Origin of the sequence: Peribacillus sp. NPDC076916, from assembly GCF_050269675.1 — a bacterium.
Lineage (GTDB): Bacteria > Bacillota > Bacilli > Bacillales > DSM-1321 > Peribacillus > Peribacillus aracenensis.
The window spans coordinates 57,672-221,951 of sequence record NZ_JBNNIU010000006.1; the positions used below are offsets into that span (position 1 = coordinate 57,672).

General features: G+C 37.7%; 154 protein-coding genes, 1 other RNA gene and 8 pseudogenes (1 of these 163 cut by a window edge). 45 read left to right on the forward strand and 118 right to left on the reverse strand.

Going from position 1 to position 164,280, the window contains the following annotated elements; genetic code table 11:
• From ACQKFG_RS18295 to ACQKFG_RS18335, 9 genes are all read right to left on the reverse strand, one after another.
• Positions 1–819, reverse strand: partial view of a dipeptide epimerase gene (locus ACQKFG_RS18295; RefSeq protein ID WP_427561385.1) — the 5' portion only. 264 nt of this gene lie to the left of the window's left edge; only the first 819 of its 1,083 coding nucleotides appear in the window; the start codon lies at positions 817–819; the stop codon falls past the left edge of the window.
• A 14-nt stretch (positions 820–833) separates the two neighbouring features.
• Complete coding sequence (locus tag ACQKFG_RS18300) at positions 834–1,994, reverse strand: DUF819 domain-containing protein (RefSeq protein ID WP_427561388.1); 1,161 nt, start codon at positions 1,992–1,994, stop codon at positions 834–836.
• A gap of 174 nt (positions 1,995–2,168) precedes the next feature.
• Positions 2,169–2,486, reverse strand: a complete 318-nt coding sequence (locus ACQKFG_RS18305) for a DUF3870 domain-containing protein (RefSeq protein ID WP_192204760.1) — start codon at positions 2,484–2,486, stop codon at positions 2,169–2,171.
• 595 nt (positions 2,487–3,081) lie between these two features.
• Complete coding sequence (locus ACQKFG_RS18310; RefSeq protein ID WP_427561391.1) at positions 3,082–3,948, reverse strand: carbon-nitrogen hydrolase family protein; 867 nt, start codon at positions 3,946–3,948, stop codon at positions 3,082–3,084.
• Positions 3,949–3,999: 51 nt separating this feature from the next.
• On the reverse strand, positions 4,000–5,484 hold the full coding sequence (locus tag ACQKFG_RS18315; RefSeq protein WP_427561394.1) for a sodium:solute symporter family protein: 1,485 nt from the start codon (positions 5,482–5,484) through the stop codon (positions 4,000–4,002).
• Positions 5,481–5,681 (reverse strand): DUF3311 domain-containing protein, encoded by a 201-nt coding sequence (locus ACQKFG_RS18320; protein ID WP_192204757.1) that lies wholly within the window; start codon positions 5,679–5,681, stop codon positions 5,481–5,483. The genes ACQKFG_RS18315 and ACQKFG_RS18320 overlap by 4 nt, the downstream gene beginning before the upstream one ends.
• 133 nt (positions 5,682–5,814) lie before the next feature.
• Positions 5,815–7,047, reverse strand: a complete 1,233-nt coding sequence (locus ACQKFG_RS18325) for a Zn-dependent hydrolase (protein ID WP_427561398.1) — start codon at positions 7,045–7,047, stop codon at positions 5,815–5,817.
• 89 nt (positions 7,048–7,136) lie between these two features.
• The gene (locus tag ACQKFG_RS18330; protein ID WP_427561401.1) at positions 7,137–8,756 is read right to left on the reverse strand and encodes an amidohydrolase; all 1,620 of its coding nucleotides are present in this window, start codon (positions 8,754–8,756) and stop codon (positions 7,137–7,139) included.
• A gap of 310 nt (positions 8,757–9,066) precedes the next feature.
• Complete coding sequence (locus ACQKFG_RS18335) at positions 9,067–9,951, reverse strand: hypothetical protein (protein ID WP_427561403.1); 885 nt, start codon at positions 9,949–9,951, stop codon at positions 9,067–9,069.
• Between the two features lie 191 nt (positions 9,952–10,142).
• Here ACQKFG_RS18335 and ACQKFG_RS18340 point away from each other — a divergent pair, with 191 nt between their 5' ends.
• Positions 10,143–10,874 (forward strand): hypothetical protein, encoded by a 732-nt coding sequence (locus ACQKFG_RS18340; RefSeq protein WP_427561406.1) that lies wholly within the window; start codon positions 10,143–10,145, stop codon positions 10,872–10,874.
• A gap of 113 nt (positions 10,875–10,987) precedes the next feature.
• On the opposite strand, the gene ACQKFG_RS18345 is transcribed toward ACQKFG_RS18340, so the two are convergent.
• From ACQKFG_RS18345 to ACQKFG_RS18390, 10 genes are all read right to left on the reverse strand, one after another.
• Positions 10,988–12,265 carry an MFS transporter gene (locus ACQKFG_RS18345; RefSeq protein WP_427561409.1) on the reverse strand — a complete coding sequence of 426 codons (1,278 nt, stop codon included), beginning with the start codon at positions 12,263–12,265 and terminating at the stop codon, positions 10,988–10,990.
• 38 nt (positions 12,266–12,303) lie between these two features.
• Positions 12,304–13,779 (reverse strand): aldehyde dehydrogenase family protein, encoded by a 1,476-nt coding sequence (locus ACQKFG_RS18350; RefSeq protein WP_427561412.1) that lies wholly within the window; start codon positions 13,777–13,779, stop codon positions 12,304–12,306.
• A gap of 55 nt (positions 13,780–13,834) precedes the next feature.
• On the reverse strand, positions 13,835–14,971 hold the full coding sequence (locus ACQKFG_RS18355) for an acyl-CoA dehydrogenase family protein (RefSeq protein ID WP_427561415.1): 1,137 nt from the start codon (positions 14,969–14,971) through the stop codon (positions 13,835–13,837).
• 21 nt (positions 14,972–14,992) lie between these two features.
• Entirely contained in the window at positions 14,993–16,189 is a 1,197-nt protein-coding gene (locus tag ACQKFG_RS18360) for an acyl-CoA dehydrogenase family protein (RefSeq protein WP_427561418.1), read from the reverse strand.
• Positions 16,190–16,227: 38 nt separating this feature from the next.
• Positions 16,228–16,644 carry a Zn-ribbon domain-containing OB-fold protein gene (locus ACQKFG_RS18365; RefSeq protein ID WP_427561421.1) on the reverse strand — a complete coding sequence of 139 codons (417 nt, stop codon included), beginning with the start codon at positions 16,642–16,644 and terminating at the stop codon, positions 16,228–16,230.
• An 11-nt stretch (positions 16,645–16,655) separates the two neighbouring features.
• Complete coding sequence (locus ACQKFG_RS18370; RefSeq protein WP_427561424.1) at positions 16,656–17,819, reverse strand: thiolase C-terminal domain-containing protein; 1,164 nt, start codon at positions 17,817–17,819, stop codon at positions 16,656–16,658.
• A gap of 13 nt (positions 17,820–17,832) precedes the next feature.
• Positions 17,833–18,249, reverse strand: a complete 417-nt coding sequence (locus tag ACQKFG_RS18375) for a MaoC/PaaZ C-terminal domain-containing protein (protein WP_192204747.1) — start codon at positions 18,247–18,249, stop codon at positions 17,833–17,835.
• A 75-nt stretch (positions 18,250–18,324) separates the two neighbouring features.
• Positions 18,325–18,783 (reverse strand): MaoC family dehydratase N-terminal domain-containing protein, encoded by a 459-nt coding sequence (locus ACQKFG_RS18380; RefSeq protein WP_192204746.1) that lies wholly within the window; start codon positions 18,781–18,783, stop codon positions 18,325–18,327.
• 7 nt (positions 18,784–18,790) lie between these two features.
• Positions 18,791–20,974, reverse strand: a complete 2,184-nt coding sequence (locus ACQKFG_RS18385) for an acetate--CoA ligase family protein (RefSeq protein ID WP_427561429.1) — start codon at positions 20,972–20,974, stop codon at positions 18,791–18,793.
• Positions 20,975–21,324: 350 nt separating this feature from the next.
• A complete protein-coding gene (locus ACQKFG_RS18390) occupies positions 21,325–23,388 on the reverse strand; it encodes a helix-turn-helix domain-containing protein (RefSeq protein WP_427561432.1) in 2,064 nt (687 codons plus the stop codon).
• A 497-nt stretch (positions 23,389–23,885) separates the two neighbouring features.
• On the opposite strand from ACQKFG_RS18390, the gene rocF reads away from it, so the two are divergent.
• Positions 23,886–24,836 (forward strand): arginase, encoded by a 951-nt coding sequence (gene rocF, locus ACQKFG_RS18395; RefSeq protein WP_192204743.1) that lies wholly within the window; start codon positions 23,886–23,888, stop codon positions 24,834–24,836.
• 39 nt (positions 24,837–24,875) lie between these two features.
• On the opposite strand, the gene ACQKFG_RS18400 is transcribed toward rocF, so the two are convergent.
• Entirely contained in the window at positions 24,876–25,046 is a 171-nt protein-coding gene (locus ACQKFG_RS18400) for a hypothetical protein (RefSeq protein WP_427561436.1), read from the reverse strand.
• A gap of 157 nt (positions 25,047–25,203) precedes the next feature.
• Here ACQKFG_RS18400 and ACQKFG_RS18405 point away from each other — a divergent pair, with 157 nt between their 5' ends.
• Positions 25,204–26,640 (forward strand): amino acid permease, encoded by a 1,437-nt coding sequence (locus ACQKFG_RS18405; RefSeq protein ID WP_427561439.1) that lies wholly within the window; start codon positions 25,204–25,206, stop codon positions 26,638–26,640.
• A 324-nt stretch (positions 26,641–26,964) separates the two neighbouring features.
• Here ACQKFG_RS18405 and ACQKFG_RS18410 read toward each other — a convergent pair whose 3' ends face one another.
• Positions 26,965–27,243, reverse strand: coding sequence for a hypothetical protein (locus tag ACQKFG_RS18410; RefSeq protein ID WP_260284961.1), 279 nt, complete (start codon positions 27,241–27,243; stop codon positions 26,965–26,967).
• A gap of 373 nt (positions 27,244–27,616) precedes the next feature.
• On the opposite strand from ACQKFG_RS18410, the gene ACQKFG_RS18415 reads away from it, so the two are divergent.
• Positions 27,617–28,948, forward strand: a complete 1,332-nt coding sequence (locus ACQKFG_RS18415) for a polysaccharide biosynthesis protein (RefSeq protein ID WP_192204739.1) — start codon at positions 27,617–27,619, stop codon at positions 28,946–28,948.
• 160 nt (positions 28,949–29,108) lie between these two features.
• Entirely contained in the window at positions 29,109–29,300 is a 192-nt protein-coding gene (locus ACQKFG_RS18420; protein ID WP_427561443.1) for a DUF3934 family protein, read from the forward strand.
• 206 nt (positions 29,301–29,506) lie between these two features.
• Here ACQKFG_RS18420 and ACQKFG_RS18425 read toward each other — a convergent pair whose 3' ends face one another.
• Entirely contained in the window at positions 29,507–29,872 is a 366-nt protein-coding gene (locus ACQKFG_RS18425; protein ID WP_349730107.1) for a DUF948 domain-containing protein, read from the reverse strand.
• Between the two features lie 97 nt (positions 29,873–29,969).
• Entirely contained in the window at positions 29,970–30,359 is a 390-nt protein-coding gene (locus ACQKFG_RS18430) for a DUF948 domain-containing protein (RefSeq protein ID WP_349730106.1), read from the reverse strand.
• Positions 30,360–30,536: 177 nt separating this feature from the next.
• On the opposite strand from ACQKFG_RS18430, the gene ACQKFG_RS18435 reads away from it, so the two are divergent.
• Complete coding sequence (locus tag ACQKFG_RS18435; protein WP_192204735.1) at positions 30,537–30,866, forward strand: four-helix bundle copper-binding protein; 330 nt, start codon at positions 30,537–30,539, stop codon at positions 30,864–30,866.
• A 231-nt stretch (positions 30,867–31,097) separates the two neighbouring features.
• The gene (locus ACQKFG_RS18440; RefSeq protein WP_427561447.1) at positions 31,098–31,412 is read left to right on the forward strand and encodes a hypothetical protein; all 315 of its coding nucleotides are present in this window, start codon (positions 31,098–31,100) and stop codon (positions 31,410–31,412) included.
• Positions 31,413–31,519: 107 nt separating this feature from the next.
• Here the strand turns inward: ACQKFG_RS18440 and ACQKFG_RS18445 are convergent, their stop codons facing one another.
• Positions 31,520–32,191 carry a hypothetical protein gene (locus ACQKFG_RS18445; protein WP_427561450.1) on the reverse strand — a complete coding sequence of 224 codons (672 nt, stop codon included), beginning with the start codon at positions 32,189–32,191 and terminating at the stop codon, positions 31,520–31,522.
• Between the two features lie 551 nt (positions 32,192–32,742).
• Here ACQKFG_RS18445 and ACQKFG_RS18450 point away from each other — a divergent pair.
• Entirely contained in the window at positions 32,743–32,952 is a 210-nt protein-coding gene (locus tag ACQKFG_RS18450; protein WP_192208270.1) for a YqaE/Pmp3 family membrane protein, read from the forward strand.
• 61 nt (positions 32,953–33,013) lie between these two features.
• On the opposite strand, the gene ACQKFG_RS18455 is transcribed toward ACQKFG_RS18450, so the two are convergent.
• Entirely contained in the window at positions 33,014–35,584 is a 2,571-nt protein-coding gene (locus ACQKFG_RS18455; protein ID WP_427561453.1) for a helicase-related protein, read from the reverse strand.
• 549 nt (positions 35,585–36,133) lie between these two features.
• Between ACQKFG_RS18455 and ACQKFG_RS18460 the strand changes: the two genes are divergently transcribed.
• Positions 36,134–37,093 carry a diguanylate cyclase gene (locus ACQKFG_RS18460; protein ID WP_349730103.1) on the forward strand — a complete coding sequence of 320 codons (960 nt, stop codon included), beginning with the start codon at positions 36,134–36,136 and terminating at the stop codon, positions 37,091–37,093.
• 280 nt (positions 37,094–37,373) lie between these two features.
• Here ACQKFG_RS18460 and ACQKFG_RS18465 read toward each other — a convergent pair whose 3' ends face one another.
• The gene (locus tag ACQKFG_RS18465; RefSeq protein ID WP_076369116.1) at positions 37,374–37,553 is read right to left on the reverse strand and encodes a hypothetical protein; all 180 of its coding nucleotides are present in this window, start codon (positions 37,551–37,553) and stop codon (positions 37,374–37,376) included.
• On the reverse strand, positions 37,554–38,297 hold the full coding sequence (locus ACQKFG_RS18470) for a type II toxin-antitoxin system SpoIISA family toxin (RefSeq protein WP_387599306.1): 744 nt from the start codon (positions 38,295–38,297) through the stop codon (positions 37,554–37,556). It abuts the gene before it with no gap.
• A gap of 315 nt (positions 38,298–38,612) precedes the next feature.
• On the opposite strand from ACQKFG_RS18470, the gene ACQKFG_RS18475 reads away from it, so the two are divergent.
• Positions 38,613–39,698 (forward strand): MBL fold metallo-hydrolase, encoded by a 1,086-nt coding sequence (locus ACQKFG_RS18475; RefSeq protein ID WP_427561458.1) that lies wholly within the window; start codon positions 38,613–38,615, stop codon positions 39,696–39,698.
• 298 nt (positions 39,699–39,996) lie between these two features.
• Here ACQKFG_RS18475 and ACQKFG_RS18480 read toward each other — a convergent pair whose 3' ends face one another.
• The 4 genes from ACQKFG_RS18480 to ACQKFG_RS18495 form a co-directional block, all read right to left on the reverse strand.
• Complete coding sequence (locus tag ACQKFG_RS18480) at positions 39,997–40,944, reverse strand: DMT family transporter (RefSeq protein ID WP_349730101.1); 948 nt, start codon at positions 40,942–40,944, stop codon at positions 39,997–39,999.
• Positions 40,945–41,233: 289 nt separating this feature from the next.
• Positions 41,234–42,700: a sodium:solute symporter family protein gene (locus ACQKFG_RS18485; protein WP_427561462.1), complete on the reverse strand. Its 1,467-nt coding sequence runs from the start codon at positions 42,698–42,700 to the stop codon at positions 41,234–41,236.
• Between the two features lie 17 nt (positions 42,701–42,717).
• Positions 42,718–42,939, reverse strand: coding sequence for a DUF3311 domain-containing protein (locus tag ACQKFG_RS18490; RefSeq protein WP_192204727.1), 222 nt, complete (start codon positions 42,937–42,939; stop codon positions 42,718–42,720).
• Positions 42,940–43,027: 88 nt separating this feature from the next.
• Positions 43,028–44,692 (reverse strand): amidohydrolase, encoded by a 1,665-nt coding sequence (locus tag ACQKFG_RS18495; protein WP_427561466.1) that lies wholly within the window; start codon positions 44,690–44,692, stop codon positions 43,028–43,030.
• A gap of 524 nt (positions 44,693–45,216) precedes the next feature.
• Here ACQKFG_RS18495 and ACQKFG_RS18500 point away from each other — a divergent pair.
• Positions 45,217–45,543 (forward strand): YnfA family protein, encoded by a 327-nt coding sequence (locus tag ACQKFG_RS18500; protein ID WP_427561469.1) that lies wholly within the window; start codon positions 45,217–45,219, stop codon positions 45,541–45,543.
• Between the two features lie 157 nt (positions 45,544–45,700).
• Here ACQKFG_RS18500 and ACQKFG_RS18505 read toward each other — a convergent pair whose 3' ends face one another.
• Together ACQKFG_RS18505 and ACQKFG_RS18510 are read right to left on the reverse strand one after the other, a co-directional pair.
• Positions 45,701–46,114, reverse strand: coding sequence for an MFS transporter (locus ACQKFG_RS18505; RefSeq protein WP_427561472.1), 414 nt, complete (start codon positions 46,112–46,114; stop codon positions 45,701–45,703).
• A gap of 274 nt (positions 46,115–46,388) precedes the next feature.
• On the reverse strand, positions 46,389–46,607 hold the full coding sequence (locus ACQKFG_RS18510; RefSeq protein ID WP_427561475.1) for a hypothetical protein: 219 nt from the start codon (positions 46,605–46,607) through the stop codon (positions 46,389–46,391).
• Positions 46,608–46,926: 319 nt separating this feature from the next.
• On the opposite strand from ACQKFG_RS18510, the gene ACQKFG_RS18515 reads away from it, so the two are divergent.
• From ACQKFG_RS18515 to ACQKFG_RS18525, 3 genes are read left to right on the forward strand one after another with little or no spacing between them, the layout of a single operon-like run.
• Entirely contained in the window at positions 46,927–47,307 is a 381-nt protein-coding gene (locus tag ACQKFG_RS18515; protein ID WP_427561478.1) for a GntR family transcriptional regulator, read from the forward strand.
• On the forward strand, positions 47,307–48,158 hold the full coding sequence (locus ACQKFG_RS18520; RefSeq protein ID WP_427561481.1) for an ABC transporter ATP-binding protein: 852 nt from the start codon (positions 47,307–47,309) through the stop codon (positions 48,156–48,158). Before ACQKFG_RS18515 ends, ACQKFG_RS18520 begins: the two co-directional genes overlap by 1 nt.
• A 5-nt stretch (positions 48,159–48,163) precedes the next feature.
• Positions 48,164–48,814: an ABC-2 transporter permease gene (locus ACQKFG_RS18525; protein WP_427561484.1), complete on the forward strand. Its 651-nt coding sequence runs from the start codon at positions 48,164–48,166 to the stop codon at positions 48,812–48,814.
• A gap of 497 nt (positions 48,815–49,311) precedes the next feature.
• On the opposite strand, the gene ACQKFG_RS18530 is transcribed toward ACQKFG_RS18525, so the two are convergent.
• The 3 genes from ACQKFG_RS18530 to ssrS all read right to left on the reverse strand — a co-directional run bounded on the left by ACQKFG_RS18530 (position 49,312) and on the right by ssrS (position 51,642).
• Positions 49,312–49,500, reverse strand: coding sequence for a hypothetical protein (locus ACQKFG_RS18530; protein WP_192204719.1), 189 nt, complete (start codon positions 49,498–49,500; stop codon positions 49,312–49,314).
• 298 nt (positions 49,501–49,798) lie between these two features.
• A complete protein-coding gene (locus ACQKFG_RS18535) occupies positions 49,799–51,166 on the reverse strand; it encodes an MFS transporter (RefSeq protein ID WP_427561487.1) in 1,368 nt (455 codons plus the stop codon).
• A 288-nt stretch (positions 51,167–51,454) separates the two neighbouring features.
• Positions 51,455–51,642, reverse strand: a non-coding RNA gene (ssrS, locus tag ACQKFG_RS18540) — 6S RNA.
• Positions 51,643–52,001: 359 nt separating this feature from the next.
• On the opposite strand from ssrS, the gene tatA reads away from it, so the two are divergent.
• Positions 52,002–52,208, forward strand: a complete 207-nt coding sequence (tatA, locus tag ACQKFG_RS18545; protein ID WP_192204717.1) for a twin-arginine translocase TatA/TatE family subunit — start codon at positions 52,002–52,004, stop codon at positions 52,206–52,208.
• Positions 52,209–52,525: 317 nt separating this feature from the next.
• Here the strand turns inward: tatA and ACQKFG_RS18550 are convergent, their stop codons facing one another.
• Positions 52,526–53,824, reverse strand: coding sequence for a protoglobin domain-containing protein (locus tag ACQKFG_RS18550; RefSeq protein WP_427561492.1), 1,299 nt, complete (start codon positions 53,822–53,824; stop codon positions 52,526–52,528).
• Between the two features lie 293 nt (positions 53,825–54,117).
• Here ACQKFG_RS18550 and ACQKFG_RS18555 point away from each other — a divergent pair, with 293 nt between their 5' ends.
• Positions 54,118–55,179: a DUF3900 domain-containing protein gene (locus tag ACQKFG_RS18555; RefSeq protein ID WP_427561495.1), complete on the forward strand. Its 1,062-nt coding sequence runs from the start codon at positions 54,118–54,120 to the stop codon at positions 55,177–55,179.
• 529 nt (positions 55,180–55,708) lie between these two features.
• Here the strand turns inward: ACQKFG_RS18555 and ACQKFG_RS18560 are convergent.
• From ACQKFG_RS18560 to ACQKFG_RS18580, 5 genes are all read right to left on the reverse strand, one after another.
• Positions 55,709–58,957 (reverse strand): Eco57I restriction-modification methylase domain-containing protein, encoded by a 3,249-nt coding sequence (locus ACQKFG_RS18560; protein WP_427561498.1) that lies wholly within the window; start codon positions 58,955–58,957, stop codon positions 55,709–55,711.
• Between the two features lie 322 nt (positions 58,958–59,279).
• A complete protein-coding gene (locus ACQKFG_RS18565) occupies positions 59,280–59,966 on the reverse strand; it encodes a hypothetical protein (protein ID WP_427561501.1) in 687 nt (228 codons plus the stop codon).
• 897 nt (positions 59,967–60,863) lie between these two features.
• A complete protein-coding gene (locus tag ACQKFG_RS18570) occupies positions 60,864–62,264 on the reverse strand; it encodes a hypothetical protein (RefSeq protein WP_427561504.1) in 1,401 nt (466 codons plus the stop codon).
• 126 nt (positions 62,265–62,390) lie between these two features.
• The gene (locus ACQKFG_RS18575; RefSeq protein ID WP_427561506.1) at positions 62,391–63,206 is read right to left on the reverse strand and encodes an HNH endonuclease; all 816 of its coding nucleotides are present in this window, start codon (positions 63,204–63,206) and stop codon (positions 62,391–62,393) included.
• A 116-nt stretch (positions 63,207–63,322) separates the two neighbouring features.
• Positions 63,323–64,738 carry an FRG domain-containing protein gene (locus ACQKFG_RS18580; protein WP_427561509.1) on the reverse strand — a complete coding sequence of 472 codons (1,416 nt, stop codon included), beginning with the start codon at positions 64,736–64,738 and terminating at the stop codon, positions 63,323–63,325.
• Between the two features lie 846 nt (positions 64,739–65,584).
• Between ACQKFG_RS18580 and ACQKFG_RS18585 the strand changes: the two genes are divergently transcribed.
• Entirely contained in the window at positions 65,585–66,058 is a 474-nt protein-coding gene (locus tag ACQKFG_RS18585) for a hypothetical protein (protein WP_427561512.1), read from the forward strand.
• A 268-nt stretch (positions 66,059–66,326) separates the two neighbouring features.
• On the opposite strand, the gene ACQKFG_RS18590 is transcribed toward ACQKFG_RS18585, so the two are convergent.
• From ACQKFG_RS18590 to ACQKFG_RS18600, 3 genes are all read right to left on the reverse strand, one after another.
• Positions 66,327–67,130, reverse strand: coding sequence for a hypothetical protein (locus ACQKFG_RS18590; RefSeq protein WP_427561515.1), 804 nt, complete (start codon positions 67,128–67,130; stop codon positions 66,327–66,329).
• 169 nt (positions 67,131–67,299) lie between these two features.
• The gene (locus ACQKFG_RS18595) at positions 67,300–69,171 is read right to left on the reverse strand and encodes a hypothetical protein (protein ID WP_427561517.1); all 1,872 of its coding nucleotides are present in this window, start codon (positions 69,169–69,171) and stop codon (positions 67,300–67,302) included.
• Between the two features lie 15 nt (positions 69,172–69,186).
• On the reverse strand, positions 69,187–69,858 hold the full coding sequence (locus ACQKFG_RS18600) for a helix-turn-helix domain-containing protein (protein ID WP_427561520.1): 672 nt from the start codon (positions 69,856–69,858) through the stop codon (positions 69,187–69,189).
• 561 nt (positions 69,859–70,419) lie between these two features.
• Here ACQKFG_RS18600 and ACQKFG_RS18605 point away from each other — a divergent pair.
• On the forward strand, positions 70,420–71,550 hold the full coding sequence (locus ACQKFG_RS18605; protein ID WP_427561523.1) for a tyrosine-type recombinase/integrase: 1,131 nt from the start codon (positions 70,420–70,422) through the stop codon (positions 71,548–71,550).
• Positions 71,541–72,146: pseudogene (locus ACQKFG_RS18610) on the forward strand (DUF3898 domain-containing protein); the annotation flags it as partial. The gene ACQKFG_RS18605 and the pseudogene ACQKFG_RS18610, both read left to right, overlap by 10 nt.
• Positions 72,147–72,393: 247 nt before the next feature.
• On the opposite strand, the gene ACQKFG_RS18615 reads toward ACQKFG_RS18610, so the two are convergent.
• Complete coding sequence (locus ACQKFG_RS18615; RefSeq protein WP_427561526.1) at positions 72,394–72,654, reverse strand: hypothetical protein; 261 nt, start codon at positions 72,652–72,654, stop codon at positions 72,394–72,396.
• A 63-nt stretch (positions 72,655–72,717) separates the two neighbouring features.
• Positions 72,718–73,068, reverse strand: a complete 351-nt coding sequence (locus tag ACQKFG_RS18620; RefSeq protein WP_427561529.1) for a hypothetical protein — start codon at positions 73,066–73,068, stop codon at positions 72,718–72,720.
• Positions 73,069–73,264: 196 nt separating this feature from the next.
• Between ACQKFG_RS18620 and ACQKFG_RS18625 the strand changes: the two genes are divergently transcribed.
• On the forward strand, positions 73,265–73,492 hold the full coding sequence (locus tag ACQKFG_RS18625; RefSeq protein ID WP_134781596.1) for a helix-turn-helix domain-containing protein: 228 nt from the start codon (positions 73,265–73,267) through the stop codon (positions 73,490–73,492).
• A gap of 41 nt (positions 73,493–73,533) precedes the next feature.
• Here the strand turns inward: ACQKFG_RS18625 and ACQKFG_RS18630 are convergent, their stop codons facing one another.
• The 5 genes from ACQKFG_RS18630 to ACQKFG_RS18650 form a co-directional block, all read right to left on the reverse strand.
• Entirely contained in the window at positions 73,534–73,770 is a 237-nt protein-coding gene (locus ACQKFG_RS18630; RefSeq protein ID WP_095396079.1) for a hypothetical protein, read from the reverse strand.
• A gap of 11 nt (positions 73,771–73,781) precedes the next feature.
• Entirely contained in the window at positions 73,782–74,486 is a 705-nt protein-coding gene (locus ACQKFG_RS18635) for a hypothetical protein (protein ID WP_427561533.1), read from the reverse strand.
• 133 nt (positions 74,487–74,619) lie between these two features.
• Positions 74,620–74,742, reverse strand: coding sequence for a hypothetical protein (locus ACQKFG_RS18640; RefSeq protein ID WP_427561536.1), 123 nt, complete (start codon positions 74,740–74,742; stop codon positions 74,620–74,622).
• A gap of 4 nt (positions 74,743–74,746) precedes the next feature.
• Complete coding sequence (locus ACQKFG_RS18645; RefSeq protein WP_427561539.1) at positions 74,747–75,091, reverse strand: YolD-like family protein; 345 nt, start codon at positions 75,089–75,091, stop codon at positions 74,747–74,749.
• 87 nt (positions 75,092–75,178) lie between these two features.
• On the reverse strand, positions 75,179–75,325 hold the full coding sequence (locus ACQKFG_RS18650; RefSeq protein ID WP_427561542.1) for a hypothetical protein: 147 nt from the start codon (positions 75,323–75,325) through the stop codon (positions 75,179–75,181).
• 204 nt (positions 75,326–75,529) lie between these two features.
• Between ACQKFG_RS18650 and ACQKFG_RS18655 the strand changes: the two are divergent.
• Positions 75,530–76,024, forward strand: a pseudogene (locus tag ACQKFG_RS18655) (DUF3898 domain-containing protein); the annotation flags it as partial.
• A gap of 239 nt (positions 76,025–76,263) precedes the next feature.
• Here the strand turns inward: ACQKFG_RS18655 and ACQKFG_RS18660 are convergent.
• From ACQKFG_RS18660 to ACQKFG_RS18670, 3 genes are all read right to left on the reverse strand, one after another.
• Positions 76,264–76,536 (reverse strand): hypothetical protein, encoded by a 273-nt coding sequence (locus ACQKFG_RS18660; RefSeq protein WP_427561545.1) that lies wholly within the window; start codon positions 76,534–76,536, stop codon positions 76,264–76,266.
• 430 nt (positions 76,537–76,966) lie between these two features.
• A complete protein-coding gene (locus ACQKFG_RS18665; protein WP_427561548.1) occupies positions 76,967–77,170 on the reverse strand; it encodes a hypothetical protein in 204 nt (67 codons plus the stop codon).
• Positions 77,171–77,477: 307 nt separating this feature from the next.
• A complete protein-coding gene (locus ACQKFG_RS18670) occupies positions 77,478–78,326 on the reverse strand; it encodes a pyridoxamine kinase (RefSeq protein ID WP_427561550.1) in 849 nt (282 codons plus the stop codon).
• Positions 78,327–78,535: 209 nt separating this feature from the next.
• Here ACQKFG_RS18670 and ACQKFG_RS18675 point away from each other — a divergent pair, with 209 nt between their 5' ends.
• Positions 78,536–79,075, forward strand: coding sequence for an ECF transporter S component (locus ACQKFG_RS18675; RefSeq protein WP_369619128.1), 540 nt, complete (start codon positions 78,536–78,538; stop codon positions 79,073–79,075).
• Positions 79,076–79,214: 139 nt separating this feature from the next.
• On the opposite strand, the gene ACQKFG_RS18680 is transcribed toward ACQKFG_RS18675, so the two are convergent.
• The 4 genes from ACQKFG_RS18680 to ACQKFG_RS18695 all read right to left on the reverse strand — a co-directional run bounded on the left by ACQKFG_RS18680 (position 79,215) and on the right by ACQKFG_RS18695 (position 80,698).
• Positions 79,215–79,472 carry a hypothetical protein gene (locus ACQKFG_RS18680; protein ID WP_095396088.1) on the reverse strand — a complete coding sequence of 86 codons (258 nt, stop codon included), beginning with the start codon at positions 79,470–79,472 and terminating at the stop codon, positions 79,215–79,217.
• Between the two features lie 24 nt (positions 79,473–79,496).
• A complete protein-coding gene (locus tag ACQKFG_RS18685; protein WP_153246107.1) occupies positions 79,497–79,664 on the reverse strand; it encodes a hypothetical protein in 168 nt (55 codons plus the stop codon).
• Positions 79,665–79,807: 143 nt separating this feature from the next.
• The gene (locus ACQKFG_RS18690) at positions 79,808–79,930 is read right to left on the reverse strand and encodes a hypothetical protein (RefSeq protein WP_260089139.1); all 123 of its coding nucleotides are present in this window, start codon (positions 79,928–79,930) and stop codon (positions 79,808–79,810) included.
• A 315-nt stretch (positions 79,931–80,245) separates the two neighbouring features.
• Positions 80,246–80,698, reverse strand: coding sequence for a YkvA family protein (locus ACQKFG_RS18695; protein ID WP_370662585.1), 453 nt, complete (start codon positions 80,696–80,698; stop codon positions 80,246–80,248).
• Positions 80,699–80,869: 171 nt separating this feature from the next.
• On the opposite strand from ACQKFG_RS18695, the gene ACQKFG_RS18700 reads away from it, so the two are divergent.
• Positions 80,870–81,139, forward strand: a complete 270-nt coding sequence (locus tag ACQKFG_RS18700) for a hypothetical protein (protein WP_427561555.1) — start codon at positions 80,870–80,872, stop codon at positions 81,137–81,139.
• Between the two features lie 330 nt (positions 81,140–81,469).
• Positions 81,470–81,894, forward strand: a pseudogene (locus ACQKFG_RS18705) (DUF3898 domain-containing protein); the annotation flags it as partial.
• 447 nt (positions 81,895–82,341) lie between these two features.
• On the opposite strand, the gene ACQKFG_RS18710 reads toward ACQKFG_RS18705, so the two are convergent.
• From ACQKFG_RS18710 to ACQKFG_RS18720, 3 genes are read right to left on the reverse strand one after another with little or no spacing between them, the layout of a single operon-like run.
• Positions 82,342–82,848, reverse strand: a complete 507-nt coding sequence (locus ACQKFG_RS18710) for a hypothetical protein (protein WP_427561558.1) — start codon at positions 82,846–82,848, stop codon at positions 82,342–82,344.
• Between the two features lie 7 nt (positions 82,849–82,855).
• Complete coding sequence (locus tag ACQKFG_RS18715) at positions 82,856–83,656, reverse strand: SAR2788 family putative toxin (protein ID WP_427561561.1); 801 nt, start codon at positions 83,654–83,656, stop codon at positions 82,856–82,858.
• Positions 83,656–84,549, reverse strand: a complete 894-nt coding sequence (locus ACQKFG_RS18720) for a S8 family serine peptidase (protein ID WP_427561564.1) — start codon at positions 84,547–84,549, stop codon at positions 83,656–83,658. The genes ACQKFG_RS18715 and ACQKFG_RS18720 overlap by 1 nt, the downstream gene beginning before the upstream one ends.
• Positions 84,550–85,145: 596 nt before the next feature.
• Here ACQKFG_RS18720 and ACQKFG_RS18725 point away from each other — a divergent pair.
• Positions 85,146–85,345, forward strand: a pseudogene (locus ACQKFG_RS18725) (DUF3898 domain-containing protein); the annotation flags it as partial.
• Between the two features lie 670 nt (positions 85,346–86,015).
• Here ACQKFG_RS18725 and ACQKFG_RS18730 read toward each other — a convergent pair.
• Positions 86,016–86,549 carry a YhcN/YlaJ family sporulation lipoprotein gene (locus tag ACQKFG_RS18730; protein ID WP_192204690.1) on the reverse strand — a complete coding sequence of 178 codons (534 nt, stop codon included), beginning with the start codon at positions 86,547–86,549 and terminating at the stop codon, positions 86,016–86,018.
• A 451-nt stretch (positions 86,550–87,000) separates the two neighbouring features.
• Between ACQKFG_RS18730 and ACQKFG_RS18735 the strand changes: the two genes are divergently transcribed.
• Complete coding sequence (locus ACQKFG_RS18735) at positions 87,001–87,492, forward strand: DinB family protein (RefSeq protein ID WP_427561568.1); 492 nt, start codon at positions 87,001–87,003, stop codon at positions 87,490–87,492.
• 195 nt (positions 87,493–87,687) lie between these two features.
• On the opposite strand, the gene ACQKFG_RS18740 is transcribed toward ACQKFG_RS18735, so the two are convergent.
• Together ACQKFG_RS18740 and ACQKFG_RS18745 are read right to left on the reverse strand one after the other, a co-directional pair.
• On the reverse strand, positions 87,688–88,572 hold the full coding sequence (locus tag ACQKFG_RS18740) for a YitT family protein (protein WP_349730154.1): 885 nt from the start codon (positions 88,570–88,572) through the stop codon (positions 87,688–87,690).
• A 441-nt stretch (positions 88,573–89,013) separates the two neighbouring features.
• Positions 89,014–89,226, reverse strand: coding sequence for a hypothetical protein (locus tag ACQKFG_RS18745; RefSeq protein ID WP_349730077.1), 213 nt, complete (start codon positions 89,224–89,226; stop codon positions 89,014–89,016).
• Between the two features lie 381 nt (positions 89,227–89,607).
• Here ACQKFG_RS18745 and ACQKFG_RS18750 point away from each other — a divergent pair, with 381 nt between their 5' ends.
• The 3 genes from ACQKFG_RS18750 (at position 89,608) to ACQKFG_RS18760 (ending at position 91,512) form a co-directional block, all read left to right on the forward strand.
• Entirely contained in the window at positions 89,608–90,360 is a 753-nt protein-coding gene (locus ACQKFG_RS18750; protein ID WP_427561572.1) for an alpha/beta fold hydrolase, read from the forward strand.
• Positions 90,361–90,367: 7 nt separating this feature from the next.
• Positions 90,368–90,952, forward strand: a complete 585-nt coding sequence (locus tag ACQKFG_RS18755) for a TetR/AcrR family transcriptional regulator (protein ID WP_427561575.1) — start codon at positions 90,368–90,370, stop codon at positions 90,950–90,952.
• Positions 90,953–91,281: 329 nt separating this feature from the next.
• Positions 91,282–91,512 carry an IclR family transcriptional regulator domain-containing protein gene (locus ACQKFG_RS18760; protein ID WP_427561578.1) on the forward strand — a complete coding sequence of 77 codons (231 nt, stop codon included), beginning with the start codon at positions 91,282–91,284 and terminating at the stop codon, positions 91,510–91,512.
• A 173-nt stretch (positions 91,513–91,685) separates the two neighbouring features.
• Here ACQKFG_RS18760 and ACQKFG_RS18765 read toward each other — a convergent pair whose 3' ends face one another.
• Positions 91,686–93,290 (reverse strand): phosphodiester glycosidase family protein, encoded by a 1,605-nt coding sequence (locus tag ACQKFG_RS18765; RefSeq protein ID WP_427561581.1) that lies wholly within the window; start codon positions 93,288–93,290, stop codon positions 91,686–91,688.
• 284 nt (positions 93,291–93,574) lie between these two features.
• On the opposite strand from ACQKFG_RS18765, the gene ACQKFG_RS18770 reads away from it, so the two are divergent.
• Positions 93,575–93,889, forward strand: coding sequence for a hypothetical protein (locus tag ACQKFG_RS18770; protein WP_427561584.1), 315 nt, complete (start codon positions 93,575–93,577; stop codon positions 93,887–93,889).
• 111 nt (positions 93,890–94,000) lie between these two features.
• On the opposite strand, the gene ACQKFG_RS18775 is transcribed toward ACQKFG_RS18770, so the two are convergent.
• On the reverse strand, positions 94,001–94,963 hold the full coding sequence (locus tag ACQKFG_RS18775) for a peptidoglycan-binding protein (protein WP_427561587.1): 963 nt from the start codon (positions 94,961–94,963) through the stop codon (positions 94,001–94,003).
• Positions 94,964–95,139: 176 nt separating this feature from the next.
• Positions 95,140–95,340, reverse strand: coding sequence for a hypothetical protein (locus tag ACQKFG_RS18780; RefSeq protein WP_427561590.1), 201 nt, complete (start codon positions 95,338–95,340; stop codon positions 95,140–95,142).
• A gap of 543 nt (positions 95,341–95,883) precedes the next feature.
• On the opposite strand from ACQKFG_RS18780, the gene ACQKFG_RS18785 reads away from it, so the two are divergent.
• Genes ACQKFG_RS18785 through ACQKFG_RS18795 form a run of 3 tightly spaced genes read left to right on the forward strand, consistent with a single transcriptional unit; the run spans position 95,884 to position 96,944 of the window.
• The gene (locus tag ACQKFG_RS18785) at positions 95,884–96,249 is read left to right on the forward strand and encodes a DUF2089 domain-containing protein (RefSeq protein ID WP_192204677.1); all 366 of its coding nucleotides are present in this window, start codon (positions 95,884–95,886) and stop codon (positions 96,247–96,249) included.
• A 13-nt stretch (positions 96,250–96,262) separates the two neighbouring features.
• The gene (locus ACQKFG_RS18790; protein WP_192204676.1) at positions 96,263–96,652 is read left to right on the forward strand and encodes an SHOCT-like domain-containing protein; all 390 of its coding nucleotides are present in this window, start codon (positions 96,263–96,265) and stop codon (positions 96,650–96,652) included.
• Positions 96,653–96,662: 10 nt separating this feature from the next.
• A complete protein-coding gene (locus ACQKFG_RS18795) occupies positions 96,663–96,944 on the forward strand; it encodes a hypothetical protein (protein ID WP_427561595.1) in 282 nt (93 codons plus the stop codon).
• Positions 96,945–97,709: 765 nt separating this feature from the next.
• Here ACQKFG_RS18795 and ACQKFG_RS18800 read toward each other — a convergent pair.
• The 9 genes from ACQKFG_RS18800 to ACQKFG_RS18840 form a co-directional block, all read right to left on the reverse strand.
• Positions 97,710–97,859, reverse strand: a complete 150-nt coding sequence (locus ACQKFG_RS18800; RefSeq protein WP_427561598.1) for a hypothetical protein — start codon at positions 97,857–97,859, stop codon at positions 97,710–97,712.
• Between the two features lie 350 nt (positions 97,860–98,209).
• The gene (locus ACQKFG_RS18805; protein ID WP_427561601.1) at positions 98,210–98,446 is read right to left on the reverse strand and encodes a hypothetical protein; all 237 of its coding nucleotides are present in this window, start codon (positions 98,444–98,446) and stop codon (positions 98,210–98,212) included.
• Positions 98,447–99,505: 1,059 nt separating this feature from the next.
• Entirely contained in the window at positions 99,506–100,615 is a 1,110-nt protein-coding gene (locus ACQKFG_RS18810) for a Ger(x)C family spore germination protein (protein WP_427561604.1), read from the reverse strand.
• On the reverse strand, positions 100,612–101,712 hold the full coding sequence (locus ACQKFG_RS18815) for a GerAB/ArcD/ProY family transporter (protein WP_427561606.1): 1,101 nt from the start codon (positions 101,710–101,712) through the stop codon (positions 100,612–100,614). The genes ACQKFG_RS18810 and ACQKFG_RS18815 overlap by 4 nt, the downstream gene beginning before the upstream one ends.
• A 10-nt stretch (positions 101,713–101,722) precedes the next feature.
• Complete coding sequence (locus ACQKFG_RS18820; RefSeq protein WP_427561609.1) at positions 101,723–103,297, reverse strand: spore germination protein; 1,575 nt, start codon at positions 103,295–103,297, stop codon at positions 101,723–101,725.
• 527 nt (positions 103,298–103,824) lie between these two features.
• Positions 103,825–104,967 carry an acyl-CoA dehydrogenase gene (locus ACQKFG_RS18825; protein WP_427561612.1) on the reverse strand — a complete coding sequence of 381 codons (1,143 nt, stop codon included), beginning with the start codon at positions 104,965–104,967 and terminating at the stop codon, positions 103,825–103,827.
• Between the two features lie 137 nt (positions 104,968–105,104).
• Entirely contained in the window at positions 105,105–105,887 is a 783-nt protein-coding gene (locus ACQKFG_RS18830) for an SDR family NAD(P)-dependent oxidoreductase (RefSeq protein ID WP_427561615.1), read from the reverse strand.
• A gap of 224 nt (positions 105,888–106,111) precedes the next feature.
• Positions 106,112–106,588 (reverse strand): 2,4'-dihydroxyacetophenone dioxygenase family protein, encoded by a 477-nt coding sequence (locus ACQKFG_RS18835; protein WP_053346037.1) that lies wholly within the window; start codon positions 106,586–106,588, stop codon positions 106,112–106,114.
• A gap of 188 nt (positions 106,589–106,776) precedes the next feature.
• The gene (locus tag ACQKFG_RS18840; RefSeq protein WP_427561619.1) at positions 106,777–107,565 is read right to left on the reverse strand and encodes an SDR family NAD(P)-dependent oxidoreductase; all 789 of its coding nucleotides are present in this window, start codon (positions 107,563–107,565) and stop codon (positions 106,777–106,779) included.
• A gap of 144 nt (positions 107,566–107,709) precedes the next feature.
• Between ACQKFG_RS18840 and ACQKFG_RS18845 the strand changes: the two genes are divergently transcribed.
• A complete protein-coding gene (locus tag ACQKFG_RS18845) occupies positions 107,710–108,615 on the forward strand; it encodes a LysR family transcriptional regulator (RefSeq protein WP_427561622.1) in 906 nt (301 codons plus the stop codon).
• A gap of 102 nt (positions 108,616–108,717) precedes the next feature.
• On the opposite strand, the pseudogene ACQKFG_RS18850 reads toward ACQKFG_RS18845, so the two are convergent.
• The 4 genes and pseudogenes from ACQKFG_RS18850 to ACQKFG_RS18865 form a co-directional block, all read right to left on the reverse strand.
• Positions 108,718–109,343 (reverse strand): annotated as a pseudogene (locus tag ACQKFG_RS18850) (3-oxoacid CoA-transferase subunit B).
• A gap of 117 nt (positions 109,344–109,460) precedes the next feature.
• A pseudogene (locus tag ACQKFG_RS18855) lies at positions 109,461–110,185 on the reverse strand (CoA transferase subunit A).
• 465 nt (positions 110,186–110,650) lie between these two features.
• On the reverse strand, positions 110,651–111,979 hold the full coding sequence (locus ACQKFG_RS18860) for an MFS transporter (RefSeq protein ID WP_427561625.1): 1,329 nt from the start codon (positions 111,977–111,979) through the stop codon (positions 110,651–110,653).
• A 76-nt stretch (positions 111,980–112,055) separates the two neighbouring features.
• The gene (locus ACQKFG_RS18865; RefSeq protein WP_427561628.1) at positions 112,056–113,111 is read right to left on the reverse strand and encodes a TauD/TfdA family dioxygenase; all 1,056 of its coding nucleotides are present in this window, start codon (positions 113,109–113,111) and stop codon (positions 112,056–112,058) included.
• A gap of 479 nt (positions 113,112–113,590) precedes the next feature.
• Between ACQKFG_RS18865 and ACQKFG_RS18870 the strand changes: the two genes are divergently transcribed.
• A complete protein-coding gene (locus ACQKFG_RS18870; RefSeq protein ID WP_427561631.1) occupies positions 113,591–114,364 on the forward strand; it encodes an SDR family NAD(P)-dependent oxidoreductase in 774 nt (257 codons plus the stop codon).
• 127 nt (positions 114,365–114,491) lie between these two features.
• On the opposite strand, the gene ACQKFG_RS18875 is transcribed toward ACQKFG_RS18870, so the two are convergent.
• The 6 genes from ACQKFG_RS18875 to ACQKFG_RS18900 all read right to left on the reverse strand — a co-directional run bounded on the left by ACQKFG_RS18875 (position 114,492) and on the right by ACQKFG_RS18900 (position 121,904).
• Positions 114,492–115,439, reverse strand: a complete 948-nt coding sequence (locus tag ACQKFG_RS18875) for an alpha/beta hydrolase (RefSeq protein ID WP_427561634.1) — start codon at positions 115,437–115,439, stop codon at positions 114,492–114,494.
• A gap of 132 nt (positions 115,440–115,571) precedes the next feature.
• The gene (locus tag ACQKFG_RS18880; protein ID WP_427561637.1) at positions 115,572–116,570 is read right to left on the reverse strand and encodes a TauD/TfdA family dioxygenase; all 999 of its coding nucleotides are present in this window, start codon (positions 116,568–116,570) and stop codon (positions 115,572–115,574) included.
• Positions 116,571–116,736: 166 nt separating this feature from the next.
• On the reverse strand, positions 116,737–118,029 hold the full coding sequence (locus ACQKFG_RS18885) for an MFS transporter (protein WP_427561640.1): 1,293 nt from the start codon (positions 118,027–118,029) through the stop codon (positions 116,737–116,739).
• 93 nt (positions 118,030–118,122) lie between these two features.
• Positions 118,123–119,178, reverse strand: a complete 1,056-nt coding sequence (locus ACQKFG_RS18890) for a TauD/TfdA family dioxygenase (RefSeq protein WP_427561643.1) — start codon at positions 119,176–119,178, stop codon at positions 118,123–118,125.
• Between the two features lie 32 nt (positions 119,179–119,210).
• Positions 119,211–120,731, reverse strand: a complete 1,521-nt coding sequence (locus tag ACQKFG_RS18895) for a long-chain-fatty-acid--CoA ligase (RefSeq protein ID WP_349730050.1) — start codon at positions 120,729–120,731, stop codon at positions 119,211–119,213.
• A 276-nt stretch (positions 120,732–121,007) separates the two neighbouring features.
• Positions 121,008–121,904 carry a LysR family transcriptional regulator gene (locus ACQKFG_RS18900; RefSeq protein ID WP_427561646.1) on the reverse strand — a complete coding sequence of 299 codons (897 nt, stop codon included), beginning with the start codon at positions 121,902–121,904 and terminating at the stop codon, positions 121,008–121,010.
• A gap of 137 nt (positions 121,905–122,041) precedes the next feature.
• Between ACQKFG_RS18900 and ACQKFG_RS18905 the strand changes: the two genes are divergently transcribed.
• Entirely contained in the window at positions 122,042–123,064 is a 1,023-nt protein-coding gene (locus ACQKFG_RS18905; protein WP_427561722.1) for a YeiH family protein, read from the forward strand.
• 520 nt (positions 123,065–123,584) lie between these two features.
• A complete protein-coding gene (locus ACQKFG_RS18910) occupies positions 123,585–123,761 on the forward strand; it encodes a hypothetical protein (RefSeq protein ID WP_342615682.1) in 177 nt (58 codons plus the stop codon).
• A gap of 353 nt (positions 123,762–124,114) precedes the next feature.
• Here ACQKFG_RS18910 and ACQKFG_RS18915 read toward each other — a convergent pair whose 3' ends face one another.
• The 6 genes from ACQKFG_RS18915 to ACQKFG_RS18940 all read right to left on the reverse strand — a co-directional run bounded on the left by ACQKFG_RS18915 (position 124,115) and on the right by ACQKFG_RS18940 (position 128,479).
• Complete coding sequence (locus tag ACQKFG_RS18915; RefSeq protein WP_427561650.1) at positions 124,115–124,582, reverse strand: immunity protein YezG family protein; 468 nt, start codon at positions 124,580–124,582, stop codon at positions 124,115–124,117.
• 310 nt (positions 124,583–124,892) lie between these two features.
• On the reverse strand, positions 124,893–125,249 hold the full coding sequence (locus tag ACQKFG_RS18920) for an Imm3 family immunity protein (protein ID WP_342615680.1): 357 nt from the start codon (positions 125,247–125,249) through the stop codon (positions 124,893–124,895).
• Between the two features lie 27 nt (positions 125,250–125,276).
• Positions 125,277–127,289, reverse strand: coding sequence for a deaminase domain-containing protein (locus ACQKFG_RS18925; protein WP_427561653.1), 2,013 nt, complete (start codon positions 127,287–127,289; stop codon positions 125,277–125,279).
• Positions 127,286–127,576 carry a YwqI/YxiC family protein gene (locus ACQKFG_RS18930; protein WP_192207671.1) on the reverse strand — a complete coding sequence of 97 codons (291 nt, stop codon included), beginning with the start codon at positions 127,574–127,576 and terminating at the stop codon, positions 127,286–127,288. The genes ACQKFG_RS18925 and ACQKFG_RS18930 overlap by 4 nt, the downstream gene beginning before the upstream one ends.
• Positions 127,576–128,004 carry a YwqH-like family protein gene (locus ACQKFG_RS18935; RefSeq protein ID WP_427561656.1) on the reverse strand — a complete coding sequence of 143 codons (429 nt, stop codon included), beginning with the start codon at positions 128,002–128,004 and terminating at the stop codon, positions 127,576–127,578. Before ACQKFG_RS18935 ends, ACQKFG_RS18930 begins: the two co-directional genes overlap by 1 nt.
• 226 nt (positions 128,005–128,230) lie before the next feature.
• The gene (locus tag ACQKFG_RS18940) at positions 128,231–128,479 is read right to left on the reverse strand and encodes a hypothetical protein (RefSeq protein ID WP_349729538.1); all 249 of its coding nucleotides are present in this window, start codon (positions 128,477–128,479) and stop codon (positions 128,231–128,233) included.
• Positions 128,480–128,864: 385 nt separating this feature from the next.
• On the opposite strand from ACQKFG_RS18940, the gene ACQKFG_RS18945 reads away from it, so the two are divergent.
• Entirely contained in the window at positions 128,865–129,269 is a 405-nt protein-coding gene (locus tag ACQKFG_RS18945) for a hypothetical protein (protein WP_192204664.1), read from the forward strand.
• Between the two features lie 169 nt (positions 129,270–129,438).
• Here ACQKFG_RS18945 and ACQKFG_RS18950 read toward each other — a convergent pair whose 3' ends face one another.
• The 18 genes and pseudogenes from ACQKFG_RS18950 to ACQKFG_RS19035 all read right to left on the reverse strand — a co-directional run bounded on the left by ACQKFG_RS18950 (position 129,439) and on the right by ACQKFG_RS19035 (position 148,247).
• The gene (locus ACQKFG_RS18950; RefSeq protein ID WP_192204663.1) at positions 129,439–129,732 is read right to left on the reverse strand and encodes a hypothetical protein; all 294 of its coding nucleotides are present in this window, start codon (positions 129,730–129,732) and stop codon (positions 129,439–129,441) included.
• A 331-nt stretch (positions 129,733–130,063) separates the two neighbouring features.
• Positions 130,064–131,084 (reverse strand): annotated as a pseudogene (locus ACQKFG_RS18955) (serine hydrolase domain-containing protein).
• A gap of 113 nt (positions 131,085–131,197) precedes the next feature.
• Complete coding sequence (nadE, locus tag ACQKFG_RS18960) at positions 131,198–132,028, reverse strand: ammonia-dependent NAD(+) synthetase (RefSeq protein ID WP_192204661.1); 831 nt, start codon at positions 132,026–132,028, stop codon at positions 131,198–131,200.
• Between the two features lie 34 nt (positions 132,029–132,062).
• A complete protein-coding gene (locus ACQKFG_RS18965) occupies positions 132,063–133,532 on the reverse strand; it encodes a nicotinate phosphoribosyltransferase (RefSeq protein ID WP_349729537.1) in 1,470 nt (489 codons plus the stop codon).
• 61 nt (positions 133,533–133,593) lie between these two features.
• The gene (locus ACQKFG_RS18970) at positions 133,594–134,145 is read right to left on the reverse strand and encodes a cysteine hydrolase family protein (protein ID WP_192204659.1); all 552 of its coding nucleotides are present in this window, start codon (positions 134,143–134,145) and stop codon (positions 133,594–133,596) included.
• Between the two features lie 14 nt (positions 134,146–134,159).
• A complete protein-coding gene (locus ACQKFG_RS18975; protein WP_192204658.1) occupies positions 134,160–134,924 on the reverse strand; it encodes an NUDIX domain-containing protein in 765 nt (254 codons plus the stop codon).
• A 193-nt stretch (positions 134,925–135,117) separates the two neighbouring features.
• The gene (locus ACQKFG_RS18980) at positions 135,118–136,647 is read right to left on the reverse strand and encodes an acyl-CoA carboxylase subunit beta (protein WP_427561663.1); all 1,530 of its coding nucleotides are present in this window, start codon (positions 136,645–136,647) and stop codon (positions 135,118–135,120) included.
• Positions 136,648–136,670: 23 nt separating this feature from the next.
• Positions 136,671–137,453 (reverse strand): enoyl-CoA hydratase, encoded by a 783-nt coding sequence (locus ACQKFG_RS18985; RefSeq protein ID WP_427561666.1) that lies wholly within the window; start codon positions 137,451–137,453, stop codon positions 136,671–136,673.
• Between the two features lie 19 nt (positions 137,454–137,472).
• Entirely contained in the window at positions 137,473–138,372 is a 900-nt protein-coding gene (locus ACQKFG_RS18990; protein ID WP_342615676.1) for a hydroxymethylglutaryl-CoA lyase, read from the reverse strand.
• 17 nt (positions 138,373–138,389) lie between these two features.
• Positions 138,390–138,602, reverse strand: a complete 213-nt coding sequence (locus ACQKFG_RS18995; protein ID WP_076371237.1) for an acetyl-CoA carboxylase biotin carboxyl carrier protein subunit — start codon at positions 138,600–138,602, stop codon at positions 138,390–138,392.
• Positions 138,603–138,640: 38 nt separating this feature from the next.
• The gene (locus ACQKFG_RS19000) at positions 138,641–139,990 is read right to left on the reverse strand and encodes an acetyl-CoA carboxylase biotin carboxylase subunit (protein ID WP_427561671.1); all 1,350 of its coding nucleotides are present in this window, start codon (positions 139,988–139,990) and stop codon (positions 138,641–138,643) included.
• A gap of 12 nt (positions 139,991–140,002) precedes the next feature.
• A complete protein-coding gene (locus ACQKFG_RS19005) occupies positions 140,003–141,640 on the reverse strand; it encodes an AMP-binding protein (RefSeq protein WP_427561725.1) in 1,638 nt (545 codons plus the stop codon).
• A gap of 124 nt (positions 141,641–141,764) precedes the next feature.
• A complete protein-coding gene (locus ACQKFG_RS19010) occupies positions 141,765–142,907 on the reverse strand; it encodes an acyl-CoA dehydrogenase (RefSeq protein WP_427561674.1) in 1,143 nt (380 codons plus the stop codon).
• Positions 142,908–142,967: 60 nt separating this feature from the next.
• Positions 142,968–143,633: a TetR/AcrR family transcriptional regulator gene (locus tag ACQKFG_RS19015; protein WP_192204652.1), complete on the reverse strand. Its 666-nt coding sequence runs from the start codon at positions 143,631–143,633 to the stop codon at positions 142,968–142,970.
• Between the two features lie 171 nt (positions 143,634–143,804).
• Positions 143,805–144,563: a hypothetical protein gene (locus tag ACQKFG_RS19020; RefSeq protein WP_427561677.1), complete on the reverse strand. Its 759-nt coding sequence runs from the start codon at positions 144,561–144,563 to the stop codon at positions 143,805–143,807.
• 28 nt (positions 144,564–144,591) lie between these two features.
• Complete coding sequence (locus ACQKFG_RS19025; RefSeq protein ID WP_192204650.1) at positions 144,592–145,638, reverse strand: cytochrome d ubiquinol oxidase subunit II; 1,047 nt, start codon at positions 145,636–145,638, stop codon at positions 144,592–144,594.
• Positions 145,639–145,653: 15 nt separating this feature from the next.
• Positions 145,654–147,015, reverse strand: coding sequence for a cytochrome ubiquinol oxidase subunit I (locus ACQKFG_RS19030; RefSeq protein WP_192204648.1), 1,362 nt, complete (start codon positions 147,013–147,015; stop codon positions 145,654–145,656).
• Between the two features lie 725 nt (positions 147,016–147,740).
• A complete protein-coding gene (locus ACQKFG_RS19035; RefSeq protein ID WP_192208262.1) occupies positions 147,741–148,247 on the reverse strand; it encodes an acyl-CoA thioesterase in 507 nt (168 codons plus the stop codon).
• Between the two features lie 149 nt (positions 148,248–148,396).
• On the opposite strand from ACQKFG_RS19035, the pseudogene ACQKFG_RS19040 reads away from it, so the two are divergent.
• A pseudogene (locus tag ACQKFG_RS19040) lies at positions 148,397–148,578 on the forward strand (transposase); the annotation flags it as partial.
• Positions 148,579–148,827: 249 nt separating this feature from the next.
• Here the strand turns inward: ACQKFG_RS19040 and ACQKFG_RS19045 are convergent.
• Entirely contained in the window at positions 148,828–149,865 is a 1,038-nt protein-coding gene (locus ACQKFG_RS19045) for a serine hydrolase domain-containing protein (RefSeq protein WP_427561729.1), read from the reverse strand.
• Positions 149,866–150,370: 505 nt separating this feature from the next.
• On the opposite strand from ACQKFG_RS19045, the gene ACQKFG_RS19050 reads away from it, so the two are divergent.
• Entirely contained in the window at positions 150,371–151,822 is a 1,452-nt protein-coding gene (locus ACQKFG_RS19050) for a flavin monoamine oxidase family protein (protein ID WP_427561732.1), read from the forward strand.
• 457 nt (positions 151,823–152,279) lie between these two features.
• Here the strand turns inward: ACQKFG_RS19050 and ACQKFG_RS19055 are convergent, their stop codons facing one another.
• The gene (locus tag ACQKFG_RS19055) at positions 152,280–152,420 is read right to left on the reverse strand and encodes a hypothetical protein (RefSeq protein ID WP_427561681.1); all 141 of its coding nucleotides are present in this window, start codon (positions 152,418–152,420) and stop codon (positions 152,280–152,282) included.
• Between the two features lie 318 nt (positions 152,421–152,738).
• Between ACQKFG_RS19055 and ACQKFG_RS19060 the strand changes: the two genes are divergently transcribed.
• The 4 genes from ACQKFG_RS19060 to ACQKFG_RS19075 all read left to right on the forward strand — a co-directional run bounded on the left by ACQKFG_RS19060 (position 152,739) and on the right by ACQKFG_RS19075 (position 157,017).
• On the forward strand, positions 152,739–154,265 hold the full coding sequence (locus ACQKFG_RS19060) for a spore germination protein (protein WP_427561684.1): 1,527 nt from the start codon (positions 152,739–152,741) through the stop codon (positions 154,263–154,265).
• A gap of 19 nt (positions 154,266–154,284) precedes the next feature.
• Positions 154,285–155,376, forward strand: coding sequence for a GerAB/ArcD/ProY family transporter (locus ACQKFG_RS19065; RefSeq protein WP_427561687.1), 1,092 nt, complete (start codon positions 154,285–154,287; stop codon positions 155,374–155,376).
• On the forward strand, positions 155,373–156,458 hold the full coding sequence (locus ACQKFG_RS19070) for a Ger(x)C family spore germination protein (RefSeq protein ID WP_427561690.1): 1,086 nt from the start codon (positions 155,373–155,375) through the stop codon (positions 156,456–156,458). Before ACQKFG_RS19065 ends, ACQKFG_RS19070 begins: the two co-directional genes overlap by 4 nt.
• Positions 156,459–156,597: 139 nt before the next feature.
• Entirely contained in the window at positions 156,598–157,017 is a 420-nt protein-coding gene (locus ACQKFG_RS19075) for a RidA family protein (protein ID WP_427561693.1), read from the forward strand.
• Positions 157,018–157,178: 161 nt separating this feature from the next.
• On the opposite strand, the gene cysI is transcribed toward ACQKFG_RS19075, so the two are convergent.
• Together cysI and ACQKFG_RS19085 are read right to left on the reverse strand one after the other, a co-directional pair.
• On the reverse strand, positions 157,179–158,897 hold the full coding sequence (gene cysI, locus ACQKFG_RS19080) for an assimilatory sulfite reductase (NADPH) hemoprotein subunit (protein WP_427561696.1): 1,719 nt from the start codon (positions 158,895–158,897) through the stop codon (positions 157,179–157,181).
• A gap of 27 nt (positions 158,898–158,924) precedes the next feature.
• Positions 158,925–160,739 (reverse strand): assimilatory sulfite reductase (NADPH) flavoprotein subunit, encoded by a 1,815-nt coding sequence (locus tag ACQKFG_RS19085; RefSeq protein WP_427561699.1) that lies wholly within the window; start codon positions 160,737–160,739, stop codon positions 158,925–158,927.
• Between the two features lie 337 nt (positions 160,740–161,076).
• On the opposite strand from ACQKFG_RS19085, the gene ACQKFG_RS19090 reads away from it, so the two are divergent.
• Positions 161,077–161,973, forward strand: a complete 897-nt coding sequence (locus ACQKFG_RS19090) for a LysR family transcriptional regulator (protein ID WP_427561702.1) — start codon at positions 161,077–161,079, stop codon at positions 161,971–161,973.
• A gap of 135 nt (positions 161,974–162,108) precedes the next feature.
• On the opposite strand, the gene ACQKFG_RS19095 is transcribed toward ACQKFG_RS19090, so the two are convergent.
• The 3 genes from ACQKFG_RS19095 to ACQKFG_RS19105 form a co-directional block, all read right to left on the reverse strand.
• Positions 162,109–162,843 carry an SDR family NAD(P)-dependent oxidoreductase gene (locus ACQKFG_RS19095; protein WP_427561704.1) on the reverse strand — a complete coding sequence of 245 codons (735 nt, stop codon included), beginning with the start codon at positions 162,841–162,843 and terminating at the stop codon, positions 162,109–162,111.
• 464 nt (positions 162,844–163,307) lie between these two features.
• Positions 163,308–163,811, reverse strand: a complete 504-nt coding sequence (locus ACQKFG_RS19100) for a DinB family protein (RefSeq protein WP_192204625.1) — start codon at positions 163,809–163,811, stop codon at positions 163,308–163,310.
• A gap of 109 nt (positions 163,812–163,920) precedes the next feature.
• On the reverse strand, positions 163,921–164,280 hold a 360-nt coding region (locus ACQKFG_RS19105; RefSeq protein WP_427561708.1), incomplete at its 5' end, for a pyridoxal-phosphate dependent enzyme.

Below are 164,280 nucleotides of genomic sequence, written 5' to 3' on the forward strand. Positions count from 1 at the left end.
TCCTCCTGTTTTCATTAATTTAATATTAAGTAAATCAACAGCATGTTCATTCAGGAGTCTCATTGCATCACGAGGGGAAAACAAACTTTCATCGGCCATGATCGGCACTTGGACAGACCTCTTTATTTCTTTCAACCCTTTGATATCATGGGCTTGAACCGGCTGTTCCACCAAATCAACATTCAGCTTTCTTTCCTCGAGTTCATGAATAATGGAAATCGCTTGTTTTGTTGTCCACCCTTGATTTGCGTCAATCCTGATAGTAACCTGATCGCCAACAGCAGCACGAATGCAGGCAACCCGCTCCACGTCACTCTTCCAGTCTTTCCCCAATTTTATCTTCATCGTTGAGAATCCGCCATCAATGAGGGACAATGCCGCCTTAGCCATTTCTTCGGGTTCATCAACGCTGATTGTCATATCATTTTTCAGGACATTCGATTTACCGCCAAGATATTGATATAAAGGGAGCTGCCATCGTTTGCTGACTGCGTCGTACAAAGCGATTTCAACAGCAGCTTTTGCACTTGTGTTACCTACACAGGATCGTTGGATCTGCTGAGACAATGCATTGATATTCTCGATGTCGCGGCCAATTAAATGTGGTGTGATTACTTCTTCAATGACCATCATGATTCCTTTTGTAGAATCACCTGTGATGGCGACCGTAGGGGCTGCGGCCCCCAAACCTTCCGTTCCATCCTCCAACTTTACGGAAACCATGATGTTTTCAATCTCCATTGCGGTGCGTAATGCCGTTTTGAATGGCTTGACAAGTGGCAAGGTTTCCACTGATACTTTTAAACTTTCAATCTTCATATTAACAACCCTTCCTAAAAGCTTGAGAGTATATATGATGTAAGAATTCCAAAATAGGTGCCCAGAAGACTGCCAAGTACAGCCATCAATATCCCGACCGGTATTAGCGCCCGGTTGAATGCACCTGCCAATATAGGAGCTGATGCCACACCCCCTATATTGGCCAATGAGGCAACTCCCATTGTAAATAGATCCAACTTAAAGATTTTGGCCAAAATGACCATGATCAATCCATGAAAGAATAGAATCATAAATCCGGATAAAATATACACAGGTGCTTGAAACAGCTGTGAAAAATCGGCATGGGAAGCTATTAAACCAATGACTATATAAAGCATGACTTTTGAAATTTCCATGGAACCGGCAATACGTCCAACCTTTGTGACAGCCAGAATTAAACCTACGGTCGAAGCGATGATGATCGTCCAAGTGGTTCCATTCACAGCGGCACCCAGTACTGGCAGTCCCTCCCCAATTTTGGTTGCCCCTGCTGATACAATTAAAGCCAGCGCCAAGAAACCGATCAATTCCACGAATCCAAATTCCGTCTTGGCGGTTTCCCCCGCTTCAAGCTCGGAAGTCATTTGATCAATGAAAGATGTATCCGCTTTAGTCCAAATATTGAATTTTCCAGCAAGAGGCACAAGCCAAAACAAGAACATGACCCAAATGGAATAATTGACTGTATCCATGATCAACGCATAGCCAAATATATTTTCAGGTACATCGAGTATTCCTTGCAAGATCACCATATTGGCAGATCCCCCTGTCCAGCTTGCGCTCAAGGCCGAAAACGCCTTCCATGTTCCTTCAGCATAAAAACCATTCAATAAAACGTAAGTAAGAGTGAATCCCCCGATGATGCTGAAGGAAGCGGCAAAAAAAGTTAAAAGCATCTTTGGCCCAAGTCTGATTATTTTTCGCATATCGCATTGCAAAAGCATGAGCATTAACATGGCGGGTAGCAGGAGTCCTCGTATGGTGCCATATGCACTTTCGACTGACTCACTATCTGAAAAGACCCCAAATGTTTTCATCAATGCCGCTCCAATATAAATAAGGACAATACCAGGAACATACTTGAAGAACTTTCCTCCTATCTTTTTTTCCGCTACCGCAATCACGGCCGTAAATGCCAATAAAAAACAGACAAACATCAAACCATCTTGAATCATATTTCATACCTCCTTATATTTAGGGAGTTTCATGATAATAAAATTAAATTTTCAATTTTATTCAAACCCGCCAATGAAGCCTTGCATAGACCTACATAAAAAAATCCAGCTGCCAAAGAGCGCGTACACACTCTTTAACAGCTGGATTTCAATTGCGACTGACAAAAGAAGCAGCTATGACTTATAAAGTTGCTGATATTTAATGCTCGCATTTCTTAGAGCGACGGTCAGTGCTTTCTGAGATGAACCAAAGTACCGTTTCTCAATTTCCTTCTCCAATTCATCGGGCCGAAGAATTGATTTACCGACTAACATGGATTGAATGAAGCGTGATGTAATCGATATTGTAGTCGAGCATTCCGCATCCACGATATCATGCGTATCACTATCAATGACGAAACCGATAAAAAAGCAGTTGAATTGCTGTGTAATTGGATTATTGGATGCTGCCTTCGATTCGCCAACTATATATACTGTGTTCTGCTGAAACATACTTATAATGCCTCCTGCCATTACAGACATCATAACAGGTATAAATAGGGTGACTATCTATATTATTACAATATGAAATGGTTACAAACATTTTAATATATGTAACATGCATTTGACAATATATTTTGTATATTAAGTCAATTCTCATTTCATGCGCAAGAGAATAGAAACGTTTTATAGTTAATGCGCGCCAAGTGAGGAATAAATGCAAAATCATACCGTTAAATGCCTATATGGAAGCCATTAAACGAAAGGTTTTGCAAATCTTAAACTAGATTAGTATGACTATTCCTTCTGTTTTTTATTTTATTGGAAGATAGAAGAGGAAAAACACTCTTGTATTAATATTGTCGCAGACTGTAGACAAATTCGGAGAAAAGCCAGCAGTCTTTTTTTTAAAAGTTCCAGCTTACTTTTGAAAATCGGCTCCATTTCCGCCTACCGACTGGCTAGACTCCTCGCTCTGTGGGGTCCCGGCTAGCCAGTTATTCGGCAGGAGTAACACAAATCCATTCCATTCATTGAGAATCATCTCATATAAAACAGTGAAAAATAATAATCGGGATAATCTCCGAACCACCTTTTTTAGACAAGATTATTTCAGCCCTTCATAAGGCTCATATTTCGCATACATCTCTTTTCGGCGATTACGATCCTTAAAAGTGGTCGCCGCACCACTTTTTCGATTCTCATAAAGCTCGTCCATATCGACCGTCCCGGTAATGACTGTATGTTCATTCATTACCGCCTCGGCTACTACTCCATTTGCTGGCCAAGCGCTGTCACAGGGACTAAGTATACTGGCACGGCCGTAACCGTTCGGCAGCGGTGTCCCAGGTTCACCAACAGTTGGGCAATGAACAAAATACACCTGATTCTCGATTGCGCGTGCATGTGCGCAATGGCGTACCCGCCAAAAACCAGCCTCTGTAAATGTGTAGGATGGGCAAAAAATGATGTCGGCCCCGTTCACTGATAATATCCTTGAAATTTCAGGTATCTCCGCTTCATAACATACCGCTATTCCTATTTTAACCGGACCTAAGGAATAAACTTCCAGATCATCACCTTCAGAAGTATGCCAATTCTCTTCAGCAGGAAAGATATGAGTTTTTTTATGCTCAAAGACCGATCCATCTTTATCAAAAATGTATGCGATATTGAAGTATTCATTTTCGCGGTGTTCCAGATGAGTGCCCGCAATGATGACCTGCTTTCTTTTTCTGGAAAGTGAACGGAAAAGGTCTTTGTATTGTTTGGTATATTCATCAATCCTGATAACGGACGAAGCATCTTGTTCTCCAAAGGCCGCTGATAACCCGATGGTTAACAGTTCAGGAAAAATGATATAATCCGAGTTTTCGGGAACTTGGGTGATCAAGTCTTCTACTTGTTTCTGAAATTCATTGAAATTTGATACTTTTTCTACTCGAAATTGACAAGCGGTTATTTTAATTTTCACAAAAGCCCTCCCATATCATGCTTTTTATTCCATTAATCTTGTTAAAAGAAATTAGGATATCTTGTCCAGATCGTTCATTTCGGTCTGTTGCATAGAGATATGTTTAGTCAGTGCACTTACAATGAATGTTACAAGAATATTAAACAACAAAGCTATGACGCCTGTACTGATATCATTAATTACATGTGGGATATCCGGCAGAAATGTAGCAACTTTCACATCTGCAATTGTCGCATATAAAACTATCAGGACACCTGCCAATATCCCTGCCATTGCACCATACTTATTGATCATATTGGTTTTTGATAAACTGCAAAACAAGGAAGGTGCCAGTTGTGTAATCAAACTGTATGACATGATATTCAAGATGGCCAAAGCCTCGCCGCCTGTTACCGTTACAATTAAAGCAATGATTGAGATACCGATGATGATGATCCTTGAGACAATCAACTGATGTGTTTCAGTCGCAGCAGGTACCAGAACTTTGTAAAAGCTATTTGTCAGACCTACCGATGCAGCCATTAGCATGACTGAAGCCGGTACTAGGGCCGTCAATAAACCTGCAGCTCCGATAACCCCTATCACCCAGGGATCGAATGTTTGAATCGCCAGCCTTAAAAGTGAGAGATCCCCATCAGCTCCTTGCAATCCCGGGATTTCCATGATGGCTGTAAATCCGATGAAAAAAACGAATAGCAGTAACAATGTGTATAAGGGTAACGCAATCGCGTTTTTGCGAAGGGTCCTTTCCCCATTGGACGATAAAACGACCATGAATGTTTGTGGCAGTAAATAAAATCCTAGTGCATTCAGCAAAACGGTGGACACAAACCAGGACTGACTCAATCCTTGATCTGCCAAAACCAACATTTCCGGTTTAGCAGCTTGGACGGTCTCGAACATTGGCTGTATGCCCCCGAAGTAATGAAATGGAATGTAAATCCCTAAAAAGATTACGACTACCAAGATCATGAAATCTTTCAGTATGGCTGTCCATGCTGATCCATGAATGCCTGAAATCATTACATAGGTAGTTACGACAACAGCACCGATGACACTTGCAGCTACTGGAGAAATCGCCCCGTAAGATGCTTCGGAAACAATGATACCTAATCCTTTAAGCTGTATGACTATGTACGGCACGAGGGCTAAGCTCCCCAATACAGCAACGATCATCCCCATTGCCCTGCTTTTATATTTAGATGCAAAATACTCTGGCTGAGAGATGATGGAATGGCGTTTTGAATATCTCCATATTTTAGGAACGAGCCAATATGATAGGACGTAGGCTAAGAAAATATAGGCGGGAACATAATAAGCAGCGGCACCCTTTGAGTACGCCCACCCACTTCCGCCCAGGAATGTAAAAGTTGTATAAATTTCACCTGCTATCAAGAGAAAAATGAAGAATGTACCGAAGCCCCTGCCCCCTACGGCAAATTGCTCCATGTCCATATCCTTCCCCTTTCTTGCTTTTATCCCTAAATAAAGTGCCAGAATCAAGAAGATGGAAATGATGAGTAATGATATATTCATTCGGAATCACTCCCTTTATTATCAGGATCGAACTTATAGACAATCATTAAGATGATCGATGCCATGACCATCCAAAATGCGACCCAAAATAACAAAAAAGGCATCCCCAATATATACGGTTCTATTTTATTTGCATAGGACAATAAACCTAAGAACCCTATAAATGGAACAAAAAGCAATAGCTTAATAGCATTCAAATTATACCCTCCCCTAATTAGGTTTCCGAAAATGGATCACCATCAGTCAAGCCTAGTTTCAAACTGAACTGATGGTTTGATAGAATCCGTGGCAAACTGTCATTAGCTGCTTACAACCAATTGTACATGCGTCTTAAGGAGACTGGATGGCAAGGACCGTTTCCAATATAACATTGACGCCTTTTTCACAATCTTCCCAAGTAGTAAGTTCCTCTTCACAATGACTTTTACCGTTGATGCTTGGTACGAAAACCATGGCAGTCGGTATATAACTGGCTATAAACTGCGCATCATGTCCTGCACCGCTTACCATTCTCTTATAGGGTAGACCTAATGTATTGCTCGATTGCTCTAGCAAATTGCAAGTGGACTTGTCGAACCAAACAGTATCCCTGTCCCATAATTTTTTCACTTGGATGTCGCATCCGCCTTCTGAACCTGTAGTTGTAAGGCTTTCAATAATTTCCTCCACCTTTTCGATGACATTGGAATCCTTATGTCTCGCTTCTAGCGAAAAAACCACTTTATTAGGAATAACCGTATGGATATTAGGAAACACATTTACCCTTCCCATCGTAAAAACCAAATCGTCTTCAAGCATGCCTAGCTTCTGACGAGCCTCCATAATCAAGGTATTCGCAGTGAAGAAAGCATCTTTTCTCATATTCATCGGGGTGGTACCGGCATGATCGGATTCTCCAGTAACTTCTATCTCATAGCACACCATGCCAAGGACACATTCAACGACACCGATCGTTAGTGATTCACGTTCAAGAATCGGCCCTTGTTCAATATGCAATTCTAGAAATGCAGTCGCTTCTTTTAAACGATTTTCTTTATCCCCTGCATATCCAATGGCATTCAGAGCACTTTCGAAAGTCGTTCCGTCACTATCCGTCTTTTGCAGCATGATGGATTTTTCGAATTTACCTGAAAGGACTCCCGAAGACATCATGGAAGGTTCGAATCTGGCTCCCTCTTCGTTTGTAAAATTGACGATCATTATCGGGATTTTAGGTTGGATATTATTTTCCACCAGAGTCCGCACCACTTCCAAGCCTGCAGCTACACCCAAGATACCATCAAACCTCCCGCCCTTTTTTACGGTATCCATATGTGATCCCATCACAATAGGCGGTTTGTTTTCAATTCCCGCTAATGTAGCGTAAATATTCCCCATATCATCAACCTTAATGGTCATACCCAATTCTTTACAGCAAGCGCAAAAGTAATCACGGACTAATCGGTCTTCTTCTGAAAGGGAAAGCCGTGTGACTCCATTATTTTCTGTCCTTCCAAAATCAGCGAATTTCTCGAGCGTACGACTCAGCCTTTCACCATTAATTGATAATTTTTGCTTTTTCATAGCCAATATCCCCCTTTAAATTCTACATGCGTTCGCTTAAGAAAAAATGAAATTGAAGGTATGGTTGTTTTAGAATGGTCATGCCGGATTTATATTTCTACTAATGTTCCCCTATGATAAAGAATCTCCCCATTCAGAATCGTTGACTCAACTTTCAAATCCTTGATACTTTGGGAATCCACTTTCAATATACTATCATTCAATACTACTAAATCGGCCAGCTTTCCTGGCTCCAGGCTGCCTTTGATATCTTCATCAAAGCTCGCAAACGCGCCATTCCATGTGTATAGTTTTATGGCTTCCAATACGCTAATAGATTGAACCGGACCTATTTTCGTACCAGATCTGCTTGTTCTATTAACAGCAACGTGTATGCCTAATAAAGGATTGTGATCAGTAACGGGAGCATCGGAACCTCCTGCGGCCAAGATGCCATTATCAATATAATCACGGGCGGCGTACATGTGGTTGACCCTATTGCCGTAGTGTTCAATATATATATCGCCGAACTCATAAGGAAATGGGGGGTTGGGGATTGGGATGACTTCAAGTTCTTTCATCCTCATTTGTAAATCTGGCGAAGATATTCCAGCATGCTCGATTCTATGTCTATGATCTTTTCTGGGCGATTCATTCAAGGCCTTTTCCACGCAATTCAAATACATCTCTATCGCTTTGTCGCCCTGGGCATGGACTGTGATCTGATAACCTTTTTTATGTGCCCGACCTAGTATTTGATAGATTTCCTCTTCTTTATAATAAAGAATGCCAAAATTGCCAGGATCACTCGAATAAGGCTCACGGGTAGCGATTGTCGGACCGGTACTGCTGCCATCCGTAAACAATTTTGCTGGTCCGATTTTGAATCTTTCGTCCCCAGTTCCGGTCATGACTCCTGAATCCACCATTTTATTTACAAATTCATGAGAATTATTCAATGAACCGACCATCGCATAGATACGGACACGAATATCGTTATTTTTTATGGCCTGCTGCATTAAACGGAAACTTTCAGGACCATGGGCACCAGCTTCATGAATGCTTGTTATGCCTGCTGCGATGAAATGTTCCGAGGCTATTTTCACTGCTTTCAACAGTTCACTTTCTGAATAACTTGCTCTGTCGGCCATTATCATATTTGCTGTTTCAATGAGTTTGCCTGTAATCCTTCCAGCCGTATCCTTTTCTATGATCCCCCCAGTTGGGTTCTCTGAGTTCTCATCAATTCGGGCAATCGCTAACGCCCTGCTATTCACCACGCTTATATGGCTGCATGTACGGGTTACCATGATGGGATGGTCTGTTGAAATAGCATCCAGCTCGGCTATTGTTGGATAACGTTTTTCTTTCACGACGGTCTCATTAAAGCCCCAGGCGCGGATCCACTCACCTTTTGGGATCGTCGAAGCTTTCTTCTTGAGATCGATCAATAAATCTTCTACAGATTTGATATGTTCTGCTTTACAACTTACTGCCAATTGATTGGCACCGTACAATATAAGATGAATATGAGAATCAATAAACCCGGGAAGTAATGACTTCCCCTGCAAATCAACCACATTTGTTTCTTCTCCGATAAATGCCTTGATTTCATGATTGGTACCGACTGCCGAGATGCGATTACTTTTAATCGCCAGGGCTTCTGCTACTTCATTTTTTTGATTTACAGTTATGACCTCGCCGTTCATGAACACGATATCAGCTTTCAAACAACACACCCCTTCCTTATTGTTTCACCCTCATTACTACGTCCTCTTCCTCTTCTTACTCTCGCCTTCACTTATCGGAATATTCTGTTTTCAACAGATTTATTATATCCACACCAGATTGTTAAATCATTAGACAAATAGTCAAAAATTTCATCGTTTTTTTATACCTTTTATATAATTATGTCTTATTCCTTATGATTTACCGATCCAGTTCCCTTTTATCACGCAAAAGTGATTGATAATATTTCTATTGGTTCTATAACCAATAAAAAAAGGGATAGGTATAGCTGCTATCCCGCCTTTCATTTATTTACAAGCCATTCAATTTTCCAATAATGCCAATGGTCAAATACTGTTTGTTTGCATTAAAATCCCATGTCCAGTAGCGAAGGCTTAATTCGCTTTTATCCACATTTTCAATAAACGTTTTTACCCCAATCAATGCTGCCCCATATCCTACGTTCGAGGCCAATGCAAAGATGGCATTCATCCCTTCATTAATTGTATCCATATACTCAGGTTCGATTTTTAAGATATCAGTCCATGTAATACAGAATCCCTTTTGCTTGGTACATTTAGAAATAGAGTGATTCATTTTACGTACGATTTCATCCCTTAAATCTAAAATTCCATTCTTAATCTCTTCTGCGCCTTCTTTCTGATATTGGTGTTCGTAATCAGAAAACAGTTCCTTGGCCCAATTATAAAATAGTTGGGTATAAATGGCTGATGTTGCCACGATATCAAAATCATTATAATAATTAGCAAAAACACTTTCAGAAAGCTGAGCTAACCGATTCTCGGTTTCCTTTAAATATTGAGTAATTCCCTTTGCCGTTTCACCACGATCCAGCATGGAAGATAGGTCATGTTCAAAATCCACTTTATCAAGGCCTGTTACATCGATTTCAACAAGTTGAATTTTCTTCCGGGTCCGTTCAGGCAATTTCGCCGTACCCTTTTCCATACTTTCCATATCAATATCAAATAAATATATGGAGTTGCATCTAGTCGCCAGATACTCTAAATCCAAATCATCGCAATTGCCTGCACCAACGATAGCCACTTTATCTGCGAACGCTTTTTTCGAAAAAACGGCATCGAATAGCCCTGTAACTTGTAAACGATGCTGTTGCCACCGCAACTTTCTGTATTCATCCCGATTATGATTCATTTTTCTTTGATAGATTTCCAAGTCAATCTCTCCCTTTAGGGTACTAACCATTTATTTATTGTAACAAAGTATCCCGATATTTTGGAGGGCGGGCAATTTAGATTTCGCACCGGGAAAAGATCCGCTCAATTTCCATAGTAAAAAGAGCGATAATAATGTTAGAATAATATGGTAATTATTGATAAGTTGCAGAGATTACAGGAGGTTGTTCCTTGAGCAAAACAAAAAAGATTTTACTTACTTTACTAGGTATTTTTTCAATCATCGTCGCCGGAGTGGTGATACTTATGTTTTCATTCACGCAGAGTATGAAAGCAGATCCCGCAGAAGAAAAGAAGGTCCGGGATCAAGCTGAACGATATTTAGGGAAAACTTTTGATGACGGAACCGAAATATATGATGTCCTATACGACAATATGGGAAACCGGGGCAATTTTGAATATGCAGCTAAAGTGAAACATGAAAAATATGATACTCAATTTCTGGTTTTCTTTAATGAGGAAACAGGGGAAATGGAGGACACATTCATATCAGATAAATGGCAAGATGAAGCAGAAAAAGAAATAAGGCCTTATGTTGAAAAAGAACTTGGTGACGTATTGATTTCCAAAGAAATGGGAGATATTGCAGAGAGTGATGAGTGGAAGGAGATTCAGGAAGAAATAGGCGATCATAATCAATTACTCTTGGTCTTTGATGAGAAAATCGGGAAAGAATTGAAGATTGATCCGAATAAACCAGCCAGCTATAAAGATTATGAAGTGTCCCCAACCATTCGGATAACCCTTTCACGTAAGAAACAGGACGCAGATGATGACCGCTTCACCAAAATTATAAATGCCCTAATAAAAAATGGCGTTCTTAAACATGGAAATATGATTGTAGAATATATTAGTGCCAATGGTGTGCCACTTGAAGATGAGGAATGGAGTAAAAAGTTTTAAAACCATCATATAGTTTAACAGTAAGGTAAAGAGCAACATTCTAGCCTGCCGCTCTTTACCTTTTTTGTTTACAGGAGACAAACCCTTTATTATGGCTTTTTTGCTCTAGCAATCTATCCTATTTTTTGGTCGGGAATATTTTTGATTTTGCTGATGGTCTTTTTTTTCATGCCATTTGCCGTTAGTACGCAAACCATACTGAAGATGAATAAACAAAGGAAAAAGATCCAAGCTGCACGATAGCTTTCTGTCAAGTCATAGATTAAACCCGAAACGATCACTCCCATTGAACCTGCTGCCACAAAAAAAACTTGCACGATGCCAAAGATGGAGCCGAAGTCTTTCTTTCCAAAGATATCATTTGTCATGAAGGGAGGCCCTAGGGTGGATATCACAATGCTAAAGCCAAAGGCGATGGCGAATAGGAATGCGAATGCCTGTGTTTTCGCGAACAATAGTGCTGCCATTGCGATTGTCATGCAAACCCCTACATAAATGGCACCGCCAGCTGTACCGAACTTATCCAATACAGCTCCTAAAATCAATTTCCCTACCGTATTTGCCAAAGATAGTATTCCGAAAATGGTTCCTGCAAAGATGGCTGGATGCCCTATGTCGATCAGATATGCCGGGATATGCATTTGCACCCCTCCTGCAACCAATGCAAAACAAACGATTCCCAGGACGAAAATCCAAAACATTGCCGTCTTCTTTGCTTCTCTCATCGTTAAGCCCTTCTGTTTAGATTCCACAGTCGTTTCGGCCATTTCCATTTTATCAGAGCCCAGTGGAACAAGCCCCTTTTCCGCGGGACTTTTCTTTGCAAATAGTAAAACCAAGGGTAATGTCAAGACAATTATCAGTATCCCAGCTATTACGTAGGCCGTTCTCCAACCATAATTTGAGATTAATTTTGTAATGATCGGACTTAGGACCGCTGCCCCAATTCCCGAACCCGCAAATGCCAAACCCATGGCCTTTCCCTTTTTCTCATAAAACCAATTGGTTAACATGATTGATATGGGAATATTGGAAAAGCCAGCAACACAGATGCCGATTACAAAGCCTATGATACAAAAATATACAGCTGAGTTGGCAAGCGAGTATGACATGAATCCTGCTCCGGCCATTACTACGCAAATTGACATGATCCATTTCATATTCCCTTTAGCGAGTAGTTTCCCCATGATTGGAGAAGCAACAGCCACTCCAAGGCCAGCAATGGAAAGTGCAATGGAAAAAGTTGTTCTGCTTATTCCTAAATCTTCTGTAACCGGGACCATGAACAAACTGTGCAGGGAATTTATTATCGAGAAACCGGCGAACATTATGAAAAAGCCACACAACACCACATACCATCCATAAAAAATGCCATTAGAATCTTGTGCCATCTACAGAACCCCCAGTCCACTATTTACAGCGAATTCCCTCATCCTATTTCCATATAAATGGTCTTCTCACGGGTATATTCAAGAATGGTATCCGTTCCGAATCCACTGCTTTTTTGGCCTCCGAATGGGAGTTCAGGTCCCACCCTGCGAAACAAGTTCACCCACACATTACCCGATTCCAGTTTGCGTACCATCCGATGTGCCCGATCCAAATTCGAGGTCCATACTCCAGCTCCTAAACCATAATCACTGTCATTAGCTATGGTGAGGGCTTCCTCTTCCGTATCAAAGGGGATAACGGTCGCTACCGGACCGAAGATTTCCTCTTGACAGATACGGAGAGAATTACTATTGACCTTGATCAGTGTTGGCTCAACCCAATAGCCATCAGCTAATTCGGGTTCATCAGGTATTAGGCTGACACCTCCATGACGGCCACCGATGATGATTTCCCCTCCTTCCTTTTTGCCTAATTCTATATATGAGAGGACTTTTTCATATTGAGCAGCGTTAGCGATCGGTCCCATTGAAGTGGCTGGATTCATTGGATCACCCAGATGAATTTGCTGTTCCATCACTTCTTTCATCCTAATGATCATTTCATCGAATATGGACCTTTGAATCAAAATCCTCGATCCGCCTACACATAGTTGGCCTGCGTTGCCGCTAAATATCCCATAGTTCGTCACCCCTTGTGCTGCTTTTTCAAGGTTAGCATCCGCAAAGACTATGTTTGGCGATTTCCCACCAAGCTCCAAAATCATGGGCTTAGGATTTCGTGCGGTCGATTGTGCTATCGCCCTTGCCGTTCCTCCAGAACCAGTCAAACTGATTTTGTTCACATCTGGATGTTTAACTAGAGTATCTCCTACTTCCGCTCCGGTTCCTGATACGACATTCAGGATTCCTGGCGGGAGGATTTCATTAATCAGGTCTCCATATCGTAATGACGCGATAGAAGCCAACTCTGATGGTTTGATAACGACAGCATTTCCTGCTGCAATCGCATAAGCCGCTTTAATGGTAAACGTGAAAAGCGGTGAGTTCCATGGAAGGATTCCTACTACTACCCCTAAAGGTTCCCTCAATGAATAACCTACACTTGCAGGTCCCAATTGGACAGTATCTCCCGTACTCCCAATAGCTGTAGCACCTGCTGCATCATACCAAAGGCTTGCTAAGCTGGGAATGAGGCCGTGGCTCGTTTCCCTGATCACCCAACCATTGTCTCTAGATTCCAACTCAGCTAGCTCTTCACCATGCTTTACGACTAAATCACCTATTTTCCTCAGGTAAGCTGCCCGGTCCATAGCTGGTCTCATGGACCAATCGGCAAAAGCACTTCGGGCCGCTTCTACCGCCGCTTCAGCATCTTGTGCCATACTGCAAGGAATGGTTGCCCAAACCTTGCCAGTTGACGGATCGTAGCTTTCAATCCGCTTCCCGGAAGAAGCGGGAACCAGATCGCCATTAATCATATTCTGAAACTCTTTCACTTTATATGAAATTTCCAACGTTCATCTCCACCCTTCGGCTTAGTAAAGCACGAATGTAACCCATTCTATTTTTCTACCAACCTAATGCTGTAGCTGCCTGTTTGTAATATTGTTCAGTACTTCCTAAATAATTCTCATAGAATCTGGCACGCTTAACAAAAAGATGACAATCAATTTCTTCTGTAAATCCGATTCCGCCATGAATCTGAATATTGTCTGACGAAATACGTACGAATGCTTTCGTGGCAAATATTCGTGCGCAGGAAACGGCTTGAACACGATCTTCTGCACCGCTTTCCAAAGCCCAGTTAGCATAATAAGCTAAAGATCTAGCTGTTTCGAGATCCATTTTCATATCGACGATTCTATGTTTAATCGCTTGGAATCTTCCTATGGGCTGACCAAATTGTTCACGGATCTTCGCATACTCTGCTGCCATCTCTACCACTTTCTCCATACACCCGACAATTACTGCTGAGAGAGCTGCATTGAAAGAAAGTAACCCTTCTTGGAGGGCATCCCAACCTTGATGCATGGATCCAAGTACCTGACCCATGGGAATTTCAACATCATGGAAAGACAATGCTGCCAAATGCCGGGTTTCATCAATGTTTTTCTGGGTTTCCATCGTAATATTCGTTTCATTTCGATCGACGATAAGTAGTGTAATCCCATCATTTCGTTTACCTTTGCCTGTACGGACCAATACTATATAATGATCAGCTAACCCTGCATCGGGAACCATTGATTTCACTCCGCTCAATATCAGCTGACCGTTTAGGGATTTTGCCTCCAAGTTAATGTCAGAAGGACCGTAACTTCCACCTGGTTCTAACCAAGCTAGCGAGAATGTTTTTCTACCAGCCGCAATTTCTGCTAAATACCTATCTTTTTGTACTTCCGTCCCGAATTTCTCTATTAATGGCACAGCCAGTGCATTCGTTTCTAAAAATAAACCTGGCAATAAAGAACGGCCGGTTTCTTCAAGTACAGGAATTAAATCAAGGGGACCTAAGCCCATTCCTCCGTGATCTTCCGATATATTAATACTTGAACATCCCAGTTCGGCAAGCCCGGATAATAAGGTCCTTAGAGATTCATTTTCACCCTCTATGTATGCGCGGGCCGTTTTTGTTTGCCCAGCACCATCTAAATATTTCCGGACATATCCACGAAACATTTCTTGTTCTTGATTTAAAGAAAAATCCACCTTTATTCCCCCCTTTTCATCTTAACGTCCCATATCTTTCGGTAAACCTAGAATCCTTTCCCCAATAGTGTTCTTTTGTATCTCGCTCGTTCCACCTCCTATTGTTTGTCCAAAAGAATAAAGATAATTATCCTGCCAATACGAGTTGGAGGAGATGGCATCTTCTTTCCACAGAACACCCTTATGTCCCTGCAATGAAATCGATTGGGACAGCAGTTCTTTAGTAAGTTCACTTACCATCAATTTATCCATCGAACCTTCTGCACCTGGATGACCGTTTTTTAATGTCTTAGTCAGATTCCGATAATAGTTCAAAAGTGAACCGCGCGTGCTAGTATATAAATCTACCATTGTATGACGAACAAGCGGATTGTCCATCAATGGCATATCATCTTCTTTCAATTCTTTGGCTAAGGCTACAAGTTCCTTAAATTGTTGCTCCAATGTAAAAACTTGCGCTCCGATTCCCGTTCTTTCATGCATAAGCAATGCAATCGTAACCTTCCAGCCTTCATCCACTTCCCCAACTATTTCAGCATCGTATGCAATCGCATCATTCAAATAGACTTCATTAAAATCATGCTGACCATCCATTTGAATGATGGGCCTAGTTTCCACACCCGGCTGATTCATATCCAAAAGGAATACCGTTATCCCTTTATGCTTTTTATCGAAACGATTCGTCCGGGCCAGTAAAAAGCATCGATCAGCTAAGTGGCCAAAGCTAGTCCAAACCTTCTGACCATTAATGATCCACCGATCTCCGTCCTTTACGGCGCTAGTTTGGATGGCAGATAAATCAGACCCAGCATTCGGTTCGGAATATCCTTGACACCATACTTCCTCACCTGTAAGAATTTTTTGGATATATTTTGCTTTTTGCTCGTCCGTTCCAATCTGCATAAGAGTGGGTCCCACCATATGGATGCCTACATAATTCACAAGTGCCGGAGCCTTTACTCTAACCATTTCCTGTTGATAAACTATTTCCTCCATCAACGTCGCTTCTCGACCGCCGTATTTTTTTGGCCAAGCAATCGCTGCCCAGCCGCCTTCATATAAATTCCTTTGCCAATTCCTCAGGAAAACGGCATACTCACCTTCATCTTTAGAAACATTACTGGTTCCTTCAAGCCAACCTTCAGGTAAATTCCCTTCAAGCCACGCTCTCAATTCAAGACGGAATTCTTCTTCTTTGGTTGTAAACGAAAAATCCATAGATTACTTTCCTCCTTTAATGCTTGCAAATTACAATTCTATCCCTGAATCCATTGCGGTATTGATCGATCATCCGTAATATCCTTCCAAACCATCTTTACTGGCATACCCATTTCAATCTCTTCTGGTGAGCAATGCAGAATATTTCCGATTAACTTGACCTGAGGCAACATATCTAATTCCACTATGGCAATCACTAGCGGTAAATCATCCTGGAATCCAGGTAAAAAGGGCCGGTAGGAAACGATATATGAATAGACTTTACCGTTAATATCGCTGCCTTGGCTTTCCCAGCTAAGTTCAGAACTGCCACATTTTGCACAGCTCGGACCAGGAGGATGGGAATATTGATGACAGCAATTGCATTTTTGAAGAATTAGTTCATGACGATCTGCGCCATCCCAATAGGGACTATTATCCTGTGTTTTTAGCGGAATAGGTTTTTGATATTCCATTTTGTTCCCTCCTAATTTCTTAAAATCATGGCACCCGCCATATCAGGTCCAGCCCAGCCAGTACAGATTCCGATTTGACAATTTTCCACTTGACGATCGGTTCCTTTGTATTCGTGGCGAACTTGACGGACGATTTCCAAAACGTTATTCATTCCATGTGTATATCCTTCCGATAGCATTCCTCCTGCGGTATTCGAAGGTAATTTCCCACCGATCCGCAGGTTTCCTTCGGCTACAAAATTACCGACCTCTCCACGCGGAGCAAATCCATAAGCCTCTAACTGCCGAAGTACAACCCAGCTATAACAGTCATAAATGGATGCAACGTCAATATCTTCAGGTTTAATTCCAGCCATTTTATATACTTCAGGCGCGACATAGTCTGCAGCCACTTCCGTTAAATCATTCCAATAATGTGCATGGGACACACACTGCCTAGCAGATAGACCCATGATGTATACCGGTCTGGACTTGCATCCTTCAGCACGTTCTGCTGAAGTGACAATGATTGCATTTGCTTCATCGGATTCCAGGCAGAAATCATGTTTTTTAAATGGATAGCTTAAATATGGCGTTTTAAGATATTCCTCCATCGTTAGTGGTTTACCATGGAAATATGCTTTAGGATTCCTTTGAGCATGTTCGTAAAAAGCTAAACAGACATGCCCTAGATGTTCCTGGGTCAGCCCGGTTTCATGCATATGTCGCGTTGCAAAGAGTCCGAACCACTGAGCTGGACTGCCAGCACCGTAAGGAATGATAAAGCTTCCGCCTTCTATTGCTGTTTGAAGCATATTCACATCCCAGCCGCCTCCGCCCATCCGTACTCCTGAGCGTCCATTCATGGAACGATAAATCAACACCGTATTCAATTGACCTGATTCGATTAAGCCAACAGCGTCAGCTATCAACATTTCGGTACTGCTTCCCCCGCCCAGAATATCCTTAACATATTTGGGACGGACCCCTAAATATGTTGCTAATTGATGAGATGTACAAGAATCGTTTTCAGAATAACTCATGAACCCATCGATATCTTTCGCTTTTAGCCCCGCATCATTCAATGCAGCTCGAGCAGCGTCCAACGCCAAATGTAACGGGGTTGTACCTGAATTCTTAGAACGCTCACTTTCCCCTACACCGACAATGGCATAGCGATTTTTAATGCTTTCCATACAAAAACCTCCCTTATTGAATGCGTAAAACGACTTCACCTGAACCCACAACTTGCTCTGGTTCCTTTTCTGCAGTAAGGTCCAGTCTTACAAAGCGTTGACCTCTTTCTTCATACAGACTTTTAACGAAAGCAGAACATGTGATTCGATCTCCTGGTACCGTTACGGCACCAAATCTCATTTTAAAGGTTGCCGGTACAGCATGATCACCAGCCAGTTTCATTACATATTCACCAAGAAAGCCCATTACTAGCATTCCATGAGCAATCACACCCTGCATGCCAATCTCTTGTGCGAAAGCATCATCTGTGTGTAATGGATTGAAATCTCCTGAAGCTCCGGCATATTTAACAAGTTGTACCTTGGTTACAGCTGGCTTGATGAGAGCTTCAAGTCTTTGACCTTCATGTAAACTTTCATATTTCAACATCCCTGATTCCTCCCGCTTGCGGTTTTCCGGAAATTAACATCGATACTTTAGCCCCTTAACTATCGGCATGTTTTTTCAAACAGGAGCATGATTACTCCTGATGGGCCGATAAATGATATTCGTTCGGCTTATGACCACCATTTCACCTGACTCATCTTTCATTTCTGTATCAAGTACCAAGAATTGCATCGTTCCTTTTCTACCTTCCCGTTCGTATACATCTGTTACTTTCATCTGACAATGCAACCTATCACCTGGTCTAATGGGGCGGGAATAAATAAACTCCTGCTCACCATGCAGCATTCTCCTTTGTTCGAGGCCCAAGTCAAGGCTTTCGCCACTATCCTGACCAATGGCAATCGGGAATGTCGGAGGTGCTATAATGCCACCATATGAAGTTTTCGCTGCATATTCTTCATCCACATATAAGGGGTTCAAATCACCAATCGCCTCAGCAAATTGACGGATATGCCTCTTTTCAACTTCAAATATAAATTCAGCTCCCGTTAAACCGTTCAAATGATCAAGTTCCATTTGCTTTCTACCCCCTAATAACGGTATTATCATTCACATTATTTTTTACAACAATCATGGCATCAGCGGCTTTGATTCCGTTTTCATATACCAGCAAAGGATTGATATCCAATTCGTCTATGGAATCTTTATAATCTGTAACTAAATCGGAAACCTTTAATATCACATCAATGATGGCTTCGATATCAACCGGCGCTTTCCCGCGTGCTCCCATTAAAATGTCCTTCCCCTTGATTTCTTCAATCATTTCAAGTGCATCCTGTCTTGACAGTGGAGCAATCCTTAACGAAATATCTTTGTAAATCTCAACAAATATTCCCCCTAGACCAAACATGATAACCGGTCCAAATACGGGATCATCACTTGCGCCAACAATGATTTCCACTCCATCAGGTAACATTTCCTGAACGGAAATGCCGTTTATTTTAGCCTCAGGTTTATAATTTAGTGCATTCCGCTTAATATCCGTGAAAGCATTCCTGACCTCAAGGTCAGTACTTACATTCAATCGAATCGCATCCGCTTCCGTCTTATGTGGTATATCCGGCGAATCGACCTTTAACACAACCGGATAACCGATACTGTTAGCGAATTGGACGGCATCGTTTTCATTTTCAGCTATAACACGCTTCGTGGTAGCAATCCGATATCGTTCCAAAACCATACTAGCTTCAGATTCACTTAATGTAATACCCGGCTTCAGCATGTCCTGCAAGCTTTGTTTCTCTATTTTCTTTGTACTATTAGAAACTCGAATTTCAAGATTTTTTCGATAAAATTCACTGTATTCAACTAGTTTCGCCAGCCCTCTTATCGGATTAAGGCTTCCTGGAATCACTGGTATGCCATTTTTCACGAGCTCAGCGGTACAAGGCGGGAGTGTCATGCCATCTAATGGAAATGTGGTAATGAATACAAATTTATCTGAGCTTCTGCAAATTTCAATAAACTCTTGAAGCAAAGGATGCTCGGCAGTCCAATTAAAAGGAAACTCCGTAAAAATGATATTATCGACATCCGGATCTTCTACAAGTGCCCTCAATGGTGCAAGGAATAACTCAGGATTGGAAACAGATGCGGCCGCTGTTAAATCCACTGGATTGGAAGCGCTTGCATACTCAGGTAGATTACGTTTGATTTCTGTTATTGTCTTTAAGCTGAGTGGATTGATGGTAAGTCCGTATGATTCACAGCGATCCGCTTCATTTATACCCCTCCCGCCAGAACTGGTGATGATTACCGTATTGCGTCCATTTGGAAGCTTCTTTGATAGGAATAGCTTTGAAAAAGATATGATATCCTCATAATCGTCGGCCCTTACGATGCCAGCTTGTTTAAAAAAGGCATCATACACTTGATCCGATCCCGCAAGTGATCCTGTATGAGAAGCAGCCGCCCTGCTTCCGGCCTTGCTCCTCCCGGTTTTCATGACAATCATGGGTTTATTTCGATCCAATGCCTCTGTTGCAAGGCTTCGTAATTTATCTGGGTTTTTAGCACCTTCCAAGTAGCCGCTAATCACACTTGTTTTTGAATCATGAATCATATATTCAATTACATCCGAGAATTCAGTTTCCATTTCATTTCCTACACTCACGAAGTAATTGAAACTCAATCCATTCTGAGCTGCTGCCATATAGGTCAAAACACCAAATGCACCGCTTTGGGAGACATAACCGACCCCTCTTTGGTCATTTAATGGCACTGATTGAATGGCAGGGGAAAAAGTGCCAATCAAACCATTCGACAAATTCACTAATCCAACACAGTTCGGACCCACTATCCGTATTCCATTCTTTCTTGCAATATCTGTTAGCAATTCCTGTTGCTTAATGCCTTCTTTTCCTGTTTCGGAAAAACCAGCAGCAAAAATGATGGCTGCCTTCACTTTCTTTTGTGCACATTCCTCCAATCCTTGCTGCACCTGATTCGCCCCAAGGCAAAAAATGGCCAAATCAATTTCATTCGGGACATCGGACAAAGATTCATAGCACTTTATCCCTTCAATCTCTTTTGCTTTGCGATTGATCGGATAAATCTCCCCATTAAAATGACCATCCAAAAGGGCTTTCACCTGTAAATTCCCTATTTTGTATTCACTCTTGGAGGCACCCAGTATTGCGATGGATCTTGGATTGAATAACGGTTCAAGTGTTTCATGAGAATTGTTTGAATGTTGATTTTCTATCATGATCTTCCCCCTTACATATAAAAAGATATCTTTGAACTAATCTTACATGGAGGGTGTTATATTCTGAAAAAACATAGATTGTTAAATTCATTTAAAACATTAGACAGTTAATTATTTGTAAAAGACGAAAATTCACATATTGCAGCAGGGCCAAAAAAATGGAATGAAAAATTTGTGTTCTCGATGACCCCGACTTTTTACAGTGATAGCCCCGACATTGGAACGAGATAAACGCCAATGTTTTTGTGTATAAAGCAACACATACAGGGGTATTCTTAAAAATCCTGTTTTCACAACAAAAAAAACCCTCTTCCTTATATGGGGAAAGGGTTCAATTTGTTCAAAATTCATCAATATGTTCTTATTTGTTTTTCAAGCCATTTCTTCATTTTCATTTGAATTTTAGGGGATGGAATTTTCATACCTCTTTCAATGTTACTTACGTATGGCGCTGATATCTCCAACTCCTCTGCTAATTGATATAAAGAGAGGTTGAGTCTTTTTCTTTCATTTCTTATTTGCTCACCAATATGATCACTGCTCTTTAGGATAGCCGGGGCTTGCTTTGTAAGCCGATTGCCAGGGTGAGATCTTTGTTTTTTTTCAATAGAACGATATTGCTCCTTTATGATATCAGGCGGTTCTATTAATATCATCGAATTCAGCCAAATGCTGGCCCAGCCTTTATAATCGGCTATCGATTCATCCCATTTTTCATAATGCCATGATGCGATTACACCATCATCCAGTAAAACATCCAAAGCTTTCTCAAAACGTTCCCTAGTACGGGACGGTGTACGGTCATTTAATTTTTCACCGATCGATTCCATTAAGGTACTGGTTTTATTCGGCTGTAAAAAGTCTCCTTTTCTTGCTTGGGTCCTCCAGCGCCAGCTTAAATATCTTGTAAGCCTTTTTTCCCAAAGTTGCTTATATGGATTATATTGAAGGGCCTTTATCGAAAGAAGGGCGACTTGCCTCGCAGAGCCATTAAGATACTTAGCGAAAACCTTGTCAATCGTGAACGTTATCTTTTTCCTGCAAGTTTCTTCCGATATATCATATTCCACACCAGCACGATCTTTAAAAATAAATGTCCTCCCTTGTAGCTTGGTCTGGACAGGCTTGCCTTTTTCATAGATGGTAGCTTTGTTAATGTTAATCCAGATGCTTTGTATATTTGTAAGCGATATCAAAATTTGTTCACGCTGTTTAGCTTCGTAACCACCCCGACGTCCTAATCCACCAAGTTTTGGCTTCAATCCTCTTATTGAAAGGAGATCATTTAAACAAATTTCCACTGTTTCCTCATTATGAGCAGCCTTTGACAAGAAAAGGCTGCAAAGAGCATCAAAAACATCAACATCAATATCAGATAAAGAGTGGAAACGGTTCCAAGCTTCTTTTACATTCGTCTGCTCAAAGGTTGTATGATCATTCCCAAAAGGGATTATTTGTATGGAACCTTCCGTATTCCCCTTTAATATTGGTGTTGCAGGCCAAGGGTTGTTTCCAATGATTTCGAATTTTTTTTTATAAATTGCATCTCTAACCGACTGATATGGAGCACTATTCATTACAAGCAAATGATCTTGGATTGTAAAATTGAAAGCAAAATCCCTCATCGTGGATAATAGTACATCCGATGTTTGCAAATCCCTCTTAAAACATAACAGGTTTTCTATCTTTTCGATTGTATTATTTTCGATATTAAATTCAATCATGATCTTATCGATCCAATTTTTAATATACTCATTAACGATATCTGTTACTTTCGATAAAAATTCAGTGTTTTCAGTAAAATGTTTTGTGAGATGACTGTAAAATAACTTATTTAATGCTTTATCATCAAGTCTTTCCATTTCATTAAAGCCTATTGTTAAGGCTATTTCCTCAAGGACCCATTCTTTTACCAGCAGTCTAAACCAGCTGTAAAAGTCCTCCCAAACCGATTTCTCAGCCAAAAAGGTATCATTTTTTAATTTTTTTTCCATTTGGTAAATTGAATCTTCCATTAAGTGTTTATCTTTTAAAATAGCATGATTTCCTGTAGAAATCCTTTTATATTCACTTAATAGATAGAATACGACATGTTGGGCAATATGTGATAATGTTTCATTTCTCGCCGTTAACCTCAGCTTGGCAAATAGCTCTTCGTTCTCTTTATATGCATGTTCCCAAATAACAAAACTTTTATTATTCAATCCATCTTTAAAGGTTAGAAACCCTTTCGAATCTCTTAACTTGTGTGTTTTGAATTTATTATTGAAGTCATGAAATTGATTGTTTTGCTCATATATGCAAAGAACCAAAAAGTTATTTATTTTGCTTGACCAGCGGTTCGATAAATACTCAAAGCTCTGATTCCTTAGGTTCGGTTCCATTTTTCCTCTATGTCTATCATTGCTATTCAACATGAATACCTCCTAATTCAAACTGCGTCTAAAAACAATGTACTCAGTGAGTTAGATGAAAAAAATTCGCGAAATTCTTTTAAGCTACTAAATATTTTTAGTCTTTTTTTATATATTCCATATAAAATTGAAAAATCCTTCCATGCATTACAAGTGAAACTGCTCCTTTTTACGAATAAATGTAACTAGTAAAATATACCCATCACCTTCTGAATCATCCTTTGCGTAAGAATCAGATTGGGAACGCTGCCACTTTCATCCGCGAGATGAAAATCTCACCATATTTCCAGATTTAAAGGAATTTTCACCACTTTTCTTATTTATGAACATACCCTGCACGGTAATGATTCAATGTTCATGAATAATTAATGTTAGGAAATTCAACCCAAGACTTTCAGCCTTTTCCCAATCGTATAAATATTCAAAAAAATGTCGAGTTGAGTCATCTATCCTTTTACCCTTATACTAGGGAAGAAAAATCGAAGGAGGAATTACACATGAAGAAGGAAATTTCAATTATTGGTGTTCCAATGGATCTTGGTCAAACTAGAAGAGGAGTGGATATGGGGCCTAGTGCCATAAGATATGCAGGATTGAGTGAAAGACTAGAAAACATTGGCTATACTGTCCGTGATGAAGGTGATATTAAAGTAGAAATACAGGAAAGAGCACAAAGTGATATCGACACAAATTTAAAGAATCTGCAGGACGTAGCAGAAGGTAATGAAAAATTGAGTCAAAAAGTGGATGAAGTCATCCAATCCAATCGGTTTCCTTTAGTATTAGGCGGAGATCACAGTATAGCAATCGGGACATTAGCCGGTTTAGCGAAGCATTCTGAAAACTTAGGGGTAATATGGTATGATGCACATGGGGATTTAAACACTGCCGAAACTTCCCCATCAGGAAACATACATGGTATGTCCCTTGCAGTAAGTTTGGGTCTTGGCCACCCTGCACTGACTAACATTGGCGGATATTCTCCAAAGGTCAAACCAGAAAATATTGTCATTATTGGTGCCCGTTCTTTAGACCAAGGTGAGAAAGAGTTAATCAGGGAAAAAGGAATTAAAGTCTATACGATGCATGAGATTGATAGAATGGGCATGACAAAAGTGATGGAAGAATCGATTGCCTACCTGAAGGAACGTACGGATCTTGTTCATTTATCACTTGATCTTGATGGTCTTGATCCAGATGATGCACCAGGGGTCGGAACGCCTGTAATGGGAGGTATTAGTTACCGTGAAAGCCATCTTGCCATGGAAATGCTAGCTGAAGCTAATATCATTACATCAGCAGAGTTTGTTGAGATAAACCCAATATTGGACGAGCATAATAAAACGGCTGAAGTTGCTGTTGCATTAATGGGCTCATTGCTTGGGGAAAAATTACTTTATGGAGCGGAAGATCATATCACTCCTGATTTATTGGCTCATGTTAAATAATCGGACTCAATGTTTTTGATAGAAAAATAGAAGAGTTCGTTAAAGTGATAATCCATAGGAAAAAGCCCATACTTCTTTTATGTGCTTCTTCCCCCGTTGGCGGATGATCGACTTGAACCAATTTACATCCCTAGTTTCCTGACGCTTGGCTTCCTTTTCTTTATTAAGAGGCGCTTTCGAAATTAATTCTGCATAGGTACCTATGTTCATTGACTCATGATTCTTTAATGCAGAAATAATCTCTTTTCGGAGGGAATTCGATACCATCTAAGAATCAAAGCTATTAGACTTGTGAAAACACAAATTCCCTATTAACGTCCCAACATAAATGAAACCGTTTGCACCCATCAGGTAAAGGAGTTTTTCAATGAAAACAGCAGAAAATCAACCAAATGAATTAAAACGGAGCATGAAAGCAAGACATTTATTTATGATTTCAATAGGGGGATGTATTGGTACGGGCTTTTTCATTGGTTCAGGCTATACCATTCATGAAGCAGGAGCATTCGGTGCTATCCTCTCTTACATAGTCGGCGGCTTCATCATGTATTTAACGATGCTTTGTCTAGGTGAACTATCCGTTGCCATGCCTGTTTCCGGTTCGTTTCAGACATATGCGACTAAGTTCATCGGTCCTGGAACCGGGTTTGCCATCGGATGGCTTTACTGGTTAGGTTGGGCCGTTACAGTTGCTTTAGAGTTTTTGGCAGCAGGACAGCTTATGCAAAGATGGTTTCCCGAATCACCCGTTTGGATGTGGTGTGCAATCTTTGCTTTTCTCATATTTTCACTCAACGCCTTATCAGCAAAAGCATTTGGCGAATCGGAGTTTGTTTTTTCCAGCATAAAAGTATTGGCCATCATTCTGTTCATCATCGTTGGCGGTGCTGCCATGTTTGGAATGATTGATATGAAAGGTGGACAAGAAGCTCCATTTTTCTCCAACTTTTTCGCTGAGGGTCTTTTCCCCAATGGGATATCAGCCCTGCTAATCACAATGATTACAGTGAACTTTTCCTTCCAGGGCACAGAATTAATCGGAATTGCCGCTGGAGAAAGTGAAAACCCGGAAAAGGTCATCCCAAGGTCCATCAAACAAACCGTTTGGAGAACCCTTTTCTTCTTTGTTCTTTCTGTCACTGTGTTATCGGCGATGATTCCAAGGGAAAAAGCCAGCATCTCAGAAAGTCCATTCGTTGTTGTACTAGATAGTATCGGAGTTCCGTATGCAGCTGACATCATGAACTTCATCATTCTTACAGCACTATTGTCAGTGGCGAACTCCGGTCTTTATGCTGCGACACGTATGCTCTACTCGCTCTCTAGGGAAGGTATGGCAAGTCCGAAGCTCGGTTTGGTGAATAAGAGAGGGATTCCGCTTAATGCCTTGCTTATTACCCTTGCAATTGCCGGTTTGTCTTTACTTTCAAGTGTAGTAGCTGCCAAAACAATATTTGTCTTTCTTCTCTCCCTTGCAGGATTAGGTGCACAAATTGGCTGGATTGCCATATCGGCCAGTCTTCTTGCTTTTAGAAAATCCTATACCCGCCAAGGCGGAAAGATAGAAAATCTGAAATTCAAAGTTCCGCTATATCCATTCATCCCCATTCTTGCTTTACTAGCAAACTGTATCGTCATGATCAGTCTTGCATTTGTTCCTGAGCAGCGAATGGCCCTTTATTGCGGGGGAACATTCTTCCTTGGATGTTATGCGGTTTATCATTTAAGAGTGAAGAAAAACAAGACCATAGAAACTCCCAAGCAGGAAGTTGAATTAAATGCCGGTAAAAAAATGGTCATTTGATCCTGAAGGCTGAGGAGTTGAGTGAAAATGGTGAAAAGCGATCTTTACAATTCATAAAGATTGCTTTTCAAAGAAGAAAAACCCTGGATGTATTCAACCTAGGGTTTTTCTTCTATTTAAACGCCGTTTCCTGCAAAGCTATCTAATGGTACCCCTTTTATTAATTCTTCCTTTTCCCTTCCGGCCTTTTTTAATTCCCCTAACTATACACTTTCCAATCAATGAAATATCATCTCCCTGTTATGATAATACGCATATAATAGGAAGTTAAATTCCCAGTTCCATTTGGGCAATAAAAACATGTATCAAAACAAAAAAATCATCTTAATCGATGATTTTATTTTGTGCATATTCCTTTAATCTAGGCAGGATAGGCTCTAAAATTTCCTTGGCTATGTAATCCGTATCCAATCCAATAAAACGTTCACTTTCCATGTCGACCGATCTCGCATTTTCCGGGTCATTACAAAAAATAAACGATATGATTCCGTTATCTTCCGTCATATCTACATATTTAAATGTAATATCATGTTTCGTAAGACAACTTTCAAACGCAATGCACAATTCATCTATATTTGATTGACTAATAGATGTGAATTTCATATAGATCATCCCCTCTGCTAAAGGATAGCAAAATAAAGCATGAATTTCAAAGCGAAATTCAAGTCCCGGTCTTATGTTCATGCTTCCCCTGACACTTTCGACCAAAGGGAACATGACAAAAACATGACTTTGTTTGGAATATCACCCATGAAGTCTTTCATGTGGATTTCCCAATAACAAATGAATGTAACCAATCGATTTCAATCAATTACCCAACCTAACCCCGATTTTATTTTTTATCTTACAACAACGATTATTAAGGATTCCCCTAGGCATGACCGCATATTGTATCACCGGGATATGCAGTTCCACATGAATATTCCATGGCATGTCTCATATCTTTATACAAACACCTTGTTAGGAGTGGGCCAACATGAAGTCTTTTTATAAAGGAACGCTCATTTTGATTGTCGCAGCGTTCTTTGGTGAATGTATCGAATTTTTAGTGAACATGCTCCTGGCCAGGGAATTACACGAAGAGGGCATGGGGCTTTATATGTCCATATTGCCAATTTTCTTTTTGATATATGTGATTGCCAGCCTTGAATTACATATTTCCATTTCAAAATTCGTTGCGGAAAATAAACAGGCAATGCATTATAATCTTATCATTCATGCACTTAAAATGGCTGCGGTCGTCGTATTGGTAATGTGTATAGTCATGCCTTTCATACTTTCCTTCTCATCCATAATGGACAGATACCACCCCTATATTAAATGGCTGCTCATCACATTGATCCCCATAGTTTCCTTTTCATCGATTGCTAGGGGCTATTTCATGGGTGTCCAACAAATGGGGAAGATTGCCTTATCCAACTTTTTAAAAGATATCATTCAATTCGGTTTGCTTTTCCTCATATTTAATTTATTTCATTTTAACCAGGAAAAGTCATTATTGATGGCCTTTTTTGTTTTGATTGGCAGTGAATTCCTCGTTTTTCTATACTTGATCAACCTTTTGATTCTTCAAATGCGAATCATGAGGCGCGGTACGAACTCGCGGACAACCGGTAAACATGCACGACAAAAGTTATTGGAAGTTTCGCTGCCCACCATGGGGTTAAGGATCTTTCATGCGATAACGAATGCCATCCAACCTTTTTTGATTCATACTGCCCTTCTCTCGGCAGGATTCGGTGCGGTAGTGGCTACAGAGCATTTTGGGATGCTGACTGGGGTTGCGATGACGATTGGCTTCTTTCCGGCCTTTATCGCGCATTCCTTAATGATCATGCTCATTCCGAATGTTTCGAATGCATATAAGAAGCAGGATAAGGAAAAATTGAGGGTTTTATTGCAAAAATCGATGTCTTTCACCGTATTATATGGAGTTCCGGCTGTGATTTTCATTTACTTCTTTGCGGAACCTTTGACCTCCCTCTTTTTTTCTTCAACATCTGCCGCATACTATTTAAAATTATTATGTCCTTATTTCCTTTTTCATTTTTTTGTCATTCCCATGCAAGCTTATCTCATCGGCCTGGGTTTAGTGAAGGATGCTTTCATCCATACCGTATGGTCCCATATTGTTGCCTTTTTAATGATGTATATCCTAGGGTCTCAGGCTTCTCTTAATATGGGAGGAATCATTTTAGGAATGAATACAGGAGCTGTATTATTAACTTTCATGCACTACTTGACCATTTGCAAGAAAATTGGCATAAGCATCTTACTGACGAAATCAAGATCCATATCGATAAAGTGAGGCAAAAATCCTTGCTGTCATTGGTTTATTACGATCAAGATTAAAAATATTGAGCCTTTCCCTGTACATATCACCTTCGTTACTGTATATTTCAACATACTTGGGTAATAATCAAGTAAAATGGTTTAAACTAACCATAGAATTGTAATGGAGTGATTTCATGAGTAAAGCGAAGGCTAAGAGTGGAACGGGTAAAGGTACGGGCACTGGAACGGGCAAGAAGGGCTGGAATCGTTGGAAAACAAGTGCCAACAAGAAAAAAAGCGCGAAACCATATGTAAGTAAAGGCGTCAAACATTTCAATGACTCAAAAACATCCAGTCATGCTGCAGGTGACAGGACAGAAAAATAATTGCTTGTCCTATATTCCATACAGAATTTATGTTTGTTCCATATTCTCATACAGAGTGTAAAGAAATCTGTATGAGAGAAATGGGTCTTATAGATATAAACCACTGACGATATCCATATAAAGCATAAGACTACAGCTATTATACATATCATCAAAAAAGACACTCCAAATCCGGGCAGTGTCTTTTATTTTTTAATATATTCTTTTTATCTGAATTGGTTTTTGGGTTTGATAGCATTGATTTTTTTGGGGGTAAACTCTGTACGGAAACCGTTAGTGGCTTTTTTAACAGAGTCTGTAACTGAATGTATCGCTTCACCAACATCCTGAGCAGAATCCAATAATGGTTCAACCGTTTTCATTTTAGTTTTTACATCGTCGGAGATTTCATTTGCATTTTGCAATAGTTGTTTCGATTCACCGGACAAATCGTGGATGGCATTTCTCACCTCAGCCAATGTTTGATTGGCTTCTCCTATCGTGACCATTCCCTTTTGAAGAGTACTGATTAAAAATACGACCAACCAAATGAAGGCTAAAGCGATCGCTGCCACACTATATTGAATTATCAAGATAAAGCTCCCCCTCTAAATTAAATAGTAGAAACGATTGCTTTAAATAGGTTAGTGAATCCCGGGGTGCCTGTTTCTTTAATGATAAAAGATGAAACTATTTGATTATTATTTGAACCCCCTCAGCTTCAGTTCGAGTTGAAGGAACTGTCGGAGTGGATAAATCCTTAGGGCCGCCCTCCAAACTCGCTTCTTTCATGGAATTGGTTACGTTATGAATCATTTCCCCAACATCTTGAGCTGATTCCAGCAATGGATCGACATTTTCCATCTTCCCTTTAACATCCGCTGTAATTTGAGTGGCAGAGTGGATCAATTGTTTGGACTCTTGCGTCAATCCATGTACAGCATTCCTTACCTCTTCCAATGTCTTATTTGTTTCTTCGAGCGTTCCCATTCCTTTACGCAGCGTCTGGTTGACATTATATATCAAATACACGACGGCTCCGGAAACACTGGCCACACTTAATTTAATGAACATTTTCATATATCCACTCCTTTCATTTAAATTTATGCACTGCCCCTTCCATTAATTCCCTAAAGCCCTTCACTTGTCCAGTCAGTTTTATAGAAGAACCATTCACCTTATCCTATTAGAAGTTTAAAGGGGAAGTTTAAAGGATAATAATAAGGGAGAGGCCATATTACAGGAGGAGATTTGTTCATGTCACATGAGAATTATTCATCTGTTATCCAAACTTTAAATGATTGTATGACCGCGTGTAATCATTGTTATGATGCATGCTTAAAAGAAGATCATGTAAATATGATGGTGGAGTGCATTCGCTTGGATCGGGAATGTGCGGATATTTGCTCTTATTTAGAACAGGCGATAGGAAGAGGTACACCGTTTATTTCAGAGTTGGCTGCAGTTTGTGCCCAGATTTGTGAAAGCTGCGGAAACGAATGTAAAAAACACGATCATGAACATTGTCAAAAATGTGCTGAAGCATGCTTTAGGTGTGCAGAAGAATGCAGAAAATTAGCCGCTTGATGTAAGGAATAGCACTAAGCTATTCCTTTTATTTATACCTCCCCCTTACCTACCCATTACTTTATTAAACTTATTTAAGGATGATAATAGAATATATATATTCTATCGAGGTTTATGTTGAAATTTTATATATAAATACATACGTTACAAATGAAATTTGTAAAAATACGAAAAATACATATTGAAAACCGCCATTTTTAGGCATACTAGTATTAAAAACAGGAGGATATTATGACACCTCGTAATGTTCCAGCTAAAGATGATTTAGAAGTGAAAGATACCCCCGCTTCACCTGATAAGGAAAGTGAAGTAGCCAAACTCAATCGATTATTAGGTGCGGTCATGCGATATTTATCAGATGATGAGCAAGAAGAAATTGATATAGAGTATCTTCTCGAAAACACTGAAGGGCTGCGGGATTGGTGGAGCGAATATAGGGAGCTTGATCGAAAACGGGTCGAAGAAGAAATAAAAAATTCCCTGACAGCTCTATCCCTTGAAGAACTTGAAAACATCCGTGAACAAATCCGCACAAAGGAATTATAAAAAAACCCCTGCACTGGGATTTAACCAGATCATGCAAGGATTTTTTTATTTTCTACCATATACTAAGAAAAATCATTCCATTCATGCGGCACCAGAAATCATTTGATTCAAAGACCACTCGATGAACGTAGTTTTAGTTGAACGATCATGGAATCAACTAATGCATTCAATGGATTTAAAACTGTCATTCCTGTCTGAAGTTCATATCTCTTTGCTGCTTCGACCATTGATAGTTGAGCCACCGACAGTGGTCTATTTTCGTTATTAAACTGGTATAGGAAGTTCAAAATTTCCTCGTTATACCTCTCTCCAAATCCCTGCATAATGAATTCAAAGGCATCGTCGATGAGGATAACTTCAAAATCCACAGCCCCATATTTTTCAGCATGAGCATTTAAACGTTTGACTGTTCCTTCAACAGTGGCAGGGTTCGTGAATAATATCATCTGCGGTTGCTGCAATTGGCAAATTTGCTCAAAATATGGTTCATCAATTTTAATGATAGGCATGGGTAAGGATAGCTGCTCTTCGTTTAAAAAGGCGATGTAGTTTGTACAGGTTATCAGAATGGCATCCACTTTACATTCGGCAATCCATTCTACTTGTTGTTTAACCCTTTTTCGAGCATCCGAATGCTTAAAATTTTTATCCGTTGACACCCGTTGCACCAATCCCGGATCTACGAAATGAAGCCATTCAATATCGAAGTTCGAGAATGCGGTTTCTATGTATTCTATATTTGTATGGTGTGCATGCAAACAGCCTATCTTTTTTTTCATGGATCTCCCGCTTTCCACAAGTAGTATTCTGATTATTCTAACATAAAAACCTGGCTTTACACTGACCGCTATCGGAAAAACGATGATTAGCCATAGTCTTCCTGTCTTCATCGGGAGTCAAAAGACTGCTTTATAGTGTCAGAATGCTCAGTTGGTATGAATCCGGCTCTTGAGCATATATTTATCAAGGCGCTAGCAAGAGATAACATCAGGAAAATGGAACTTCAGTAACCTAATTACTTCTCGACTCAAGTAAAGCATTTGTTTTAGAATAAAAAAATCATTAAAAAGAAAGGCTCTTTTCGTAAAGATTGTTGTTTTTAAAAACTAAACAATTTAAGGTTGATTGGAGTGCAAATGCAAGACTCCTGCGGGAGCACAGGCGTTTACGCTGAGGAGGCTCACCGCCCGCCCCGCGGAAAGCGAGCATCTGGGGAAATCAACCACACCGCTTTACTTGGTAAATAGCAACAAAGTATGCGAAAACAGCCAAAAGAAAAAAGCAAACCGTAATCGACAGATAAAAATAATTTTATTGGAGAGTGTTCACCATTCTTTATTTAATTGCGATTCTTTTCCCTCCATTAGCCGTATTTTTAGCCGGTAAACCCATCCAGGCAGTGTTTAATCTGGTACTCACACTATTTTTCTATGTCCCTGGTTTAATTCATGCAATCTTAGTGGTGCATGATAAGAAAGCTGATAAACGAATGAAGCTGCAAGCAGCACTTATAGCTAAATCGAAACAAACGACAAAGTGATTTATACAACTGCCAATAACCCGAATGCCGCATTCGGGTTATTACTATCAATACAATTCGGTTAATTGTATCTGTGCGTCTTTCTAAGCCCTTTATGATAACAAGCATCACATATATGAAAACGCGAGTCATCCGGAAGCCTTTTTCCACAGCGCTTGCATTTTTTTTGATAATTCAACATTTCGTCTTTTAACTGATCATGAACGCCATCACTGATTTCTTCACGGATACGCTCCCAATAAACAGCTTCCGTCCGCTTACCCATCCGATATAAAAATAGTAAATGAAGACCTATCGCTTTATAAGATAGCTCCAATTCCTCCAGATTTCTAGTCTTGATGATCGGTTCAGGAAGGTCACTGTTCTCGGCAATCGCTTCTACCGTTTCCAGCCACTGTCTGATCAAACTCGGTTCTTTTGCCGAAAAAGGAATATGCAGGAAACCATATAAATCCATTAAAGAGAAACGCGCTTCGATTTCAGTATCCCTTATAAGTTCGTAAAGCTCCCTTTCTTCCGATAGAGATGCCTTTTTTGTGCCTTTAGGAGGCTCAAACCTCTCCCACATTTCGAAAAATGTCCCTAGGTTCCGGTAATATTTTTGAAAACGTTCAAACACAGCAGAGGTTGGGGCGATAGTGAAGGTTTGAACTGGTTCATCTACCTGTTCCAGCAACTTATTCATGATTTTGATCTCTGCTGTAAATGCTACCTTTCCCGTGTCATAAATTCCTTTTCTACCCGCTCGACCTGCGATTTGTTTGATTTCTTGAGAAGTCAATCTTCTTCTCCGTGTCCCGTCGAATTTTTCATTTTCAAGAAAGACGATGCGGCGTATTGGCAAGTTCAATCCCATACCAATCGCATCGGTGGCAACGACAACTGATGTTTCACCACGATTGAATAACTCTATTTGCCGTTTTCTATTTTCAGGAGGCATACTGCCGTATATCATGCTGACATTATGTCCGCTCTCTTTTAACCGGGACGCGGTTTCCAGTACCTGCCTTCTCGAAAAACAAATGAGGGCATCCCCTTTTTTTGTATACTTCAGTCCAAACTCCCTTTGTTCTACCTCAAGCGGTATTTCCCGTCTGTATTCGTGGAGTTCTAAATCAGCTTCATTCAGAAGGTTAAGAAGCATCATTTTGATATTATTGCTCCCGATAATGTGTACTTCTTTCGCATTTGCTTGCGTGATTGCCCTGAACCATGAAAAACCTCGATCTTTATCGGCAATCATTTGGGCCTCATCTATGACGATTACTTCATGGTAGTCTTTCTCATGAAACATTTCAACGGTGCTGGAGACATGTTTAGCTCCCTCAACCGCCTTTTCTTCTTCACCGGTTTTTAATGAACAAGGTACACCGTCCGCATTTAATTTATCAAATACCTCAAGGGCCAACAGTCTTAGGGGAGCTAGATACAAACCGCTTTCCGCCTCTTTCATTTTCTCCAGGGCCTTATGCGTCTTCCCGGTATTGGTTTCTCCGATATGCAAAACATATCTTACTTTTTTTCCTAATGATGGAGTATAGGCCTTACCGATGATGTCATCGATCATCCTTTGCTCTTCTGCCAGCTTCTTGGCTTGCTCTGCCAATACTTCAGCTTTTCTTCTCTCCCTGTTCTCCACGTCTTTTTCGTATATTTCTTCGTGCAATGTTTCATGAAAAGGAATTCCTTCAAGCTTCAGTAAATCAGAAAGGTATTCTTCCTGAAGTTCATCGAAACAGGACTGGGACAAATCAGCCAATTCATCGCTTAGTATACCCTTAAGGGCATCAACCGTCAGCCTTTCCCCATATGACTCAAAAAAATCATGATGCAGTGCAGCAGATAGATGTTGCAAGTATTTGCCAGGGGCTAATTCCATTATGAAATCCGAAACTAATCTTTCATACCTGTAGAAGTAATTTTCATATTCATAACGGTTCCTTCCCCAACCGATCAATGAGTGAATATCGCCTGTCAGTTCTTCAAAAAAATCAGTGACCATTAGGTATTCGGCAGCTTGAAAGCCTCCCTCTTCAACCAACTGTTCTTCAAGCAAGTATGGATCGACATATTGGAATTTAGGCTTATTCTTAAGATCTTTTGCCAAAACTCCAGCAATATAATACCTGACATGTAAATATAAAAAAAGTGAGTTACTTTCAAAGAAGCCATTGGCCTCTTCTTGCAGTCTTGCGCGTATCTTCCAGCGCTGCTTGGCAAGCCGCTGTTCTTCTTGTCGCTTAAAGAATTTTTCCCTTGCATTTTTATATCTCTTCTCCCAATCTTCTTGATTATCAGCAAAGGTTTTTTTAATCCACGTTAAGCCATCAAACGGGCGATACTTCTTTAATTCGTTCCGGAACATGCTATTGATCAGTTTATGATCTGAACCTTCCGTTACAAATCCCCTTTCGCTTAAAAACGCCTTTTTTTCCTTTCTTGGCACATCGTTTGATGCTTTATTTAGCCAAACATTTATCCAAATTTGCTCAATAAAAGTCGTCCTGTCTGATATATAAGCTGAATAAGAAGGCATCGTCTCTTGATTCTCTAAATAAAAATCCATATCCTGGATTATTTTTTCCTTTGTATTCTCTATAGCAATAGGATATATACTATCTAATTTTCCCATAATGATCCCCTTTTGAATTATCCAATATGTACTTTATTGCTTGCTTTTATCCTCCCCAAATTTTTTTTATAAATGAGCGCGACACATCCGTTTTATCTAAATTCATGTACCCTCAGATGCAGGAATGCCAAGTTGCTTTACATTCGAACGCTCCAGGGCAAATTAGAAAAAAGCATGCACATCAAAGGTACTCTTCCCATTTCATTTACAGTATAATGCATGATGAGACCGATTTGCCTTAGGCATGGATCATGAAGTGATACCCATCCCGGAAATCCAGAAACGGATACAGAAATTTAGCTGGTTGGTAATCCGGCGAATGAAAATTTAATGATATTAAAAAAATGCCGAAAATAAAGTAAAGGTCAATTTTTTAACTTTATCGTTTACATGATTCAACGATAAAACGAATCCGACCCCTTAATTGAGTTTAGTGGAAAACCCGACTACTGTCACGGTATTCAGATTCCGCTTTTGTGTCTTTGTCGTTCAATATGAAAATAACATCCGGAAAACTAAAAAGACTATAGATAAAAGAGGAGCCTGAGAATGATTCAGCAAGATATCAACTATTATAAAAATTTCGATTCTATCGCTAAAGAAGTATTAGCACTATTAGCTCAAACCATTGAGGTCAATACATTCTTCCTTTCTTTATTGAATCCCATCCAGAGTTTTATGATCAAATCCTTCAATAGAAATGCAGAGTTGATTTGTGAAGGTGACATCCTTCCTTATAATATGGTTTATTGCAAATTAGTTGTTGAGAATGGTTTGGGACCACTCGTTATCCCGAATTTGAGGGAACATGAATTGACTAGTGGCCATCCCGCAACGGAGTTTATAGGGAATGGGTGTTTTATGGGAGTCCCCCTAATAAATGAGGGTGAAATCATTGGGACATTATGTGCATTTGACATTAAACCCCATGTTTTTAAAGAATATGATCTGATACTCATTAAGTCTTTGGCAGCTTTGATTAGTCATACCATACTTCTTGAAAAAGGGATTATCAGGGATCCTTTGTCAGGTCTATATAATCGGCACTTCATTGATAATTATTTCGAATATCATAAAGATAAAACAAACGATGAAATGGCCCTTCTTTACATCGATCTTGATCATTTTAAATTTTTCAATGATTCTTTTGGCCATGATGCTGGTGACGACGTTATCAAAAAGGCAGCGGAATGCTTTTTGCAAACCGTTCCCGAAGGCAGTCATGTGGCCCGAATCGGAGGTGATGAATTCATTGTATTATTACATCCATCGCATTGTGAAGATTTAATGAAAAACACTCAGCAAAACGCTGAATTATTACTGAAGCATTTATCCACCATGCCCATTCACATTAATGGAAATGATCATTTTGTATCAGCTAGCATAGGGATAAGTTTTTATCCTCATAATGGTACGGAAATGGAGTCACTTTTAAAAAAAGCGGACCGTTCCATGTATTTGGCTAAAGAGTCTGGACGTAAGAAAATTCAATACTTCCACCAGCAGTGATCATCTGAAAAATAAAAAAACCAGTTCTCCTTGGAGACTGGTTTTTTCTTTCACCTTAAAAAAATCCAACGTTTAGCTTTCAGCTTTTGTAAAAGCTTGAGCAACTCAGCATTTCCCTTATGTATCCGTTTCTCGGATGGTGAAGCGGAGGGGACTGGGATGTTAACTCTCTCGGGTTTTTTGTTCATAATCTGAAAGACCCTTCCTATTCTTTGATTTTGAATAGTATATGCGGGTTCTCCATGAAATATCATAAGGAAAGGAAAAACCCCTTCCCTTCTTATAAAACATTTTTTAATCGGCTGAAGCGTGCAGCTTTTTCTTTTTGTTTCAGGATAATGCGTTCGTTTTGTTTCATCACTTTTTTAGTGTGGGGACTTAAACCTACATCGGGTATTTTCACCTGTGGTTTGATTACGGCAACTGACACGTCATTGCCCGCTTTATCATATATGCTCATTTATCCTTCACCACCTGGTTTTTGTTTTATGACCATATCGAACATCATGATTAATAATGCTATTAATAAACAATCGACTTCTGAAACGAAGCTTTCCGATTTAACGTCAAGGATATAAGGTTCCATCAAAATACTAACAGGCTGCAAAGCCATTTTTTCTTCATCATTATAATACGTATCTTCTCTTTCCAATGTAGCACGAATGGTACTGCCATTCAAGTTCGGATGCCCACTTATCACCAATTGCTTGTCCTGTTCCGTCTTGAAAGGAAGGATTTTCACGTTCATCCCTTCCTTTGCCGCATATGCTTGCAGGAGAATGCTCAAATAAGCCAAATATTCCTTATTCGTTTGATAATACTCAGGTATTCCTTCCTTTTTTAGGAGATGAAACATATTCTTGACCTTTTCCCTATTATCCGTTAAAAGTTTGTCACTTTCCGCAACGGCTTTTGTTGCATAGGATAGCTCGTTATCGCCAATCTTGGATATATACATGCTCAAGAACACAAACATATCAATCAGGATGAATACGATAGCCATAATCAAGAAATTTTTCCACTCATTAAAAATGCTCATCGGATAGAAATTCCAATAAATCAATGCACCCAATATAAAAATGATATACCAGGTTTTTCGAATCGCTTCAATCCTTTTACTTACCTTGTCTTTATATTTCCAAGAAAGAATGACATAGGCTAATAAAGCAATAAATACTACCCATACAAAGACCCTGAAAAACATTAACAATCGATTTATCACCCTACCCTTCGGCTGCTACATTCCTTATACCGCTCTCTATATTATTCATTATATATACCTCTATTCCCTGCCTAAGACGGGTGAAACTTAAACACTTGTCAGAAGACTTGAGAAAAAACACTCCTCCCAATGTGGGTTTACAATTAATGAATCATATGTTTCACCTTCCATTCCCCTTGTCTCGGAATGGTTTATCTTAATCATATTTTTAGTGGGGCATCATAGTAAATAACCCTATAAATTTTGTGATATGATATGTTTTAATAAAAGTTCTGATTAATACGGGAGGAAGCTATCATGATGAAAATTATTAAGATTCTCATTTCTTCTTTTATAATATTGTTACTTTTCCTAAACCTTTATCCTCCACTTGGAAGACGGACAAACAAAGAAAAAGTGAGAAGATTCACTACAAAAGAGAATTTTGTCAAGGGGAAATTCCAAAATCAGATTCCTGCCAGTCAAGCGATGAGTCTTAAACATACTGGTTCCATTTTACGTGACTTCATTAAACCTAATCCAAAAAGGAGGCCCGACCGTCCCATCGTAATGGGAACAAAACAACCTGCATCTGTGAAGTCCAATAAAATCACCTGGTTTGGTCATTCTGCATTCATGTTGGAGTTAGATGGGAAAACCATTTTAGTGGATCCCATGTTTGGCAAAGCGCCCACTCCCTTTCCTTGGTTTGGGAACAAGCGATTTAGCGGTGATCTCCCTATCAATTTGGATATGCTGCCTCCTATCGATGCCGTCCTCCTCTCACATGATCACTATGATCACTTGGATTATTTCTCAATAAAGAAATTAAAAGATAAGGTCAGTCAGTTCATTGTCCCACTAGGTGTCGGTGGTCATCTTGAAAGATGGGGCGTTAAACAAGAACTGATTCAGGAACTTAATTGGTGGGATGAAGTTTCATTCAAGGATTTGCAATTTGTTTGTACGCCTGCAAGGCATTTTTCTGGTAGAAGTTTACGTGATGGCAATACCACACTCTGGAGTTCTTGGATAATTAATGGAAAACAAGAAAAGGTATTTTTCAGCGGCGATAGTGGATATGGCAGCCATTTTAAAGAAATCGGCGAAAAATACGGACCTTTTGATATAACTTTAATGGAATGCGGCCAATATGATGAACGTTGGTCAACCATCCATATGGTTCCAGAAGAAACCGTTCAAGCACACATCGATGTACAAGGAAAACGGATGATCCCCATTCATTGGGCTGGGTTCACCTTGTCTTTCCATGACTGGACAGATCCGATAGAACGGGTAACAAAAGCAGGTAATGATCTTGGTGTCCAGGTTTGCACACCACAAATAGGCGAACCAGTAGTGATTGGTTCAACAGACTTCCCTCAAACAAGTTGGTGGAAATGATAATGGACCATTCAGTTTGTTTAGAAAAGGGGGTCGGAAAACGTTTCTTTCATCAAATGTTGTTCCCGAACCAACTGACCCAAAGCAATATCTTCAACTCCTCGGATATAGTTTCAATCTAAATGCTATACCTAAGTTGATCGGAGCGGATGTGCGAGACTCCTGCTTAGAAAAGCGCATGTCTGGAGCGGAAATCCACGACTAAATTGTACAAGCCATAAAAAAACTGTAGACAGCCCGATTTTCAGTTTGTCTACAGTCTTAATGGTCCATCCCTAATGGGACGGACCATTTTCATTCACATTTTCCCTTCATTATATTCCAGTTTCACTTTTATTGAATGCTCTTTCTTCACACCAAAATAATTCGTGCCTATTACACCTAAAATGATTAGTATCGACCCCAAAATATCATAGATGGTAATCTTTTCATTTAGAATGAGAGTTCCTGCCGTTATCGTGACAACTGTGGAAAGGTTAGCAAACACACTCATTTGGGACGCTTTGATTTTTGATAAAATCGTATTGGATAATAACGAAGTGACCAATGAAGCCAATATTCCCAAATACAAAATGGAACTGATGAATTCCATGCTCGACCATGGTGTAAAGAATTCCGCCATCGTTCCTTGTTTTAAGTGGGTGAAGAGCGCAGCCACGTTAAATATGACAAAGCCTGTTCCCATCATGAAAAAGGACATTTCACCTGGCGTATAGTCCTTGGCAAGTGAACGGGTCATCGTTGTGTAACAGGCCGTTGCAATACAGGATAGCAAGATCAATAGCATCCCAAGCATGTCGGAAAAATCGATGGTGCTCCCCTTCATCACAAAAATAAAAATGACCCCGACTACCGACAAAACAATCGAAAGCTTTTGAAATAAAGAAGTTTTCTCCTTCAGGAAATATCCAGCTATCATCAATGTTAGAATTGGGGTGACGGCAGACAGAATTCCAGCATCGGTGGATTGCGAATACTTAAGTCCGAAAGTTTGAAAGGCAAAGAAAAGAGTTGGGAACAACAAGGATAGCGGGATCAGATTTTTAACCGACTCCCAGGAATAGTTCACCTTAATGACTTTAACGGCGACCAGGAATAAAATGATGACGAAAGAAACCGTGAATCGGAACGCCAAAGTATCAAGCGGATTCGATTCTGCAATCGCCATTTTCGTAAATAAGAAAGATAGGCCGACAATACTTGAATGAAATAGCGCTAACATGTATGCAAATGTTCGGGATTTCATGGCTGCAACTCCTCAACTAGATTACTATGTTCCTATTTAGGTATAGTACCCTTTGCATCTGATTTGCAATCCAAGTTAGAGCTAAAAAATCCTGGTCTTTTTAGGGATATTTTACGTATTTGAAATGTAAAAAGACAATAATGTGGTGTTGATATTTTTATTAGCCTTTTTTGTTGTTTTAATTTGCAAGAACACTGATGGATACCCGTTTATCATGTGGAACAATATTCCCATTTTTCATATAGCTTGAAATTATATTGAGGATTATAAATGCATAAAAATATAATTATTAATCGACAATGGCAGAGTTATTTGGATAGGCTTCTTCTACTTCAATGCTTTTGTAGGCGATCGGTTCTTCAAAAGTGGTCTGAGGTTTCTGTTTTCTTTTCAAATACATACTAATTGAATAAGTAACTGTGAAGTTGATCAATAAAGCAATTAAGCCAATATTAATATTCAAGAAATTCATCTGTGCTAAATGCATACAGATGGCGAACAGATCCCCTGCAATAAGTCCTGCTGCAATTCCTGCAGGTCTTATGGATCGGAAAAAGAAAATCGATAATAATCCAGGCAGGAATTGCCCAAATCCATAATATGCTGTGTTAATCAAATTCAGCATCAAGCTTGGCGCCAACAATGTTAGCCCCATCGAACACAACAGATAGAGAAGAACAATAATTTGGACCCATTTCCTCTGAGATTTTTCAGGAACATTACTTAATAAATTCCTGGAAACGAGACCTCCAACTGCCAAGCTAGTTACAGCAAGTACTAAAATACCTGAAAGAGCTGCCCCAGCAGCTACCAAACCGACTGCCCAAGGAGGAAGGATGCTTGTAACCGTTGCCATGAAGGCATGGTTGGGATTATCTAAATTAGGTATTGAAACAAGAGCAAAATATGAAGCTAGTATGAGAAAAGGATACATCAACATGTACAATGGCATGAATCTTTGAGTTCGCTTAATTGTCCCTTCTGACTTACTAGTGAATACGACAGAAACGATGATCGGCATGCAATAGAATGCTAATGATTGAAAAAATATAGTGGTCATACTAAAAACGACATCTTCTGATTTGTCTATCGTAACCATCGCCCCATGTTGCTCCGCCAAATTGAATAGGTTTGACACTCCATTAATTTCTTTTATAACCACTATCCCAGTGATTATGATCGCTAGAAGCATAATTATATCTTTAAGGATAGAAATGAGTGCTGGAGCCTTCACACCAGAAATCGATATATAAATAAATGCTAGACACCCTGAAACAATGACTGACAGTGTTGGGGATAAATTAAAACCTAGGGCATCAAGCGCAACGACGAGTCCCTCAAATTGCAACTGTCCCCATGGGATCATGAAGAGCAATGCGGAAATTGCCACTACTAGTTCCAAACCTCTATGGGAGTAATGCCCTTTGAATATATCCGGAAGAGTCATTGCACCATACCTTTTCCCAGCTCTCCACATTAATGGGGCCATATAATATCCAATGGGGTAAGCAAGAAGTATATAACCTAGAAACCAGATGCCATATCCCGGACCTTTGGCGTATATTCCTCCTGGAAATCCAATCATCGTTCCTATACTATATATTTCACCTACGGCGAGGAAGAATAGCAATATTCCACTGAATGATCTGCCTCCTACCAAATATTCCTCAACACCAATTTTCCCTCTTCCACCCCGACTGTTCAATGCGATTCCAATTGATAAGAGTATAATAGATCCAAACACAATCGCCGCCATTATCCATTCCTCCTTATCTACCCCATCTTTTCATTTTTATATTGATGACGATCATAAATATGCCAAGATATACAAAGACAAAGGGTAGTTAGTGGAAACCACATAAACACCCAAAAATAAAGGATGGGTATTCCCAGAACACTAAAATCAAGTTTCGCAATAAAAGGAACGATGCCTATAATGGCCAGAAATGGAATTATCACACCTATGAATATACCAGCTAATTTTCGGCGAGGCATAATTCTCTCCACCTTTCCTTAGATTTTTAAGTATGCGATTCCTATCGAATACTTTGCTAAGTGGGTAGTGTTTTTAAACGACTTAGGTTCAACCTATTAAACTCCAATCCATTTGGTAAACAACTTGACCATCCACAATAGTGGCAAGTACCGGAATATCCTTAATTTCTAATGGATCGACCTTCAGTGGATCTTCTGAAAGAATAACAAAGTCCGCTCTCTTTCCAATCTCGATACTTCCGGTATTCTTTTCATCAAAATTAATTTCCGCACCCCATATCGTCATTGACCTCAGTGCACTTTCTACGTCTATCCTTTGTTCAGGTCCTAATACTTCCCCTCCCATTGTAATGCGATTGACTGCAGCCCAAACTGAAAATAATGGTGAGATGGGTGTTACTGGACAATCGGAATGCAAAGTAAATAACAAGTTATTTTGAAGCGCGTCTCTTAACGGGTTCATTTCGTTGGCTCTTTCAGGTCCAAGGAACATTTTTTTATGCCTATCGCCCCAATAATACACGTGATTAATGAAAAATGAACCTGCTATGCCAAGGCTTTTCATTCGTTCTAAATCGTATCTAGTCACGGTTTGCAAATGTTCAATTCGATAGCGGTGATCTATGCGGGGATTTTTTTTCAATGCGAATTCATAAGCATCTAAAATGGAGCCAATGGCCCTGTCTCCATTTCCATGTGTAGTTATGCGAAAACCCCTTTTATTTAAATCAAGAACTTCTTCGTTGAATTCTTTTTGTTCATGTAATAATTCACCGGAAACTTTAGGATTACAATGGTATGGCTGCCGCAATGCTGCTGTTAATCCTTGAATTGACCCATCTTGAAACAACTTAGCACTATCCAGACGGGCGCGACCATATGATTTTTCAATAATCTCCATATTGAGTTCACTTGCTGTATATTTTCCTAATTCATTTCCTTCCCGTAGGATATTGTGCATGACCATTAATTGCATCCGCATTGGATTTTTTCTTTCTGCCATTGCCTGAAGATGGGCTTCAAGTTCAACTATGCCCATATTTAACCCTACACCGGCATCAGTATTTGTAGTGATGCCTTTTTCTACGTAATCCTTAGAGCCTTCGCTTAATAGTGAAACCAATAAATCCAAAGATGGTGCCGGGATCTTCGTTTCCACCAAATTCATAGCAGGCAGCTCATATAATATACCATTCAGTCGCCCTGAACTATCCCGGCCCAGATGTCCACCAGGAGGGTCCAAAACAGTTTCATCAATACCTGCAATTTTAAGAGCTGCAGAGTTTACCACTCCGAAGTGTGCGGAAACATGCCTGATAAAAACGGGATGATCTGGTACGACTGCATCCAATTCAGCCCGGGTTGGATGCCTTTGTTCTTTTAAAAGGGTATCATCATAGCCAAAACCTAAAATCCAATTCTCTTTTTCAGTTTGTTTGGCCATTGAAAGAAGGCGGGCTTGTATATCTTCAATATTTTGATTAAGGGGTGAACTGCAGTTTGCTTGTTTTCGAAACTGGGAATACATCAATAAATGGTTGTGGGTGTCGATAAAGCCAGGAAGCAATGTTGCACCTTTTAAATTGATAACTTGTGTCCGGCTGGAATATTCAATGGACGCGCGAGGAGGTTCCAATTCAGTCCAGATTCCGATGATGATTCCATTACTTACTGCTACAGAACCTCCTATACGACTTTTTTTATCTAATGTCAAAACGTTTGCGTTCGTTATCAAGAGATCCACATGAACCATAAAAATGCCTCCTCTAAAGAGCTATTAGAATTAATACGGATAAAAGAAGTAACATTAAAGCCTTAAATTTTCTCTTGTCTCTTTCGAAAATAGTATATAACCCACCCATCAGAAATCAGGCGAATACATCCTTCCACTATAAGTAATAACATTTCCGCTATTTAATTTCCTCCTTCTTTATAATTGAATATATTTTTACATTTACGAAAACTCATCATAACGTCAGTACCACTTCTTAGTGAATAATACACACAACGTTATAAAAAGTCAATAAAAATTCAGAATATTCCGCCATATATATATATTTTAAACGATCCTACTTTAACGTTTATCAATATTCTTTTAACTTCTATCTTAAAAATATAGAAGGTTACCAGAACTGCCCAAACACCTTCATACCTATATCCCATTAATGAAGAAAAAGATGATTCTCCAGTAACTTTCATTTAGTTAGAACTTTGTTGAAGTATAATCATTTACAGTTCATATATGATAAAATTTCAACGAGGAAGCGAGGTATATATATGGTAGTTACTACTTTGATTTTCATTATGGCTGGCCTGGCGGAAATTGGTGGCGGTTACCTGATTTGGCTCTGGTTAAGAGAAGGTAAATCCATTTACCTAGGTTTAGCCGGAGGTTTCGGATTGGTGCTATACGGCATCATTGCAACTTTCCAAACGTTCCCAACCTTTGGACGGGTCTATGCTGCATATGGGGGGGGTTTCATTGTTTTATCGGTTTTATGGGGATGGGGCATCGATAAGAAAACCCCTGATTTATATGATTGGATTGGCGCTGTAATCTGTTTGGTCGGGGTTTCAGTCATTATATGGGGCCCTAGACACTAAGAAATTAAAGGGCATAAGGCCCTTTAATTTCTATTACCAAATTCTCCACTTCTTGTTTGGCAGATTTTCAACTGATTTTAATACAGTGATTCAGCATTGGTGTACGTTACGTTATATCAATTTCTTTTCCTGCCTGATTTCAGTCATGTTGCTGAAATTATCCTGAATGAACCAAATCGCCGCTGCTGCAATGATGCATGCATGGTATGGCAAAAGCTAAAAAATTGACTTGCAATGACAATCTTATATCAAGCAGGATCCCGCAGAAAGCAGGAGCAAGTATTCCGACAATTCTGCCGATGCCCAATGCCCAGCCGGCTCCTGTAGAACGGATTTCATTCGGATAATAATGGGATACATATGCATTCGTGACGATTTGAATGGAAATCAGTATATAAAGCATGATCATGCTTGGCTTGAAACTCGGCATCGTGAGGGTGATGAATCCAATGACCAAAAAAGTTACCAGAATCCCCTTGGAACCATATCTGTCTGCAAGCTTCCCTCCAACAATTGCTCCAAGGTTCAATACTACTAAGAATGTCAGGCTTGAACCTAATTCATATCCCATCCTCCCATGATCTTTGGAAGCCATCTACTCAAGCCATATATTACGAACAAACACATGAAAAAGGCAATCCAAAACACGAGGGTGCTTAAAGTCCTCCCTTTTTTGAATAACTTTTTAACTGGAAACCCTTTCATTTCACTTTTGAGTTGCTCCTGAAAGACATAATTATCATTCATGGTGCATTGTCCGTCTAGATTCACTTGATTCAGAACGTCCACCAATTTGCTTTTTTCGTTTTTTATCATTCAATAATTTATTGACTCTTTATTCATTTTTATTGCCATTTCAACTTTGTCCTTTTTCTTCGATGGTCTGCCACCATTCCTTCCTCTGGCTTGCTCTCGTTCTTATTCTGCAATTTTTGCCATTGTACGAAAGAAAAACTTTCATCAATTTTTTTATAAATTTTTTCTACCCCAAACTTTGTAAGAGCATCAACCTTCATATCCAAGTTTTGTTCCTTCTTACTTACACGTGCATAATCAAATATCATCATTCATCACCTGCAATAGTTTTTATTACCCTTTATTAGCACCAAAAACGGTATTAGATATCAAAATTGTTACTTTGATTTTGGGAATGTGTTTTGGTTCTATAGATTAATATAAATAGGTTGTTTTTTCTTAAAATATTTATCAGTTCCATTAAAAACGGTCGTTTATGGTTAAGTAACTTCTAAACATGCCCTTTACAATTATTGGATTAATCATAAGAAATTATTTTTTCTTGATAATTGAAATTAACTTGTAATAATTGTATATTATGTATATAGTGTATATCAACGAAATATACAGTTGAAAAAGAGGGTTTCTATGAAAATAATTATTAAAAATGGTTCCGAACATCCGTTATATCAACAAATAAAGGATCAAATCAAAGGTGGAATTCTCCGTCAGGAATTAAAAGAAGGTGAAAAACTTCCGTCCATTCGTTCATTAGCAAATGATTTACACGTTAGTGTTCTTACAACAAAAAGAGTATATGACGAATTAGAAAAGGAAGGATTTATTGTAACAACCGTTGGAAAGGGTTCATTTGTAGCATCCGACAACTTAGAGATGTTGTCGGAATCTAAAAGGCGCATGATTGAAAAAAAGCTCTTAGAGGCATGGCAAATGGCTAAAACTCTAGGAATAAATAAACAAGAACTTTATTTAATGATGGATATCATTTTTGAAGAGGATGATGAGTGATGACAGCTGTTTTAGATGTGAAAAACTTAAAGAAAGAGTTAGATACTTTCAGCTTAGATAACGTTGACTTTTTATTAAACGAAGGTTGTATAACTGGATTTATCGGAATTAATGGTTCCGGAAAAACAACAACTATAAAAACTATACTTGGACTCTATCCAAGGGACGAAGGTAGCATTAAGTTTTTTGGCAAAGAAATAGAAAAAAATGAGTACATAGTAAAGAATCGTATCGGGGTTGTTTTAGATGAAGGCTATTTTTATGAAGATATGACATTGAAAGAAATGAAAAGTATAATTGCTCCTGCATATACGAACTGGGATGAATCTGTTTTTTTTACGTATATCAATCGATTTAATTTGAAATTAAACCAAAAAATTGCAACCTTATCGAAAGGTATGCGAATGAAATTTGCCATTACATTAGCTCTTTCTCATCATGCTGATTTATTGATAATGGATGAGCCAACAAGTGGTCTTGACCCATTAATTCGTAATGAGTTAATGGAGATACTTTTAGATTTCATGGAAGAGGACGGAAAGAGTGTATTCTTTTCTACTCATATAACTTCTGATTTGGATAAAGTAGCTGACATGCTTATATTGATTGATAAAGGCAGAATCATATTCAACGAAAGTAAAGATGACCTACTGGATAGGCATGCTTTGGTCAAAGGAGATAATAGTTTAATCAATGAACATACAAGAAGATTATTTTTAAGTTTGCGTCAAACAGCAGTTGGCTTCGAAGGAATTACCGACAAATTAGACGTAGTACGTGAACAAATGAACGATTGTCTAATAGAGAGGCCTTCCATTGAAAATATAATGTTAGCCTATGTAAAGGAGTGATAAAAATGCTATTTCATCTTGTCAAAAAGGATTTCATTCTAGCCAAAAAACATCTATTATTTATGGTTATTTTTGCAGTTATTGGACCCATAATTATTTATTCAAAGTTAGGATTTGATAACGGTAGCTTTACAAGTTTTCTTATTACCGTTTTATTTACGGAATATATTTTGTTTAATATGGTTTCGATGCAAGAGGATAAATATATGGGATCAGCACTTCTTTGTACAACCCCACATACTCGTAATGGTGTCATTAAAGCAAAATATCTATTTGTTCTTGTGATTTTTATTGGGTGTTTCCTTTTATTTAACCTTGGAGGAGCAATTGGTTCTTCTACAGGGCTAGCAAGATTAAATATTTATAGTATAGGGATAGCTCTTTTGATCATTTCTATTTTTTTCGGAATATTAATACCTGTTCAAACTAAATTTGGCTATGAAAAAACAAAGTATATCTTTTTTATTTTGATATTTTTAACACCATTTATACTACCTACTATTATTGAATGGTATCAATCGATGAATTTTAATATCAATTTTCACTTGCCACTACCTCAAACAGTAATGGTTTGGATGCCTTTTGTGATATCTATATTTATTATCTTAATTTCAATGATTATATCAATCAAAATCTTTTCAAAGAAAAACTTATAGCTTCTTATTTTGAGGCGATTATACATTAAAATAATATTTGTAATACTGTTTGCATTTTTAGTATTTGTAATTAAAAAAAGTCGATTCCTTTGAAGGATATCGGCTTTTTTAGATTTAAATTTCCTAAGCGTACAAAATTTCCGAAATATTGGCTTCCCCCCCTCTTATTAAAGAGAACTCAGACTGGAGGCAAACTCGAAGACACGCAAGTTTGCCCACAGTTTTTTCTAAAAAAACATTCCAGTTGATCGGAATATGCGTTCAATACTCCTGCGAGGAAAGGGGTCCACCCACAGTTGCAAGCAGCGCCAATGGGCAGACCGCCCGCGGAAAGCGAGTGCCTGGAGAGGAATACGACGTTCAAATCTTATTATAAAATCCGGGTGATAATTCCCTCGATAAAATCGTGAAAGGGACTCGAAATGTGACCATTCCAAACCCCTTTTTTAAACAAACTGAGCCCTCTTATCAAAGAGGGCTTTTAACGAATATAAGGATTAAGCTTCCAAGGCTTCTTTACGCTTTCTTTTCCTTGATTCTGTTATAAGATCATAAGCAAGGTAAAGGATGATGGCTCCGCCTAATAATTTAACATATAACGGAATGTCCGCTACAAAGAAATAAATCATAGAGAATAATGTCCCTATAATGCTTAACCAAAAAATTACATGTTTTAAAATTTTCAAAGTAAGACTCCTCACAAAAGATGAGATATTTTTTCTAGTTCGCTCCATTTTAAGGAGGAATTAATTATCCGTACCATCATTCTAACATTTATTCTTTATCTTAAGAATGACTTGAATTGCGAAATTATGAACATTTAAGCAACTTTTCTCAAGAATAGGCCAAGCCATCCAGAAATCTTTCCGCTTATCCTTTTCAATTTGCATATAGAACCATTACTTCGTCAATCTATGACAATAAAACAAATATGCATGAAATGACTGCGGAGGTATCCCTGCACTGCATTTCATGCATTTAATTTTACAAGACGTTCATTTTATTGGACTCTACCACCATTTCTTCAGTTGGTTCCAGATGACCATGTTTATAATAAGCCATTTTCGCTGGAACGAATGATAACGCAACCGCTGCAATGAGACCCGGAATAGCGAAGGCGATGAAATTCAGTTGGATGGGCAGCGCGATGGATAATAGGAATCCGCCGAGGATAGGTCCGAGCATACCGCCGATCCTTCCGATTCCAGATGCAACCCCTAATGCCGTAGATCTAATATTGGGCGGATAGTACTGGGAAACATAGGCTTGTACAAGATTTTGGGCACCAATGGTACAGGCTCCTGCAACCGCTACCAAAGTGTAAATCACAAAGGAGCTTCCGCCCATTCCCAATAGGGTCAAACTGACTGCCCCAAGCGCATACATCGGCACAAGCATTTTCTTGGATCCATAGCGATCACAAAGTTTAGCGATGATAAGTGTGCCTACGATAGCGCCCCCTTGAAGAACGATCAAGAAACCTAAGCTTGAATTCAGCGCATAGCCTGCCTCGATCATTAACTTTGGTAACCATGTATTCAATCCATATACCATCAATAGGCACATGAAAAAGGCAATCCAGAACATCAGTGTGCTTAATGCACGGGAATCCTTGAATAATCCAACAATCGGCATATTCGTATCTGTTTTTTTCACTTCCACCATTTCATCCTTGATGTCGAATTTACTCTCCGGACTGACCTTGGATAATACCCTGATCAATTCTTCTTTTTTGCCAATTCTGATCAGATGCGTCGAAGCCTCTGGTAAACGCTTCATCATGAAGGGTAAAAATAACAATGGTATTCCTGCAAACCAGAATATTGATTCCCAGCCTAGTGAAGGCATAAGCAAGATACCCAGTATCGGGGCAAGCATCCCCCCGAATGAGTAACCGCACAAAACGATTGAAACGACCATGCTCCGCATCGTTTTCGGTGCATAATCCGTCAATAAGGCAATGACGTTCGGCATGATTCCCCCTAGCCCTAATCCGGCTAAAAATCGGAAAGTCGAAAACATGGTAGGCGTGTTCGCGAATCCACATAATAGTGTAAATAAACTAAATAAAATCAGTGAAATAGCGATTACATTTTTTCTGCCAATCCGATCTGCTAATGTACCGAAGAAAATGGCCCCAAACATCATTCCAAATAGTCCATAGCTCCCCATTGCCCCCGCTTCCACGGAAGTAAGGTTCCACTCCTCCGTCAATACCGGGACAACCGTACCGTAAACGACGAGGTCATAGCCATCAAAAAGGATAATGATAAAACACCATGCCAGCAATCCAAAATGAAACCGATTGAACTTACTGTTGCTAATTACCTCGCTCGTATTAATTTTAGCCATAAAATTTTCTCCTCTCCAGGTGACTCCAGTACTTCCATCAAAATGATAGCGCTTACGTAATCCTTTAAAAAAACATCAACTCACCATCATTTTATACAAATAGTGAACTGTGTTATCTAATTATTATTATAAATGCTAATTATCTGATATTTCAATAAAAAGTTTCATATTTTTTTCATAAATATCTTAAAATGTTTTCTGATGCTATCGTTATATACAAAGTTCCGAAAATAAGTAAAAACAACAAAAAACCAGTCCCTTATCGGAACTGGTTTCTAATTATAAAAGTAGTAAGCCGCAATTGCCGTATTCAAGTAAGAAAGTTTTAAACCACCACTCCTCAAAGTGGGTGTTTGCAGAAACAATCCTGTTGTCCAAGTCAGTGACGAGGCATAACATTCCTGTCTCGATATAAAACTCCCTATTACAGCTTAAAGGTTAAAACTTAATTATCATTACGAACAACGCAGCTTGTATAGTTATAATACCGAAATATCTTCAATCTTGCAAGTTTAATCATTCCAAGACAACAAAAAAATTTCATGTTACACATTAAGCAGACGGATTAGTCATGCCAAAACGGCAAAGTTAATGGCTGCACTCTAATTTCTCATACTGTCCCCGACTTTCATTGATATCTTTTTAAGGAATAGCATCCTTGGGTATTTAATATTTTCTGATAGAATGTGCAAGATAAAATAAGGACGGAATTGAAAGTGTTTGTCTTGCGAAGATCATCGGATGCTGAACTTTATAGTATATCCTAAATAACATTTGCAAATACATGGAAGGAGTTTATAATATTAACTAACAGAATTGATTGGAGTGACTAGTTATGCTTTCAAACATTGGTTTTCCCGGTTTGATTTTAATCCTTCTTTTAGCTTTAATTGTTTTTGGACCGAACAAGCTGCCTCAAATTGGTCGGGCAGTGGGTACCTCACTAAGGGAGTTTAAGGATGCAACCAAAGGAATAACAGAAGAAATACAAGAGGAATTCAAGGAAGATGTACAAGCTGCAAAAAAAGAATCGATCAAATGAAAAAGACGCCTGCACGCAGCAGGCGTCTTTGATGCGTTTGTGGCGCAGAACCGTCAGGCCACATCCCGACGTTTAGCTAAAAGCATGTTCTACGACTTACACAAATTAGCTCATCGCTTTATTAATATAACATTAAACTTATTTTATATCAAGTGATTTATTGAGCAGCCTGTTACCGGCACCTTGGAATTGTTTTATTTCCTTCATGTTTGTTCCTATTCTATAAACCGCTTCAGGGCTTTTTTTATAAATATTCTATCGAGTTGTTTATTAAAATATGAATGAACCCCAACAAGGTGTTCCATCCAACAAAATCGTTACAAGTTCATCGTTAATTGAGTCAATTGATCCGAGGAAACGGCCACCTGATTGAACGCTTCATTAATATCCTCGAATATCCCATTCAGCTCTGTCATTTCCTTTGTGATCTTAATATTCTGCTCTTTAACAGAAAGCATGGAGTTTGCTATTTCAGTAAAAAATATGCCAGTCTCTTTTCCTTGTTTCGTGCCTTTAGTAATTTCACCGCTAACCATGGTAATTGACGTGTTCATGACATCGGTAAAATGAGCAATTCCATTAACCAGTTTCACTACTTCCGAAACTGATTCCTTGGTATTTTCTGAAAGCTTCCTAACCTCACCAGCAACAACCGCAAATCCTTTACCATTTTCACCGGCTCTTGCCGCTTCAATCGCTGCGTTCAACGCCAACAAATTCGTTTGCTCTGCAATTGAAGTGATGATCGTGACAATTCGTTCAATTTCCTTTGACGTATTGGATAGCTGTTCCATATCTTTGGAGATGATCGTCATTTGCTCTTGCGTTTTTACCAATCTTCTCTCTAATCCTTGTAACAGTTCGACTCCCTCATTTGATTTTCCCTCTGCATGTATGGCAATCTCTGACCCTTTTTGAGTGAAATCATGAATTTCGCCTACCTTATTTGCCATTAATTGAGTTGCTGAACTAGTCTCTTGGCTGATTGCTGCCAATTCCTCTGCATTATGATTGACCTGTAGTTTAATCGTTTCTTTTTCTTCTAAGCTTTTTTGGCGAATCTTCTCATTTTCAAGTTCATATGCCTCTAAAACTATTTGCTGCTCTAAATTAAAAATTTTAGTGACAGCCAGAATGTTTTCTTGATATTGCTCAATATTTTTTATATCGGAAATCACATGAATGATTAATGATTGCAATAAATCCTGAAAAGCACTCATATACCATTTTGGCTGCAGTCCAATTTGCACATGTACTTGTGCGATAATATAACGCTGTTTAACATACGCATCATCAATGGTACCGCTAAACATTTCGAACATATGGCGATGCAGTGTTTTTTTCAATCTCTCAACAGAACTATTGTCCGAAATAATTTTCATTAAAGAGGGTTCTTTTTCTAGATTTTTATAAAAATTCCCTACAATTTGGGTCAAGTGTTCTTTCACTTTTTCCTGTAAAGAACGAATTATGCACAAATCCCCGATCGTCAAATGAATCATGCCCACTTGATTCAATACACTCGGATATTCGCTGATATTGATACCGACTTGTTCTTTATATTGCATATAGTCTATTGAATCTATCTTTTGTCTACTTCTCCATATACTTTTCATGATTGAATTACCCTCCATTTTTTTCTACCCATATATACTATTTCGACATAAAGTCTATTAATCTTAATTCACTTTGATAAATTTTCCTCATTCACACAAGACTTATGAACTATTTATGTCCAAACAAAAAAACACTCCAGGAGTGTCTCAGAGAAGATTTTGAAATAATTCATCAATATTCTTCTGACCATTCGTACACCAATCGTTTGACGGAATCAAAGTACATCACTATACTTATTAAGTCTTAAAAAAAGTATGGGAATAATGCTTACTAATTGAAGAAGGTGACATTCATGGATTTTACAATTACCTATCTATCTTTTTATCTAATCCAAGTTGAAGGAAAAGGCGATCAAGCTGATAAGCGTTTTAAACATTTCCAAACACTTGATACCCAAGAATACGAAGAAAGTCCTCTAAAGGATTTTTTGGATGGGGAATTGATGAAGATTTCCAAGCGAAAAGTGGACCGTCATCCAAAAACTGAACAAATACCGACGAAAATCGGTTCTTTCATTGTCGAAGAAGGACATGCACTTGATTCCAACCCTAATTACAATGTATTTAACCGTGTTCGCTATGCCAAAACGAAAGAGGAATTCCAAGAGGAAAATGAACAATTCACGCGGTCCTATATTGATACAAGTGCCGTCCGTGGCGGTGTCTTCATAATTGCTTCGGCTAAATTATCCAAATATCTTGATGAACCATTCGTATTCTTATTAAAATGTGATTTCGAGCCTAAAGTTGCTTCCATTTCGGATGAACGAACCTTGATTAGGCACGTCGAAATGGCAATCACCACTAAAAATATGAAATCCATTCAATACCCATACATGCCCGAAGAAGGTATGGTCGAAGAAGGTGAACTAAAAATCCACCAGGCCTCACATGCCCGCTACTTCGAGGACTTCTTGAAATTCGTAGAGTATGGCGAGTCGATGCCGGAAATCATGAAAAACCAGGTCATCCACATGGTCCATGAACATGTATCCGCCCAATTCGAAGAAAACAGTGACGAACTGCACAAATTCGAACAGGACCTGGAAATCTGGGAAACGAGTGAAAAGCGGGAAATCCAAGAACGTCTTGAAACCCACCAAGTCGTCGAAGCCACAGCCCAGATTGTCGAACATACACCTGAAGCTGAATTACGAATGAAGCTTGGGAGTACATCCATCAAAGGACTTCTAGCCGATTTTGGGGAAAGCATTCATTTAGGGAAGATTAATGGGAAGTATGTATTAATGATTGAAGCCGATACAATTCAGTTCGATAAAGGTGTTTCGCCGATTGAATTTCACAGGCCGGATGATTTGATGGAGATTGTGGAGCGGATTAGTAATAAGGTTTGAAAGTAAGGATTCAGTGTAAAATTTACAATTTAGTGACCAAATTAGTGACCGCACATATAAGTTAAAAAGCACTGATATTACAGGGTTTTTACTCATTTAGTGACCCCATTAGTGACCAAAAATTATGCTCTTAGTCTGTGTGAGGTTTCCTTTAATTAACAACTCTTTTACTAAGACCAAAGCCAGTGACAAGAAAAAGCTCACTGGCTTCATTTTTAAATATTTATTATACAAAAAAGGTCTTTTTTGATAATGTTTTTAGTTTTAAGTAAGTTTGTGCTTTTGTATCTTCTTTTCTATAATCTGTTCGCTCGTACTCTTCAATAATGTGGTGAAGGTTTTTTTAGCTTAAACAACACACGTAAAAGTACATAACACAATCCCAGTAAAGAATAGAAATACCACACTTAAAAATAAATTAAACTAATACAGTGACAGTATTTATACATTGTTTGTTGAATTTTTAAAAGCATAAAAAAAGAAAGCTCAAATTTCTGAGCTTTCTTTTTGTTATGTTATTATCCTTTAATCATAGATATTTTATCTCTTCAACATTAAGCTTATAGAAAGAATAAACCAATTCATTTATAGAATTTTTCAATTCACCAAGATTGTACCTAATTTGATTTAATGTTCGATGTTTTTCAACAAACCATTGATGTAATTTTTCCTTTTCAGAAACAGTAAGTTCAGTTGTACTTTGTTTCATAAGGAAATTAATAAATTCTTGCCACGACAAATTGGAAATATCAAAGTTATAACTGATTTTCAACTTGTATTCCGACATAAGAAATTCATTTACACTCTTCCTATATGTTTCAGACTCCAGCTGAAAATCATTAACTCTTATATAAAAATGGTGTAACATTTGTCGCTGATTACCGTTAAAAATATACAGAGGAACTTGATTTAAGTATTGCGTTTTATATTCTCTAAATCCACCTCTCCTTTCAATTGCTAGATTTCTAATAAATTTTTCAACAAATTGTGAATTTAATAAAGTTATATAGGAGGTGATATTAATTTCATCACACTCTATATAAAAGGCAGTCATATCAAGAATGTTTCCTTCTGAAACGGCAAAGCTGTTTTGACCTGCTACATTTGGATATACTATATATTTTTTCTTCAAAGAGAACGTTTTATTAATTTGTTGGTATTCAAACCACATTTTAGTACCCTTACTCAGACCTTCTTTAATTATTGCTCTTTTTTCGAGGTCACCCCTGAAAGATTCCAAATGTCTTTTTACAGACGGATACTCTGAAATATTAACCAACTTCAGACCATCATTTGTTTCAATATAAGGGAATATAGTAAAATAGTTAGGAATGATTTTATAGGGTTTTATATTCTCTCCAAATAAAATAGGATATATAATCTCCTTACTTTTTTCGTTAGACATTATTAATTTATTTGCTTCTTCTTTAGTCAAAATATATGCCTTGTTTAAACCTGTTTTAAAGCCCACTCTAGGTTGACCTAGTTTACTCTTTAAAGTAGGATTTTTACTTTGTAGCTTTTTTATTAAATCTAAATATTCTTCCGATTTAAATATCCATTCTCCACTATTTAATCTTGATTGTTTTAGAATTACTTGATTTTCCTGTATAATATTGGAAATATTATTGAATTTTTTATTTTCAAGATTGCTATATAATACTTGATTACGTGACCTTATTACCTTGCTCTGTTGTTTTTTTAATCTAATTATTGATGGATAAGCAGTGATGCCTTTAAAAACCTCTGTATCACCAAAGTCTATAAATTCTTCTAACACACAGTTATCTAAAATATATTCTCTGAGTGGTTCACCATATTTTGCTTTAGTGTATTTACTGGATACTATGAAAGACATCTTTCCTTTTTTATTGAGTAAACATATAGACTTTTCAAAGAAGTAAACATATAAGTCACTTCTCCCACTATACGTCTTATAATTCGTTTTAAGATAGGGTTTATAACTATTAATAAGTTCTTGTCTTACATATGGTGGATTTCCGATTATAATATCAAACCCACCACTAGCTAAAATATCCTTAAATTCCTCTTGCCAGTTAAATGGAGTTTCATTCTGTAGGGTGATATCATCAACTAGCGAGTTACCATATTTTATATTATCATCCAAAGAAGTCAACTCTTCTTGTTTATTAGCAGTCTTTAACCATAGGGACAGTTTTGTAATTTCTACAGATTCCTTATTTATGTCCACTCCATAAAGATTACTTTTTAAAATGTCCTTGTCTAAATCTAAAAAAGAGATTTGACCGCTTTCCAATTTTGATAACATTGTATTAACTTTTATACCTTCATGCCTTAAATAATCGAATGCTTGGTTCAAAAATGCTCCTGAACCACATGCAGGGTCAAGGATTTTCACCCCTAGAAGCGTTTCTCTATAGGCTTTTAAGAACTCTATATGACTATTAATTATTTTTGTTCTGGACGTTCTCTCACTTCGAGTCATTAACTCATTGAAATCAGGAATTGGTGTTAGCTTGTCTTCTCCTAACTCTTGCTTTCTTTCGTCTAACCATGACCCTAATGTTTTACCAACGATATATTTTGTTATGTATGTTGGCGTGTAGTAAATACCATCTTTCTTTCTTTTACCTTTGTTTTTATCAATTAATTTACCTTCAAGTTCTAGCTTAAATTCTTCAATATCACTAATACTTTGTTCAAATATATGCCCCAATATGTTAACATCTAATTCTGTTGCAAAATCATAATCAGATATTTTTTCCAAAAAGATAAAAATTTCATCAGTGATAACAAGGTTATCCAAAATTTCATCCTTTTTAAATAATCCTCCATTAAATTTGTTAATATTCATCTGAGGATTACCTTTATCAATTGAGTCAAAAAGACCTTTGACTTGTGACCAAATTTTTGTATTTGATGGAATAAATGATTGTCTTGCAATACTTATAACATTTTTAAAAACTTTTTCTGGAATAAGAACTCTATCCTCTGCGAAGCAAACAAAAGTAAATCTATCCATTAATTTCTGGGCTTTTTCTAAAAGCAGAACTTCATCCACCAAAGGGTTATTATCTTTTAAGTGCTTAAATAATTCAATACGAGTAGTTTTATATTCCTTATAAAAATTTTCTGATATTTTAATTTGTTCTTGTTCATTCTTATTATAAAAATCATTTATTAAAGAATTACTATTTGAATCTTCGCTAATTAAGTTTTGCTTATTTAATAGGTAGTAAAAACGTTTAAATTCATCGTGCTCAGACAATGTACTGAGTAAAAATCTTTCATATTTTGTTTCATCGGAGTGATGGTATAATCTAATTTCAATAAAATTGGATATTATTATCCAGTTACAATTTTTCCCTGATTTTTGAGCGTAAGAAAAGCCTTGCTCTACTGGTGTCTGTTGTCTGCTTTTTTGTTTTTTATCTAAATCAGTTAATGCATCTTTCAATTCAATAACACACTTAATATCTTCACTACCATTTGTAAAAAAACCTAAAGCACCATCTGCTGACTTACCATCTTTTAATGTTCTCTGTTCTTGATTTATATTCCATTTATCTGAACCATATCGTTTTTTATATCCCAAAATATTTGTAAAGAAGTCAGTTAAAAAGTCTCCTTGCATAGAAGTTTCCTTGGTTCGTTTAGCTAATTTATTTTCTAAAGTATATTGCCACTGACTTATAATATTTACTTTTTTTTCAAATTCCGTTATGTCGGATAACTTATAATTTGCTAATCTTCGACCTAATAGTTTTTTATTAAAAATTACATTTTCGTTGTTCATTATACCCCTCGATAACTTCTCAATTTTTTTTAAACCTTTTATAGACTCCATTAATAAGAATGAAAGAACTCATCATTATTAACTTTTTTAAGACTAACAATATATACAAACAGATGATTACTATTTTACTAGACATCTGTTTTTTAATCAAAATTAGGGGACGATACATTATCTAAAAGAAAAGGAGGGGGAATCGGAATATTCGTATATTAAATACAGTAATTCACCCCTTCAAAAACATTGTAGAAGTATTAATTTCCCTTTAAAGTATTTCGAATTTAAAACATTTGTTATAATACTTTGGCAATTCGATATTCCCACTCTATAACAAATCTTTTTTTAAAAAGGGGGTTATCCCGTTTAAAAAATCTTGATAACTATTTCCTTTATGAAAGTACATTAGGTGACGGCAAGCAAAAACGTTTCCCTTTTTACCGCTTGGATAAGAAAAAGTAAAATGCGGAAACTGTTGTTCACGATATTTAATAGGCATACCTTTTTTAACACTTCTACGAGTAATCCATTGGTTTTTCTCAAGCAAATTAATAAAATGTTTAGTAGTATATTGTCCGTGCAAAATAATTAGAGATGGTTCGTGAGCAACTAATACTTTTATAAAACGATATTCACCTTCTATGACAGCTTTTTGGATAGAGGGTGTCTTTAAATATTTCGCCTTATCAGTAGGATAGGTATTAATGTTTGTCTCCAGAATGGAATTAGAGTAATGTATTTTGACATAGTTAAGAAGACCTTGTATTCCTTTCCTAGTTGGACCATTTGATGAATACCGCTTGTGGTAAAGCTGATGATTCATTAACGTTTCAACCCATTTGCAGGAGTCTACTCCGTCACTAAAATAGACGGAGGTCGCAGGGTTAATACCTACTAAGAATAAATCTATTTGTGTTGGCTCTCCGTGCAATATAAATGGTCTATAGTATGGTGATACATCAGAAAAAGGCTGAACCAGAGAATTGAGATTTTCAAATAAAAAGAACGGATGCATTGAAATATCTCCTTAATATCTTTTTTATGAATAAAATACATAAGAAACATATACCAATTAAATAATACTATGTATCTTCTTGTATTTCGTGTTTTTTGAAAAGTTTTTGTAATAAATTATTACTACCATCTAGCCTATCTAACCAAATATATAGAGAATTATCCTTCTTCTCCTTAACAATTGTGATTAAGAAGGTAATAGAAAAAAACGATGCCAAAGACATATGGTATTGTAACAACTGAATAATCCCCTATTTTATTGTTTATTCCATAGGCAATAAAGACCCAAATCCCAAAAATCAAAATAGTATAATAGCTAACATTGTGAAACTTGCTTTTAAAATATCTTTCAAATAAATACGACCCCTCTTTTAATCGCCATATACCGAATAAAATGACATTTCTTTCTATCGAACAATTATAAGTAATAATGTACATGCTTCTTTAACCCTTTGCGTACATTACAGAACTTCCATACACTCCATTTTCAAACACTTTAATAATTAATTTTATTATAAAAGAAACCATTAGTTTCTCGGAGAGCCTAAGTGATTAACATTCCCCTCAAATTTAAATTATTTTAATCCATGAAAGTACACTCTTGATTATCATGTTATTATAGAAGATTATCTAACTACATACATGATAATTATTTTTAACAATATTTTGTAGCTGTAACACTCATGTAAAATGGAGTTTCTCTTTATCCATCCAACCTATCTAGTTATATACCTAACTCAAAACGGTAATTTACTAATTAGTATTACCGCTTCATTGACTATAGTTTTGATTCTCCGTAACTAAAGCTTTTGCTCTTATTCTGACAAAAGTTTTCTTCTGGTCCGTCTTAATATAAAAATCCCTAATCTAATTTCAAAATATCTACAAATGCTATAATTTATTTCTTCCTATTAACATTTATTTGACCACCTACTTGAAGCCATGTTTCAAACCACTTAATTTTCAATCCACAAAAGTTAAAATATCTTAAAATATCTTTTATATCTGGGTATTCAAGCCACTCATTTTCATATACAATTTCAACATTTCTTCTAGAAATTGCAGATAATTCGCCGTCTGGTGAATCTCCTAGTATTAAAGATGCCAAAAAGAGTTCGGAACTATTTTCTTCAGTTATTTTTATTTCTTTAATGACCTTTGCTAATACGATTTCTAAGTCAGAAAAACTACACTTTTTTGGATTTTCTATAAAAAATTCTACTATTGCCGGGACAGTTATTCCGTTGTAACTACCCATAATTAGTTCCGATGATGATAATTTAGTATACTCCTCTGCATTTTTAATAAAGGATACTAGAAACTCATCAGAAGGGGATAACTCATGATGAGCTATCTCCCACTCATTTTTCCAAGCAAAAAGCCCTAGATGTAAAGCAATTGCTCTGGCCGTAAAAATAGAAAGTATATGGACTATTGGGTGGGAATCTTTAGTCAAATTAAAAAAAGGAGGTAATGGCCAAATTAATTTTTCTCTATATATAATTCTTCCATGAGCAATAGCATTTCTGATTTTCACTAATTTATTTACTAGAGAATAAGTCTGGTCATCTAGCATATTGTACTGCTTTAAAAAATAATTTATCTTAGTAGCTATTGATGCCTCTTCACTAATAAGTAATTCATTTAATATCTTTGTTTTAGAATTTACGGTTTCCACCAAATTATTTCCTCTTAGATTCATTGTATTTAATGCGAAGTTTTTTACGAAATCCTCAATTTGTTTACTAGATTCCTCTTTATAGTTTTTATAATAGTAACCTACTAACAATTCAAGTATATGAAAATGTGTTAAAATAGATTCATCATGATATGTATTAACTTCACTTTCCTTTTCCATATAAATTGCTTTTCTCCATCTGTCTAACAAAGTAATTGTTAATGATTTATACTCTAGACTACCTAATTTCTCTAACAAAGTATCCAAATCCTTAGAATAGTCATTTCCTTCAATAATGAGCTTATTACACTTTAAAACTTTAAGAACGTTATCTTTATTTTTAACCATCTCGGATGTACCACTAAAATGTTCATAGACTGTAAATGGATATCCTGAAAAGTAAGATAAAATGCCTTGTATAATTAGAAGTTGTGGTCTAATATACCTTTTTACTTCATGGGCTGAGTCTATCTGGTCAATTCTTCTTACACTTTCTATTATAAGTAGACTTTTTTTCGTATATATATAGGTATCATCCAATATAAATTCGACAATCATTTCTATATCAGGTAATTGATATTTATCTCTTGAAAAAATTATTCTATCTGAAATATTCTGCATAATCATTTATTCTCCTTAATTATCAGCCACTAAGACTACTCTAAGCGACAAAGAACTATACTCTCTATATCTAACACACTGAGCACACTTCCCAACAGCTCATTATATTATTTAATTCTTAGAACCTTATTGATTCCAAAAAGGAACATTTACTGAACTAGTAATAGTGTTTCGGTCACCTTTTTTAGTATTACATTTTTCACAAAGTAACTGCAGATTTGTAGCGTCATTACTTCCAAAGATATTTAGTGGTACTATATGGTCAATATGTATTTGATTTTGATTTCTAATTAAATTAGATAAATCACATCGACAAATGGTACAAGTGCCTTTATCTCTATAAAAAACTGCAGATTTTAGCCAAGAAGGAAAATATTGTCGTCGTTTTAATCTATTTTTAGATGTAACAAACTCTGGATATACCTCCTTAATGTCTTCTATTTCACACTTTATAAAATCGGCTAATTCTATATGAAAATCATGCAAGAATTTTCTGTCCTGAAAAATAAACTGGAATGCTGAATGTATTATAAGTTCATTTATCTCATCTAGATTATCTTCATAATATTCAATCCATTTATCAATTTTTGATTTGCACTTACATTCAAAATGACCCTCCACATCTCCACATTCATTAAAATTAGGTACCGATATGCTAGGAACTCTATCTACATCTACTAATAATCGATAAATAATATCATAACCTTCTGATAAATCATCTAGGTCTTCAAATATATTCCTTTTTCCTTTCCACCAATATTGTAAGTAAGCTAAATAATAATGAACAGCAGTTGTTTTATTAGGTTTAATTATACTTTCTATAATTTCAGTTTTATATTCATAAAGAAAACCCATAGTATATTGTCGATAAAAATTCTCTACTGCTACGCCTGCTAGACCTAATCCTGAAGTAAGTGCTAAATATTCTTCTTTTGTAGCCATCACACACTGCTCCTCACGATAAGCAAAATTAGTTTTCTCTTCTGTTCTTTAGTGATAATATTCTTGTTTTTCACCCTTTTCTATTTTCCAAAATTGAATGTGTTAAGTGAATGATTTCACCTCTTAAAAAACGCCGTGAGTTTGTTGTCAGTTACTTGAGTTAGATAAATTTTCTTTTCATGTACGGCTTTACAAAAACCTAGAACAAAATCAAGATTGTTTATGTGCCTTTGACTATTATCACATGGACAAGAACCATCTTTTTGTATTTCTTCTATTAATTTTTTTTCATTTACAATATAATATATCGGAGAATTAAATCCAAAATTTGTTATTACAGAACTTAGATGTTCAATTATAAATTCAGAAATTGAAATAGAACCGTCCTCTTCCAATGAGCATTTAACCCCTTTTTTATAAATAGTTGGCTCATCTTCGATAACTCTACATGGATAATCAACTTCTAAGATAATACTTCTATGCTTTTCCAACATATTTACCAAGGGTTCTGAATTTCTTGAAACTTCCTTTAAATATAAGAAAAACTCTTCAGTCTTTATAAATGTTGATGACAATAAATCTCGACCATTAGGTTCTTCAGCTATAATACTTTTAAAATTCGAATCAGAAAAACTATCTATCACCCAAGATGTTGAATAAAAAGCAATAAAATTTGGATTCCTCTTAACATAAAAATTATCGTAAATAGGAATATCAAGAGATTGACTGAAAAAAGGTAGGAAGTCTTCTGATTCATCAAATAAAACTCTTGGTAAACTAACAAACGAGTTATAAATATAATCTTCTTCAAATGAGGGGAAAAGATATTTTTGACTCAACTTTTCTTTTTCGGACAACAAATTTAGAATCTCATTATTAACTTCAAGTATGTCTATCAAACATTCATTTAAATCTTTACTCAAATGTCTACTCGATTGATTATTTCCTCCAAATAAATATCCTTTTTGCCTATATGGTCTCGTATCCTCATTAAAGATATTATTTTTCAGAAGGTCGATAAAGCTATAGTTTTCATTTTCTATCAGCTTTCTTTTATCAAAAACATAAATGTAGCCATATCCAACTTTTTTTTGCTCATAAGTTACAGATTTCTGAATTTCAATCAAGGCTTCTTCAAATGAATCTTCTACCATTGCTAAAGTTGTTTTTTCTTCATATTTATTACTAGCAAACCATGAAGCTACGTTTATATCAGAGGTGATATCAATAAAAAAGGACCGCCATCCATAGTGCTGAAGTACAGCTTGACAATAGGTCATTTTTTCTTGCTTATCCATACCATCTTCCCAAACGTTCCGATAAAATGTTCTTAATATCTCCTCGCTATAATGCGTCCATTTAAACATATAAAAGGGATTACAGGCCTCCTTTTGAAACGATGTAATAAATGAGCATAAACCATCTTCAAATTTATAGTGATTAGTTTGACCTCTGAAACAAAATTGCTCAGATTTATAAATTTCAATATTTTTTTGAAAATCTTCCATGTTCTCTACTCTTTTAAACTTCATAAGTTTCCTCCATTAATAACTCGACTCTAATACAGATTCGGTTGTACTTTAGATATTCAGATAATAATTGAGTTTAAACATTATCCAACACGGTTAGTTTACTTCTAAAGGAAGGTTGTAATTTTACTATTTTCGCCCCCTCACATTCCACTATCCCTATATTGCTTTGCCTACTTTAAAGGTATTTCAACTATCACGTAAAGACTTACCTTGTTTATATACTTCTATCATTTCCAGCTTCGCAAGGAAAATCTCCAGAGCATGATATAATCCGTTATGCTTGTCGATGTACTTGTTCGGTCTTCCTTTATATACTCCTCTTCGCTTTACTAACTCGATGTCTTCCAATTATTATACCAACTTTTATAAAATATAGATTTATTTCTGAATATATCCAAATAAACACACTCCTGAATATTACATATTAACTATTATATGGTGTTTAATATATCACCTACTAGAAAAAAACTAGATTTCTTATATAAAAATACAAAAAGAGTAGAGCATTCAGCCTACTCTTCTTCATATATTTATTGGTCAAATATTGCTCAGATACTGAAAATGCTGAAAGAGCGGGTCTTCGTCCTCTTCTTACCAGTATGTCGTAATACAGAAGGAATAAATAATGATTACCTGCTCCAATAGTTGGATTAATTATACGATATTTCATAGGGAAAAATATCGTATTTGCAGGTTCTCCTTTTTTCACCCGCTCATTACCGCGTTAGTAGGCTAATGGTAAAATCAATCAACTTTTTAAATTCGAATAACAATATCTTCTATACTTAGAAAGATTTCTATATTAAAATTAATTTTATTAAGCTTTAGAGACAGGAGTTATCATTAATGAAATTTAACGAAGGTGAATTAGTAATTATCGGATTTGGAATTGGAACTATTATTCTTTCTATTCTCAGATTAGCTGATTTATTTCAAAGTTCAATCGCCATAGCTGGATTTTCTATTGCAGGTGCAACATTTGTATTAGGAGACTTTGCAAAATATTTTTCTGAATATATGGTTGAAAGAAAAAAAACTAAGTGGGCTAAATTCCTCCGAATCTGTTTTATTCTTTTTTATACATCTAGTCCTGTAATAGCTTTTATTGGATTCTTTTTTGCAATAGATGACCCTGATTCCACGTCTGCTTCATGGTCTCGTATAGGGGATTTTTCCACATTATTAAGCATGGGACTAATTTTCACTTTATTAATAGTTAAAAACAAAATTATAAAACATTTGGAAGGTATAGCACTTTCTTTAGATAATTCTACGGTACATGCTGAAAGAGATATAAACATAACCGTAAAACAATATTAACCTTTCTTTCCCCATTAGCATTTCCGTATTGAGTGATAAATGATATGATGGAATTTTTAATCTTTCCCCTATACTTTTTAAGGTTCTTCATACGCAAGAATCATGTTATTAGAGCAGATTTATTACAAGTTATCTACCTAGTCACACGGTGAATAATTCAAACCATATTACGTGACTTTAACACTTTAATTAAGCTGTTAAAAACTCTCTTTTATACAGCAAAACCCCCAACTTAATGAGGGTTCAGCTGTAGAAACTGTTATATTGGTCAAGCCACACCTAACCTTTTTAATAAATTAGGTGAGTATACATTTTTTCTTTTATTGCCTGATACGCTGTAATAAGAGTTCTTAGTTCTAAATCTTGAGGTCACAAATTTAATTCCAAGAATCTCATTACTTTTCCAAATTAGATAATTATTCTTTAACTGTTTCTCTTTATTCCTTCTTGTGGGGGTGGTCAGTGCTTTATCAATACTCCAACCAGATTTAATTCTTTGTGTTAGAGTTTGCTGGGATATCCCTACTTCTTCTGCCCACATAGTAAGTGACATAGTTACTCCATCGTAGGTAAGCTTTTTTGTTCTTCTTGTATTATTCATTTGTACTTTCTGAGTAACCCATTGACAATTGGAAGGTTCATAATCTCCATTAACATCAATTCTATCAATTGATAATTCATCTGTGTAACCATTGTTCAAAGCCCATTCCATGAAGTTTTCAAATTCCCTCCACTCATTACACACTTTAATTTCACGACCACCATAATGGTGATAGTTAGTATTTTTAGGATTCTCACATCTGCTTTTCATAGCAATCCAAATATCATATAACCTTGTGTCAGACATTCCATGAGTAATTCTTGCTTCCCTTATACTTTGGATACGGTTGCACCCACAACTTTTTTGCCCCTTTTCTCGCATTAAATCTTGGGCTAATATGTATCTGATATTTCCACATTCACACTGACACTTCCATTTCTTCTTACCATTCTTATCTTTCTCATTACTAAGTTCTAAAACTGTAAACATCTTAATTTTTTGACCTGTTAAGTCATATTTTCTTTTTGCCATAACTAAAACTCCTATATATACATTTGGATTTTTTCACAATATTTTGAACCTCTTGAAATTAGAGGTCCAGATTAAGCGGATTTAAGCAATCCTTTACGTTTGAAATTCTCAATTAATATTATGTTCACCCTTCTTTCAGGGTTGCTTTTTCTATGTTTTTTACCTAATATTAATTGAAAATTCCATGGTCTTCATGATATTCTGTTGTGTCATCAATCATTAATTCCTCTTTATATTCTTTGCGTTTTATTACAAAACCGTAACCCTTACTTTCTATCCCCAACTCTAGCTTCAATTCTTTGTTTAACCTGGTTCTTTCAAGGTCATAACCGTCTAGTAGTTCGCCAAAACAGATTTTAAATTGTCTTTGTTTGAATGTTTGCTGACCTTTAAAATACAGCGTTATACTTTCTAATACCTCTTGTTCCGTTGTCCACCCATAGTTTTCTATCAATTCTAATGTTGTTATATGTATTCTATGTACAACATCTTCGTTGAGTGGGGGGATTATCTTCCCCTCATCTTGTGGAAAAACTCTATCTGCTTCATCTCTTCCGAAATTTCTTAATATCCCTTCGTAATTTACTGTTTTTGTTGTACACCCCTTTTCAATCCATAATGCACACTTCTTATCCAATGTGTTAAAGAAATCAAAACTATATAAATGAATTTCATATGTTGAATTTAAATATTTATGACCTTTTTTCCTTTTTGATTCTCGTTGGATTTCATATAATTCCTTAGGAATCTCATTTCTATCTAATTTTGAGAGAAATTCAAAGAAGGTTAGAAAGTTCATTCTGGTATGTGTGACGCTTTTACTTCTTTCAAATTTTTTCGATATGGTTTCAATTGAATGGTAAAACAATAATCTTTTGTCATCACCTGCTGGTAAATATTCTTTAACCAAATCCAATAATATGTACATATCTTTCATATATCCATATCTATTAAACACTTTGTAAAAGTTTGGATACAGTTCTTCTAAATCATCTGATTGTAGAAGCTCCTTATATATATCAAGTTCCTCCTTCAATTCTTTTTGTTGGTCACTCTCTTTTATTTCTACCTGATATAACTCCATTAGAAATGCTTTCACTTCCAATATGGGGCATTTTAATAAACGCTCAGTTACTTGGATAATCGTTCCAACAAAAGGATTACTTGTTGAAAAACATTTATATAATTGGTGTCCATTTTTCTTATTGGATGCAAAAATAGATGCACTTGGGTTAGTTTCTTCATGAAAAACATCAAGAAAATTTTGTTTGTGTTGGATTCCTAAAAATGCTCGTAAATCCTGTTGTTTAAGGTAATCGAAGACCTCAAAATTATTGTATACAACCTTAGGTTTTGTTCTTATTTTCATTCTCAACTCGTTGATATTCCTTTGTTGTATTAACTCTATGTTGTTAGCCGTTTCTTTACCTTGTTTATAACCATTGGTTTGTATCTGCTGGGTGTTTTTTGGCGGATATATATCTAGATACTTCTTTGTCCCACCAAAACTATCGGGACTTTTATTTAAGAAATCATCCACTTTTAAACGGTTTTTAAAATTTAATTCAATAATTTTATTGCCTCCAAAGAGTAAGCGAGTACAATCTGTACAGTGACTATCCGCTTGCGGATACTTGGTCATCAGCTCACCGATAATATCATCAAACTCTTCAATCTTATGTATTATTCTGTCTAGTCCAAAGACTACTCGAAATTTATGCTTTTCCTCTGTATGAGAAAAAGTAGTGTAGATGAAAACAGCTTTATCAGAAAATTCTTTAACTGCTTCATTCAAGGTCATTCCATCATCAAAGTCCAAAGCTATAACTTCCTGAGAGTACCAATAGTCTTTTTGTCTCTTTATAACTCCTTCCTTATCCTTAAAAACAGCAGGTATAAAAGTTTTACCTTTACCAAGGTTCTCAGCCAATTCTTCTATACTAATGTCAACAGGGTGATTGATTATTCTGTTGCTTATATTCCCTGTTTCTCTACCCACTGGTTTGCTTTGGTATTCAATTGTATCCAACATTAATTTCATATTTTTTCCCTATCCTTAGTTTTTTATTTTGTGCTTTTTAATTAATTCCAAAAAGTCTCCCGCAAACGCTCTATATTCTGGTGAAATAGTTAAAATTGGTTTGCCTCCTAATTCATCATTCATATTAAACAGATGCACCATAACCTTAAAAGCATTTGAAATGTTTTCATCTTTCATAACATTAATTATTTTATGGAATGTTTCAGTGTTGGAAGAATCGGAGAGCAAAGGCTCTTTTATTTCTCCATCACTATATGATTCATCAATATTTAGTAAAGTATCATTTTTCATAAGCCCTTCAAAACTCTGCCTAATGTCATTCTGTTTCTTTTTTTTCTCCATAGTTTCCTTTAGAAACTGTATTTCATCTTCAAATGTACCTTTTTTGTAGTAATGAGTAATCTCTCCTTCATCTGTAGATACAGGGATTTCCTCTTCTTTTGCGATGCTTTCTAAATAGCGTATGGTAACTTCTCCTTTCTCCGTGAATATAAGTTCCTTTTGAAAGAAGGTTTCTGGCAAGTTAAACATGTTTGATAGTTGTTCTATACGTTTTACAGGTATTTTCCTTCTTTTTTTCAGCCAATCTTGCATTGTTTGGGGTGATATACCTAAACTTTTTGCAACTTCTTTATATTCCATTTGAAACTCTTTGACTATGTATTCTAATCCAATCATCTTTTCCATTCCTCTCTCCTTTTTATATTTCAGACGTTTTCAATACGTCTATAACATATCATATCACGACATACTGAATATGTCAAGTAGGTATGCTACATACATTAGGTGGTGTCTGATTTAAGTATGTTTTAAGGTTTGGGCGGATATATACAGATTATACTTATATGTCCGCTTTAAAACCCTTATTTCAAGAAAAAGTACGATGAAACGGAGTACTACAGCGAGAGAAAAAGAACTCTAATTCGCCTAATTACAGATTGCACTTCGAGTGTGGGGGTGGAAGTGCTACTCATTGAATATAAAAACGAGACCATGGTTTTGGTGAAAAGCACCCCCATAAAGAAACACACCCATTTTATAGTAGCTGTATTTCTTGGGTGAGAAAAAACCTTTGTCTCTTAACATTATTTTTATAAAAATTTCCTCACAGGAGAATATTTGTTATGTTGCTTATTTATATGTTCAATCTCCATCAGCGAATGGTCAACACTCTCACTTTTAATGGTAAGATATAGCTAAGGAAACCTTCACAGACAATGGGTAACTTCCGAGGAGGTTGTTCTTACTGTGACAGGTAGTATCAATAAAAATAAACAAACAGGAAAATGGGATTTCATATTTAATAGTGGTATTGACCCAATGACTGGTAAACGAAAACAAATTAGAAGAAGAGGATTTGAATCAAAACGGCATGCTCTTGATGAAATGACAAAGCTAAGAGCAGAAGTATTAGAAGACGATTTCCTCGACCTGACAAAGATGACTTACGAAGGCTATATGGAGGAGTGGTTTCAAGAAAGGAAGAATACACTACAAAAGACTACTTTTGAAATTCATTCTATCTATTATCGAAATGTCATAAAACCAAAACTGGGTCAGTTAAAGGTACAGCAGATTGCTCCAGTTCAAATTCAAAAGTTTATCAATGAATTAGTAAACGAAACGAGCTATTCAGAACACACCATCCATCTAATTTTCCGAATTATTAGTGTTTCATTAAAAAAAGCAAAAGTTTTGAAACTAATTAAGCATAACCCTACTGATGGAATCACACTTCCAAAGATTAAGAAAAGAGAAATGAGTATTTGGTCGCTCAAACAAGTCAATCATTTCATCAGCGAAGCTAATAATATTAATAGATTGACCCGCTGTTACATCGGATTTTTAATTTCTATCTTTACAGGGATGAGACAAGGTGAGATTTTAGGACTGCGTTGGCAAGATATCGATTTTGAAACACAAACAATATTTGTTCGGCAAACATTAACACAAAATGCAGAATTAAAATCAGGTGCAAAGAATGAAGCAAGCGTCCGTTCCATTCACATACCAAACAAGCTAGTCGATGAGTTGAAAATCTACAGGAAACAGGTCGTACAGGAAAAGCTGATTCATGGGCAAAGTTATCATGACAACGACTTAGTTGTTTGCACAAGGGACGGCAAGCCCATGATACCTAGGAACTTCCGCAAAGAGTTCTATAATCTAGTTGAGAAGGTCGGCTTACCTAAGATACGTTTTCATGACCTTAGACATACACATGCTACTATCTTGATTCAACAAAATGTAAATGTAAAGCTTATTTCAGAACGATTAGGTCATGCAGATATTGAAACAACGCTCAATACTTATAGTCATGTCCTTCCCGATATGCAGAAATCTGTCTCGGATAAATTGGACAAAATTATAGGAATGTGACCGAATTAGTGACCACTACACATTTACAGTACCTTAAATGTAGTCATATCAATGTTTCAGCTACCTCCTACCCCTACATGCCCGAAGAAGGTATGGTCGAAGAAGGTGAACTAAAAATCCACCAGGCCTCACATGCCCGCTACTTCGAGGACTTCTTGAAATTCGTAGAGTATGGCGAGTCGATGCCGGAAATCATGAAAAACCAGGTCATCCACATGGTCCATGAACATGTATCCGCCCAATTCGAAGAAAACAGTGACGAACTGCACAAATTCGAACAGGACCTGGAAATCTGGGAAACGAGTGAAAAGCGTGAAATCCAGGAACGTCTTGAAACCCATCAGGTTGTCGAAGCCACGGCCCAGATTGTCGAGCATACACCTGAAGCCGAACTGCGCATGAAGTTAGGCAGTACATCCATCAAAGGACTTCTAGCCGATTTCGGCGAAAGCATCCACTTAGGAAAGATTAATGGGAAGTATGTATTGATGATAGAAGCCGCTACGATAGAGTTCGATAAAGGTGTCTCGCCGATTGAATTTCATAGGCCGGATGATTTGCAAATTCTAATTGAAAAAATCATAAATAAAAGTTAAGAAATAGTCAGAGTCACACGAAAATTTGATGATTTGTGACTCGGAACGTGACTCTAATTAGTGCTTAATAACAAGGGTTTCAGACAAATCTGTGACCAATTTTGTGACCAATAAATTAAATTTCACACTCTCAAACCACTATTATTTACTCTAAATTTGATCACAACTACTAACTGTTAGTTAGTAGTTTTTTTCTTGTAATAAAATATTGACCTAGTTTCATTAATGTTATTTATGGTGTGACCCATTAGTTAATCACCTTGTATTCACAGATGTAGTCAACTGGAGAATCATAAGGAAATTGTTCTTCATGCCATTGAACCACACCCTCTGATGTTTCTACGTTGTATGTAAATACCTCGCCAGTTCCTGCTACATAGTCGTAGAGGTCATCAATTGAAGCTAATTTGTATTGGAACCCTGCTTGCATTTCTTCTTCAAATACGATCCATTGTTCTTGATTGTCAGTTACGAATACCTTTTTCGCTTCGATTGTTTGGTTTGCCATATTAATTATCCCCTTTTGCCCGCAGGCTGTTTTTATGTAAGGGGGAAATTCCCCCCTTGGTAATTAAAACTCCCTGAATTCACTTGTTCCTGATTTAATTAATTCAAATTCGATGTAGCCCATTTCATTCTTACAAGCAATTTGCCTAACTGTGATTCTGTTGATTGCTTCTTCTATTTGACCAAGCATCAACTTTTTATCTGTAATTTTCACTTTTTCTGCTAAGGTTGTTGTTCCAGATGCTACGATGTAAATACTGTTTGCTTCAGTCGGCTTCACTATGGCGTAATAAATGTCATTTTCTTCGAAGAAAATCGCTTCATTCTTACCGATTATCTTGCCAAATAACTTTTGATATCTGAGTCTTTCTCCTGCTGCTTTGTCTTTTATGTTGAGTAGAACGGTAATGAACAATTCCAAACCTCCTTTTGATTCATTTACATTAATTTATAATTCAACTTCTTGAACTTAACATACACCTTAATAATTATCCAAGTCAATACTTTTGCTAACTAAAAATTCAACTTCTTGAAGTTTTAATTTATATTGTAGAATCCCTCTCTGTTTTACCTTATAATTCACTTATAAGAATCTAAGGAGTGATGTTATTTTGAGACTTATTCCGAGTTACAAGCCAATGGAAATTACATTAATCAGAAAAGATAAAACTAAAACAGATCTTAAAAGGGATTTAAAAATATCACCCGCTACACTTGCTAAAATGTCTAAGGGTGAAAATGTTGCTTTATCCATTTTAATCAACATTTGTGAATACCTTGAATGCAATATTGAAGATGTAATTGAATTGGTTCAAACAGAAGAAAACCACCAATCTTAAATGACTGGTGGTCTTAAGCTAAAATTAATTCTATTTATATTTTAATAATGGTCTACTGGTGCTCCTAGGTTATCCAAGTCTTGTGAAATATTAAGAATGATTAAATATCTCCATTCGTTTTTAAGTTTTCCTAAATCCACAACTTGATGAACCTCTACTTCATCATTTTCATACTCTTTACTAGTCCCGCAAATCTCAGATAAACTTTCTACTAACTCTGTATTATCCCAATTCCTTACATCTAACTGTACGAACTTTTGGCTTTTTTTTATTTTCATTTTCTTCACTCCTAGTTTTTAAAGGATAAGGGATATTGAGTACTCCTAGTTGATTTAGTTTTGTTAATTACAACCCTATGGTTTTTTGTTGATGTATCCTTAGTGCTTATATTAGAATCATAACTCTTAGCATAGTGAACCTGAACTTGACCAGAATTGTCCTTAGTTGTCCACTTATTATCATAGTTGGCCATTGTATCTTCTCTTAATTTTTTCACATCAACATCTTTTCCATATTGAGTAGCCGTAGCTGATGATTTTTTCTTAGAATCATATTTATGCTTATTGTAAGCATGATCATTAATAAAGCTCGCTTTGTTTGATCCCCCATTCAATTTATATGGTACAGCATTTTTTTTGGTTTTTGGATTCTTTGGCTTCTTTTTTTTAAGAATGTCCATAGTCATTAATGATGCATCTGATTCGACAGCTGTAATATTACCGTTTATATCTGTTGTAACCATTAACTTTACATCTAAAGTTGTCCCATCTTCATACATGGGGTTGTATATAACTTCACTTGTTGTATTCTTTTCGAATGCTTCTTCTTCTTGAAGTATATCTAATCCATAAAATTCTATTGTATCTAATAATTTTAATCTCTCAAACTCCGCCCAATCCCAATCATCTGTTTCTTCTGCATAAGAAACATTCACACTACTAAACATGAATACTCCTACTAATAATAGTAAAACTAAAAAACAATTCTTTAACACTTTTGTACATCTCCCTTTGAGTTATATTGGTAACAAATACAAATTATACAGCAAAAATAATATTTATGTATTATTTTCATTAAAAGCAAAAAAATTACAATAAAAAAATCACCAGCGAATGGTGACCTATTATTCATTTGGTATATTTAGCTACAATCAATTTAACTTCTTTTCTTAAGTAATCATCTATAGTAAATTCATTTAGAAACGTTCTGCTTTTAATCCACAGTTTTCTTTTTGGTTTTGCTTTAGTCATTTTTTCACTCCCTTGCCTTTACCGCTACAAGTTCTTCAAACTTCACCCTAATAATATGTCCCTTCTCATTCTCCAACTCTAAATGTATCATCTTTGTCAAAGGATCTAACCTATGTATCATTCCAACATAATCCCAATCAAATCCGTCCTCCCAAACAGTAAACTTTACAGGTAAAGCAAACTCCATAGCAGTGTGTATCTTGTCCTCAAACTCCTCTAACTGGTATTCATCTAATATCGGCTTTACTTGACGGTAATAATCCTTATTTACATCATTGAGTAATTTAACGTATTCAGGCAGCATCAAAGCTGGTTGCCATTTAAGCTTTCCGCGATTTTTTATAGACATAAGAACATCTCCATTTCATTCTATAAGTACATTACAGAACATTTGTTCTTGAATTAATCAAAAAAAAGAAGAGAAAAATTCCCCTTCTTATAGATAACGTAGATATCTTTCCTGCAACAATGTTTTAATTAACCCCTCTATATCCAGACTACCCTCTTCAGTAGCTGTACCAACTCCCTCTATATAAGTGTATTCTTCAGTATCTACAATTTTTAAGCCTTCTAGGTTGCGCATGTGTATCCCTCCATATATCAATCGATAGTATTCAATATTACCTTATTCAGTTTTTCAAATTCTTTTATCGCTAATTGAATCGCTTCTTCTTCACTATATTATTCACGGCATAGGTTTACTGGCATACAATCCTCAGAAATTAAGAATACACGATCATCAAATACCTGTAACTTAGCCTTAATATATCCGAATCGCTTAAAATTCAACTCTTTGAAAATTCACCAGGCTTCACATGCCCGCTACTTCGAAGATTTCTTGAAATTCGTTGAATATGGCGAATCGATGCCAGAAATCATGAAAAACCAGGTCATCCACATGGTCCATGAACATGTATCCGCCCAATTCGAAGAAAACAGTGACGAACTGCACAAATTCGAACAGGACCTGGAAATCTGGGAAACGAGTGAAAAGCGGGAAATTCAGGAACGTCTTGAAACCCATCAGGTCGTCGAAGCCACAGCCCAGATTGTCGAGCATACACCTGAAGCCGAACTGCGCATGAAGCTAGGCAGTACATCAATCAAAGGACTTCTAGCCGATTTCGGCGACAGCATCCATTTAGGGAAGATTAATGGGAAGTATGTATTATTAATGATTGAATCCGATACAATTGAGTTCGATAAAGGTGTCTCGCCGATTGAATTTCATAGGCCGGATGATTTGCAAATTCTAATTGAAAAAATAATAAATAAAAGTTAAGAAATAGTCCGAGTTTTGTGAGCAAAAATGTGAGCAGTATGTAATCAATTTTAGACCTTAAAATACTATTAATACTCTTAAATCTAACTACTAACTTTTGTTAGTAGTTTCTCCAGTTTATTTATTTTTTCCAAGTCCTATTTTCAATTAAGAAGTTAAATATATTTTTTAGAAATGCATGCTTATCATGAGCCTAAGTAAATACTGCTACTTAGCCTCTTTTCTTATAGAACTTGTTTTCATACAACTTCACGTTCTGGTATTCCAAAGTTATAAATTTCCCCTTGCCTGCCACGTTTAGGAAGATTATTTTGCATTTTCTCATAAGATGTTTGCTTCCTCATTGTAGCGAATAACACTTCCACCGTGACTTTTGCAGCTTCTTTATTACCTTTCCTATCGTATTTATCAAGTTGCTTCTTTAACTCGGTAATCTCTAACTCAGTGGCTGTGATAATTTCTTGGAGGACATCATTGGCGAGAGTAATGGAAGGAAGATATCTGTTATTCATTAGTTGATCACCCTGTATTCACAGATGTAGTCAACTGGAGAATCATAAGGAAAGTGTTCTTCATGCCATTGAACCACACCCTCTGATGTTTCTACGTTGTATGTAAACACTTCGCCAGTTCCAGCTACATAATCGTGAAGGTCGTCAATAGTAGCAAGTTTGTATTGGAATCCTGCTTGCATTTCTTCTTCAAATACACTCCATTGCTCTTGGTTGTCAGTTACGAATACCTTTTTAACCTCAATTGTTTGAGTTGTCTAGAAGATTTATTTGAAATTGAATTAGTTCAAACTGAAGAAAACCACCAATAGCAATTATTGGTGGTCTTTTGTATAAACAGGAAATTTATTGTAAAAGATATTATTATCACTAGCTTTTCTTTCTTTATTAATTCCCCTTAACTGAGCTGAGGTATATTCCTTAGCTTTTTTCATTCCTCTTCAAGCCAAGGTTTATCGTTAAGTTTACCCTTTTTTAATAGTTCATAATATAGGTGAGTGAATGCTTTAGCCAATAATTCCATATTAGGCTCATTAGCATAAGTAATTTTACAAGGCGGTCTATCTTCTTTATTTGTTTTTGCACTCCATGGAATTTTTGCGTTTTTTAATTCTAAGCAACCTAATTGACGCATTTTCTTTATAATTTCTGATCTATCCTTATCAGGAAATAGAGCTTCTAATTCCTCGATTGTAGATAATATTGTTTTTTCTTCAAGTAATTTTTCTTAATCTTTGTAAAGGTCTATGGAAGTTAAATATTTTCAAACTTTAACGAACATAAATACTGGCTGTTGTGAGGTAAATAGAAAGTTTCCTTATTATTTAAGTGTTTTTTTACAATATTCGGCAAAATATAAGTAATATTTGATTTATACAAAAAGCTCGGTTAGTCAAAAAGCCGAGCTTTTGTTACTCTATTTTTTCCATTTTTTAAAGCATTCATAATAACATTCGTAAATATTTTTCGAAGTTAACTCCTTCTACTTTAGGAATTTGCTCCAAGGAGGAATCATTGATAGCCTCTGTCAGGAATTCCACTGCGAGCTGTACGGATTTTTCTAGGTTCTCTCCACGCATCATGCTTCCCATAATCACAGATGCAAATAAATCACCAGTTCCTGAATAGCTTTCACCGTTATACTGCGTCGCACTATAAAAGGTTCTACTTCCGTCCAAATACATATTTCCGATAAACTGCTTCTCTGAATCTGCTGACGGTGGATTCATTCCAGTGATGATAACCTGAGCTCCCGTTTCTTGCTGCAACATATTCCCTGCTTCTTCTATCGCTTTAACATAGTCCTCTTCGTTTGAATAGCTATGCAGCTTTTCATAAGACAATCCGGTTAATAAACAGCACTCTGTAACATTTGGTGTAATGACATCTGCACGCTTCACCAGTTCTCTCATAAGTACCAGTAATTCATCGGTAAAAAGTTTATAGACTTCTCCTATATCCCCCATTACTGGATCAACAAGTAAAATGGTATCTTTTGTATAAAATTTATCTAAAAAATGGAAAATATTATTAATTTGCTCTTCACCAGTAACGAAGCCGGTATAGATTCCATCAAAGGTTACATTAAGCTTGCTCCATTCTTCTATGAAGTATTTCATTTTGGATGTAAAATCTTCACAAAAAAAACTTGGATATCCGGTTTGCGCAGTCAATATGGCCGTTGGTAAAGGGCATGCCTGCACGCCCATGACCGAAAGAACCGGAATTGCAGCTGTTAATGAACATTTTCCAAAAGATGATAAATCCTGTAGTACAGCAACTTTTTTCATAATAACCTCCCTATGGCCTATCCACTTTAAACTTTATTTATCTTATCATAAATCAGCTAAAAACAGTCATCTCCTCTCTCTTTTCAATACGTATAATATCTGTATTTTTTATCAACTGACCTCATAGTTTTTTAATAAATTGACACTTTTATAGACACCAGTCTTTTGCTAAAATCATAAGAAAATTCTAGTTAGGAAGGTTTACAGATATGCAAAATACACAAAGTTATTCAAGGTCAAGTCAAAAAACTATGGATTTAATTATTACCGCAATGTTGATTGCACTTGTGTTCGTATCTACTTTCTTTTTGAATATTAAACTGCCAATTGCCGCAAATGGAGGGTTAGTTCATCTAGGAACAGCTATGCTTTTTATTGCATCTATTTTATTTGGTCCTAAAAAAGCAGCTCTTGCTGGTGCGATAGGAATGGGGTTATTTGATATAGTTGGAGGGTGGACATTGTGGGCACCTATCACCATTGTGGCGCGTGGTTTGCAAGGATATATAGTTGGTAAAATCGCTTGGTCAAAGGGTCGCAACGGTACTAGCACTGCTTTCAATGTAATAGCAACAATCGTTTCCATTCCATTTATGATAGCTGTTTATTATATTGGTGAAGGGATTCTATACGGTACTTGGATTGCACCTTTAGCTTCGATACCTGGAGATCTCGTTCAAAATATATTAGGAATTATCGTTGCCGTTCCAGTTTGTGTGGCTTTGAAAAAGGTTCCTTATTTTAAGTAAATTCGCTATAAAGGTAAACGTCAAGTAGCCCCCAAATACTACATGGATGGTGTATTTGGGGGCTATGTTTTGTTTGCTTCCCTTTTTATCGGTACTCTACATGCAGGGGGTAAACTAGATGACCACGACAAGACTTTATCTATTTCTTTTTTTCATTCTTAAGTCTTTTAACGTGAGCTCTCATTTTATCTAATTCCTTTTGTTTCCCTTCTTCATCATTTGCCAATGCAGAAAATAAAGCTATCGTGCCTAATTTGTCGAATTCTACATCTCCAGATCCACCTTTAGTAAAACTAAAGTATAGTTCCGTAAACGCCTTAGCCATTAATTCGTAGTTAGGTTCATTTACAAAATAGCCATTTCCTCGCAGTTCTTTTCTTGGTTTACTCTTTTTCACATTAGAATAGTCCTTTCAATTAAACTATTTATTCTTTTCCTTATACAAAAACAGCCTACTTTCTTCTTTGGCTATACACTCGAAAAGCTTCCTTCTAAAATATTCATTAATATCGATATTATCCGCTGAAATAACTTCTACATCGGTCATATCGACATCATTAAGATTAATTTTCTTTGACTTTTTATCCAATCAATATCACTCTCCTGTCCTACATAATAATCTCCAAACAAAAGATCTTATATTCACATTTCACTAAATTATCTATGAAAATAGTAACGAGTAAAATTATAGAAAATAAAAAATCACCAATCGTATAGACTGGTGATTTCTATTCATTTTGTATATTTAGCTAAGATTAACTTCACTTCTTTTTTCAAGTATTCATCTACTGTAAATTCATTTAGGAATGTTCTACTCTTAATCCACAGTTTTCTTTTTGGTTTTGCTTTAGTCATTTTTTCACTCCATTACTTCTACCGCTACAAGATCTTCAAACTTCACCTTAATAATATGTCCCTTCTCATTTTCCAGCTCCAAATGTATCATCCCAACGTACTGGCAGGTAATATAGGTAAAAATATCGTGATGGAGCAGTAAAAAACAGAACCCAATTCAAAGCCCCAAGTGGTAACTATGTTAAACGAGACGCAGCTACAGGACGTTTTATGGATCAAAAGACTTCTGGTGGGAAATTTAAAGGTGTTCGTACAGAAAAGTAGGGAATTATTTTATCTCATTGGCAAAAATTAAAAAAGCACTTTCCCTATTGGTTAAGTGCTCTTTTTGAATTTATTTATCTTATCTTCATCTTTATCTTGCTCATCCTGATCCGTTTTCTTATTTAATTTATCATCAACTGAATCTGTATCAGAAATTGCACTTTCACCAAACCAAATCCCAATTCTTTCTTTTGCATTTAGCTTAACTTCCTCATCGATAAACATTGAAACAGTAATCAATGCTCCAAATAACCCTGAAAAATCATCAGTATATCCACCTGGGACTAGGTCAGGAATTAAATCAATCGGAAGTATGAAATAACCCAATGCACCAACAATTACTGTTTTTGCCCAAACAGGAGTAGTTGGCTTTTGAAGTGTGTAAAACAATAACAAAGCTACATAAACAACTTTAACCCCTGCTTTTTTGCCGAATTTTTTAATCTTCTTCCAAAATGAATCTTCAGAAAAATTATCTGAGTATTTAGTTGTATCTATTATAATCTCCCCCTATTCACCATCGATATTTTACCATAATAACAGGAATATTACCCTATTTTCATCCAACCTTCTGCAATTCATTAAATCTTTACATAATTAATACATTTATTGAACTTATCTATTTTATAATTAAATTACAATTTAATAATTCATCATCATATGGAGGGTACAATCATGGAAATAAATGAAAGGCAACCATTTGAGTCTTTTTTATCTCCTCGTCAACTTACTGAGCTAAAAATCTTATCTACTAAAACAAACATAGCTTTCCATGAATTATTAACAATGCCATCAATAGTCTCACTTCTAGAGAAACTGGACAACACTACCGGACTGAATGATGAGCTTAATAATAAAGAAATGATATTAAGAAATAAATTTTTCATTAATAAGAATAAAGAAGTATTAAATAAGACTCAAAAAGCACTCGACCATTTAGGTTAAGTGCTTTTCTATGCATGAAGTACACCAAATAAAAAAACATCCGAATACTTATCTTCTCGGTTCTTATAATGAAAGCTAGCCTTTTCTAAATAATCAATTGCATTATCGAGCTCATTTATTCTTAACACTACAAATATCACCTCATAAGTATTTTATTACCTATGAGGTATTATGTGAATTTTATCTTGTCTTGATATCTTAAATGCTATTTTCTATGTATTACTTATGTATTCTGTCGTGGTTTTCTATGTAATATTCAATCTATGAAATTTCCTGTTATTAATTAGCAATTTCAATTGATCTAGTATAAGTAATGGTAATCTCAATTTTATGCCAGAAATCATGAAAAATCAGGTCATCCACATGGTCCATGAGCATGTATTCGCACAATTCGAAGAAAACAGTGACGAACTGCACAAATTCGAACAAAACCTGGAAATCTGAGAAACGAGTGAAAAGCGTGAAATCCAGGAGCGTCCTGAAACCCATCAGGACGTCGAAGCCACAGCCCAGATTGTCGAGCATACACCTGAAGCCAACTGCGCATGAAGCTTGGCAGTACATCAATCAAAGGACTTCTAGCCGATTTCGGTGTCAGTATCCATTTAGGAAAGATCAATGGGAAGTATGTATTGATGATAGAATCCAATACAATAGAATTCGATAAAGGCGTGTCGCCGATTGAGTTTCATGGGCCGGATGATTTGATGGAGATTGTGGAGCGGATTAATAAAAAGAGTATTGGAGAGTATTGAGGGGTTTATTGTGATGGTTGAATGTTTAGTGTCTTATATGTGACCGCTCGAAATAGTTAAAAGGTATTGATATAACAGGGGGTTTTACCCTTTTAGTGACCGCAATAGTGACCAAAAAATACGTTCTCTGTCTGTGAAAGGCTTCCTTTAAAATTAAATTTAGTTTTATAGTAAGAAACCCAGTGTAATTAATTCACACTGGGTTTCCAATTCTTAATTTTGTTTGATGACTTAAATCAATATATTTTACTAATATATATTTCAAAAATTATTAAGAGTGTAATGGATTTTATAATTCTAATTATAATGTGAGGAAATTAGAAATGTACACATAGTATAATCCCATTTTTCATTTTAAATAATATTCATTTAAAAGGAAAAACCATTGCGAATCCACATCTGTATAGGGTTTGCTATGGTTAAAAGTTGCAGTATTATAATTTAGAATTATTCGTAATACTCATTGATATGTTTTTTGTATTTATCTTTCAGCTCCCGAACCAAATTACTATCATTAGAAATAATATCGAAAACATCATTATTCACATAAGTAAGGAAACGATCATTATAAAAAACAATATAAGCTTCTCGTTGACCTTGGTGGACTTTTTTACAATATTTATACACATCTAAACTATTTACATTTTTTACTGTAGCATAAATTATTTCAACATCCAAGTCTTCTTCTTTAACTATGGTTTCTTTCCAACTTTTAATTTTAATTGACTTTCCAATCCTATTTTTTTCAAGATGTCTTTTATTATTTCTTATATTTCCTATAATAAAAGACATATCAATCTTTTCATTAGCTTTGAATACGTCTTTAAGTATAGCTGCAAGAAGACTCCCGCTTATTTCATCCATTCCAAATCTTATTCTATGATTTGTATCTACCTGAAAAAATGGGGTTTCATCGTCGTTAAAATTAACATTAAATTGTTTAATTCTTTCCATGAATGATTTAGTCTCCTATTCTCTTTAAATCTATATCATATGTTCCAGATCTAGTTTTCTTACTTGCTAGATGTTCTGGTTTTGAAGCACCCTTCCACACGCCGCCAATGTGACTATCTCTATCTCTAACTATATATTTTGGCTTGCCTTTCTTATTGTAATATACAACTGCTTTCTTCGAAAGATGGTTGGTTGGAGCATATCCCAATTCCTTCGCAACTACTTTTGCAACTGCTTCAGAAGTCTTGAGCATAGACTTAACTATAGAAGGTCCCCATTTTTTTATTGCCTTTTTTATACCTTGTTTCGCAATAAACGCGACAAGGACACCTACTACTGGCCAAATTGACGCTATTAATTCTGATGAATTAACAGCATACTCTTCCCCTGTCTCAATATCAGTTAAAATAGCTTCTAAATTATTTGCATCTGCATTTAAAACAGCAATAGAAAAAGACTTTTTAATATCATTACCATATTCGTCTTTTAATTCAGCAGTTGAAACCATTTCTCCAGTATTAGGATTGTAATCAATTACACTATTAAGGTAAAGTTCTCCAGATTCTAGAGTTGACTCTATTATCTCTATTTCACCTTCAGTTGTAAATGTCGTTTCAACTTCTTCTTCAGAGTTTACATTTAACTCTTTGTCTAAATCAAATTCTTCTTTACTATCAGTAGAACCAGTTTCCTCTATATAAATAGTATCCTCGTTACTTCCTTCATTCTCCTTGGCAGCAACATAACCTGCAGGTACATATGCTAGGAAAAGGGTTGCTACTAAAATGTAGACTATAAATTTTTTCATCATTCATCCTCCTTTAATTGTATTAATCCATATCCGTATCTATCATTTGACCCAAGTTTCTCTGAATTAGATGTTAAATATTCATCAATATTTTCAATATCTTTTTGCATCACTAAAGAGATTAACCCTGTCGCATAAGCTGTAGCAAAAGATGTTCCAGATTGTTTTTCTAACTCACCTTGAATATTTAACACTGGAACGTCTACCCCTGGTGCAACAAAGTCTACTTTACCTTTTCCAGCATACGAAAAGATTTTTTTATTTCTATCTATAGCCGAGATTGAATATACTTCAGCGTATTTCGCTGGATAGTCAGTTGAAAGACCGATTGTATTTCCAGTGGCTGCGATTATTTTAATTCCCTTTTCATGTGCATTTTTAATTTCTCTTCTTAGATTTGGATCATCTTTAGAAAAACCACTACTAATATTAATTATGTCTACTTCCTGCTCAATACTCCACTTTATACCCTTAATTGTATCTTCTACCGTTCCACGTCCTTTCTCATTTAAGACTTGAACATCGAATAACTCCGTGTTGTTATTGATGCCAATCATTGTGTCTTCGTATTTTGAAGAGGCGATAATACTTGCAATCATCGTTCCATGACTGAATACTGGCTGAGTCTCAGATGAACCATCCAGGGCATTATAACTTGACTTTATGTATCTATTAAGATTATTTACATTTTCATTTATTCCACTGTCCAAAATAGCTACTTTAATAGGCTCGTTATCTTTAGTTGTAATTTTCGAATCAGGGAATAACATACACAACGTCCAGTTTTTTTTACAATCTTGTTCTGAGATATTTACTGTATCCGTAGATGTATCTGTACATCCAAACATAAAACAAAGTAACAAATATAACGTAATTATCTTCGATGCTTTCATTTTCTAATCTCCTAAACAACTAAAGATTCAACATTATCCAGTATATCCATAATAATCCATCTATTCAACAAAGATTTCTCAATAAAAAAATAAAAACTAATATAATTTACAATATATAGCATGTAACCAATAATGGATTGGAGAACTTACTCTACCATCCCAAACCTTACTTTTATACTTATGTTATCTATTAATTCATTCAATAAACCCAGTTAAAGTCTTAGATATAATTATGTATTCACTCAAGGGAAAGAAAATTCTGATTTAGATCGTGATAATGATGGTATTGCATATGAAAAATAACCCATCAATTATTATATGGGGTTTTAAGATAATCCCTTTAACGTTGAAAGTACGGCGGACCATACTCCTGTATTCAAAATTGAAGAGACCTAAATATGTAACTTCATTTGTAGTAGAAGCTTCTGTGTAGACAATACACATATAAATTTTTAATGTCTTTCACATCAACAAAATGAACTTTAATTAATTGAAGTTCTGAAACAATATCAATATCATATTTGTTAATTTTTTTAAGTACATCTTTCCAGCCTAACTCCTCACCTAAATCTTGGATAATTTCACTACTTCCACAACGCATGAAGCTTGGCAGTACATCAATCAAAGGACTGCTAGCCGATTTCGGGAAAGCATTCATTTAGGGAAAATTAACGGGAAGTATGTATTAATGATTGAAGCCGATGCAATAGAGTTCGATAAAGGTGCTTCACCGATTGAACTCCATAAGTCGGATGATTTACAAGTACTAATTGAAAAAATCATAAATAAAAGTTAAGAAATAGTCCGAGTCACACGAAAATTGGATGATTTATGACTCGGAACGTGACTTTAGAGTCACATAATACATATGTTATATCCCAATCATGGCGGTCTTTGTGACTGCCTTTTTTAATTCTTCTTCTATTTAATTATATAAACTTACCTCACATGACGTGGTCCACCGACCGGATCAGAAATATCTTTGTAATCAACCTGATTAGCTCCACATAAACAAACAATTGATGTTACTACTGCAATAATTCACTAACTTTTTCATATTTGTCTTTCTAAAGGACTGCCATTTTCGGTGGTTCATTATATGTACCTCGAAGTCCCGACAATGAGATTCCAACCTATGTTCAAAATGCGGATAAAAATAAATGAAACAGCTAAAAAATCCTCTTGATGATAATGAACAAGAGGATCCTTTAGCAAATTTAAAAGAATAATTCGTCAAGTAAGAGCGTGTATACTTGGGTCACTAGTTTGTCGTAATTGAATGCATAAAACCCCTTCTTGAGACCAAGGGGTTTTATCATGGATGGAATGGCCTATAATATATCGTAAGCTTCAGCCTCTAAACCTTACTACCGGTGTTTGCCTCTTCTTATTAATTACATTCTCTTCTGGATTGTGGCAGCAGAAACGCTGCAGAATACTTACATTACCGTTACAACTGACCTCTTCTATTTGGCATCCGGGAACATTCTTTGTGCCATATCACCAAACTCATTAAATAGTCCGCTAATTGGCTTTCCATTTTGAATATCGTTGACATATCCCTTCATACTTTTAACAAAGTCTGGATTTGCAGAGACATAAACGTTGTCTACACCTTGATCATGTTTTTTTACTTGATCAACAATTTTCTTTTCTAAGTCATTTGTCAGGTTCTTGTCATTTGTCAGATCCACGGCGACATATGCGTTATTATCTGTAACAATGACAGAGGCACCCTTTACATCATCCATGTCCTCTAGCCGATTTGCTACTTCATCAGCCACGCGCATTTTGTTATCATTGTCATCATTGTTTAATTGCCTTGCATTGTGATCGTTGTCGCCGTTTCTGTCATTTACATTCAGGGTATTGTCAAAGGCATCATTTTGATTGCTTCGAGTATTCATTCCAACATTTTTTCCATCATTATTATTATCATTTGTTCCGCAGCCAGTAAGGAATAGAGCAATCAAGGCGCTTGTTAAAAATGTGTACTTCATGTTAGTCACTCCTTTAAATTAGATACCCTATTACTATCTGCTGTATTTCCGAGAATATTCATAAAAAAAAGCACTTTAAGTTAAACTATACCCAGATAACAACGGATACACATTTTATCTTATGCTTTTCGATTAATCGATCATGTTCATCCATGTATTTGCTATAAGCCATATATACAAATTCCGTGGTGAACTATAATTACTGAGAGCGAGTGAGTTTAATGCCGTTAAAATAACCAAAATGGTTTTAGACAGTTGATCTTTCTCAGTTAACACAATTTATGATAAACTAAATTTATCAGAATTTTCGAAATTACGGAACGTTCATTGTTCCTTTAAAGGGCCAGTTTAATTGAACAAGTGATTGGCATGACACCTTAATTAGTTAGCTATTCTACAACACGCCGCAATTGAACTTTGACCAAAGGGATTGAATTGGAGGGAATAGAAAATGGATGTAAAGACACTTTTGTTACAACAATGGGCAAGCTGCTTAGATGAAGAAGACTGGTTTCCACCACTTGAAAAAGTGCTAGAAGACATCACTTTTGAACAGGCAATTTGGAAACCAGCTGATGGGGCAATGAATTCCATTTGGGAATTAGTTTGTCATTTACTTTTCTATGAAAAGAGATATCTGATGCGATTTCTTGGTGAAACAGCGAATGAACCACAGGCAGAAAATAATGACTCTACATTTCGATTACCAACTGAGACGTTAGAAAATTGGAAGGAAACAAAACAAGAATACTTTTATGTTCATCGTGAACTTGGAAAAATACTAGCAAAATCAGAACATGAAGATTTGTATAGACAGATTCCAGGAGATAATCCATTAGTGCTTGAACTGAAGAGTTTAGCAATGCACGACGCATATCATATTGGGCAAATTGTATTCCTTAGTAAAATGCAAGGAGCTTGGCCAGAGAAACGCAGCTTTTAAAAAAGCTTCATTAGCATTACAGTTATTCCATTATAGGGAGTTTTAATTGAATAAGAACGGGAACGTCCAAATCGGACGTTCCCGGTATTTACCTAAAAAACGATAATACTGCTTAACAAAGCCTAAAAATTTGCTCAAGTGTGACATAAACAAAAGCCAACATTTTGATGCTGGCTTTTGTTTATAAGTAATTTTTTAATGAATATCTCTCTTTTTGAACCGTCCACCACGTACTTCCGCAATATTTGCAATTGCTAAGAAAGATGAAGGGTCAATCTCTTCAACAATTGTAGTTAACTTAGACTCTTCAAGTCTGGTAATTATACAGAAAATTACCTTCTTTTCCTCTCCAGAATAGGCACCTTCACCATGTAAGTATGTCACACCACGTCCTAGGCGATTATTGATTGCATCACCTATCTCTCTTGCTTCATCGCTAATTATCCACACTGACTTTGTTTCTTCCATTCCAGTAATAACAATGTCAATGGCTTTAGCAGCAATTACATAAGCTAAGATTGAATACATGGCTCTATCCCATGTGTAAACGAATCCAGCAGAACCCAGTATAAATAGATTGATGAACATAACAATTTCGCCAACAGAAAAAGGCACTTTTTTACTTATTACAATGGAAAGTATTTCTGTACCGTCAAGCGCACCACCGTTACGAATTACAATTCCTACACCTACACCTAAGAAAATGCCGCCGAAAATTGTAGCAAGAAGGATATCCTCAGTGAAGGGTGGAATAGGATGAAAATATGTTGCAAAAATGGAAAGCATTACAATCCCATATATAGTAGATATAGCAAAAGTTTTTCCAAACTGTTTATATCCCAGATATACAAATGGTAGATTCAATAGGAAAAGAAAGATTCCTAGTTTTATACCTGTAAGATGAGAAAGCATAATGGAAATACCTGTAATTCCACCATCAATTACATGATTGGGAATTAAAAAGATTTCCAATCCAGTGGCCATTAACAACGCACCAATTGTAATAAGAATGGTCCGTTGGATAATTACCAAACGGGATAACTTTCTATGCTGCTTTTTTCGTGCTAAACCTTCCTTCAGAAAAACCACACCTTTTATTATTCATTTATAACTATTATACCCTAATATCAAATTAGGAAAAATAACTTTGAATAATAGAAGTTCTAGCCTACGCTTAGTTTGTTCCAATCGTTTTAAAACAGATCAATTTCTTCGATGTCAATGTCGATATATTTTTGTTCAATGTTTAAGGCATTACTTAAGAATCCTTTTACATCTCCACCTGAGATGAAAATCCCCCCGCAAAGTTATTGTCCTATAATTGTAAACACGACCATTTCTTGAAGAACTGGATAAACTGATGCAACTTCTTCCATCGACATTTTCGAATGTGATATCAATAAATACGTTATTATGTATCTCTACTCCATCTAAACCAGAAATAAGAAATCCAGTACGACTAACCCTTTCAGCTCTATTTCCACTAACGTAATAATCCTTTGTATATCCTTTACGAAGAAATTATGCAACATCACCGTCATTTATATACACTACTTCCGTGGTTGTGTCATTTGCGGAATTATCTTTAATTGTAACGTTTTTATCTGCTTCTGGAACTCCATTGTCATATGTACCTTTACCAACAGGATTAGAGACGTATTCCCTATTCACAGATATCAAAGGTATTATTCTTGATCTAAGTATTTTCAAATTTGCAAGGTCGAATTCCTGCAAAAGTACAACCTTCAAATGTATGATCATTAATACGAACGTTTCTAATGAATCTATCCGGTGTATGTCCATGATTACCAACACCACAAGGATAAGCCGAGTTGTTTTTAATTGCTCCAAAATAGTAATCATAATTCGCTTCATTTTGTGCGGATTGTAATATATTTAATTCATGTTCTGATGCTTTTATTTCTGTTTCAGCATCATAAACAATCTTATTCAGAGTAAAGCTGAAGCCATCGGATTTACTATTGATTAGCGCCTTTATGCGGAATGGATATAAAATCTAAAATCATTTAAAATTAACCCGTATTTTATATTGACTAAACGTTCATTCAATAATAAAATAATACTGAAAATTCAGTGAAAAACGGAGGGGTTGCATTGGATTTACATTTTGAGATTACTGGCAGTGGTCATCCTGTTGTTCTTATTCATGGCGGTGGTGCTGATTTGAGGCAATGGACATTTTTGGCTTCTCTTTTATCTAAGGATTACAAAGTTATTGCTTTTGATGGACGTGGTGCTGGTAAATCACCATCCCCTATAAAACATGCAAACTATGTTGACGATGTTTTGGCATTAATGGATTACCTGGAACTTAATCAGGCAACGCTTATAGGTCATTCCATGGGCGGACAGATTGCAACTGATTTCGCCCTTAATCACCCTGAAAGAGTATCGAAACTTGTATTAATTGCTCCTTCTTTAACTGGTTTTCCCTATTCAAAGGACTTTGTACAATATCATGACAAAATATTGGAAAGTGCCCCCAATATAGATAAGATGTTGGATCTTGCCCTTCGTTCATCAACTTATCAAGTTGTAATCGATAGTCCGTACAAAGATCTCACTGTTCAAATGCTCAGGCATCATTTCGGGTGCATGCTTAAGTGGCCCGCTGATTTCTGCATGATATGGCCTCAGCCTCCAGCAATGGGACGATTAGAAGAATTGAAACCCGAAACTTTATTTTTTATCGGCAAAAAGGACTTGGCAGACAATTTTCGGGTTGCCGATTGTTTCCGCAAGGTTCCAAACATCCGTTTCATCGAACTGGAGGATGCCGATCATATGCTGCCCCTCACCCATTCTGAAGTTTTATATCAAGAATTCACTGCTTTTATGGAGGATTGAAGTTAAAATGCCACGTACACCCGAAGAGAATGACCGCATTCGCCAAGCATCCAAAGAAAAAATCCGTGCTGCAGCCATGGAGTTATTTATGAAACAAGGATATTACGCTACTTCTATAAGCGATATAGCCAAGAAGGCTGGGATTTCTAAAGGGTTACTGTATAACTATTACAAAGGAAAAGAAGAACTTCTTTCTGAAATGGTCGTGGCCAGAATCAAGGAAGTGGTTGAAGTCATGGAAGAAGCTTTCACCTTAAATACACCTCGTGAACAACTTGAACATATAGTCAATGGTGCTATTGATAATATCCACAAAAAACCGGAAGTCCACCGCTTCTATCTACACCTGCAAACTCAGCCAGAGGCTGATGAAGATTTGATAAAATACAGTCATCTCATAATTGAAGAAAATGCTAGACAATTTGAGTTTCAATGTAAGATATTTGAAAGTATGGGGGAAGAGGAACCAAGGAAACGATCGTTATACTTTTCATCTGTGCTACAGGGGATTATGTTGATGATTTCCACCTACCAACAAGGGTTTCCGGTAGAAGAAATAAAGAACAAGATTATAAGGGAGTTTTGTAACTAGTCTACCGTCTGACAGGCCATATCTTGAATAAAGATTAAATGAGGAACTGCAGCAACCGGGTGTTAAACCTTTGGGCATGAACCTGGAAATCACATATCCTGCTAGAATGAAAAAAAGGGGCTGACCGCAAAATGATGTTTCAGTCATCTTGGGCAGCCTTCTGAAAATTATTTTCTGAAAATTCCCCATTCACTTTTTTGTTTACCAACTTCTGCTTCCTTTCTAACATCTGTAAGCTCGTAGAGGACACCCTCGACTTCTGATAAATATTCATACTCCTCCACGATAAAAGAGGTAAAAATAACCTCCTTCCAGGGGAGGAAAGAAAAATGCTACAACAGCAATTAGAAATTATAGTAAATACCCGTTACTCAATTAATGAGGATGAAATCACGAAGAATGTAGCTGCATTATCAGCACCAGTATTCGGTGCTAAAGGAAAAGTCATTGGAGCTATTTCCATTTCCGGGCCTGTCTTTCGCTGGAATAAGGAATCGATGGAACAACATATCTCTTTATTGTTAAAAACTGCTGAAAGTATTTCAAAATCCTTATATTAAATTGATTTGGGTCGGATGATCCCATTATTAAAAAATCTCTTCAGAAACCTATCTGAAGAGATTTTTTAGTTTATTCGTGACGGCCGGTTTGAACTAAAACTACTATCACTGCTTAAAGGTATCCTCTGAATATATGAAGAAGTTACCCATTATCTTCTTTACATGTTCAACTATTATTTTACTAACAATATTCCGTCGGCAATCGGGCGTTCACCTGTTGCGTCAGATGGTCTTGTGACTCGATCAGCCCCAACTGTCATGGTCGTCGATCCGCCGCCGTCAAGATTGATGGCATTTACGGCTCCTAATGACTTCATGACTTTTGCACTTTCTTCAAAATTTGCCCCCACACTCCATCCGGGTGTGCGCCCATCGATGGTGACAAATAATAGATTTCCATTCTCTTTTATTCCTGCAAGCGTTCTCGGATTACGACGTTCCCCAAAACGATAATAAAACCCAGGATCTTCTTCCCAGTGAAATCCTTCCTCTACGGCATTAATAGAAATTTCTCCGTTTTCTAATAATCGAGGACCTCCGTTAATCATGCTAGTGGTTTGGTCTAATTTTAATGGCTCTCCATCCCCGATGATTTCACTTTTCACCTGAATCTTCATTCCTTGTTGGGCATGGTCACGAAGCCACTCTGCCGCTTCCCCCGTTCCTGCAAGTACAGAACCGCTGCTTGGAATCATTCCCCCACGATGGTTACGGATTTCCGCCACTTCCCCGGCATGATTCACTACCACTTCCACTCCATCGCCCGATTCCGTCTTTTCTCCAAATGCGGATGTATATTGGATAAGCTCACTTTCATCCATACAAGTATAATCATGTTTCGGCCGTTCTGTTGTCGTATCTCCTCCAACACCGCCACAATTGCGGATCAATCCCGGCTTACGATTTAATCCATCCACTTCCCTAACCGAACCATCAGATGAAGTAGCCTGAATGGACGTGGAAACAGATGCAATGTTGGCCTTCTCTTCAACAGAAGATAAAATCAGAGCTGAACGGCCATTTATCGCTTCACTGACAAGTTGACCTTTGCTGACGAATATACCGGCAAGATCGCCTGGTGTTCCATCCTTGGCTCCAACAACAAAGTATCCAGCATTAACTCCTGCAATGGCATCATTTCTATCAGCCATTTGGCTCAATGTTTCTTTTCCTATCACTGCGTCATTTGCTAATTCAGGCACCACATGCCCTTGAAATCGATCCTGATCCACTTCAAGTACGTTCACTACCCAAGGTCCTGTTGTTTTCTCACCGTCTTCACCCGTATAAACAGTCCGTAGACCCGAATATCCCTTAACCGATAACTTGTTTCTCATTTCGGCTGCATCCGCTTCCTGCTGATATTGGCCGATGCGAACAATGTATCCAAGTGGACCTTTTTCCCGGTCATCCAAGGCCCGATCCGGTTCCCTTATAATGCGGGCATTTTTGAAACCGTCTCTCTTTAAACCTGCCAACAATATCTTTGCCTGCTTCTGTGTTTCTACAAATGCCACATCCACTGTGAAATAGTCTTTAGAAGATGTTTCACCACGATTGATTTTGGTATACGTCAATCCAGGCGCTGGATTCATGGAAGTTCTTCGCTCATGCAAATAAGACGTTCCCAGCGGAAGCTCATGACTTTTCATTTTCACCTGTGATTGAACATTCAATTCTGCTTGAACTGGAGTTTCAGGAATCGCATTTACAATCATCCATGACGCTAGACTAATAGAGGCGATAGGCAAAATTGGCTTTTTCCATATTTTTTTCATATTTTTCCTCCAATAAAGTTATGTCCTCCTTTAACTTTATTGTCTAAATGTGATGGGAAATTAAAAAGACCATTATATTTCAGTCAATTTTAAGTGAACAAAAATGAGTATAAATGCTCGAAAAATATTACAATTCATATTTGTGAAAGGACAACTTTTGGATATTTTCTCTTTGCACTCAGTAAATAAACCTTTACTTTAACAAAGCCGAAACCTTGCCTTGCTACCTAATCAGTGGATAGTATAAGATAACACATGGGATTATCACTTTGGAGGTGAAATGTATGGAGACAGTAAAAAAGAACTTATTATTAATACCAACCATTTTGTCGGTTATCAATATTATCTGCCTTGCTTCATTCCTTAGTGGACTTAGTATCATGAACAATCCAATTTCAAGGATTTTAACAGATCTTGGTTTGCTTTGCCCAATTATTGCAACCTTATCATTCTTTTATTTAGTTATTAAAGTCAAGGGTATAAAGGATCCCACATTGAAGTACTTCCATATCGTAAATGCGGTCACATTTCTTGTCCCAGTATGTATTCTTACATTTCTTATACTACGTTTCTTGAACGATTGGGATATTCACTTTTAAAAAAACTGCTATTATAAAACCATTTTTTATTCAAACAAAAAAAGCCCTCATTTTTTAGGGCTTTTTTTCTAAGCCAATTTCATTTAAGCATTATCGTTTTATTTTCATTTATTATCCTAATAGTTTTGCAAAGGTATTTTTACCTGCAATACCGTCTGCAGGTATTCCCTTGGCCCTTTGAAATGCCTTAACCGCTATTTCCGTTCGGCTTCCAAAGATACCATCTATGCCATGTGGATTTTGCCCTTCCAAATAAAGTGCAGCTTGAAGAATATAGGTGATATTCCCTTTCGCCCCTTCCCTAACATTAGGTGAAGCCGCTTTTGTTTGGGGTCCCCATATTCCATCAACATTAATCTTTGCACCATATTGTTTATTCAATTCGGTTTGGAAACCCTTTTTCAAAGCTTTTTTAGTATTAGGACCATAATACCCATCCACATCTATCTTTGCATTATACCGGCTATTTAATGTCCTTTGGATGGACTTGATAGTCTGATTGCCGCTATCCTTTGCAGGCGTATCTTTTACAATGACATCCGATTCGACTTGTGTTGCTGGTGGAGTGGTTCCATTCACTTTTGATATCAGTTTAGGCTTTGTGCCCGCTTTTAATTGGGAATAAGTTAGTCCGTCCGTCATATCCAAGTGCGGATAATCTTTAAAGTTTGACCAATCCCCTCCCCATGCAAAGCCCATGGATTTACCAATGGCCGCTACCCGTTTCCATTTTGCATCAATTGTCCAAATGGCTTTCTTTCCATCATCGCTGACTATGAAATAATCAATGGCTAGTCCATAGTTATGGTAAGATTGACCTGGCATCGCATTGGTCACTCTCGGTTTCGATAAATCACTATAGTTTTTTCCATCGTAGGTATAACCCAGGCGTCCTTGACCGTATAACTTTGCTTGCTCTTCCATAGACCGATAACCTGCGCTGATTTGGACAAAAATGCCCTCTTCGTATGCCTGTTTAACCATTTCCAATGCTGATTCTTTTACGACTGGATGAATTCCGCTGCCCATATTCCTTTCCGAACGATTCAATAAAGTTTCTAATTTAACTGGCATTTTATCACCTCCTAATATGTTATGGCACTTATTAGGAAATGCTTGTACACCCCCCTTGACGTTACAAAAAAAAACGCCCTTTTAAGTGGACCTATTATGAATTCATCATCCATACAATTCTTGTAAAACAACAAAAGCACAACCCTTAATGGGGCTGTGCTTTTATTTTATAAAGGCTAATTTTGATTTTCTTTTTCTTTGTCAATAACTTTTATCAATTCATCCAGCTTTTCATTTCTTTCTTGATCTAATCTTGTCTTTGCATTGATGAATTTTATTACCTTAATTATGAAATAAACACTTAAAACGATAAGTCCCAGATAAAACAAAATCGGTATGATTGCAAAAATCCCTATTAAATTGCTGACGTGGTCCATTAACATCCCCTCCTAAATATAAAATATAGTATTATTATACAGGGAAAACAGGCTAAGAAGACCTCGTTCAAAAATTTAGGACGGGATTAAAATATAGTCGTATAATTTTCGATATGCATCCTTCACTGTACTTAAAAAATATAACATTAAAGTCGTTTAAAAATCTAAGTTTTATTCAAAAATAGCGCCTATTAACCAAAGTAATCTTCAAGTTCTAAATCATTTAATAATACATCAATGCTACGACTCCTGAATCATCCTCAGGTGGAATATTCATATCGAATATCCAGGGATTATTTATCAGAATCTCATAGCCTAAGTAATCGTGCTCAATATGTAACTGGGGATTTCACCAAGAGGTATGCCTACAATCCACCACTAATGTAAATATACTACTTAAATGAATAACAGAAACGGTTAATCAATAATATTAAACAACAAATTAATATTATTTATTTTTTTAATTGAAAATCTAAAATTAATTATTTATATTTTCAATTCCTTGTTATATAATCGAATCACACAAAAGAAAGGAATTTCATTATGGCTTATAAAGTAATCACAAATTGTCCTGTTTGCAGTGAAACATTGAAAATTACAAAGTTACAGTGCTCTCATTGTCACACCACGATTGAAAATGAGTTTGAATTATCTAAGCTGGCATCTTTATCAAAGGATCAACTTCATTTTGTGGAAGTATTTTTAACATGCAGAGGGAATATCAAAGAAGTTGAAAAGGAAATGGGGATTTCATATCCAACGGTTCGAGGCAAGCTAACAGACATCATTTCATCCCTTGGATATGTGCAGAAGAAGAAAAATGAAGTAGACGAGAAAAAAGTTGTCACCATGTTGGAAAATGGCGAAATCACACCAGAAGAAGCTATTAAGCTCTTAAAAGAGGAATAAGGAGGCATTTTTCATGAAAGAGGAAATTACAAGAGTGTTAACAATGGTTCAAGAAGGGAAGATTGATGCAGATAAGGGATCAGAACTGATTCAAGTATTAAAAGAGAAAGAAGAAACAGGTAATAAGCTTCTTGAAAAACCGACTAAATATTTAGATAAAACATTAAAAATTCGTGTTGTATCATCCGAAAATGATAACGTCACGGTTAATTTGCCTATAAAACTCGTCAAGGTCGTATTAATGGCTGGACACAGCATCGCAGCTAGTATTCCTCAATCGGAAAAATACGTTAAAGATATAAACATAAACCTTATTATTGAAGCAATCGAAAACGAATTAGATGGCCAGATAGTTGATATTAAATCGGCAAACGGGGATACCGTTTCGGTCATCATTGATTAGTGATTTGCTTATGATGCATGTAAAAGTGAAAGCAAAAGACGTTCGGTTTTCCATCCCAGTTCCATATGCTTTTTTAAACATTGTTATTTCAATTTTGTCTTCAAAATTTTTTCAGCAAAATGCAAACAAATGGACAAAAGAGCACTTCGAATGGAAAAAACTGGACTTTACCTTTCCGCTAATAGACAAAAAAACGCTAAAGCCTATCGTCAAGGAACTACAAAATTATAAAGGGATCGTGCTAGTAGATGTCAAAGCTAAGGACGGTACTGAGGTTAAGGTTAGACTGTAATTTAATATAGAATACACCTTCATTAAATTATCCTCCAATTAAAGGGGATTTGTGAATAAATGCACTAAAACAAACGTGCTTTAGGGGAATAAGGACATTTAATCAAACTTATAAAAATCTTATACTTAGGTAAAAAGTAATACTCCATTTTTGAATCAATCCTTTTTCAAAATGGGGTTTTTACATTTGCTATTAAATAAGCTTAAAACATATTTTTAATCGATCTTTATTTTAAGGTACTTATCGTGCAAAATATCATTATTTAGCCATCATGTTGGAGTGTTTTTTCATCTTTATATTTTCACTCATACACCCCATTCTAATCCATACCTGCATGTCCAAATAAAAAAGGCAGCCACAAGGACTGCCTCTGTTGAACAACTTTTACAGTTGCTTCATTCACTTAATGTTTACGGCGCTTGTCCTTTTTGCATTTGCATTTACATTTACAATGTTTCCCAGGGAACCATACTGTACTGGGATCATTGTCCACAAAACATTTTTCCTCAAAACAACAATTCATCTCCATCCTAACACCCTCCTTACTATTGTATATGCTTGGACTGGTGAAAGGTGTGGACAAGTTGCTAAAAGTTTAGAAGTGAATGCAGATTAATTGATTTTCCATGATTCTGCACAATTTCATAAGTATGAGGTGATTTTCGAATCTTTTATATACATATATGAAATTCTTCATCGTATTTGGCCATGCTTCCTTGTTTGCTTCATAGATGATTCCTGATTTCTTTTGTTCCAGCAAGAAAATCATATCACCAAATAATAAATTATACTTTGGCAGCCATGTTGGGTTTCTCCGGGGATGTATGCTTCAATTTTCATATTTCCAACTGTTAACAGTGTTGCCATTTTGTCCAGTGAAGGGTCAGGAATAGAATAGTTGAACTCTTTTGCCAATTTTGCATCCCCTTTCTATTTACATAATTATATTATGAGATATTAAAAGAAATGTCATATATATTTGAACTCAAATTTGGAACTATAACTATAGTACAGAAAGGAATAAATATCTTTCATAACTAAACATTTCAGATACAGGTGCTTATACAGGTTAGTGGCTCAAAAAATAAAAAATGGTAAGTACTGCCTTCTTCCGAAATATCTTTAATGGATAAATCTGTTGTTTTGAGTAAGGTCGCAGTTCTCTGTATTCTCTCATTTTGAACAAACTCCGAGTAACTTACACCTGATTCCAAGACTAATATTAGAACAAGTGCCAACCAAACATATGCAAATGACTCGCTGCATCAGTAAGTTTTTAAAGGTTGTATTGGATGATCCTTGATAAACAATTTCGCTATATTTAAAAGTGAAGAAGCCGTTTTAGGAAAGGTATGATGATTATCATCATGTAAATGAGAAACAAAGGTTTGCACTAACGAAAGAATGAGAAAATAAGCCAATTTTTTTAGCTTTTCTTCTGAAAAGGCTTGTTCGGTCTTTGTCGCTTGGATAAGCAGGGATTTCCAAATTAGCGTAGCCATCGTATCCTTCTAATATGTCAATTGAAAATGGTTCTGATCTATCAAAAATTCCTGACCTTACCTTGCCTCTCCTCCTTGGCTACCTTTAGACCAACTACCGGATAGTTTTTTCCTTCATTAATATATGAGTACCCTACTCCTCCATTAGTGTCATAGCTTTTCTCCAACCAGCCTCAAACATATTTCTACAAGTAGATTGACAGTTTGGTTCACCGAGTTTGGCAATCTTCCGGAAGTTATTGACAATGATTATCATTCCTATTAATATGTTGATGTAGTAATTGAAAATGAATATCATTATTAATTACACGCATTTTTTTGATATAATTTTTTTATGTATCAATACCGATTAATCCACCCAAAATTTTTATTCCGCATGATGAAGAAGAATTGAAAAAAATTAGAGACTGACTATTCAAGAAAGGAATAACATCTCCGCTCATATGACAGAAAATATTGAAGAAAAGACCAAGTGAACTTATGAAAGGTCTTTTCTAAATAGTGATAGTAAGTTTTCAGAGACTGAAAGTTAGTAAAATGTTAGCATTCCACTCTCATCTTACTCCAAAACCCGGTCATACCAAGGGTTCTAGGCGATGATTACATCACAATCGAAGAAAACAGGGCTAAAAAATCTTATCATATAAACACTTTCTAAAAAATTCATCACCAATAATCTTTAATAACTTTAAAATTACACGAGGACAAAGCCGGGGACAAATTAAAAGGTCTGGTATTACGAGTATTTAAACATTAATAAAGATCAAAGAGCCTAAGCTTCTTTGATCTTTTTATATATAAATAATCTTCTTCATTAAGCAAGTTTTTGTAGCTTCCGAAACAAGAAATCGTTTGTAAGCCTCTTCACCCTTTTGCCCTTTAGGTGCAATCAATAACGTTTGACTTGCAAAACTTAATGGCTTATTACGGTCTTATGCTACCTCATTCTAAATCAAGCATGGCCTTGGTCAAAAAAAGCTTCAGATTTAATCCCTAAAAGGGACCTTATCCTAGTAACTGGGATCGGTTCTCAGCATCCCCATTATGAAAGCTTTTGTCCTATTGATAATTCGTTGATCCCATGCCCTTAATTTTTGTTTTAACATGTATGTTTATTTTGGATTTTGCTAGATTTCCCCCCCAGTCATCTTGTACTTTTTTCCACTCTTGATAGGTGTAGGCTCTTGCATACAGACCAAGTCCTAGAGGATCAATTTGAGCTTTTTGTATTTTCTGAATTAATCGGTTGAATTCATTCTCAAGCTCATTTGTAATGCTTTTTTCAAGCTTTGCATAATCTTTTCGGACATCGAATGGAAAGAGTTGTTCGGATAGCGAGATTTGTAAATCTACATTTATATCAAATACAAAGCGTCCATTGAACTTTACTTTCTTCTTTACTTTCAAATCTGAAATGGAGAAGCTGATGTATGGTTTGCCCTTACTGGAGGATTCCATAGAAACCGGAATAGTTATGGAATAATCACCTTTTTGTTTACCTTCTAAAACATTTAATAATTGATTTTCTTCAGGTGTTATTGTTATTTTATACTGGCCGGACTGAGCTAGCAGTGCGGAACCTGTTAGCTCGATTCTTTTTTTCTTTTTGATTTGGGTGATCCACGCCGTTCTCCCTTTGTCCTTCATTTGTCTGTGAAAATCCTGGAGGGTCGTATCTTTCACAATATTCCTCTTGGAGGCAGCATCAATTAAACTTGTTAAATATAGAGATAGTCGCGGTTTATCTGCTGGTTTATTGAAAATAACATCTGCAACAGATCCATCTACAGCCACAACACGCGCGGTTACTGTATTTTTAGGATCTCTGAAGAAAGGATCGAGATAGTCAAACCAATCCTTCTTTTTAAGCAGTCGTTTTCCCACCAAAAACACTTGCGTTTTACTTCCTGATGTTAATCCTATTACCCTCGCATCAAATTTTTCTCTTGAATGTCGGAGGGTATATGATTTAACTTCATACACTTCTTCCTTATCTTTTGCCTCTTTACTAAATATCGGGCTTGACATATACACTAATAAATTATCCTCTTCATCTAAATCGAGGCCTAAAATAAGTGAGACGCTAACTTCCTCTATTGGTGTTGCATCCATACACCCAGAGAGTATCATTACAAGGATTAAAAGACACAATCCTATTTTTCGGCTCATGAAAATCTCCTCCGTGAAAATTTCTCATATCCCCAACTGTAAATCCATAAAAAAACGGGAAACACATATGCTACCGCAATCCCGGCTTTCGAAGCCCATTTTTGCCAGATTGTTACTTGCATCCATGTTGGTTGAACAAAAAATGTGCCCACGACAAGTAAACCTAATAAAACGGGCACATATAAACTATGATCCTGCTTATTCATTAATTGACTGAAACTAAAGACCGTACAGTACATGTACAAGATCCAGGCTCTTGAGGAAAAAAGGATCAAAATATTCAATATAACCACGTCAAGACGTTCAATAAACCGGAATTCAACCACTTTGAGCATACTTAGGACAGGCTGATTAAAACCGGTAATGCTATCCGGACTAAAGAACACAAAACAGCTAATGGTTACAAAGAGATAAAAGAACATCGATAGGGTGTTGGCAATAATAATTCCATGAATGGCATATTGCTTTTTCTTTAAGAAAGGATAAAAGAAAAAGACAAGTTCAAACCCTAGGAACGAATAAATGACCGGCGGCACGGTAGCTGAAATTGACGTCCAACCAACTTTAAACAATGGAAGTAAATTCAAGAAACTTCCATCTTTTAATGGAATCAAAAAAATTACCGGGAGCCACATCGTCATATAGAAAATCAATTCATTATATCTTCCAATAACACGGAGACCATTCCTGACTATAAATAATACCGGGATTGAAAATAACAACACAATTAAGTAGTCAGGTGTATTGGGAAGAAACCATGCTTTTATAAAAAGAAAAGTGTTAATAAATATCATCAAAGAAAAGCATAAAGTGTATCCAAGAATAATGAAAATAGCCACTTTACCTAGTATTTTCCCGAAAAATCGGATAAGAAGATTGTAAAGCGTGTCATTTGGGTACTTCTCAGCCGTTTTCACCATAATAATACTGGCAGCAACGCTTAATATCCAACCAATGATGAGGCCCATCCAGCCGTCTGTTCCAGCCTTTTCGGCAACAACTTTAGGAAGCGACAAAAAACCGACCCCCATTTGGGTCCCAACAATTAAAAAAATATATTGCATTAGGGTGATTTCATTATGAGTGTATTTTTTCATTTTCCTCACCTTATCTTTTAGGCTTTCCCTGACGATTGGATTGAATGGTCCTTACACTTTTTGGTCGTGTAATCATTTTCCATAAAGGAAAACGAATAAATGAGTCCTTCATATCAGCAAACCGGACAGGAGCTAATGGGCTTGCATACGGAGTTCCCAGCGATTCAAGACTAATTAAATGGGCAATCAACGTCATGGCACCAATCATGATTCCGGTACTTCCAAACATGACTGCTAATAACATCATGGGAAATCGCAGCATTCGGATAGCCGTCCCCATGTCATAACTTGGAATGATAAATGAGCCGATTGCCGTTGCAGAAACGACAATCACCATAATATTGCTTACTATCCCCGCCTGAACAGCTGCCTGTCCGATCACAATTCCTCCCACAATTCCAACCGTTTGGCCTATTGGAGCCGGAAGACGAACGCCTGCTTCTCTCATCATTTCAATGGTAACCTCCATCAGGAGTGCTTCTATGATTGGCGGAAAGGGCACAACCACCCGTGATTCGGCTATGGATAAAAAAAGTTTTAAAGGAATGACTTCGTAATTATAAGATATAATGGCTACATATGTTGCAGGTAGAAATAATGTAATCATAAAAGCGAAAAAGCGCAGCAACCGTATCAATGATGCAGCTAACCAGCGTGTGCTGTAATCATCAACACTCTGAAGAAAAGACATTAATGTTACCGGAGCAATTAAAACAGATGGCGAACGATCGACGATAACGGCAAATCGACCTTGAAGAATTTGTGAAGCTGTTGCGTCCGGCCTCTCGGTTAATATAAACTGAGGAAACGGGGAATATGGGTTATCTTCAATGAGTTCAGATAGTTCACCGGTATTAATTACCACGTCCATTTGAATTTGTTTGATTCTGTCTTCAAGTTCCTGCAGTACTTCTTCTCTAGCAACATCCCCCAAATAAACGATAAAAACCTTTGACTTTCCGCGAACACCGACTGTAAGTTCCTTTATGATCAATTCTCGGTTAGGAATATACCTTCGCAACATTGCTACATTCTGACTTCCGGTCTCTACAAATCCCTGGTGGGCACCTTTCAGTGATGTTTCTAACTTCGGATCTTCAATCGCTCTTTGAGGCCATCCTTTTGTATCCAAAAGAAACGCTTTAGTTTCCCCTTGGATGAATAAGGCGCTGTCACCTGTAAAAAGTGCATTTTCAACGGATTTCCATGAATGGACGTCTTCAACATCCCCTACAGTTGTAGGCAATCCCTTCTTCGGATCAAAAGAGGATTGCATCAAGGCACTTAGAACGTTATTGCTTATTGAATTTTTATCTGTTAAACCATCTACGTATACTAAAGCTGCATTTGTTCCCTTTCCGGCGAATTCGAAGTGGCGAATCACCAAATCCGGAGCATGGTGAAACATCTGCTGAAGTACTTGTATATTCATCGATAAATCAGGATACAGCGGAAAATGATCTATCGAACTAAGTTTTTCTGAATAAACAGTTTGGTTTGTTTGCTGGTATTTTGAATAACGTTTCCTCTTAAATAAACCGGAGAAAAAAATATGAAACTCCCCCCTTTCTCTCAGATTTATCATTTCTCGCATAAGAAGAAATATACTCTATGCTGTAAAAAAATTAGACTATGACGGAAGCAAGTAAACGTACAGCAGTTTGGAACAAAATGGAGTTTAACTTTAAAATTGTAAATTAAACACCTATAAGAATAAAGAAAGCCTACGATCCTTGCTATTTAAGGAAGTAGGCTTTCTTTTATTTCAGTTATTTTTTGGCTTTCTCTATTTTTCAAATGGAATTCGGGGTTCTTCGTCTTGATATATGGAATAAGTCGTTCCTGCGCTTTCTATTTCTAAGTATTGTTATTACTGCAAGCAAACAGATAGGCTTGTATATCAAGTACGGACACATACTCCAAAATAGTAGGGGAACATTCAACCTTTATTTTTATCCATTTTAAGTTGCGCTAAGCATCAATCCCTATGCTATCGCTCTCTCCCTTCTATACCATCTCAATTTACGCTAGTTTTTTTTCATTTGTCGTATTTAGATGTTTTTCTTCTATTTAATAGATTACATTCCTGTTTTCGTCAATATAGAGTTTTTTCTATGCTTTAAGCAGATTTCCGGCAATTACAAGACGCTGAATCTCTTGCGTCCCTTCATAGATTTGGGTGATTTTAGCATCTCTCATATAACGTTCTACCGGGTATTCCCTTGTGTAGCCATATCCGCCAAATACTTGAACAGCCTCCACCGCTACTTCCATGGCGGTGTCTCCAGCAAATAGTTTGGACATTGCAGATTGAAGTCCGTAAGGAATTCCTTGATCCTCACACCATGCTGCCTGATACGTCAATAAACGGGCAGCTTGGATTTTTGTGGCCATATCGGCTAATTTGAATTGAATAGCTTGAAGTGAGCTAATCGGTTTGCCAAATTGGACGCGATCCTTTGCAAATGTTACAGCATTATCAAATGCTCCTTGAGCGATTCCAACAGCTTGGGAAGCGATTCCGTTCCGACCGCCGTCGAGAGTCTTCATGGCAATCTGGAACCCTTCACCCACTTGCCCCAAAAGATTGTCCTTTGGAACGCGGCAGTCCTCAAAAATGATCTCTGTCGTGGCGGATGAGCGAATTCCCATCTTTTTTTCCTTCTTTCCTACAGAGAAACCTGGGAAGCCCTTTTCCACAATAAACGCAGAAATGCCTTTATGCTTTAGTGCCGAGTTGGTCTGTGCGAAAACGATATAAGTGTCGGCATAGCCTCCGTTGGTGATAAAAATCTTCGATCCGTTCAAAACCCATTCATCTCCGTCTAGAACGGCTGTTGTTCTCATTCCACTGGCATCAGATCCGGATCCAGATTCCGTCAAGCAATACGCACCCATGTTTTTTCCTTCCGCCATGGCCCGCAAATATTTTTGCTTTTGATGTTCCGTTCCAAACTTGTAAATCGGCCATCCGGCTAACGATGTATGTGCGGAAAGTGTGGTCCCAATTGAAGCGTCCACCCGAGACAATTCCTCCACCACGATCACATAACTCAAGTAATCGGCACCTGCACCTCCGTACTCTTCTGGCCAAGGAATGCCGCATAAACCAAGTTCCGCCATCTTGTGCCAAATCTTGATATCAAAGTATTCCTCTTCATCACGTTGAGCCGCAGTAGGTTCACATTCATTTAGAGCAAACTCTCGCACCATTTTTTGCATCATTTGATGTTCCTTAGATAATAAAAAATTCATCATTAGTCCCCTTTTTTGATTTTGTTATTCCAAACAAGATATTATCTGAAAAACTATGTAAGCTATATGATCGTAAATCTATAAAGATAATACTTTTAAAAACTCCAACTCTTCCAAGGATAGGACCTTAATGCTATTTACACTTTTTGTTCGATAATCTTCCGGGTATAGATGGTTACCCATTTCCTTGGCAGCAATCCCACAGATTTAGCCATGAGTTTATTTTTAAAGCCTGGAATGATCACAGTTTTATTCTTCATTAACCCTTCAAATCCGCACTTGGCAACAGCTTGCGGTTCTATTAAGTTCTTAATGAAAATTTTTGTTCTTGTTGAAGCCAACCCTTGCGTGAGCGGCGTTTTGGTAGAAGGGGGACATAATACAGAAGCTTGAACTCCGGTTCCTTTAAGTTCTTCCGCAATTGCTTCCGTAAAGAATAAGACGTAAGATTTGCTGGCCCCATACATCGACATCCGTGGAGTTGGCTGAAAGGCTGCTGTTGAAGCCACGTTTAAAATTTTACCTTGCTTTCGTTTCACCATGTCATCCGCAATAAGTCTAGTTAAATACGTGAGCGAGATCATGTTGAGTTGCAGGTATTCCATTTCTTTTTGAATATCCAATTCGGTCATCAACCCTAATCCGCCAGATCCAGCATTGTTAATCAAAATATCGATGTCTATTCCTTCGCTTTTCAAGTATCGATGCAAGCTCTCTACCGTTGTATGGCTGCTCAAATCGCCGGCAAAAGTATTCACTTGCACGCCATATTCCTTTTTTAAACTCTCGGCTTGTTGTTCCAACAAAGCCGAGTCTCTGGCAACTAATACCAAGTTATAACAATGCTCTGCAAAAACTTTTGTGAATTCATATCCGATCCCTTTTGTAGCACCAGTAATCAAAACCGTCTCTGCTGTCATTTATCATAATTCCTCCCAGCATTATTATCTGTTAAATTTGAATATTAAAAATTTTAAAAATATTATTATGTTAATGATTATACTTATAAGTTTTAATTAAATAAAATTAAAAATATTAATATATAAATTATTACTACTAATATTAAAAATGAAAAAGCCCAGAAAAAAGAGAAGCCTCTTCGTCATGTGGACGCCGGGCTTCTCCTTTTTTATGAATCTAACAATCAGAATTTAGTCACATCAATAGGTTCAATTCCTTCAGCCGCGCAATGTTCATAGTATCTTTTCAGGAATGTTTCCCAATTGTCTCTGGCAAGAATTTCTCCTTCTTCACCTATATAATCTAATGTTCCTTCTACAATATTGAAGGTGATAACATCTTCATCCCCTACAGCTGTCGGCGTATGTTTGGAGCCTGCAGGCTCATAAACCATGTCACCAGGTTTGGAGATCCAAGGCTCCTCGAGATATCTCCAAGTCCCTTGGACGGTATATACAATGACTGTTCCAGGATGGAAATGGGCCGGAAGCTGCATTTTCGCAGGAACACTTAATAACGTAACCGTCTGTCCTGTCACAGGGTTGGCTTTAAGCAATTTAAATTTCGCATCTCCAAAATATGGAATCCAAGGCAATTCATCTACACTAACATTACCAGCATGAAATACTTCTACTTCTTTTACATCTTTTAAATCACTCACTTAAAATCCCCTCTTCCAATAAATATTTATTAAATTCGAATATTGTTATCGCTTTCATAAGCAAGCAAATTAACTAGTTCGAATTTATTAATTTCAGTATATTCTTAATTTTCAGTTAGGTAAAATTGATATTTTTTAATTGCAATTTAGTATGATTAATTTACGCAACCACGTTATTTGGATGAAATTTACTTAGCCCCAAGTCCACCATCAAGAGTCAAAATTTGTCCAGTACAATAATCAGATGCTGCTGAAGCAAAGTAAAGGAGTGCACCTACCAAATCATTGTCACTGCCTAATCTTCTAACTGGAACTTGTGAGGCAATGAAAGGGCCTGCTTTGTGTACAAGTGTTCCCGGTATTTCTGGGTTATTCATTCCTGTAGTGAAAACTCCAGGAGCAATTGAATTTACATACACTCCATGTCGTCCCCACTTAACTGCCAGATCCTTCGTTAAAGTCATGACTGCACCCTTACTAGTTGTATATCCGACAGAATCTACAGCTTCCGGCTCAACACCTTTAAAGCCGATACTAGAAGAAATGTTAATGATTTTACCGTATTCGTTATTAATCATATGTTTACCAACTGCCTGACACATCAAGAATGTTCCTGTCACATTTGTATCCAGCATAGCTTGCCATTGTTCTAAAGGCATATCCGTAGCAGGAGACTCAAAAACTGTTCCGCTGCCGTTGACTAAAATTTTGATTTCCCCAAAATGAGAAACCGCTTTCTCAACACCTTGAACGACAGATTCCAGATCTGTGACATCCAATGATAGAGCAAGTGCCTGTCTTCCTAACGCCTCGATTTCTTTTACAACTGCTTCGCAAACCTCTAAACGCCGTGAACATACAACAACGTTTGCTCCGGCTTCTGCCAACGCCAGTGCCATTACACGCCCTAACCCGCTGCCGCCTCCGGTAACGATTGCTGTCTTACCATTTAAATCAAACAATTGGTTCAATGACATTCTACTTCCCCTCCTGTTTTTTAGAATATTCAAAGATTTTAAAATATTATTGATATTGATTATACTAATAAATTATAATTAAATAAAATTAAAGATTTTAATCTGTAAGTAAGTATTACTAATATTAAAAGAAGGAGAACAGTCATGAATATTGAACAATTACTATATATCGTAGAAGTCGCAAAATACAGTTCTCTGTCTATAGCAGCACAGAATCTACATGTGACTCAATCCAACATCAGCCAGTCCATAACCAACTTGGAAAAGGAGCTGGGGATTAAAATTCTTAAGCGGTCACGGGGACAGGGCGCTATCCCAACCGATGAAGGAAGAATCATTCTGAAACTCGCCTATGAAGTACAAAAAAAACTTGAGGAAATAAAAGTGACTGCTAACTTATTGAATTCCACGGAAGTGGGGGAACTAAAAATATCGTCATTACCCGGATTGATGACGTTCCTGGTAAAAGCGATAGCATCGTTTAGACATGATTATCCGCACGTAAATTTGGAGGTTGCCGATAAAAGTGGATCTGCTGTAATTGGAGATGTTCGACAGCATAAGACTGACATTGGACTGATTACGTATTCAAGTTATTTGAACATAAACATGGAAGGAATAGCTTTTGAAGCATTAATCGAAGGAAAGCAGAAAGTATATGTTTCTAAGCATTCTCCCTTAGCCATTCTTGGTACTATAACTCCACATGATATACTTGATCAAACTCTCGTTACATATAAGGGTGAATTTATGGAGTATTTTGTACAAGATTTCTTTCATAAATATAAGCCCTTGAAAATCTTATTTACTTCAAATAATATGGATGGAGTTCTCCAAGCCATCAATGAAAATTTGGCAATTACATTTGCTCCTGATTTCGTAATGAAAAACTATCCCCTTATCATTAATGGCGATATCGTTCCAATTGATTTGGTGTATCATCCGACTGTAAATATTTCTTTAGGATTAGTTCGATCAGAGAATAAACATTTGTCCACTTTTGCCAACAAATATATTCATTATTTAAAATCAGAAATTATTAAGAATTAAAAAAGAAAAAAAAGAGAAGGTTCTTCGTCTCAAGGTGGGCGAAAAAGCTTCTCTTATTACAAATCTATCTCTACCCTAACAGGAATTAGCAGTGTTATTTCTTTACCTTGTACTAGAAGCCTTTTGGCGATCCCCTTTTCCACATGTCAAATTGGCGCTGATCGTAATGGAAGCCTCCGTCTTTTCTATCACTTCATCTAGTGAAACACCTTCTTGAGTTTCCACAAGAATCATTCCCTCGGAAGTAAAATCAAATACAGCCAAGTCCGTAATCAGTCGATTTACAACCTTTTGACCTGTCAATGGAAGGGAACAGCTTTTTTTGATCTTGGATTCATTGTACTTATTGGCGTGCTCCATTATGACCACAATTCTTTTGGCACCATGGACAAGATTCATCGCACCTCCCATCCCTTTGACCAATTTTCCCGGGATCATCCAATTTGCCAAGTCACCTTGTTCGGAAACCTCCATGCCTCCCAAGATAGCCAGATCAATGTGTCCCCCACGAATCATAGCAAAGGACTCAGCACTGTCAAAGAAAGATCCACCGATTTCCGCTGTAACCGTTTCTTTCCCTGCGTTAATAAGATCAGGATCTCCCATCCCTTCAACTGGATAAGGTCCGATGCCAAGCAACCCATTTTCGGATGGCAAAAATACATGTACTTCTTTCGGTATTTCGTTCGCAAGTAAAGTAGGCATCCAATTCCTAGATTCACGTTCATCCCATTGTGAATCTCTTAAACAGCACGCTTAATGATTTTTGTCCTGGTATCCATACTGTTAATCCCCCTGAAAAACTGCATTGTAATTTTTGCGGTAAGTTACCCTTTAAAGGTAAGTTAAGTAGGTTTGACGGTACGGCGTTCAATTCTTTTCACATAATTTTTTCCTTCCAATATCCTTTGGACATAGATCCCAGGTGTATGAATCTCATCCGGACCAAGAGCACCCACTTCAACCATTTGCTCCACTTCGGCAACCGTAATCCTGCCTGCCGTTGCTGCGAGTGGATTAAAATTCCGCGCTGTCTTCCGGTAAACAAGATTTCCTAACGGTTCACCTTTCCATGCCTTGACGAAGGCAAAATCCCCAACAATTCCTTCTTCAAGAATATTCGTTCTGCCATTATATAATCGGTGCTCTTTGCCCTCTGCAATCGGTGTACCCACGCCAGTCGGCGTATAGAATCCAGGGATGCCAGCTACTCCTGCCCGAATTCTTTCCGCCAGTGTACCCTGGGGAACAAGCTCTACCTCCAAATCTCCACTTAAAAATTGCTTTTCAAAGATCTTGTTCTCACCTACATAGCTTGCCACCATTTTCTTAATCTGTTTATTGGCAAGCAGTAAACCCAGTCCCCAATCATCCACCCCCCACAATTGTTACTGACAATCGTTAGGTCTTTTGTCCCCTTTTCACGCAATGCTAGAATTAGATTCTCGGGAATTCCCGACAGACCAAACCCACCAACAATGATGGTTGCACCATCTTGAATATCCTGAATCGCTTCATAAAATGTTGTGTTTAACTTTCCTTGCCCAGCCAATATTTTCACTCCCTGCATTATTAACTTAATTATTAGAATTTTTTTATTATCGATACTCATAAGTATTAATTAAATAAAATTAAACTTTTAATCTGTAAGTAAGTAATGTTTATATACAACAAACTATAATCTTAAATATAGGCTGTGTTAAACTTGCCTGTTGATTTCCGCTTCAATCAACATAGTTTGAAAAATCAACAATTACGTTTAACTTAGCATAAAAATAAATAAGGACCTCCGTATTAAAGAAGGCCCTTTTACAGTTCAAATCATGTTACGAAACAATTTGCTTAATCCTCCACTTCAATATGATCATCAGCGTAAGTCTCGGATATCTTATCCTGACAACTCCAGCACTTACTGCGATTTCGCTCCACAATAGCTAATTCTTCATGACACAATACACAACAGTCCATCTCAGAAACGGCCTTTTCATTTTTACACATCGTTTATTTCCCTCCTTGATTCACCTATTAATGATTTTTATACAATAACTTGTTCCTCAGGTTTTATCGTTGTTTGACTTTGGTTCGCGGGACGGACAATGGTCCAAAACAATAATCCGATTACGAACATAACCAAAGAGGTTACTTGGAAGCCATAACCATATCCAATTGCCTCAGTTCCTGCATACTGGATAAAATACCCGAATATGAGTGGAGCAATAATGCTTGTTGAACTTGATAGAGCAACATAGGCCCCTTGAGCCTTTCCAATGTTTTTGGGAGAAAAGAATTCCATTAATATGGCGGGTGCGAGTGAAAGAATAACAATCGCAAAACCCGGTGAAAGGATGAAGAATAGAATGGAGATAGCACTAGAATTAAAGGCATTTGCAAGAAATAAACAAATAGCGGATAGCACCATCGTAATCCCTGCAACATTTATTCGTGCTTTACGAATATCTCCTGTTTTGCGATAAAGCCGATCCGATAACAAGGCAAATACAATTTGGCAAATGGCAGCAAAAAGAAAAGGTAAAGACACTGCAAGTTTCAACATTTTTCCATCAAAATGTTGAATTTCGGTAAAATATGCAGGAAACCATACCGCTTGAACGGACAATAACCAATAGGCACAACCTGCACACAAAACGATAAAAATAAAATTTTTAGATAAGAGATACGGAAGAAACTGTCGCCAAGAAACATTAGAAGAAATTATTGAGTGCTTATCTTCTTGATCAAAAGCATACGAACCGATTTCTTTTGGGCTTTCTTTTCCAAGAATCACCCATAAAACTAACACCATTAGTCCAACAATCCCCATTGCTATAAAAGCAGATCTCCATCCATATCCATTGATCAAGGAGATTAATAATGGCGAAGCAATCGCGGGCCCGATTGTTGCTCCAAAGAGAACAGCGCCAAAGCCTATACCATGTCTATGTTTAGGGAACCATTTTCCTATTATTGAAGTTGATATAGCAACGGCAGGACCTTCTCCTGCTCCCAAGACCATTCTTGTCATTACTAGCAGAGACAGACTGGAAACAAAAGGTGTGGTAAATTGAACAATCAACCATACAAACGAGATCCAAGTAAACATTTTTTTCGTATTTCTTGAATCGGCCATTCCCCCTAGAATGAAAGAGGAAAAGGTAAAGAACCAAAAGAACGAACTGCCGACAATTCCCCATTGTGAAGGACTTAAATGTAACTCTTTCATTAGAGGAACAGAAACCAAACCAATGATAACTTTATCAACCTGGTTGATCATGCCTGAAGCTACAAGAATTAATAATATGATCCAAGAATATTTAGGTGTTTTCAAATTAATAATCTCCCCTTCTATTCCGTTAACATGAATCATTTGGTGTTTTAAAAGTTTTTAAAGGTAATTCTTCCGTGTTTAACCTCGTCTAAACTCTTTATATTTATTAAACCCATTACCTCATTTTTTCTGCAATACCTCCAGCAGTTTTTTCACGTACAGGAATACCGCCGCGACCCGCTTTACCTGTTTTCTCATCAATGAACATCGCGAAGTCTGGCGCAATTTCTCGCCCATTTGGCATCGTGAGCCACAATCTTAATAAATGACGTTTGCGTTCGGGTTCTTCATAGTCTTCGTATACAGTACGTGAATGAAGAACAGTATAATTATTAACAAATTGCATATCACCCGGTTCCATCATCATATCAATATGCATGTTTTCATCATATAAGAGGGAATCCATTAAGTCATATGCTTCAGTTTCAACTTTTGACAAATATCTACCTGTTTTCGCTTGTGCTGATTCGACATATCCGCGGTTATATCTGCAGCTTAATTTACCTTCGTAATAACTAAAGACTGGTGATGAATAAACAGGAGATTCACCTGGTGTTTCCTCACCACGACGATCCAAGAAATATGGAAGATAGAGAATTCCAAGATACTCTGGGTACCTATCCAGAATTTCATTATAAACCGCGATGGAACTTACAATACTACTGTAACCGCCAGTTTTAGCTTTTCGAAGACTTAATAATCCGACTACGTCAGATCCATCTGGGTGAAAGGGAAGATGAGCATTCGTTTGGTAACCACGTACATTTGAATCATTAATGTCGAGACCTTGGTCAACAACATGTCCTAATAGATCACCTTTTGCGTTTTGCGTTACCGGGATGCCCAGGTGGACTCCGAGACCCCAGTAAATGATGCTTGCTTCATCATCTGTATACTTTTCAATTGGTAAGCCACGAATTAATAGAAAACCTCTCCCATTCTCCAGCTCGTCTATAAAGTAAGCTATTTCGTCAGAAAGATACGGAATCGGAAAGTCCTCCTTGTTAAAATCAGGTGCCTTTAACCCTTTTTGTTTTACATAGAATAAAGCGCTTTCAAGTTCTGCAATCGTTTTCTCTGACAAATAATAAATCCATGAATCATCTTTAGCTAAATCAATACCTTTCCAAGCTACTGGTCCTTGAATTTTTCCCTTTAAAATAGACGGCACTGAGAATCCTCCTTCGTTTTCTATTGCAATTTTAACTATAGTACCTAATGAAAAAGTTTGGGCTGTTTTCCTACTTTAAAAGCGACTGCCACTATCTTTCAAACCCTTATACAAACAATTATTGCTTAATAAATGATGTTCCTTGTTCCCCCCTTTATTTCAATAGAAGCGCTTTAAATAACTTCTGACTGTTATAATTGTTATTCCTTTAATTATATTCATAATTTTCAGTTAAATAAAATTAGAATTTTTAATTTGCAAATAAACCTTACTAATAAATGGAAAATAGAACACACTTGTACATGGCAATTTTACAACACATATCATTATATTAATAAAACTTAAGTGCAATTTAAAATCTTTAATTTTATATAATTATCATTTATAGGTAGAATCAAAGATAGACATGATTAAATATTCTAATAAATCACTTTCAAGCAGAGTCTAATCCAAGTTAATTCGAAGCAGGAGGTTGAACTATGGACTTAAAATTATCTGGAAAAAAAGCACTTATCGTTGGGGGAAGCAGGGGGATTGGCAAAGCTATTGCCCGTCAGTTGGCTTTGGAAGGTGTGGATTGTACGATTTGTTCAAGAAACGAATCTTCACTAAAGAATGCAGCAGACGAATTGGCCAAAGAAACCAAAAGGAATATTTATCCAATCGCGGCAGATACTAATGATCCTGACTCTATCCTAAATTTAGTTGAAAAATCAGCAGCAGAAATGGGAAGCATTGATATTTTAATCAACAGTGGGGCCCGTGTAGGAGGCCATGAACCAGAGGATTTTAACAGCATTAAAGATGAACTTATCTTGAAAGATTTTGAAGAAAAATATATGGGCTACTTTCGTAGTGTCCGGGCTGTTGCTCCTTATATGATCCAAAATAATTGGGGACGTATTATCAATATAAGTGGTCTGGCTGCTAGAATTGGCGGCAATTATTTTAGTTCCGGTCCTCGTAATGCATCTGTTGTCCATATGACAAAATCCGCATCATTAGAATTAGGAAAGCATGGAATTACTGTCAATGCTGTTTATCCAGGGATTGTCGATACGGAAACGTTTAGAGGCCGTGTCACTAATGAGGAAGCTATACGCCAGGCAGCATCAATGAATGCCCTCGGCCGCTTGATTACATCAGAGGAAATTGCTTATGTCGTTACCTTCCTAGCCTCACCTTTGGCGGCATCGATAACTGGCGATGTCATTTCGGTAACCGGTGGAATTGGAAATACCGTTTATTACTAAATGCCTAGGGTTGCTATTGTTACTGTTTCGTTGTTTATCAATAATTTCTATTTAAAAATTAAATAGGTTATTTTAAAAAGCGAGCCTCACTAAATTCTGAGGCTCGCTTAATTTAGAACATTTTCTTTCAATCTATCCCTATTGTATATTTTAAGGAATTCAAGAACTTCTCGATTCTAGAAACAGTCAATTCTATGTTCTTTGAGAAAATGGCCATTTGTACAAAAAATCCGTGGACCATCCCGGGTTCACATTCATATTCAACTTGAACACCAAAATCTTTCAGACGTTCAGCATAGGCCATTCCTTCATCCCGAAGTACATCATTTTCCGCTGTAATAACAATTGCTGGCGGGAGACCACTTAAATCTTGAGCGACCAAGGGGGAAGCATACTCATTACACCTGTCCTCATTATTCCTTAAATAATGATCACGGAACCAAATCAACTGTTCACGATCAAGACCAAATCCTTTTGCAAAGCTTCGATGGGATTCCGTATTGAACTCAAGATTTGTCACAGGATAGATTAAGACCTGTGCAGTGATGTTTGGACCTTTTTTGTTTCTCGCCATCATCGTAACTACAGTCGCTAGATTTCCACCTACGCTATCCCCTCCAACTACCAATCGAGAAACCTCTCCGTTAAATGAAGTCCCTTTTTCAAAAACCCATTGCAATGCGGAATAGGCGTCTTCTACTGGAGTCGGAAACTTATACTCTGGAGAAAGACGATAGTTTACGGATACAACAATACTTTCCGTTCGATTCGCTATCATTCGGCAGCTTGCATCCGTTGATTCAATGTCTCCTAGAACCCATCCTCCACCATGGTAGTAAATAAATAGAGGGAAAGGACCTTGCCCTTCCGGTATATATACCCTGCATTTGATTGTTTCATCCTGGCTTACCGGAATCATGAAATCCTCAACTTTTGAAAGCGGTTCTAATTTTACAGCAGGACGCGGTGCTTTAGAAAGCATCTCTCTTACTGACTTATGATCCATCGTATGAATAGGTGGCATCTGATTAGATGCTTGTAAATATTTTTCTGCTTGCGGATCTAAATTTGCCAAAAAACATTCTCCTCACTTCAGGTTATTTTTAAATTACCCAGTCTATATGCGAAACCATTATTCCTGTCACGAAACTCTCAGATTAACTTCAAAATAAAAACATAAAATGGTGATTATTATTACCACCGGTTTTTATCTAATTACAGGTGCTCCTCCTATATAAAACTCGAAACCTGGAGCAATTTTTCGTCCATTTGGCATCATGAGCCACAATCTTAATAAATGACGTTTACGGTCATCTTCTTCAAAATCTTCAAATAGTGTACGTGAATGAAAAACCGTATAATTATTAACGAATTGCATATCACCCGGTTCCATCATCATATCAATATGAAAGTTTTTATCAGCAGTAAGGGAATCTATAAAATTAAATGCTTCGATTTCCTCTTTCGACAAAGAGATACCTGTTTTCGTTTGTGCTGATTCGACATATTGACGTATATATCTGCAGCTTAATTTACCATCGTAATAGCTAAAGATCGGTGATGGAACTACTGGAGATTGACCTGGTGCTTCTTCCCCACGAAGATCATGGGCGAATGGACGATAGAGAATTTCAAGGTATTCAGGGTGACTATCCAGAATTTCATTATAGATAGACATCGCACTAGCGATACTGCTTAAACCGCCAGATTTCGCTTTACGAAGACATAGTAATCCGACAACATCAGCAAGATCTGTGTGATAGTCAAGACGTACATTCGTTTGGTAACCTCTTACTGCTGTATTATCATTAAAGTCTTTACCCATGTTTTTGATATGCCCTAAGAGGTCGCCCTTTTTATCTTGGATGATCGGTAGGCCCAAGTGAAGTCCAAGACCCCAGTAAATGATACTAGCTTCATCGTCAGTATATTGATCCATTGGTAATCCACGAATCAATAGAAATCCTCTCCCATTCTCCAACTCCTCAACAAAATAAGCAATTTCATCAGCGAGATCAGGAATCGGGAAATCCTCCTTGTTAAAATTGGGTGCCTTTACCCCTTTTTGTTGAACATGTAATACAGCCTTGTCAAGAGCTGCAAGGGTTGTCTCAGACAAATAGTAAATCCATGAATTATCTTTTGCCAGTTCGATACCTTTCCACGCTGAACGCCCTTGAATTTTTTCCTTTAAAATAACAGACATACATATTCCTCCTTTATATTTGTTGTATCGTTTTAATTAACTAAATATTTTGAAATTATTATATATGGTATACTTATTATTAAAAATGAAATTATTATTTTTAACTTATTATTAAGTTAGATCAATATAATCTTATTAAGAATCTTTCAATATACGTTTATATCTCTTAAATTCTCATTTTCTCATCTGTTTCAATTATTGTGTGGCTTTCCTTTGCGGGATGCACACCGATCCAAAACAATAATCCGATAATGAGCATCCCTAAAGAGGAGGCTTGATATGCGTATCCGTATCCGATAGCTTCAGTCTCAGAATTTTGAATAAGATAGCCAAATACGAGTGGAGCAATAACGCTTGTAATGCTCGCAAGTGCAATGAACGTCCCTTGTGCCTTTCCAATATTCTGGGGAGAAAAAAACTCCATCAATATTGCGGGTGCGAGTGAAAGAATGACATACGCGAAACCCGGAGCAAGGGTGAAGAACAATATGGACATCACCGTGGAATTCGCGGTATTTGCTAGGTATAAGCATAGAGCGGATAACATCATCGTTATACCGGCAAGATTTATTCGTGCTTTACGAATATCTCTGGTTTTACGATAGAGCCGATCTGATAGAATGGCAAATCCTAATTGGAAAAACGCTGCAAAAAGAAAAGGTAAAGACACGGCAAATTTTAATGTTTGACCATTAAAATGTTGAATTTTGGTAAAATAGGCTGGAAGCCATACCGCTTGTACGGACAATAACCAATAGGCACACCCCCCGCACAAAACGATCAGAATAAAGTTCTTAGATAATAGATGCGGAAGAAACTGACTCCAAGAAACTTTAGAGAGGCTGGATGATTGCTGCTCCTTTTGCTGTATCGACGGCCAGCCGATTTCTTGAGGACTTTCTTTACCGAAAATCATCCATAAAACCAGCACAATCAGTCCCAGAATGCCCATCGCTATAAATGCAGATCTCCATCCATAATGATCAATCAAGGAGATTAATAATGGTGAAGCGATCGCAGATCCCCCTGTCGTTCCTAATAGAACCGCACCAAAGCCGATGCCATGCCTATGTTTCGGGAACCATTTTCCCATGATTGCCGTGGATAGAGCGGGGGCAGGACCTTCACCAGCTCCCAAAATCATTCTGGTTAACAAAAGCATAGACAAACTGCTAACGAAAGGGGTGAAAAATTGAACTATCAACCATATCAACGACATCCAAGTTAACATTTTTTTCGTGTTTTTTGAATCGGCCATGCCGCCAAAAATAATAGAGGAGAAGGTAAAGAACCAAAAGAAAGAACTTCCTACAATTCCCCATTGCGATGGACTTAAATGTAACTCTTTCATTAAAGGAACGGAAACCAACCCAATAATTATTTTATCCACTTGGTTGATCATCCCGCTTAGAACTAGAAATAATAAGATAATCCAAGAATATTTTGGAGTGCTTGTCATGTAAATCTCCCCACGTTTTCTATATAAGGAACACCTTTTTCTGAACTCTGAAAAGGTGTTCCCACTCGTTCTTACTATACGTATTATAAAAAATTACTTCAGGGTTTCTATAATACCGCCAGAAGTTGTTTTACGTTTGGGTACGCCGCCGCGACCTGGTTTACCCGTATTCTCATCAATAAACATCGCGAATTCCGGGGAAATTTCCCGACCATTTGGCATCGTGAGCCACAATCTTAAAAGATGACGTTTGCGTTCCGGCTCTTCATAGTCTTCGTATTGAGTACGTGAGTGAAGAATCGTATAATTATTGACGAACTGCATATCACCTTCTTCCAACATCATGTTATAATGTAAATTCTCATCATGAAGTAGGGAGTCCAATAAGTCTAATGCTTCAATTTCCACTTTTGACAATTGTATGCCTGTTTTTGCTTGTGCTGATTCGATAAATAAACGGACATATCTACAGCTCAATTTACCATCATAATAATTAAAGATTGATGATGTAAATACTGGAGGTTCTCCCGGCGCTTCCTCTCCACGACGATCAAAGTAAAACGGACGACAGAGAACTCCTAGATATTCCGGGTTCTTCTCCAGAATTTCATTGTAAACAGTCATCGAACTGATGATACTGCTGTGACCTCCAGATTTCCCTTTTCTTAGGCTTAATAAGCCAACAACATCAGATCCATCAGCATGAAATGGAAGATGCAGTTTCGTTTGGTAACCACGTACATTAGAATTTTCTAAGCTAAGACCTTGATCTTTTACGTGCCCTAAGAGGTCACCATTTGCGTTTTGCGATACCGGAATACCCATGTGAAGACCGAGACCCCAGTAAATGATGCTTGCTTCTTCTTCTGTATATCTTTCAATAGGTAATCCACGAATTAATAGGAACCCTCTCCCATTCTCCAGCTCTTCAACAAAATAAACGATTTCTTCATATATATCAGGAATCGGAAAATCCTCTTTGTTAAAATCAGGTGCTTTTAAACCCTTTTGTTTAACATGAACTAAAGCATCCTCAAGCGAGGCAATCGTTTTTTCAGACAAATAATAAACCCATGAATCATCTTTAGCCAGGTCAGTGCCTTTCCACGCTACTTGCCCTTTAACTTTTTCTTTTAAAATGGTTGACATAATTAATCCCCCTTTAATAAGTTGTTCATTTCTTACTTCACTTCAGACAATTCTCTTAACTCTCTGCGCAAAATCTTCCCTGTTGAGTTCTTAGGCAGCTCTTTAAAAAATTCTACTCGTTTAGGAAGCTTGTACTTCACCAGCTTATCGTGACAGAATTGAATAATGTCATTCATGGTGATTCTCTCATCCTTAACTACAACAAAAGCTTTAACACTTTCTCCGTATTCCCCATCTGGAACTCCGATTACGGCCGCCTCTACCACAGCAGGATGTTGATACAGGACTTCCTCCACTTCACGAGGATATACATTGTAGCCTCCAACAATAATAATGTCCTTCTTGCGGTCAACAATGTAGATGTATCCTTCTTCATCCATTGTTGCGAGATCATCGGTGTAAAACCACCCGTCATTAAAAGCAGCTGAAGTAGCTTTTGGCATCCCCAAATATCCCTTCATAACATTTGGCCCTTGAACAACTAATTCTCCGACTTCTCCTCTCGGCAATTCTTTTCCGAACTCATCTACAACTTTGCTTTGGACAGCTGGAATATTCAAGCCTATAGAACCTGGCTTGCGAGTCCCTTTTAAAGGATTAATAGCGACGAGAGGAGCAGTTTCCGAAAGCCCATATCCTTCCAAGATAGAAACATTAAACTTGTTTTCAAATTTATGCAGCAGCTCTGCCGGAATCGAGGCACCTCCAGAGATACACATGCGAATAGATTGGCAATCCTCCGCAATCGCTTCAGGCAATTGATAAATAAAACTGTACATCGTAGGTACTCCAGCAAACACGGTTGCCTTTTTTTCTCGAATGATGCTGACCACGTCATAAGGGCTGAATTTAGGCTGGATCAGGACTGTTGCCCCACAAGCAATTGGCGCATTCAGACATATTGTCATACAGAATACATGGAACATTGGCAGAACAGCTACGACACGATCTTTAACATCGAGTTCTAATAATTTTGAAATGGAGTCCGCATTTGAAACCAAGTTCCGATGCGTTAACATTGCACCCTTTGGTTTCCCGGTTGTTCCTGATGTGTATAGAATGACTGCAAGATCTTCATCGTCAATGTAAGGGCTTCCATAAATATTAATGCTTGTGCCTGTTTCCATGAGATGCTCCCATGTCGATTCCTGATCCTCGGCTTCGGTATAAACCACAAGCTTCAGATTTTCCAATTGCTTTTTTACTTCTGATAACTTCGGTTCTACAGATACATGAGTTATGACCGCTTTGGCTTGACTATTGTCTAATAAGTAGTTGATTTCCCCTTGGGTATACAAAGGATTGATCGGAACAACAAATGCACCAAGCCGTAAAATGCCGTAGTACGCAATGAGAAATTCAGGGCTATTTCCTAAAATAAGAGCCACTCCATCTCCTTTCCTGATTCCTTGTACATACAGACCAGCAGCCAATCGATCCACCTTCTGATTTAGTTCTTGATAAGTAACACTTTTATCTTTATAGATATAAGCGATACTTTCTGGGAAATTACTTGCGCTTCTTTTTAGATTTTCGTTTAAGTTATAACTCATTAAATGAATTCCACCCCTTTTCTCACATAGGAGGCTTTGAATACCCACTATTTTGAATATTTAAAATATTATTACATTTAAAGTATACTCATAAATTATAATTAAATAAAATTAAAGATTTTAATTTGTATATAAGTATTAATAATATTAAAAAGGAACTTCAGGATAACAGAAGGGCTACTTCGATGATCTCTTCATCTACTTCTAATTAAAAAGACAAAGCCCCAGTAAAGAGCTTTGTCTTTTTTATATTTTTGATTTATTTATAAAATAGAGCTATTGCAATAATTGGTTCTTTAGATATTTTTCTATTAACTCAATAAATAAGTTCATAGATTTCGTATGCAATTCCACAGATTCTGTTATAACTGAAAAATTTCTTTTTATCGGTGTCCCTTTTACATTTAATACTTGAATGGTACCAAGCATTCTTTCTTTTTTTACAGTAAGTTCAGATAAGTAACTAATGCCAAGCCCGGCTTCAACTGCTTCTTTTATAAGTTGTGTGCTGCCGAACTCCATTAACTTGGTAGGACGTATTTGTAAAGATTGAAATAATGTTTCTGTTGCCTCTCTTGTACCAGAACCTTCTTCACGGACAATCCAATTCTCTTGTTCTACTTGTCTTCGTGTAACTTCCTTATTGAAATAAATTGGATATTTACCCCCTGCCACGATATACATTTGGTCGGTGGAAACGGATTTTATATATATATTTCGAAGAGAAATTTCCCCCTCTACAATTCCTACATCGATCTCATGACTTGTGATTGCTTTGGCAATATCCCTTGTGTTGCCAATCTGTACCGAAGGGAAGATATTAGGAAATAGGTTTTTCATTCTTGCAAGTATATGTGGTAATACATACTCTCCAAAGGTGTAGCTGGCACCAATTTTTAATAGTCCTGTTGGCTCGTTATTTAATTCATTCACTAACATTGACATTCGTTTATATAAACCTGTTATTTCTTTAGCATGTAAATAGACTATTTCTCCTGCTTTAGTTAGCTGGACAGATTTGTTTGTTCGCAGAAGTAGTTTTGCACCTACATGTTTTTCCAATTGTTGAATTTGCTGGCTGACTGCAGGCTGAGTCATATGAAGCTCTTCCGCTGCTCTGGAAAAGTTTCTTTTATCAGCTACAGATATAAATACAGATAATAGTTGATCCATAAGTTCTCCTTCTTACTATCGCATTTACTTATTATAACTATAATAATCATTTATTTTCCTTATTGTAAATCATTAGGTACTATAAATTATAAATAATCCAAATAAGGGGTTGAAAAACATTGGAACAAAAAGCGTTAATAACTCCCAGTCCAAATAAGCAAAAAAAAACGGCAAAAAAGCTAAATGTTTCTTTGATTTCTGGAATTGGTTTTACATTGATCATAGCCGTGTTAGGTTCTATTTTGGCAGCGTTGCCAGGTCTAAATCATATTGGACCTCTTGCATGTGCCATTTTACTAGCTGTGGTTTATAGACAGGTTTTTGGATATCCAGAAAAATTACGTGCTGGTATTCAATTTTCATCAAAAAAACTATTGAGATTTGCCATCATACTTTATGGATTAAAGCTTAACATGATTGTGATATTTCATCAGGGTTTCCCTCTATTGCTAAGAGGGACAATAACGATCATTTTTTCAATTGTTGTTCTTATGATCATTGCAAAATGGCTGAAGGCAGATTTTAATCTTTCTTTATTATTAAGTGTCGGCACAGGTATTTGTGGTGCGGCTGCCATCGCGGCCGTATCGCCAATTATAAAAGCAAAAGATGAAGATACGGCTATGGGAGTAGGCATCATCGCATTAGTCGGCACAGTGTTTTCAATAATCTATACGTTAATATATCCTTTTTTATCTATTGGTCCTATGAACTACGGAAATTGGGTTGGAATCAGCCTACACGAGATAGGCCATGTTGCTTTAGCTGCTGTCCCGGCAGGCCAGGATGCTCTTGCTCACGCATTACTTGCCAAACTTACACGAGTATTCCTATTAATTCCGGTTTGCTTTATCCTCATGCTTTGGATGAAAAAGAAAGGAAAAATAGAAGGCGAGGCAAGATTCGAGTTTCCATGGTTTTTAATTGGCTTTATCGTTATGAGTTTTGTGGGAAGCTATATCATTGGTAATAAGGTATTGGTATCACAAAAAGTGATGTCTGATATTGCAGGCTTCACATCATTTATGTTAACAATGTCAATGACCGGATTAGGATTAAATATTAGCTTGAAAGAACTACGTACCAAAGCAATACGTCCACTTATTGCCATTATTATTACATCATTTCTTTTATCATTGCTAACTTATATTTGTCTTTAACAAAGAATAAAAAGATGATTTTTTACCCACTGCAATACAAATATGACCGTCATGAATATGTTCAAACCGAATATTTTTTACTTTTTTTAACTCATTACAGATGCATGGATTATAGCAAAATCGTACTTTTCCTTATTGAAATTCTGAATAATATCTTTAGAGTTTTGCTCAACTAATTCAAATTCAAATGTTATTTCACTATTTATTGAATTAAACTTTCCCATGATTTCTTGAAGTAAAAAAGAAAAAGTAGGCGCAGTAATTAAATGAGTATGATATTTTTATAATCTTAAATTTCTTAGTTCTTTAAGGGTGTTTAGTAAAGTTATTGCTTTCGAAATAACTATTTTACCTTCGAAAGTGGGAGTAACTCCATGTTTTGAACGGATTGCCCCACGATTGCTTACAAGGTCTTAACAGGTCATTTCAACGCATTCCAGTCATCACGATATTTTTTAGCATAACATTAAAATATTTTAGGAATTAATAATTACGTTAATATGATAAAAAGGAGATGATTATGAGTATGATTGATAACCCATTGAATAAAGTGAATGACGAAACCTCTGTAGAGTCAGTTGAAGGTGAAGCTGCTATCAACTCTCCTAATGAGCGATCCGACGCCCCTCCAATAACTCAGTCAAAATATCCTGAATTCGATCTTTTCGGCACCGGATTAAATGGGTATCCGTTTTAATTTAAATTCCTTATCCCATGATACCTTCCGACTATTGTTAATGATATTAGTGGATTTAGATTTGATACCAAGGCATTTCACCTGATACGAAGAGGTACTTCCACATTGCCGATTTGCCGACCGAATGCTTTTGCGTTCTGAACCTGCTTTTGCGCAAATTCCTTGCTGTAAGGGACGAACTTTGTACCACTCGCTAATTTTTCCCTTAGCCACCTTGCCTGAAGTAATTGTATATGATTTTAATTCCTCACGGCCTATTATCTGAGGAACCGATAGATGATACATATTCTATACAATGAAAAGACCTTAACTTTTACGTTAAGGTCTTTCGAACAGGCTTTTCTTGCCCTATATCATTCTTTCTTAAGGTATTCTTCTAAAATACTCTTATCATAATCAGATTCAGGTAAAAGGCCCAAACGAGTAAATTCCCAAATAACCCTTCTTTCATGATCATCTGCATCTGATAGATCTTCATAATCATAGTCAACTTTAAATTTCCCTGTACTTTCTAAAGTGAAAGTTAAATTGGTCCATTGTTCTTTATTATTATTTTTAAATTCATCTGACAATAGTTTTAATTCATCTAATAATTGATACCATAATTTATCGTATTCTTCTTCATTAAAACTATATATTTCAGGTATATCATGACTATAAATAGGCACTTCACTTTTAGGAGTATAATAAAAAAAGAATGCAGTACCGGTACCTTCAGCAATTTCACCGTACATTAATACCTTTGACCATTCCTCTGGTATAGTTTCATTAATAGTTTGAGCTATTTGTTGATAAATACTATTAAGTTTAATTTCATTCATACTTACCTACCTCCTGATCTATTTTCAAAAATTCTTCTCTCCCAACGACTATTATCAATCTTATAATTTATTCTAAAACTAGCGGGCCGCTTAGAGTCTCCTTTAAACTAGAGTAATTTTCACCTCATCTGTTTTAGAAAAGGGAATGTAAATGTTATTTCAGCTGGATAAGGTTCCGGGGTTCAATCCTAACATTATTAGAATTGAGCTAATAGGTGAAATTAATGTTCCTAGCCGATTTTAAAAAACCCTTGAATGGCTTTAGCCACCCAAGGTTAACACTACATTTATTTATTTTTCTTTCATAATGCTATTCTGCTGAGGAATTATAATCAACCTCTGCATTTCTTAGTCCCTCTATTACTTTATTAATTCGTTTTGATAAGTCTTGTATCTCTTCTAATGTTAAGTCAGCTTTTGCTTCTTGTGGGTTAAACATACTTAATCTTTTAGTAATACCTTCAATGCGCCCAACAAAAACTTTTTCATGGCCAATTGCAATTTCTCCAATTGCTGTATCAACAATAACATCTTCTATCTTGCCTAATTTATCAAATTCATCAGCTAGTTTTGCTATAGCATACCTATATCCCCTATCTTCATCTAACAACTCTTCATATGTCTCCTGAATTGCATCAAATAATTCATTATACTTCCAGTCTTTCATTAGTTTTCCCCTCCAAACAAATTAAGATTAAGGAATAATTCTATTACCATCGTTGTGTATGACTTCTAATTCAATATTTTTATATTTAGCAGCAAACTCTGCTATGACTTTATTGCAACTGTCGCAAGTATCCAATTCTGTAAATAACTTAATTTTCCCTGTAGCTTGTGTATTCTCTCCAAGCCTATAAGCAATGTCATTTAGTATTTTATACTCCGTATCTGTATTCCTTAAGTAACTCTCTCCCTCTTTACCAACTGCTTCCGTAGCTTTAAACATTGGATTTTCAGGTTGTAAAGAAATATCAGGTACCATATCCTCAAGACTACCTTTAAGTTCATTTATGCTACTTTGAGCATAAAATTCAGATTTATTTATCCCACTGATATCCACTTCTGCTACAGCAAAATTACCAGATTTCTTATACCTACTTGTTAAATTCCCTCTTAGTTCTTTCACTCTATCAATTATATGTGCTTCTGCTACGGGATCTATTTGTCTAGTTGGATACACTTTACCCGTACCCTTAGGAATACTCTCCCCTGAAACACCCTCGACTTTACTATCCTTCACCGTAAATTTCTGATAGGCTTCCTTAATTGTCTGCTTTTCCATCATAACTTGGCGAAGGGGTGGTCCTCCTGCGAGGGAAACTTGTTCCACACTTATATGTTTAGGAATTTCTTTTTTACTTAGTTCTTCACCTATATTTTTTAAAGTGGTTTTTCCTGATCTCGCTATGTCTGTTATTGTAGCTTGAGCCTTCTGAAGCTGCTTTTGCGCAAATTCCTTGCTGTAAGGGACGAACTTTGTTCCACTCGCCACTTTATCAGCGATCTTCGCCGCACCTGCCACACCGCCGATGCCGAGTGCCATCAACAGCCCGTTCTGGCGCTGTTCCTCGGTCAGTTGATTGCCGAACATGTCTTTGCCTGTTGCTGCTTCGCCAAGGCCGTTGGCTGCGAGGAGTCCGTATATTCCGTATTCGGTTTTCTGGAGGAGGCTAAAGCCTTTTGTCGTTTTATAGGCATCGAGCGCGTGGTTCGCTGCGTTGAGTCCTTTGGCGGTCTTGTAGATGGCGCTGCCACCCTTGATGGCTCGGCCGGCCCAGCCGACGACGGGGATGAATCCAGCGGCGGCCATGGCGCCGGCTGCGATTCTTTCAGCATCGGACAGCTTGCGGCCGGTTACTGGATCGACTCCGGTTGAGGCCCTGATAGAATCATAATATCCCGTGAATTCCCCTGTAAAGGTTTTTGTCGTATCCCAGGCTTTTTCGTACCATGGGCGGTTTTCGAGTTCTTCCATTTCTTGTTCGATTTTCCTGGCTTCGGCTTGCTGCTTTTTGAAGGTCTGATAGTCTTTCATCTGACCGGCGACCTCATCCTTCACTTGATAGACGTCACTATTCTTGAATGCCGATTGGTTGAACGTCATCGGCGAAACGTTGCCGTCCTGTTTGGTGGCATCAAGCAAGGCGCGGAAGAGGCCAACGGCCACGTTTTCCTGCCCGACGGACACATCATATTCCTCGACCAATTGCCGGTCGACATTCTCGACCTTTGTCACGGTGTCATCCATCCTCTGTCCGGCCAGCGTGATTTTTTCATTAAAGTCCTTTTGATCGAACCTATCAAGAGGCAGGATATCGTCAATGCTGTCGAGGATTCTTTGGAGATCGTTCGCTTGTTCATCGACAAGCGACTTCGCTTGGTTGATGCCGTTCGAGATTTCCCCATCTAAAAAGGGAACCTCGACCACCGTATTTCCGGAGAGGTCCGCCTCTTCCAGGCTGGCCGGAATGCCTTCCAAAAAACTGATCTGTGTCGTGAATAGTTCCATCCAGGCGTCCGCCACCTCGATTTGCGCTTCATAGAAGCTTTTGATGGCAGTGGCACCGGCCCCTTGAAACTCGTTGTCCAAGCCGACGATGCCCTGAAATTCCTTTTTCAGGGCTGCGACTTCCTTCTTTAGTTCTTCATATTGCTTGGCGCGCGACTTGGTTGCGGCCGTCAATGTCTTGGCTTCATATATTTTCATCGCGTAGGATACCCATGTGAAGACACATGGGCGATGGCTTCATCCTGTTCTTTTAATAAGTCAATGTTTGCACGGGTATCTTCCACATTTTTCTGGACGATTTTGATATATTGCTCGAAGACCTTTTCCAGGTTCGTTTCCCGGTCGATCCATTTCGAGGTGAATTCCAATTTATTGCTGCCAAGCTCGCCTGCCGGCAAATTTCCAAGCGTGACTGTACCAAGTGCCGTCTTCACCTGATCGACTTGCTTCGTTACGGCAGGATGATTCAGTTTGATTGTCGTCATTAAAACAACCGCCTTTTTAAATCTGATATTTTACTTTCCAGCTGCTCAAATGCCTCTTCGCCTTTGCTCAAAAGGGAGTCGGCTTCTTGGGCTATATTCCCCGCTATGCTCAGAAGCGTATTTTCGGCATTCAGCTTTGTAATCATTGCCTCGATTTTCCATTGGTAATCGTCATAATCGTCATGAATGATACTGAACATCACATTATAGGCATCATGACGGGCTTCCTGAAATTGATCCGAGCGATTCCCTGTCCAGCTGCCACCTAGCTCAGGGTCTTTTATTTTCCTAATCTCGTTCAGACACATGCTCTGCTCTTTTATAATATCGTTCTTCGCATTTTCTAACCGTTCAATTTTCACATTCAAATCAGCTTTTTTACTGGAGATAGCAGAGTTTATATTACTCAAAATATCTGCATAAACCATGAAACTCACCTCAGAAACAGTATAATCCTACACTAAATGTCATATTTTCCTATTTAATATTATAAGGATTAAAGTCCGAGAGTTAAATAGGGAGAAATATGCTATTTTGTCAGTTAAAAGTGAAGATTGGCATAAAAAAGTTCCTACATACCATATTCTTTATACCCTGCATTTTACCAATTTTAAACAAGTGGGCAGAATGGATTCCCTAAAGTATTGCCCCAATTCATTCAAACTGCCCTAAATTGTATCTGTGCAACAAATCATCCCGAACAAACTCCCTGCAAGTCGAAGATAGATGTGACCGCTCAGGATGTATCAAATCTCCAAAAGGCAAATCACCGACAAACTTAACTTCGCCTTCAAAATCCTGTCCGTTTTCACCATCAAAACCGATGACTTTCACAAAGCAAGTTTTGTGACCGGTTTTCATAAAATCAATTACCGTTAACACATGATCATGTACATCATTCATTCTTTTTTCCTCCAACCATGAAAGCATTAAGTAAAGATATTTTTTACTAGCATTATAATAAAGAAACCGATCCAAACAACAAACCATGGTTAAGATCGCTAAAGGCATTAAAACATTGGAAATAGACACACATACTTTCCCTGAATCGCTTATACTTTATTTTTTTTATGTATTTTGGTTGATCTATTAACTATAATCTTAGTTAAACTGGCGTTGCATTTCCTGACTTCCCAATTCATTTCCTTATGTTTTTTTACGTTACCCGGGATATACTTCTCTTAACATGTCTATGATTTCATATTACTTCATCGAAGGTCAGTCTGGCAACGCCCTCTTCTATATAGATTTATAACCTGCTATAATCTAAGGATTGGAGGTGTGAAAAATGAAAGAAATCATCCAGATATTAGCTGAAATCGTCAATAATCTTCACGATTTCATCCTATTCTTTGTGAGTGACACATTAAATTCAAATGCAACGGACAAAGATTTGCATTTTTGGATAATGGGGATCATCGGTATCATCATATTTTTGTTCGTGTTATTTTTATCTAATTTAATTTCCCGGATGCGTTTTGGGATAACGATACTCTCTTTCCTTTATACCTTTACCGTCATGGTTGTTTTAGTATTTGCCATTGAAATACAGCAAGCCCTTACCAGCAGGGGGAATATGGAGTTTCAGGATGCGGCGGTAGGCCTTTGGGGGTTCATCGTATTTTTCATGGTTTTTGCTGTACTATCATCCATTTTCCTTTTGGTGAAGAATTTTTTCAAGCCATCAAAATAAAGGTAACGATAGGTCACCTTGCTCAAAACATTCCTAATGGCCTTTCAATAACTTTAAATTCGGATTTTGTATTGGCGGGAATGATAAAATCTCTGTAGCATCATCTTAAACCCGAAGGAAGGTTACAGAGAAGAAAATTTGATTCGGGGTAATAAGCATATACTATCCATTACTTCGGTTCACTTTCATTGAATAAATCAATGCTGAACAGATTGAAAGAATCGTCGTCATTAATACGTTCCTGGTCATACCCGGATATATCAGGACTATTTTCCCTGCGGCGGCGATTCACTTCCCTTAATTCCGCTTCCAGAAATTCCGCTTGTTCGTGGGAAAGCTTGATCGTGATTTCATTATTTTGATCATCTGCAGCTTTCAAGAGGACATAACTATCCGCCGCATTACGTAAAGTCACATTGCTTACTGTTAAGTTCATATTCGCGAGTTCATATCTTGCCTTCATAAAGTAAAAAGAACCTCCATCGGAAAATACCGGTTAAAATAATGTTTATTAAATATACTCTACTTCAAGATATCTAAATATACAAATTCTTTGTTTGGAGAAGCCTTGAACTTAAAGATCTACCTAATACAAGAAATGGAAAGTGATGCGCCGCGTCTTAAATAAAGGTACAGTTGAATTATCTTCACTAGAAAATCCTGAATTTCTGGAAACAATCGAGCAATTGAATGCGAATTCGTCCCTTTCTTAATTCTAAAACAGGTTCTCCATGAAAGAATTCACATTGACTATAAACAAAGGGACCCTTCACAAGCAGAAAGGTTCCCTTTGTTCAAAGTTCTTTCTCAATCGCGTAAGCAATATGGTATGGTCCCGTGTTTTCATTTGAAGTAATGACGGTTTTCAATCGACTCGCCGGATATACCGCTGAATTGAAACTTACACCCGGGTCATACCCCATAAGATGATATTTGAAAATCGCTTCATTTTTTTTACTTATCCATATGCCATATCCGTAGTATTCCCCTTCATCTTCCATAGCAATATGGGGCTTCAATAAAAGATTGGTATACGCTTGATTCAGTAACTGATTCGAAAATAACCCTTCCCAAAATCTGAACATATCCGATGTTGTAATATACGCCCCTCCATCCGCACCGCCTTTGATCGGAAGGGAATAAACATTTGTTCTCCATGCTCCATTTTCTTCGTCAATGTACCCTAATGCAGTATTTTTAGGTAGCTGATCCATGGAAAAATATCCGGAATCTTTCATTTCACAAGGCAGAAAGATCTTCTTGTCGATATATTCAGTAAATTCAAGTCCGGTTAGTTCCTCAACAATCAACCCTAATATAGCCTGCATTATTGTAATGAAATCTTTCCCCAGGTTCGAACATCATCAGCTCTTCTTGAAACATTGGCAGGAAATCTTTTAATCTTTTTATATGGTACATCGGATTTTTCTGCCAAAGCTCTTCAAAATCATCCATCACTTCTTCATCAAAGTAATCAGGAATGCCTGAAGAGTGTGTTAAGAGGTGATGTATGGTTATATTTTGGTTGAAATCAGGAAACACGTTCGGAAGACAGTCTTTCAACTTGGTATTAAACCTAAGTGTCCCTTTTTGTATTAACTGGCAAATGGATATTGCCGTAAACAGTTTACACCCGGAAGCAATTCCGAACCTTGTTTCGGTCGTATTCATGATTTCATCCGCTCGATTGGAATAGCCATGTGCTGAACTATGGATCAGGTCATCTCCCGCTTTCACACCAATTACACCCGAGAATTCAACTTCCTTGCTCGTTTCTTCAATATTCCTGGATATATCCATATGTAGAGTCGACATTTCGTTTTCCCCTTTGCGGTAAAATTATCATTACTGATGTGTTGGCCAAGGTGCTTGTAATGTCTTGCCAAAAAACCCGCATCTTATGTGATGCGGGATAACTTATCAGCTTCTTATTTCCACCAAGTATCATAAACGTTAATGGCTTCATTACGTTTATGTTCGGTTTTAGTATACCAACCTTCGATGATTTCAGCAGCTTCCGTTCTGATTTCCTTGCCTTCAAGGTAATCATCGATTTCATCGTAGCTAACGCCTAAAGCCGCTTCATCAGGAAGTAACGGTTTGTCATCTTCCAAATCGGCCGTTGGTATTTTCTTATAAAGACGCTCAGGTGCACCGACGAATTTCAGGATTTCTTTTCCTTGCCTTTTATTTAAACGGTATAATGGAATGATATCCGCTGCGCCGTCACCATGTTTCGTAAAGAAACCTGTGATCGCTTCTGCTGCATGGTCCGTACCCAGCACGACGCCTTTATAAAGTCCGGCTAAATCATATTGTACCTTCATTCGCTCACGTGCTTTAACATTTCCCCTTAAGAAATTCGTTAGCTTTTCAGAAACTGCTTCTTCCACAGCTTTTACTGATGCATCCACCGCTTCCTTGATGTTGACTGTAACCGTTTGGCTTGGCTTGATGAATTTTAATGCAAGCTGCCTGTCATCTTCATCAGCCTGCACTCCATATGGCAAGCTTACAGCAACAAACTTATAGTCGTTGCCATTCGTTTCTTCGTTCAATTCGTTGACAGCGGTTTGGGCAATATACCCCGCCAGTGTTGAATCTTGCCCTCCAGATATTCCAAGTACAAAGCTTTTCAGAAACGTATTTTTCTTCATATACCCTTTTAATAGATCAACACTTTTCCTGAATTCAACTTCAGGGTCGATCGTTGGTTGGACAAGTAATTTTTTTACGATTTCTTTTTGTAATGGACGCATTGGCAAAGCCCCGCTTTCTAATAAAATAGGATTGTCATTTCGTAAGCATTCTTTCTACATTGGCTTTAACTTCATCTATATTCCTCATTTTATTATCCCAACAATCCTGGCTTAGATCTACCGGGTATTCTTCAGGATTAAGTGCACGCAGGTACTCCGGCCATAATACTTGGAGATTTTTTTGCGTGAATGCCTTGATTTCATCTATGGTTGGCAATTCATAAATCAAACTTCCATCCTTGAAAATATCCACATGCAGATCAACCGCATCGAAATCCGTGACGAATTTACTTAGGAAGGTATGGACAGGATGAAACATTTTTAATTTTTCCTGTTCCTGCGGCTTCTCATATTCCATCGCCAAATAATCACCTTCAGCATGATGGTTCACTTTATTGACGATGCGATAAACTCGTTTTAAACCAGGTGTCGTAACCTTTTCAGGGTTAGAAGAAATTTTGATGGTATCTCTCATATTCCCATCTTCGCCCTCTATTGAAACCATTTTATAAACGGCACCGAGAGCTGGCTGATCATAAGCCGTAATCAATTTTGTTCCGATGCCCCAAATGTCAATTCTTGCTCCTTGTTGTTTCAAGTTGATGATCGTATATTCATCCAAGTCATTGGAAGCGACGATCTTCGCATCATGGAATCCTGCAGCATCAAGCATACGTCGTGCTTCTTTTGATAAGTAAGCTAAATCACCGCTGTCAAGACGGACGCCAATGAAATTGATTTTATCGCCCAGTTCCTTGGCAACACGGATTGCATTCGGGATGCCAGAGCGCAATGTATCATAAGTATCAACCAAGAATACACAGTCTTTATGGGAAACAGCATATTTATGAAAAGCGGTATATTCATCTTTATAAGCTTGGATCATGGAATGCGCATGAGTCCCTGAAACCGGAATGCCGAACAGCTTGCCAGCACGTACATTACTGGTGGAATCAAAGCCAGCAATATAGGCCGCTCTCGCTCCCCAAATTGCTGCATCCATTTCTTGTGCCCGTCTTGAACCGAATTCAAGGGCAGATTCTTCACCGATGACCTGCTTGATGCGCGAAGCTTTTGTTGCCACGAGTGTGTGAAAGTTCACAATATTAAGCAGCGCAGTTTCAATGAGTTGAGCCTCACCAAGCGGTGCCTCCACCCGTAAAATCGGTTCATTGCCGAAGACAAGCTCTCCCTCTTTCATGCAGCGTATGGCTCCCGTGAAACGGATGTTACGCAAATAGTTCAAAAATTCTTCATCATAGTGCAGATCATTTTTTAAATAGTCGATATCACTTTCCGAGAAGGAAAAGTTTTGAAGGTAATGGACAATTTTTTCAAGTCCCGCAAAAATCGCATATCCGCTGTTAAATGGAAGCTTTCTGAAAAATATTTCGAAAACTGCCTTTCGATTATGTGTTTTGTCCTGCCAATAAGTTTGGGCCATATTGATTTGGTATAGATCAGTGTGTAATGCGTAACTGTCGTCATTGTACTTTTTTTCCATGGATAGTTCCTCCCAAAAGAGAAGCATTCGCTTCCCTTCTATTCTGTTGCGTTTATGGATATTATAGAATGGTTGCTCCAAGAGATCCTTTAAAATGTCCAAGCGCCCAATGGTGACCGGCATCATTGAACGAGGCCACAGCATTTTCATATACAAAGATTTTATAGCCTAGATTATAAGCGTCGATTGCCGTATGCAAAATACAGATATCTGTACAAACCCCGACCAAATATACATCGGTAATGTGGCGTTCCCGCAGGCGAATATCAAGGTCCGTTCCTGCAAAGGCCGAATAACGTGTTTTATCTATATAATGAACATTCTTTTGATTTTTATTTGTTTCATATTCCTCTTTTAACGCCCCGTAGAGGTCTCTACCCATTGTACCGCTAATATTATGCGGTGGAAACAAATTCGATTCGGGATGTAAGCGGTCTCCTTCTACATGTAAATCAATCGCGAATACCGTGTATTCACCTTGTTTGATAAAATCCTTGGTTATACTGACAAGTGTCTTTTCGATATCCTGGCCTGGCTTCCCGCAGGTCAATGAACCCCCGTCTGCCACGAAGTCATACGTATAATCTATATTGATCAATGCCTTTTTTCCCATGGCACGATTCCCCCTCAGTAGTAAATAGAGTCCATGACAACCTCTGCATTAAATCGGTAAAGCTGTGAAGGCCGATAAGAATTACGTTTCGTTTTCTTCTGCATTCCTTTTTCATCCAAGACTTTCTCCAAAAACGGGAGTTTCGGCGCTTTTGCATAAAAAAGTGAGTCTGCGCTGATTTTCGCATCATCTCTGGCAGTCAGCAAAACCCGTTGCAGTTCAGAAAGCGTAAATTCATCCGGCAGGAAATTTTGGGCTATCGTCGTTTGCACCATTTCTTTTTTCATTAAATTCATAGCATCGTTTATAATTGTATAATGATCGAATGCAAGATCTAATTGTAAGGCTTCCTGAATCGTGAACAATTCAACTTCGGCTGCATCGTCATTCGCTTTTCTTTGATGAAGAAACTCTTCCTGGACAATTGCATAAAAGGCATTGGAGATGATCCATCCCCTGGGATCGCGTCCCGGCTGGTCATAAACCCCGAAATGCTTGACATGGAATCCAGCTACACCCGTTTCTTCTTTCAATTCTCTTTTGGCTGCTTCATAAGCAGTTTCGCCAGCATTGACAAAGCCTCCAGGTAAGGCCCATTTATCTCCTTCAACATTGGGGCTTCCTTCCTTATCTTTTGTGGCACGTTTGATTAATAATAGCTTCAAAAACATTTCAGGCGGGGCTTTCTCTGCCGTTTTCTTCGCAGTAATCGTAAAGATCGCAATATCTGCTGTGTATCCATCTGGAGTAATATATTTCTTTTTTTCCTGCTGAACCATGGCAACTCTCACTTTCTTTCACTAAGTATGGGATTAAGTAATTAGTAAATCATTAATTACTAATTATAGTACTCTTCCTTGTGTAATTTAGCAACTCAAAATCAGAAAAATTTTCTAATTATTTAAAAAATCATTTATTTTCTTACATGATCAATAGCCCGGTCATGATGACCGGGCTTGTTAATTGTATTCTTTAAACGGGATAGACCCCATGTTTCCGATCGGTAAATGTCAATTGTTTACTGCTATACACTTCAAATCTGGCACTCAATTCATCTCGCAAGTCATTTGGCTGGATGATGCCATCAACAATCATTTCGGAGGCTAAGCGGTAGATATCGATATCTTCATTATACTCATTGCGCTTCTGTTCGATGAATGCTGGGCGCTCTTCTGGTTCCATCGCATTTATTTTATTGGCATAGACTGCATTGACCGCAGCCTCTGCCCCCATGACAGCAATCAATGCCGTCGGTAAGGCAAGAACGCAGTCAGGTTCAAAAGCGGGACCAGCCATCGCGTATAGTCCCGCACCATAAGCCTTACGGACAATGACAGAAATCTTTGGAACGGTGGCTTCACTCATGGCCGAAATCATTTTCGCACCATGGCGAATAATTCCTGCCTGTTCGACCTTCGTCCCAATCATGAATCCTGGAATATCCACCAGGAACAACAGCGGAATATGGAAAGCATCACATAAATTGATGAACTTGGCTGCCTTATCAGCTGAATCATGGAACAGGACGCCGCCCTTGACACGCGGCTGATTGGCTATGATCCCTATCGTTTGTCCATTAAGCCTTGCAAGCCCAGTAATCAATTCGGGTGCAAATAGTTTCTTGATTTCACAAAACGATTGCCTGTCTATAACCCTATCGATCAGGTCATACATATTAAAGGGTGCATTCTGATTTTTGGGAATCAGTTCTTCCAATGTTTTTTCGAAATCCGCAGGCAGCTCAGGTTTTACGCTTTTAGGTCTTTCTTGATAATTTCCTGGAAAATAGCTTAAGTATCTGCGCGCAAACGCGATGGATTCTTCCTCCGACTTGACAAGCACATCCCCGCATCCTGACACAGAACAATGCATTTTCGCCCCGCCCATTTCCTCTTCGCTTACTTTTTCGCCAATGACCATTTCTGCCATTCTCGGCGAACCTAAATACATGGAAGCATTGCCATCGACCATTACGACAATATCACAAAAAGCTGGGATATATGCCCCTCCTGCGGCAGACGGACCGAACAATAGACAAATTTGCGGGACTTTTCCTGATAACTTCACTTGATTGTAAAAGATTCGTCCTGCTCCGCGGCGTCCCGGAAACATTTCAACTTGATCCGTAATTCGTGCCCCGGCAGAATCGACTAAATAAAGAAGGGGCAACTGCAGCTTTTCAGCTGTTTCCTGAATGCGAATGATTTTCTCGACGGTCCTTGCTCCCCAGGAACCAGCTTTTACAGTCGAATCATTGGCCATGACACAGACCCTTTGACCATTGATTTTCCCGATGCCTGTAACTACACCATCAGCAGGCAATCCATCACTGGCACAATTAGCAAAGAAAGCGTCCTCTATTTCAACCCCTTCATCGAAAAGCAGCTCGAGCCGTTCACGTACGAAAAGCTTTCCTTTTTCAGCGTTTTTTTGATGATATTTTTCTAAACCGCCTTTTTTAATCGTTTCAACCGTTTCGGTTAGTTTATCCGTCGTTACCATCCCTGTTCCTCCTTCAATTGAAATCATTGGCCCTTAAAAACCGGTTTGCGCTTTTCCTTGAATGCTGACAGACCCTCCAGTCGGTCACGGGTTTTTAAAGTTGTCTGATAGCAGTCTTTTTCAATTTGCAATCCTGTTTTCAAATTAGTCTCAGCCCCTTGATTGATCGCCGCTTTTGCAGCCCTGAGTGCTAATGGGGCATTGACCGCAATTTCCCCAGCCAATTTTTTCGCTTCCTCAAGTAAATGTTGGGGTGAATATACATGACTGATGATTTTCAAGGCAAGTGCGGTTTTTGCATCCAACCTCCTTGCCGTATAAATCAGTTCTTTCGCTGTCGGCATCCCGACTATCCGCGGCAGACGCTGAGTACCACCGGCGCCTGGGATGATGCCTAAAGATGTTTCTGTCAGTCCAACCTTAGCCGTTTCCGATGCGATGCGTATGTCACATGCGAGTGCCAACTCCAGCCCTCCGCCAAAAGCCGAACCGTTAATCGCGGCGATGACTGGAACTGGAAGGTTTTCTACAGCCGTAATCGTGTCACCAATCAACTTGACTGTCTCCCTGACTTTATCATCATTCATACCTGTTCGTTCCTTAAGATCCGCACCTGCACAAAACGCCTTTTCACCTGCTCCCGTTAAAATGACCGTTCGTAAATTTGAATCTCTTTTCAATTCATACAGCCCTTCGACTAAGCAATGAAGAAGTTCCGTGGATAGAGCATTAGCAGCATCCGGCCGGTTCAAAGTCACGAGGGCAATTCCCTTATCTTCATGACTGATCTCCACTAATGAAGTCATAAATTCACCTCAATTCTTCTTATTGTGCGTTATAAACAGCCATCTGATGGCTAGGCAATGGTTTTTCCAAAAAGCTTTGCATCATGGCCGCAGCCTTCATTAGTTTTTCTGGATTGATTCCCGTTTGAATCCCCATTTTATGTAGCATATGGATCAGGTCATCTGTTGCCACATTACCGCTCGCACCTGGTGCATACGGACAACCTCCTAAACCTCCGAGCGAAGAGTCGAAAGTGTCAACACCATAATTCAGTGATTCAAGAACATTTGCGAGTGCCATCCCCCTTGTATCATGAAAATGGAGGGCAATTCGGCTTATATCATATCTTTTTACTGCCTGTTCAAGGAACAAGGCAACTTGTCTTGGAGATGCGACCCCAATGGTATCACCCAATGAAACCTCATCGATTCCATACTCAAACAGTTGATCACAAACACGGAAAACCTGTTCCGTCGAAACCTCCCCTTCATAAGGACAGCCGAAAACGGTTGAAATATAGCCCCTGACCGTTTTTCCGCTGTTTGCTGCTGTCCCGATTACATCCTTCATTATTGGAAAGGTGTCGGAGATCGATTTATTAATATTTTTAAGATTATGCGTTTCACTGGATGACATGAACACGGAAATTTCATCGATATTAGCTTCAAGAGCCGACTCCAATCCCCTTTGATTCGGTACAAGGGCCGCATAAGTGACACCGGGATTGCGCTTTATTCCCTTAGCCACAAGGGCGGCATCACTCAATTGGGGGATCCACTTTGGATGGACAAAAGAAGTCACTTCTATATAAGATAATCCCGTATCAGAGAGCTGATCGATCCAATCCATTTTGCCTTGTGCAGGTATCATGACCTTTTCATTTTGCAGCCCGTCACGCGGACCCACTTCCTTAATTGTCACTTTTTCAGGCCAATTCATCTTACCCCTCCGTCCTTTTATTCAATGACGGCCAAAATGTCGCCCTCATTTACGAAATCCCCCTCATTCACTTTAAGTTCTTTGATGGTGCCAGCTTCTTCGGCTGCAATCGGGATTTCCATTTTCATCGATTCCAAGATAATGATGTCCTGTCCGTCTGTTACACTTTGCCCCTCATTCGCTACGATTTTCCAAACGCTTCCTGCCATGCTTGCCTTTAATTCTGCCATTTTACATTCCTCCTGATCATTATGTTTTAAAATATGCGTTATACAGTCAATTTTTTAATATATTTCGCAATGAAATCCGTGGTCGTATCTCCTTGGGAAAAAGCTTCATGAGAAATTATTTCCATAAGCAAAGGAAGGTTTGTTTTTATTCCTTCTATTTTATAGTTTGCCAGTGCTTCTCTTAATCTCTTGATCGCTTTATCCCTTGAATCGCCGCTCACTACCAATTTAGCGATCATCGGATCATAAAAATGGGATACGACGGAAGTTCCATGTACCGCCAATTCATGACGGATCCCTTCCCCTTCCGGAAGTTCCATGTCGGTGATTCTCCCCGGTGCTGGATAAAACGTTTTCGGGTCTTCAGCGTATATGCGCACTTCAATGGAGTGTCCATCCTGTTTAATCTCACTTTGAGTGAATTCCAATTTGTTGCCCGATGCAATTTTAATTTGCTGTTCGACTAAATCCAGCCCCGTAATTTCTTCGGTGACAGGATGCTCAACCTGAAGACGTGTATTCATTTCCAGGAAATAAAATTTTTTATCACCATCAACTAAAAATTCGAGGGTGCCCGCATTGCTATAACCGATGGATTTTACCGCTTTCACAGCAGCCGCTCCCATCTTGTTTCTTGTTTCTTCGTCAAGGAAAGAAGAGGGAGCCTCTTCCACGACCTTCTGGTGGCGCCTTTGAACGGAGCATTCCCTTTCCCATAAGTAAACAGCATTCCCGAAGGAATCCGCCAATACCTGAATTTCGATATGCCGAGGCTTCTCTATCAATTTTTCTATGAACATATCTCCATTGCCAAAAAACAATTGGGCACGTTTTTGATTCCCCTCGAAGGCCTTGGTCAGTTCATCTTCATTAGCAACGGCCTGCATGCCGATTCCCCCGCCGCCTGCTGCTGCTTTTAACATGACTGGATAGCCAATCTTTTCGGCAACGGCTGCCGCTTCTGCACTATCAATTAACGGACGTGAAAATCCAGGAACCAATGGGAGTCCCGCTTGTTCCATCTTTTTCCGTGCCTCGACTTTATTGCCCATCTGCTGGATGATTTCTGGTTTTGGGCCAATGAATATCAAGCCGGCTTCTTCGCATGAACGTGCGAAATCTGCATTTTCACTAAGAAATCCGTATCCAGGATGAATGGCTTCCACTCCCGTTTTCTTAGCTATTTCCAAAATCTTATTGACGTTTAAATAGCTTTCCTGTACTCTCGGGCCACCCAATAAATGTGCCTCATCCGCCAATCCCACAAATGGCGAATCCGCATCTGCTTCCGAATGGACGGCGACAGTAAGTATTCCCATCTTCCTGCATGTACGAATAATGCGTGATGCTATTTCTCCCCTGTTTGCGATAAGAATTTTTCGAATCATTCGATCCCCTCCTTATTTAGTGCGTTCCGATAGTAGATCAAGAGTTTGTTGCCGAAGCTTATACTTTTGGATTTTCCCGGATGCAGTCATGGGATAAGCATCGGTAAATTGAATGTAACGGGGAATTTTATGAAAAGATATTTTCCCTTTGCAATACTCTACCAATTCTTTCTCCGTAAGGGTTTCTCCTGCTTTCAGAATGATCCATGCCGCTACCTCTTCCCCATACTTCTGATCTGGAACGCCGAGTACCTGGACATCGACAATTGCAGGATGTTGATAGAGGAATTCTTCGATCTCCCGGGGATAAATATTTTCCCCTCCGCGAATGATCATATCTTTCAGCCGGCCGGTAATCTTGCAATAACCCCTTTCATCCATCACTGCCAAATCTCCCGTATGAAGCCAGCCTTCCCGGTCAATCGCCTGCTCAGTGGCCTCTGGGTTATTATAATATCCCTTCATTACATGGTATCCCCTCGAACAGAGTTCCCCTTGTTTGCCCCGCTGGACTTCTTCCCCGGTAACTGGATCGACAATTTTCACTTCTACTTTCGGCAAAGCTCTTCCCACTGAGGAAACACGAAGTTCGATCGGATCGTCCGTTCTTGTCATCGTAATTCCTGGAGACGATTCCGTTTGACCATAAGTAATCGTGATTTCCGAAATTCCCATCTTATTCACCACGCTTTTCATGACTTCAATCGGACATGTGGAGCCTGCCATGATTCCAGTCCGCAATGAACGTAAATCATACTTGTCAAAGTCATCGAGATTAAGTTGAGCGATGAACATCGTCGGAACACCATGAAGTCCCGTACATTTTTCGGCTTCAACGGTCTGAAGGACTATTCGTGGATTAAATTCCACGATCGGCACCATTGTTGCCCCGACAGAAACCGAGGCCATCGTACCAAGGGAACAGCCGAAACAATGAAAAAACGGAACTGGGATGCAAAGCCGGTCAACTTCGGTAAGTTTCATGCATTCCGCGACATTCAATCCGTTGTTGACCAAGTTTGAATGCGTCAGCATCACTCCTTTTGGAAATCCTGTCGTCCCTGATGTATATTGCATATTAATCACATCATCTGGAGCCAATTCCTCCATCCTCATGTCAAGTGTCTCTTCCGAAATGGATTCGCTTCCGCTAATGACATCATCCCACGAAAACGTTCCGGGATAACGCGCTTCACCTAAAACGATGATATTTTTCAATTTTGGCAGTTTCTCAGATTGTAATTTTCCTGGTTCTGCATTTTTCAATTCAGGTACGATTTCGTACAGCGTATCTATATATGAATGATCCTTATATTGTTCCATCAGGATGATCGTCGTCGCATCGGATTGCTTAAGCAAGTATTCCAGTTCACTTGTGCGGTAATTAGTGTTGACCGTAACCAGCACCCCGCCCATTTTCGCGGTGGAAAATTGGGATATCAGCCATTCCGGTTTATTGGACGCCCAAATGGCGATATGTTCCCCTTTTTTTATATCGAGTGACATGAACCCCCTGGCCGCCTTTCGGCAAATCTTTTCAAATTCGCGATAGGAATGGCGGAGGCCCAGTTCATGGTACACAACCGCTTCATTATCACCATATTGTTCAGCTGTCCTTTCAAGCAATTTCCCGATAGTAACATCTAGCAAATCAGACATCAAACTCCTCCTAATCAAATAAAAGTAAGAATGGACGCGTTTTGCTGTATAGATAACATCTGCTTTTCACCAAAATGAACCAAAGCATCATCGTTCATTTTACGTTCCATAAAGATTAACAGCCTAATTGTCTGGCGATAACGAGTCTTTGAATTTCGGATGTGCCTTCACCAATCTCCAATAACTTAGCATCTCTTAAATAGCGCTCCACTTCATATTCGCGCATGTAACCGGATCCGCCATGTATTTGAATCGCTTGATTGCTGGACCGGAAAGCGGTTTCACTTGCAAAAAGCTTGGCGTATGCCGCTTCCTTCGCAAAGGGTTTTTTATTGTCTTTTAACCACGCAGCCTTATATACAATATTCCTCGCCAATTCAATTTCCATCGCCATGTCTGCCAGCTTGAATTGAATGGCCTGGAAATTTGATATCGATTTACCGAATTGAATGCGCTCTTTTGAAAAAGCTAAAGCTTTATCAAAGGCAGCCTGAGCGATACCGACGGCCAAAGCTGCAATGGAAATCCTTCCTCCATCCAGTGTGAATAAGAATTGTTTGAACCCTTTGTCTGGATCTCCCAATATATTTTCCTTTGGTACCCGGACGTTATCCAGAATGATTTCACAAGTATTGGAAGCCCTAACTCCCATTTTTTCATAATTGCTATTGATCGTAAGCCCTTGGGTATCGGTCGGCACGATGAATGCCGAGATGATATTCTTGCCCTTGGAATCTTTGCCCGATACAGCAGTGACGGTTACGGTTCTTGAATAGCTGGCATTTGTAATCCAAGTTTTCTCACCATTGATCACATATTCATCACCTTCCAACACGGCAGTGGTTCTCGTGCCGCCAGCATCGGAACCCGCATTTGGTTCTGTCAACCCGAAAGCTGCCAGAGTTTCACCGGTCGTGATTGGAACCAGATATTTTTGCTTCTGTTCTTCGGTTCCAAAATAGTAAATTGGGCTTGCTCCGAGCGAAACGGCTGCAGCATAACTTAAGCCGGTTCCCCCGCACGCCTTGCCAACCTCTTCAACTGCAATGGCATATGAAATCGTATCTCCGCCCGAACCGCCATATTCTTCAGGAAATGGAATTCCAAGCAACCCGAGTTTCCCCATTTTTTTGAAAACATCCTCCGCAAACATGGACTTAGCATCCAACTCTATCGCTATGGGTTTAATTTCCTTTTCGGCAAATTCCTTAACCATTTCCTTAATCATCTGCTGTTCTTTTGTAAGTGAAAAATCCATATGTTCATTCCCCTTTCAATTGAGACCGACTAGTTGGTCTGTACAAATCAAGTTAATTGTTTAATCCACAACAACTTTGTTCTTCAGTAGAAATGGCTGGGTGATTTCCGCATCTTTTTGTTTCTCTGTCAATAGGGCATTCAGGATTAAATCTACGTAAATATCACCGATTTCATCAATCGTTTTTCCACCGTCCCTTTTGTACCATTTGTAGGACCAGTTCACCATTCCAAGAATTGACATTCCGGTAATTTCCACTGGCAATTCGCTGCGGAATACTCCCTTGTCAATTCCTTCCTTGATGACGGAAAAAATGATTTCTTTATACATTTGACGCTTTTTTTTGATTGCTTCAACATAAGGTGGTTTTAAGTAAATGCTTTCTTGATAGAAAACTGAGATGTGTGGTTTATAGAGGTCAAAAACTTTAACGAATGATTGAATGATCTTTTGCATTTTTTCTGTTGGATGGGTACTTTCTGAAATGGCTTCCTGTGCTTTTATTAAAACATATGAAATAAAGTAATCATGAATGACAAATAGGAGTTCATCTTTGGAAGAGAAATGGTGATAAAATCCCCCCTTGCTAGTTCCGCATGCCTTAACGATTTCGTTGACGGAGACACCATGAAAACCATGCTGATCGAAGAGCGCCAACGATGTTTCAATTATTTTTTCTTTTAACTCCGTAAGACTGCACCTCCCTTGTATCCGCTTACATTTCATCCAGAATAAAGAGATTTATTATGTAAAAACTGGATTTATTTAGATTTTACCAAATATTTAAAAATTGTCAATTTTTAATTACAAACAAAAAACAGCCCTCAACACCAAGAGCTGTCAACCTACTTTATGCTTGAATATGACTCATTCGATACTAACCCTTATTGCCATTCACTATTTATTTTTTCCCCTGACCGGTTTAACTTGGGCTTTTATAAGCTGCCATCCATTGTTGTACTTCCATACTGATTTGATTTCCATTATCGAATCACGTTCATCGAACCCTTTTACATTTTGGACTCCCACAAGCGCTTTCCCTTTTCCAAAAACGTTCTTTAAGTCCAATGAAGAATATGGATCAACCAAAAGCTCTGTCGGTTCATTTAGTTTTCCATTTAGATAAATGCCCATTTCATCATAAGCTTGTTTTCTGGAACTGACATCTATCACCACAGGCTTTTGACCTTCAATAATGACTTCCGCTTTGTATCCGTCAAGAAATTGGGCCATTACAGGAACGGATGGAGGGATTTCCAGTTCCTTCACTTTTCCATCCTTGAACGTATAGGCGTAACTGGTTATCAACCGCTCTCTACCTTCCATCAAAACCGTGATCAATACATCCTGGACCCCATCATTATTCAAGTCGGCAACCTTGAGATCTGGATTATATCCAGCTTTAAGCGGGACGCTGATTGTACGGCGATTGCTTTCCACACTTAACTCGATTTTCTTCAGAAACTTGCTTCCTTCCTCATAGGGCAACCCCTGAACCTGGATGATGTCTATTTTCTGGTCACCTGTTACATCTCTTTTTGTTGAAATATAAGTGCCATCGACCTGAAAATTTTTATCATGCGCTTCAACCGCTTGATAGCTCAAAAAGAGTGAGATGACTAAAACCGCATATTTTAGCAGATCTAACTTTTTCATAGTGAAAACCTCTCTTTTCCAAGATGAACTAATTTGACATTTGCCGCCGTTTGAACTTTCGACGCTGATCTTTCATGAAGATGGACCAGAAATAATAGAACCCTGGCACTAATATCGCAAAGCCCACGATATATGTGGCAAAAACAGCCCTGAAAGATGTTGGATCGGTAAATCCTGAGAGAATCGTGACATTTGGATATATGATATAAGGTAAATGTGCGATTCCATAAACATAACTGCCGATTAAATACTGAATGATAATCGCTATTACAGCGACGCGAGGCATTCCTTTAACCTCCTGCTTAGAAAAATGGGGTAAGTACAGTGCTATCCCGCTAATGATGAAAAAAACTAGCGAGACGAATAACAATGCCGAGTTTTTCATCATTCCTTGGTAGATCCAATTCGCTTCGTTTTTTAACGTGAGCATAACTAACAGAGCCATGACTAACATAAGCGGTCCCGTTATCATCGCATCCCTGCGATATATTTTGTATGCTTTCATTTCATCAGCCTGTTTTGAGTAATCAGACAGTAGCAAAGATGATAAAAAAAGCGTGCTCATGATTCCAAACCCCACAAATGCATACTCATTCGGACTCGTGAAAAGTTTAGATAGATTCAATTCTTCATTTCCTCTTACGCCTTCGACAAATCCAAGGTGGGTGATGGGCAATACACTGATTAATAGCCCGGGTATGATTAATCCCGTCAATCCTGAGATATATGTTAACGCTTTTTCATATTTGTCTACGCTATGCGAAAAAACCAAGAAAGCGCTCCTAATACATAGCAGGACCAATATCAGGCTCGCAGGAACGATCAAGGCTACTCCAATCGGGAAAACCGCACCTGGAAATAAACTGTAAATCGCAATGACAAGACCAACAACAAATGTATTGGTCACTTCCCAAGTCGGCGATAAATAGCTATTTGCAATCTTCGTAGCATTCGTTTCTTCCTTTTTAATGTAAGTCATCGCCCAGAAGCCAGCGCCAAAGTCCATAGAGGCCATGATGGCATAAAGAAAAATAAAGCCCCAGACCAATGTTATTGCAAGAAGAGCATCACTCAACCGCCTTCCCCCCTTTTATGAATTCGAATCAAAATGCCTTACATCTTTTTGTTCTGCCTTATAAATATCATCCATAACGGAATGACGTTTGAAATAATACAAAAGTGTAAATACGACAGAAACGCATAAAATGATATATACAATAATGAACATCGTGAATAAAAATCCAAGGTTTTCGTACGAAGTGACCGAATCCTCCGTAGTCAGCATCCTGTATATCGTCCATGGCTGTCTGCCTGTACAAGCAAAAATCCAACCGCATTCAATCGAAATCACCGAAAGCGGACCTGCAGCAACAAACAGCCAGAGAACCCATTTCGGATAAGTCTCCTTTTTCAGCCATTTATTCCATACCAATGCAAACAGTGCTAAGGCGATTAAACCGGAACCGATGATGACCATGGCGTTGAATAAGATATGGACATAAAGCGGCGGCCAATACTCTTCAGGAAAATCGTTCAAGCCGGTCACGACCGTATCGAAGCTATTTCCGGATAGAAAGCTTAATAACCATGGGAATTCAATCCCATACTTCACTTCCTGGGCTTCCCTATCGGTATAACCGAACAAGGTAAGCCCGGCATGGTCCTTTGTTTCAAACAACCCTTCAGCCGCCGCCAGTTTCTCCGGTTGTTCCCTATATAAATGCTGTGTAGTCGCATGACCGTTCAATGCCGTCAAAAAGGAAAAAACCAAACCCAATACAATACTGAGCCTCAGTGCTTTTTGGTGAAAATTAAATTCAGCAGTGCCATATTTATTTTTTAGCATCTTATAGGCTGCCACTGCCGCTACGACAAAAGCACCTGTCGTATAAGCAGTCAGGGCCGTATGACCTGCCGTCACCAAGAAACTTGGGTTGAAAAATGCCGCCCAAGGATCGACATCGACAATTTCCCCATTTTCAAACCGGAACCCAGCCGGTGTCCCTTCAAAAGCATGGACATTAGAAATCAAAACCGCCGAAGCCATTGCGCCGAATGCAACAAAAAATAAACTTACGATACGGGCCCATGGCTTAATTTTTTCAGCAGCATACACGTAGATTGACATGAATAGCGCTTCAACCATGAATGCATAAATCTCGATTTGGAATGGAAGCGCCATGACACGTCCAATCACCTCCATGAACCCAGGCCATAATAGTGACAGTTGCACACCCGCGATCGTACCAGTCGGAATCCCGACCCCTAGTAAAACCCCTAATGTTTTGGTCCAGCGTTTAGCCATGACAACATATTGTAAATCCTTTGTCCTTTGATACATCAATTCCGCTGCCAACATCATCATCGGCAACCCGACGCCGATCGTTGCAAATATGATATGTACAGCCATATTCGTCCCGAACATCGCACGGGCCATTTGTATATGATCCATACTGTCTTCCTTTCCAACCTTTGTCTCTTGGTAGTATCTCCTCTGTAAAGGAAAATATTTAATAATATTCCACAAACTAAATTTTCATGGTTTTGCAGAAAGACAGTATTTTACTTGATGATGTTTTTGTTGATTGTTCTATTTAAATATTCTATCGAGGTTATTATTGGGATATATCTACTCCGTTTAATCGCTTCCTAACCCTGCTTAGGTGCCGTCATTTCGAAGATGTTTACTCCGCTTCCACCAATACACCTATCCGGCCCGAATCCAATATACTGCACGTTCCTTCTATATTTCCCCGCTTGGTACATAGGCTTCCAATCAATACGGTTTGTCGTTTGCAATCTAAATTGCTTCTTCGGCACCGTCAAAAACAAACATTATGCAGACCGGTCAAAGATCTCTTTTTGTTATATCGTTATTTCGTTCGTCACATCAGCAAAGATAATAGATTTCACATAAAAACCTCCGTCCAAACCTTTTGGCTTGCCAGAACTGCCTATTAATTTATGGTTCCGCGCAACGAACGGATCACCGTAAAAACACCATCGATAACACTTTTGAGGATTGCACCTCTAAAGAACTATGTATTCATTTTTATAATTCCTTCAATAAAAAAGACACATATACACTACAATATAGTAGTCTATGTGTGTCTTTGCGGGAGTTTTCAACTTGATCGATATTGTTGAGGATTGCCACTTTAAGTCACTATATGAAAGTTAAGGATAATCTACGCTTAAAAACATAGCCACATCTTTGCTTTTTTGTTTTCTCTGTTGCCGCATACTTGCCCGATCTAATGCCGTTTCATGTAATTTTTTTTCTTCTTCTGTCTCCGGAATAACTTTTGGAACACGTGTTGGACGTTTATGCTCATCAAGTGCAACAAATGTTAATAGAGCAGTCGCTGCAATTCTACGAACACTGCTTTTTAAATCTTCAGCAATAATTTTCACAAAAACCTCCATTGAAGATGTGCCGGTCCATGCCACATAAGATATAAAACACACTGAATCTGTTGTACGAATGGGATGTAAAAAGTCAACGGAATCTGTTGAAGCAGTTACACATTCACTTCGACTATGACGTGCTGCCGAAATCGATGCTACTTGATCGACATCACTCATTAATCTACCGCCAAATAATGTATTATGATTGTTCACATCATTTGGAAATATACGACTCGTTCTTATCACCCTTGATTCTCTGCAATATTTTGCTTCTATAAACCCGTCCTCCTAAAACATGGGAGCTGAAATCATCACCTATGTAAACTTTTAGTATATGGTTATATTATGATACAATTTTGAGCTTTTTATCCTTAAAACACTATGGCGTACGTAGCCTAGTGTTCCGAGAATGCGCAGCTTGCTTATCATTTGGAAGTACATCTGTAAAACGTAATGGGAAATATCGTTTAAGGCAACGCTATTTATGTAGGGATTGCAGTAAATCCTTCAATGATATGACTAATACTCCATTTTCAGGCTCTAAATACCTAGAAAAAGGGTGGAATATATGAGGTTTATGATTGAGGGTGTTATTTTACCCAAGATCTTGATAATTACCTTTACCGGTTTCGCTGGCAAGAAATAGGAAAGAATATGGCATTTGATAAACGAGTTGAACAAATGCTTATTTCAGCTTACCAAAAATCTAATTATCATCCTGTTGAGACGTTCAGAAGTTAACCAGCTTTGGTGCTTCGGTGAACTAAAAAACGCTCAGAGCATTTTTACTCTAAGCGTGATAATGCAAGTGATCCGGTTACTCCATTAAAGCCATCGTTTGCTGAATAGCAAATATTTAAAAAGGATAAGCATTGTAGACTTCACCAATAATACCTTTTAATTGATGAACACCTAGATCGGTATTTATCATTATGACTAATCCCGTTTCTAAATAAGGATAAGCCACCATCATACATTGAAAACCAACACCCCAACCAAGAGATGAAATTTCAATTCCCTTTTCGTTTTTATTTAGGAAAACTCCTAGCCCAGTCCACTCCTTACAACCTTGGGGATTTATAACTTCAATTGCTTTACATACTGAAAGCTTAAGCTTACTCTCACCATTTAAAGCATTCATTAATTCAATGACCAAAAGAGCTAAATCTGTAGGCGTTGTCCATAACCCAGAAGCTGCTGGATATGGATAAATTGGATATTTTCCATTTACTAATTCTCCACTTTTGTTGTGACCGCAAGAGAAATATTTTTTGGTTGCTTCTGATGTTGGAAGTTCAAATATGCTATTTTCCATATTTATTGGATGAAAAATATGTTCATTCATTACTTCCTTAAAAGGTTTTCCAGTAACGTCTTCTATCAAAAGCTGTATAATGCAAAAACCTGCGTCTGAATATTGAAAGGTGCTCCCAGGTTCATACTTAATTTCAATAGGAGCTTTACAATAGGGTGTTCTTCCTTCTAATATCTCGACCATTGTTGGGTTATCCATCCTCGAATTGAGATCAATAAAACTTCCTGCGGGGTCAATAACTCCAGATTGGTGACTCAGTAAATTTCTTAAGGTAACTTTCTTATTTTTATTTAGTTCATTATGAGGAACCTTCCACGATAAAAGTTTTTCATTTACATTTTCATCTAAATCAAGAATACTTTGTTCCGTCAATTTCATCACTAGAATTGAGGTTAAAAATTTACTGATTGAACAGGCACTAAAAATAGAATTACTTTCCACACTTTTATCCGTTTCCGCTTCAAGTAAACCGAAGCATTCTGTACTTCTTATGTTACCACCATCAATTGCTGCAATGCTTAATCCAGTTACATTATAATCTTCCATAAGCTTTTGAATAATGATATTTTGTGTTTTGATACTAACAACCCCCAGATTAACTCCTATGTACAAACGTTTAAAATCCTTTAAGGGCAAAAGCAATATAACTTCGCTCTATGTTTCTATCGATTGATACGGAATACTATAATAAAAACCTCTGTTTTTTTCGAAATAAGGTTGCGAATAAATTCTTCGTTATTGTTCAAAAAAGCTGAACACTTCTTCTATAACTTTCTAAATTAAATTCGTCTCGATCATACGTAGTCTTTAGATAGTTAGCTTCCGAAAAAATGGCATCATTTATTAACAATATATCAACATTTTCATCTTCTGCCCCTTTAAATTATCTAATAATTGAGTATTCCACATAAAGGATAAACCTAGAGGAATATGATAGCAATAATCAAGCATGACAAATTATTGAAGATTCTTCATAATTGGTAACCCAATAGGAATAAGATAGCATAAATCCCATATAGGAAGTGTAACAAGAGAGGAGAACAACACTTTGTCCTTTTTCAAAGATCCGCTATCACCCGATCAAATGCTTGCTGTTATCAGAAATGGCCTGGGGCCTTCCCAGATCCCCAAAAAAATCATTATCATTGGTGCCGGCATGTCTGGATTGGTTGCAGCATCCCTTTTAAAACAAGCAGGGCATGAGGTTACGATAATGGAAGCAACCGGGAGGGTCGGAGGACGTGTCTTGACCATACGTGAACCATTTTCAGAAGGTTCCTACCTTGAAGCCGGTGCCATGCGCATTCCGAATTATCATTACTTAGTTGTTGAATACATCAAGAAGTATGGTTTACGAGTCAACACTTTTGTTAATGCGACTCCTAATGATCCAATTTATGCCAACGGAATCAAAACAACCGCTGCCATATATCAACGGAACCCGGATATACTCAGGTACCCTGTAGCTCCCCATGAAAGAGGTAAAACAGCTGAAGAATTACTCAACATGGCAATTAAGCCTGTGACTGACTTCATCATTCAAAACCCACGTAGAAATTGGGAAATAGTCATAAAAGAGTTTGATAAATACTCCATGAGCTTCTTTTTGCAGTACAATCCAGTAGGTATGAGTCTTTCAACAGGGGCGATTGAAAGCATCAAAGTCCTAATGGGATTAGAAGGATTCCCGGAACTTTCTTTTACTGCCATACTTCGGGAGATTATGCCACTCTTAAATCCAGACATAGAATTTTTTGCAATCGAAGGGGGAAACGATCGGCTTCCTTATGCTTTTGTACCGGAACTGAAGGATAATCTCAACTTCAGATATGAAGTGACAAAGATCATCCAACATGATAATCAAGTAACCATCCACTCTAAACATACTCAAAGCCAAAACCCCTTAACGGTTACCGGTGACCTTGCCATCGTGACTATCCCACTTCAATTGTTGCAATTTATAGATATTGAACCCCGGAACTCCTTTTCCCATAATAAGTGGAAGGCAATAAGGGAGCTCCATTATGCTGCGTCCACGAAAATCGGACTTCAGTTTACACATAGGTTTTGGGAAAAGGAAGGAATCTTCGGTGGTAAATTGACCACCGATTTACCCATTAGATTTTCTTATTACCCCAGGCAAACTAGCAATCAGAGTGAATCCGGTCTCATCTTAGCAAGTTATACATGGGAAGATGATGCCACTTTGTGGGATATACTTCCTGAGAAAGACCGTATACAACACGCATTGAAAAATTTGGCTCAGGTCCATGGAAAACAAGTATACGATCATTTTTTATCAGGGGCCTCTTATAGCTGGACAATGAATCAGTATTCATACGGTGCTTTCTCCATGTTTAAACCTGGTCAGGAAACGGACTTGTTTCCATATATCCCAACACCTGAAGGAAGGGTCCATTTTGCCGGTGAGCATACATCAACAGTTCCAGCATGGATTGAAGGAGCCGTTCAATCCGGCATCAGGGTTGCACATGAAGTGACGAGTCTGCCTAGAACATTCAATGAGCCTTTTTAAAATAGCCAATCAATCAACTAAAGGGCACAGGCATAAAACCTTCCCATTTGGAAGGTTTTCTTTTGACCAGTCACTTTATCCCTCCTTTTGAAACGACATCTTCGACCCTAATATCCACTTCATAATGAATGACAGCATTACTGAAAATTCCGTCCCATTTCTTCTTATTTTCTCCCGAAACTTTGGATGCTGATTTTCTACATACCTAATCTTGATCGTCAAACGATTCCCGTTCAATTCCGTCTTAATTTTCTTCCTTGTCCTATTGATCACTTCCACACTTAATGGTTTACCGTGTTGGACCGCTTCATTATTCCTCCCTTTACCTCACCATTCAAACATTTTAATGCAACTATATCTTCATCATTCATGACCCCGGCCAACTTTGAATTGTTGATCACCCCTGCACCCTCCAAAATTTCCCGCCCCTAATATCAACGGCCTGAATGGCAAAGGACTACCCTCTCCGTAGAAGGTTCACCAAACGTTCGGTTTTTTTCCTTTTCAGATGCAAGACAAAACCATTTGCCATTCCATCTATAAATAAAAGCATTTTTCCGTCAAAAATATGCTCTTTGGCTGTTTCGTATGTTTCCACATCCTGCTCCCTGACTGAACAGATTTTTGAAATGACCAGCATCTCGCTGGAAACCGTGTGCCTTGATTCGACCTCGCAGCCGATAAATCCAGGACTATTTCATTGAATGCTGAATAATCCATCGTTCCATTGACAAATACGAAAAATCCGAAACTCCATAACCGGGAATGAAAATCTGCTTAAAAACTTCATCATCCTGCATATCCAATTCAGATTTCAATTAGTCCTTCTTTTGATCCAATTTAATATAGAAATGGTTAATTTGTAATTAAATTGCAAATGCTAGGATAACTAGCTTTAGATTAGAGGTGACAACATTTGTTTAACCGCGGAAAGTTCAAAAAAAAACCCTATCAACCAAACGATAAAAATGATGAATTAAATAAAGTTTCGGAAGTAAGGGACCTTTTCAATACCCTTTCTTCATCAACTGATTTCGTAAACCATCAAGGAACATATAATGGCATAGGATATTGGGTATCCTTTTATCGCTCTTTAATCGATGCAAAGGAGCTTCACGAAAGTATTCTTTCTGTCATACCGACTCTGGAAACAATAAATTTGGAGCAAATAAAGGAAAACGTACCTATTGAAAATACACTGATTACCAGTACCAAGATTGTAATCGAAGAAAGGATAATGAGAGGCGAAATTGCACTTCGCTTAGATGGAAATCTTGATGAATGCCTTTTAATCAATGTTGCAGCCCAAAAAGGAAGACAAGTTGAGAGGCCTGAACTCGAATTTGGGATCATAAGTGCTCAAGAAGCGTTTGTCGAGGATATTGATACTAATCTGAATCTAGTTAGAAAAAGGCTGCCTATCCCTGGATTGCAAGTAAGTGAAAAGACTGTGGGCTCATTGTCTAAAACAAAAGTGGCAGTGTTATCAATAGAAGGAATCGTTGATCAGGAAAATGTAGATAATGTTATACAAAGGATCAATGACATAGAATTTGATGAAATATTGGATGGGTCCAATCTCGCGCAAATGCTATATGATAATTCAAATACCTTATTTCCCCTTTTTCTAAATACGGAAAGGCCTGATCGCATCGCAAGTGCACTGGCTGAAGGTAAAGTAGCCTTGTTAATCGATAGGTCATCCTCAGTACTCATTACTCCAACCATTTTGTTGGAATACTTTATCACCATGGAAGATTATAATATGCCTTGGGTTCCGGCATCTGCTTTCCGGTTATTAAGGATATTCGCGGTCGCTTTTTCGATATTTGCCACTCCTATTTATGTAGCCGTTCTTACTTATCACTATGAACTGATCCCTAAAGATCTTTTGGAAACGATCGTCTCTTCAAGGAACTTAATCCCATTTCAGCCATTGATCGAAGCATTATTCTTGGAGATTTCCATAGAGCTATTACGGGAAGCGGCTGCCAGGCTGCCAACGAAGGTGGGTCAGACATTAGGTATCGTCGGCGGTATCGTAATCGGTCAAGCAGCCGTTGTTGCTGGTTTGACCAGTAATATCTTATTGATCATCGTTGCCCTCTCGGCATTGGCATCATTTGTTACTCCTATTTACAAAATGGGTAATGCCATACGGCTGCTGCGGTTCCCCTTTTTAGTGGGAGCCCAAATTTGGGGGGGACTTGGCATAATCATTACGGCCGTGTTTTTGATAACCCACCTTATCAAATTAACGTCAATGGGACACCCGTACCTTGAACCCATATACCCATTTCGTATGCAAGATTGGAAAGACAGCTTTGTACGTCTTCCCTTTAATATTTTCAAGTCGCGACCTGTGAATTTACGTCCTGATGATAGATCCAGACAGCCACATCCAAAAAAAGCAAGAATCAAAAAAAATGATTTTAATGAATGATCTTAAATGAGGGGCCTGTATGAACCAAGCTGGTGTTAATGAAAAATATAAGGTATCACCGTTCTATGTGTTTTTTTTAGTGCATTCCATGCAAACGGGAGTAGGCGTTTTAAGTTTTCAAAGAGTTTTAGCAAAGTCGGCGGGAACTGATGGCTGGATTTCGATACTACTTGCCGGACTGATCGTTCATGTATTGATCTGGGTCATATATAAAATATTAAGTATCGTCCCAGGTGATATCATTTCTGCCAATAATCATGCATTCGGAAAATGGATTGGGAATTTTTTCAGTCTTTTATTCATTCTTTACTTTTTGATCCTTGGGATGGATATGATTATCAGCTATATAAATGTCATACATGTTTGGATGTTTGAAGCGGTAGCTTCTTGGGCGTTTACAGTGGTTTTCTTGCTTCTGATTTATTATATAAATACGGGAGGCTTCCGTACAATTACGGGAATTGCCTTTTTAAGCGTCTTTTTGTCTTACTGGATTTTCTTTGTCCCATTTTATGCCATGAAATACTCTGAATTCACCAATTTGCTCCCTATATTCGACCACAATCTATTGGATATACTGAAGGGAACGAGAAGTACTTCCTTAACTTTTCTTGGTTTTGAAATGATCCTGATGTTTTATCCGTTCATCAAAGATGCTAAAACATCACAAAAATATGCTCATGGAGGGGCATTAACAACAACCTTATTAACCGTTTTCATTTATTTAGTTTCACTGATTTTTTATTCACACAAACAGTTGGAGCTGACTATCTGGCCGACACTTACAATGACCAGCATTGTCGAACTGCCCTTTATTCAGCGATTTGAATATATAGAAGTTTCTTGGTGGGCCATTTTTATCATACCCAACATGACCATCTGCTTGTGGGCTGCCAGCAGGGGTATCAAGCGCATATTCAATGTTCAGCAAAAGTATCCATTATGGGCGATATCCCTTATTATCCTGCTCACTAATATATTTGTTTTTGATCAAGATTCCCTATATATATTGAATAAAATCATCGATCCATACGCCGTGCTTTTCCTTACATTATATTTGCCTCTTCTTTTAGCCATCATTTATATAAAGAAAAGGAGGAAACGTTTATGAGAAAATTATTTCTTGTCATCTTGGCTTTTCCCCTCCTTTGCAGCTGTGCCGAGCCAAGAGTGGTTGATGAAGTCAATATGTCCCAAGCCATTGGCTACGATATACGAAAGGATAAAATAATCGAAGGAATGTTCATCATCCCTATCTTCCAACAGGACAAGATAGGTAAGTATCAAATCTTAACTGGAACATCGACAACAACGAGTGATGTTCAGGCTATCGTATCCAAAAAAGCGGATAAGCCGGTGATGCTTGGACAGACACGCATTTTTTTATTTAGCGAAAAAATCGTACATGAAATAGGAATAACAGAACTGACCGACTATCTCTACCGAGAGCCTCAACTTGGAAACAGGGTCTTTTTGGCCATCGTTGAAGGAAAGGTCAAGGATTTCGTAAATACAAAACCACCAAATACGAATGTAAATATTGGAATCTATTTATCGGATTTGATCAATCAACAAATTGAAACAGGGAACGGCCCGGATACAAACCTCCATCTTTTTTTAGGAAACTCTCTAGAAACAGGCGGCGATTCGTTTCTTCCTTTGTTTAAGTTAATTAATAAAAAAGTTGCAGTATCAGGAGTGGCCTTGTTTCATGAAGATAAAATGGTCAGTAAAGTTCGAACGGATGATATGTTCATTTTCAAGACATTAGTTCAAAACCATAAGCGGGGAATTTACAAATTCAAATTAAAAGACAAGAAAAGTAGCGATATCGTAGTGGAAAGTATACGAAGCGGATCAAGTTTTGATGTATCCGCCTCAGAGAGAAATCCGTCCATTACGATAAAGCTCAAAATTAAAGGACAAATCAAGGAATCTATGCGAAGTGACAACCTTACCAATAGAAAGATGATAAAAAAAATTGAAAAGGAAATGGAAGATGATATAACCAAGCAAGCGAACCGTCTTATTAAAGATTTTCAGAAAAAATCCCTTGACCCGATTGGATTGAATGAAAAATATCACGCCAAAAATAAAAAAATGACCTATGAACAATGGAGAAAGGTCTATCCCATGATGGACATTAAAATAGAAACCAAAGTTGACATTCTCCAAACCGGGGTTTCTGAATAATGAATTTTTAGGAATCCTTTCCGAAAAGGAGCTGACTTTTTGAAAAAAACATGAAATTTCAGTCATTGCTACTTCAGTATTAGGTATAAGTTCAATAACAGGAATCTCTTTTGCTTCCGCAAGTAACGATAAAAATGAATTGAACTCAGATAAAGTGACCTTCTTTGGCTCCCCGACTTCTGCGATTTCCAGTTCAGTTGCTGTACCTCAAAATTATAACCGGTTGTTGTTTAGCGGAACAGTCCCTCCTCTTTTAAACAAGGATGGAAAAACCACTTATGAGAGGTGTGGCAATACAGAAAGGCAGGCAATCGGAATCTTAGAAACATTAAAAGCAGATTTGAAAACTAAAAGGCTTTCCCTCGCTGATGTTATCCATCTGCGTGTGTATGTCGCTCCAGATCAAAATCATGGAAATGAACCAGATTATCAAGGTTGGTTCGACGCCTATGCCCTGTTCTTTAATACAAAGGAAAATCCAGTAAAAACCGCTCGTTCCACAGTAGGGGTGCAAAGTCCGGTTTCGCCGGATTATCTTATTAGATTGAAGCAGAGGTAGCCTATAAAAATAACAGCAAGTCAAAAAATAGTCGATGTGAGTGAATGGTCATGTTTCAATACCGGTGTTCCAGGCATAGTCGTCATCCTATCATTGCCCTCCGGAAAACTTTTGAATACAAAAAGAGACAGGAAAATATACCTGTCTCTCGCTGCATTTAATCAATCATGAAAATTCATTCCATCCGTCACTTCTTTAACGATGCCCGCATTGATGACAAAGTCACCGAAATGCTCTCCTTGCTGACGTTCTTTTGCATATCGGGAAAGAAGTACACGCAACTCTTTCAATATCTCTTCTTCACCGATATTTTCACGGTACATTTTGCTTAATCGGCTTCCGTCGAATGCAGCACCGAGATACATATTGTATTTGCCAGGTGCCTTACCGATAAAACCTATTTCCCCGAGTGCATGCCGGGCACAGCCATTCGGGCAACCGGTCATGCGTATCGTAATTTCTTCGTTTCTCAGTCCGTTTTCATCTACGATGGCCTCGACTTTATCAAGCAGAACCGGCAAATAGCGCTCTGCTTCGGCCATTGCCAACCCGCATGTTGGAAGTGCCACGCATGCAATCGAGCTGCGTCGGAGCGCCGAATGATGTGCACCATCCGTCAAACCGAATGTTTCAAGCAATTCTATGATTTTTTTCTTTTTCTGATTTGACACATCTGCAATGATCAGGTTTTGATTGGCCGTCAAACGGAAATCACCGGTATGGATCTTTGCGATTTCACGCAAACCCGTCATCAGCATGTAATCATTGGAATCGGCAATTCGGCCACCTTCGACAAATAGTGTAAAATGCCATTTTCCTTGCATGCCTTTTACCCATCCATAGCGGTCACCATTATTATCAAAATGATAAGTTCTCGCTTCATCCAACTTCCATTCTAGACGATTTTCCAATTCAGCCTTTACCGTTTCGAGCCCAAGCCGGTCAACCGTATACTTGAATCGTGCATTTTTCCGTACGGAACGATTTCCATAATCACGCTGAATCGTAATGACTTTTTCAGCCACATCCAGTATTTGATCTGGGTTGCAAAAGCCGATTACCTTGGCTAGTTGGGGATATGTCGCCTTGTCACCATGGGTCATTCCCATACCGCCGCCGATCGCCACATTAAAACCAATGAGTTTTCCATTTTCAACAATGGCTATGAAGCCAAGATCCTGGGAGTAGACATCAATGTCATTGGATGGAGGTACCGCAATGCCGATTTTAAACTTCCTTGGCAAATAAAGCTTTCCGTACATTGGTTCGACCTCCTCCAATTCAGGAGTACCGACCACCTTTTCTTCATCCAGCCAGATTTCATGGTACGCCCTTGTACGTGGCAAGAGGTAATCACTCAATTTTTTCGACCATTCATATACTTCGGAATGGATTTCGGATTGAAATGGAATCGAATTGCACATTACGTTCCGGTTTACATCTCCGCATGCAGCGATGGTATCCAGCATGGAAGCATGGATTTCCTGAATGGTTTTTTTCATATTCCATTTTAAAATACCATGCATTTGAAATGTTTGTCTTGTGGTCAATTTCAAGGTCCCGTTACCGTATTTTTGAGCAAGGTCATCCATAACAAGCCATTGAGAAGGCTGTGCCACCCCGCCGGGCATGCGGACACGCAACATAAACTGATAAGCAGGCTCCAGTTTTTGTTTCTGACGCTCATTGCGCAGATCCCGGTCATCCTGCAAATAACTGCCGTGATGTTTCATTAGTCGATTGTCATCATCCGGAATACCGGCACTAATCCGATCCTGCATCACTTCTCCAAGTGTACCTCGCAAATAATCGCTTTTGTCTTTAATTTGCTCCACATCACTAGGCGGGCCTTCTGGTGCTTTCAATAGTGGGTTCACCATGTTGTTATCTCCTTTTCCTCCAAATTTTTAGTACACATCACGTTGATAGCGTTTATTTTGTTGCAATTCTTCAAGATAAGCTTGCGCATCAGCATGGCTCATATTGCCTTCTTTTTCAATGATCTCAATAAGCGTATTATGGACGTCATGTGCCATGTTTTTCTCGTCACCGCAAATGTATACTGCTGCTCCTTCTTGAAGCCATTCGTATAATTCCCCGCTGTGCTCGCGCAACCGGTTTTGAACATATACTTTTTCATCAGTATCACGTGAAAAGGCAACATCCATTTTCGTAAGTACGCCTGTTTCCAACCACTTTTGCCATTCAGTCTGATAAAGGAAATCCGTCACGAAATGCTGATCGCCGAAAAAGAGCCACGTTTTCCCTTTCGCTTCCGATTCTTCGCGATCCTGGATAAAGGATCTGAACGGAGCTATACCCGTTCCCGGTCCAATCATGATTATTGGAGTGTCTGGGTTCTTCGGCTGCTTGAAATTCTGGTTATGCTGAATGTAAACAGGCAGCATGTCCCCAGGCTGTAATCGGTCTGCACATAAAATGGAGCAGACACCTTTTCTTTCTCGTCCGTGACTTTCATACCGGACAGCTCCGATTGTCAAATGCACTTCATCCGGATATGCGGATAAGCTACTCGCAATTGAATATAGGCGGGCTGGAATTTTCCGGAGGATTGATACGAATTCTTGCGCCGATTCACCCCACGAGCCAAAATCACGGATAAAATCCAGCAAATCACGGCCTTCACGATATTCTTTTAATCTTTCTTCATTACCAGGCACTAAAAGCTCCTTTAAATCTTCGTTATCTGAAAGCTGGGCCGCTTGTTCAATGAGGGATTTCGTCAAAACCGTAATTTCAAAATCGGAGATGAGCGATTCCCTAAGCTGACGAACTTCTCCCTGTTTATTGACCTTCACGATTTCTTCTGGGTCCCAATTGAGTTCCTTAAGAAGCATATCCACTAAATCCGAATCATTTTTCGGATAAATACCAAGGCTGTCTCCAGGTTCGAATGCAAGACCAGAGCCCTCAAGAGATAACTCGAGATGATGTGTCTCTTTATTGGAGCCACGACCGTTCAAGTTTATATTTTCAAGCACTTCCGCTTTAAACGGATTTGTTCTCGAATACGTTTGTTCACCTACTGAAGCCACCGTTGCAGGAACTGCAGCAACAGAACTGCCTTTACCTTCATTTAAACTAGAAATGACTCCTTCCAGCCATTCGGAAGCAGGCTCATCATAATCAAGGTCGCAGTCCATTCGCGGAAATAACCGTGTCCCGCCCAGTTCCTCCAAGCGTTTATCGAATTGTTTTCCCGTTTCACAGAAAAACTCATATGAACTGTCCCCAAGCGCCAATACTGAAAAGCGGAGACCTTCGAGGCTTGGAGCCCTCCTGCCATGAAGATACTCATGGAAAGACAATGTATTATCCGGCGGATCACCTTCTCCATGCGTGCTAACGGAAATGAGGAGATTTTGGACTTTTTTCAAATTGTTGAATTTAAAGTCACTCATGGATGAAATGGTAACCTGAAAGCCATTACCCTCAAGCTTACTCGCCGCATTTTCTGCCAGCCCTTGAGCATTGCCCGACTGTGAACCATAAAGAATGGTCACCTCTTTTGATACTGTCTTTCCGCTGCTTTGAGCCTCCAATACCGGAGCGTCGGCTGAACTCATATTCGAAACTGACAAAGATGCAGCCAGATAACCGCTCAACCAAACTTTTTGTGTTTCTGTAAAACTAGGCAGGAGGCTGTTAAGGAGCTCTGCCTGCTCATGATTAAAGGGACTGTTACTTACCTGAAGTTGCACGATTTCCACCTCACAAAGGAATATTAACTTATCTTAGTTGATTCTTAGGTATAACGAGTGGGTTAAACATTTTTATTTCCATCCATAAAATAATTAATTCGTTTACTCCTATAGACGAAGTCGGTTTTAACTCCAAAAAAAATTGAAAATACAGTCATTATAGATTCATAGCACGCTACAAATAAAAAATAAGGTTATAAAGGACATTAACCTTCCCCAGCTTATACTCTTCCTAAAATAAGTTTCTCATTAAAACTTTACTGGAAGGCACATCATTAGTAAAATATATATAATTTATTGTAACTATTAAGAATATTAATAATAAGGAGAAATTTCTATGTACTATGATGCTCTAAAAACATTTGTGACCCTAGTGGAAGTCAAGAATTTTACTAAAACAGCAGAAATGCTTCTTATGTCGCAACCAAGTGTTAGTTTGCATATAAAAAAATTGGAAGAAGAGTTCCAAACCAAATTATTTCTCCGTTCTCCTAAATTCCTGAAAGTCACCTTAACGGGAGAAATTCTTTACGACCGGGCCAAGCAAATGATCACAATCTATGAACAGACCAGACAAGACATTCAGGAACACGATAGGTCCATCAAGGGCGAATTGAAGATCGGAGCAAGTTTTACAATAGGAGAGTATATCCTCCCTTCTTTACTCATCGACCTTCAAGAGGACTATCCTGAACTTGAACTTCAAGTCATAATCGGTAACACGGAAGAAATCGTCCAAGCCGTTCGGCTATACAAAGTGGATATTGGTTTAATCGAAGGTCAAACTAATGAAAAAGAGCTTTCCGTACACCCATTCATGCAAGATGAGCTATTCATTGTGTCTTCTAACAATCATGAACTCGCTAATCAAGACGAAGTCGGGATTACTGATTTACATGACCAAGCATGGGTAACAAGGGAAGTTGGATCTGGGACACGTGAATACCTTAATCACGTCATACGTTCAAATGGATTGAAAATTAAATCGATACTCACGATAAGCAGTAATCAAGGAATTAAAGAAACACTTATAAAAAATGGCGCAGGGCTGGCCCTTCTATCCCGAAGTGTAATTGAAAGGGATGTACAAAATAAAATCCTTTCTATTATTCAGGTGAAAAATGAATTCTTTAACAGAACACTTTCGTACGTCTATTCCCCAATTATGGAAGATAAAAAGAATGTCAAAACTTTCATAACTGAATTAAACAAAAAATGGCCTATGAAAGCATAGCCGATAGGATGATCATTGAGAAGCATGCTCGCTTATTAATGCTGTATGTAAACCCATTGATAGTTTAGAGCTAATTTTATACATGTTAAAATCAATTTAAAACTACTACAAAGGGCAACGGGCAAGGAAGCAGAACTATCTTAGATACCCCCCATTATTAATATCAAACGTTGCGCCTGTATAATGCTTGGCTTTATCTGATAATAAGAAGACAACAGTATCAGCCACATCTTCAGGCAGGACAGGTGTATGGATAAGTTGGTGACTTACATACTCCTCTTTTCTCCATTCAGGTATGTTACCCATCATGGGAGTATTAACCATCGTTGGGGCAACAGCATTAACTCGGATGTAGGGTGAAAAATTCATGGCACAGCTTTTCGTTAAACCTAATATGGCAGCTTTTGATAACCCATAGATTGCATCTGAACTGCCCTCTATTCCTGACACTGAAGACATATTAACGATAACTCCCTCACTTTGGCTTTGGAACAATCTTTTACCGAACATTTGTGAGAGATAAATAAACCCTTTAACGTTTATATTCAGGACTTTATCAATTTCATTTACTTGATAATCCAGTATATTTTTCGCCAAATAAATTCCAGCATTATTTACTAAACCATCTACATCAGCATGTTCTGCTTCAACATATACAAAAAATTTAACCACCTCTTCATGATTACTTACATCTAACTGATATGTATGCAGGGGATATCGATTGTCCAGTGACAGCATTAAATCATTTAAAGAATGTTCATTAATATCGCATGCAAGTACTGAAGCCCCCTCAAATAAGCATTGTTTCACTATTTCTTTTCCTATTCCAGAAGCTGCGCCAGTTACGATTACTTTTCTATTTTTGAGCACATATTAAAGCTCCTCTCTCTATTCATTACTGCTATTAACTAGATTGTATCATGAGCGTTACCCATTAACATTGTTCAACTCCCGGATTATTACAATTTAGTAAAATTAAGAAATCCAGTAATCTCCCCTTTTTTAATCAAAAAAGGACTTTATCGATATTTTGTTTCAGTATATCGTTCTTTTCTGAAAATAATCTACACCAATATTTGTGATAACAACGTTTTAAGATTCCATAGAATATTTGTAATTCTTCTCGTCTCTTTACCCTTACCGATTTCAAATTCCTTTGATGTGATCGCTTGATGATGGGGTTTTAATTGCTCGTCTATCTATGCTGAATTAATTATAAGGAAAGAAAGCAAGAATTAAATATCCCAATCTCTCAGTGATATAAATGAGAAATTGGGATATTTATAAAATTTAGAGCCTGTCTGTTGCCCTAACTCTATAAGATAGCACATGTTTTAAAGTGGTGGATTTTGCACACCTAGATGAATCCAATCTTCTTTTGGTGGCCCATAAACCCCAGAAGGTTTTATTCCTGCTTGACGCATCAGAACCGTAACTTGTCCGCGATGATGAACAATATGCTTGATTAGCCCCATAAGAATGGAAGCATTTGTTTCCTGTCTTCCAAACGCTTCTTGTATTTGTTCCAGGGATTCGTCTGTCCATTGCTGTTCAATGATTTTTGCTGCGTGAGAACTGACATTTTTAAAAGTGATAGCAATTTCCCGGGCTGAAGATGGAACGTTTTCCGAACTTTCTATCCTGTCTATCTTTAACCCGAAATGGGCTAGATAATCTGGAATGTTCGTGGTGAAATGCCATGCAATTCTTCCTAAAGTACGACCTTCAGGATAAACTTGTTGATCTAATGAATCATCGGTCAAACCATCCAAAACATTTTGAGTAAGTATGGCTTCTTTATTCCATTCTTTAATAAAATCCAAAACGGTAATATACATATAATTCCTCCCCTATTTCGATAGATAATTATTTACTCAAAGTACATGATATAATGTGAAACACACATAAAATAACTGTGGGAAATTTCTTAACGAATTTCTCAAGATTTTATCCATTAAAGAGAGAAGTATTGGCGTATAACGATGAAGCTCCACCAGAGTGAACAAATAGAATGTTATCCTCAGGCTTAAAGGTGCCTTTTTGTATTAAATCGATGAGTCCCGCTGCCGCCTTACCCGTATATACCGGATCCAGCAAAATCCCTTCCGTTCTTGCCATTAGCTTGACTGCTTCCACCATTTCAGGTGTAGGCAAAGCATAACCCGGTCCGACATACTCATCAAAACACGTAATCTCCTCAGTAGGGATTGACTGTGGAATCCCGATGTGTGCTAACGTTTCTTTAACTAGCTGATGAACTTTCTCTTCTTGTTCAGCTTTTCCTCTGCTTACGTTTATCCCAATTAC

Excerpts from the sequence above, each read along its gene's own strand:
- ACQKFG_RS18300 (WP_427561388.1), bottom strand. The coding sequence starts at position 1,994 with ATGATTCAAGATGGTTTGATGTTTGTCTGTTTTTTATTGGCATTTACG.
- ACQKFG_RS18305 (WP_192204760.1), bottom strand. The coding sequence starts at position 2,486 with ATGTTTCAGCAGAACACAGTATATATAGTTGGCGAATCGAAGGCAGCA.
- ACQKFG_RS18315 (WP_427561394.1), bottom strand. The coding sequence starts at position 5,484 with ATGAATATATCATTACTCATCATTTCCATCTTCTTGATTCTGGCACTT.
- ACQKFG_RS18325 (WP_427561398.1), bottom strand. The coding sequence starts at position 7,047 with ATGAAAAAGCAAAAATTATCAATTAATGGTGAAAGGCTGAGTCGTACG.
- ACQKFG_RS18345 (WP_427561409.1), bottom strand. The coding sequence starts at position 12,265 with ATGGCACAAGATTCTAATGGCATTTTTTATGGATGGTATGTGGTGTTG.
- ACQKFG_RS18360 (WP_427561418.1), bottom strand. The coding sequence starts at position 16,189 with ATGGATTTTTCGTTTACAACCAAAGAAGAAGAATTCCGTCTTGAATTG.
- ACQKFG_RS18365 (WP_427561421.1), bottom strand. The coding sequence starts at position 16,644 with ATGGAATATCAAAAACCTATTCCGCTAAAAACACAGGATAATAGTCCC.
- ACQKFG_RS18370 (WP_427561424.1), bottom strand. The coding sequence starts at position 17,819 with ATGGAAAGCATTAAAAATCGCTATGCCATTGTCGGTGTAGGGGAAAGT.
- ACQKFG_RS18375 (WP_192204747.1), bottom strand. The coding sequence starts at position 18,249 with ATGTTGAAATATGAAAGTTTACATGAAGGTCAAAGACTTGAAGCTCTC.
- ACQKFG_RS18380 (WP_192204746.1), bottom strand. The coding sequence starts at position 18,783 with ATGGAACTTGATCATTTGAACGGTTTAACGGGAGCTGAATTTATATTT.
- ACQKFG_RS18385 (WP_427561429.1), bottom strand. The coding sequence starts at position 20,974 with ATGATAGAAAATCAACATTCAAACAATTCTCATGAAACACTTGAACCG.
- rocF (WP_192204743.1), top strand. The coding sequence starts at position 23,886 with ATGAAGAAGGAAATTTCAATTATTGGTGTTCCAATGGATCTTGGTCAA.
- ACQKFG_RS18400 (WP_427561436.1), bottom strand. The coding sequence starts at position 25,046 with ATGAACATAGGTACCTATGCAGAATTAATTTCGAAAGCGCCTCTTAAT.
- ACQKFG_RS18405 (WP_427561439.1), top strand. The coding sequence starts at position 25,204 with ATGAAAACAGCAGAAAATCAACCAAATGAATTAAAACGGAGCATGAAA.
- ACQKFG_RS18410 (WP_260284961.1), bottom strand. The coding sequence starts at position 27,243 with ATGAAATTCACATCTATTAGTCAATCAAATATAGATGAATTGTGCATT.
- ACQKFG_RS18415 (WP_192204739.1), top strand. The coding sequence starts at position 27,617 with ATGAAGTCTTTTTATAAAGGAACGCTCATTTTGATTGTCGCAGCGTTC.
- ACQKFG_RS18420 (WP_427561443.1), top strand. The coding sequence starts at position 29,109 with ATGAGTAAAGCGAAGGCTAAGAGTGGAACGGGTAAAGGTACGGGCACT.
- ACQKFG_RS18430 (WP_349730106.1), bottom strand. The coding sequence starts at position 30,359 with ATGAAAATGTTCATTAAATTAAGTGTGGCCAGTGTTTCCGGAGCCGTC.
- ACQKFG_RS18435 (WP_192204735.1), top strand. The coding sequence starts at position 30,537 with ATGTCACATGAGAATTATTCATCTGTTATCCAAACTTTAAATGATTGT.
- ACQKFG_RS18440 (WP_427561447.1), top strand. The coding sequence starts at position 31,098 with ATGACACCTCGTAATGTTCCAGCTAAAGATGATTTAGAAGTGAAAGAT.
- ACQKFG_RS18445 (WP_427561450.1), bottom strand. The coding sequence starts at position 32,191 with ATGAAAAAAAAGATAGGCTGTTTGCATGCACACCATACAAATATAGAA.
- ACQKFG_RS18455 (WP_427561453.1), bottom strand. The coding sequence starts at position 35,584 with ATGGGAAAATTAGATAGTATATATCCTATTGCTATAGAGAATACAAAG.
- ACQKFG_RS18460 (WP_349730103.1), top strand. The coding sequence starts at position 36,134 with ATGATTCAGCAAGATATCAACTATTATAAAAATTTCGATTCTATCGCT.
- ACQKFG_RS18465 (WP_076369116.1), bottom strand. The coding sequence starts at position 37,553 with ATGAGCATATATGATAAAGCGGGCAATGACGTGTCAGTTGCCGTAATC.
- ACQKFG_RS18470 (WP_387599306.1), bottom strand. The coding sequence starts at position 38,297 with ATGTTTTTCAGGGTCTTTGTATGGGTAGTATTTATTGCTTTATTAGCC.
- ACQKFG_RS18475 (WP_427561458.1), top strand. The coding sequence starts at position 38,613 with ATGATGAAAATTATTAAGATTCTCATTTCTTCTTTTATAATATTGTTA.
- ACQKFG_RS18480 (WP_349730101.1), bottom strand. The coding sequence starts at position 40,944 with ATGAAATCCCGAACATTTGCATACATGTTAGCGCTATTTCATTCAAGT.
- ACQKFG_RS18485 (WP_427561462.1), bottom strand. The coding sequence starts at position 42,700 with ATGGCGGCGATTGTGTTTGGATCTATTATACTCTTATCAATTGGAATC.
- ACQKFG_RS18490 (WP_192204727.1), bottom strand. The coding sequence starts at position 42,939 with ATGCCTCGCCGAAAATTAGCTGGTATATTCATAGGTGTGATAATTCCA.
- ACQKFG_RS18495 (WP_427561466.1), bottom strand. The coding sequence starts at position 44,692 with ATGGTTCATGTGGATCTCTTGATAACGAACGCAAACGTTTTGACATTA.
- ACQKFG_RS18500 (WP_427561469.1), top strand. The coding sequence starts at position 45,217 with ATGGTAGTTACTACTTTGATTTTCATTATGGCTGGCCTGGCGGAAATT.
- ACQKFG_RS18505 (WP_427561472.1), bottom strand. The coding sequence starts at position 46,114 with ATGGGATATGAATTAGGTTCAAGCCTGACATTCTTAGTAGTATTGAAC.
- ACQKFG_RS18510 (WP_427561475.1), bottom strand. The coding sequence starts at position 46,607 with ATGATATTTGATTATGCACGTGTAAGTAAGAAGGAACAAAACTTGGAT.
- ACQKFG_RS18515 (WP_427561478.1), top strand. The coding sequence starts at position 46,927 with ATGAAAATAATTATTAAAAATGGTTCCGAACATCCGTTATATCAACAA.
- ACQKFG_RS18520 (WP_427561481.1), top strand. The coding sequence starts at position 47,307 with ATGACAGCTGTTTTAGATGTGAAAAACTTAAAGAAAGAGTTAGATACT.
- ACQKFG_RS18525 (WP_427561484.1), top strand. The coding sequence starts at position 48,164 with ATGCTATTTCATCTTGTCAAAAAGGATTTCATTCTAGCCAAAAAACAT.
- ACQKFG_RS18535 (WP_427561487.1), bottom strand. The coding sequence starts at position 51,166 with ATGGCTAAAATTAATACGAGCGAGGTAATTAGCAACAGTAAGTTCAAT.
- tatA (WP_192204717.1), top strand. The coding sequence starts at position 52,002 with ATGCTTTCAAACATTGGTTTTCCCGGTTTGATTTTAATCCTTCTTTTA.
- ACQKFG_RS18550 (WP_427561492.1), bottom strand. The coding sequence starts at position 53,824 with ATGAAAAGTATATGGAGAAGTAGACAAAAGATAGATTCAATAGACTAT.
- ACQKFG_RS18555 (WP_427561495.1), top strand. The coding sequence starts at position 54,118 with ATGGATTTTACAATTACCTATCTATCTTTTTATCTAATCCAAGTTGAA.
- ACQKFG_RS18560 (WP_427561498.1), bottom strand. The coding sequence starts at position 58,957 with ATGAACAACGAAAATGTAATTTTTAATAAAAAACTATTAGGTCGAAGA.
- ACQKFG_RS18565 (WP_427561501.1), bottom strand. The coding sequence starts at position 59,966 with ATGCATCCGTTCTTTTTATTTGAAAATCTCAATTCTCTGGTTCAGCCT.
- ACQKFG_RS18570 (WP_427561504.1), bottom strand. The coding sequence starts at position 62,264 with ATGCAGAATATTTCAGATAGAATAATTTTTTCAAGAGATAAATATCAA.
- ACQKFG_RS18575 (WP_427561506.1), bottom strand. The coding sequence starts at position 63,206 with ATGGCTACAAAAGAAGAATATTTAGCACTTACTTCAGGATTAGGTCTA.
- ACQKFG_RS18580 (WP_427561509.1), bottom strand. The coding sequence starts at position 64,738 with ATGAAGTTTAAAAGAGTAGAGAACATGGAAGATTTTCAAAAAAATATT.
- ACQKFG_RS18585 (WP_427561512.1), top strand. The coding sequence starts at position 65,585 with ATGAAATTTAACGAAGGTGAATTAGTAATTATCGGATTTGGAATTGGA.
- ACQKFG_RS18590 (WP_427561515.1), bottom strand. The coding sequence starts at position 67,130 with ATGGCAAAAAGAAAATATGACTTAACAGGTCAAAAAATTAAGATGTTT.
- ACQKFG_RS18595 (WP_427561517.1), bottom strand. The coding sequence starts at position 69,171 with ATGAAATTAATGTTGGATACAATTGAATACCAAAGCAAACCAGTGGGT.
- ACQKFG_RS18600 (WP_427561520.1), bottom strand. The coding sequence starts at position 69,858 with ATGGAAAAGATGATTGGATTAGAATACATAGTCAAAGAGTTTCAAATG.
- ACQKFG_RS18615 (WP_427561526.1), bottom strand. The coding sequence starts at position 72,654 with ATGGCAAACCAAACAATCGAAGCGAAAAAGGTATTCGTAACTGACAAT.
- ACQKFG_RS18630 (WP_095396079.1), bottom strand. The coding sequence starts at position 73,770 with ATGAAAATAAAAAAAAGCCAAAAGTTCGTACAGTTAGATGTAAGGAAT.
- ACQKFG_RS18640 (WP_427561536.1), bottom strand. The coding sequence starts at position 74,742 with ATGACTAAAGCAAAACCAAAAAGAAAACTGTGGATTAAAAGCAGAACG.
- ACQKFG_RS18645 (WP_427561539.1), bottom strand. The coding sequence starts at position 75,091 with ATGTCTATAAAAAATCGCGGAAAGCTTAAATGGCAACCAGCTTTGATG.
- ACQKFG_RS18650 (WP_427561542.1), bottom strand. The coding sequence starts at position 75,325 with ATGCGCAACCTAGAAGGCTTAAAAATTGTAGATACTGAAGAATACACT.
- ACQKFG_RS18660 (WP_427561545.1), bottom strand. The coding sequence starts at position 76,536 with ATGAATAACAGATATCTTCCTTCCATTACTCTCGCCAATGATGTCCTC.
- ACQKFG_RS18665 (WP_427561548.1), bottom strand. The coding sequence starts at position 77,170 with ATGCGTCAATTAGGTTGCTTAGAATTAAAAAACGCAAAAATTCCATGG.
- ACQKFG_RS18670 (WP_427561550.1), bottom strand. The coding sequence starts at position 78,326 with ATGAAAAAAGTTGCTGTACTACAGGATTTATCATCTTTTGGAAAATGT.
- ACQKFG_RS18675 (WP_369619128.1), top strand. The coding sequence starts at position 78,536 with ATGCAAAATACACAAAGTTATTCAAGGTCAAGTCAAAAAACTATGGAT.
- ACQKFG_RS18690 (WP_260089139.1), bottom strand. The coding sequence starts at position 79,930 with ATGACTAAAGCAAAACCAAAAAGAAAACTGTGGATTAAGAGTAGAACA.
- ACQKFG_RS18700 (WP_427561555.1), top strand. The coding sequence starts at position 80,870 with ATGGAAATAAATGAAAGGCAACCATTTGAGTCTTTTTTATCTCCTCGT.
- ACQKFG_RS18710 (WP_427561558.1), bottom strand. The coding sequence starts at position 82,848 with ATGGAAAGAATTAAACAATTTAATGTTAATTTTAACGACGATGAAACC.
- ACQKFG_RS18715 (WP_427561561.1), bottom strand. The coding sequence starts at position 83,656 with ATGAAAAAATTTATAGTCTACATTTTAGTAGCAACCCTTTTCCTAGCA.
- ACQKFG_RS18720 (WP_427561564.1), bottom strand. The coding sequence starts at position 84,549 with ATGAAAGCATCGAAGATAATTACGTTATATTTGTTACTTTGTTTTATG.
- ACQKFG_RS18730 (WP_192204690.1), bottom strand. The coding sequence starts at position 86,549 with ATGAAGTACACATTTTTAACAAGCGCCTTGATTGCTCTATTCCTTACT.
- ACQKFG_RS18735 (WP_427561568.1), top strand. The coding sequence starts at position 87,001 with ATGGATGTAAAGACACTTTTGTTACAACAATGGGCAAGCTGCTTAGAT.
- ACQKFG_RS18755 (WP_427561575.1), top strand. The coding sequence starts at position 90,368 with ATGCCACGTACACCCGAAGAGAATGACCGCATTCGCCAAGCATCCAAA.
- ACQKFG_RS18760 (WP_427561578.1), top strand. The coding sequence starts at position 91,282 with ATGCTACAACAGCAATTAGAAATTATAGTAAATACCCGTTACTCAATT.
- ACQKFG_RS18765 (WP_427561581.1), bottom strand. The coding sequence starts at position 93,290 with ATGAAAAAAATATGGAAAAAGCCAATTTTGCCTATCGCCTCTATTAGT.
- ACQKFG_RS18770 (WP_427561584.1), top strand. The coding sequence starts at position 93,575 with ATGGAGACAGTAAAAAAGAACTTATTATTAATACCAACCATTTTGTCG.
- ACQKFG_RS18775 (WP_427561587.1), bottom strand. The coding sequence starts at position 94,963 with ATGCCAGTTAAATTAGAAACTTTATTGAATCGTTCGGAAAGGAATATG.
- ACQKFG_RS18780 (WP_427561590.1), bottom strand. The coding sequence starts at position 95,340 with ATGGACCACGTCAGCAATTTAATAGGGATTTTTGCAATCATACCGATT.
- ACQKFG_RS18785 (WP_192204677.1), top strand. The coding sequence starts at position 95,884 with ATGGCTTATAAAGTAATCACAAATTGTCCTGTTTGCAGTGAAACATTG.
- ACQKFG_RS18790 (WP_192204676.1), top strand. The coding sequence starts at position 96,263 with ATGAAAGAGGAAATTACAAGAGTGTTAACAATGGTTCAAGAAGGGAAG.
- ACQKFG_RS18795 (WP_427561595.1), top strand. The coding sequence starts at position 96,663 with ATGATGCATGTAAAAGTGAAAGCAAAAGACGTTCGGTTTTCCATCCCA.
- ACQKFG_RS18805 (WP_427561601.1), bottom strand. The coding sequence starts at position 98,446 with ATGGCTACGCTAATTTGGAAATCCCTGCTTATCCAAGCGACAAAGACC.
- ACQKFG_RS18810 (WP_427561604.1), bottom strand. The coding sequence starts at position 100,615 with ATGAGCCGAAAAATAGGATTGTGTCTTTTAATCCTTGTAATGATACTC.
- ACQKFG_RS18815 (WP_427561606.1), bottom strand. The coding sequence starts at position 101,712 with ATGAAAAAATACACTCATAATGAAATCACCCTAATGCAATATATTTTT.
- ACQKFG_RS18820 (WP_427561609.1), bottom strand. The coding sequence starts at position 103,297 with ATGATAAATCTGAGAGAAAGGGGGGAGTTTCATATTTTTTTCTCCGGT.
- ACQKFG_RS18825 (WP_427561612.1), bottom strand. The coding sequence starts at position 104,967 with ATGAATTTTTTATTATCTAAGGAACATCAAATGATGCAAAAAATGGTG.
- ACQKFG_RS18830 (WP_427561615.1), bottom strand. The coding sequence starts at position 105,887 with ATGACAGCAGAGACGGTTTTGATTACTGGTGCTACAAAAGGGATCGGA.
- ACQKFG_RS18840 (WP_427561619.1), bottom strand. The coding sequence starts at position 107,565 with ATGTCATTGAACCAATTGTTTGATTTAAATGGTAAGACAGCAATCGTT.
- ACQKFG_RS18845 (WP_427561622.1), top strand. The coding sequence starts at position 107,710 with ATGAATATTGAACAATTACTATATATCGTAGAAGTCGCAAAATACAGT.
- ACQKFG_RS18860 (WP_427561625.1), bottom strand. The coding sequence starts at position 111,979 with ATGATTCATGTTAACGGAATAGAAGGGGAGATTATTAATTTGAAAACA.
- ACQKFG_RS18870 (WP_427561631.1), top strand. The coding sequence starts at position 113,591 with ATGGACTTAAAATTATCTGGAAAAAAAGCACTTATCGTTGGGGGAAGC.
- ACQKFG_RS18880 (WP_427561637.1), bottom strand. The coding sequence starts at position 116,570 with ATGTCTGTTATTTTAAAGGAAAAAATTCAAGGGCGTTCAGCGTGGAAA.
- ACQKFG_RS18885 (WP_427561640.1), bottom strand. The coding sequence starts at position 118,029 with ATGACAAGCACTCCAAAATATTCTTGGATTATCTTATTATTTCTAGTT.
- ACQKFG_RS18890 (WP_427561643.1), bottom strand. The coding sequence starts at position 119,178 with ATGTCAACCATTTTAAAAGAAAAAGTTAAAGGGCAAGTAGCGTGGAAA.
- ACQKFG_RS18895 (WP_349730050.1), bottom strand. The coding sequence starts at position 120,731 with ATGAGTTATAACTTAAACGAAAATCTAAAAAGAAGCGCAAGTAATTTC.
- ACQKFG_RS18900 (WP_427561646.1), bottom strand. The coding sequence starts at position 121,904 with ATGGATCAACTATTATCTGTATTTATATCTGTAGCTGATAAAAGAAAC.
- ACQKFG_RS18910 (WP_342615682.1), top strand. The coding sequence starts at position 123,585 with ATGAGTATGATTGATAACCCATTGAATAAAGTGAATGACGAAACCTCT.
- ACQKFG_RS18915 (WP_427561650.1), bottom strand. The coding sequence starts at position 124,582 with ATGAATGAAATTAAACTTAATAGTATTTATCAACAAATAGCTCAAACT.
- ACQKFG_RS18920 (WP_342615680.1), bottom strand. The coding sequence starts at position 125,249 with ATGAAAGACTGGAAGTATAATGAATTATTTGATGCAATTCAGGAGACA.
- ACQKFG_RS18925 (WP_427561653.1), bottom strand. The coding sequence starts at position 127,289 with ATGAAAATATATGAAGCCAAGACATTGACGGCCGCAACCAAGTCGCGC.
- ACQKFG_RS18930 (WP_192207671.1), bottom strand. The coding sequence starts at position 127,576 with ATGACGACAATCAAACTGAATCATCCTGCCGTAACGAAGCAAGTCGAT.
- ACQKFG_RS18935 (WP_427561656.1), bottom strand. The coding sequence starts at position 128,004 with ATGGTTTATGCAGATATTTTGAGTAATATAAACTCTGCTATCTCCAGT.
- ACQKFG_RS18940 (WP_349729538.1), bottom strand. The coding sequence starts at position 128,479 with ATGAATGATGTACATGATCATGTGTTAACGGTAATTGATTTTATGAAA.
- ACQKFG_RS18945 (WP_192204664.1), top strand. The coding sequence starts at position 128,865 with ATGAAAGAAATCATCCAGATATTAGCTGAAATCGTCAATAATCTTCAC.
- ACQKFG_RS18950 (WP_192204663.1), bottom strand. The coding sequence starts at position 129,732 with ATGAAGGCAAGATATGAACTCGCGAATATGAACTTAACAGTAAGCAAT.
- nadE (WP_192204661.1), bottom strand. The coding sequence starts at position 132,028 with ATGCGTCCATTACAAAAAGAAATCGTAAAAAAATTACTTGTCCAACCA.
- ACQKFG_RS18965 (WP_349729537.1), bottom strand. The coding sequence starts at position 133,532 with ATGGAAAAAAAGTACAATGACGACAGTTACGCATTACACACTGATCTA.
- ACQKFG_RS18970 (WP_192204659.1), bottom strand. The coding sequence starts at position 134,145 with ATGGGAAAAAAGGCATTGATCAATATAGATTATACGTATGACTTCGTG.
- ACQKFG_RS18975 (WP_192204658.1), bottom strand. The coding sequence starts at position 134,924 with ATGGTTCAGCAGGAAAAAAAGAAATATATTACTCCAGATGGATACACA.
- ACQKFG_RS18980 (WP_427561663.1), bottom strand. The coding sequence starts at position 136,647 with ATGGTAACGACGGATAAACTAACCGAAACGGTTGAAACGATTAAAAAA.
- ACQKFG_RS18985 (WP_427561666.1), bottom strand. The coding sequence starts at position 137,453 with ATGACTTCATTAGTGGAGATCAGTCATGAAGATAAGGGAATTGCCCTC.
- ACQKFG_RS18990 (WP_342615676.1), bottom strand. The coding sequence starts at position 138,372 with ATGAATTGGCCTGAAAAAGTGACAATTAAGGAAGTGGGTCCGCGTGAC.
- ACQKFG_RS18995 (WP_076371237.1), bottom strand. The coding sequence starts at position 138,602 with ATGGCAGAATTAAAGGCAAGCATGGCAGGAAGCGTTTGGAAAATCGTA.
- ACQKFG_RS19000 (WP_427561671.1), bottom strand. The coding sequence starts at position 139,990 with ATGATTCGAAAAATTCTTATCGCAAACAGGGGAGAAATAGCATCACGC.
- ACQKFG_RS19010 (WP_427561674.1), bottom strand. The coding sequence starts at position 142,907 with ATGGATTTTTCACTTACAAAAGAACAGCAGATGATTAAGGAAATGGTT.
- ACQKFG_RS19015 (WP_192204652.1), bottom strand. The coding sequence starts at position 143,633 with ATGAAATGTAAGCGGATACAAGGGAGGTGCAGTCTTACGGAGTTAAAA.
- ACQKFG_RS19020 (WP_427561677.1), bottom strand. The coding sequence starts at position 144,563 with ATGAAAAAGTTAGATCTGCTAAAATATGCGGTTTTAGTCATCTCACTC.
- ACQKFG_RS19030 (WP_192204648.1), bottom strand. The coding sequence starts at position 147,015 with ATGGATCATATACAAATGGCCCGTGCGATGTTCGGGACGAATATGGCT.
- ACQKFG_RS19050 (WP_427561732.1), top strand. The coding sequence starts at position 150,371 with ATGCTTGCTGTTATCAGAAATGGCCTGGGGCCTTCCCAGATCCCCAAA.
- ACQKFG_RS19065 (WP_427561687.1), top strand. The coding sequence starts at position 154,285 with ATGAACCAAGCTGGTGTTAATGAAAAATATAAGGTATCACCGTTCTAT.
- ACQKFG_RS19070 (WP_427561690.1), top strand. The coding sequence starts at position 155,373 with ATGAGAAAATTATTTCTTGTCATCTTGGCTTTTCCCCTCCTTTGCAGC.
- cysI (WP_427561696.1), bottom strand. The coding sequence starts at position 158,897 with ATGGTGAACCCACTATTGAAAGCACCAGAAGGCCCGCCTAGTGATGTG.
- ACQKFG_RS19090 (WP_427561702.1), top strand. The coding sequence starts at position 161,077 with ATGTACTATGATGCTCTAAAAACATTTGTGACCCTAGTGGAAGTCAAG.
- ACQKFG_RS19100 (WP_192204625.1), bottom strand. The coding sequence starts at position 163,811 with ATGTATATTACCGTTTTGGATTTTATTAAAGAATGGAATAAAGAAGCC.